Raw genomic sequence first — 226,178 nt, forward strand, 5'->3', positions numbered from 1 at the left:
TTGCGCGGCAGGATGATCTGCCGCTTGCTGGAGATGTTGGCCTCCAGCGGCGCTTCGCAGAGGGCCAGGCGGTGACCGTCGGTCGCCACGCAGCGCAGCCGGTCTTCACCAAGATCGAACAGCAGCCCGTTGAGATAGTAGCGCACGTCCTGCTGGGCCATGGCGAACGAGGTCCGTTCGATCAGCTCCTTCAGCGCCGCTTCGGGCACCCGGATCCGCTCGGTGGTCTCGACTTCGTCAATCGCCGGGAAATCATTGGCCGACAGGCTGGCAAGGCTGAACCGGCTGCGGCCCGCCTGCACGGTGATCTTGTCGCCGGCCTGGCTGACCGTGACCTTGCTGCCGTCGGGCAGGGCTCGAACGATTTCGAACAGCTTGCGCGCCGGAATCGTGACTTCCCCGTCCTCGGCATCGTCGACCTGGGTACGGGCAACCATTTCCACTTCCAAGTCGGTCCCGGTCAAGGACAGCTGCCCGTCCTGGACCTGGGCCAGGAGGTTGGCCAGCACCGGCAGGGTCTGCCGACGCTCGACGACGTTGACCACCTGGGTCAGTGGCTTGAGAAAGACTTCGCGCTGGAGGCTGAAACGCATGCCGGTGGGTTCCCCTAGGCTCTACCAGTTTTTGTATAAGAATCAAAAGCTGGTGGTGGTGGTGTCGCCGAAAACGCTTGATAACTACTTCAAGTTGTTGATTTGTAACGTTAATCTTGCAGTAACAACCAGGTGTACAACTTGCCCTGGATGGTGAGTGCAACCTGTGGACAACTTTGGCGCCGGTAAATTATCCCAGACTTGTCCACAGCTTGCCCCCGACTTTGTCATCCACGTGTTCCGGGGCGCTAAAAAGGCACTTATTCACTTAGTTTCCGGATCAATTTATCCCAGTCCTCGCGCAGCTTGCCGTCGGTTTCCATCAGCTTGCGGATCTGGCGGCAGGCGTGCAGCACGGTGGTGTGGTCGCGACCGGCAAAGGCATCGCCGATCTCGGGCAGGCTGTGCTCGGTCAGCTCCTTGGACAGGGCCATCGCCACCTGGCGGGGGCGGGCCAGCATCCGGGTGCGCCGCTTGGACAGCAGATCCTTCATCTGCAGGCCGTAGTAGTCCGCCACGGTCTTCTGGATGTTGCCGATGCTGACGCTCTGCATCTGCGAGCGCAGCAGGTCGCGTAGGGTTTCCTGGGCGAACTCGGCGGTGATGGCGCGGCCGGTGAAGTTTGCCCTTGCCGCCAGGGTGTTGAGTGCCCCTTCCAGGTCGCGCACGTTGGAGCGCATGCGCTTGGCAATAAGGAAGGCCACGTCCTCGGGGATCTGGGCTCCACGCTCCTGCGCCTTGGACAGCACGATCTGGGCCCGGGTCTCGAAGTCCGGCGGATCGATCGCCACCGACAGCCCGGAGGCCAGGCGCGACTTCAGCCGTGGCTCAAGGCCCTCCACCTCCCGCGGGAACCGGTCGCAGGTCATGATGATCTGCTGGCGGCCCTCGAACAGCGCATTGAAGGTGTGGAAGAACTCTTCCTGGGTGCGTTCCTTGCCGGCGAAAAACTGGATGTCGTCGATCAGCAGCGCGTCCACCTCATGGAACTGCCGCTTGAATGCATCCATCGCCCTTTCTTGCAGGGCCCGCATCATGGCGTTGAAAAACTGGTCCGAGCGCAGGTACAGCACCCGGACGGAAGGATTGATCTCGCGCATCCGGTTGCCCGCGGCGAACATCAGGTGGGTCTTGCCCAGTCCGGTGCTTCCATAGAGCAGCAGCGGGTTGTGGGCGCGGTCGCCCGGGTTTTCAGCCGCGTGCCAGGCCGCGGCACGGCCCAGCTGGTTGCTGCGGCCCTCGACGAAGTTGTCGAACGAGTAGTGGCTGTCCAGGTTGCCGTGAAACACCGGGCCCGTCGGCGCAGAAACAGCCAGCGTCTGCTGCACCGGGACGCTGGGCCGCGGCATCGACCCGATTTCCAGCGACACATCGTCGTTGCCGCCGAAATGGCCGAGCAATTCGCGGATGCGTTCCAGGTAGCGCGAGCGGACCTCGTCGCGCACGAATGCGTTGGGCGCGTACAACACCATGGTGTTGTCACGGCGCGTCGCCTGCAGGGGTCTGAGCCAGGTGTGGATGTCTTCGGCCGGCAGTTCGGCTTCCAGACGTTCAAGGCAGCGGGGCCAAGCTTCCATGTGTGAATGTATGATGCGTCTTGCTGGGCAGGCGCCGTCCACGGCACTGCCCCGGGTCGGTGACCAGGGGCAACCGGATGGGCGCGGAAGCCGCAGCCTACCACCGCCCCCGGGGTCGCGCATCCAGTCCCCGCCCCCGAGTTGACTGCCTGCCTGGGCCGGCGCTATCATCGCTGGTTCGTTTAGCGCAGCGTAACGCCGCGCCCCCGCACGAGAAACCTTAGAAATGGCTACCAAGCGCACTTTCCAGCCCAGCAACATCAAGCGCAAGCGCGACCACGGCTTCCGTGCCCGCATGAAGACTGCGGACGGCCGCAAGATCCTGGCCCGTCGCCGCGCCAAGGGCCGTCGGCGCCTGTCGGCCTGAGGCCGCGCGTTGCGGGCGGCCGCCATCCAGCGGTCCCCGCGCCGATCCAGACCGTGTCTGCAATGAGCGCTGCCTTTCCGAGGCAGGCGCGCGTCCGTGCGCGAGCGCATTTTGACCGCGTGTTCGCCGACAGCCGACGCACCGCGTCGCCCCTGATGGCCCTGCACTGGCACAGTGACGGCGAAGCGCCGCGGCTGGGCCTGGCCGTGTCGCGCAAGGTTGATCCGAACGCGGTGGGTCGCAACCGTATCAAGCGCCAGCTGCGTGAACAGTTCCGCCTGCTGCGCCCCCTGTTGCGCGCCGGCAGCTACGTTGTCGTAGCCCGTCGGGCCGCCGCCACCGCCACTGGTGCCGAGCTGCGCGAGGGCCTGCGGGCCGTGCTGCAGCGTGCCGGCGCGTTGCCCGCCCCGTCCATGGGCGTCACAATGCCCGGCGATTCTGCTGCATCCGTATCCCCCCGATCACCCGCGCCGGCTCGTTCCGGCGAATAAGCTTGGCTGTCCGATGAACCAGACCCGCACCCTCCTGATCTTCGCCTGGCTGATGGTGGCCATCCTGCTGTGGATGGAATGGCGCAAGGAAGACAACGTCCAGGCCGCTCCGCAACTGCCGGTCGCGGCCGAGGTGGCCGGCGGCAACGCGGTGCCTTCATCGGTGCCCTCCCCCGGCGCAGCGGTGCCGGATGCGTCGAACGTGCCCATTGCCCCGCCCGCTGCCGACGGCGCGGTGCCCACGGCCGAAGCGAGTGCTTCCCCGGCGCCGGCGGCCAGCAACACGGTGACCGTGGTCACCGACGTGCTGCGCCTGACCCTGGACCAGGGCAACGTGGTCGACGCGGCGCTGCTGGCCTACCCGCAGACCCGCGACGAGGACAGTCTCCCGGTCAAGCTGTTTGATACCGATCCTTCGCGCTGGTACGCCGCGCAGAGCGGCTGGGTCAGCCAGGCCCAGGCCGCGCCGACCCACGAGGCCGGCTTCGTGGCCGAAAGCGGCCAGCGCGAGTACCGGCTGGACGAGGCCGGGGACGAGGTCGTGGTCCCGTTCGTCTGGCAGGGTCCGGACGGTGTGACCATCCGGCGCACCATCACCGTGCGCCGCGGCTCCTATGCGATCGACGTGCGTGACACCGTCATCAATGCCGGCGATGCGCCGTGGCAGGGCTACGTCTACCGCCAGCTGTCGCGGGTGCCGCCGAATATCAGCCGCGGCATGACCAACCCGGAGTCCTTCAGCTTCAACGGCGCCACCTGGTACAGCGACGAGGAAGGCTACACCCGGCGTCCGTTTGCCAAGTTCCTCAATGACGGCGCGATCAACCTGCAGGCGACCGAGAGCTGGACCGCGATCCTGCAGCACCATTTCTTCACTGCCTGGATCCCGCGCGCCGAGGACCGCACGGTCATCTCGGTGCACCAGGACGGTCCGCGGCACCTGGTGCGCCAGCTGGGTCCGGGCCTGTCGGTGGCGGCGGGGCAGGAAGCCAGCGTTGACGCGCGCCTGTGGGTTGGCCCCAAGCTGGTCGAGCAGATCAAGGCCCAGGGCGTGCGCGGCTTTGACCGTGCGGTCGACTATTCGCGCTTTTCCGCATTCGCCTTCCTCGGCGAGTGGCTCTTCTGGCTGCTCGACAAGGTCCACGGCCTGGTCAAGAACTGGGGCTGGGCGATCGTGGGCCTGGTGGTCCTGATCCGGATCGCGCTGTATCCGCTGTCGGCGGCGCAGTACAAATCGATGGCCAAGATGCGCCGCTTCCAGCCGCGCATGGCCCAGCTCAAGGAACGCTACGGGGACGACAAGCAGAAGTTCCAGATGGCGATGATGGAGCTGTACAAGAAGGAGAAGATCAATCCGGTCGGTGGCTGCCTGCCGATCCTGCTGCAGATGCCGATCTTCTTTGCCCTGTACTGGGTGCTGCTGGAATCGGTGGAGCTGCGCCACGCGCCGTGGATGGGCTGGATCCAGGACCTGACCGCGCCCGATCCCTGGTTCATCCTGCCGGTGATCAACATCTCGGTGATGTGGGCCACGCAGAAGCTCAGCCCGATGACCGGCATGGATCCGACCCAGCAGAAGATCATGCAGCTGATGCCGGTGATCTTCGGCGCGATCATGATCTTCTTCCCGGCCGGCCTGGTGCTGTACTGGGTCACCAACGGTGCGCTGGGCCTGGCCCAGCAGTGGTGGTTCCTGCGCCGCTTCAGCGGTGATCCCGGCAAGCCGGACCAGCCTTCCAAGCCGCAGCCGCCCAAGCCGGCCAAGGCCTGACCCCGGCGGTGCCGGCCCACGCGGCCGGCACCCGCTTGCGCCGCAGCGCCATGCACAGCCACGCCGTGACCGCCACGCAGGACACCATCGTCGCCATTGCCACTGCTGCCGGTGCCGGCGGGATCGGGGTGGTGCGGCTGTCCGGTCCCGGCGCCCGTGCCATTGGCGAAGCACTCTGCGCCCGGCCGCTGCGCCCGCGCTACGCCCACCACGTGCGCCTGCACGAAGATGACGGCGCCGTGCTGGATGACGGTATCGCCGTGTTGTTCGCCGCGCCCGCCAGCTACACCGGCGAGGATGTGGTCGAGCTGCAGGCCCATGGCAGCCCGGCCGTGCTGCACAGGCTGGTGGAGCTGTGCCTGTCCCGTGGCGCCCGCCGCGCCCGACCGGGAGAATTCAGCGAGCGCGCCTTCCTCAACGGCCGCCTGGACCTGGCCCAGGCCGAAGCGGTTGCCGACCTGATCGCCGCCGCCGACCTGCGCGCCGCCCGCGCCGCCCGCCGCGCCCTGGATGGGGAGTTCTCCACGCGGGTGGAATCGATCGCCGAGCGCATGCTGGCCCTGCGGGTGCACGTGGAGGCGATGATCGATTTTTCCGACGAGCCGCTGGAGACCCTGGGTGGCGACGAAGTGGCCGCCCATCTGGACGAACTCGCCGTCCTGCTGGACCAGCTCCTGGCCGCCGCCGAACGCGGGCGGCGGCTGCTCGATGGCCTGCACGCGGTGATCGTGGGCCCGCCCAACGCCGGCAAGAGCTCTCTGCTCAATGCCCTGGCCGGCAGTGAGCGGGCCATCGTGACCGACATCGCCGGCACCACCCGTGACCTGCTGGCCGAGACGGTGCGCGTGGCCGGCGTGGAGCTGACCCTGGTCGATACTGCCGGGCTGCGCGAGGGCGGGGATGCGATCGAGCGCGAAGGCATGCGCCGGGCGCGGACCGAGCTGGGCCGTGCCGATCTGGCGATCGTGGTCGTGGACGGGCGGGACCCCGATACCGGCCGTGCCGCGGTCGCCGATGCCATTGCAGGCGTACCGGCCGTGCTGTGGCTTTGCAACAAGTCCGACCTGCTGCCCGAATATGACCAGGACGATGCCGACACGCTGTGGATTTCGGTGCGCAGCGGCGCAGGTCTTGATCAGGTTCAAGCACGCCTGCAGGCCCTGGCCGGAGTGGGCGGCGAACAGGGCGGCGGCGAATTCACTGCGCGCGCGCGCCACGTGCAGTCACTGACCGCGGCTGCCGCGGCGCTGCAGAACGCTCGTGGGCACCTGCAGGCGGAGGTTTTGGAGCTGGCCGCCGAGGCGCTGCGCGAAGCGCACGATGAGCTGGGGGAAATCACCGGAAAGATGGCGCCGGATGATCTACTGGGTCACATTTTCGCCACTTTCTGTATTGGCAAGTAGTCTGGGGGGTGGCGCGGAGTTGACAAACCGGCGCCGCTGTCGCGTCCTACACGCGCGTATGAACGCATCTGCAGGGGGAGTCACTGATGTTGGGGAATGAATCCGGGCCATTGCGCCCGCGTTGGTTGAAATTTGCACTGGCCGCCGCATTGGCGGCGACGATGGCCGCATGCGGCGGTGATCCGGCCGCACCGGAACAGGCGGCGTCGACCGGGGACGATGCTGCATCGGAAAGCCCTGCACCGGCAGCGGCTCCGCCGCAGGACAGCGGGGATGCCCATCAGGAGATGAGTGTGGACGAGCTGCGGGCGGCGGCAGGCAAGGCCTATGCCGAGAGCCGCTTGTACGCGCCCCCGGGCGACAACGCGCTGGAGTATTACCTGGCCCTGCGCGAACGGCTGCCCGGGGACGCCGCCGTGTCCAGTGCCCTGACCGACCTGCTGCCGATGACCGTGATCGCCACCGAGCAGAGTCGTGACCGTGAAGATTACGAAGAGGCGCGCCGCTTGCGTGCGCTGATCGAGCGGGCCAGCCCGGGGCATCCCGCGCTTGCCCGGCTGGGCGTCTCCATTGACGAGGCCGAGGAGCGCAGCCAGCAGCAGATTGCCCAGCGCCAGCTGACGTCCGAACAGGAGGCCGAGCGCCAGAGCCAGCTGCAGGCCGAACGGCAGCGCCAGCAGCAGGAGCAGCAGGAAGAAGCGGCTCGCCTGGCACAGGAGCAGGCCGAGCGCGAAGAAGCGGAAGAGCTGGAAGCCGCGCAGCGGGAAGAACGTGAGCGCGAGGCCGCCCGGGTGGCCGAGCAGCAGGCCGCGCAGCAGCGCGAGGCGCAAGCGCAGGCCGCCGCCCGGCCGGCGACGCCCGCGGTGTCCGATGTGCGTCCGATCAGCACGCCGGCACCGCGCTATCCGCCCGAGGCGCTGCGTGCCGGACAGTCCGGCGAGGTGATGGTGGAATTCACCGTCAACCAGGACGGCACCGTGGCGAACGCGCGCGTGGTGCGCGCCGACCCGGCCCGGGTGTTCGACCGCGAAGCGGTGGCGGCGGTGCGCCGCTGGCGCTTCGAGCCGGTGGCCGAGCCCGTCACCACCCGGCGTACGATCGGATTCAATCCGGGCAACTGACTGCGGTTGCTCAATGACCTGATGGAAGACGCCCGGCAATCGCCGGGCGTCATGCTTTCCCGCAGGATCAGGCCGAGACCGCCAGCTTCTCCTGCCGGTAGCGCGCCACCGCACCCAGCCACAGTACGGTGGCCAGGCCGAAGCCCGCCGCCAGATAGACCGTCCAGGTGAGCGGATCGATCGCTTCGGCGCGGATGATCTTCAGCAGCAGCTGGTTCTGGGCCAAAAATGGCACCGCGTACTGCCACATCTCGCTTTTCACCGGATTGACCATCAGCACGAAGGCCGGAACCATCGGCAGCAGCATCAGCCAGGTCATGTGGCTTTGCGCTTCCTTCATGCTCTTGGCCGAGGCCGCCAGCAGGCTCAGCAGCGCGGTACCGATGAACAGCATGGGTACCAGCACCAGCAGCATGCGCAGCATGGCGCCAAAGCTGACATCGAGCATGCTCGCCGATTCGCCCAGCTGGGCACTGGCCTTCAGCGCGAGCAGGGTCAGCAGCAGTGACAGCAGCCCCAGCGAGCACGCGGCCACCATCTTGCCGCTGACGATGGCCCCGCGCGCGGCAGGGGTGGCCAGCAGCGGCTCGAGCGATTGCCGTTCGCGCTCGCCCGCGGTGGCGTCGAGGATCAGGTACGCACCTCCCAGGAAACTGCTGAGGATCAACAGGTAGGGCAGCAGCAGCGACAACACCATTCCGCGGCTGGCCTCCTCGCTGGCCAGGTCACGATGACCGATGCCCAGCGGCCGGGTGATCGAGGGGTCGATGCCGCGTGCCACCAGCCGCAGCGCACCGACCTGCTCCCCGTAGGCGCTCAGCGCGCTACGCACCCTGGCCACGGGGATCTCGGCGTTGCGCCGGGTGGCGTCGTGGATGATGTCGACCGGGGCCGGCCGTCCCGCGCGCCAGTCGGCGTCGAATGATTCGCCGATCTCCAGCGCCACGTCGACCTGCTGGCTGGCAATCGCCGCAACGATGTCCTCCGGCGGCTCGACCGCCCGGATCCGCTGCGAGGCCAGGAAATCGACCAGATTGGGGGCCCGTTCGGCGCCGATCACCGGCAGCTCCAGCTCCGCCTCGAGCTGGGTCTTCATCCGCATCTCGCCCAGCGAGCTGACCCCCAGCATCATTAGCGGGAACATCAGCGGGGTGAACAGCACGGCCATGGCCAGGGTGCGGCGGTCGCGGGTGATATCCAGCAGCTCCTTGCGCATCACCGCCAGCATTGATTTGAAGAATCCAGCGCTCATGCCAGCAGACCCTCCTCGGAGCCGATCGCCTTGACGAAGGCGTCTTCCAGGTTGTTTTCACTGAACCGTGCGCGCAGCTCGTCGGCACTGCCGGCGGCCACCACCCGGCCCTTTGCGATGATCACGATCTCGTCGCACAGGGCGGCGACCTCCTGCATGATGTGGCTGGAAAAGATCACGCAGCGCCCCTGCGACCTGAGCTCCAGCAGGAATTCGCGCATCGCCCGGGTGCTCATCACGTCCAGGCCGTTGGTGGGCTCGTCCAGGATCACGTTGCGCGGGTCGTGCACCAGGGCGCGGGCAATCGCGGTCTTGGTGCGCTGGCCCTGGCTGAAGCCTTCGGTGCGCCGGTCGAGGAAGTCGTCCATGTCCAGCTGTGCCGACAGGGCACGGGTGCGCTCGGCGATCACGTCCCGCGGCAGGCCGTGCAGCTGGCCGAAGTAGGCGATGTTCTCGCGCGCGGTCAGGCGCTTGTAGATGCCGCGGGCATCGGGCAGCACGCCCAGCACCCGCCGTACCGCGGCCGGATCGGCGGAGGCGTCGATGCCGTCCACCCGCACCTGTCCGCTGTCGGGCTTCATCAGGGTGTAGAGCATGCGCAGGGTGGTGGTCTTGCCGGCGCCGTTGGGTCCAAGTAGACCGGTGATGCGCCCGTCGCGGGCGCGGAAATCAACCCCGTCCACCGCCTTCACCGTGCCGGTCCGGGTCTTGAATGCCTTGTGCAGCTGCTGTGCTTCGATCATGGGATCAGGGCTCCCAGCCGTTGAATGAGGTGAAGGGTGGCACCGGGCGCACGGCGTCCAGACAGCTGGTGTCCAGATCGTGGGCGTTGGCCGATTCGATGAACTGGCCCAGCAGCCTGGGCATGCAGCCGACCGCCAGGGTGCCGTGGCTCTGGCCTTCCAGCACCAGGTGGCGGCCATTGGGCAGGCCGGGCAGCACCTGTTCGGCGTACTCGGGCGGGGTCACCGGATCGAGCTCGCCGGACAGCAGCAGGGCCGGTACTTCCGACTCCAGCGGATCGGTGTATCCCGCGCGCGGCGTGCCGGCCGGCCAGACCTGGCAGGCGTTGAACAGCATGTCGGCCGCTTCCGGACCGAGGATGGTGTCCGCGTCCGGATGGGCCACGTGGCGCGGGGAATCTTCGGCGCACACCACCGACCACTGCATGCCGCGGTTGAGCATGTCCTGCATCTGGTCGGTGGCCAGCGCGCTGAGCGCCATCAGCGGGCCGTAGCGTCCGTTGGCGGCCTCGTCCAGCAGCAACGGCAGCATGGAAACGGTCTGCGGGGCATAGGAGAAGAAGAACGCCAGCCCGGTCACCGTATCGGCGGTGACGGTGTCGCGCTGCGGCTCATGGGTGCGCGGATGGTGGAAGTCGACCTCCACCGGCGCGCTGCGCAGCGTATCCAGCAGCGTGCGCAGGCTGCTGCGCAGATCGCCGCCAAAGCGTTCGCGGCACTGCGGGTCCGCTTCGCAGTACCCGGACTGGATCTGCAGGGCGCGATCAAAGGTGCGGTCGAATTCGCCGCCGATCACCAGGTCGTTGGGGGCCACGCCGTCGATCACCATGGTGCGCACGTGCTGCGGATAGGCTGCCGCGTACTGCTGCGCCACCCGGGTGCCGTAGGAACCGCCCACCAGGTTGATCCGTTCCACCCCCAGCGCCTGCCGCACCGCGTCGAAGTCGGCAATGGCATGGCCGGTTGTATACATGCGCGGATCGGCGCGGCCTTCCATGGATGCCAGGCAGGCCTGGACATAGGGCAGCATCGCCTCTTGCGACGCCATGGATTCCGGATCCAGCGGCATCGGGTCTCCATCCGCGTCCAGGCAGCTGAGCGGATTGGAGCCGCCGGTGCCGCGCTGGTCGATGAGCACCAGGTCGCGCTGGCGGCGCACCTGGCGCAGCGACTGGTTGATCTGCCAGGCCAGGGCGGTGGCGGCCTGGCCGGGACCGCCGGCAAAGAAGAACACCGGATCCTCGGTGCTGCCGGAGGCGCCGGTGGCGGGCAGCCAGGCAATGTTGAGGCTGATGGTGCGCCCGTCCGCCGCGGCCGGATCCTCGGCGACTTCAAGCGTGCCGCAGCGGGCTTCGATGGTGGTCTGGGCCGTGCCGCTGTCGAGCGTGCAGGGCTGGAAATGGATGTCGCCAAACCGGTGGCCGGTGTCTTCCGCGGCATCGGTCTGGCTGGTGGTCATGGGTGCGCAGCCGGCCAGGGCCAGCGCCAGCAGGGCGGTGACGGCCGGGGGCAGGCGGTGTCGAAGCCTTGGGTTCATGGAGTGTCCTCGAACAGGAAGATGGATTCGATCGATGCGCCGAACTCGCGGGCGATCCGGAAGGCCAGCGGCAGGCTGGGGTCGTACTTGCCGGTTTCGATGGCATTGATGGTCTGGCGTGACACATCCAGCTGCTCGCCCAGACGCGCCTGCGACCAGCCGCGGGCATCGCGCAGTTCGCGCACCCGGTTGTTCACGCGTAGCGGCGCCGGGCCAGGCAGGCGAACAGGCCGTAGAGACCGCAAAAGGTGGGCAGGATCCAGATCAGCGCCAGATCCGCGCGCATGGGCACCACCCCGGCCATCACCAGCAGGCCCAGGCTGAAGCTGCCCAGGGTCAGCACCAGGGCAGCAAGCGAGAACGCTTCCAGCAGGATCCTCTGATCCAGCTCATCGCTGTCGCGGACGAAGCGCAGGACCGCGCGGGCGGCGGCCACGACCGGCAGCGCCGGCGCCAGTGCCAGCAGCGCCCGCGCCAATGTGGATTCCACGTGGTGCAGGGCCCACATCGACAGCATCAGTACCACCACGTAGGCGGTCATGGCGGGGATGAATTCACGCATGTAACGGCGGTGGACAGAGCGCATCGGGGTAACCTGTCAAGGAGGCTTGACATGGATGTTGCGCTTGCGGTTTTTCGATGTCAAGCAGGCTTGACACTGGGCGTGGACAGGCCGGATCCGGGTTACTTGCTGCTGACGTATTTCTCGCGCCGGATCTGCGGCACCGCCAGGCCGTGGTCCTTGAGGGCCGCGAAGCAGGCGTCCACCATGTCCGGGTTGCCGCACAGGTAGGCCAGGTCGGTGTCGCCGCTGGGGGCGAATTCGTCCAGGAACTGCTGCACGTAGCCGTGGCGCACGTCGGGATGGTCCTGGACGGACCCCGGTTCCGGCAGTTCACGCGAGAAGCAGGGCACGAAACGGAAGCGCGGATGCTGTGCGGCGAATGCGCGGAATTCGTCGCCGTACAGCAGCTCGGCCGGACTGCGCGCGCCGAACAGCAGCACCACTTCGATGCCGCGCTCGGCCATCTGCTGTTCCAGCAGCGGCAGCATCGCCCGGTAGGGCGTGACCCCGGTGCCGGTGCCGATCAGCAGGTAACGCCGGTTGGCATCGTTGGGCATCAGGCAGAAGCGGCCGAACGGCCCGCTGGCATTGATCACTCCGCCTACGTCCAGGCTTTCGAACAGCGCCGTTGCCGCGCCGCCGGTCACGTAACTGACTGCGATCTGCACCGCTGCATCGGCCGCGGCGACCGGGTCGCGAACCGAGGCCAGCGAATAGCTGCGTTTGGTGGCGGTGCCGTCGGCGTATTCAAAGTGCACCTGGACGAACTGGCCGGGGATGAAATCCAGCGGTTCGCCGTCGTCGCGTACCAGATCCAGGTGCGCGACGGCCGGAGCAATCATGCGGCGCGAGACGAGTCGGAGGGGAAAGTTCTTTTTGGCCAATGTGATGCAACGCAATGTCGCACGGGCACCCGTGCGCAGCCGCCTATACTAACGGGATTGCCTGAAAAACCGGGCGGAAAGGTATCCAGATGACCCAGATTCCACATGGCGACGCGCCCGCCCTGTCCGTGCGCGACCTGCGCAAGACCTATCCGGGCGGGGTCGAGGCGCTCAAGGGCATTTCGCTTGATGTCACCCCGGGCGACTTCTATGCGCTGCTTGGCCCCAACGGGGCGGGCAAGAGCACCCTGATCGGCATCATCTCCTCGCTGGTGAACAAGACGTCCGGAGACGTGTCGGTGTTCGGCGTGGACCTGGCGCGTGATCGCGACGCCGCCATGCGCCTGATCGGCCTGGTGCCGCAGGAAATCAACTTCAACATGTTCGAGAAGCCGCTCGACATCCTGGTCAACTATGCCGGCTTCTACGGCATCCCCCGTGCCGAAGCGGTCGTGCGCGCCGAGGCTGAACTGCGCGCGGCGCAGCTGTGGGACAAGGCCGAGGTGATGAGCCGCACCCTGTCGGGCGGCATGAAGCGCCGGCTGATGATCGCCCGGGCGATGATGACCCGGCCGCAGCTGCTGATCCTTGATGAGCCCACCGCGGGCGTGGACATCGAGATCCGCCGCGGCATGTGGCGCACCCTGCGCGAGATCAACGCCGCCGGAACCACCATCATCCTGACCACGCATTACCTGGAAGAAGCCGAGAACCTGTGCCGCAACCTGGCCATCATCGACCACGGCCGGATCGTGGAGCAGGGGCCGATGCGCAGCCTGCTCTCCAAGCTCGACGTGGAAGGATTCCTGCTCGACGTGGAGGGCGAGCTGCCGGCAGCGCTGCCGCAGGTCGAGGGTGTCCAGGTCTCGGCCCATGACGGGCATACCCTGGACGTGGAGATGCCGCGCTCCATGGACCTCAACCGGATCTTTGCCGCGCTGGATGAAGCCGGCCTGCGGGTCCGGTCCATGCGGCCCAAGGCCAACCGGCTCGAAGAACTGTTCGTGCGCATGACCGGCGAGGGCGCGCCGGGTCCCGGCGCAAGCGCTCCGCAGACCCCGGAGCGAGCGGCATGAGCGCACGCGAGAGCAACAACCTGCGCAACAACATGGTCGCCCTGGGCACGGTCAGCCGGCGCGAGATCATGCGCATCCTCAGGATCTGGAGCCAGACCCTGGTGCCACCGGCCATCACCATGACCCTGTACTTCCTGATTTTCGGCGGCCTGATCGGCAGCCGCATCGGGACCATGGACGGGATCAGCTACATGGATTTCATCGTCCCCGGCCTGGTGATGATGAGCGTGATCCAGAACAGCTACGGCAACATCTCCTCAAGCTTCTTCGGCGCCAAGTTCGGCCGTCATGTGGAAGAACTGCTGGTCAGCCCGATGCCGCCGTGGGTGATCCTGGGCGGCTACGTGGCCGGCGCGGTGGCCCGCGGGCTGATGGTGGGCGTGATCGTGCTGTGCATCGCGATGCTGTTCACCACGGTGCGCATCCCGCATCCATGGGTGACCCTGACTACGGTGCTGCTGGGCGCGACCATTTTTTCGCTGGCCGGCTTCGTCAACGCGGTGTTCGCCAAGAAATTCGACGACGTGGCGATCGTGCCGATCTTCATCCTCACCCCGCTGACCTACCTGGGCGGCGTGTTCTATTCGGTCTCGCTGCTGCCAGGCTGGGCCGAGAAGCTCACCTACGCCAACCCCATCTTCTACATGGTCAACGCCTTCCGCTACGGCCTGCTGGGCCGCGGCGACGTGCCGCTGTGGGTGGCCTACGCGTTGATGCTGGGCTTCGTGGTGGCACTGGGGTCGCTGGGCCTGTGGCTGCTGAAGCGGGGCGTCGGCCTGCGCAGCTGACCGGATCGGCGTCGCATTTCGCGCATCGCGGCGACCGGATACGGCGGCGGCCGGGGTATGCTCGGCGGCGTTCGTACAGGGAGGGGAGTCCCGATGTCACGTTCGCGTATGTCGCCGCTGCGGTTGCTGCCCGGTGTGACGGTCCTGGTTCTGGCGCTGGCCGCCTGCAGCGGGGAGGGACCGGAAGAGGGGGGGGCGTCGTTGTCCGATCCGGCGCCGCTCCAGTCAGCACCCGCGCAGCCGGAACCGGCCCCGGAGCTGTCGGAGAAGATGCCGGTCGAAGGGCTGGAGCCCGATGGCCGGACCGCGTCGTGGGCGGTGGCGGTGCAGATCGGCGCCACCATGCAGGCGCTGTCTGCGTCCTGCGATCACCACGACGAGGCGACGCTGCGGCAGGCCCGGGACGATCAGCGCGAACAGATGGTAGTCGCGGGCGTGGAAGCTGCGCGCGTTGACGCCGTGTGGGACTGGGCCGCGCGCCACGCCGAGCTGAAGATCGCCGAGCAGCCCGCCGCCGAACTGGAAAGCGGGTGCGCCAGGCTGATCGAGATGGAAGAGGAAGCCAGGCGCCTGGGCGAGGCAATGAACAATATGTCGCTGCCTTCTTCCTGACCCGCCTGCGGTGCGGTCAGCCCGCGGGCAGGCGGAAGAAGGCCTGCGCGGTGGCGGTGGTTGCCGCGGCGGTCACTTCGATGGTTTCCCCGCGGTCACGGGCCAGCTCGGCCAGGATGTGTGGCAGGTGCATGGGCTCGTTGCGCCGGTCCTTCGGTCTGGGCGTGAGCGTGCGCGGCAGCAGGTAGGGCGAATCGGTTTCCACCATCAGCCGGTTGCCCGGGATGTTGCCCACGATCTCGCGCAGGTGCTGGCCGCGACGTTCGTCGCACAGCCAGCCGGTAATGCCGATGTGCCAGTCCTGGTCGAGGTAGTCGAACAGCTCCTCGCGGGTGCCGGTGAAACAGTGCACCACCACCGGGCCCAGCCGTCCCTGGAACTCCTTCATCACCGCGATGAAGTCATCGTGCGCATCGCGCTGGTGCAGGAACAGCGGCTTGCCGGTATCGACGGCGATCTCCAGCTGGCGCTCGAACGCCCGCCGCTGCGCCGTGCGCGGTGAGAAATCGCGGAAGTAATCCAGCCCGGTCTCGCCCACCGCCACCACTTCCGGGTGGGCGTGCAGGGCGCGCATCTCGGCGTCGCATTCGGCGGTGTACTCGCTGGCATGGTGCGGATGCACGCCAGCGGTGGCGAACAGTTCGCCCGGCCAGGCCTGGACCAGCTCCAGCGCCCGCGGCGACTCCGCGCGGCTGGCGCCGGTGATGATCATCCGGGCAACGCCCGCATCACGCGCGCGCTGCATGACCGCCTCGCGGTCGTGGTCGAAACTTTCGTGGGTCAGGTTGACGCCGATATCGATGAGCTGCATGGACTCGCTGCAATGGAACCGGCGGTACAGGATACGCAACGTGTCCGTACCGGCCCCCAGGCTGGACCGGCCGTATCCTAGTCCGATGACCGCACGCCTGCCCATCGACGAGCTGCTGGATGAGATCCGCGCTTCCCTCGCCCGCCACCCGCGGCTGGTGCTGGAAGCGCCCCCGGGGGCGGGCAAAACCACCCGCGTGCCGCTGGCGCTGCTGGATGCACCGTGGTTGGAGTGCCGCCGGATCGTGATGCTGGAACCGCGCCGGGTGGCCGCGCGGGCTGCCGCAACCTATATGGCCGCCCAGCTGGGCGAAGATGTCGGTGGAACGGTCGGCTACCGCATCCGGTTTGAAAACCGCACCTCCAGCCGCACCCGGATCGAGGTGGTCACCGAAGGCATCCTCACCCGCATGATCCAGGACGATCCGCTGCTGGAAGGCATCGGCGCGCTGCTGTTCGACGAATTCCACGAGCGCCATCTGGCCGCCGACCTGGGCCTGGCGCTTGCGCTGGACGTGCAGTCCGGACTGCGCGAGGAACTGCGGATCGTGGTGATGTCGGCCACCCTGGACGGCGAGGGGCTGGCTGGCGTGCTGGACGCGCCGCGGCTGACCAGTGCCGGGCGCGCGTTCCCGGTGGCGGTTTCCCACTTTCCCGCCCGCCGCGATGAATCCCCGGAACGGCAGATGGTGCGGGCTATCGGGAACGCCCTCGCTCAGCATCCCGGCGACGTGCTGGCATTCCTGTCCGGGCGGCGGGAAATCGCCCGGGTGCAGGCGGCACTGGAGGCCACCGGCGCCAACGCCATGGTCCTGGCCCTGCACGGGGACCTGCCGGTGGAGCGCCAGGCGCAGGTGCTCCGACGCGGTGATGACGGCCTGCGCCGCGTGGTGTTGGCTACCAACGTGGCCGAATCCAGCGTCACCCTGCCCGGCGTGCGTACGGTCATCGACAGCGGCCTGGCGCGGGAGCCGCGGTTTGATCCGGGCAGCGGGTTTTCGCGACTGGAGGTGGTGTCCATTTCCCAGGCATCGGCCGACCAGCGTGCGGGCCGTGCGGGACGGGTGGCCGAAGGCTGGGCCTACCGGCTATGGCCGCAATCGCAGCGGCTGGAACCGCAGCGGCGACCTGAAATCACCCAGACCGGGTTGGCCGGACTGGCACTAGAGCTGGCCGGGTGGGGTAGTGATGCGCTGCGCTTCGTCGATCCGCCGCCCGCGGGTGCGCTGGCCTCGGCGCGTGACCTGCTGCGCCGGCTGGGCGCGCTCGACTCCGGCAATGCGATGACCCCGCTGGGCCGGCGCATGCTGGGGCTGGGCACCGACCCGCGGATGGCGGCGATGCTGCTGGCGGCCAATGAGGATGCCGGGCGGGCGCTGGCCTGCGACCTGGTGGCCCTGATTGAAGCGCGCGACCCGTTGCCCAGCCAGGGCGACGGGCTGGCACTGCGCTGGCGGGCCCTGGCGGCGTTCCGCTCCGGACGTGGCCAGGGCGGGGCGGCGCGCGGTGCCCTGGCCGCCATTGATGCCGCGGCCAGGCAGTGGCGTCGGCGCCTGCGGGTGTCTTCGCCTCCGCCAGCGCAGCTGCCGGCCCATGCCCTTGGCGACCTGCTGGCCCATGCCTTCCCCGACCGCATCGCCCACCAGCATCCATCCGACCCGCTGCGCTACCAGCTGGCCAACGGGCGCATGGCGCGTCTGGCCGATGACAGCAGCCTGTTCGGCGAGCCGTGGCTGGTGGCCAGCGAGCTGCGCTTCGATCCGCGCCTGGCGCTGGTGCTGCGCGCCGCGCCGGTGGATGAGGAGCGGCTGCGACAGTCCTTTGCCGGGCTGTTTGACGAGCGCGATCAGGTCCGCTGGGACGAGGCCCGTGGCGCGCTGGTGGCCGAGAGGGTGCAAACATTCGACGCGATCGTGCTGGATAGCCGTCCCGGCGGGCGCGTTGACCCGGAACTGGCCGCGGCTGCGCTGACCGAGGCGGTGCGCGCGCGGGGCCTGGAGGCGCTGCCATGGACCCCGGCGCTGCAGCAGTGGCGCGAGCGGGTGTGCTGCCTGCGCGAGTGGATGCCCGAGCTGCAGCTGCCGGATTTTTCCGACGAGGCCCTGCTGGCCGGCCTTGATGACTGGCTGCGCCCGGCTTTTGCGGGCAAGAGCCGGCTGGATGCATTGGCCGTCGGCGATCTGGCAGATGTGCTGAAGTTGCAGCTGGACTGGTCGCAGGGCCAGCGCCTGGACGCGCTGGCGCCGGTGCGTATCCAGGTGCCTTCGGGCCAGCAGCGCCAGATCCAGTATGCAGTGGGCCAGGAACCGGTACTCGCGGTCAGGCTGCAGGAGCTGTTCGGCCTGGCCCGGACCCCGAGCATCGCCGATGGCAGGGTGCCGCTGACCCTGCACCTGCTGTCGCCCGCCGGCCGGCCATTGCAGGTGACGCGCGATCTGGCCGGTTTCTGGGAGCGGACCTGGCCCGAGGTGCGCAAGGAAATGAAGGGCCGTTACCCCAGGCATCCGTGGCCGGAGGATCCGCTGCGCGCCGCGCCCACCCACCGCGCGAAGCCGCGGGGCTGAGGCGGCTGCCCGGCCAGCTGGAAACATGAAATGATTCCTGAGTGGAAGGTCCAGCGCTCACGTCCCTGCGACGGAAGTGCGTTGATACTTCCCACCTCGCGATATACCGCATCAACCAGATCCAGGACACTTCGATGACCAAGCTAGATTTCATCCAGGACAAGGCCATGCAGCTGGCAGGACAGCTGGGCGATGGCATCCGCAACGTGCCCGACCACGCACAGAAGTGGTTCAAGGCCGGCGTTGCCGTTGGCGCGGCCCGCACCGGTGGCAAGGTGCTGAGCCGCACCACGCGCCGCCACCCGGTCATGACGGCCACCGCGGCCGCCACGGCGATGGCCGCCGCAGCGGGCCTGCTGGTATATGCGTACCGGCGCCGCAAAGCCCAGGAAGGCCGTTCGATCGATGGGCAGTCAAAACGTGTTGAAGCGCGCCGGACCGCCCATGGGTCGGCTGATGGGCACAGCACCAGCGAGCAGGTCGGGCAGGAGCCCGGCGCCGACCGGTAGGCGCGGGCCGGACTCAGTCCTTGGCGGCGGGCAGCTCGATGATGAAGCGCGCCCCGCCGCCTTCGCGATCCTCATACCAGAGCTGGCCACCCGCATCGGTGATGATCTGCCGTGCGAGGCTCAAGCCCAGGCCGCTGGAGACGTCCTCTGGCGCAGCGGGTTCGTCATGCAGCCGGGTAAACGGTTGGAACAGTTGGCGCTGGCGCGCCGCGGGAATACCCGGGCCCCGGTCTTCGGCCAGCAGCTGCAGGTAGCCGGGCGCTCCGGCGCGGCAACCGATCTCCAGATCGCTGTCCGGGGCATATTTGATCGCGTTGCTGACCAGGTTCTCCACCACCTGGCGAAGCACCATCGGCGTGATCGCCGCCCGCATGCCGGGCGGGGCCGACGTGCGCAGCTGGCGGCCGCGGGCCTCGAACTGGAGCGAGTAGCGGCTGGACAATACTTTCAGTACTTCGGCCACCACCGCCGGCTCTTCCACCGCCTGGGTCTCGCGCTGCGCGCGCTGGGTTTCCAGGTACAGGCGGATATAGCCAATGGCATCGTTGGCGCTGTCGTGGATGGTTTCCAGGTAGCGCGGGATACGGTGCGCAGGAACCCCATCCGCGCGCAGGATGTCGATGGCAAACAGCACGCTGCTCAGCGGGTTCTTCAGATCGTGGGCCACCAGGTTCACCAGCTCCTGACGCTCCCGCGCCACCCGCTCCAGGCGGTCGCGGGCAAGCTTCAGGCCGAGATGGGCATTCACCCGGGCCAGGAGCTCTTCCGGAAGGAACGGTTTGGTCACGTAGTCCACGGCGCCGGCATCGAATGCGCGCAGCAGCTGCTCGCGATCGCGGGCAGCTGTCAGGCACACCACAGGCAGGCGGCGCAGGGCTTCGTCGCGTTTGAGTTCGGCCAGCACCTGGAAGCCGTCCATGTCCGGCATCAATACGTCGAGCAGGATCAGGTCAGGCAGCTGATCGGCGGCAAGCCGCAGCGCCTCATGTCCATTGTCGGCGGACAGTACCTCGAATCCATTGCGTGACAGCAGGGCACCGACAACGCGGACGTTGCCAGGCTGGTCGTCAACGACGAGGATCCGGCCGGGGGAAGAACCGTGTTTGAACATCCCGTCACGTGTGTGAATACGAGATGGCGCAAAGGTAGCAGATGTCGGCGGCGTTGTTGTTCAAAAAACCGAGGTGGTTTCAGTTTGGGGCGATGAACGCTTCAGTGCGCGGCCGCGTGCCGCTTCCCGCGTCGGGCCCATCGCTCAGCCGCAAAGTGACCGCGACATCCGGGGTGTATCGGCGGCGGCGAGGACAGGGCGCCGGGGCGCCGCTACAATCGGCTCGGGATTGGGGGAGCCATCAAGTCATGCGTGTTTCTGTAGTGTCCGGCCTCGTTCTGCTGTTCGCGGCATTTTCTGTCCACGCCCAGCAGCTGCCCAGGCCGGCTGAGTTCTATTTCGATGAAGACGAACGCACCGCGCGTGCGGTGACCGCGGTTGAAGGCAGCGATGAGCCTGCGCAGCAGCGGCTGCTGCGGATGATCGAGCGCAGCGAGCGCAACGCCAATGCCGCCCAGGCCCAGCTGGCGCACATTGCCATGGCAAGCGGGCGTGCGGACACCGGCCGGGCGCTGTACGACCAGCTGCTGGAGAGCCTCGGCCGCGGATGGCTGCGCAACTCGGTGCAGTGGAACTACGGCTGGGACCTGTACCGCAGGGGTGAAGTGGAAGCCGCGTTGGAACAGTGGCTTGGCGCCGCTGCCGGCCGGGCGCAATCGCCGGCGTGGGTGCCGCCCACGTTCGCCCTGGCGCTGTGGCGGCTGGACCGCCGGGACGAGGCCCGTGACTGGTACGCGGCCGCTGTGCGTACCTGGCCGGACCGCTGGAGCAATCCGGACCTGGCCGCGCTGCTGCCCGACTGGGGCGATGCGGAACGGGCGGTCCTGGCCGAAGTGCACGCCGCCTGGGCCGAGGATCCGCCCGGCTGGCCGTAAGCCGTGAAGCGGCCGCCCGTCAGCGGGTTTCCAGCGGGATATCGCGCTCGCGCAGCCAGGCGCTGACCGTCTCACGGTCGGCGCGGGCCTGGTCGGTCAGCTGGTCAGCCGGTGTCTTGAAGAAATAGCGCTGGAAGGTGGCGTCCTGGGTATTCGTGGCCTGCGGGTTGGCCCCGGCTTCCAGCAGCGCCAGCACGTGGCTGCCGGCGTTGATCATCGCCGCCTTGTGCAGCGGGGTATTGCCGGTGCGGTCGGCCGCGTCGGGGTCGGCGCCGGCCTCCAGCAGCATATGGAACTGGGTATCGGTGCGCGGGCCGGACGCTCCGGCCAGGGGCGTCGCGCCGGTTTCACCGTGGCGGGCGTCGGGATCACCGCCACCGGCGAGGATGATCCGCAGGTAGTCGGGATCATCGGCAATCGCCGCGCCGTGGACCGCCGTGCTGCCCCCCAGCCCGGGCGCGTTGGGGTCTGCGCCGGCCTCCAGCAGCGCTTCCAGGCCGGTCTTGCTTTGCGCCAGCATGGCCAGCTGCAGCAGGTTCACGCCTTTTTCCCCGTGGGCCCTCGGGTCCGCGCCCTCACGGACCAGCAGACGGACCTGTTCGGCATCACCGGTGGCAGCAGCGGCCGCAAGTTCGGCGCTGCGGGGGTCATCGGGGAAGGCTTGTCTGGCGTCCATGGAATCTCCGCTGCAGGCGCCGCCGGACAGCATCAGCAGGATCGTCAATGTTGCGGCGCGCATGGGCCGATTCTCACACAGGCCGCGCGCGGTTGGTGCCGGCCGTCATGCCGGTCTCAGCTTTCCCAGGGGCGCTGCTGTTCCAGCGCATCCAGCACGCCCTGCTGGCCGTGCAGCTCACCGGCCCGATCCAGCTTGGCCTGCCCGTGATCGGCCACGCGTTTGGCGTACTCGACCGGGTTCCAGGTCCATTCCGGGCCGTCCAATGGAGGGTAGGGGCTGTCCAGGGTGATCTCGTGCCCCGGTGCGTCCGGCAGGCCGTGGTTCACCACCCAGGTGTCCTGCTGCGCGGTGGTGAGCGGATCGCCATCCACGTTGTAGCGTCGGATCTGTCCGTCCGCAGCGCCAGCCTTGGCGGCGTCCACATCCAGGCCCAGGTTGCGAATGGTGTTGTCGTGCACGCCCGATGCGTTGAACGTGACCGCGGCATTGCCGGTGGCGAACGAGGCGGTGGCGGCAAGACCGCCGCCCAGCGAGTGGCCGGTAATCACCAGATCGTCGCCGTACGCGCCGGCGGCGAGCTGGGCCAGCTGTACCGCTTCGTCGTACTGTTCGGCCTGCCAGCCCAACCCCTGGCGCAGGTTGGCGCCGGTCCAGTCCTGGGACTCGTTGGAGCCGGCGAAGGCGAGCACGTGGTTGCCGTCGCCGTCGGCGTAGATGCCGGCGCGGAACCCGGTTTCGGGATTGTCCAGCAGGGCCGGATCAATGCCTGCAGCGGTCAGGTCCGCGTCGCTGACCCGGGTCCAGTTGCCCACCGACTGCACGGATGGATCGTAGACCGCGCTGGAGATCTGCATCAGCTCCAGGTCGATGGCCTGGGCATCCTGCCCGCGCACCTGGGCGTCGAAGGACACCCCGTTGGCACCCTGGCCCTGTCCCTGCTGGGCGATCAGCCCGGCCACCTGCGGGTTCCATGACGGCTCCGGGCGGTAGGGCATCTGGTTGATCGATGGCGGCAGAACCGATGCGGGCAGGTTCTGAACCGTGGGCGTGGCTGCCAGCAGGCGCAACGCCTGCGCGGCGATCATCGGGGACTGCAGGTGGATGCTCATGGCACCGCTCTCTTCCAGTATTTGGACCGAACTTAGCCCGGGAGGCGGTGCGCTGACAGCTGGGGCGTACCCGAGGTCTGTCCGGCCAGACTCAGTAGTCGGCGTCCACGTTGGCTTCCAGCGGGATGCCGTTTTCCTTGAGCCAGGCCACGATCTGGCGGCGCTCGCCCAGTGCCCGTTCGTTCAGCAGCTCGCGCCGGTAGTTGAAGTAGTGGCGCTGGAAACTGGCGCCGCGGCCGTTGCTGGCCAGCGGTGAGGCGCCGCGCTCGAGCAGCAGCAGGATCGCTTCGCCCTTGTTGGTGCGCGCGGCCACGTGCAGCGGGGTGTCCTGGTTGCGGTCGGCCAGATCGGGATCCGCGCCGGCCTCAAGCAGGATCCGCATCGGCTCGGCGTTGCGGTTGAGGATGGACGCGGCCAGTGGGCTGGCGCCGGTGACCGGATTGCGGACGTCGGGATTCCCGCCATGGGCCAGCACTGCGCGCAGCAGGGCCGCATCGTCGGCGAAGGCGGCCGCGTGGACCGGGGTAGTGCCGTCGGCGTCCGGATGGTTGGGGTCCGCGCCGCCTTCCAGCAGTGCCATGGCGCCGTCGACCAGTCCGCGGTCGATTGCCCACACCAGCAGGCTGGCGCCGTCGCTGCCCGGGGTTTCGGGGTTGGTGCCGCTTTCAAGTTGGCGACGGACTTCGGCCGCGTTGCCGGAGGCAACGGCGTCGGCCAGCGGCGAAATGGAGGTGTTGGCAAACGGTTCGCTGGTCATGGGCGGGCGTGCGCACCCCGGGGCGCAGCTGAGGACGAAAAGGACAACGATGGCCGCAAGCTGGCGCATATCAGTCGATTACAGCCTGCCCGTCACGGTACCGCAAGACGCCACAGGTGGACCGGCGCAACGACGAGCCGGCTCGGCAGCAGTGGGGCCGGTAGTCACCAGTTCCACGGCATCCTGTCGTTCAGCCACGAAGCGCCACTGGATACGGTGTCGACGGTGTTGTTCCAGCCGGTCGAGACCGCTTCAACGGTGTTGTTCCAGCCGGTGGAGACTGCTTCGACCGTGCCATCCCAGGTGTCCACTGCGATTTCCTTGACCGTATTCCAGCCGTCGGATGCCGTGTGGATGGCGTAGTCCACCCCCGTGCCTACCGCATCGACCACGTAGCCCACGCCTTCAACCGTGGCATTGACCGTGGCGACGAAGCCGTCCACCGCCAGCTGCGCGCCGTGCCCGCCCAGGTCAGCGACTGTCTCGAACAGGCTGCCCACGCCGTCGGCAGCCCATTCCAGAGCGCCGCTGCCGTTCTCCAGTACCCAGGCACCGGCGCTGCCGATGCCTTCGATCGTCACCGCGATGCCATCGCCCAGACCCCAGGGGCCTTCGCCGCGGAAGCCATCTGCCCACTGCGTGGTCTGGTCGCGCACGCCATCGGCGAACTGGTCGCCGAAACCGCTCACCACGTCACCGACGGAGTTGAAAAAGCCCTCGCCCAGGTCACCAAGGATGCGCATGCCGCCCAGCGCGTAATCGCCGTTGGCGAAGTCGGTCTGCGCGACTTCGATCACATCGGTGATGAGGTCATTGGTGTTGAGCGCGAAATCATCCTTGACCGCATCGGGGATCGCGTTCTGCAGGTCGCGGCCGAAATCTGACGGGTTCTGGTAACCCTCCTGCCAGGGCTCGACATCCATCATGGCCGCGGTGAGCACGTTGGGGTTGTGGCTCAGTGCGGCATAGGCAAGGTCAGCGGCGGGGTCGAACAGCGGCACCCCGCTGTGCCGCAGGGCTTCCACCAGCAGGTTGGCGGCCGCGCGTTGGCCGGGCGAGAGGTTGTCGAGTTCCAGTTCGCTGGCGCGCTCGACCACCGTGTGCTTGGAGACCGGGCCGGGCTCGACGATGATCCGGGTGCCCAGGGCATCGGGCGCCACCAGGCCGGTGACCCAGCTTTCCTGGGCCTGGCTGAGGGCGTCGCTGTCCAGCGAGTAGGCGCGGATGCCGCCGTTGTTAGCGATCTCGCGCGCCGCTTCCGGGCTCATGCCCATGCGCTCGAGCGTGTTGGGGTGGATGCCCGAAGCATCGAAGGTGACCGCCGGCACGCCGGAAGCCAGCGATCCCACCGATGCCAGGCCCCCGCCCTGCGAGTGGCCGGTGATGGCCAGGTTGTCGGCCGGGCTGTCGGCCTCGCCGTTGCCGAACACGTCGACGAATTCCACCGCCGTATTGACCGCGGTGTCAGTGAACTTGTCGCTGAAGTCGTGGGTTTCAAAGCCGGTGCCCTGGCGGAAATTGTTCTCCCAGTCGGGCATGCCCTCGGCGGTGCCGCGGTAGGACAGCACGAAGTTGCCGTCGCCATCGGTGTAGATCTCGGCCTTGAACTGCTGCGCGCTGGTCACCGTGCCGTCGCCGAGGAACTCCTGGCGCCAGGCCTGCACTGCCTCTTCGGAAGCCGGCGCCTGCCCTTCTGGGGTCAGGCGGTCGGCGATCATGTCGTTGCTGACAGCGCTCCAGCCCGCCGGCGGCTCGCCACGGGTGCCGTAGACGGCAGTGGCCAGCTGCGAGAGGGTGACGTCGAACGGCTGCGCCTGGGTGCCGCTGCTGACCTGGCCAAGGCTCTGGCCTTCGGGCAGTGCATAGGGGCCGTTCACGCCGCTGGGACCGTTGCTGCCACCCTGCGGGGCCGGCTGGAAAGCCGCCTGGATCGGGTGATACACCGTGTCCAGTGCGTACGGCACCGCCTGGCGCAGCAGATGCTGGGCGGCCTGCATTGCCGGATTGGCAAGATTCGGCAGCAGCGGCACGATCGGCGGCAGGGGGATGTTGACGCGGTTGATGCTGTTGCCGCTCATGGCCGGCTCCATGTCATGGGTACACGCTTCCAGTGCATGACCCTAGGCGGGCGCACATGCCCACCACAACTGGGGCGTACCCGAGGTGCAGCTGGGGATCCGGGGCCAACGCCGGGTATCTTTGTCCGATATCCGACACCGCCGGGAGTCTTGCCCCATGTTCCGATCCTGTCTGGCAGGGCTGCTGTTTGTCGCCGCCTCCGCCCCGGCGCTGTCCGCCGACCGCATCACCGGCGAGCCGTTTGCCACCCGCAGCGAGGTCTATGCGCCCCGGGCGATGGCGGCGACCTCGCACCCGCTGGCCACCCAGATCGCCCTGGACGTGATGAAGGCCGGCGGCTCGGCGGTGGACGCGGCGATTGCCGCCAATGCCGCGCTGGGGCTGATGGAGCCGACCGGCAACGGTATCGGCGGTGATCTGTTCGCGATCGTCTGGGATCCGCGCACGCAGCGGTTGCATGGATACGACGGTTCCGGGCGCTCGCCAATGGCGCTGACCAGCGGAGAGTTCCAGCGCCGCGGATTGACCGCGATCCCGCCGCGCGGGCCGCTGCCGGTGAGCGTGCCGGGCGCGGTGGATGGCTGGTTCGCCCTGCACGGGCGTTTTGGCGCCCTGCCGATGGCCGAGGTGCTGGCGCCTACCATCCGCTATGCGCGCGAAGGCCATCCGGTACACGAGGTAATCGCCCACTACTGGGAGCGATCGGTACCGGTGCTGTCGAAGTGGCCGGGCTTCAGCGCGCAGTTCACCATCGACGGCCGCGCGCCGCGCCGGGGCGAAACCTGGCGCAATCCCAACCTGGCCGACACGCTGGAGAAGATTGCCGCCGGCGGACGGGATGCGTTCTACAAGGGCGAGATCGCCCGCACTATCGACGCGTATTTCCGCGAGCACGACGGTTTCCTGCGCTACGAGGACCTGGCCGCGCACACCGGCGACTGGGTCGATCCGGTATCCATCAGTTACCGCGGCTACGACGTGTGGGAGCTGCCGCCCAGCGGGCAGGGCATCGCCGCGCTGCAGATCCTCAATCTGTTGGAGCCGTACGATCTCGGCTCATACGGGTTCGGCAGCCCGGAGCATGTGCACCTGTTTGTCGAAGCCAAGAAGATTGCTTTCGCCGACCGCGCGCGCTGGTACGCTGATCCGGCCTTCCATCCGGCGCCGGTGGCAAGGCTGATCTCGAAGGGATACGCCGCCGAGCGCGGTGCGCTGATCTCGATGGACCGCGCCGCGCGCCAGGTGCAGCCGGGCACGCCGCGTCAGCTCGACGAGGGCGACACCATCTACCTCACCACCGCCGACGCCAACGGCATGATGGTGTCGTTGATCCAGTCCAACTATCGCGGCATGGGCAGCGGCATGGCGCCGCCGCGGCTGGGTTTCATCCTGCAGAACCGTGGCGAGCAGTTCGTGCTGCGCGATGACCATCCCAACGGCTACGCGCCGGGCAAGCGTCCATTCCACACCATCATTCCGGCCTTCGTCACCAGGGACGGCAAGCCGTGGCTGTCGTACGGGTTGATGGGCGGGGCCATGCAGCCGCAGGGCCACGTGCAGATCCTGGTCAACATGATCGATTTCGGCATGAACCTGCAGGAGGCGGGCGACGCGCCGCGTATCCACCACGACGGCTCGGCCGAGCCGGTGGGGCAGAACGAACCCATGGCCGACGGCGGCCGCATCGAGCTGGAAAGCGGCTTCCCTTACGAGACCGTGCGCGCGCTGATGCGCATGGGGCACTCGGTGCGCTTTGCCGATGGACCCTACGGCGGCTACCAGGCCATCCAGGTCAATCCGTATGGCGGCTGGATTGGCGCGAGCGAGTCACGCAAGGATGGGCAGGCGGCGGGGTACTGATCGAGCAGGTCAACGCGACCGCTCACACGAACGTTGTCATCATGACGCCCATCCCCGTCCTGCCCGGAGCATCCGATCCATGTTGAGGCCGCTGCTTGTTCTCCTGTTCGCCGTTTCGCTGCCGCTTCAGGCCCAGCAGCCTTCCGTACCTGCCGGCCAGGTGGATGTGCAGGCGATTGCTGCCGAGCGGGTGTGGCGCAACTACCAGCAGCGCACCGCCGTGCTCCTGGCCGCAAGCGGCCAGCCGCGTGACCTTGCGCTGGCGGCGATCCTGCAGGACATGGCCAACATCGATGCCGAGGGCCGGATAGGCGGGGACGCCACCACCGCGGGCTGGCGCCAGGCGGCGGCGCAGAAGGCCGGCACCGATGTGATTGCCAACTCAATGCTGATGATGGGCGCTGAGGCAGGCGGTGTACTGCGTGAGCAAGCCGCACGGCGCTGGGCCCAGGCAGAGCCCGACAACATCGCGCCGTTGCTGCTGCTTGAGGGCGGCGCGGAGATGGCATTGGCCAGGGCCCGCGACCTGCGCCGCTTCGACCTGCACATGTATGACCAGGTGCGATGGATCCAGTCGGCCCTGTTGCGGCATCCGCCCAGTGCGGCGGAGCGCAGCGTGCTGATGGGGGAGGGCGGCACGGTGGAAGAGCTCGCCGCCGACAGCGCAATGGCGCTCTGGGCGGCGGTGGCAATCCCGTCCCTGCAGCCGCTCACCTACGCTTGCGGAGATGGCACTGCGCTGCGGTCCGTGCCCGCACGTGCTGCCGACTGCGCACATATCGCCCGGATACTGGTCGGGTTTTCCGATACCAGTCTGGGACGCATGCTGGGCATCGGCATGCTTGAGCGCATGGCCGGCAACGCGTCGGAGCGTGCCGAAGCGCAGGCGCTGCGGCGGCGGATGGACTGGCAGATGTCGGAGTGGGGGCGGATCGCCAGTTCGCAGGAGCGGGATGGCGTTCCCCAGTTCGTCCGCCTGCTGGCCGACCCGCAGGTACGCACCGAGCAGGACCTAATCGAACGCATCCTGGCCGAGGCCGGCGTGCCGCTTGAGCCGCCGGCTGGCTGGCAGCCAGGCCGGTAATCTTTCGCGGCAAAGCGTGCAGGGCCTGTCAGTGATCTATGGGATACAGGCGGCTGATCCGGCAGCCATGCAGCGACGCCAGGTTCCCCTGCATCAGCGGCCTGGGAAACCCGGACACGCCCGCGGCGGCGGGTGGCTGCGCGCGATCGAACACCACCCGGTCTCCCGGATTGCCGCAGACCATGCCCAACCCCATTCCTGACACCAGGCGCAGGGTTTCCGCATTGGTCATGTTGCCGCAGCCGCCGTCGGTTTCGATCCGGTAATGGCGGTTGCCGCCCGCGCGGCGGGGAGACACTTCCACCCGCAGTCCGGCAACGTCCTCCTGCCAGCCGCGCAGGGCGTCCACGCGCAGGCAGTAGTCGGTGGTGCCCACGAAGCCGCGTTGTCGCGGTGCGGAGACCACCACCGGGTCGAACGTGCTGATGTGCTCTTCCCGGGCCCTGCGCACAACTTCCGCGTATTCGCGGGTGTCGACCACGCGCACGATGGCGATGGGGCAGCTCCGCGATCCCGAGCGCACCGCTTCGCCGGGCGCACCACACAGCCAGCCGCCGTGCCCGAGCGTGGTCACGTTGGCCCCGGTGACGATGCCGGGACAGTCGATGCCGAGTTCCACCAGTGCGCGGGTGCCGTCCGTGGCACGCATCGCCAGCGTGTGGGCATCGGCCTGGTGCACGTCGACCAGCCCCCGGGCATCGATGCAGTCCGGGCCCGGCGCGACGCGGTGCTCCTGGGCGGCAACCGTGGTCCAGGCCATTGCAGCCAGGACGATGCCGGGTATGCAGCGGGATCTGATCATGGGCGCTTCCTGCGTTTGTCGTGGCCCAAGTATGCCAAGGCTGCATTGCCGGAAATCATGGCCGGGTCAGGGGTGCGGCATGATGGCCGCACACGGATCCCGTGAAGACCAGAGAAAGCGTGGAATGGAAGCCAGGTTCTGTTGTCCCGCATTACTTGTGCTGGCGTTATCAGCGTGCGCTACGCAGGTGGCGCCAACGCCGGCCGGCGAGGTGGAAGCGGGGCTGCTGATCCCGTTCGGTGCGCCCACGATCGAGGTGTCGGAGAACGAAACGCTGTTCGCAGCCGCGCCCGTTGGGACCCAGCCGATGCCGGCTTATCCGCCCGGCCTGCTGGAGCGCGCGCTGAATTCACGGCAAGTGTGCGTGGAGCTGGTGGTGGGAATCGAAGGACAGGTAACCAGCGCCCGCCACAACACGCAGGCCACCGAATGCCGGACCGGGCCGGTGGAGCCGGAGTTCATCACCAGCGCCGTGGAGACCGTCCGCAACTGGCAGTTCTTCAGCGGCCAGGTGTGCCGCTTCCCGGCCGGCGTTCAGCCCAATGACGCGTGCGAGGGCGAGGGGGTCGACATCGAGCCCGTGCCGTTGCGGCTTACGTATGTGTTCGTCTATTCCGTGGTTGATGGCCAGGCGCAGGTGCAGCAGGTGCCTTAGACAGGACTCGTGTCAGTCGGCCGGAACGGTGCGGCCGGAGGCCCATTTCCGCAGCGCGCTCACCTGCTCGCCCATCACCACCGACAGCGGCCGGGTGGCATTGATCTCTTCCAGCACCAGCCCAGCGTCAAGCGGCCGGTCGGCGGCGTGGGCCGCATACAGGCCCGAGACGATCGCCTGTTCGATCTCCGCCCCGGAAAAGCCCTCCGCGGCATCGGCCAAGGCAGGGAGATCGAACGTGGCCGGATCGAAGCCGCGCCGCGCCAGATGCAGCGAGAACGCCTCGGCACGCACATCGGCGGTGGGCAGGTCGACGAAGAAGATCTCGTCGAAGCGGCCCTTGCGCAGCAGCTCCGGGGGCAGGTCCTGCACCTGGTTGGCGGTGGCGACGATGAACACCGGCGCCTTGCGCTCGGCCATCCAGGTCAGCAGGTAGCCCAGCACCCGTCGGGACACGCCGCCGTCGCCTTCGCCGCCGGATGAGATGGCCTTTTCGATCTCGTCGATCCACAGCACGCACGGGGCAAGCTGCTCGGCGGAAGCCAGCGCGGCGCGCAGGTTGGATTCGCTCTCGCCGTGGTACTTGGCGTACAGGGTGCCGAAATCCAGCCGCACCAGCGGCACGCCGAAGCCGCCGGCCACGGCCTTGGCCAGCAGCGATTTGCCGCAGCCCTGCACGCCCAGCAGCAGCATGCCCTTGGGCGGGTCGAGTCCGGCAGGCGGATCCGCTTCGGTGAACACCCGCCGGCGCTGCTCGATCCAGCGTTTCAGGCGCCGGGCGCCGGCCACATCATTGAACTGGGCGGTGTCGTATTCGTAGTGCAGGTGGCCGCTGCGGTTGAGCAGCTCGAACTTCAGCTTCGCCAGCTGCGGCAGGTCGTTCTCGTCCAGGGCGCCGTCGTCGAAGATCAGCTGGCGGGCAATCCGGCGGGCGTCACCCAGGCCCAGCCCCTGCAGGTTGCGCACGATGCGCTCTACCGCGGCGGGGTCCTTCTCCACCCGGCGTCCGCCATGTTCGGCCGAATAGGCCTGGGACTGCTCCATGACCATGCGCCGCAGGGCGACGGCATCGGGCAGGCGCGGGCGGTAGCGGACCGCCTTGGCCTCGAGTTCCGCCGGCAGTTCAACCTTGTGGCCCACCAGCACCAGGGTGTGCGGCAGGCAGTCGCGGCGCTGCAGGATGTCGCGCATCTGCCGCTGGCTGCCGGCGTAATCCAGATAGGGGTGGAAATCCAGCAGCAGGTAGACCCCGCGCTGGTCGGCCGCGCGGATGGTGCGCAGGGTGGTGCCCACGTCGGCGGCGACCTCGGCTGGGTCCTCGCCGTCCAGATCAACCCGTCGCAGGCCCTCGGTGATGGTCCAGCGGTACATGGCCCGCCACACCCGGGTCAGGGTCTGGCGGAACATGTCCACGACCTGTGGCTCGTCCGCGGTTTCGATGATGATCAGCGGGGTGCCGGCGCGGATCAGCGCGGCAAGGTCCTGCAGTTGGCTCATTTGCGACAGGCCGGAGGTGGGCAGGCGCGTGAAGATAGCAGACCCCGGCCTCGCCGCCGCTGTCGCCCCGGTGTACTCTCGGTTGATCTGTCCGGCCGGGGTTTCGCGCGCATGAAAACGGTTCTGGTGGCCAGTTCCAAGGGCGGGGTGGGCAAGACCACCATCGCCACCCACCTTGCCGCCCACGCGGCGCTTTCCGGCCTGAACTCGGTGCTCATCGACGCCGATCCACAGGGGTCGTCGATGCGCTGGGCCCAGCGCCGCTCGTACATGGCCAGCGCGGTGTTGGCGCTCGATGGCAGTCGGCGGCAGAAGTCGGTGTGGAACTCGCTGCCCGGCGATGCCGACCAGGTCGTGGTGGATGGCGGGGCCGGCGCGATGGGCGCGGACCTCGCCGTGTGGCTCGACAACGCCGATGCGGTGGTGGTGCCGGTGCTCCCGTCCACGCTGGATATCGACGCCACGGTGCCGTTCCTCAACAGCCTGATCGAACACCCGCGGGTGCGCAGCGGCGAGCTGCCGGTGGGCCTGGTGGGCAACCGCCTGCGCCCGTGGACCAACGCCTCGCAGCGGGCGATGGAAGCGATTGCCGAATGGCCCTATCCCACCGTGACCGGACTGCGTGACAGCCAGGCCTACGTGGTGCTGACCGGCCTGGGCCGGAGCCTGTTTGATTACCAGTCGCGCAAGGCGCGTGACCACCAGCAAGACTGGCAGCCACTGCTTGACTGGTTGCCGGGATAACGGAGAGTTGCAAGCCATGCGCGAACTGATCCTGCTGCGTCATGCCCACGCTGAGCCGGGGCTTCCCGGCCAGTCCGACCTGGACCGGCCGCTGTCGCCGGATGGACATGCCGAGGCCGAGGCCGCCGCGAAGTGGCTGGCCGGGCGCCGGCTGGTGCCCGACTGCGTGCTGTATTCACCGGCCCGGCGGACCCGCGAGACCCTGGAAACGGTGCTCTCGTTGCTGGGCTACGTGGACCAGCGACTGGAGGACCGGATCTACGAGGCCACGCCCGGCACCCTGGTGGGGCTGCTGGAAGCCAGCAGCGATGTCGACCGCCTGCTGGTGGTAGGCCACAACCCCGGGCTGGAGCGGCTGGTGGCCCTGCTCAACAGCGGCCAATCGAGCCAGTTCCGCGGCATGCCCCCGGCCGGCATTGCGGTGCTGGAATTTGCCGATGGCGCCCCGGTGGAACCGGGCGCCGCCGCGCTGTCCGCCTTCTGGTGTCCGTGACCGGACGTGCCTGGCTGCTGATCGCCTGCTTTCCGATGCTCCTGCCGTTTCCGGCCGGGGCAGGAGGCGGTGCGGATCTGGTAATTGAGGAACAGTCCTCACAGGTGGGCTTTGTCCTGCGCACCCGCTGGGGCCAGCACCTGGAAGGCGTGTTTCCGTCCTATCGCGGCGTTGTGGTCGACATGCCCGGCGGCGAGCGCCAGGTACGCATGGTCCTGGATGCGACCAGCGTCGAGATCATCGACCAGCCGCGCCATACCCGGCTGACCCGCGGGGATGGTTTTTTCCACGTCCAGCGCTGGCCGGTGGTGGAGATGCAGTCTGATCCCTTCCCCGCGCAGCTGCTGCTTGAAGGGGGGGAGCTGGGCGGGATCGTGGGCATCCGCGGGCTGCGCCGGGAGGAAGTGTTCACCATCCTGCCCGCGGCCTGCGACCAGCCGCTTCTGGACTGCCCGGTGGTGGTCGAGGGCGACATTTCCCGCAGCGACTACGGCATGGACCGCTGGGGACTGGCGCTGGGCGACCGGGTCCGTTTCCACCTCAGCCTGTGGGCACGCGAGCCGGATACGCCATGAGCCGGATGTGGCGATGGTGATGTGGCGATGGCTGTTGCTGGCCCTGCTGGTGCCGGCATTGGGCGGATGCGCGGGGCTGTCGGAGCTGCAGCGCGCGCAGGCGGTGCAGATCGCCGGCGAAGCGCGCGAGGCCAGGGTCGACTGCGACCAGCCGGACACCGCCTGCGCGCGTCCTTCGCCGCTGCGCGCGCTGGGGGTCGAAGCCCATGCCGGCAGCGCGCCGGCCGATCCACTCCACTATGTGCTGTTGATGGATTACGGCCAGGACGCGCTGCTCTCGCGCCTGGACCTGATCCGCAGCGCACAGCGCAGCATCGAACTGCAGACCTACATCTTCGATGAGGACGATGCCGGCCGGCTGGTCCTGGACGAGCTGGTGGCCGCGGCGCGACGCGGCGTGCGGGTGCGGGTGCTGGTGGATCAACTGTCGGCGCTGCGCTACGTGGACACGCTGGCGGCGCTGGCCGCGCTGCACGTCAATTTCGAAATGCGCATCTACAACCCGGTCCTCGGCCGGGCGCAGCTGAGCTATCCGCAATACGTGCTTGCCGCCGCATGCTGCTGGCGCCAGCTCAACCGGCGCATGCACAACAAGATCCTGCTGGTGGATGGCCTGGTTGGCATCACCGGCGGGCGCAACTACCAGGACACCTATTTCGACTGGGACGACACCTACAATTTCCGCGACCGCGACATCCTGGTCGCCGGGCCGGCGACGCTGGCGATGGCGGAGAATTTCGAGGCGTTCTGGCACTCGCGCTGGGCCTCGCCGCTGGCTGAGCTCAAGGACGTGGCCCGCCACCTGCTGGACGCAGGGGCGCCCGCGCTGTCCGCCGCCGAATACCGCATGCCGGCGCGCGTGGCCGCGATCTCGCGCGATGCCGATGACGCCCAGCTGCTGGCCACGCGGCTGGTGTCAGCCGTGCTGCCGGTGGGCGAGGTGGAATTCATCGCCGACCTCCCAGACAAGCACCGGACCGCCTGGGAAGAAGAGGCTCCCGCTACGATGCGCATGCGCGAGGTCATCGAGGGCGCGCGCGACCAGGTGCTGTTGCAGACGCCGTACCTGGTGCTGTCGGAACCGGCGCGGGATCTGTTCCGCAGCCTGCATGCGCGCGAAGATGCCCCGAAGATCATCGTGTCCACCAACAGCCTGGCGGCCACCGACGCGTTCCTCACCTACGCCATGTCGTACAAGTACCGGCGCCGGCACCTGCGCGAATTCGGTTTCCGGATCTATGAATACAAGCCGTTCCCGCTCGATGCGCCGGTGGACGTGGATGCCACCGGTGCGGTGGACATCGCCTGGAACCCGGACGGTACGGTGCAGATCCAGACGCGCGATGCGGGGCCCGATGTCACGGTGCGGCCGCAGCCGGCGCAGCGGCAGGCGCAGTGGCAGGGCGAGGACGGGCCGGCTGCACCGCGGCTGCCGCTGGAGCGGGAGTATTCGGCGCTGCGCTGGGCGGGCATCGGCGTCAACCAGCCGGTGCCGCTGCGCAGGGCCGGGGTACGGGTGGGGCTGCATTCCAAGTCGCTGGTGGTGGATGGGCGGATCGGGGTGGTGGGCACGCATAACTTCGATCCGCGTGGCGACAACCTCAATACCGAGAGCGCGGTGATCATTGCGGATGCGGGTTTTGCCGAGGCGCTGGCTGACAGCATCCGCCGTGATATCTCCCCGGAAAACTCCTGGGCCATCGCCCCGCGTGACCGGACGCGGGTGCTGTCGGGGCTGGGCTATTCGCTCAACAAGGCGTTCGAGAGCAGTCCGGTGTTCGATTTCTGGCCCAGGCGCTATGCGACCAGTTACCAGTTCGTGCCAAGTGCGGAATGCCCGCTGCCACCGCCTTTGCCGGGGGATCCTGGGTTCCGGGAGTGCCACGAGCCTGTCGGGGATTTCCCCGAGGTCAACCTGGGGTGGCGCAGCATCATGACGCGGATCACTACTGCGTTTGGGGCGGGGCTGGTGCCGATTTTGTAGGTATCTGTCGGTATGGGTAGCTGGTCCTTCGATTTATAACGCAGTGGGCTGACGGGTCCCGACGCGGCCGGCAGGCCTTCGCTGCGAATGTCCCCCGGCATCCGCCAAGGCGGATGCCTCCTCCTTTATTTCGCCGCGAAGGCCTGCCGACCACGTCGGGACTCGGCGTGCGGCGTGCATGTGCCGGGGTTGTCCGGCCGGGACCGGGCTTTATCTCCGCGTGCTTTCCAGACGGGTGCCGGGGTGTCTGGATGCGAAATCAAGGAGGAGGCGGCGGGCAAAGCCCGTCGCCGGGGGACATTCGCATCCAGACATCCCGGTACCCGGCCCCCGCGACCTGTCAGACCCCCTCTGCGGCCTTGGGGAAAAGAACATTTTTTCGCCACCCATGACTTCTGGCACATGGCGCCTCGTCTAGGTGTAGTAGTCTACCAATACACCGCAGCACCAACCCACCAGAACAGATCCAAGGAGAGCCACCATGAACGTCAACGTCCATTCCAGCCGCCTCGTCGCCTCTACCCGCCCGGTCCTGCTTCCTCCGGCGCGCCCCGAACCCCGCACCCGGGATTTCGGTATCGGTTACGGCAACAGCAGCGGCTACTTCCACAAGCGCCGTTACGCCGGCGGTTCGGCCGCTCCGCGCTTTCGCCTGATCTGATTTTCATCCGGCTCCCGGTCGGACGCAGGGCGCGGAGTTTTTTGCGCGGCGTGCTGGCCGGTGGAGCCGAAGCTTGGGTATCGTGGCGTCCATGAACCAGCCCCATACCCCTACCTCCCCAGCCGCGCCTGCAGGCGCGCAGCGCAGGTCGCCGTTCCGGCGCCAAACCACGCTTGAAGCACTCAACGCAAGCTCCCGCAACACGGCGATGGAGCCGCTCGGAATCGTCTTTACCGAAATTGGTGAAGATTACGTGCGCGCGACGATGCCCGTCGACGCCCGGACCCATCAGCCCTATGGCCTGCTCCACGGCGGCGCGTCCGTGCTGCTGGCGGAAACGGTGGGCAGTACCGCTGGAATGCTGGCGGCGCCCGAGGGCAAGGGATGCGTGGGCATCGAGATCAATGCCAACCACCTGCGCGGCGTGCGCAGTGGCACGGTGACCGCCACGGCGCGGCCATTGCACGCGGGCCGCAGCACCCAGGTCTGGGAAATCCGGATCGAGGATGACGCCGGACGCCTGGTCTGCGTGTCGCGCCTGACCCTGGCGGTGGTGCCGCTGCCCGCATGAGCCAGTCACGACTTTCCGTTGCCGCCACCCCGGGGGCCGGCAGTCGCGCCCTGCGTGCGCTGCGCTATGGGTACCGCGTGCCGATGCTGGTGTGGCACCTGCTGGTGCACCTGCCAATCCTGCTGCTGCTGCTCAGTCCGCTGACCGCGCGCATCCGCCTTCCCGGCGGGGAACCGCTCGGCCATCGCGGGATCCGCGCCTGGCAGGGCGGATTGATGCGGGTGTTCGGGTTCCGGCTGCGCCGGGTCGGTACGCCGCTTGAGGGCGCGGTCATGTTCGTCGCCAACCATGTCAGTTGGGTCGATATCCTGGCCATGCACAGCCAGCGCATGATGGGTTTCGTGGCCAAGCAGGAGATCCGCGGCTGGCCGATGGTTGGCTGGCTGGCGGCGCGCGGGGAAACCATCTTCCATCGGCGGGGTAGCCAGGAATCGATGGGCGGCGTGCTGGAGGAAATGCTGGTACGGCTCAGGGCCGGCCGCCCGGTGGCGGTGTTTCCGGAAGGGCGCACCCGCGGCGGGCAGGAGATCGGGCCGTTCCACGCCCGCATTTTCACCGCCGCGGTGGAAGCCGGGGTGCCGGTGCAGCCGGTGGCCCTGCGCTACGGCGAGGGTGGCAGCGCGCAGCCCGTGGTGGCGTTCGCCCCGGGTGAAAGCTTTGCCGGTAACTTCTTCCGTCTGCTGGGCGAGCCGGGACGGGTGGGTGATGTGATGTTCCTGGAGCCGATTGCCGCGGGGGAAACGGGCGAGCGGCGGCGCCTGGCCGAAATGGCGCGCGAGCGCATCGTGGCCGCCATGGCCGGTCTGGATGACTGACATGGCCCCCGGTGAACGAGTGGACTTCGCACCTCCACGCTGGCTGCGCAGCGCGCATGTCCAGTCCTTCCTTGGCACCAGCGCGTGGCGCCGGCGCCGCGGCGCGCTGCAGCTGGCATCCACCGGCGCGCTGACCACCAGCCATATCCTCGATGGCGGCAACGGGGTGCGCCTGCAGGGTCTGCACAGCGCCATTCCCGGCGCTCGATCGCGCGGCCTGGTGTTGCTGCTGCACGGCTGGGAGGGCAGCGCCGAATCGAGCTACATGTCGCTGACCGGGGCCGACCTGCTGCAGCGCGGATTCGAAGTGTTCCGGCTCAATTTCCGCGATCACGGCGATTCCCACCATCTCAATCCCGACCTGTTCCACTCCAACCTGATCGATGAAGTGGTGCATGCCGCGCTGGACCTGGCCCGCCTCTTTCCGGCCCGGCCGATGCTGGCCGGCGGCTATTCGCTCGGCGGCAATTTCGCCCTGCGGCTGGCGTTGCGCGCGCCGGGCGCGGGGCTGCAACTGGCCGGGGTCGCCGCGGTATGCCCGGTGCTCGACCCGGCCCTGACCCTGGTGCAGATGGAACAGGGCATGCCGCTGTACCTGCGGCACTTCGAAGCCAAGTGGCGGCGCTCGCTGGTGCGCAAGCGCGAGCTGTTCCCCGACCTGCACGGTTACGACGATTCCACCCTGAAGCTGGGGATGCGCCAGCTGACCGAGCAGCTGGTGTTGCAGCACACCGCATTTGGCAGCCTGGACGCCTATTTCGACGGCTACTCGATTGCCGGCGAACGCCTGTCGGCGCTGCAGCTGCCGGCGTGGATGCTGACCAGCGAGGATGATCCGGTCATTCCGGTGGACGGCTTCCGGGCCCTGCGGCTGCCGGCGCTGGGCCAGCTCGATATCGTGCCCTGGGGCGGGCACTGCGGTTTTATCGAAAACGCCCGCCTGGATGGCTATGCCGAGCGCTGGATGGCAACGCGGCTTGAGCGGGCCGCCACCGGCTAGCCGCTTCATTACAATGACCGGCCGCGCCTTGTGGCGATGATCCGGCTCCGATTCCATGCACGAACAGATCCTAGATGCGCTGCGACGCGGCGCGCACGAAGAAGCAATTGCCGCTGCCAGCCAGGCGATTGACGCCGATTCCTCCGATCCCGGGGCCTACCGCCTGTTGGCCCAAGCGCTGCGGCTGGGTGGTGACGGGAAGGGCGCGCTGGCAGCGATCGACCGCGCGCTTGCGATCGCTCCTGAAGATGCGAACCTGCACTTCCACCGGGCCGGCCTGCTGCTCGGCAGCCGCGATGTCAGCCAGGCACGCGAAGCGTTGCAGCAGACCCTGGAGCTGGATCCGAACCAGCTGGGTGCATACCTGGTGCAGGCGCAGATCGCCCTGGGCAGCGGTGATCTGGATGAAGCCGAGCGCAGGACGGTGGTAGCCGCGCGGCTGGACCCGGAGCATCCGGTGCTGCGTTCGGTCGAGGCAATGATCACCCTGGGCCGCGGAGATGCGACCAAGGCGCTGTCGCAGATCAGCACGGCTTTGGCGGCGGCTCCCGACAATGTGGAGGTGCTCAATTCGGCCACCTTCATCTACCTGGCCAATGGGCATGTCGCATTCGCCGAGCAGGCCATGCGCCGCTTGCGCGAGCTGCGGCCCGGATATCATGCGTTGAGGCGACCGCTGGCCGAGCTGTTGTTCCGCCAGGACCGCCATGCCGAGGCCCTTGAAGAGGTCCAGCCGCTGCTGGACATTGGGCAGGCTTCGCCCGAGACCCGGCGTTTCGCCGGTGCCCTGGCCCTGCGCCTTGGCGACCCGCAGCGGGCGCTGGACGCGCTGCGCGGGGCGCTGGCGGCGATGCCGGGTGACGAGCTCAGCCTGGACCTGGCCATGCAGGCCTGGAGCCGGCTGGGCGATGCGGAAGGCGCGCGCAATACGCTGGAAGCACTGCTGTCCACCTCGCCGGAAGCAGCACTGCTGTGGCGCGCCCGACTCTCGGTGGAAACCGGCGCTGGCGCACAGCAGGCGGTCCTTGAACGCTGGCTCGCCGCGCATCCCGATTCTGCGGAAGCCCACCACATTCAGGCCGGCCTGCACGCGGCTGCCGGTGATCTGCAGGCGGCTGAAGCAAGCCTTCGCAGGCTGCTGGAAGTGGATCCCGGCCACGCCGCTGCGCAGGCCCGGCTGCTGGACCTTCTCGGGGCCCGCGACCCCCAGGCGGCGGTGGAGTTCGCCCGCGGCCTGCTGGAAAGCGCCGGGGAGGAGGACCAGCACCTGTGGACCCGGCACAGCTGGCTGGGGCGCGCCCACGACATGGCCGGGGACGCATCTGGCGCGGTGCGTGCCTGGAGTCAGGGGCACGCGGCGGCCGAGGCGCGGCATGGGCAGGTGATGCTGCCGCTGCCGACGCTGACCGACGCCGATGCGCCCCTGTCCCAGGCAATCACCGCCGAAGCCGTGGCCAAGGACTCGCAGGCAGTGATTTTTCTGGTGGGACTGCCGGGTTCCGGGGTCACGGGCGTGGTGCGTCTGCTCGATGACGTGGTGCCCGGATTCCGCGCCGACCGTTTCGGCACCCGCCCGCCGGCTGATCCGCTGCAGCGGCTGGATACGCCTCGCCGCATCGCCGATGGCAGCCTGGATCCGGCCGAGGTGGTGGCCGGCTGGCGGCAAGCGCTTGCCGGCCGCGGCCTTGCGGCCGATGCGCCCGTGATCGATTACCTGCCGCACTGGGACAACGCGCTGCTCGATGCCATCGGACCGTATCTGCCAAAGGCGCGGCTGCTGGTAGCGCTGCGCGACCCGCGCGACATGTTGCTGGACTGGCTGGCCAATGGGGCGCCGCTCCCGCTGCAATTGGGAACCCCCGAGGCAGCCGCGCGATGGTTGGCTTCCGCGCTTGAGCACATCGCCCGATTGCACGTGGATGGCTTGCATCCCCACCAGCTGCTGCGCCTGGATGAAACCGTCAACTCGCCGCGGGCGACGTCCGCTGAGCTGGCGCAAGCCCTCGGCACCACGCTGCCGCAGCCGCCGGAAGGCCTTTTCGGAGGGGGTCGCTTTGCAGCCGGCCACTGGCGCGCCTATGCCACGCCGCTGGCGGAGGCATTCGCTGAGCTGACGCCGGTAGCGGTACGCTTGGGTTATCCGCAGGACTGACCAGGCAAGGAGATTCGATGCGCATCCACAGCAACAGTTTCGAACACGGCGGGCCGCTGCCCGTGGAGTTCGCCATGGGCACGCCGGACGGCTTCGGCGGCAACCGCAATCCGCACCTGGCCTGGGACGGCGTGCCGGAAGGGACCCGTTCGTTCGTGCTGGTGTGCGTGGACCCGGATGTGCCCACCGTGGCCGAAATGGTGGGCAAGGAAGGGGTGGAGATCCCGGCCGACCAGCCGCGTACCGATTTCGTGCACTGGGTGATGGCCGATATCCCCGCCGATGTGCGCGAAATCGCCGCCGGCAGTGCCAGCGACGGGATCACCAAACCCGGCAAAAGCAACCCGCCTGGGCCGCAAGGTTCCCGCCAGGGGCTGAACGACTACACCAGCTGGTTCAAGGGTGATCCAGACATGGGCGGCCAGTGGCACGGCTACGACGGCCCCTACCCACCGGGCAACGACCTGCGCATGCACCGCTACTTCTTCCGCGTGTTTGCGCTGGATGCGGAGCGCCTGGACCTGCCGCAGGAGTTCACCGCGGCTGATGTGCATCGCGCCATGCACGGCCATGTGCTGGCCGAAGCGGCGATCTACGGCGCCTACAGCCTGCACCCGAAGCTGCACGGCACCAGCTGAGCCGGAACACCGCAACCCGCCGTCCTCTTCCTTCGCAGTGCGACAGGGAAGGACGGCGGGTTTTGCATTATTCCTGCGACGATTCCACGGTCATGTCGTGCACGTACACGATCGATGACGCGTCGGCAGGAACCGGGTCGCGGTTGTAGCGGTACACGCGCACGACGTTGCGGATCCCGGGCTGGTGTTGATACCCCTCGATCTCTTCGTACAGCGGCTGCCACTCGCCCGGCTCGCCGCTCCGGAGGCCGGCATCGTCGTAGGACAGCTCGCGCACCTGCAGACATTGCATGTCATTGATGAGCGGATGGCTGCACGGCTGGCGCTGGGCGGCGACCTCCAGGAACATGCGCTCGCCCGGACCGCCGTAGCGGGTGTCGGCGGTCGGTTCGCCCTGGAACGAGAGCCGTGAGCCGTCCGCCGCGGTCAGTTCCATGCGCGGCGGGTCGGAGTCTTCCGTGGCCAGGACGAGATCGTCCTGCAGCAGACTGCTGATTGCGGCGTCCTGGTCCATCAGCGGCTGCGCGCAGGCCATCTGGGTCTGGACCAGCTGCGAGACCTGCAGGCTGGCGCCTTCGTACTGGTACGAGCCGCCCATCTGGTTGCAGCCGCCGGAAATGCCCACGCGTCCTTCGTCGAAATCCAGCTGCAGCGGCTGCCCGGGATCAGCGAACAGGGCGTCGATGCGTTTGCCGGTCGCATCCACCGCGTCCGTCAGTCGCCAGTGCCAGGCGCCCAGATCAGCGGCGCCGGGAGCGGCGGAACTTTCAGCGGCCGGCTGCGGCGCCGGCGGTTGCCGGGGCTCGGCAGGAGGCTGCTGGGCGCTGCACGCAGCAAGGGCAAGCGGCAGTAGAAACAGGGACAGGCGTCGGGCCATTGCGGTTCTCCTGAAGGGGTCCAAGGGGCAAACGTAGCAGGGCGCCGCGTAGGGGTTACCCGCAACGCGCGCGGTTCAGCTGCCGGCCGGCATGAACATCAGCAGCAGCCCACCGAGGATGATCCGGTAGACGGCAAACCCGGTGTAGCGGTGCGATCTGATGTAGCCCAGCAGCCACTTCACCACCAGGAAGCCGGTGACAGTAGCGGCGGCGAATGCCAGCCCCACTTCGTCCCAGGCCTCATCGCCCAGCCCGCCGTCCAGCCACAGCTCCAGGAAGGTGTAGCCGCTGGCGGCGAACATGGTCGGGATGCCCACCAGGAACACGAACTCGGTTGCCGAAGAGCGCCGGCTCAGCCCGGCCAGCATGGCCATGAAGATCGCTGCCGCCGAACGCGACGTGCCGGGAAACACGCCCGCCACCACCTGCGCCAGGCCCACCAGCACCACCACCGTCCAGGTCACATCAATGCGGTCGCCGCGACGCTCGGCCACCCGCTCGGCCACGATCATCCAGATCCCGCCGATCACCAGCGCCCAGGCGATCGGAGTCACCGTTTCCGGCAGTTCCCACCCGGCCAGCCGTACCGGCAGGCCGACCACCGCGGTAACCGCGAAAGCCGCCAGCAGCTTGAGCACGTAGTCGCGGTTGGCGCGCTGGTCCAGGCCGCTGGCCAGCTCCCAGATCCGCTGCCGGAACACCAGGGTGATGGCCACGATCGCGCCGGCCTGGATCACGATGTTGAAGAAGTCCGAACGCGGGCCCAGCCAGTGCTGGGCGATCAGCAGATGCCCGGTACTGGAGACCGGCAGGAATTCGGTAAGGCCTTCGATGATGCCCAGCAGCAGGGCGGAAAACAGGTCGGACACGGCGGCGGGCAGATTTTTTTGTAGGCCGGCAAGGATACGCGACGGTCGGCGGCGGTATCCTTTGCATACCCGTCCCCACAGGAACGCCAATGCCCATCGACACCGTTGAGAAGCTGATCCAGGACCACCGCATCGAATTCGTCGACCTCAGGTTCACCGACATGCGCGGCGCCCAGCACCACATCACCTATCCCGCCTCGATCGTCGAGCCCGGGCTGTTCGAAGACGGGGTGATGTTCGACGGTTCTTCGGTCCCCGGCTGGAAGGGCATTGCCGAGTCGGACATGGTGCTGCTGCCCGATCCGGCGAGTGCCTTCGTCGATCCGTTCCCGGCCCATCCCACGCTGTCGCTGGTGTGCGACGTGCTGGATCCATCGACCATGCAGGCCTATCCGCGTGATCCGCGCGGCATTGCCCGGCGCGCCGAAGCGTTTCTGAAATCCTCGGGCATTGCCGACCAGGCGTTCTTCGGCCCGGAGCCGGAATTCTTCGTGTTCGACTCGGTGCGCTTCGCGGTGGAAATGGGCCAGGCGTTCTTCCACGTGGATTCGGAAGAGGCGCACTGGAACTCCGGGCGTGAGTATCCGGGCGGCAACAGCGGGCTGCGGCCGGGGGTGAAGGGCGGGTATATGCCGCTGCCGCCGGTGGATTCGCTGCACGATCTGCGCGCGGAAATGTGCAAGACGCTGGAGCAGATCGGCATCCCGGTGGAAGTGCACCACCATGAGGTGGCCACCGCCGGCCAGTGCGAGATCGGCACCCGTTTCAACTCGCTGGTCAAGAAGGCCGACGAGCTGCTGGCGATGAAGTACGTGATCCGCAACGTCGCCTTCCGCCACGGCAAGACCGCCACTTTCATGCCCAAGCCGCTGGTGGGCGACAACGGCAGCGGCATGCATGTGCACCAGTCGCTGACCAAGGACGGGGCCAACCTGTTTGCCGGTGACGGCTATGGCGGCCTGAGCCAGACCGCGCTGTGGTACATCGGCGGCGTGTTCAAGCATGCGCGCGCGATCAACGCCTTCGCCAACGCATCGACCAACAGCTACAAGCGCCTGGTGCCCGGCTTCGAAGCGCCGGTGATGCTGGCCTATTCGGCCCGCAACCGCTCGGCCAGCTGCCGCATCCCGTACGTGTCCAACCCGAAGGCGCGGCGCGTGGAACTGCGCTTCCCCGACCCGATCCAGTCCGGCTACCTGACCTTTACCGCGCTGATGATGGCGGGCCTGGACGGCATCCGTAACCAGATCGACCCGGGCGGTCCCAGTGACAAGGACCTGTACGACCTGCCGCCCGAAGAAGAGAAGCTGATTCCCACCGTGTGTCATTCGCTCGATCAGGCGCTGGAAGCGCTCGATGCCGACCGCGAGTTCCTCAAGGCCGGCGGGGTGATGAACGACGACTTCATCGACAGCTACATCGCGGTGAAGATGCAGGAGGTCACGAAGTTCCGCGCCGCCACCCATCCGCTGGAGTACCAGCTGTACTACGGCGCCTGAGCGGGCCGGCCTTCCGCCCGCACCGCACCGCCTGGGGATGACCGAACAGGTAGCCTTGTCCGAACCCGCATCCAAGAGCCACCAGCGCCGCGCGCTGCTCCTCGGACTCGATTCCCTCGGCAACCACATCCATCTGCAGCGCCCGGGCCAGCGCCAACACTGCGACGATCACCGCCGCGGCGTTGTCGTGCCTGTCCAGCGCTGCCAGGAATGTGCGGTCGATTTTCAGCATCCGCAGCGGGAAGGTGTGCAGGTAGCTCAGTGATGAATAGCCGGTGCCGAAGTCATCCAGCGCCACTCCGACGCCATGTTCCTGCAGCCGCTGCAGGATGCCGCGTGCCTGTTCCGGGTTGTTGAGCAGGGTGCCTTCGGTGACCTCGATCCGCAGGCGCGACGGGGCCAGTCCCGTGCGCTGGAGGAGCGCCAGCAGGCGGGTGGCGAAATCGGTGTGGAGCAGGTGTCGCGGCGAGACATTGATCGACACATATGTGTCGCCGCCACCGGATGCAGCCAGCGCGCAGGCGCGCTTGAAGATGCGCCAGTCAATGGCATCGATGATCCCGCTGTCTTCGGCGACTTCCAGGAAGTCGCCGGGCCGCAGGATGCCACGCTGGGGATGGTTCCAGCGCATCAGCGCCTCGTGGCCCACCACGGTGCCGTCGGCCAGGTTGACGATTGGCTGGAAGTACGGTTCCAGCTCATCGCGCTTGAGCGCCAGCCGCAGCTCGGTTTCCATGGTCAACTCATCCACCGCGGAGCGCTGCAGGGAATCGTCGAACACCTGCCAGCGCTTGCCGCCCTCCGCCTTGGCCCGATACAGGGCCGTGTCAGCGTCACGCACCAGGTCGTCCGTCTGCCGGTAGCGTTCGTCGGCAATCGCGATACCGATGCTTGCCGATGGCTCCAGCGTGCGGCCGGCCAGGACCAGCGGCTCGGTCAACAGATCCAGCACGCGCCTGGCGACCGCGATTGCCACGGACGGCTGGCCGGCCTCGTCCAGCACCACTTCCTCAAGCAGGATCACGAACTCGTCGCCTGCCAGTCGGGCAACCAGGTCGGGTTGGCGCACGCACGCCTGCAGGCGTCGTGCGATCTCGCGCAGGAATTCATCGCCGGCGAGATGGCCGAGGTTGTCGTTGATGATCTTGAACCGGTCCACGTCCAGGTACAGCAGCGCGCAGCGGTAACCCGGCCGCGAATGCACGCGCAGCAACGCATCATTGATGCGCCGGTGCAGGTGGCCGCGGTTGGGCAGGCCGGTCAGCGCATCGTGCATCACCTCATGGTGCAGCCGCTTCTGGATCCGCTCGCGTTCGCGGATCTGCAGGCTCAGTTCAGCGGTGCGTTCGGCCACCCGCTCCTCCAGCTGGGTGTAGGCCTGCTGCTGGAAGTCGGCCGCGCGCAGGCGCAGCAGGCTGGTGGCGATCTGGGAGGCCACGAACGACAGCAGCTCCTGGTCGGCGGAGGTGTAATGGACCTCAGGGGTATAACTCTGCACCGCCACGACGCCGATCACCTGGGCGCCCGAACTCAGCGGCACCCCGAGCCAGCACAGCGCGCGTGGCCCGCCGCCGCCTTGGTACCTGATCTCCGCCCGGCGCTCCAGTTCATCGAGGTCCGCCTGACCACCCAGGAACGGCTTGCCCCTGCGCAGCACAAGTTCGGTCAGCCCGCGGCCCAGCAGGCGGCCTTTGCGGGCCGGTTGCGTTCGCGTGTCGACGTAATAAGGGAAGTCCAGCCGCTGACCGTCTTCCGAGAGCAGGGCGATGAAGAAGTTGTCCGCGTTGAGCAGACGGCCGACGATTTCATGGATTCTGGTGAAGAACTGTCCGGAATCGATATCAGCATTCGCCAGCTGGGCGACCTGGTACAGCGCCGCCTGCAGGCGCTCAGCGCGCTCGCGCTCGCGCACCTGCTGATGCAGCGCCTGGTTGACCGCGGCCAGCTCCCGCGTGCGGGCCTCGACGTTTCGCTCCAGCAGCTGGGTGCTGCGCTTGAGTTCGAGCGCGGTGAGGATATGGCTGGCGACGAATTCCAGCAGCGCCTGGTCCTCGGCATCAAAGCCCGCTTCGGGGGTGTAGCTTTGCACCACGATCGCACCCAGCGCCACGTTGTCGCGCAGGATCGGCACACCCAGCCAGTCGACGCAGTCGGTACCTACCGCCCGCAACGGCCCGTCCACCAACTGCGCCAGCCGCTCGGCGTTGCCGCGCAATGCGCGCCGGCCATGCAGCACGTGCCAGGTGTAGGACTGGCGAAAGTTATCCAGCGGCATTTCGCCCCGGAACGGCACCGGATCCTGGACGTCGGCGAAATACAGGAATTCGATGGTGTCGGCCGCAGGGTCGCGCAGAACGATGAAGAAATTTTCCGCATACATCAGCGTGCCGACAATGTCATGAATGCCGCGAAGCACCTCGCTCATGTCGCGGTTGGATACAGTCAGTTCGGAAATGGCGAACAGCGCACGCTGCAGGTGTTCGGAGTGCTGCAACCGGACAACTTCATGGGAAAGCGCCGCCAATCTGAGTTCGCGGGCCAGGAGGCAATCAAACGTCCGCAACGGCGTTTCCCAGGCTGCGAGCAGGCCGTTGGGGTCACGCCCCGGTGACGGTTCAATTACCGCGACGGCGCAGCTGGCTGGCAATGGCACAACGATCAGGCCGGTGGCGGCGTCGGTGGTGGGAACCGCTGCCTGCACAGCCCGGCTCGCGGCGGCACGCGCATCGACGCTGGGCAATGTGAGCTGCCCTCCGGCTGGCAGCGCGGCCTGGTCCGGCTCCCGAACCAGCCATAGGCGGGACAGGCCAGTGGCCGGAGATGCGGCATTACCAAGGGCCGCTACCAGTTCTGCAGCGCTCCCGGCCTCCAGCAGCTGCTGGTGCCACGCCACCATCTGGCCTTCGGGCTGCATGGCAACACAGTTCGACATATTGATGATATCGGTCGAAACGCGGGCAGCTTGAGGGCTGTCCGGAACCGGGCTGAAGGTGCCGGGCGTGGACGGGTAGGCTTTAATGTCCTGCCGGACTGGAGAAAACGCCCAATGCTTCGAACCACCGTCCTGCTGCTGTGCGCGCTGGCGCTTGCAGCGTGTACCCATTCGCCACCGCGCAACCCGATGGCGCAGTGGGTGGCGTCGGAAAACCACGACGTCCGTCGGCCAACCCTGATCGTTGTCCACTTCACCCAGCAGGGTTCGGTGGAAGAGAGCCTGCACACCCTGCGTACGGCCAACAGCCATGGGCGGGTGAGTTCGCATTACCTGGTGGGCAAGGACGGCAGCCTGTATCAGCTGGTGGCCGATGAGCACCGCGCCTGGCACGCCGGTGCCGGCAGCTGGCGCGGCATGAGCGATGTGAACTCGTTCTCGCTCGGCATCGAGCTGGACAACAACGGCAGCGAGCCGTTCACCGAACCGCTGGTCGACAGCCTGCTGGTGCTGCTGGAAGACCTGACCGACCGCTGGGGCATCGCGCGCGAGAACGTGATCGGCCATTCCGACCTGGCACCTGTGCGCAAGGTCGATCCGGGTCCACTGTTTCCGTGGAAGCGGCTGCATGACGCAGGCTTCGGCGTCTGGCCCGATCCCGCCTTGATGGTGGATCCGCCGGAAGGCTTCGACCCGATGCAGGCGCTGCAGCTGATCGGCTATCCGGTCGATGCCCCGGAAGCCACCATCCGCGCGTTCCGCCACCGCTTCCGCGGCATGGAGGGCATGGAGCTGGACGCCGAGGACCTGCGCATCCTGCATGCGCTGACCCAATCGCCAGCAGTCACCCGCTGAGCAAGCCGCCGGTGCAGGGGGCGGGCGGCATCCCGTGACCGGTGCTTCCGCTTCACGCACCGGCTGGGCGGACCTGTTCGCAGAAGGTCGGGCGCCGCGGCTGGTGGTGGTCTTCCTGGGAGTGTGGCTCAACGCCGCCGACACCCTGGTGACCGCCACGATCATGCCCAGCGTCGGCCGGGATCTTGGCGGACAGGCCTGGTACGGCTGGGCGACCGCGGGCTTCCTGCTGGGCGCCATCGTGGCCGGCGCCAGCGCCGGTCGCCTGTCGGAACTGCTGGGGCTGCGCCGGGCCACCCTGCTGGCCGGCCTCACCTTTGCCGCCGGCTGCCTGCTGGGCGCACTGGCGCCGGACATGGCAACCTTCCTGATTGGCCGGCTGGTGCAAGGGGTCGGTGCCGGCTGGGTCTCGGGGATGGCCATGGTGGCGATCGCGCTGCTGTTTCCGGAGCGCCATCTGGCCCGGATATTTGCCGCGGTGGCGGCGGTGTGGGGCGTGGCCACGCTGCTGGGTCCGCTGCTGGGAGGGCTGTTCGCCGAGGCGGGTCACTGGCGCGGCGTGTTCTGGCTGTTCACCGCCCAGGCGCTGCTGTTCTGCCTGGTGGCGCCCTGGCTGCTGGCGGGCACTGCGCCGCCGCGCCGTGGTGGGCGGGTGCCGATGCGGCAACTGGTGGCGCTGGCTGCGGGAGTGAGCCTGGTGGCGCTGGCGGACCTCCTGCGTGCCCAGTGGCTGACGGCGCTGGCGGTGGGCCTGGGCCTGGCCGTGCTGGTCGGCGTGCTGCGGCTGGATGCGCGCGCGCCGGTGCGCCTGTTGCCGCGGCTGGCGGGTGATCCGCGCACCGCCGTGGGCGCCGGCTACGCGGCAATGTTTGCGCTCATGGCAGCGGCCATGGGCTTCACGGTCTACGGGCCGGCGCTGCTGCAGGCGCTGCGTGGTCTGTCACCGCTCTGGGCCGGCTACGTGATCGCCGCCCAGGCCATGACCTGGACCCTGGCCGCGTTCTTCGTGGCCGGGGTTTCCAGCGAAGCCGGCGAACGGCGCTGCATCCGCTCCGGTTCGCTGCTGATCGCGCTGGGCCTGATCCTGATGATGCTGACCCTGCGCAGCGCGCCGCTCACCGTGGTGGTGCTGTCGGCAGCGGTGATGGGCGTGGGCTTCGGGCTGTCATCAAGCCTGATGAACCGGCGCATGCTCGGATTGCTGGCCGATGAGGAGCGCGCCATCGGTGCGTCGGCCTTCACCGCCGTACGCCAGACCGGCGGTGCGGTCGGCGCGGCGATCGCCGGGGTGGCTGCCAACGCGGTCGGCTTCGGTGCCGCGCCGGGTGTGGTGAGCGCCCAGGAGGCGGTCACCTGGGTGTTCGCCAGCGGCCTGCCTTTTGCTGCCCTGGGAGTCTGGGCAGGCTGGCGACTGACGCGGCCCTCTCCTCCTGCCGCGCGCCAGGCACGGCGGCGGATCCGTTCATGAAGTGCGGACCGGGGAAGCGGTATCGTCTGCCTCCGTTCCACTGCGAGTTCCGGCCATGCGTTTTCTGCTGACTGTCTCTGCCGTGGCCGCACTGTTGTCGGCCTGTTCTTCCACTCCCGATCCGCGCCCACTGCCCGTCGCCGTGCCCGAGCCGGTCGAGTTTGCCCAGGCAGGAACATTCGCCGCGGCGACCGCCAACCTCGCTTCCGCTTCGGGAAGTCTGGTCAGCGGACAGGTCCAACTGCGGGCGGAAGCCGGTGCGGTGCGGGTGACCGGGGAGGTCGGCGGTCTGGTGGCCCACGGGGCGCACGGGCTGCAGGTGCACGAAAAGGGTGACTGCAGCGCCGCCGATGCGAGCACTGCCGGCCCTTTCTTCGATCCGCTGGAAGGCTATGCCCAGCGTGGTGCGGTCACCGGTACCCCGGGCCGGATTTTTGCCGACGCCCGCGGTGTGGCCCAGGTTGATCTGTTGATTCCGGGTGCGGTGCTGGGCGGCGGCTCGGCCAACGACATCAATGGCCGGGCGCTGCTGGTGCTCGGCGCTACGCCTGGTGCATTCAGCGCGCGGGTGGCCTGTGGCGAGATCGTCGCCGGGCAGTGACGCGGCTGGCACGTCGCCAACGGGCCGCGAACACGCTGCATGAATTCCTGCGTATGTATGCTGGCGGCACCTTGGCATCCCACTGGAGACAGCCCATGCGATCGATCCATCTGCTCTTTCTCGCCCCCGCGGTCCTCGCCCTTGCGGCCTGCGGACCTTCTTCCGATCCAGCCGGTGAAGCGACCCCGCCTGCGACGGCGCCCACCGGCCTGGAGACCGGCATGGAGACCGGAGTGGCCGAGCCGGTCGATACCGCCGAACGCATGGCGATCGCCGTGCTCTCGCCGACCGAAAGCAACGACACCGGCGGCCAGCTGCAGTTCGCCGTGGTCGACGGCAACATCCACGTGACCGGCGAAGTAACTGGTCTGTCGGCAGGTGGCGAGCACGGCTTCCACGTGCACGAAACCGGCGATTGCAGCGCGCCTGACGCAACCAGCGCCGGAGGCCACTTCAACCCCGAAGACGCTGAGCATGGTCGTGCCGGCCAGGGCGAGCACCACGTGGGCGACAGCGACAACCTCATGGCCAATGACGAAGGCGTGGCCCAGGTCGATCGCTGGCTGCACGGCGCCACGCTGGGCGATGGCGGTGCCGCCGACATCGTCGGTAAGGGCGTGATCGTGCACGCCGATGCCGATGACTACGTCACCCAGCCCACCGGCGGCGCCGGCGACCGGCTGGCCTGTGGCGTGATCGAAGCGCAGTAACGGCGCGAGCCACCAGGCGCGCGCGGGGAGCGACCGTCAGGCCAGCTCCTCGCGCGGGTCGCCGTCGCTGCGGCAGTGGGTGAAGGTGACCGGGATGGCATGGGCCTGGAGCAGGGCGGTGATCTGCCGCTGCCGGGCTTCGAAGTGCAGATAGCCGCGGGCCAGCCGCGCCTCGTCCTGCTCGTCGCCGCCATAGTGGCGGCGCCAGTGGTCGGGTGAGAACATCGCGATGCGTACTTCCCCGTCCACGTAGCGCAGCAGCGGCTCGGGCGGAATATCCAGCCAGGCATCCTTTTGCGGCGCCAGCAGCGCGGTTTCAAGGATCGGCCAGACCCGGGACAGGCCCGCATGGTCGTACTGCAGCGCGGTCATCGCGCACAGGTCGTGCAGGGTCAGGTAGCGGGCGTGCTCCACCTGCAGCCCGAACGCTTCCTGCGCCAGCAACGCGCTGCCGGCGTCGGCCATGCCGCGTTCCAGCAGCTGGTTTTCGAACGTTTCGCCGACCGTGTCGACAGCCTCTGCCGGACCGGTCAGGACGAAGGGCACCAGCCGCAGCGGGCCTTCGGCCATGGCCGGATTCGGAGTCAGGGTGCCGGGCAGCTTGCCCTCGTGGCTGCCAAAAGCGATCACCCGGCCCCCGGCGTCGCCGGGCGCGCGCGCCGACAGCTGGGCGAGCTCTTCGTGCAGCGGCCAGCCCGGGCGCAGCAATTCGGCCGGATCGTAATGGGCGGCCACCATGCACAGGTCCAGGTCGCCCACATCGGTGGTGAAGGCGGCCAGGTCACGGGCGATCAGCGCGGCCAGCGCGCCGGCCTGGTCCTGGGCAAGCGACAGTGCGCCCGGTGCTTCGGCCGCCACGCGTTCCAGTGCCAGTGCGCCGCGTACGCAGCGGGTGGGGTTCAGCCCTGATTGGGTCATAGCGTTTGCCGTCAACCGGCCCGGCGTTAAGATGGCCAACATTATGCCCGTCAAGGCCGATGGGCTCTGCCGTGAGGTGCTCCCCGATGCAGCAAACCCGTCCCGTCGCCGTGCTGGGCGGCGTCCGTATCCCTTTCTGCCGCCGCAATACCGCCTACGCGGACGTAGGCAACCTTGGCATGTCGGTACGCACGCTCGGCGCGCTGGTCGAACGCTTCGGCCTGCACGGCCAGCAGCTGGGCGAGGTGGCGATGGGCGCGGTGATCAAGCACTCCAGCGACTGGAACCTGGGCCGTGAGGCGGCGCTGTCGTCGGGCCTGTCGCCGCTGACACCGGGCATCACCCTGCAGCGCGCCTGCGGCACCTCGCTGGACAGCATCATCACCGTGGCCAACAAGATCGCGATGGGGCAGATCGAAGCCGGTATCGGCGGGGGCTCGGACACCACTTCCGACGTGCCGATCGTGTACGGGCAGAAGCTGCGCCGGCGCCTGCTGGCCGCGGCTGCGGCCAAGGGCACCAAAGACAAACTGGCTGCCTTCAAGGGCTTCCGCCTGCGCGAGCTGAAGCCGGACTTCCCCGGCGTGGCCGAGCCACGTACCGGCAAGTCGATGGGCGAGCACTGCGAGGACATGGCCAAGCAGTGGAATATCTCGCGCGATTCGCAGGACGAGCTGGCGGTGGCCTCGCACCGCAAGCTGGCGGCCGGATATGAGCGCGGTTTCTTTGATGACCTGGTGGTGAGCTTCCGCGGCGTGGCGCGTGACAACAACCTGCGTGCGGACACCTCGATCGACAAGCTGGCCACGCTCAAGCCGGCGTTTGACCGCGCCTCCGGGCGCGGCACGCTGACCGCCGCCAACTCCACCCCGCTCACCGACGGTGCCGCCGCCTGCCTGCTGGCCAGCGACGAATGGGCGCGCACGCATGGCCACGAGCCGCTGTGCTGGGTGCGCGACGCGCATGTGTCGGCGGTCGATTTCGTCCATGGCGAAGGCCTGCTGATGGCGCCCACCGTGGCCGTGGCCGAGATGCTGGCGCGCAACGGCCTGACCCTGCAGGACTTTGACATCTACGAAATCCACGAGGCTTTCGCCGCCCAGGTGCTGTGCACCCTGCGTGCGTGGGAAAGCGAGGATTACTGCCGCAGCCGGCTGGGCCTGGATGCGCCGCTGGGCCGGATCGATCCGGAAAAGATCAATCCGGTGGGCTCATCGCTCGCCGCAGGACATCCATTCGCCGCCACCGGTGCGCGGGTGGTGGCCACCGCGGCCAAGCAGCTGGCCGAGCGCGGCGGTGGCCGGGCGCTGATCTCCATCTGCACCGCGGGCGGCATGGGCGTGGTGGCCATCCTGGAGCGTTGACCTGGAGCGCTGAGCCACCGTGCGCCGCGGCCTCAGGGATGCAGCGGCGGAGGTAGCAGGGGATCGTCGATCGGGTCCAGTTCGGGAGCCGGATGGGCAGCGGGTATTAGCACGGTGTCACCGCGGCTGGCGCGCAGCGCGTTGGCATAGGCCTGGCAGGCGCCGGTCTCGTCCCCACGGGCGGCGCGGACGTGGCCCAGCTGCTCCCAGCCGCCGCCGCGCGGATCGCGCTCGATGGCGTGCAGCGCATGGTTTTCGGCCCGCTCCCAGTCCCCTTGTTTGGCCCACAGCCTTGACAGTGCCAACGGCAGCCCGGCGCTCTCCGGGTGCCTGCTCAGCCAACGCTCGCAGGCGGCGGTGCGGTGCTCCAGGTCTCCCCCGGGCAGGGTGCTGTAGCGCTCGATGAGCGGCTCATTCCAGCCGGCTTCCAGGGCCCGTTCCAGGCTCCGGGTCGCGGCTTCGTCCCAGCCCAGCGCCGCCGCGCGGTCGGCGTAGGCGAGGGCCACTTCGGGCGTGGTGCGCAGCGGCTTGGGCAGGGTTTCCCAGCGGTCGGCGAGGGCGTTGCTGTCGCCGGCTTCGCGCAGTGACGCCGCGGCCCAGCGGGCCTCGGATTCGGCCAGTGCCGCCTCGGGCAACGCCTGCTGCTGGCGCAGTGCGCCGAGCAGTTCATAGGCCTGCGCGGCCTGGCCGGACACGGCCAGCGCTTCGGCCCGCAGTGCCAGTCCGCGCGGCGGCAGCGGCTGGGCTGCCGGTGCATCCAGGGCTACCAGCGCATCGGTGGGACGGTGATCGGCGAGGGCCAGCTCGGCCGCGGCAATGGCGCGCGACGCCGGATGGCGTTCGCCAAAGCCGTCCAGCTCGCTGCGGGCCCGGGCCGCGTCGCCGCGTGCATGGGCGGCATGGGCCACGGCCACACGGGCCGCCGCTTCGGCATGGGGCTCGTCGCGCGCACGGGCGAGGAGTTTGTCCGCCTGCACATAGCGGCCCTGGTGCAGCGCTTCCAGGCCATCGCCCAGGCTGGCCCGTGCGCGCTGGTCGCGGCGCTCATGCCAGGTGCGGAAAGGCAGGCTCAACAGCCACCAGGCCAGCCACAGCACCAGCACCACGGCCAGGCCAATGGCGATCGCGTTGACCAGGGTGGTGCGGTAGTCGTAGCCGCCGTAGCGCACCAGCACCTGGCCGTGGTCGCCGCCGAGCATCATCCAGGCCAGGGCCGCGCCAATCACCGCCAGTACGAGCCACAGCATCAGGTTGCGAAACAGGGTCATCGGGCAGTCTCCGGTGTGATTGCCGCCACGTTAGCGCCACGCTTGTTGCCTTGGTGTGCAGCGGATGCAGCCGCAGCGAGCAGCGACGCAGGCCGCGCGTCGGCGCCCTGCACCACCTTCTCGAACCCGAGGCCCAGCGCCAGCTCCACCAGTCGCGCGCTGGCTGCTGTCACCAGCGCCCCGCGCAGCCGCTCGATAATGTCCGCAGGCAACGAGTCGACCAGCATCTCCAGCGCCAGTCCGCTGCTGAGGGCCAGTACCAACGGGGTGCCCGTGGAAAGCGCGCGCAGCCGGGTGAGTGCCTGCGGCGCCGGAGCCACCGGGACCCGATCGTAAACATCCGCGCGCAGCACCCGCGCGCCCCGCGCCTGCAGTGATTCGGTCAGGAAGCTTCGCCCTTCCGGCGCAGTGACCAGGCCGATGTCCAGGCCGGCCACGTCCGTCAGGGCGGCCAGTCCAAGCAGTCCCTCGCTGTCCATGCGCTGCGGGTACAGCGGTTCCGCCACGCCTGCCCGGCGCAGCGCGGCGGCGGTGGTGGCGCCCACGGCCACGCGCAGCTGGCCGGATCGCGGCACCAGGGGGGCCATGCCGGCAGCGGCATGTACGGCCGCCGGACTGGTGAAGATGGCGATCGTCGCGCCCAGGGCCTGGCGCAGCGCCGGCAGCGCCTCCTCGCCGCGCGGAACCAGCCGCCATGGCGACAGGGCAAGCGTGCTGGCGCCGTGGACGGCCGCAGCCCTGCGCATGCCGGCGTGTTCACCCACGGGCCGCAGCGAGATGACGTAGCATCCGCGCAGTGCGGAGGCCGGGCGGTCTGAAGGAGTCATGCATGCCAGCTTGGCCGCCGTCCGCGGCGCCCGCAAGTCCTGTTGTTGATCACCATGGAGACCGTTTTGCTGATGACGTCCGCGGCCGGATTGGAAGGCCTGCTTGCCCATTACCGCGCCATGGCGCCGGTGACCGCCATGGGTATTGAGATAAACCACTATGACGGGGCCAGCCTGCGCCTGTCCGCGCCGCTGGCGCGTCATGTGAATGACAAGGGCTGCGCGTTTGGCGGCAGCCTGACCTCGCTGATGACCCTGGCCGGGTGGGGCCTGGTGACCCTGCAGGCGGAAGCGGCGGGCAGGGAGTCGGACGTGTTCGTGGCCAGCACCCAGGTGGATTACGTGGCACCCCTGTACGCGGACCTGCGGGCGGAAGCCCGGCTGGAGCCGGGGACGGACTGGGTGCGATTTGCCGACAGGCTGCGCGAGCGCGGGCGGACCAGCATCCACCTGCAGGTAGAGATTGCGCTGCCCGAAGGCGGCGTCGCCACCCGTGGGCGGGCACGTTACGTGGCCATTGCCAGGGACTAGGATGTGCGCTGTGCCGAGGAATGACGAACCGATGTCAAAGCTGATCAAATCGGGCCTGGTCCTGCTGCTGGCCGCGCTGGCGCTGTCGGCCTGCGCTGGTGGCAAGAAGATGAGCGAGCTGGAGCAGATGCAGTACGTCTATTCGGCCGCCATCCGCTGGGGCGACTTCGAAGGCGCATGGAACCTGGTGGATCCCGACTACCGGGAGGCCAATCCCATGAGCGAACTTGAGTTCAAGCGCTTCGAACAGATCCGCATCTCCACCTACCGTGAGCTGGCCTCGCGCAGCTTTCCCGACGGCACTGCCGCGCGGGAGATCGAGATCGGAGTGACCAACCGTCACAACATGGCCGAGCGCACCCTGCGCTACACAGAGCAGTGGCGCTACGACGACACTGCCGGGCAGTGGTGGATCAGCGGCGGCCTGCCGGACCTGTGGCCTGGTGAATGAGCTGGCGGCTTTGCGCCCCGCGCCGCGCTGGGCGACAATCCCCAACCGCAGAACCTCCCCGGAACACCCGTGAATCCTGAAGAATTGCTGGCATTCGCCGGCCGCAACCAGCTGCTGGTCCTGGCCCTCGTGGGCCTGACCGTGGCGCTCATCTACACCGAGATTGCGCGGCTGTTCCGCGGCTTCAAAGTCCTGCGTCCAGGCGAGCTGGCGCCGCTGGTGAACCAGGAGAATGCCCTGGTGGTCGACCTGCGCCCGATCGCGGATTTCGACAAGGGCCACATCGCCGGCTCAAAAAACGTGGTGATGAGCCAGTTCGATCCCGGGAACAAACAGCTGGCCGCGGCCAAAAAGCTCCCCGTGGTGCTGGTGTGCAAGACCGGCCAGACCGCCGGCGGTGCCGCCTCCAGGCTGAAAAAGGCCGGCTTCGAGCGCATCTACGTTCTCGATGGCGGCATCACCGGCTGGCAGCAGGCGGACCTGCCGCTGGCGCGCGGACGTCGCTGAACGGCGCTGCCTGTGCCCGAAGTGCGATAATCGATCTCTTTACCCCATTCTGGAACCCGGAGTCAGAACACCATGGCCGACCAGCAGCCTGAAACCACCAACGGCGCAGCCGCCCCCACCCAGCCGGCCGGCGCGCAGTTCAGCGTCGACAAGATCTACGTCAAGGACGTGTCGTTCGAGTCGCCCAAGGCGCCGCAGGTGTTCAACGAGCAGGCCCAGCCGCAGCTCAACATGAACCTCAACCAGCGGGTGACCAAGGTTGGCGAGAACGGCTACGAGGTGGTGCTGGGCATCACCCTGACCTGCAGCCTGGACGAGAACAACACCGTGTACGTGGCCGAAGTGCAGCAGGCCGGCGTGTTCACCCTGTCCGGCTTCGAGCCGCAGGTGCTGGACGCCATGCTCGGCACCCACTGCCCGAACGCCCTGTACCCGTACGCCCGCCAGCTGATCGGCGAGCTGATCCAGGCCGGCGGCTTCCCGCCGTTCCTGCTGCAGCCGATCAACTTCGAGTCGCTGTACGCCGAAGGCCTGCGCAAGCGGGCTGAGCAGCAGGGCCAGGCGGCCGAAGGCGCAGGCGGCAGCGAGACCGCTGGCAACGCCTGATCGCATGTCCAAGCGGCCAAGGGTCGCGGTGCTTGGCGCGGGCTCATGGGGCACCGCGCTCGCCGCGCTGATTGCACGCCACCAGTTCCCCACCGTGCTGTGGGGCTGGGAGAAGGACGCGGAGAACATTGCCGGCATTGACGGGCGCAATGAAAACGCCCGCTACCTGCCCGGCATCGAGCTGCCGCGCGAACTGAGCGCCACCACCGACATGGCGGCGGCGCTGGCCGATGCCGAGCTGGTGCTGGTGGCGGTGCCCTCGCACGCGTTTGCCGCAACCCTGCGCGCGCTGGCTCCGCTGCGTCGTGACGATGCCGGCGTGTGCTGGGCCACCAAGGGCTTCGAGCCGGGCTCCGGCCGTTTCCTGCACGAGGTAGCGGCCGAGGTGCTCGGTCCGGACGTGCCGCTGGCGGTAGTGACCGGGCCGTCGTTCGCCAAGGAGGTCGCCGCCGGACTGCCCACTGCGCTCACCGTGCATGGTGACCATCCGGCGTTCGCCGAACAGGTGGCCGAAGTGCTGCACGGCCCGGCGTTCCGCGCCTACACCGGCGATGACATGCGCGGGGCCGAGCTTGGCGGCGCGATGAAGAACGTGCTGGCCGTGGCCACCGGCGTGGCCGACGGCATGGAGTTGGGCCTCAATGCCCGGGCGGGCCTGATCACCCGCGGCCTGAACGAGATGCTGCGGCTCAACGTGGCCTTGGGTGGACGTCCGGAAACGCTGATCGGACTGGCCGGCCTGGGTGACCTGGTGCTGACCAGCACCGGCGACCTGTCGCGCAACCGCCGCCTGGGCCTGGCCCTGGGCCGTGGACAGTCGATCGACGATGCGGTGCGGGAAATCGGCCAGGTGGTTGAGTCATTGCAGACCGCCAACGAGGTCATGCGCCTTGCCCGGCGCCACGACATCGAACTGCCGATCGCCAGCGCCGTCCACGACGTGCTGCACGGCGACATCACCCCGGCCGAGGGCCTGGCCCGGCTGATGGCGCGCGACCGCAAGGCGGAGTATCCGGCCAAGCTGTTCTGACAAAAAAAGACCCGGCCGTTGCCGGCCGGGTCGATCGCATTCCGAGGGGAGAGAGAGACGGTTTGCGGTGTTGCTCTGAAGGTATTGCTCTGGAGCCGGGCTGCTTACCAGGTGAAGCGCGGCCCGACGAACCACTGGGTGTCGCCGCTGACGAACTTGACGTCGCCGGACAGGCCCCAGTTCTGGTTGAACTTGACCACGGCGCCGAGGCGGCCATAGAAGTCGCTGCCATAGTCGTACAGGTCGTCGGAGGAGAAGTCCTCGTAGCCGACCAGGGCGTGGCCTTCGAAGTTTGGCAGCAGCGCGCCGCGTAGACCCACCTCGACGCTGTAGCCGTCGGGATCAAACCGGTTGCCCAAGAAGTCCCGCCCGGCATCGAACTTCTCGTACGCGATCCGGGTCACCAGGTCCGCGTTGCGGGAGATCTCGTGGTTGTAGCCCACGCCCACGCGCCACTGGTCGAAATCATCGCTGCTGTGGTCGATCTCCTGGTTGGCGTAGGCGCCGAAGATGTGGAAGTTCGGGTGCACGGCAACCGACGCGTTGACGCCGAAGCCGTCGGCATCCAGGTCGCTGTTGGTGGCCACGTAGCCGCCTTCCACGTAGTTGTACGACACGCCTTCGGCAGCGTTTGCGGCGGCGAACGGGAGGGTTGCAGCCAGGCCAAGGGCGAGCAGGGACTGTTTCATCGGGGGAGATCCTTTCTCTGCGTATTTATGATTATTTGAAAGGTCGGCCCGGGCGGCAGGGGGAGGGGAGGAGTGCGTTCATGTGCTGAAGGCACCACGGCCGCCCGGGCCGATAGGAGGGATTGTGCAGGGAAGTAGGCTAACGGCGGCTGAATACTGAACCGCGAAGTACAGGAACTTTCCGCCCGTGTTCAGCTGCGTCCCTGTTGCAGCTGGGGCCGGTGGCTATTGCCCTCCGGGGTGTCCCAGCTGACGCCAGGCCTCGAAGGCCACCACGGCCACGGCGTTGGACAGGTTCAGGCTGCGGTTGCCGGGGCGCATGGGCAACCGCAGGCGCTGGCCGGCGGGTATGGCCTCCAGCACGGCTTCCGCCAGGCCGCTGGTCTCGCAGCCAAACAGGAAGGCGTCGCCTTCGTCGTAGCCGGGCCGGTCGTAAGGCACGCTGCCACGGGTGCTGAGCGCAAACAGGCGCGTCGGCACGATGGCCGCCAGGGCGGCATCCAGCGAGGCGTGCACTTTCACCGGCGCGTATTCGTGATAGTCCAGCCCGGCCCGCCGCAGCTGGCGGTCGTCGAGGCTGAATCCCAGCGGTTCCACCAGGTGCAGGCGCGCACCGATGTTGGCGCACAGGCGGATCACGTTGCCGGTATTGGGCGGGATCTGCGGCTGGTGGAGGATGATGTCGAACATCGGGTGATTATCAGGCTTCGTCCCGCTCGGCACAGCGGTGTGACGCGGAACTGAAATATTTCCGTCGGCTGGCCGTCATCGCCCGGTAGCAACATGGCAGGTTGACCTGATCAGGAATTTTCCAATGCCGACTCGACCCAGCCTGCGGACACTCGTTCCGGGCGCTCTCGCCCTGGCCCTGCTGGCAGCGTGCTCCGGCGCGCCGGATACCGCACCGCTCGGCGCTGGCGCCAGCGCGATCGCGGAGGCTCCAGCGGCCGATGACCTGGCCATCGCGGTGGATGCGATCCGGGCCCGGATCATCGAACAGGTTCCGGTTGATGCGCTGGAGGCGCTGACTGCCGAACAGGCGCTGGCGCTGGCCACCGATGAAGAGCGGGAGGTGCTGTCGACCGGGTTCCTGCGCTTCAGCGTCGATGCCCCGGCCACCATCCACGTGCTGCTCTCGCCGGACTCCGACCTGGTGCCTTTCTGGCTGGAGGAGCGGGGCTTCGCCCCCAGCGGCCAGGATGCACTGGTGGACGGGGACGACGACTTCCGCGGCTGGAGCATGCAGGTGCCGGCCGGCGAGGTGGCCCTTGGCGTGCCTTCGATTGAGGCAGCGGTAAAGCCCTATTTCGTCGTGGTGGCGCCGGCCGCGGAGGGTGACGCCCAGCCGCAGATTTCCGCCCTGTGGCCGGACACCATGGGCGTGGCCGCGGCCACTGCCGGCACCCGCGTGTTTACCGATGACACCGATGAGCTGAACGCCATCGATCCGGCGCTCGCCGGCCTGCCGCTGCTGCAGACCCTGGAAAAGCGCGAGAACGAATCCGCGTTGCTGGGCTACTTCCGCGCTACCCCGTACCCGGCCGGCGCCGACGCCGACCACGTGGTGCTGACCTGGGCCGGAGACACCGCGACCACCCAGTCGATCCAGTGGCGCACCGCCACCGGCAGCGGCCAGTCGCAGCTGCGCTACGTCGCCGACGAAGCCGGCGCGGAAGCGGTGGTGGTCGAGGCGCAGAGCGTGGAACTGCACACCCCGGACGTAGCCAATGATCCCCGGGTCATGCGCCACACCGTGGCCCTGGAGGGCCTGCAGCCGGGCACCCGTTACCGCTACGCGATCGGCGATGGCGAGCAGTGGGTCGAGGAGCGCAGCTTCAACACCGGTCCGGCGCAGGGCCAGCCGTTCTCCTTTGTCTACATGGGCGACGCGCAGACCGGCCTGGACGGCTGGGGCGAACTGGTACGCAAGGCGCACGCCGAGACCCCGCAGGCCGCGTTCTACGTGATGGCCGGCGACCTGGTGAACTGGGGCGAGCGCCGCGACGACTGGGACTGGCTGTTCCACAACGCCCGCGGGGTCTACGACAACCGGCCGCTGGTGCCGGCGATCGGCAACCACGAGGTCGACCAGGGCCGGGCGGAGCTGTACGTCGATCAGTTCGACCTGCCGCGCAACGGCCCTGAAGGGATCGAGCCCGAGCGCGTGTATTCGCTGGAATACGCCGACACGTTGTTCGTGGTGCTCGACTCGAACCTGGAGTCGGAATCACAGGTGGAATGGCTGGATGCGACCCTGGACGCCTCGGACGCGACCTGGAAATTCGCGGTCTTCCACCACCCGCTGTACTCGCCGCGGCCCGGTGACCGCGGCCAGCCGGAGCAGAAGGCGGCATGGGCGCCGGTGTTTGAAAAGCACGGCGTGGACCTGGTGCTGCAGGGCGATGACCACGCCTACCTGCGCACCTTCCCGATGCGGGGCGATGAAGTGGTCGACTCGCCGGCCGAAGGCCCGGTCTACATCATGTCGGTGGCCGGCTCGAAGATGTACAAGCAGACCGATGCGCCGTACGTGGCCAGGCGGTTCACCGATATCGCCACCTACCAGGTCATCGACATCGACGGCGGGACGCTGGAATACAGGTCCTATGACGTCGCGGGCGCGTTGATGGACGAGTTCACCATCCAGAAGTGACCCTGCGGCGGCCCGGTGCAATCCGGGCCGCTGCTACCAAGGGATGGTGTCCCCATCTGTGCCGAGGAAACGGCCGTTGTCGGCGCTGGCCAGAGCGTCCACTTGGCGCAGGACTCCGGCGACCGCATCTTCCGGTGCCACCTCGGCCTCGCTGCCGCCCATTTCGGTGCGCACCCAGCCGGGGCTGAAGGCCGCCACCACGATGCCGCGATCGGCCAGGGCGAGGGCCAGCAGCGCGGTGGCCATGTTCAGCCCCGCCTTGCTGATGTTGTAGCTGGGCGTGCCGAAGCGTTCCGTCGAGGCGATCGAGCCCAGCCGCGATGACAGGTTGACCACCCGCGCGCCGTCCGCCAGCAGCGGCACCAGCGCCTGGGTCAGCAGGAACGGGCCGGCGGCGTTGGTGCGGAAGCTGTGGTCCAGGTGGTCCGCCCCGACGCTGCCGAAGCGCTCGCCCGAATGCAGTACACCGGCATTGTTGAGCAGCAGGTCCAGCCGGCCCGGCCTGTCATCGTCATGCCCACCCAGCACCATGGGCAGCTCGCGGACCAGTTCCGCGTGGGATTTCGGCTCGGCCATCTCCAGCGGCAGCACGTGCAGGCGGCCCGGGTATTCGCCGGCCAGCCGGTTCAGTGCCGTTGCTTTGCCGGGCTGGCGGCAGGTGGCCACCACCCGGTCGCCCCGGGCCAGCAGCTGGCGGGTGAACTCCAGTCCCAGGCCGCGGTTGGCGCCGGTCACGAGGGCTTGGCGGTTCGGCATGGCGTCGGCTCATCTGCAAAGATGCGGCTACGATAGCGCGCTATCACCCCTGTGCAATGCGAAGGATCTGCGATGACACCTGTACGCCCGACCACCCTGCGCCGCGGCCGCGCCGCGCTGTTTGCCCTGCCGCTGGCCGCTGCCCTGGCTGCTGCACTGCCCGCCCAGCCTGTTTACGCGCAGGATGCTTCGCAGGCCCCAGCGGTGGATATCGCCCATGACGGCTTCACCCTGCCCAACGGGCTGCGGGTGATCGTGCACACCGATCGCAAGGCGCCGATCGTGGCGGTCAACATCTGGTACCACGTGGGCAGCAAGGACGAGCCCAAGGGCCGCACCGGCTTCGCCCACCTGTTCGAGCACCTGATGTTCCAGAGCTCGGAGAACAACCCGGGTGAATACTTCACCCCGTTCGAGCAGGTCGGCGCCACCGACATGAACGGCACCACCAATACCGATCGCACCAACTATTTCCAGAACGTGCCGACCACCGCGCTGGACATGGCCTTGTGGATGGAGTCGGACCGCATGGGCCACCTGCTGGGCGCGGTCGACCAGGCGGCGCTGGATGAGCAGCGCGGCGTGGTGCAGAACGAGAAGCGCCAGCGCCAGAACCAGCCCTACGGGCAGGCCTGGGAAGTGATCGACCGGCAGATGTACCCGGACGGACATCCGTACCAGCACAGCGTGATCGGCTCGATGAACGATCTGGACGCGGCCACGCTGGAGGATGTGCACCAGTGGTTCCATGCCTGGTACGGCCCCAACAACGCGGTGCTGGTGCTGGCCGGCGATATCGACGTGGACACCGCGAAGGAAAAGGTGACGCGCTACTTCGGCCACATCCCGGCCGGGCCGGACATGGCCCAGCCCGAGGTCAACGTGGCCCAGCGCAACGAATCGACCCGCAGCATCTTCGAAGACAACGTGCCCCAGGCGCGCGTGTACCGGGTATGGAACGTGGCCCGGGGCGGCACCGCCGATATCGAGCACCTGCGGCTCATGGGCCAGGTGCTCGGTGGCAGCCGCTCCTCGCGCCTGGACCGCCGCCTGCTGCACCAGGACCGGCTGGTGGACAGCGTGTCGGTGTACGCCAGCGGCAGCCAGCTCGGCGGGCAGTTCATCATCCAGGCCAACGTGCGCAACGACGTGGAGCCGGAGCAGGTGGAAACGGCCATCGACGAAGAACTGCGCAGGCTGATCGATGAGGGCCCGACCGACACCGAGCTGGCCCAGGCCAGGACGGTGCTGCGCAGCGGCTTCGTGCGCGGCGTCGAGCGCATCGGCGGATTTGGCGGCAAGGCCGACGTGCTGGCGCGCTGCGCGGTGCTGGAAAGCGATCCGGAATGCTTCCGCACCTCGCAGCAGCGCATTGCCACCGCCACGGCCGATGACCTCAAGGCAGCAGGGGCCAAATGGCTGTCCGCCGGCGACCACGTGCTGGTGGTGGTGCCGGGCGACCGCACCATCCTTCCCGAAGACCCGGCGGTGACTCCCGCGCCGTTCGTCCTGCCCAAGCCGGATCCGCGCTACACCACGGTTGAGAGCACGGTGGACCGCAGCGTGGGTGTGCCGCAGACCGAAGATTTCCCGGACCTGCAGTTCCCCGAACTGCAGCGGGCGCAGCTGTCCAACGGCACCACGGTGATCCTGGCCGAGCGCCATGACGTGCCGGTGGTGCAGTTCAGCTATGAATTCGGTGGCGGCTACAGCGCCGACCAGGGCCGTCCAGCCGGCACCTCCAGCTTCACCATGGGCATGCTCGACGAGGGTGCCGGTGAACTGGATGCGCTGGCCTTCGCCGACCGCGCCGAGTCCCTGGGCGCCCGGCTGGTGGCCGGTGCGGGCCTGGATGGCAGCAACGCGTGGCTGTCCGCGCTGGGTGAAAACCTGAATGCCTCCCTGGCCCTGTATGCCGACATGATCCGCGCGCCGCGCTTTGACCGGGCCGAGATCGACCGGGTCCGCGCCAGCTGGATCGCCGGCATCCGCCAGGAGCAGGCCAGCCCGAACGGCGCCGCGCTGCGCGTGCTGCCGCCGCTGCTGTACGGCGAGGGCCATCCCTATGCCATCCCGCTCAGCGGCACCGGCACCGAGGCGTCCGTGACCTCGCTGACCCGCGATGACCTGGTGGGCTTCCACCGCGAATGGGTGCGTCCGGAACAGGCCACCCTGATCGTGGTGGGCGCGACGACCCTCGGTGAAGTGGTACCCCTGCTGGAGAAGCACTTCGGCGACTGGCGTGGTGAAGGTCCCGCCCCGGCGACACCGGCGGTCGGCAACGTGGAGCGTCCGCAGGCCGCGCGGGTGTACCTGATCGACCAGCCCGGCGCAGTGCAGGCCAACATCTTCGCCGGCCAGGTGGTGCCGCCCAGCACCGACGCCGGGGCAATCCGCCTGGAGATCGCCAATGCGGTCCTCGGCGGCGCTTTCTCCTCGCGGTTGAACATGAACCTGCGTGAGGACAAGGGCTGGTCCTATGGGGCCTACTCCATGACCGCCGGCGCGGTGGGGCCGCGGCCGTGGATGGCCTATTCGGCCGTGCAGATCGACCGGACCGTGGATTCACTGCGGGAGCTGCAGCGCGAAATCAGCGAGTACGCGGGCGGCGCCGCCCCGGCCACGGCGGATGAAGTCGAACTGGTGCAGGCGCAGAACATCCGTCGCCTGCCCGGCTCGTACGAGACCGCGCGCGCCGTGCTCAACGAGATCGGCGGGATGGTGCGCTTCGACCGCCCGGACGACTACGTGCTCCAGCGCCGCGCCGAGATCGAGGCCATGACCGCCGATCAGGTCACGGCTGCCGCGGCTGGCCTGGATCCAGCCGCCCTGACCTGGGTGGTGGTGGGCGACCTGTCGCAGATCGAACAGCCGATCCGCGAACTGGGTCTTGGCGAAGTCTCGGTGGTCGACGCCGACGGCAATCCCGTCACCGGCGACTGACCGCGGCCTGCTGCAGCGCCATCCCTTCCTGCTGAACGGGGGAGGGATGGCGGCTCCGCGGGCGGCGCGGAACGGTTGCCACCCGCGGTGCCAGCCAGCACTATCACCGGGTCCACAGACCGGTTGTTCCTGCAATGCGACAGTTCCTGCTGCTTCTCGTCCTCACCCCCGTCCTTGGCGCCTGCACCTGGGTGCACATGGCGCCCGGTGCCAGCGCGGTGCGGATTGCGCCCTCGGCGCCCACCGGCTGCCAGAAGCTGGGCGAGGTGGAGGTGTCGGTGAAGCACAGCATCGCCTTCATCGAGCGCAACCAGCTGCGCGTGCGCGACGAGCTGGAAACCCTGGCCCGCAACGAGGGCCCCGGCCTGGGCGCCAACACCATGCACGCGCTGACCGAGCCGCTCAACGGCACCCAGCGTTTCGCCGCCTGGCGCTGCGGCGGCTGACCTCCCGCCGCCCTCGTCAAATCCTGAACGCCGGGTCTGGCCAAAAATGCGCCGCCGGGTGGAAGCCGGTAACATGGACCCTCTTTTGTCTCCGTATCCGGTATCGCCATGCTGTTCCAACACGTCGCCATCGCCGGCCTCGCCCATATCGACGCGCCGCGCCGGCTCACGAGCGATGAAATCAACGCACGGCTGAAGCCAACGCTTGACCGCCTGGGCATCCGGATCGACGTGTTCGGCGACATCGCCGGCATCCACGCCCGGCGCCTGTGGGACGGCGACGTGCAGGCCTCCGACGCCGCCACGCTGGCGGGTATCAAGGCGCTGGCCGATGCCGGCATCGATCCCGACAAGGTCGGCCTGCTGATCAACACCTCGGTCAGCCGTGATTACCTCGAGCCGTCCACGGCCTCGATCGTCAGCGGCAACCTGGGCCTGCCCGATACCTGCCAGAACTTCGACGTCGCCAACGCCTGCCTGGCATTCATCAACGGCATGGACATCGCCGGCCGCATGATCGAGCGCGGCGAGATCGAATACGCCCTGGTGGTGGACGGAGAAACTGCGGATCTCGCCTACGAGAAGACGCTCGAGCGCATGTCCCGCGACGACGTCACCCAGCAGGATTTCCGCAACGAGATGGCCACCTTGACCCTGGGGTCCGGCGCCGCTGCCATGGTCCTGGCCCGTGCCGAACTGGTCCCGGGCGCGCCCCGCTACCGGGGCGGCGTGACCCGCGCGGCCACCGAGTGGAACAAGCTGTGCCGCGGCAACCTCGACGGCATGATCACCGACACCCGCCTGCTGCTGATCGAAGGCGTGAAGCTGGCGCAGAAGACCTTCCAGGTGGCCAGCCAGAAGCTGGGCTGGGTGGCGAGCGAGCTGGATGAGTTCGTCATCCACCAGGTCAGCAAGGCGCACACCAAGGCCTTCACCAAGGCCATGGGCATCGACCCGAAGAAGGTCATGACCATCTTCGGCGAGCACGGCAACATCGGTCCCGCCTCGGTGCCGATCGTGCTCAGCAAGCTGCGCGAGGAGGGCCGCCTGAAGAAGGGCAACCGCATCGCCCTGCTGGGCATCGGCTCGGGCCTGAACTGCTCGATGGCCGAGGTCGTCTGGTAAACCGATGGCTGCATGCAGTTTGAATCGTGGGGGCCGGCTTGTCCGGCCCTTGCTGCGTCTGGGAACACATGAAATGACATGCGTCGCCATGCTGGCGGGCCGCCGCTGAGCCATGGAATTCGGAGCGGACGTACTGGCATGGCTGGCGCTGGCGGCCTTCTTCGCCGGCACCATTGATGCCATGGCCGGAGGCGGCGGGCTGATCTCCATCCCGGCCCTGCTGGCCGCCGGGGTGCCGCCGGTGCAGGCGATCGCCACCAACAAGGTGCAGTCCAGCTTTGGCACTGGCAGCGCGGTGCTGACCTTCGCGCGCCAGGGGCGGATCGACTTCCGCCGCTTCCTGTGGCCCGCGGTGGCGGCGTTCGCCGGGTCGGTGGGCGGGGCGCTCACGCTGCAGGTGGTGGATCCCTCGTTCCTGATGGGTCTGGTGCCGGTGCTGCTGGTGGCCACGGCCGCCTACTTCCTGCTTGGTCCCAAGGCCAGCGAAACCGATACCCGCGCGCGCCTGGGCAACACCGCCCTGGTCACCATCGCCTTCGCGATTGGCTTTTACGACGGATTCTTCGGCCCCGGCACCGGTTCGTTCATGGCCACCGCGCTGGTGGCGCTGTTCGGCATGGGCCTGATCTCGGCCACCGCCCACACCAAGCTGCTCAACCTGGCCAGCAACCTTGCCGCCCTGATCACCCTGATGGTGGGCGGCTACGTGCTGTGGAAGGTGGGGCTGGTGATGGCCGTGGCCAGCGTCGCCGGCGGCCAGCTGGGTGCACGCCTTGCGCTGCGCGTGGGCGGCCGCGCGATCCGGCCGCTGCTGGTGGTGATGTCGCTGGCGCTGACCGCCAAGCTGCTGTCGGATCCGGCCAATCCGCTGGGAATGCTGCTTCGGGGTTGGCTGCCGGGTGGGTGAGGCGGTACGTGTATGGAAAACCAACCCGCGCATAGAGCCGCGCGACTTACCGGTTTTGCTCAGCACTCCGCCTGTAGTGGTTTCGAAGGCCGCAATGTCCCCTGTCGCGCCATGTAGCACAGAAGTGGTACATTTCCCGGGAGCTTACTCCCCGGAGGTAGTCATGAGCACCACCACCATCCGCCTGCCCGCAGAGCTGAAGGCCCGCGTGGCGGAGGCGGCGAAACAGGCGGGTACGACCTCGCACAATTTCATCCTGGAGGCGATCGCGGAGAAGACGGATCTCGCCGCCCGCCAGGCGGAATTCCATGCGGTGGCCGATCAGCGCTACGCCGAATTCATCGAGTCTGGAAAGAGCATTCCCTGGGGGGAAGCGCGCGCTTGGCTCAAGGGTCGTGTGGCAGGTCAGGCGGTGAAGCGGCCCCGAGCCGGAAAGCTGGATCCCTGAGGTGACGCGCGTCAGGTTGGCGTCGGGGGTGATCGATGATTTCAGCCGGATCCTGGAGCATCTGGAGCTTTACGAGGCGGAGGGCGCGGAAGATCGAACCGGCCAGATCATCAGCGCCTTCGACGTACTGGCCGACAACCCGCTCATCGGCCGGCCGGTCGGCGACGACATGCGCGAACTTCTGATCGGCCGGGGCGCGCACGGATACGTGGCGCTGTATCGCTACATATCGTTGATTGATACAGCGCTGATTTTGGCCATCCGGGCGCAGCGCGAAGCAGGCTACGCTCAGCGATGAGCCGGGGTACGGTGATCGCGACACTCTCCGACGACAACAAAGGTCGGCGACTTCCTGCGGATCCGCTATGGCGGTATCAGCGATGCGAAGCGAATGTTGGGCCGGTGGAAGAGATCCGCGAGGCGTTTGTGGGGAGCCAGGGCCACCTGTTCCGTTGAATCGGGCCCTGCGGCCTACAATTGGCCACCCTGTCCGTTCCAGCTGCCGCATGAACTTCCCCGACTACCCCGCTGTCCGCCACCGTTTCCAGGTCCGTCCCGGCATCGAGATGAGCTATCTCGACGAAGGCCCGCGCGACGGCGAGGTGGTGGTGATGGTCCACGGCAATCCGTCGTGGAGCTACTACTGGCGGCACCTGGTCAACGGGCTGAGCGACCCGGGTGCTGGTAAAGGCTACCGCTGCATCGTGCCCGACCACGTGGGTATGGGGCTGTCGGACAAGCCGGACGATGCGCCCAAGGCGCTGCCGCGCTACGACTACACCCTGCAGTCGCGCGTGGATGACCTGGGCGCGCTGCTGGAGCACCTGGGCATCGACGGGCCGGTGACCCTGGCGGTGCACGACTGGGGTGGGATGATCGGCTTCGGCTGGGCGCTGTCGCACCAGGTCCAGGTGCAGCGGCTGGTGATCCTCAATACGGCCGCGTTCCCGATGCCGGAGGCCAAGACCGTACCTTGGCAGCTGGCGCTCGGGCGGGATTACAACGTGGGCGAGATGGTGATCCGTGGCTTCAACGCGTTTTCCAGCGGCGCCTCCCGCCTGGGCGTGGAGCGGAAGATGCCGCCCGAAGTGCGTCGTGCCTACGTGGCGCCCTACGACAGCTGGAAGAACCGCATCTCCACCGTGCGCTTCATGCAGGACATCCCGCTGTCGCCCAAGGACAAGGCGTGGCCGCTGCTGGAGGAGTCCGGCAGGCGCCTGCACGAGTACGCGGGCCTGCCGGCCTTCATCGGCTGGGGGCTGAAGGACTTCGTGTTCGACCAGCCGTTCCTGGATCGCTTCAAGGCGGACCTGCCGGGGGCCGAAGTGATGGCCTTCGACGATGCCGGGCACTACGTGCTGGAGGACAAGCACGAGGTGCTGGTGCCGGCGATCCGCCGCTTCCTCGACGCGAACCCGCTGGCGGGCTGATCCCGAGGGTTGGGTAAGCTGTCGGGCACACCCGAGGAGCAGCCATGGCCAACGTAACCCGCGTGCGGGCGGAATCAACCGCAACCGACTACATCGTTGAACTGACCGATCCAGCCGGCCACCGCTGGCAAGCCGACGAGCCGGTATCGCTGGGCGGCGGGGATACCGCGCCGGATCCGATGCAGCTGGTGCTCTCTGCGCTGGGCGCCTGCACCGCGATCACCCTGAAGATGTACGCGGCGCGCAAACAGTGGCCGCTGGAGGACGTGGTGGTCGACTTGGAGCTCAACCCGGACGGCAAGCCGGAGGCCGGCAACGACATCCGCCGCCGGCTGACCGTAAAGGGCGATCTGGACGCGGCGCAGCGTGAGCGCCTGCTGCAGATTGCCAACGCCTGCCCGGTGCACAAGCTGCTGGTCGGCGAAATCCGTATCGACACCGCCCTGGACTCCACTCCGTCGTAGGAGCGCGCCACGCGCGCGAAGCCGCGTGAACCCGATCGGCCTCACGGGACTTCGGTCACCAGGCTGTCACCGACGCCTCGCGCGTGATGCAGTTTGACGGCGCGCCGGTTATCCGTCGACGCCGACCCTGCGCAGCAGCCCAGTCGTCACGCGGCTTCGCGCGCATGGCGCGCTCCTACAGGGCGCGGCCATTTGGCAGGGCCCCGGGCCGCGCGGCTCAGGCGGCGTCCAGGCCCTGCTGCCAGAAGGCGGATTCCAGGCGGGAGGCCTTGCGGAAGATCTGCACCAGTTCCGGATAGCGGTTGTCGCTGGCGTAGCGGCGGCCGAGGTCGTCCAGCCACTCGTGCGCGGCCGCGCCGGCCTGTTGGAATGCATCGCCGGAATACTCGGCGATCCAGTCGCGGTACGGATGGTTGGCGGGGATGGCGTTGATGCCGTCCGGCGTGAGCCGGCGGCCGATCTCGGCATATCCCAGGGTGCACGGGATCAGCGCTACCTGCAGGTCCAGCAGGTCGCCTGACATGCCCACATCCAGCACGAAGCGGGTGTAGGCCACGGTGGCCTGCTGCTCTTCGGTGGCCTCCACGTCGGCGGCCGACAGGCCCCAGCGCTCGCACACGCGCAGGTGCAGGCCCATCTCGTCCAGGATCGCCCCCAGGCCGCCGCGCGCGGCCTGCATGTCGGCAAGCGTGCGGCTCTTGTAGGCAGCCAGGGCGTGGGCGCGGGCGAACTGGATCAGGAACAGGTAGTCCTGCACCAGGTAATTGCGGAACGCCGCTTCCGGCAGGCTGCCATCGCCAAGGCCGCGGACGAAAGCGTGGTCAACGTAGTCGCTCCAGTCGGCGGCGGCGGTGGTCTTGAGGCGTTCAAACAGGGACATGGGGGGTGATGCTCCCGTGGCAAAAGGACGAGTAACGCAAACCGCATATGGTAAGCAATCCACCTCCGTCCCGTAGAAGCGCGCCACGCGCGCGAAGCCGCGTGACACATGGCCTGAAACGCACCTTGGGCAACCGCGTCGTGGCCGAAGTCTTGCGGTAACGATGGAATTCACGCGGCTTCGCGCGCATGGCGCGCTCCTACGCAGGGGATGGGCGAGAGCAGCGGTGATGGGCGGGAGCGGCGATAATCGGGGCATGAGTGATACATGCAACATTGCCGCCGCCCTGCCGCGGCTGGCCGCCGAAGCGCCCGAACGCATCGCCATGCGCTATCCCGGCCGCGATGGCGGATACGCCGACGCCCTGACCTACGGCGAACTCGACCGCCGCAGCGATGCCATTGCCGCCGGCCTGGCCAAGCGCGGCATTGTCCGCGGCAGCCGCACGGTGGTGATGGTGCGGCCCACGCCCGAGTTCTTCCTGCTGATGTTCGCCCTGTTCAAGGCCGGCGCGGTGCCGGTGCTGGTGGATCCGGGCATCGACAAGCGCGCGCTGAAGCAGTGCCTGGACGAAGCCGAGCCGCATGCCTTCATCGGCATTCCCCTGGCGATGTTCGCGCGCACCCTGCTGGGCTGGGCGAAGAAAACCACGCGCGTGCGTATCACCACAGGCCGGCGCGCCTGGCTGGCCGATGCCACGCTGGCCCAGGTGGAGCAGGAAGGCGCCGATGCCGGTCCGCAGCTCACCGATACGGCGCCCGACGACATGGCCGGCATCCTGTTCACCAGCGGTTCGACCGGCGTGCCCAAGGGCGTGGTGTACCGCCACCGGCATTTCATGGCCCAGATCGACATGCTGGGCGGCGCCTTCGACATCGAGGCCGGTGGCGTGGACATGCCCACATTCCCGCCGTTCGCCCTGTTCGACCCCGCGCTCGGCCTGACCTCGATCATCCCCGACATGGATCCAACGCGCCCGGCCCAGGCCAGCCCGGTGAAGCTGCATGCCACCATCGAGCGCTTCGGCGTCGACCAGCTGTTCGGCTCGCCCGCGCTGATGCGGGTGCTGGCCGAATACGGCAAGCCGCTGCCCTCGCTCAGGCGGGTGACCTCGGCCGGTGCGCCGGTACCGGCCGAGGTGGTTGCGCGCATGCACGAACTGCTGCCCGAAGACGCCGGCTTCTGGACGCCCTACGGCGCCACCGAATGCTTGCCGGTCTCGGTCATTGAAGGAAGAGAATTGATCGCGCTGCGCGGGCGCACCCGGCATGGCGCCGGCACCTGCGTGGGTCGCCCGGTGCCGCCGAACGAGGTGCGCATCATCCGTGTACGCGATGACGCGATCCCGGAATGGTCCGAGGATCTGGTGGTCCAAGGTGACCTGATCGGCGAAATCACCGTGGCCGGTCCGACCGCCACCGACACCTACTGGAACCGCGACGAACAGACCCGTTTGGCCAAGGTCCGTGAGGTGCTGCCGGATGGCACCGAGCGCATCGTCCACCGCATGGGCGACCTGGGCTATTTCGACGCCGAGGGCCGGCTGTGGTTTTGCGGGCGCAAATCGCACCGGGTGATCACTCCCGGGGGGGGCACGCTGTGCACCGAGCAGGTGGAGCCTGTATTTGACGCCCATCCCGACGTGCGTCGCACTGCCCTGGTTGGCGTGGGCGACCGGCAGGCGCAACGGCCGGTGCTGTGCGTGGAGCTGCATCCCGGCGTGGGCATGGGCGAGCAGGCGCGGGTCGTTTCCGAACTTCGCCACCTCGGCAAAGGGTTCGTGCACACCGCAAGCGTGCAGACTTTCCTGTTCCACCCGGGCTTTCCGGTCGATATCCGCCACAACGCCAAGATCGGCCGCGAAAAGCTCGCCGCCTGGGCCGGAATGCGCCTGCGCCGGGCGCCCGAAGGCGATGGCGTGCGCAAAAAGGGGGCACGATGAAAATTCTGGTCACCGGCGGCGGCGGCTTCCTCGGCCAGGCGCTGTGTCGCGGGCTGGTCGAACAGGGGCATGAGGTCACCAGCTTCAACCGTGGCCACTACCCGGAGCTGGATGCGCTGGGCGTGGGCCAGGTGCGCGGCGACCTCGCCGACCGCGAGGCGGTGCTGGGCGCGGCCCGGGGCATGGAAGCGATCTTCCACAACGCGGCCAAGGCCGGGGCGTGGGGTAGCTACGACAGCTACCACCAGGCCAACGTGGTCGGCACGCAGAACGTGCTGGATGCCTGCCGTGCGCACGGCATCGGGCGCCTGGTCTACACCTCCACCCCCAGCGTCACCCACCGCAAGACCCATCCGGTGGAGGGCGGAACCGCGGACACGGTGCCCTACGGCAGCGGCTTCAAGGCGCCCTATGCCACCACCAAGACCATAGCCGAGAAGGCCGTGCTGGCAGCCAACGGGCCGGAACTGGCCACCGTGGCGCTGCGCCCGCGATTGATCTGGGGGCCGGGTGACAACCAGCTGCTCCCGCGGCTGGTGGAGCGGGCGAACGCGGGGCGGCTGCGCTTCGTCGGCGACGGCGAAAACCGCATCGATACCACCTACATCGACAACGCCGCAGACGCGCATTTCAAGGCGTTCGAGCACCTGGCGCCCGGCGCTGCCTGCGCCGGCAAGGCGTACTTCATCAGCAACGGCGAGCCCAGGCCGGTACGCGAGATCCTCAATGGCCTGCTGGCCGCGGCCGGCGCGCCGCCGGTCGAAAAGACCGTGCCGTTCCGGGTCGCCTATGCAATCGGTGCGGTCAGCGAAGGTCTGTGGCCGCTGCTGCGCCTGCCGGGTGAGCCGCCGCTGACCCGTTTCCTGGCCGAACAGCTCAGCACCACCCACTGGTATGACATGGCGCCGGCCACGCGTGACTTCGGCTATGTGCCGAGCGTCTCCATCGCCGAAGGGCTTGAGCGCCTGGCCCGGGCGTGGCGGCAAGGCTGATCTTCACGGCAGCCCGACAACGCTGAACCTATCCCCAGCAGGGCGGATTTCATCACCAGCTGAATACTTCACCCCCGGCAAGATCGAAACCGTATCCCACACGCCCGAAGGGGAAGGTCGACACCATGCTTAACTATGCCGTGCTGTTTTTTGTTCTCGCCATCATCGCTGCGGTGCTCGGACTGACAGGCATTGCAGGCGCGCTGGGCAATGTTGCCTGGATCCTGTTCGTTGTGTTCCTGATCATCGCGGTGATCTCGCTCATCCGGGGCCGCGGTCCCAGAGTCTGATCACCTGCTGGGCGGACCCGGGTCCGTCCAGCAGAGCCGAGGTTGAAAGCCCGCTCAAGGCCCGCCGGAGACGGCGGGCTTTTTCATGCCTGCAGCAAGGCAACGCACGCCCGCGCCACGGCTACAATGCCGCCATGGTCGACCAATCCCGTTCCCCCCTGTCTTCGCTCAAGCCGCTGGCCGGGCGCGCCCTGGAGCGAGCGCTTGAGCGCGCCCTGGCGCTGGATCCCGACACCCGGGACGCCCTGGGTCCGCTGCAGGGACGCCGTCTGGTGCTGCGGCTGGCTTCGCCGCCGCTGGCACTGCAGCTGACCGTCCAGGACCGTTCGCTGAAAGTGGGCCCGGTGGAAGAGGACCAGGAGCCGGACCTTGCCGTGCGCAGCACCCTTGCCGGGCTGCTGTCGCAGCTGCCCGGCCTGCGTCCGGGCGATGGCGCGCCGGTGGGGCGGATGCGGATCGAGGGTGACGCCGAGCTGGCGCGACGGGTGCAGGCGCTGGCCCGCGGCTTCGACCCGGACTGGGAGGCGCCGTTCGCCGAGGTGTTTGGCGATGTCATCGGCGTGCAGATCGCCCAGGGCCTGGCCGGTGCGTTGCGCCAGGCGAAGGTGACCGGCCAGGCACTCGCCCGCAGCGCCGCCGAGTACGTGACCGAGGAATCCCGTGACGTAGTGGCCCGCGCCGAGCTGGAAGCATTCCATGAAGACGTCGACGTGCTGCGCGACGACGTGGAACGGCTGGACGCGCGCATCCGCCGACTGCGCAGCGCAGCAGGCGCCAAGGCATGAGTGCATTGCTGCGGGCCTCGCGCATCGGCCGCGTGCTGCTGCGTTACCGGCTGGATTCGCTGCTGGAAGGCAGCCCGGCCGAGCGCTGGCTGAAACTGATGCGCCCGTTCGTGCCGCGGGCCTCGGCCGAAGTGCAGGCCATGCCGCGCGGCGCCCGCCTGCGCCTGGCCCTGCAGGAGTTGGGCCCGCTGTTCGTGAAGTTCGGCCAGATCCTCTCCACCCGCCGCGACGTGGTGCCGCCCGATATCGCCGAAGAGCTGGCCCTGCTGCAGGACCAGGTGGCGCCGTTCGATGGCGACACCGCGCGCGCGCTGGTGGAACAGGCGCTGGAGCGGAAGATCGACGAGGCCTTCGCCAGCTTCGACATCGAACCGCTGGCGTCGGCCTCCATTGCCCAGGTGCATGCGGCCACGCTGCCGGGTGAAGACGGTGCTGCCCCGCGCGAGGTGGTGGTGAAAGTGCTGCGGCCGGGCATCGAACAGCAGGTGGCTGCCGACATCGCCCTGCTCAACAGCATCGCCGCGTTGGTCGAGCGCACCCATCCGCGCGCCCACCGCCTGCGCCCGCGCGAGATCGTGGCCGAGATCGAGAACACCCTGGCCGCCGAGCTGGACCTGCAGCGCGAGGGCGCCAACGCCTCGGTGCTGCGGCGCAACTGGCTGGGCTCCGATGACCTCTACGTGCCCGAGCCACTGTGGTCGCACACCGCCGAGCGGGTGCTGACGCTGGAGCGGGTGCGCGGCATTCCCAGTGACGATGTGGCCGCGCTGGATGCGGCCGGCATCGACCGCCGTGCGCTGGCGGCCAAGGGCGTGCGGGTGTTCTACACCCAGGTGTTCCGCGACAATTTCTTTCACGCCGATGCGCACGCCGGCAACATCTGGGTGGACGAGACGCGCAAGGACAATCCGCGTTTCATCGCCCTTGATTTCGGGATCATGGGCCAGCTCTCCAGCGAGGATCAGTACTACCTGGCCGAGAACTTCATGGCCATCTTCAACCGCGACTACCGGCGCATCGCCGAACTGCATCTGCAGGCAGGCTGGATGCCGGCCAACGTGCGCCTGGACGAGCTGGAAGCCGCGGTCCGCGGCGTGTGCGAGCCGTATTTCACCCGGCCGCTGGCGGAGATCTCGCTGGCCGAGGTACTGGGCAAGCTGTTCCGCACCGCGCAGAAATACGAGCTGACCCTGCAGCCGCAGCTGATCCTGCTGCAGAAGACGCTGCTGAGCATCGAGGGCCTGGGCCGGCTGCTGGATCCGAAGATCGATATCTGGGCCGTCGCCCGCCCCGTGCTGGAACGGATCCTGGCCGAGCGATACAGCCCGCGCCGGCTGGCCCGCGAGTTTCGCCGGCGCCTGCCCGAGCTGGTGACGAAGACCCCGGAGATGCCGCGCCTGGTGCACGCCTGGCTGGAGCAGCAGGTGACGGGCCGGCACGAGCTGCAGATGCGCTCGAACGACCTGGTGGCACTGACCGGCGAGATCCGCGCGCTGCAGCGGCGCGCGGTGTCGGCAATCGCCGGGGCAGGGTTGCTGGTGACGGCCGCGGTCCTTTATGGCTTTGAAGCCGGAGGACCGGCGGTAGCCGGCGTGTCCGTGGCTGCCTGGGCGGCCGGGCTGGGCGGGGTGGCCGCGCTGATGGCCGCTTGGCGGCGCGGTTGAACTCCTGCGGAGCCGTCTGGCAACGAGGCCGGGTCAGGCGCCGCTGAAAGCGCGCCTGCGCAGTGAGCGGTAAACCGGTCCGGCGAAGCGCTTGGCCGGCTTTTTGAGGTTCCACATCAGCCACTGCCGGGCACGCGCGCCGCTGCGGCCGGTGGCGAGGTCGGCGACCTGTGCCGGACCGACTCCGCGCTGCAGCGCATAGCGGCCCAGGACCAGACTGTCGGCGACCCGTCCGACCGTGATGGTTGGCTCCGAGGTGAACAGGTACCGGATGCCGGCCTCCGCCGCCGCGCGCGCCACGCGCGTGGAGTGGAAGCCGCCGGGCACCGACGCTACCTCCACCGGCTGGCCGGTCAGGTCCGACAGCAGTGCCACGCTGTCGCGCCACTCGGCGGCGAGCGCGTCGGCGGCAAGCCGGGAAATGTCCGCCGGATGGGTGTGCGAATGGCTGCCGACCACATGCCCGCCGCCGATCAGCGCGCGCAGATCGGCGGTGGTGACAAAGCCGGGCGTGCCTACGCGGGCGCCGGTGATCAGGAAGTGCCCGGCCATGCCATGGCGGTCGAGCCGCCGCGCGGCATCCACCGCGCTCGCGCCGCCGTCGTCGAAGGTGATCAGGCAGGCGTCGCGCGCATCGCTGCCCAGGTCGCTGACACGTGGGAAGCGCAGGCCGGTCCGTGCCAGCGCCTGCAGCTGGTGCTCGAACGCGTCGTGGCTGAACTTGTACGAAGCGGCCGAGGGACCCGCGAAGCCGCTGGCGTCCCAGTCGCCGTTGGCAACGATGTCGTGGTACATCAGGCTCGCGATCGCCATCTCATTTCCCGTTGTGCAGTGCGCGTCGTGCGCGCAGGTAGCGACTCAGCCGCGGCTGACCCCATTCACCGCTGCGGCGTCCGCGGGTGTCGATCGGTTCGGCGGTGCCGGCGTGGATCTGGGCGAACCGGCAGGCCAGCGCGTCGAGATTGTCGGATACAGCCTTGCGCTGGATCACGGCGTAGCTTTCGCGGCGCTCGTCAAACGGGCAGCGGTAATAGCCAAGGACCGGTCCGGTATCGATGCCGGCGTCGATGCGCAGCAAGGTCATTCCGACGCGTTCGAGGTCGCGCTCGGCCAGCGCCCAGAAGCAGCCGTGGGCGTTGCGGTACTCAGGACAGATCCCCGGGTGCATCACCAGGGTGCCGGCCCGGGCGATCGAGAACACCCGCTTTGACAGCAGCTGCTTGCAACGCGCCAGGACGATGTCCGGGCGCAGGTCACGCAGCAAGGCGACGACCGCAGGGTCGTTGCCACTGGCGACGCGCAGTTGCGGTACTTCCGGCGCCGGGCCGTAGCGGCGTTCCATTTCCGCCAGGGTCGCGCGCATCCAGGCAGCATTGGCAGCGTGGTGGAACAGGCGCTGGTACAGCCGCATCGCCCCCACGTCGACCATGCCCAGCGCCCCGACCCTGCGATATTCGCGAAGGTAGCGGCGGCGCTTCTGCACCGCCCTCTCATCCAGCACCACGATGCCCGCCAGTGTCGAGAACGAGGCCAGCCAGGGCGCCAGTCCGCGCTGGTCGAACTCGGCGCCCGCATGGCAGATCAGGACCGTGCGCACCTCAGCCGCCCCACCACGGCCGTAAACGCCGGCCCGGCGGTTGGTAGTTGGCGCGGCGATTGTCCGGATTCAGCGGCATACACCAAGGTGTACGCAAAACGGGGCCGATTCATGCCATGCCCCTGGTCGCCAACACGCGGGCCGGTGCCGGCCCGCGCGTTGGTGTGTGGTCGACCCGGTCTCCCGTCAGCCGCTTCAGTCAGCCTCTGGAGCCCTGACAGGGGCCTTGCCTTGGGCAGCTTCGAAGTCGCCGGCGACGAAATATGAGATCTCGGCCGGGCGCAGGTGGCGGCGCAGCGCGGCGTGCACGCTGTCAGGCGTCTGCGCGCGCAGGTCGTCCTCGAACCTGGCCCAATCGGCCATGGTCCGGTCCAGGTACAGGTTGCCAGCGAGCATGCCCGCCAGCTCGCCGTCATCCGCGCGCGACGTGCGGCGGCCTTCAAGCATGCCTTCCACGGTCTCGGCCAGCTCTTCCCCGCCGATGCCCTTGTCCAGCAGCAGTGCCAGCTCCTCGGCCATCGCCGCCTCCACGCCCGGAATGTTCTCCGGCGCAGCGATGGCGTACAGCGTGAAGTTGCCCGCTTCGTCCAGCGCGCTGGCGCTGAGGTTCGAGCCAACGGCATAGCTGAGCCCGTCGCGCTCGCGGATGCGGTCGGCGAGTCGCGACTTGAGCATGCCGCCGCCGAGGATGTGATTGCCCAGTACCAGCGCAGGATAATCCTCGTGCTCCTCGCCCACCGGCACCGTTTGCACCGCGACCAGCATGGCGTTGGGTTTGTCCGGTGTTTCCAGCTGCTTACGCACGGCCGGCATGCTGTGGTAGGGCCCCGGGATGCGGGTGAAGGCGATCGGCGCCTCCCAGTCGCCCAGCAGTTCGGTCACCTGTGCCTGCACCGCCGCGGTGTCCACGTCGCCAACGATGCTGATGCTGGCGTCGGCGGCACCGTAGAAATCGCGGTGGAAGGCCCGCAGATCATCCAGCGTGGCTGTCTGGATGGCCTGGATCCGCTCTTCGAAACCGAGCTGGTGGTAGGGGTGGCCTTCAGGCCAGCGGTCGAAGTACCTGCCCGCAGCGTCGGAGGCAATTGCCTGAGGCTCGGTCATGCTGCTGCGGATGCCGGTCACCATCTGGGTACGCAGCTGCTCGAATTCACTGTCCGGCCAGGTCGGCTCGCGTAGCAGCGTGGTGGCCAGCTCCAGCAGCGCCGGCAGGTTGTCGCGGTCGGTGGTGCCGGTGACCGAGACAGTGGTAGCGCCACCGCTGATCATGAGCGTGGACTTGAGTTCGGTGAGCCTGCGCGAGATCGCCGCGCGGTCCAGCTCGCGGGTGCCGCGCATCAGCATCGGCGCAACCAGATTGCTTGCGAACGCGCGGTTGGTGAGTGACTGCTCATCGCCCAGACGCAGATTGATGCGCAGCTGCACGGACTGTCCGCGCGTCGACTTGGCCAGCACCGCCAGCTTCGCCCCGTTGTCCAGGGTGGTGGTCACGGTGCGAGAGTCGATATTGGCCGGCGACGGATCAAACGCCTCGCCGGCGGCCATCGCTTCGCGGCCCTGGTAGTCTTCCAGAAGGGTCGCCGCCTCCGGCGCCTCTGGAATCTCGACCTGTTCGGTGGCATCGCTGGGAATGAAGCGTCCGAGCGTGCGATTGCTGCGCCGCAGATAGGCGTCGGCGACCCTGGCCACGTCCTCTTCGGTGACCTGTTCGAGGTGGTCGCGGCCGAGCAGGAGAAGGCGCCAGTCACCCTGTGAGATCGCTTCGGAAAGCTCGATGCCGACCGCATTGGGATCGCGCATGGCCACCTCGATCGCGGTCAGCATCCGCTGTCGGGCCTGGGTCACCTCATCGGCGGTGAACGGCTCGCCGGCGGCTTCCTCGACCAGCTGGATGAACTGCGTTTCCAACGCATCCAGGTCGCTGCCTTCGGGCACCTCCACCCCCAACATCAGCAGACCGGGCTCATCGAGCGAGAAGTCGATCTGGAATACCCCGCTCGCCTTGCCCGACTCCACCAATGCACGGTGCAGCCGCCCGGTGGGCGTGTGGACAAGCACCTGCGCAAGCGTTGCCAGCGCGGCGCTGTCGGGATGGCGGGTGGCAGGAATGTGATAGGCCAGGACCATGTACGGCGTTTTGCCCACGCGGCGCGCGGTGACGCTGCGTTCGCCGTCCTGGGCCGGCTCCACGGTGTAGAACTGCGGCAACTCCCGCGAGGGCCGGGGGATGGCGCCGAAAGTGTCGGCGACCAGCTGCAGGGTCGCGTTCGGATCGAAGTCTCCGGCCACCACCAGCACAGCATTGTCGGGCTGGTACCAGGTGCGATAGAACGCCTGCAGCCGATCGATCGGCACGTTTTCCACGTCCGAGCGCGCGCCGATCGGCAGGTTGGAGTAGTTGTGCCACGCATAGGCGGAGGAGAGGATCCGCTGCGCGAGCAACATGATCGGGTTGTTCTGGCCCATCTCCATCTCGTTGCGGACCACGGTCATCTCGCTGTCCAGGTCCTCGCGCGAGATGTGCGAGTTGACCATGCGGTCGGCTTCCATCTGCAGCAGCCACGCCAGGGTGTCGGGACTGGTGGCAAAGCTGGCGAAATAGTTGGTGCGGTCCAGCGAGGTAGTGCCGTTGAAGCCGATGCCGCGCTTGCGCATCTCGCCGGCAATGTCGTCGTGCGTCGGCGTGCCCTTGAACACCAGGTGTTCAAGCAAATGCGCCATGCCGGTTTCGCCATAGTTCTCGTGGCGCGAGCCGACCAGGTAGGTCACGTTGACGGTGGTGACCGGCTTGCTGGAATCGGGAAACAGCACCACCCGCATGCCGTTGTCCAAGGCGTATTCGCTGATGCCTTCGGCGCTGAGCACCGGCTCGGCCGGAACCTGCTGGCGGGCGATCACTGGCGAAGTGAGCATCAGCGCCAGGACAGGCGCCATGAGCATCGCAGCCAGGCGCCGCGACCCCTGCAACCGTTTCAACATGGATTTCCCCTTCCTTTGGTGAGCGGCGAAAATAGCAAAAATCCCGCTGCCGATCCGGAACGGGCTCACAGCAGGTATGTTCAGTTGATGGATCTGCAAGCGCTGGGAATGGACAGGCCAGAAGACCGGGGGATTCCGATCCTGCATGCCGACGAGCATCTGGCGGTGGTCAACAAACCGCCGGGACTGACCGTGCATGACAGCCGCCTGGCCCGCGGTGAGACCGACTTCCTGGTCAACCGCCTGCGGGCGCAGCTTGGCCGGCCGGTGTATCCGGCCCATCGCCTGGACCGGGCCACCAGCGGCTGCCTGCTGCTGGCGTTCGACCGCGCCACCGCGGCGGCGCTGGGCGAGCAGCTGATGTCGCGCACCGTGGGCAAGGAGTATCTGGCAATCTGCCGCGGCTGGCCGGAGGCGGAGTTCACCGTTGACCATCCGCTGGATGGCGGGCCGGGGAAACCGCTGAAGAAGCCAGCCATCACCCGCTTCGAGCGGCTGGCCACGGCAGAGCTGGACGTGCCCTCGGCTGGCTTTCCCACCTCGCGCTATGCGCTGCTGCGGGCCATGCCGGAGACCGGGCGTTTCCGCCAGATCCGGCGTCACCTCAAGCATGCGTCACACCAGCTGATTGGCGATACCAGCCACGGCGACGGCCGCCACAACCGGCAGTACCGCATGATGGGCATCCACCGCATGCTGCTGCACGCCAGCGCGCTGGCGTTTGATCACCCGCAGGGCAGTCGCCGGCTGCGGGTCGAAGCGCCGCTGGAGGCGGAATTCGGCCGCGCCCTGGCGCTGTTCAAGCTGGAAGCGGGCGACCTCCAGGCCGCCCGTGACGAGGTGCTTATTCCCCGTTGAACTCGGCGGCCAGGTCCTGCTCAAGCTCGGCCAGGATCGGCATCAACATCTGCTGCACCGCCTGCATGGTGTTCTGCATCAGCTGGGGCATCTTGTCGAGCAGGTGCTGGCCGGCCTGGCTTTCATAGAACGTGATCATCGCGTCCATGTCTTCACCGGTGAAGGTGGCCATGTAGATATCGCGGTACACCGGCTCCAGCTTCTCCCAGGACAGCGCCTGGGCCATGGCGGTGTTGCCGCGGGCAACGATGCGATCGATCCGCTCGCGCTCGGCGGCGTCAAGCTGCTGGCCGGCGGTTGCCTGGGCCACCATCTGCTGCTGGGAAGCCTGCACCTGCGGCAGGATCGCTTCCAGCGTCTGCTGGGCGCGCATGACTTCCAGCAGGCGGCCGACCTGCTCCTGGGTGGGCTGCTGGGCAAAAGCCGGCGGCACCAGGACCAGCAGCACGGCGAGCGAGAACGTACGCAAATACAGTTTCATCGACATCTTCATGGACCTCTCCCCGAAAAGAGCGGCCATCCTCCCGTGGGCCGGCTGCCGGTGCAACAAGGGCGTGAGCAGCGGCGGGGATAGGCGGCGGGGATAGAATCAGCGCCAGGAGGGTGTCGATGGCGGTTCCGGAAATCCCAGAAGACGAGATCACCGAACGGTTCATCCGCGCGTCCGGGCCTGGGGGCCAGAACGTCAACAAGGTGGCGACCGCGGTGGAGCTGCGCTTCGACATCGCCGCCTCGCCGTCGCTGCCTGAACCCATTCGCGAGCGGCTCCTCTCGCGCCGCGACCGCCGCGTGACGTCAGAAGGAGTGCTGGTGATCAACGCCCAGCGCTACCGTACCCAGGAGCGCAATCGCGAAGATGCCAGGGCGCGCTTGCAGGACTTCATCGCCAAGGGGGCGCAGCCGCCCAAGCCGCGGATTGCCACCCGGCCGACCCGCGGTTCCAAGGAACGCCGCTTGCAGGACAAGCGCGTGCGTGGCCAGATCAAGCGTGGCCGTTCGGCCAGGGAGTGGGAGTAGCCAGTGGACAAGGGGGTTGAAGTGCCGCTGCTGCCCGAGGTGCCGCCCAGCGTGCCCCGGGTGCCCTACAGCGTTTTTTGGCGCTGGTTCGGGCGCACCGTGCTGCGGCTCGGCGGCTGGCGTGTGGTGGGGCCACTGCCTGATCTGCCCAAGGCCGTGGTGATCGCCGCGCCGCACTCATCCAACTGGGACGGGCTGTGGGGGTTCGCGGCCAAGCTGGCGCTGGGCATCCGCATTACCGTGCTCGGCAAGCACCAGCTGTTCTGGTGGCCGCTGTCGGTGCTGCTGGGCAAGCTCGGAGTGATCCCGGTGGACCGGAACGCGCCCCAGGGCACGGTGGGCCAGGCCGCGCAGATGCTGGTGCGTTCAGAGCAGCTGTGGTTTGCACTGGCTCCGGAAGGCACCCGCAAGCGGGTGGAGCACTGGAAGACAGGCTTCTGGAAGATTGCCGATGCCACCCGGACGCCGATCGTTCCCGCCTATTTCCACTATCCGGACAAGGTCATCGGTTTCGGCGAACCGTTCTACACCACCGGCGATGCCGAAGCCGATATTGCCCGCATCCGCACGTGGTACCGCCCCTGGCAGGGGCGCAACCGCGGGACGGAATGACATGATCACGGCAGGGAGGCCATGACATGAGCGGAAGGCGTTGGGCAGTGGTGGCCATGGTGGTGGCAGCGATCCTGGTGATCGTGGTGCCCATCTGGCGCTCTGGTGAACCGGTGCGGGAGAGCGCTGGGGTGACCGAAGCGGTGGAAGCCGCTCCCGACCGTCCTGTCGCCACACGGGGGACGGACAGGGGTGTTCCACGGTCAGTGGGCGTCGCAGATCTCCCCCTGCCCCCGCTGGATGCGCCGCTGCGGCTGGTGATGGATGACCTGGTGCGGCGCGCGGATACGGGCGACGTGGCAGCGGCATGCCGGGTCGCCGCGGAGCTGGAGCGCTGCGGGGAGCTGCGTCTTACGGTGGGCGCGTTCAGCGCCACGCGCAGGGAAATGCAGCGGCTGGTTGACGAAGCGCCGGATGAGCACAGGCAGGCCTTTGCCAGCCGCCTGGAAGAAATCGAAGCGATGGCGGAGACCGCGGCCAGTGACTCTGCGCACTGTGCCGACATCCAGGAACCCGATGCCGGTGAGCGTGCGCGCTATTGGCGCACCGCCGCGCTGGGTGGCCATCCGGCGGCGATCCGGCACTACGTCATCGGCAACGCGTTCCGGTTCGACGACATGATGGGTGCGGTGCCGGAGCTGGCCACCTATCACCGCGAAGCGGAAGCGATGGCCCGCCGGGCGGCCATCGGCGGCGACCTGGCCATGCTCCACGCATTGGCCATGGCGTACCTGCCACCGGATGACACGGTGCCCGAAACCGCCCGGCCGGGACGCCGGACCTTCCTCGCCCAGGTGGTCCAGCCCGACGCCGGGCAGGCATTGGCGGTGTTGTTTGCCATGCAGCGACACCCGACCGTGCGTGGGTTGCCGGAGGCCCACCGGTTGAGGATGGCGGTGGACTTCGGGCTCGAGCGCCTGGTCATGCAGGAGGGCGCCGCCGCGGTGAGCAAGGCCAGCGCCACCGCGGATGCCTGGGAGCGGTCATGGACGCCCACCAGGGAGGACCCGGCCGAGCTGGGGATATTCACCAACGGCGGGCTCAGCGACGTGCAACGCGAAGCCTGCGGGCCAGGCTGACCGGAGAGGGGAAGTGGGCGCCGCGGCTTAGCGCTCGGAGTGGCCGCTGTCCCAGTAGTCGCGCCGGGTGAACAGGTCGGGTTGCACCAGATCGACGAAGGCGCGCGCGGGAGGGGGCAATATCTTGCCCTTGCGCATGATCACCCCGTAGCTGCGCGCCGGGAACAGGCCGTCCAGTGGGCGGATCGCCAGCGTCTGGGCATCCGCCTCGTTGAGGCAGACCGAGGACACGATGCTGATCCCCATGCCCATCGCCACGTACTGCTTGATCACTTCCCAGCCGTCCACTTCCAGGGCCACGTGGTAGGGCACGCGGCTGCGCTGGAACACCTGGTCCACCAGGCGCAGGGTGACCTGGCGGCGCGGCGGCAGGATCAGGTCGTGGGCGGCGATGTCCTCCAGACCGGGCGTGGAGCCCTGCGCCAGCGGATGGTCGCGCGGGGTGATCAGCATGTGCTCGAAGCGGTAGGCCGGCGCGTAGTCGATGTCGGCCGGCACATCGACCATGGAGCCGAAGGTCAGGTCGACCACGTTGTCGCGCACCAGGTCGGCGCCGTCGGCGGTGATGGCGCTGTGCAGCACCACGCGCACATCGGGATGGGCGGCGCGAAAGGCGGCGATCAGCCTGGGCAGCAGGTACAGGGTGGTGGTGCTGTTGGCGGCGATGTTGAGTTCGCCCGCGTCCATGCCCCGGATCCGCTGCCGGAAGGTGTCGGGCAAGGCGTCGATGCTTTCCACCAGCGGCGCGGCCAGTTCGTACAGCACTTCGCCTTCGCGGGTGGGCAGCATCCGCCGTCCCGCCCGCTCCAGCAGCGGTACGCCCAGGTCGCGTTCAAGCGCCTGCAGCTGCTGGGTGACCGCCGGCTGGCTCACGAACAGCGCCTCTGCCGCCCGTGACACCGATCCCAGCCTGGCGGTCTGGCAAAACGCCCGCAGCGGCTTGATGCGGTCGCCCTTGTAGGCGAATCGCGGCGGTGTGACGGGATTTTCGCTCACGGCGCATATCCATATAAGTTTTACTAATGATAGGCATTGAAAAAAATGCTTTGTCAAATAGTTGGTGGCGGGAGACGGTGTTTCGCACCCGCAGCAATCCAGGAATGCCCCATGTCCGCCGTGCTCAAGGAACTTCCCCAGACGCTCTCCTCCCCAATGTGGACGCTGGACCTGTCCCTCTCCGCAGGCCCGGCCGCTGACCTGCTTCCGCCGGCGGCGCGCGCCTTCCTGGTCGACCTGCATCATCAGTTCGACGCCCGCCGCCTTGACCTGCTTGCTGCGCGCCGGGCCCGCCAGGTCCGCTTCGACGCTGGCCAGGTGCCGGACTTCCGCGAAGACACCCGGGCGATCCGTGAACGCGAGTGGCGGGTGGCGCCGCTGCCTGAAGCCTTGCGCGACCGGCGGGTGGAGATCACCGGCCCCGTGGACCCGAAGATGGTCATCAACGCGCTCAACTCTGGCGCGAACTGTTACATGGCGGATTTCGAGGATTCCACCGCGCCCACCTGGGACAACCTTACTGCCGGCCAGCGCGCGCTGCGCGGGGCGGCGCGAGGCACCCTGGAGTTCGAAGGCGGCGGCAAACAGTACCGCCTGCGCCCGTTTGATGAGCAGGCCGTGCTGCTGGTGCGCCCGCGCGGCTGGCACCTGGATGAGAAGCACGCGCTGGTCGACGGCGCGCGCTTGTCGGCCTCGCTGTTCGATGCCGGACTGCATGTTTTCCACAATGCGGACGTGCTTGCCGCGAAGGGCCGCGGACCCTATCTGTACCTGCCCAAGCTGGAGTCGATGGAAGAAGCGCAGCTTTGGGACGACGCCCTGGGGCATATGGAGCAGGCGCTCGGCCTGCCGGCCGGCCAGATCAAGGTCACCGTGCTGATCGAGACCCTGCCGGCGGCGTTCGAGATGGACGAGATCCTGCATGCGCTGCGCGGCCGCGTCGCCGGGCTGAACTGCGGGCGCTGGGACTACATTTTTTCGTACATCAAGACCTTCCGCCGGCATCCGGGGCGGGTATTGCCCGAGCGCGGCCAGGTGACCATGGCCCAGCCGTTCCTGAAGGCCTATGCGGAGCTGCTGATCCAGACCTGCCACCGCCGCGGCGCCCATGCCATGGGCGGCATGGCCGCGCAGATCCCGGTCAGTGGAGATCCGCAGGCCAATGCCCTCGCGCTGGCCAAGGTGCGCGCCGACAAACTGCGCGAGGTCACCGCGGGCCACGACGGCACCTGGGTGGCGCATCCGGCGCTGATTCCGCTTGCCCGGCAGGTGTTCGACGAGCGCATGCCCACCGCCCACCAGCAGCACCTGCTTCGCGACGACGTGCTGGTGGGGCGCGGCGAGCTGATCACTCCGCCGCTGGGCACCATTACCCGCACCGGCTTCGAGAACAACATCGAAGTGTGCGTGCGCTACCTCGCCGCATGGCTCGACGGCAGCGGCTGCGTGCCGATCCACTGGCTGATGGAAGATGCGGCCACCGCCGAGATCGCTCGCGCCCAGCTGTGGCAGTGGCTGCACCATTCCGGATCGTTCGGCCAGGAGGCTCGCGGCGGCGAGGGCAACGCCGCGCGCGAGCCGCTGTATCTGGATGACGGGACTGCCATCGACGCCGTGCTGTTCGAAGCGGCCCTGCTCAACGTGGCCTCGCGCCTGGCCGACCCGGCGCTCCCCGGCGCCGGCCGCATGCGCGAGGCGCTGGCCATGCTCGAAGACCTCACCCGCCGCGACACGCTCGAAGACTTCCTCACCGTCCCCGCCTACGAGCGCTTGTGAGCGCGGCAGACGGTTGCCATTCCCGCTGGTCCCGCCATTCCCGCAATTTGCAATTCGCGAACCACGACTTCCGGAGTCCGACATGACCACCCGCCAGCAGCAGATCGAATCCCTCACCCATGACTGGTCCAGCAATCCGCGCTGGAACGGCACCGAGCGCCCGTACTCCGCCGCCGATGTCGTTCGCCTGCGCGGCAGCGTGCAGCCCGAACACACCCTGGCAAAGCGCGGCGCGGAGAAACTGTGGCAGCTGGTCAATGGCGAGGCGAAGAAAGGCTACGTCAACGCCTTCGGCGCGATCAGCGGCGGTCAGGCCATGCAGCAGGCCAAGGCCGGGCTGGAGGCGGTGTACCTGTCCGGCTGGCAGGTGGCGGCCGATGGCAACACGTCGGAAACCATGTACCCCGACCAGTCGCTGTACGCCTACGACTCGGTGCCGGCCATGGTCCGGCGCATCAACAACACCTTCCAGCGCGCCGACCAGATCCAATGGAAGGCGGTCTGCGACGGCAAGCTGGAGGAGAAAGACGCGATCGACTTCTTCCTGCCGATCGTGGCCGACGCCGAAGCCGGCTTCGGCGGCGTTCTCAACGGCTTCGAGCTGATGAAGAACATGATCGCCGCCGGCGCAGCGGGCGTGCACTTCGAAGACCAGCTGGCGGCGGTGAAGAAGTGCGGCCACATGGGCGGCAAGGTGCTGGTGCCCACCGCCGAAGCGGTGCAGAAGCTGGTCGCCGCGCGCCTGGCCGCCGACGTGGCCGGCGTGCCGACCATCGTGCTGGCCCGCACCGACGCCGAGGCCGCCACCCTCATCACTTCCGACCACGACGCCAACGACGTTCCCTTCCTCGCCGGTGAACGCACCGCCGAAGGCTTCTACAAGGTACGCAACGGGCTGGAGCAGTCGATCAGCCGCGGTGTCGCCTACGCACCCTACGCCGATCTGGTGTGGTGCGAGACCGGCACTCCGGATATCGGCTTCGCCCGCGAATTCGCCCAGGCCGTGCACGCGAAATCTCCCGGCAAGCTGCTGGCCTACAACTGCTCGCCCAGCTTCAACTGGAAGAAGAACCTAGACGACCGCCAGATCGCCAGCTTCCAGGACGACCTGGCCGCGCTCGGCTACCGCTTCCAGTTCATCACCCTGGCCGGCATCCACATCAACTGGTTCAACAGCTTCAAGTTCGCCCACGACTACGCCCGCGGCGAAGGCATGCGTCATTACGTGGAACAAGTGCAGGAGCCGGAGTTTGCAGCGCGGGCGCTCGGCTACACCTTTGTGTCCCACCAGCAGGAGGTCGGCGCCGGCTACTTCGACGACGTCACCACCGTGATCCAGGGTGGCGCCTCCAGCGTCACCGCCATGGACGGATCAACCGAGGAGGCGCAGTTCCAGGAGCGGCGCAGAGCGGCGGCCTAGGGCCGCATCACCCGCGGTCCACCAGCGGGCCTGACCCCGCGTAGGAGAGCGTCTTACGCGCGAAGCCGCGTGAATCCGGGCGCCCGGGTCGCCTCGGCAGCGACGCCGGAACCGAAGCCCCAAGGCGTTGCCAAACGTCACGCGGTATCGCGCGCATGGCGCGCTCCTACAAAAGCGGGGCACGCTGCCGGGTGGCCCTGGGGGGGGCGGGATCATGCCGCCAGCCCCGCCTCCATCCGCCGGAAGTACGGCCACAGCGCCCCAGCGCGGGCGATGACGTAGACCACGAACGCCGCCCACAGGCCGTGGTTGCCCCAGGCGGCGGTGAACGGCCAGGCCGCGAGCAGGAACACGACCAGCGAGATCACCCCGGCATTGCGCATCTCGCGGGTGCGGGTGGCGCCGATGAAGACGCCGTCGAGCTGGAATGCCGCGACTGAAACCAGTACGTACACCGCCGCCCACGGCAGGTTGGCGAAGGCGGCCTCGCGCACGTTGGGCAGGGTGGTGATGGCGCTGACGGCGGGTTGGCCAAGCAGCAGGATCAGCGCGGCCAGAACTGCGGCGGTGCCGACGGCCAGCTCGCTGGTCAGACGTACCGCGCGGCGAAAGCGGTCGCGGCTGCGCGCCCCCCAGGCCGCACCCACCCGGGCTTCGGCCACGAAGGCGAAGCCGTCCAGGAAGAACGCGCTGAAGGACACCAGCTGCAGCAGGATGTGGTTGGCGGCAAGGGTCACATCGCCGAAGCGGGCGCCGGCGTTGGCAAACCAGGCGAAGGCGAACAGCAGGCACAGGGTGCGGATCAGGATGTCGCCATTGGCCGCCATCGACTGGCGGATGCGCTGGGCATCGGCAATGCGCTCCCAGGACAGGAACGCACCGCTGTCTGCATGGTGGGCGCGCAGGACCCGCCAGACGATCGCGAGTGCGACCCCGCAGGTGCTCCACTCGGCGATCGCCGTGCCCAGGCCGATGCCGCGCACCCCCATGCCCAGGTAACCAGCAAACCAGATGTCCAGGCCCGCGTTGAGTCCATTGAGCAACAGCTGCACGATCAGCAGTTCGCGGCTGCGGCCCAGGCCGATCAGCAGGCCGCTGCAAGCGAACAGGGTGAGCGCCGCTGGTGCGCCCCAGATGCGGGTCTGGAAGTACCCGGCGGTGGCGGCCTCGACCGCTTCGCTGCCGTCCATCAGTCCCAGGTACAGCCTGACCACCGGCCACTGCACCGCGATCAGGATCGCGCCCAGGCCCAATGCCATCAGCACCGCGCGGCTCACCGCGGCGCGTACTTCGGCCTCGTCTCCCGCGCCTGCGGCCTGGGCCACGAAGCCCGTGGTGCCCATGCGCAGGAAGCCGAAACTCCAGTAGACGAAGTTGAACAGCAGCGCGCCCAGCGCCAGGCCGCCAAGTTCAGTGGCGGTGCCGTAGTGGCCGATGACCGCGGTGTCGACCAGTCCCAGCGCGGGGACGGCGGCGTTGGCGAGGATGATCGGCCATGCCTGGCGGGCGACAGAGCCGCGGGTCAGGGGGGCGGGGGAGGAAACGGTCATGGCCGATATGATGCCGCCCCGACCGGAATCCGGAGAGCGTCGAGAAGTTGCAGGACTCTTGCATGCTCGGTGTTGCTTGGGACGATGTCGAATTTGGCCGGGGCCCGTCAGGAGGTTGCGCCTTGCGAACCGTTCAGCTAGGGTTTGGCGTCGCTCAATGAAGAGCGACTGAACGTCACATCCGTGTCGTTCATTTCCATAGCACAAGGAAAGCAGCTATGAAGACGGAACTGTTTGTAATTGAGGAGCTGGAAGCCCGCTTCGAAATGGAAGTGGTTAACATTGGCGGAGCGGCGTGGGACACGTCCTTGAGCCAGGGGAGTGAGGCAGCTAATGAAGCGTGCTGTCACAACTACACGTGTATCGGCGGTGACGTAAGGCCGCTGTAATGCGTGCGGCACTCACGTCATGCGTGGGTGCCGTTTGAACCCTCCGCCTGTCCCAACTGAATGAACTCATCAAGTGCCTGCCCGGTAACGCGGGGAGACGTGATTGTCGAGCCTTCCGAAAGTGTAGGGGGGCGCGAACGGTATATCGTGGCCGTTGACTGGCATCACTTTCTTGTGGATCGTGCTACCGCGTGCCTGATCGACGCGCTTCGCGCCCAGACGACCTACAAGCTGTTGGCCGAGCATATGCGGCGCGAGGTAGGGGACAGTCTGGATCCCGATTTTCTCCGGGAGGTCGTGGAAAACCAGCTTCCGCCTGCAATCTTTCAGCGATCGGAAGAAGGTCAGAAAACACCGTTCAGTTGGAGGATACACCTGTTCTCCAGAGCGGCACTGGAGCCTTTGGTGCGAGTTACCTCGCGACTGGTGAACAAACCGCTGGCCATGACGTTCCTTGTCCTCTTGATAGCAGTTGACGTTGCGGTGCTCTCCAAATGGATCCAAGATCCGCTGCCACTGCGAGGAGGCGGGATGACGAACTGGCTTCCGGTGATGGGACTGGTGCTCGTCGGCGTTCTCATTCATGAGCTTGGACACGTTAGTGCACTCCGGCGCTTCGGTCGAAAGAGTGGGGGCATCGGCTTCGGAATCTACTGGATCTTTCCCACGTTCTATGCCGACGTGTCCGAGGCATGGCGTCTTCGCGCGCGGCATCGTGCAGTGGTCGATGCTGGCGGTCTGTACTTCCAGGGCATCTACATGGTGGGCATTGGGGCGTGGGCGCTGGTCTCCAAGGATCCGGTCATACCCCTACTGGTGATGTGGATAAGTCATTTAATGATGCTTTACACGTTGAATCCCACGCTCAAGTTCGACGGATACTGGCTGCTGACGGATCTGACCGGTTACACGAATCTGCACTCCCGGATCACGGACTGTGCGCGTCAGGTGGCCGCGCGACTGCTCGGGCGGCCCGGCCAATCGCCACTTGGCAACCCTCAGAAGTGGGCGCTGGCGGGTTTCTCGACGGCCACGGTTCTGTACTTCGGTTACCTGTTCGCGTCCCTGGGTACGGCCCTTGTGCGGACGGTGCAGAATATTTTCTCGGGCGTTGATCACAGCCGGGGCGACATCGTAACGGCTGTTATTGTCGCCAGCCTTCTTTCACTCATCGTCTTGGTTCTTCTGCGCAGGTGCGTCCGGGCGCTCTGGGGGATTTTCAAACCGGAAGCTCATGCAGCATCGGACAAGGAAGCACAATGAGAATATCTTTGGGTTGCCTGCTGTGGCAGCAATTGCTGGTGCGGCAAATTCGGTCCTATGGACCAAATTTACTTCTTGTTCTTCCGGCGACGGATCGCTCGGTCGAACTGGCGCGAGCTGTATGTCAGGCTGGAGCGTGTTGGGTTACCAAAGGCGCCATTTTTGACAATCTGGCGCCTAAGGACCCGCTGGTCGGGCGTCTGAGGACGCCTGCAGAGATCATCCAAGCTGCATCAAGATCTGGGCCGCTGGAACAACCCGTCATCAGCTTCCCTGAGCTGATCGTTGGCGATGGTCCCTCGTTCGTTAAGGTGAAGTTCCTGGGGCAGGCTAGGTTCTTCTCCGTCATGGAGCCTTTGCTGGCACTGCGACATGCGCCAAAGCTCCTGAGTGTTTCCTCGTGGCTCGGAGCGCGGACATACCAACTGCGCCCGATCACCCTTGGCCCGCACCAAGAGTCTGACATTCTGCACTCCACCCTTCGAGACCTGCTGCGGCCCATTGAAAGAGAGGCTTGGCTGAATCCTCGCGACTGGCGCGCGGGGAACAGCCTGGCCGCAAAGACCGAGGACGGCTTTCATGCCAGTTTGAGGGAGGACTGCCGCGACCTCGAGTCGATCCTGCGGACGATGCTCCTGCACAAGGTCGGGTGCGAACGGGACATTCAGAGATTGATAGAAGCGCTCAACGAGTATGGCAAGGGGAGCCTGCTCGTCACGTCGGTGAACACACAGCAATCAGGATGATTGAATATGGACAAAGACAGGAAATGGCGGCGGTTATCCTTGGCGGTCAGGTGGGTGGTGCTGGTTGCGCTATGTGCTTCGATGATCGGGTGTAAAACGATTCGTGTGTCGGAATCTGACTTCATGCGACCAGATCATCGACCGGACGCCGAGCTGCGCGAGGGCCAGGTCATTGATCGATCGGTGATCGAAACCCACAATGGCCAGATCGCAGTTACGCGAATCTCCAAGCCTGGAAACAAGGTTGCAGTCCTTTACTGCGGTGGTAACCAGTTCCGGACCAACGTTGAGGGAGGGCGAGTAAGTGCGGCGTTGCCTTCCTCGGTTGATGTCGTCATGTTTGATTATCCGGGCTATGGGGGTAGCTCCGGGACGCCCACGGTCGAAGGGCTGATGCAGGCCGCAATCCTCGTCTACGACGCGCACATGGTGGGTGATGGTGCGTCATACGACCAGCGTGCTGTTTACGGCGCGTCCATGGGCGGGTTCATGGCAACCCATGTAGCGGCAGAGCGATCGCCCGAGATGCTTGTTCTGGAGGGAACTGCGCCGAGCGTATCCGAGCTGATGCGAAGCCTCGTGCCATGGTTCGCGAAGCCCTTTGTTTCCTTCGAGGTCGACTCTCGCCTATCGCAGATAGATAACGTTTCCCGTCTGGCGGACTTTCAGGGCAAGGTGCTGTTGCTTGTTGGGGAGGCCGATACACAAACTCGACCATCGCTCATGCGCAGGCTGAGGGATGACCTGGAAAGCAATGGGGTCGACGCGGACCTTCATGTGATTCCAGGTCGCGGCCACGGCAATACCATAGAACACGCCGGGGCGCGTGAAGTTGTCCAAGGGTTTCTGGGAGAGTGGCCGTGATGCTGCGGCGACTGGCCTATGCTGCCGTGCCCGCCGGAGTTGCCCTAGCACGGCTTTTGCCGGAAGTTAGGCATCCCGGGAAGAAGGCAAGCCGGACACTGCGGGAACTCGAGATCGATTTCGGGATTGGTCGCCGGAAATTCGAATCTGATGTATTGCTTTCACTCTGGCGGTCGATGCTGCTGCTGCGCTGCGGATTCCAGGCTCCGGTTAAGGAGGTGGAGAAAATCCTTCGCACGCGCGTCCGGGTGGATTCAGCATCACGCTTGCATGATATGTTATCGCAGTCAGGCGGACTTATCCTCGCAACACCTCATTACGGGGCCTTCATACCGCTCCTGATGAAGCTAAGCCAACTTTGCAACGGCAGGAAAAAGCTCAACGTAATATTCAACGACCCGAAGGTCACGCCGAGCAACGCCCAATACGGGGAATTGTTCACGCGGCTGGGTTGTGATGGTTCGGTTCTGTACCCTGACCGCAGGGGCACGGTGGCCGCGCTCAAGGCACTCAAACGAGGGGAATGCCTTGCGATCCTGCCCGACGTCTATTTCGAGTCGTCCACGACCACGGCGGTGCCGTTCTTGGGACGCCTGCTGCGGGTGATGCCAGGCACTGCGTTTTTCGCTACTCGGACGAATTCGACTGTGGTGCCTCTTTACGCGACTCCCGGTGCGTCCTTCGGGTTTGACGTCGTAATGGGGAACCCAATTGATCCGTCCCGCTACGCAGACGAGGATGAAGCGCAATCCCAGTTCCAGTTTATGACCGCCTTGGTTTCCGAGATGGAACGACAATTCCGAGAGGACCCCGTCCATTGGAATTATTGGGTTTCGTTGCGAGAGCGTTCAAGCAGATTGCTGGACCGGGAACTGGTGACGTCGGAAGATTTTGTCGCTGCGCTACGGGACAAGCTGCTTTCCTCGCCTACGCTGCTCAGACGTATCCCTCTCCTGGGTGACGGCTTCGCCGCGATTTCACAATAAACCTAATGTTCGCCGCTGGTGTCCTCCCATGCCGCAGAGATGCCCCGGCGATCGCAACCAGGCGCACCGGGGTTCTCCGCCCACCGTGTGGTTGAAGGTGTCGGCCGCGTGGGGGCGGCCTAGTTGCGGACCTCGGGAGTGTGCGATTCGAGCGCTTCGGCCAACCCCGGAACGATGTCGGCGCCGGTCGGCACCTGGATGCTGGAGCCGGTGAGGTCGCCGATCGGTTCGGCGCGCCCGCCCAGGCACTGGCTGAGGAAACCCTCGGCCACCGCGTTGAACGCCATGTTGTTCTCCGGCCGGGCGAAGCCGTGGCCCTCGTCGGGGAACAGCACGTAGGTCACCGGGATTTCCTTCTCCGTCATCGCGTCGACGATCTGGTCGCTCTCGGCCTGCTTGACCCGTGGATCGTTGGCGCCTTGGCCGATCAGCAGCGGCTTGCTGATGTTGTCCACGTGGGACAGCGGCGAGCGCTCGGTCAGCCAGGTGCGGCCTTCATCGGTGCGCGGGTCGCCCATGCGGCGGGCAAGCTGCTCAAAGAAGCTCGCCCAGTACGGGGGTACGGTTTCAAGCAGGGTGTTGAGGTTGGACGGCCCCACGATGTCCACGCCGCAGGCGAAGGTGTCGGGGGTGAAGGTCAGGCCGGCGAGCGTCGCATAGCCGCCGTAGCTGCCGCCCATGATGGCCACCTTGTCCTCGGTGGTGATGCCTTCGTTGACCGCCCATTGCACCGCATCGATGAGGTCGTCATGCATCTTCGCGCCCCACTGGCCGTCGCCGGCGTTGGTGAACTCCTTGCCGAAGCCGGTGGAGCCGCGGAAGTTCACGCTCAGCACCGCGTAGCCGCGGTTGGCCAGCCACTGGTCGTAGCTGCTGTAGCCGTAATAGTCGCGCGCCCACGGGCCGCCGTGCACCAGCAGGACCATCGGCACAGCGGTGTCGGGCTTGCCGTCGCCGTCAGGGTCGGCGTGGGCGGGCAGGGTGAGGTAGCTGACCAGGTTAAGGCCGTCCCGTGAGCTCAGCTCGACTGGCCACATCGGCACCAGCGGCATGCCATCCAGCGCAGGACGGGCCGAGAACAGCTCGGCCAGCTCGCCGCTGTCGCGGTCGTAGCGGTAGTACCTGGCCGGGGCCTCGGCGGCGGAATAGGTGACGATCCAGGTGCGGTCGTCGAGGGTGCGCGAGCCCACGCCCACTTCGCCCGGGCCGATCTGTTCCAGCTTCTCCAGGTCCGCGGCGATGCTGTCGTCCAGCACCGTCCACTCGTCGCGCAGGTAGTTGACCGACACCGCCTGGATTTCGCCGGTGGCCGGGTCGGACAGGCTGCCGCTGACGTCGGCGCGCCCGTCTTCATGGATCAGGGTCCGCTCTCCGCTGGCGGTATCGATCGCGTACAGGGCGGAGGTGTTGCGATCGCGCGAATCGAGCATGTACAGGGTCTGCCCATCCAGGGTCAGGCCGCTGGGGGAGGTGCTCATCGCGTCTTCGAACGGGATCGCATCGTGTTCCTGCCAGCCATCGCCCTCGCGGCGCAGGATGTCCATGCCGCCGTCCTGGCGCGAACGCATGGCGTAGCGCAGGTTGTAGTCGGCGTCGGCCAGGTAGCCGGCGATCTTGCCGCTGTTTTCTTCCACCAGCGTGCGCTCGCCGCTGGCCAGGTCCACCCGGTACAGGTCGTGCCACTGCGGGTCGCGGTCGTTCATGCCCACCAGGATGCTGTCCGGGTGGTTGCGGCTGACTCCGACCACGGTGGCCGTGGTTTTCTCGAACGGCGTCAGGTCGCGGCTTTCGCTGCTCTCCAAGTCCAGCGCATAGAGGTGGAAGTCTTCGTCGCCACCGCTGTCACGCAGGTACAGCAGGGTGCCGGGACGATAGCTCCAGAAATAGGCGCGGATGCCCCGACCCTCGTCACGGGTGACCGGACGCGCGTTGTTGAGGTCATCGGCGGGGGCAACCCAGAGGTTGAGCACCCCGCCGACCGGTGCGATCCAGCTCAGGTACTGGCCGTCCGGGCTGATGCGCACACTGGCGCGCTCGGGGTTGCCAAACAGGGCTTCGCGCGGGATCAGCTCCACTTCGTCGATGGAGGACGGCCCGGTGCGGACGGCGGTGTCCGTGTCGCCGTTGTCACCGCGCGGACCGCAGGCGGCGAGGGACAGTGCGATGCAGCTGGCAAGCAGCAGTGAACGATGTTGCATTGGTATTCCCCGTTGAGTGGTGCAGCACCGGCGGAATTTAGCCGGAACCGGGGCTTCGCGTGTTGCGTGGGTGTTAAATCCGCCCGATGACCATCGACAGGGTCAGGCGGCCAGCGGGGCCTGCTGGCTGTTGAAGCCGCGATAGCCCAGCGCTTCGGTCAGATGCACGGTGGCAATGGAATCGCTGTCGGCCAGGTCGGCAATGGTGCGGGCCACGCGCAGGATGCGATGCATGGCCCGAGCGGACAGCTGGAGCGATTCGATGGCGCGCTCGAGCAGCAGCTGGTCGGGGGATGCCAGGCGGCAGGTATCCAGCGTGCGGGCATGGTCCAGGCGTGCGTTGGGCACGCCTGCACGTGTCAGTTGCCGTTCGCGCGCGGCTTCCACCCGGGCACGGATAGGCGCACTGGCTTCTCCGTCGGGGGCATCGGGGCGCAGCAGCTGCGCCGGCAGCCGGCGCACGTCCACGTGCAGGTCGATCCGGTCCAGCAGCGGGCCCGATACCCGCGCCCGATAGCGGTGGATGGCGTCCTCTCCACAGCGGCATCGGCCTGAGACATCGCCGGCCCAGCCGCAGGGGCAGGGATTCATGGCTGCCACCAGCTGGAAGCGGGCGGGAAAGGTGCACTGCCGGGCGGCGCGGGACACGGTAACCGAGCCTGACTCGAGCGGCTCGCGCAGCACTTCCAGTGCGCGCCGCTGCCACTCGGGCAGTTCGTCCAGGAACAGGACACCGTGATGGGCCAGGGAGATTTCTCCCGGACGTGGTTCGCCGCCACCGCCGGCCAGCGCAATAGGGCTGGCAGTGTGGTGCGGGGCGCGGAACGGGCGCTCCCGCCAGCGGCTGACGTCAAGCTGGCGCCCTGCTGCTGACGCCACCGCAGCGGCCTCCAGCGCCTGTGATTCGTCCATTGGCGGCAGCAGGCCGGGCAGGCGCGAGGCCAGCAGGGTTTTTCCACAGCCGGGAGGCCCGGAAAACAGCAGGTGATGCTCTCCAGCCGCTGCGATCTCCAGCGCGCGCCGGGCCTGCAGCTGGCCACGGACATCACGCATGTCCGGCCCCGTGCGTGGACGGAGCGGGGCCGGGCTGGCTGCGGGGAGCGACTTCCGGCCGCTGAGCAGGGCGCAGACTTCCAGCAGGGTGCGGGCGCCAAAGACCTGCGCACCTGCAGCCAGGGCGGCTTCGCCGGCATTGGCCGCGGGAACGATCAGCCGTCTGCCTGCGGCCGCGCAGGCCAGCGCGGCAGGCAGCACGGCGTCCACCGCGCGCAGTTCGCCGGTCAGGCCAAGCTCACCAATGAATTCGGCGTCGCGCAGCGCTTCGGCGGGAATCTGCCCGCTGGCGGCCAGGATGCCAAGTGCGATGGGCAGGTCGAATCGCCCGCCATGCTTGGGCAGGTCGGCCGGGGCGAGGTTGACGGTGATCCGCCGCTGGGGGAATTCGAGCTGCGCGCACTGGATGGCGGCGCGGACACGGTCCTTGGCTTCGCGGACACGGTCCTTGGCTTCGCGGACCGCGGCTTCCGGCAGGCCGACGATGGACATGCCGGGCAGCCCCCCTGCCAGATGGACCTCAACCGCCACCGCGGGGGCCGATACCCCCGCACGCGCGCGTCCATGCACGAGTGCGAGTGTCATGGGGAGGACTCAGTGTGAGGGAGGGGTCGGAGAGGGCGGGGCCGAGGACGCGGAAGGTTTGCCTTCCAGCTCTGCTTCCAGCCACTGCACGGCCTGTTCCAGCGCCTCGAGTTTTTCGCGGGTACGCAGCAGGACGGCGCGCTGGACCTCGAATTCTTCCCGGCTGACCAGATCGAGCTTGGTCAGGCCGCTCTGCAGGACGGCCTTGAAGTTTTCCTGCAATTCTTCGCGGCTTTCGCGCATGGAAGGCGGGACCAGGCCGCTGAGGCGGCGGGCGAGGTCGTCAATGTGGCCGAGATCGATCATGGGTTGTCCATCCTCCGGGGAGTGTTGGGGGCAGCATGTCGCAGGGCGCGGAGGAATGCTGTCGGCGGCGGCCGTGTCAGGGAGTAGGAAAAGCCTGACCAGACCGTACGGTGGCGCATTGTACCCGGCGTGTAGGGCATGCCTTGGCCGGTTATGCTGCGCCCAGTCCAGATGGAGTCCGCGTGATGAAGATGGTCGTGGCCATCATCAAGCCGTTCAAACTCGACGACGTGCGAGAAGCACTGGCCGAGGCCGGTGTGACCGGCATCACCGTGACTGAGGTGAAGGGGTTCGGTCGCCAGAAGGGCCACACCGAGCTCTACCGCGGCGCCGAATACGTGGTCGACTTCCTGCCCAAGCTCAAGCTGGAGGTAGCGGTCACCCAGGACCAGCTGGATCCGGTAGTGGAGGCGATCCTTGCTTCGGCCAATACCGGCAAGATCGGTGACGGCAAGATATTCGTGCAGCCGCTGGAGCGCGTGGTGCGGATCCGTACCGGTGAACTTGACGGTGATGCCCTGTAGTTGGCGTTGACGCAGCGCACATCCTTGCTCATCCTGCGGACACGGTCATAAAAAGGGGTGAGGATATGCGCAGGTGTGGAAAGATTTCATTGGGGGTGGCAGCTTTCCTGCTGGCCGCGGCGGTACAGGCTGGTGATTCCCGGGTTGATGCCGTCCAGGCAGGCGCTCCCCAGGCCGGCGCCTCCCAGATCATGATCAATACGGACGCCCAGGCCATTGTTGCCCAGCAGCGGGAAATCCAGGCCGAGGCGGCGGCCGGCCGCGGCCGCTACAAAGAAATGAACCCGACGGTCATGGGCGAATTGCGTGGACACCAGACGCTGGTACTGCAGTTGCTCGAGGACAAGGAAAGTTCAACCGAGCTGCCGCGGGAGCAGCAGATGGAGCTGTTCAATTCCCTTGAAGCCATCTCGGCCATCATCAACAAGGCTGAAGACGACCGCATGATCTGCCGCCGCGAGCGGACCGTGGGCAGCCGCATGGCCACCAATGTGTGCCGTACCGTAGGAGAGCGCCGGGCCGAGCAGCAGGAAGCCCGGGACGCCATGACCGACCGCGGCACCTTGTGCACCACCTGCGGCCCGCAATCGGGTTGGCGCGGCGGAAGCAACTGAATCCCCCTGCGTACTCGGCCGGCTGCTTCGGCAGTCCGGCCGTCCTCGCGGCTTTCGTTACGGCGCCAGAGCGTCCTTCATGAAGGGCGGAAGCACCTGCGCCGCCTTGTGGATGTCGGCGCTGTAGTAGCTGGTGTCAAACAGCTTTGCAGCGGCGTCGGCTTCGCGGAAATCGAAGCCGCGCCCGCCCTTGCGGGCCAGGGTGCAGCTCCACCAGCCGCTGGGGTAGCAGGGCTGGGGGAAGGACAGGGTCTGGAAGCTGTCGAAGCCGGCCTTGCCCATCTCGGCGCGGATGCCGCGGATCAGGTCCAGTAGCACCAGCGGCGACTCGGACTGCTGCACCAGGATCCCGTCCTCACCCAAGGCGCGGAAACAGCTTTCGAAGAACGCCTGGTTGAACAGGCCCACGGCCGGGCCGACCGGATCGGTGGCATCCACGATGATCACGTCGAGGCTGCCCGGGGCACACTTTTCCATCCACGCGATACCGTCGTCGAACAGGATCTGCGCGCGCGGGTCGCGATTGGATTCGCACAGCTCGGGGAAGTACTTCTCCGCCATGCGCGTGACCTGCTCGTCGATATCGCACTGCACGGCCTTCGCCACGCCCGGGTGCTTCAGCACCTCGCGCAGGGTGCCGCAGTCGCCGCCGCCGATGATCGCCACCTGCTTCGGGTCCGGGTGGGTGAACAGCGCCGGGTGCGACATCATCTCGTGATAGAGGAAGTTGTCGCGGCTGGTGACCATCATCGCGCCGTCGATCAGCATGACATTGCCCCAGTCGGTCGATTCATACACCTCGATCTTCTGGAACGGTGACTGCACTTCGTCCAGCTTGCGGGTGACGCGGAAGCCGATCGCCGAGCCGGTGGGCTCGAAGTTTTCGTACAGCCAGGTGGGGGCATTCATGCGGCGGTGTCCAGGGCGTTGCGGAAGCCGCGCATTGTAGGGTGGCCGCGGTGTTGCTGCCATCAAGCCAGCGGCGCTCCGTGAGTATGGCCCGTGGAAAAATCGGTCGGGGCGTGGCGGACCAAGACCGGCCTACAATTACCGCTCCCCCGTTCCGGATCATGCCCATGACCGCCTGGTCCCCTGACCGCGCCCGCAAGACCTACTCGATTCCGCACTGGTCCTCGGGCTATTTTGACGTGGATGACGGCGGCCGGATGCTGGTGCGTCCGCGGGGTCCGGATGGCCCGTCGGTGGTGCTGCCCGACGTGGTTGACCGCGCGCTGGAGCAGGGCGTGAACCTGCCGGTGCTGGTGCGCTTCCCGGACATCCTCAGCGATCGCCTGCGCGCGCTGCAGGAGGCCTTTGCGCAGGCCCAGGCCGACGCGGACTATGACGGCGGCTATACCGCTGTCTATCCGATCAAGGTCAACCAGCATCGCGGCGTGGCCGGCACCCTGGCCTCACATGCCGGGGAAGGGTTTGGCCTTGAAGCAGGCAGCAAGCCCGAGCTGATGGCGGTGCTGGCGCTCTCGCGGCCCGGCGGGCTGGTGATCTGCAACGGCTACAAGGACCGCGAGTACATCCGCCTGGCGCTGATCGGGCGCAAGCTCGGCATGAACGTGTTCATCGTCATCGAGAAGCCTTCCGAACTGCGCCTGGTGATGGAGGAATCCAAAGTGCTGGACGTTGAGCCGGCGCTGGGCGTGCGCATGCGCCTGGCGACGCTGGGCGCGGGCAAATGGCAGAACTCGGGCGGCGACAAAGCCAAGTTCGGGCTCTCGCCGCGCCAGCTGCTGGATCTGTGGAAGTCGCTGCGCGATACCGGCATGGACGATGCGCTGCGGCTGCTGCATTTCCACATGGGCTCGCAGATCTCCAACGTGCGCGACATCGCCCGGGGCATGCGCGAGGCCACGCGCTACCTGGTGGAGCTGTCGAAGCTGGGCGCGAACATTGAATACTTCGACGTCGGCGGCGGTCTGGGCATCGACTACGAGGGCACTCGCTCGCGCAGCTACAACTCGGTCAACTACGGCATTGCCCAGTACGCCTCCAATATCGTCCAGCCGCTGGCTGAAGCCTGCGCCGAAGCCGGCTTGGCGCAGCCGCGGATCGTGACCGAGTGTGGCCGCGCCATGACCGCCCATCATGCGATGCTGGTGGCCAACGTCTCCGAGGTTGAAGCGGCCCCGGAAGGCCGGCTCCCCGACGAACATGACGATGAGCCGCCGGTGATGCGGCACCTGCGCGCGATCCACGCCGAAATGGAGCAGCGCCCGGCAGTGGAGCTGTTCCACGAAGCCCAGCACCACCACGCCGAGGGCCTGGCCCTGTATGCGCTGGGCCAGCTGGACCTGGTGCATCGCGCGCGCATCGACGACCTGTTCTACGCCATCGCCCACGCGGTGAAGGCGCGGCTGACCTATCACGAAAAGAGCCACCGCCCGCTGCTCGATGAGCTCAGCGAGCGGCTGGTGGACAAGTACTTCGTCAACTTCAGCGTGTTCGAATCCATGCCCGATGTGTGGGCGATCGACCAGGTGTTCCCGATCGTGCCGATCGATCGCCTGGACGAGGAACCCACCCGCCGCGGCACCATCGCCGATCTGACCTGCGACTCCGACGGCAAGATCGACACCTACGTGGAGAACGAGGACCTGGACAGCTCGCTGCCGTTGCACCCGCTGCGCCCCGGCGAGAGCTATCGGCTGGGATTTTTCCTGGTGGGCGCCTATCAGGAGATCCTCGGCGACATCCACAACCTGTTCGGTGACACTGATGCGATCGAGGTCAAGCTCGACGAAGCCGGCGGCTATGCGATCACCCAGCAGCGCCGCGGCGACACCACCGATGTGATGCTCGACTACGTGGGCTACCGTATAGACGACCTGCGCCGCATCTACCGCGCCAAGGTCGGCGCCGCGGACCTGTCCAAGTCCGAAGCATCCCGCCTGAACGAGGCGCTGGAGGCGGGCCTGACCGGATACACCTACCTGGACGATTCGCCGCTGGGTTGATGCGGCGCCCCCCTCACCAGTTCCGTTGCACGGAGGTTCCATGAAAAAAGGCTATACCGACAATATCGAGGAGCGCACCCTCGAGAACACCGATTTCCGCCGTGTGCTCTACACCGGCGCGCACATGCAGCTGGTGGTGATGTGCCTGCAGCCGGGCGAAGAAATCGGCAGTGAAGTGCATCCGGACATCGACCAGTTCTTCCGGGTCGAACAGGGCAAGGCCACCCTGCTGATCGACGGCGTCAGCCACACCCTGGAGCACGATGAGATCGCCGTTGTCCCGGCGGGCGCGGAGCACAACGTCATCAACCGGGGCGATGAGCCGCTCAAGCTTTACACCCTGTACGGCCCGCCCGAACACCGCGATGGCACCGTGCACGCCACCGCGGCGATCGCCGGGGCCCAGCACGAGGCGGATCACTACGACGGCAAGCCGACGGAGTGACCTGCGCGTCGGGGGCGTAGCCCCGACCTACATGCGACGTTGCCTCACCGGGAAAGTCCCGTAGATCGGGGCTACGCCCCCGACGCCCGGTGCACCTGGAAACCGGCGAAGGACTGGCTCACCGGCATGATCTCGAGCCGGTTGATGTTCAGGTGCGGCGGCAGGGTGGCGACGTAGAAGATGGTGTCGGCGATGTCTGCCGCGGTCATCGGGCTTGCACCGCCGTAAAGCGTGTCGGATGCCGCCTGGTCGCCGCCGGTGCGGACCAGGGTGAACTCGGTTTCTGCCATTCCCGGTTCGATGCTGGTCACCCGCACCCCGGTGCCGTGCAGGTCCGAACGCAGGCCCAGCGAGAACTGGGTGACGAAGGCCTTGGTGCCGCCGTACACGTTGCCCCCGGGATAGGGCCAGCTGCCGGCAATCGAACTGATGTTGATGATCGCGCCGCGACGTTCGATCAATGTCGGCAGCAGCGCATGGGTAAGGCTGGCCAGGGCGGTCACGTTGGTGTCGATCATCTGCCGCCACTGCGACAGGTCAGCCTGCTGCGCCGGCGCGGTGCCGAGCGCCAGACCGGCGTTGTTGACCAGCACGTTGATCGCCCGGAACGGCTCGGGAATGTCATCCAGCGCGGCCTGCATTTCATCGGCGTCACGGATGTCGAAGGCGGCGGTGTGCAGCCGTGCCGCGCCATGGCGGTCCACCAGTTCCTGCAGGCGTGAAGCGCGCCGGCCGGTGGCGATCACCTGCCAGCCGGAGTTGATGAAGCGGTCCACCGCGGCGGCACCGAATCCGGCGGTGGCGCCGGTGATGAGGATGGTTTTTTCCATCTCGCCAGTTTAACCGCCCGGCGGCGTCACCCCGTGACCCGCCGCTTACTGGTCTGAAGACGTACGCAGATAGCTGCCTTCAAGCGCGCTGCCGCACAGCTCGCCGGCAGCGCCTGACAGCACGATCACGTCCGGCGCGAAGGCCAGGACGAAGGCGCAGCCAGGGGCGGTGAAGCGCGCGCTGCCGACGCGCTCGGTGAACTCCCCTTCCACTGGGCGGATGTCATCGCTGGCCGACAGCACCCGCAGCCGGTAGCGGTCCTGTTCCATCACCTCGATCCACAGCGCCGGAGCGGATCCATCCTCCGCCGGGTGGCGGTGATAGGTGCCCGGGGTGAGCAGCGGCGGACGGCCACCGGCCACCTGCAGGCGCAGCTCGTCCATGCGGCTGGAGTAGCTGGTCTGCAAGCAGCGGATCGTGTTGCATGCATTGCGCCGTTGGTCGACCCATTCGGCCTGGGCGGCATCGAAGGCGGCGGGGTCCTGGTTCCGCTCCCGCGCCTCGCGCGCCAGGGTCTGCAGCTGCTGGTCGGTGCCACGCAGCGCGGGACTGGAGCACACCGTGCGCTCGGCCCAGGAATCGGGGGCCTCGCAATTCACGCCGGCCGCGGCGGCGGAGCCGGCCCATGCAAGGACCAGGCACAGCATCAGATGGGGACTGGTTCGGATCATGTCAGCGCTCCTTCGCCGTAGTGCTTCGGATGGTTACTGCACCCGGGGCTACTGCACCCGGATGGCCATCGCGTCCAGGCCGCCGTTCTCCAGCCGGCCCTTGGCTTCGGCCAGCTCCGAGGCGGTGCCGTAAGGTCCCATGCGCACGCGATAGACGGTGCGGCCCTCCACCTGGGCCGATTCCACGCGTGCACCCAGCCCAAGCAGGGCGATGCGCGCCTTGAGTGCCTCGGCATCGCCGGACGCGCTGAACGAGCCGGCCTGCAGCAGGTAGCGGGCGGTGGTGTCAGCAGCAGGTGCGGTCGTCGCCGTGGGGGTGGCTGCCGGCGTCGTGGGCGCAGCAGCAGTGTCCGGGGTGGTAACCGGCGTTGCCGCCGCGGTGGCAGCGGCGGTGTCGGCCGGCTGCGCGGCGTCCGCATCGCGCTGCGCCGCCTGGCGCTCGCGCGCCTGCTCGGCCTTGGCGCTGGCGGCCAGCTCGGCGTCGGTCATCGGTACTTCCTGGCCCGGCAGCAGGGTGTAGAAGTCGTACTCGGGATCGTTGGTGGGTGCGGGCAGCGGGTCGGGCTGCCGTGCGGGCGCGTCGTCCTCGCCCGGGCTGCTGGCCTGGGCCGGAGTGGCGTCGGGATTCGCGCGTGGGCGGTAGAAACCGTCCTCGCCTTCGGACTTGAAGAACCGGGGTGCGACCAGGATCGCGATCACCGCGACAAGGATGCCGATCAGCATCCACGCCCAGCCGGGAAGCCCGTTGCCGTTGCCACTGTTGCGTCGCGCCTGCGACTTGCCTTTCCTTACCGCCATTTGAACTACATCCTCTCCGGGGCTGCCACGCCTACAAGTTCCATTCCGTTGGCCAGCACCTGGCGGGTCGCCAGGGCCAGCGCCAGGCGCGCGTTGCGCACGCTGGCGTCATCCACCAGGAACTGGTTGTCGTTGTAATACGTCTGGAACGACTGTGCCAGTTCCAGCAGGTAAGTGGTGATCAGGTGTGGTTCCAGCTGTTCCCCGGCGGCGGCCACCGTTTCCGGCCAGCGCGAGATCGCATCCAGCAGCTCGCGCGCTGCCGGATTGTCCACGTCCGGCAACTGTGACAGGCCGTCCTCGAGGTCGAATCCAAGCCCGCGCTCGTCCAACTGCCGCAGCAGGCCGCAGATGCGCGCGTGCGAGAGCTGCACGTAGTAGACCGGGTTGTCCAGCGACTGGCTGCGCGCCAGGTCGATGTCGAACACCAGCTGTGAATTCGGGTTGCGTGCCACAAGGAACCAGCGCGTCGCGTCACGACCAGCCTCGTCGATCAGGTCGCGCAGGGTCAGGTAGCTGCCGGCGCGCTTGGACAGCTTCACTTCCTCGCCGCCGCGCATCACCGTGACCATCTGGTGCAGCACGTATTCCGGGTAGCCCTGCGGAATGCCTTCATCCAGCGCCTGCAGGCCGGCCTTCACCCGCGCCAGCGAGCCGTGGTGGTCGGCGCCCAGCTCGGTGATCGCGCGCTCGTAGCCGCGCTGCCACTTGCTGAGGTGGTAGGCCACGTCCGGCACGAAGTAGGTAAAGGTGCCGTCGGACTTGCGCATCACGCGGTCCTTGTCGTCACCGAAGTCGGTGGTGCGAAGCCACAATGCACCGTCCTGCTCGTAGGCATGGCCGCGTTCAACCAACCGCTTCACGGTGTCCTCCACCTTGCCGTCGGCGTACAGCGACGATTCCAGGTAGTACACGTCGAAGGACACGCCGAAGGCGGCCAGGTCGTCGTTCTGCTCGTTGCGCAGCCAGGCCACGGCGAAGCGGCGGATGGCGTCGAAATCCTCGATGTCGCCGCTGGCCGACACGGTCTGGCCTTCCACTTCAACGCGTGCTCCGTCCAGATAGGCGCGGGCCACGTCGGCAATATAGTCGCCGCGGTAGCCGTCCTCCGGCCAGCCGGCGTCGTCGGGGGTCAGCCCGCGGGCGCGCGCCTGCACCGAATGGGCCAGGTTCTCGATCTGCACGCCGGCATCGTTGTAGTAGAACTCGTGCTTCACGCTCCAGCCGTTGACGGCCAGCGCCCGCGCAATGCAGTCGCCGATCACCGCCGCGCGACCGTGGCCCACGTGCAGCGGGCCGGTGGGGTTGGCCGATACATATTCCACGCCGGCCACGCGACCGCCGCCGCTGTCGTTGCGACCGTAGGCGCCGCCCTGGGCATGCACCAGGCGCAGCTGCGCGTGCCAGGCCGTAGGACTGAGGCGGAAGTTGATGAAGCCGGGCCCGGCGATCTCCAGCCCCGCTACCAGATCGCTTTCCGGCAGCGCGTCGATCAGCGCCTGCGCCAGCGCGCGCGGGTTGGTGCGCTGGCCGGCCTGGTTGGCCAGTTTGACCAGCAACATGGCGGCGTTGGTGGAAAAGTCGCCGTGGCTGCGGTCCTTGGGGCGTTCGATGACGTAAGCGGGCGCGGCGGCATCGGCAGGCAGCCGGCCGTCGGCACGGAGAACATCGATAGCTTGGGAAACTAGCGCGCGAAGCTGGGATTTCACTGGTGTGCGTGGGGATTGCGCAGGGCCCGATAGTGTAGCCGAGCCCGGCGCCGGGGCTTGGAATCGCGTCCGAATCTGACTCTTTCCGGGGACGAGCCGGGTTGATCGATCCACTTTGACAATGATTCCTATTATCATTGTCATTCAATCCCCCCCCACAGTCAGCTGCCTCCCGTCGGCTGCTGAAGAAAGGCCGTATGAGGAAAATCATTGTTCTGGCGGCGCTGGTTGCCGCCCTGGCCGGTTGCAGCGGCCCCACCCCCACTGCCAATGCTGAAACCGGCGAAGGCATCCGGATCGAACACCAGCAGGGTGAAATCACCTTGGCGGGCCAGCCGCAGCGGGTGGTCGTGCAGGATATGGCCGTGCTCGACATCCTGGACGCGCTCGGCGTGGAGGCGGTGATCGGCGTCCCCGGCGCCGGGCTGCCGGATTACCTGCAGCATTACGGATCCGATCCCTACCTGAAGACCGGCACGCTGCAGGAGCCCGATTACGAAACCATCAGTGCCGCCCGCCCGGACCTGGTGATCGTGGCCGGCCGCTCGCGTACTGCGCTTCCCGAGCTGTCCGGCATTGCACCCACCATCGACCTGACGGTGGACAACGCCAGCCTGGTAAAAGGGGTGAAGCAGAACATCGCCACCCTGGGCCGCATCTTCGACCGCGAGAAGCGCGCCGCCGAGCTCAGCGCGGACATCGACGCGAAGTTCTCCGAGCTGCGTGAGCGCAGCGCCGGTGCCGGTACCGCCATGGTGCTGGTGACCAACGCCGGCCGCCTGGGCGTGTATGGCGCCAACTCGCGCCTGAGCTGGATCTTCACCGAAGCCGGCTTCTCGCCGGTGATGGAGGACGTGGACGACCGCTTCCACGGTGGTGACTCGGTGTCGTTCGAATTCATCCTCGAGGCCGATCCGGACTGGCTCTTCGTGGTGGATCGCGATGCCGGCGTGGCCGGGGGTGACAGTGGTGCGGCGCGCGCGCTGCTCGACAACGCGCTGGTGCGCCAGACCACCGCGTGGCAGGAGGGCCAGGTTGTGTACCTGGATCCGGTGCCCGCCTACGTGGTGATGCACGGCTACACCTCGGTCACCCGCCTGGCTGCCCAGGTGCTGGACGCCGTCGCACCGGAGGCCTGAGGTGATCCGCGGTGCGCCGGCGGCCCGGGCGGGGGTCGATGTCAGCACGTCCCTGCGCCAGGGGCTGTCACTGCAGCCGCTGGCCGTGGCGGTGGTGGTGCTGGCCGTGCTGGCGGCGGGAAGCCTGATGGTCGGGGTGAGCCCGGTGCGGCTGTCGTCGCTGCTGTCGGGAGCCGCCGACCGCGATCTGCAGGTGCTGCTGGTCAGCCGCATTCCGCGCACCCTGGCGGCAATGCTGGCGGGCGCATCGATGGCCATCGCCGGGCTGGTGATGCAGATGGTCGTGCGCAACCGCTTCGTGGAGCCGACCACGGTGGGCACCGCGGACTCGGCGGCGCTGGGCTTCCTGACCGCGACGATCCTGGTGCCTGGCTGGTCGATGATGGCCAAGATGGGTGTATCGGCCTGTTTCGCCCTGGCCGGGACGGCGCTGTTCGTGCGCATCCTGCGGTTCGTGCCGCTGCGCGATGTATTCCTGCCGCCGCTGGTGGGGGTGATGCTGGGCGGGGTGATCGGCGCCGTCACCACATTCTTTGCCTACCGCCACGAGCTGATGGGCACGATGCTGGCCTGGCGGGTGGGTGACTTTTCCGGCGTGCTCAGCGGGCGCTACGAGCTGCTCTGGATCGGGTTTGCCGGCCTGGTGGTGGCCTGGCTGGCCGCGGACCGGTTCACGGTGGCCGGTCTGGGCCGGGACCTCACCACCAGCCTGGGGCTCAACTACCGGCGGGTGATGATGGGCGGGCTGGTGATCGTGGCGGTGATCAGCGCCGTGGTGCTGGTGTCGGTGGGGATCATCCCGTTCCTCGGCCTGGTGGTGCCCAACGTGGTCAGCCTGCTGGTGGGCGACAACATGCGCCGGGCAGTGCCCTGGGTGGCCATTGGCGGGGCCGGATTCGTGCTCGCCTGCGACATCTTCGGGCGCCTGGTGCGTGCACCGTATGAGATCCCGATCAGCGTGGTGGTCGGCGTGGCCGGCAGCGGTATCTTCCTGTACCTGCTGCTGCGGAGGCGCCGTGGCGCAGCTGGCTAGCCTGATGGCTGCAAGCGTGCGCTTGGACCGTCCCCGGCTGGTGATCGCCGGGCTGGTGGTGCTGGCGCTGGCGGCGATCGCCTGCTTCATGCTGCTGGGCGCGCGCGGCAACTGGCAGTTCGTGCTGCCCTTCCGCGGCACCAAGCTGCTGGGCCTGGTGCTGGTGGCCTATTCGATCGCGGTGTCGACGGTGCTGTTCCAGACGGTGACCAACAACCGCATCCTGACCCCGGCGATCATGGGGTTCGACACGCTGTTCATCCTGATCCAGACCTTCGTCATCTTCTTCTTCACCTCCAGGGCGCTGGCCACGGTGGATCCACGCTTGCAGTTCCTGCTGCAGGTGGTGGCGATGGTCGGCTTCAGCGTGGCGCTGTTCCGCTGGCTGTTCATCAGTGGCGGCCGCAGCCTGCACCTGTTAGTGCTGGTGGGCATCGTGTTCGGGGTGTTCTTCCGCAGCCTGGCCAACCTGATGCAGCGGATGATGGACCCCAACGAATTCCTGGTGCTGCAGGACAGTTTCTTCGCCAGCTTCAATTCGGTCGACCGCACGTTGCTGGGGGTGTCGGTGGTGATCGTGGCCTTGGCGTCGGCGGCGCTGTGGCGGATCCACCGCAGCCTGGACGTGGTCTCGCTCGGGCGGGCAACGGCGATCAGCCTGGGCGTGGACTACCGGGCCACGGTCATGCAGCTGCTGGTGATCATGGCCGTGCTGGTGTCGGTCTCCACGGCGCTGGTGGGCCCGGTGACCTTCTTCGGACTGCTGGTGGTGAGCCTGGCCCACGCCCTGGCCGGGGACGGCCGCCATCGGCACGTTCTGCCTGCGTCGGTGCTGCTCGCGATCATCTGCCTGGTGGGCGGGCAGACGCTGATGGAACGGGTGTTCTCGTTCGGCACCGCGCTGTCGATCATCATCGAGTTCCTCGGCGGACTGGTCTTCATCTTCCTGATCCTGAGGGGGGCGGCGAGATGATCGTCACCCGTGCGGTCAGCAAGTCCTACGGCGACAACATCGTCGTCAATGACGTCTCCGTCACCCTCCAGGCCGGGGGCGTGACGTCGATCATCGGGCCCAACGGCGCGGGTAAATCCACCCTGCTGTCAATGATCAGCCGGTTGCTGGACATGGACTCGGGCAGCGTGGAAGTCGACGGGCTGGACGTGGCCACCACGCCCACCCGGCAGCTGGCGACGCGACTGGCGATCCTGCGCCAGGAAAACCATGTGGCCGTGCGCCTGACAGTGCAGGACCTGGTGGCATTCGGTCGCTACCCGCACAATCGCGGCCGCCCTTCCCGCGAAGACCAGGGGTACGTGGACCGAGCCATCACCTACCTGGGCTTGGAGGACCTGCGCACGCGCTATCTGGACGAGCTTTCGGGCGGGCAGCGGCAGCGGGCATTCGTGGCGATGGCCCTGGCCCAGGACACCGATTACCTGCTGCTGGACGAACCGCTCAACAATCTGGACATCAGGCACGCCAGCCGGATGATGGCCCTGCTGCGCCGCGCCGCCGATGAGCTGGGACGCACGGTGGTGGTGGTGCTGCACGACATCAACTTCGCCTCCTGGTATTCGGACAAGATCGTGGCGATGAAGCAGGGCCTGGTGCACAGCGAAGGCCCGCCGGAACAGATCATCCGCGGCGACCTGCTGACCGATCTCTACGACACTCCCATCAGCGTGGCCGAAGTGGACGGGCGAAGGGTGTGCCTGTTCTACGATCCGGATGCCGAAGCCGGGCCGCAGGCCTGAACAGTCCGGCTACACCCATCCGCGCATGGCCAGCGACACCGGTGCGCCATCGCCCACCACGAAGTGATCCAGCAGGCGCACGTCCACCAGGGCCAGCGCCTGCTTGAGCTGCGCGGTCACCGCACGATCGGCCGCTGAAGGCTCGGGGCAGCCGCTTGGATGGTTATGGCCAACGATCAGCGCCGCCGCGTTGTGTGCCAATGCCCTGCGCACCACCTCGCGCGGATGCACCTCGGCGCCGTCGATGGTGCCGCGGAACAGTTCCTCGAAGGCCAGCGCGCGGTGGCGGGTATCCAGGAACAGCACGGCAAATACCTCATGCGGATGGCTGCGCAGGCGCTGGGCGAAATACATGCCTGCGGCCTTGGGGTCGGTCAAGGCGTCGCCACGTTCGAGCCCGGCAGCAAGGAAGCGGTTGCACAGCTCCAGCGCCGATGCCAACCGCGAAGCTCGGGCCGGCCCGATCCCGGGCAGCTTGGACAGCTCCGTAGCACTGCGCTCCAGCAGGGCGCGCAGCGGCCCGTGTTCGGCCAGCAGCTTGCGTGCGGTGGACACCGCGTCCTGGCCACGCACGCCGGAGCCGAGGAATATCGCCAGCAGCTCCGCGTCGGACAGGATCGCCGGGCCGCGGGCAAACAGTTTCTCCCGCGGACGCTCGCCGCTGGGCCAGTCTCGGATGCGCAAGGAGCACTCCTTCAGAGCAGATGAGAGGGCGGGACGGCGGCCGGACGCTTTTGGGCATGCCGCCGGTCAGGGGGAGGCCGGCCGGGGCGGCACGTGGCCGCCGTCCCGTGGTTCCAATTAGCGGCCACGCGGCGCATCGCCGCAGCCGGGCCACGCCGTGCGTTCGGGTAAGCTGTGGACTTGGACCGCGGTAGGACTTTCCCGACGCCATGGATCAGCCCGGAAACAACCTGCATGACCAGCGCATCCTGGTCTGCGTGGGCGGCGGCATCGCTGCCTACAAGGCCTGCGAACTGGTGCGTCGCCTGCGCGACGCGGGCGCCAGCGTGCGCGTGGCAATGACCGACAGCGCGCAGCGATTCGTGAGCCCCACCAGCTTCCAGGCGCTGTCCGCCGAGTCGGTGCGTACCTCGCTCTGGGATGCCCAGGCCGAAGCATCCATGGGTCACCTGGAGCTGGCCGGCTGGGCCGACCGGATCGTGGTGGCGCCGGCTACGGCCAACCTCATCGCGCGCCTCGCCCACGGTTTTGCCAACGATCTGGTCACCACCCTGTGCCTGGCCAGCGAGGCGCCGCTGACCATCGCCCCGGCCATGAACCATCGCATGTGGAGGCACCCGGCCACCCAGGCCAACGTGGACACGCTGCGCGGCCGCGGCGCCCAGGTGGTCGGCCCCGATGACGGCCCGCTTGCCGAAGGCGAGTCAGGCCCGGGCCGGCTGGCAGAGCCGATGGCCATCGTGGCAGCGCTCGTGGCGGCGCTGGGCCGATGAGCGGAGTGCTGGCAGGCAAGCGGGTGTTGATCAGTGCTGGTCCCACCTATGAAGACATCGATCCGGTGCGCTTCATCGGCAACCGCAGCAGCGGCAAGATGGGCTTTGCCTTGGCGGCCGCCGCGGTCGGTCGCGGAGCCAGCGTGGTGCTGGTGGCCGGGCCGACATCTCTGGTCACGCCCGGAAACGTGCGCCGCATCGACGTGCGTTCCGCTGCACAGATGCGCGAGGCGGTGCTGTCCGCGCTGCCGGCGGACGTGTACCTCAGTGCTGCAGCGGTGGCCGATTACACCCCGCGCACCGCGGTGGGGGAGAAGATCAAGAAGTCCGGCGACACCATGGTGCTGGAGCTGGTGCCCACCGCCGACATCCTGGCCGAGGTCGCCCGACACCCGCAGCGTCCGGAGATGGTGGTCGGCTTTGCCGCCGAAACCGGCAACCTCGAGCAGCATGCACGCGGCAAACTTGAAGCCAAACGCTTGGACATGATCGCCGCCAACCTGGTGGGCGTGGCCGGCAGCGGGTTCGAGAGCGATCACAACGCGCTGTCGGTGTACTGGCCTGGCGGGCAGCGTCAGCTCGGCCCGGGCCCCAAGACCCGACTGGCCGGTGAGCTGCTGGACCTGGTGGCCGGACGCCTTCCCTGACAACTACGGAAACCCCGCATGCACCACACCCTGCAGGTCAAACTGCTCGATGCCAGATATGGCGATGCCTGGCCACTGCCCGCCTATGCCACCGAAGCCAGTGCCGGGCTCGACCTGCGTGCGGCCCTGGACGCGCCGATGGTGCTGGCGCCCGGCGCGGCGGAACTGGTGCCTTCGGGCCTGGCGATCCATATCGCCGATCCGGGCCTGTGCGCGATGGTGCTGCCGCGCTCCGGCCTGGGGCACAGGCACGGTATCGTGCTGGGCAACGGCACCGGGCTGATCGATGCCGACTACCAGGGGCCGCTCATGATCAGCGTATGGAACCGCGGCGACCAGGCGTACACCATCGAACCGGGTGATCGAATTGCCCAGCTGGTGGTAATGCCGATCGTGCGGGCGACTCTTGAAGTAGTGGATACTTTCATTGACAGCGCACGGGGTGCCGGGGGATTCGGGCACACCGGGCGGCGCTGACCAGGGGGAAAGGACATGAACGCAGAGCAGTCCCGGAAGACGCGTCAGATGCTGGCGCACGCACGGCCGCTGCTGCCGCTGCTGGCCGTGGCGCTGGCGGTGCTGGCCCTGTGGCTGGCCTGGAGCGGCTGGCAGCAGATGCAGGACGAGAGCCGCCGTGGCGCGCTGGGCCAGGCGCGCGATGGCGTGGCCCACGCCACCGCGCGCAGCGTCGGTGGCGAGCTGGAGCGGCTGTCGTCGCGGCTGGAGTCCGCGCCGGTGCAGGCGGCCCTGGCTGCCGGAGACCTGGAAGCGGCTTCGGCGGCGATGGCTGCCGACTGGCCCAACCTTGAAGAGCTGGCGGTCTACGGGCCCGACCTTGAGAGCGTTTATACCGGCCTGGGCGAAAACGGGTTTGGCCGCGCCGCGGTGCTGGAAGGCGCCTTGGTGGCGGAGCAGCCGGTGGCCTGGGTGATCAGCGAAGACGGCTCGCCACGCCTGGCCCTGGCGGCGCCAGCGCGCGCTGGTGGGGCGCTGGTGGGCGCGGCGTTTGTCCGCTTGCCATTGACGCGCGCCACCCTGGCCACCGAGCAGGCTGCGATCCAGGAGTCGGAGATGTACCTGGCCCTGCGCCAGGGTGGTGTGACCCTGCTTGAGCGCGGCAATTCCGATTACATCGAGGCCGCCGAACGGATGTCGATGCCGGTGTCCGGCACCGGCATGCGCGTGGTCGCGGCGGCGCCGGCGGCGCCGGCGGCCCCTTTCGGGCTGCGCGGCTTTACGCCTTTCGTCACGGCACTTGTGTTGCTGTTCATGGCTTATCTGAGCTGGCGCGTCGCGCCGAAGCTGTTGCAAATGGAGGAAACAGTGGAAGAAGAATCCCCCACCCTGAGCCAGTCGCTGCAGGCCGATCCAGCCCCGGAGGCGAAGCCGGCCCAGGCCGGCGCAGGCGAGGCCAAGGCCAGGACGCCGGCGGTGAAAATCGACCGCGGCATCTTCCGCGCCTATGACATCCGCGGCGTGGTCGGGCAATCGCTGGACGTGGGCGTTGCGGAGCTGATCGGCCATGCCATCGGTTCGCTGATGCGGGAGCAGGACCTGACCGACATCGTTGTCGGCCGCGACGGCCGGCTGTCCGGTCCGGACATGGTGTCCGGCCTGGTCGCGGGCCTGCGCAAGGCGGGCCGCAACGTGATTGATATCGGCCTGGCGCCGACCCCGGTGGTGTATTTCGGCGCCTTCCACCTGCGCACCGGCTGCTGCGTGTCGGTGACCGGCAGCCACAACCCGCCGGACTACAACGGCTTCAAGATCGTGGTCGGCGGCGAGACGCTGTCCGGCGATGCGGTCGTCGACCTGTACTCGCGCATTGCCGATGACCGGCTGTACACGGCGGATGCGCCGGGCGGCCTGAGCGAGCGCGATATCAGTGACGAATACGTGGACCGGATTGCCGGCGACGTGCAGACCGAGCGCCGGCTCAAGGTGGTGGTGGACGCCGGCAACGGTGTGGCCGGCGAGATCGGCCCGCGGGTGCTGGAGGCGATCGGCTGCGAGGTGGTGCCGCTGTACTGCGAGATCGACGGCACCTTCCCCAACCATCATCCCGACCCCAGCGAGCCGGAGAACCTGCAGGACCTGATCAACATGGTCCAGCGGCTGGATGCCGACCTGGGCATCGCTTTTGATGGAGATGGCGACCGCCTGGGCGTGGTGACGAGGGAGGGCGAGAACATCTTCCCTGACAGATTGCTGATGCTGTTCGCGGCCGACGTGCTGGAGCGCAACCCCGGCGCGGTGATCGTCTATGACGTCAAATGCACCGGCCGCCTGCCGGGACACATCCTGCGCCACGGTGGCAGCCCGCTGATGTGGAAGACCGGGCACTCGCTGATCAAGGCGAAGATGCGCGAGGTCGAGGCCGAGCTGGCCGGCGAAATGAGCGGCCACTTCTTCTTCGCCGAGCGCTGGTACGGCTTTGATGACGGCATCTATTCCGCCGCGCGGCTGCTGGAAATCCTGGCCGCGCGCGAAGAGACCCCGTCGGAGATCCTCTCCGCCCTGCCCGCCGGCGTGTCCACGCCGGAGATCAAGGTGCCGGCACCGGGCGATGACCCGCATGAGTTCGTCGAACGCTTCCAGGCCGCGGCCGAGCTGGAGGGTGCGCGCCTGTCGACCATCGACGGGGTGCGTGCGGACTGGAACGACGGCTGGGGTCTGGTGCGCGCCTCCAACACCACCCCGGTGCTGGTGTTGCGCTTCGACGCCGATGACCAGACCACCCTGGAGCGGATCCAGAACGTGTTCCGCGGGCAGCTGCTGAAGATCGATCCGGAGCTGGAACTTCCGTTCTGACTTCTGGTGCGGGGTTTTCCTACCCCGCGGATGCGCAGCTCCTGATGGCGCGGATTCGCGGCCCGGGTAATGGTGTCTCCAACGCCATTGCCAGGGATGGGCCATGCGTATCGCACTTGTCCTGCTGTTGTCGCTGCTGCTGGGATTGCCGGCAGCTGCCGCTCCGCCGCGGCTCATGCTGGCGACCGACTACCGCGACGGAGTCGATGTCGCCGAATACTTCGTCAGCGAGAAGCTCGACGGCGTGCGCGGGCACTGGGATGGCCGCGCGCTGTGGACGCGTGGCGGCCACCGTGTCCCGGCGCCCGACTGGTTCATCGCCGGCTGGCCGGCGGTGCCCATGGACGGCGAGCTGTGGGCCGGACGCGGCCGCTTCCAGGACGTCAGCGGCATCGTGCGGACGCAGGGAGGAGAGCACCCCGGCTGGCACGAAGTGCAGTTCATGGTCTTCGACCTGCCCGCGCACGAAGGCCCCTTTGCCGCACGCGTGGAAGCCATGCGAACCCTGTTGTCCGCGACTGGCGTAGCCTGGCTGCGACCGGTGGAGCAGCGCCGCCTCACAACGCCGGCCCGGTTGCAGGCCTTGATGCAGGAGGTGGTGGATGCCGGCGGCGAGGGTCTGATGCTGCAGCACCATGAGGCGCGCTACCGCACCGGACGCAGTGATGCCCTGCTGAAGCTCAAACCCTTCCAGGACGCCGAAGCCCGGGTAGTGGGCTACACCCCCGGCCGCGGTAAATACACCGGCCAGGCCGGTGCCCTGGTGGTGGAGCGCCCGGACGGACTGCGCTTTCGCATCGGCAGCGGCCTGAGCGATGCCCTGCGCGCCGACCCGCCCGCCATCGGCCTGCACGTGACCTACCGCTACAACGGTTTCACCGCCAATGGCGTGCCGCGCTTTGCCCGCTACCTGCGGGTCCGCCATGAGATGCCGCCGCCCGATCCGGACTGATCACTGATGGTGGGGCTGCATGGCCCGGGGCCAGGTTTCAACACAAATGAGACAATGGTGCCTGTTCATGTCAGTGCGAGCTCCATCATGAGTACCCTTCCCGACTGCCCCAAGTGCAACTCCAGCTATGCCTACGAAGACCGCAACCTTCTGGTCTGCCCCGAGTGCGGGCATGAGTGGTCTCCACAGGAGCAGGCCGCCCAGGCGGTTGCGGCGGAACAGGCGGCTGAGGTGCGTGATGCCAACGGCAATCCGCTCGCCGACGGCGATACGGTGATTGTGATCAAGGACCTGAAGTTGAAGGGGTCCTCACAGGTGATCAAGGGCGGGACCAAGGTCCGCAGCATCCGTCTGGTGGATGGTGATCACGACATCGATTGCCGGATCGAAGGCATTGGTCCGATGCAGCTCAAGTCGGAGTTCGTGCGCAAGGCCTGAAGCTGAAAGCAGGGGCTGATGGGTCGTCGGCGCCCGCGTGCCGGATTCGCGGTGGTTCAAAAGCAAAAGCCGGGGCCTTCGTCGCCTGCGCCGACGTCATATCTCTCCGTAAGCCGAGCCCCGTCGTGGTCGGCGGGCCTCCCGGCGAAATCAAGGAGGAGGCAGCCGCCTTCACGCGGCTGCCGGGGGACATTCGCAGGGAGGCCTGCCGGCCGCGGCGGGGCCAATCAGGTCACGGCGCGCTGAAGCGAAGGCATGAGCTCTTTCCGGGACTCCTGCCCAGAGAGCATCACTTGGATACAGGCAGAAAGAAGAACGGCCCGCATGAGTGGGCCGTTCTTCTCCTGATCGCTGCAACTGTCGACCAGTTCCGGCCGATCAGAGGTCCGGTCTGTCGTTGTTCCTGCGCCGATCCAGATACTCCTGTGCCCAGCGCTCGGTGATCCGCCCAGCCGCCTCGCGGCCACCCAGCCCGAACGCCAGCGCAGTCGCCACCGCCACCGAACCCAACACCAGCCCGAACGCCAGATTGACGATGTCATCGGCGATGCCCATCGCCCGCAGGCCCATGGCCAGCACCAGCCCGAGGATCGCGACGCGGGCGATCCGCGCCAGCCCGGCACGTCCATCCGGGTTGGCCCGCTGGATCGCACGCGCGGCCACATCAGCCAGCCAGTAGCCGATCACCAGGATCGCCGCGCCCAGCAGCACGTCGGCGCCGAAGGCGATGAAGGTGGCCAGCAGGTCACGCACCCCGGTAAAGCCCAGCCGGTGCGCGGCTTCCACCGTGGCGAACAGCATGATGAAGAACAGCGCCACCTGGCCGGCGAAGGCCGACAGGCTGGTGCGTGCCGGCACGACGGCCGCAGCGGGCTCAGCGCGCGCCCCAGGAATGGCCCCTTCACCCGGCTCCAGGGCACCCGGCTCCGGTACACCCGGCGCGGCCGGGATGGCGGAGCCTGGCGCAGGATCCCCGCTCTCAAACGCATGGCCCATGCCCAGCCGCGCCGGCAGCCGGTCAAAGCCGAGGTTGGCCAGCAGCTTGGTCACCAGGCCTGCCACAAAGCGGCCGAGGAACCAGGCCAGCAGCAGGATCAGCGTCGCGGCCAGAATGTTGGGGATCGCCACCAGGAACATGTTCAGCATGTTCCGCGCCGGATCGGAGATCGCCGAGATTGCCAGCGCGTCCAGCGCCGCAATCAGGGTCGGCACGATCACCAGGATGAAGGCCAGGGTGCCGCCCAGCTTGGACAGCTTCACCCCTTCGGTCAGGTGCTCGCGGTTGCTGAAGCGGTCGACCCCCGCGGCTTCAAGCAGGTTGGTGACCAGCCCGCGCAGTACCTTGGCAATGAGCCAGCCAACCAGGCCGATCACCACCGCGCCGAAGATGTTGGGCAGGGCCGCGGTGAACTGCGTGGTCATGGTGGTCAACGGACCCATCAGTCCGTCGATGCGCAATGCGCCTACGATCGCAGGCAGGAACAGCAGGATCACCAGCCAGTACACCACGTTGCCCAGTACCGAGGAGAGCGGCTTGATCCCTGCGGATTCGGACAGCTTCTCGTCCCACTGTCCGGCGGCCATCAGGCGGTTGATTCCGGCGCGCAGCACCGTGGCCAACAGCCACGCCACCAGCGCCAGGATCCCGGCCAGCACGATCCGCGGCAGGTACAGCATGACCTCGGCCACCAGCGCCGAGAATGGCGCGTACAGCCCGTCAAAGCGCAGCACGCTGAACACGCCGATGAGGGTAATGATGATGATGAACCAGAAGCCGATCGATGCCGCGATGCCGACCACATCCAGCCTGCTTGCAGCCGGGTCCTGGGCCTGGCTGTGGATGCGTTCGTTGACGCGCAGGCGGCCGAGGCCGTTGCGGATCAGGCTACGGACCAGCAGGGCCACCAGCAGGCCGACGACAAGGATGGCCACGGCGCCCAGCACCGAGGGCAGGTACTGGCCCAGGCTGGCTTCGAACTGGCGGGAAAAAGTGCTTGGATCCATGGGGTCCCCTCTTCCTTGCGGATAGTGACAGGCGTATTCGTGCCGCCGCCCTGGCTGCAGGTGGCGTCGAAGGGGGTCGCCAGGTGCACATTCTTCCCGCAGACGGCTTTGCAAAAGACACCGCGTGCCGGATCGGGACCTCCCCCGATAGGAGCGCAATCACCCTAGCATGTGACAGGGTGCGCTGTTTCCATGGATCCGCGGTGCGGGTGCGCAGCCCGGCCCGGGCACAAGGAGGCCTGGATCAGTCCTGGCCGCGACGCCCGGCGGTGAGGCTGCGATAGCGCTCGCGGGCTTCCTGCAGGTCGGCATCCAGTTCTTCGCGTTCCCGCAGCTGCTGCTCCAGGATCGCCTGCTGGCGCATCAGGTCGCCGTGCTGGCTGACGATGTTGTCCGCCATCGGTTTGGCTACCGGCTGGCCCTGCAGCTCGGCCTCCGCCGCCTTGCGCAGCTGGGTCAGCAGGCTCATGCGCAGGTTGGCCACGCCCATCTGCGAGGTCTTGACCGACTCGTCGATGAGGATGATGCGGTTGTCGTAGGCGCGTTCCAGCTCGGCCTCGGTGCTGTAGGACTCGACCATGGCCATGTCGCGCCGGCGTTCGGCGGCGTCCGCTTCGACCTGTTGTGCCGCCAGCCGCGCCTCGGCCTCGACGGCGGCGCGCTCCTCATCGCTCAGTGCCCGGCCCACCTGGCCGCGGACCCGGCCGGTGCTGGCGCTGATCTCGGTACGGGCGGCGTCGACGGCGGAGGCGGGCAGGGCGTCACCGCAGATCTTGCGACCGGCCTGTTCCCAGCAATACAGGCGCCGCTCGGTGCTGCCGCGCTGCGCCAGCGCAGCGGAGGACACGAGGACAAGCAGGATGAAAAATCCTGGCAGGATGATGAAGCCGATGCGGGCCATGGCGTTGGTCATTGTTCCGTCCCCCCGGTCGGTCGAATGCGTCTTCAGGCGGCGCCGTAGCGCGTACGGTAATCGCGCAAGCGCGCCTGCTCAGTCGACAGTGTCGCGCTTTCACCGGTGAACGCAAGCAGATCTTCAAGTCCGGCCACCGCCACCACCGGGATCGCGTGCTCGGCGGCAACTGCCTGGGCAGCCGAGCGGCGCGGGCTGGCGGCGGTGTCGATCACCTCCTGCCGGTCCAGCGCGATTACGATCCCGGCCGGAATGCCGCCCGCCGCGGTGATCAGCCCCAGCGCGTGGCGGACCGCGGTGCCGGCGGTGATCACGTCATCCACCACCAGCACGCGGCGTCCGGCCATGGGCGCGCCGATCAGCGAGCCGCCCTCGCCGTGGGCCTTGGCTTCCTTGCGGTCAAAGGCCACCGGCAGGTCGCGGCCACGGCCGGCGAATTCACACGCCAGTGCGGTGGCCAGCGGGATGCCCTTGTAGGCCGGCCCGAACAGCAGGTCGAAATCCGTACCCGCCGCCTCCAGCGCGTCGGCGTAGCAGCTGGCCAGTGCCGCCAGCCGCGCACCCGAATCAAAGTGGCCGGCATTGAAGAAATAAGGACTGGTGCGCCCGCTCTTGAGCACGAACTCCCCGAAGCGCAGGGCATCGGCCTCGATGGCCAGACGGAGGAAGCGGGAGCGGTGGTCGGTCATTGCATGCGGCGGTGGTCCGGGGACTGCATGTTAAGGCACCTGGCGGCGCCCACGCCTGCGCCTGGCCTACGCACGGCCTTGACCCCGGCGGGTTATGGTGGCGAGGCGGCAGGGGAGGGCATTGATTACGCGCAATGCAGCGCGCCGCCCCGGCAGCCAGAATGGGTCATGACAAGAGGCAGGAGCGAAGCAATGGGCAAACGATGGAGGATCGCGCTGATGGCGGGCGCGGTGGCCGCGATTGTGGCCGGCGGCGTGGCGTGCACGCAGGGCGATAGCGCGGACGACAACGCAAGGGCGCAGGGCGGGATCGCGGACGGCGCGCAGGATGACATTGCAAGCGAGCAGGGCGATATCGCGGCCGACAACGCGAGCACGCAGGACGACAGCGCGGCCCGCAACGTGAGCACGCAGGACGGTGGCGCGGTTGACACCCTGCGCCAGACCGCCTCGTCGCTGTTCGGTGTCATTCCTGATCCGCCGACCGAAGTCAGCGGCCGCCCGGTGACCACGGAGCGGGTGGAGCTTGGCCGGATGCTGTTCTTCGAGCCGCGCCTCTCGCGCAGCCACGTGATCACCTGCAACACCTGCCACAGCATCGGCACCGGCGGCGCCGACAACGTGCCGGCCTCGGTCGGCCACGGCTGGCAGCGCGGCCCGCGCAACTCGCCCACGGTGTTCAACGCGGTGTTCAACGCCGCCCAGTTCTGGGACGGCCGCGCCGCGGACCTGGCCGAGCAGGCCGGCGGACCGGTGCAGGCGAGCGTGGAGATGAACAGCACGCCGGAGCTGGTGGTGGAAACCCTGTCGAGCATCCCGCAGTACGTGGAGCTGTTCCGCGAAGCGTTCCCGGATTCGGGCGGCATCACCTTTGAGGACATGACGGTGGCCCTGGAGGCGTTCGAGACCACCCTGGTCACACCCGGCGCACCGTTTGATCGCTGGCTCGAAGGCGACGACAGCGCCATGACCGCCACCCAGGTCGAGGGCCTGCAACTGTTCTTCGAGACCGGCTGCGCCTCGTGCCACAACGGCGTCAACTTCGGCGGCCAGAGCTACTTCCCGTTCGGCGTGCTCGAGCGCCCGGGCGCCGACATCCTGCCTGAAGAGGACAAGGGCCGGTTCGAAGTCACCGCCACCGCCACCGACGAGTACGTATTCCGCGCCTCGCCGCTGCGCAACGTGGAGCTGACCGCGCCGTACTTCCACTCCGGCCAGGTGTGGAACCTGGAGCAGGCGGTGGCGATCATGGGCACCTCGCAGCTGGGCCGGGAGATCAGCGAGGAGGAAGCGGAGAAGATCGCGGCCTTCCTGCGCACGCTCACCGGGCGCCAGCCGGAGGTGGTCTACCCGATCCTGCCGCCGAGCACGACGGACACCCCATCACCGGAGCGATAGTCCGACACGAAGCCCGGGGTTGGGAGCCCGACGGCGCGGTAGGGTAACCTTGCCGCGCCGTCTTTTTTCCGGAGCTCCATGCGCATCGTCAGCTTCAACGCCAACGGTATCCGTTCGGCTGCAAACAAGGGTTTTTTCGACTGGTTCGCCACCCAGGACATCGACATCCTGTGTGTGCAGGAGACCAAGGCCCAGGAGCACCAGCTCTCCGCCGAGGTGTTCCGCCCGCCTGGCTATCACGTGGCTTTTCGCGATGCGAGCACCAAGAAGGGCTACAGCGGCGTGGCGATCTACAGTCGCCGCGAGCCGGATGAACTGCGCACCGGGCTCGGCTGGGCGCCGTTCGACGAAGAGGGCCGTTACATCGAGGCGCGCTTCGGCAACCTCAGCGTAGTGTCGTTCTACATCCCGTCGGGTTCGTCCGGCGAACTGCGCCAGGGCTACAAGTTCGAAGTGATGGATTGGCTCAGGCCGATCCTGGACGAGTGGCTGGCCAGCGGCCGCGACTACGTGCTGTGCGGGGACTGGAACATCGTGCGCGCGCGCAACGACATCAAGAACTGGTCCAGCAACCAGAAGAATTCCGGCTGCCTGCCGCCGGAACGGGCCTGGCTCAACGGCCAGATCGCCGATGCCTGTGGCGACGGCTCGCCGCAGCCCGACCATGGCTGGGTCGATACCTTCCGCGCGCTCAAGCCCGACGAGGTCGAATACACCTGGTGGTCCAACCGTGGCCAGGCGCGGGCCAACAACGTCGGCTGGCGGCTCGACTACCAGCTGGTGACGCCGTCGCTGCGTGACCGGCTGGTGGCCTGCTCGGTCCTGCGCGAGCCGCGTTACTCCGACCACGCGCCGTACATCGTGGACTACCGCGAGTGAGCCAAGGGCCGGCGCAGGCGGCGGCGCCTGCCGGCTCGCGCTGGTCGCGGGCGTTTGCCACCTACGGCAAACCGCGGATGGCCTCCATGTTCGCGCTCGGCTTTTCCGCCGGGCTGCCGTTCCTGCTGGTCTTCAGCACGCTCACCGCGTGGCTGACCGAGGCCGGGGTCACCCGCGGCGCGATCGGGTTCTTTACCTGGATCGGCATTACCTATTCGATCAAGGTGTTCTGGGCGCCGGTGGTGGACCGGGTGCCGCTGCCGCTGCTGGGCCGGTTGCTGGGCCAGCGCCGCAGCTGGATCCTGCTGGCCCAGCTGGTGATCGTGGCCGGGCTGGCCGGGATGGCGCTGACCGATCCGATGGCCGACCTGGTGCGCCTGGCCCTGTTCGCCCTGCTGGTGGCGTTCGGTTCGGCCACCCAGGACATCGCCATCGATGCCTGGCGGATCGAGGCCGCGCCGCCGGCGGAACAGGCGGCGATGTCGGCCACCTACGTGTTCGGCTATCGCATGGCCCTGCTGGCTGCCGGCGCGGGGGCCCTGCACATGGCCGCGCGGATGGACTGGAGCCAGGTGTACCTGGCCATGGCCGCGCTGATGGGGCTGGGCGTGCTGGCCACCCTGCTCAGCCGCGAGCCGCAGGTGCAGCGGCGCACCGACGTGGCGTTCATGGAGCCTGCGGCGCAAACGTTCTACCGCCGCAACGCCCACCTGCCGGCTCCGCTGCGCACCGCGATCGCCTGGGTGATCGGCGCAGTGGTGTATCCGTTCGTGGATTTCTTCAAGCGCTACGGGCCGCATTCGCTGGTGGTACTGCTGCTGGTGGGGACCTTCCGCATCAGCGACATCTCCATGGGCGCCATGGCCAACCCGTTCTATCTGGACCTGGGGTTCACCAAGCAGCAGATCGCCAACATCTCCGGTATCTACGGCATTGTCATGACCATCCTCGGCGGGCTGGTTGGCGGCGTGCTTACCGTGCGCTACGGCCTGCTGCGGGTGCTGCTGGCGGGCGCGGTGCTGTCGGCGGCCACCAACCTGCTGTTCGCGCTGATGGCGCTGGTGGGCGCTGAGCCGTGGATGCTGGTGGTCACCATCAGCGGCGACAACTTCTTTGCCGGGCTGGCAATGGCGGTGTTCATCGCCTGGCTGTCCAGCCTCACCTCGGCCAGCTACACGGCTACCCAGTACGCGCTGTTCAGTTCGCTGATGACCCTGCCGGGCAAGTTCATCGGCGGCTTCAGCGGGCAGGTGGTGGATGCAGTTGGCTGGTTCAACTACTTCATCTATGTGGCGGCGATCGGGATTCCCGCGGTGGTGCTGTGCCTGTACCTGATTGTGCGCGAGCGGCGACAGCTGCGGACGCAGGCGCGGGACAGCCCGCCGGACGCCCGGTCGGACGCCCAGCCGGGTTGAGACTACGGGTTATCCCCAGATTGCCCGCACGCGGTGGAGTGTGGCAATTTCGCAGCCGGTCCATGGGGGAGGCTGCAAAGTGACGGAAGTCGTATTCAGGAATGCTGACGAGGCGCTGTTGGACCGCATTGAGCGGATTGCCAGGCGCCGCGGCTGGGATATGTCGCGCGCGCTCACGCACGTGCTGGAGCGTGGCCTGCATGCCTGTGAGGGGAGCGACGGCGCTTTTGAAGGGGGCGAAGCCGAGGCGCTGCAGGCTGCGCTGGAGGCTCTGGGCAATATCCCCGACGATCCGGGCTTTGCCATGATCGGCAGGGTCGCGCGGAGCCACTGATCCGGTAGGGCGAAAGCTCCCCGGGGCGGCCGGATCATACCGGCTGGATCAGGCCGGATAAATGGCGCCGAGGATCCTGGGCCCGGCGGCACCGGTCACCGACGGCAGGTTGCCGGCCAGCCCAAGCGCAGTCTGGCGGGCCAGCCAGGCGAACCCCATGGCTTCCACGTAATCCGGGTCCAGGCCGTGGACGGCGCTGGATTCCACCTTGCAGTCCGGCAGCCGGGCGGCCAGCGCCGCCATCAGGGCCGGGTTGTGCACGCCGCCGCCACAGGCGATGAGGCGCCTGGTCTGCGGCTGCGTTGCGCGCAGCGCGTCAACCACGGTGTGGGCGGTCAAGGCGAGCAGGCTGGCCTGCACGTCGGCGGGTGATTCGTTTCCCCGCAGCTGCGCCTGTACCCAGTCCAGGTGGAACTGGTCGCGGCCGGTCGATTTGGGCGCCGGCCGGGAAAACCACGGCTCAGCCAGCAGCCGCGCCAGCAGCGCATCATCCACCTGGCCGCTGGCGGCAAACGCGCCGTCGCGGTCGAAGGCCTGGCCGGTATGGCGCTGGCACCAGGCATCCATCAGGCCGTTGGCCGGGCCGGTATCAAAGCCCCGCACTGCCCGGTCATCGGAGCCCGCGCCGCTTGGCAGCAGGGTCAGGTTGGCGATCCCGCCCAGGTTCAACACGGCGCGGTCTTCGCCATTGCTGTGCAGCAGGGCCGCGTGCAGGGCCGGCAGCAGTGGGGCGCCCTGGCCGCCGGCCGCCACGTCGCGGCTGCGGAAGTCGGCGACCACGGCGATGCCGGTGCGCTCGACCAGGATGGCGGGATCGCCCAGCTGCAGGGTGAAGGGAAAGGCGTTGTCGCCGTTGCGCCCGTGCGGGCGGTGGCGCAGGGTCTGGCCGTGGCATCCGATGGCCGCCACCCGGTCCGCCGCAATGCCGCGATCCGACAGCGCCGCCTCGACGGCATCGGCAAACGTGGCTCCGATACGCACGTGCAGCTCGCCGAATTCATCCAGGCTCAGCGGTGCGCTGGACTGGCCGAGATCCACCAGCTGCCGGCGCAGGTCGGCAGGCCAGGGCCAGGCGTGGCCGGACAGCATCCGCAGCGGTGCATCGGCGGCGAAATCCACCAGCGCCACGTCGATGCCGTCGGCGCTGGTGCCGGACATCAGGCCCAGGTAGAGGCTGCGCTCAATCGGGATCGGGAAGGACATGGCCATGCCGGTGCATCAGCGGCGCGCATCAGGAGTGCGCATCAGTAAGGGGCGTCGGCAATGTAGCCGTTGCCGGCGCCCGCTGCATGCAGCGGGCTGTCGCGGATCAGCCGCGGTCGCCGGAAGCCTTGTCGCCGGCCGAAGCCAGCGCTGGCGCAGTTTCGGCCTGGCGGCGCGCGTAGTGCAGGGTTTCGTACTGCTCCATGCGGGCCAGGGTGGGGGCGGTCTCGGCCTTGAACCGGGCCAGCGTGGCGCCCTTGAGCGGCTCGGGCGGTGGCATGGTGACCTTGAGCGGGTCGCGGTGCGCGCCGTTGACGCGGAATTCGTAGTGCAGGTGCGGGCCGGTGGCCAGGCCCGTGGCGCCCACGTAGCCGATCACCTGGCCCTGCGACACGCGCTCGCCCTGGCGCGCGTTGCCGAACCGGGACATGTGCGCATACAGGGTGGTGTGGCCACGGCCGTGATCCAGGATCACCGTGTTGCCGTAGCCGCGCTGGCGGCCGCGGAACTGCACCCGGGCATCGCCGGCGGCCATGATCGGGGTGCCGGTACGGGCGGCGTAATCGACGCCGTTGTGCATGCGCATGGTGCCCAGGATCGGGTGCCTGCGGCTGCCGAAGCGCGAGCTCAGGCGTGCGAACTCGATCGGCGAGCGGATGAAGCTGCGCTTGAGCGGGCGGCCGTTGGCGTCGTAGTACTCCACCTTGCCATCGTTCTCGAAGCGGAAGCCGGTAAAGGTCTTGCCACCGGTGGTGAAGGTGGCAGCCACCACCTCGCCGCTACCCACGCGCTCGCCCTCGCGCCACAGCTCCTCGACCACCGCCGAATAGCGGTCGCCGGGCTGCACCTGACGGGCGAAATCGATGTCGTACTGGAAGATGCGGTCGGTCAGGGTGGCGATGGCATTCGGTGACAGGCCCGCCTGGCGCGCCGAGCCGAACAGCGAATTGCGGATCTCACCGCTGATCACCGCGGTGTGTACTTCGACCGGGCGCTCGATCACGTGCTCGGTGATCGCGGTGCCGGCCACGGCCAGCTCCACGCGTTCGGTGTTGCTGAGCTCGAAGCGGAAACCGCTCAGGCTGCCGGTGTCCGGGTCGAACTCGAACCCCAGCTCGGTGCCGGGGCGGATCCGCCCCAGGGCCTTTTCGGCCGACGCCGTCTCCAGGATGCTGTGCAGCAGGGTGACCGGCACGCCCTTGTTGGAAAAGATCTCGCCCAGTGTCTGGCCCGGCTGCACCGTGACCGTTTCCCAGTAGCTGGATGGCGCCGCGTCTTTTGCCGGGGCGGGAGCCAGCGGCAGGGCCAGGGCCATCGTCGACATGCGCATGTTGCCGCTGTCCGCCTGCATGGCACTGGAGAAGCCGGCGGGGAGCAGCGCGAAAATCAGCGCGCCGGCGGTGGCCAGCAAACTGGCCTGTCCCCACTGGCGCCGGGACCATCGACCGGTGAATCCGCGCGGCTGTCCTTGCGCCGAATCTACCGACCGCGCTTCGCCGGCAGCCACGTGATCAAGGTTGGCGATACGGACGAGACGGTTGCGTTCGGAGTCCGACGCAGGATCTGAAGACGTCATAGCGTTCCGTGTCTGAGTGAAGAGGGCGTCAGCGCGGTACGATAAAGACGTGAGAAGGTCGCGTCAAACGATTGATGGTATTGAGTTTCCTTTTTGCGTTAAAGCGTTAGAAATCCATTAACCCAGCGGACGGCGGTCACATTCAGCCTGTCCGCAGAGTCGAGAACCGCTGTGTCCCACGCCTCCCCTTCCGCCCCGGCCATTGAACAGATCGCCCGCGGCGCCGACGAGATCCTCAAATCCGACGAACTGGAAGCCCGCCTGGCCGCCGGCCGGCCGCTGCGGATCAAGGCCGGCTTCGACCCCACCGCGCCCGACCTGCACCTGGGACACACGGTGCTGTTGAACAAACTGCGCCAGTTCCAGGACCTGGGTCATACGGTGATTTTCCTGATCGGCGACTTCACCGGGATGATCGGCGACCCCTCAGGCAAGAGCGCGACCCGCCCGCCGCTCAGCCGCGAAGAGGTGCTGGCCAACGCCGAGACCTACAAGGCGCAGGTGTTCAAGGTGCTGGACCCGGAACGCACCGAGGTGCGCTTCAACTCGGAGTGGTTCGGCAAGATGGGCGCGGCGGACATGATCCGCCTCGCCTCGACCCATACCGTGGCGCGCATGCTCGAGCGCGATGACTTCGCCAAGCGCTACGGCGCGCAGCAGCCGATCGCCATCCACGAATTCCTCTACCCGCTGGTGCAGGGCTACGATTCGGTGGCGCTGCAGGCCGACGTGGAGCTGGGCGGCACCGACCAGAAGTTCAACCTGCTGATGGGCCGCGCGCTGCAGGAGCACCATGGCCAGAAGCCGCAGGTGGTGCTGACCATGCCGCTGCTGGTGGGCCTGGACGGGGTCAACAAGATGTCCAAGTCGCTGGGCAATTACATCGGCGTGACCGACCCGGCGATCGACTTCGTCAACAAGACGATGAAGATCGGCGACGGGCTCATGTGGGACTGGATCGAGCTGCTGAGCTTTGACATCGGTATCGAAGAAGTCGCCCGCCTGAGAGCCGAAGTGGACGCCGGCACGCTCAACCCGCGCGAGGTCAAGCTGCGCCTGGCGCGCGAGCTGGCCACCCGCTTCCACGATGCCGCCGCGGCCGAGCAGGCAATTGCAGGCTGGCATGCCGCGGTGACCGGACAGGGCGACACCTCGCTGCTGCCGCTGCAGGAAGTGGCGGTGCCGGCCGAGGGCCTGCGCGTCGCCGCGCTGCTCACCGCCGCCGGCATCACCCCGAGCAACTCCGAAGCCAACCGCAAGCTCAAGGAGCGTGCGGTGCGCGTGGACGGGGTGGTGGTCGAAGACGCCTCGCGCGTGTTCAACCCGGGTTTCGAGGGCGTGTTGCAGGTAGGCAAGCGCAACTTCGCCCGGGTCCTGCTCGTCGCCGCCTGAGCGGAGCATCAATCCGCAGGTAGGAGCGTCCGCGGGTAGGAGCGCGCCATGCGCGCGAAGCCGCGTGACGCGTGGCGTGGATTCGCGGCTTCGGTTGCGTCACCGGGGCCGGAGCCGCGTGTTTGATGCGCGGGTGCCAGCGGCGCGCCCATGTCTGGATTCACGCGGCTTCGCGCGCCTGGCGCGCTCCTACAGTGCGCGCACAGAAGCGACCCGCAAATCCGGATGCATAGATGCAGCGGTGCGCAGACGTAGTAGCCCATCAATGCAGGCGGGCACAAAAAAAGACGGCGCCCTTGGGCGCCGTCTTGATGCTCGTGATCGTCACCCGGATCACGCAGGTCGGCCGTGCGTGGCCGACGTTACGCGTCGGGGGCGTAGCCCCGAGCTACCGCGCCTGCAGCATCTCGTCGCGGGCGGCCTTGAAGGGGTTGCCTTCGTACCAGTTCGGCCACTGGTCCACGTCGTCGGCCATCACCCGGCCCACGTCGTACAGGGCTTCAAGGTCATGGATCAGGCCCTCCAGGTTCCACTCGTCGCGATAGACGTCGCCGGGCTGGTGGTAGCGGGTGGCGTAGTCCTCACCGGCCAGGCGGCCGGCTTCGGTGCCGCCGTCGACCAGGTCGTTGCCGCCCTTGGCGTAGAGCGCCGGCACGCCGGCCTTGGCGAAGTTGAAGTGGTCGGAGCGGAAGTAGAAGCCGCCTGCCGGGTTGCCTTCTTCCACCAGCGTGCGGCCCTGGGCGGCAGCGATCGGCTCGAGGATGTCCTCAAGTTCCGAGTTGCCCATGCCGGTGACCACGAAGTCACGCGACGGCCCAGCCACGCTCATCGCGTCCAGGTTGATCGCGGCCACGGTGTCTTCCAGCGGGAACGCCGGGTGGGCCACGTAGTACTGCGAACCCAGCAGGCCGGATTCCTCCAGGGTCACCGCCAGGAAGGCCACCGAGCGCTTCGGTGCCGGCTCGCTGTGGGCAAAGCGCTCGGCAATCTCGATGATGCCGGCGATGCCGGTGGCGTTGTCGATGGCGCCGCTGTAAATCTCGCCGTCGGCATGCACGCCCAGGTGGTCCCAGTGGCCCATGTACACCACGACTTCCTCGGGCTTTTCGGTGCCCGGCAGCACGCCGATCACGTTGCGCGAGGAGGCTTCCACCACTTCGCTTTCAAGCTCGAACGACACCGACGCCTGCAGCGGCACCGGCTTGAAGTCGGCTGAGCTGGCGGCGCGGATCTGTTCGTCCATGTCCAGGCCGGCATTGGCGAACAGCTCGCGTGCCACGTCGTTGGTCACCCAGCCCTGGGCCGGCAGGCGCGGCGCCGGATCGTCTTCGGCACGCAGGTCGAACTGGGCGCCCGACCAGGAAGTGCGCACCACGTCCCAACCATAGGAAGCGCCGGCGGTGTCGTGGATGATGATCGCCGCGTCCGCGCCCTTGCGCGCCGCTTCCTCGAACTTGTAGGTCCAGCGGCCGTAGTAGGTCATGCGGTTGCCGTCAAACAGCTCGGCGTCATCCACATGGAAGCCGGGATCGTTGACCAGCATGACCACGGTCTTGCCCTTCACGTCGAGGCCTTCGTAGTCGTTCCAGTCGCGCTCCGGCGCGTCCACGCCGTAGCCGACGAACACCAGTTCGCTGTCGCTGACGCTGACGTTCTGCTGGCCGGTGCGGGTGCCGAGCATCATGTCCGTGCCGAACTTCAGCTCGCGCTCGCCGTCGGCTCCGGCCAGGCGCAGCACGGTGGCGTCGCTGGCGGTGGTCTGCACCATCGGCACGGTCTGGTACCAGGAGTCGTTCTCGCCGGCCGGCTGCAGGCCGATGCGCTCGAACTGGGCGCTGATGTATTCAACCGATTTTTCGCCGCCCGGCGAACCCGGGGCACGGCCTTCGAACTCGTCCGAGGAGAGGGTGCGGACCATTTCGCGGAAATCGGCTTCGTTGATCTCCGGCGAGAACTCATGGGCCGCGGCGTTGCCGTTCGCGGAAGCGTCGGTGGCGGGGCGGTCGCCACCGCAGGCGGCCAGCGCCAGCGCGGCGGCCAGCAGGCTGATCGGCACAAATCGTTGCATGCGGAAGATCTCCAGGGAGGAAACCCCCGATTCTAGCCCCTTCCCGGAAGCCGGTAGGAGCGCGCCATGCGCGCGAAGCCGCGTGAATCATGGCGCGCAGGGGGCGCTTCGGTCAGAACGTCGTGGCCGAAGCCACGTGGCGTGGATCGGCGTCACGCGGCTTCGCGCGCATGGCGCGCTCCTACACCAGGGGCAATCGGTCGCGTGCCCGTGCGGGCAATCAGTCGCGCGGGGCTCGCGGGGTTGAGAAGGGCGTGGGGGTGGCACCGGTGATGCGGCCGGTGCGGGCGGTCTCGTGCACGTACAGCGACACCTCGCGCTCGAACACCAGTTCACCGTCCACCACCGCATCCGGCCCGATCACGATCCGCGGCGAGCGGTCCTTGCCGATGCGCAGCCAGCTGGTGCTTGGCTTGCGTACGCGCAGGTCTCCGTGGACCCGCGAGCCGATGCCGACAGTGATGTCGCCGGACACGGTTTCCACGTTGCCCATCACTTCGGTGGCCACCAGGCCGATCCCGGAACTGACCGTGCTCACGTCGCCCTCCACCTGGCCGTCGCGGTCAATGAAGATGCTGCCGCTCACCGTTTCCACGTCGTCGCTGGCGCGCAGGCCCGGGCCCGCGTGGATCTTGCCGTTGACCGTGGTCAGGCTTTCCACCACCGCCTGCTCACCGAGCTCGATGGCGCCGTTGACCGTGGTCAGGTCGCTGCCCTGGATCCGGTTGCCGGCGCGGATGCCGCCGTTGACGGTGTCGGCATCGTTGAAGCGGGCGTCGTCACCGATCTGGATTCCGCCGTTGACCGTGCTCAGGTTGCGGGCCTGCTGGCCGGCTGCCAGCTCCACGGCGCCATTGACGCGGCTGATGTCCTCGGCGGCATGGGTAGCGGACATTGCGAAGGTGAGGGCCATGGCGAGCGTCAGCGCGATGGCGGTACGGAACATGGTGATCATGGCGTGGTCCTCGGCGTTTTCGGGGCGCGGGCTGCGCCTGGCCGGGTTGCTGGCACCCGCCATGCACTCCTCCCACGGCAACAGCTTGCCTGCACGGGGATACAATCGCACCTGCCATAACTCACAGGTAGCAACGACGTGTCCGCAGCCCCGCACAGCCCCAAACCGGTGGTTCTTCTGATCCTCGACGGTTGGGGGCATCGGGAAGATCCGCGCGACAACGCCATTGCCCAGGCCGATATCCCCAACTGGCGCCGCCTGTGGGACAGCGCGCCCACCACCCTGATCCATACCGAAGGCAGTTTTGTCGGCCTGCCGGACGGGCAGATGGGTAATTCCGAGGTCGGCCACATGAACATCGGCGCCGGCCGGGTGGTGTACCAGGAGCTGACCCGGATCGGCGCGGCCATTGCCGATGGGAGCTTCTTCGACAATCCCGAACTGGTGGGCGCCTGTGAGGAAGCGATCGACAACGGCCGCACCCTGCACGTGATGGGCCTGCTGTCGCCGGGCGGCGTGCACAGCCACGAAGACCACCTGTTGGCCATGCTCGAGCTGGCCAAGCGCCGTGGCGTGCCGCGGGTGTCGGTGCATGCGTTCCTGGACGGACGCGATACGCCGCCGCGCTCTGCCCGCGCGAGCCTGGAGAAGCTGCAGCACAAATGCGATGAGCTGGGCAATGTGCGCATCGCCAGCGTCAGCGGGCGCTACTACGCCATGGACCGCGACCGGCGCTGGGGGCGGGTCACCCTGGCCTGGGATGCCATCGTCAACGCCCAGGGCGAGCGCGCCGGCAACCCGCTGGCCGCGCTGGAAGCCGGCTACGCCCGCGGCGAGAACGACGAGTTCGTGCTGCCGACGGTGATCGACGGGGCGCAGCCGATGAGCGACGGCGACGCGGTCGTGTTCATGAACTTTCGCGCCGACCGCGCCCGCCAGCTCAGCGCCGCCTTCGTGCAGGAAGACTTTGACGGCTTCGCCCAGCGTCCCCTGCGTCTGGGCCGGTTCGTGTGCCTGACCCAATACGACGCCACCCTGCAGGCGCCGGTGGCTTTCGCCCCGGACAATCTGCGCAACACCCTGGGCGAGGTGGTGGCCGACCGCGGCCTGCGCCAGCTGCGCATCGCCGAGACCGAGAAGTACGCCCATGTCACCTTCTTCCTCAACGGCGGGCGCGAGGAGCCGTTTGAAGGCGAGGAGCGGATCCTGGTGCCCAGCCCCAAGGTGGCCACCTACGACCTGCAGCCGGAAATGAGCTGCCCGGAAGTCACCGACCGGCTGGTGGAAGCGATCGAATCGGGCCGTTTCGACGTAATCGTGTGCAACTACGCCAACCCCGACATGGTCGGCCACAGCGGTGACCTGCAGGCCGCCATCAAGGCGGTCGAAGTCGTGGACGCGGCGGTTGGCAGGGTGGTGGAAGCCACCCGCGCCCGCGGCGGCGAGCTGCTGGTCACCGCCGACCATGGCAACGTGGAAATGATGCGCGATCCCGACACCGGCCAGCCGCACACCGCCCACACCGTGGGCCCGGTGGGCCTGATCTACGTTGGCGATCGCACGGCCGCGCTGCGCGACGGAGGTTCCCTGCGTGACCTGGCCCCGACCCTGCTGGACATGGCCGGGGTGCCGGCGCCACGGGAAATGACCGGCCGCAGCCTGCTGCAGCCGGCCTGATGCCGATGGCCGGCCCGCGTCGCGCGCTGCTGGTCCTGGCCGCCGCGCTGGCGCTTGCCGCTGTGCCGGTACAGGCCCAGCAGGACCAGCGCGACGCCGAGCGCCGGCTGGCCCGGGTCAAGCAGGAACTGGACAGCGTGGCCGCCGAGCGGCGCCGGCTGGAAGGCCAGCGTGGCCAGGCCGCCCGCTCGCTGCGTGAAGCGGATGAACAGGTGGCCGCCTCCACCCGGGCCCTGCGCCAGACCCGGGCCAGGATCGAACAGGAAGAGAATGCTTTGGCCGAGCTCGGCGTCCGCCGCGTCGAGCTCAACGAGCGCCTGGGCGGCCAGCGTGAAGAGCTCGCTACGCTGCTCCGCGCCGCCTACGCCATCGGCGATCACGCCGCGCTCAAGCTGCTGCTGGCCCAGGACCGGGTCGGCGATGCCAACCGCATGCTGGCCTATCACCGTTACCTGCAGGGCCAGCGCGCCGACCGCATCCACAGCCTCAGCACCGAGCTGCAGGAGCTGGATGCGGTGGAGCGGGAAATCAGCGAACGGACCTCCGCGCTGGAAGCCGAGCGCGCGCGCCAGGACGCGCAGCTGGCCGAGCTGGAGCGCGACCGTGGCGAGCGCGCCGGGAAGCTTGCCGAACTGGAAACCAAATACACCGACCGGCGTGAGCGCGAACAGAGCCTGGGTCGTGATGCCGGGGCACTGGAAAAAGTGGTGACCCAGCTACGCGCCGCCGCAGCCCGCGCCGCCGAGCGTGAAGCCGCGGAGCGCGCCCGGACCGCCCGCAGCAGCACCGCCACCGATCGCGCCCCCAGGCGTTCGCCGGCGCAGGTGGCGCGGGGCGCGCCGGTGCGGGTTGGCGGCCTGAGCTGGCCGCTGGCCGGCAACCTGCTGGCGGGCTTCGGCGCCACCATGCCCGATGGCCGCCGCAGTTCCGGGGTGCTGATCGGCGCCGCCACCGGCGCCACGGTGCAGGCGGTGGCCGATGGCACCGTGGTGTTCGCCGAATGGATGACCGGCTACGGCCTGATCGTGATCGTCGACCACGGCAACGACCACATGAGCCTGTACGCGCATAACGACGCCCTGCTGCGCGACGTGGGCGACCGCGTATCCCGCGGCGATCCGGTGGCCAGCGTGGGCAACTCCGGCGGCCAGGGCCAGCCCGCGTTGTACTTCGAACTGCGCCGTGGCGGCCAGCCGATCGATCCCACCAGCTGGCTGCAGAAACGCTGAGCGCCGCGCCGCCGCCGGCCAGCGGAGGTTCGGGCAGGGCGTGCATAATCGGACCCGTTCGCGCCATTCATGGGCGCGGCCGCCGTCCTTCCGGAGTTGTCTGCATGCACCGCTGCCTGTTGCCGTTCGCCATCGCCTGTCTGCTGCTGGCCCCCGCCCACGCCGCGGAACCGCCCGAGGACCAGCCGCCCGCCGGCCAGGAACTGGAGCAGGAACCGCAGGGTCCGGAGCTGCAGGATCCGCAGGAGCAGGAGCTTCCCGAACAGGAGCCGGCCCAGCAGGACGAATCAACCGGAGCCGGCCAGGGTGAGGGCGAGCAGGAAGCCGCAGCCGCGGCCGCCGAAGGCGAGGCCGAGGTTGAAGTGATCGAAAGCCGCGTGCCCCTGCGCGAAATCCACCGCTACGTGGCGGTCTTCACCGCAGTCAAGGAGGCCTACGTTGATCCGGTGGACGACGCCGAACTGATGCAGTCGGCGATCCGCGGCCTGCTGCTCGACCTGGATCCGCACAGTGTCTACATGTCCGCCGAAGACGCCCGCGCCTTCGACGAGAACACCACCGGTGCCTATGCCGGGGTCGGGGTGGAGGTGGAGCGACTGGCCGATGGCAGCATGCGGGTGGTGTCGCCGATCGATGACACGCCGGCCGCCCGCGCCGGCATCCAGTCCGGAGACGTGATCGTGGCCGTGGACGGCGTGCCTTTGACCCCGACCAGCCACGAGGGGCTCGGCCCGCTGCGCGGTGAGCCGGGCACCCGGGTTGCGATGACGGTGGTGCGCGAGGGGGAGCTGCAGCCGCTCGAGATCGAAATGGAGCGTGAGCGCATCCATATCACCAGCGTTCGCTCGCGCATCCTGGAGCCGGGCTACGCCTACGTGCGCGTCAGTGCCTTCCAGGTCGACACCGCGGCCGACTTCCAGCGCAACCTCGCCGAGCTGCAGCAGCAGGGACCGCTGCGCGGACTGGTGCTGGACCTGCGCAGCAACCCCGGCGGGCTGCTGACCTCGGCGGTGCAGATCGCCGACGACCTGCTGGAAGAGGGCCGGATCGTCAGCACCCGCGGCCGCCATCCGATCAGCGAAACCGAATTCAGCGCCACCCCGGGCGACCTGCTGCAAGGCGCGCCGGTGGTGGTAATCGTGGACGCGGGTTCGGCCAGCGCTTCGGAGGTGCTGGCCGCTGCGCTGGGCGATCACGGCCGCGCCAGGATCATCGGCAGCCGCACCTTCGGCAAGGGTTCGGTGCAGACCGTGCTGCCATTGGACAACGGCGATTCGGTCAAGCTGACCACCGCCCGGTATTACAGCCCGAACGGGCGCTCGATCCAGGCCCGCGGCATTGATCCCGACCTGGTGCTGGAGCCGGATACCACTCCGCCCAGCCGCGTATTCGACCGCTCCGAAGCCGCCCTTCCGGGGCACCTGCAAGGTGACGAGGAAGACCCGGGCGCCGGCACCGGCGACGTGCTGCCCGGCGACGGCCCCATCAACGCCGCCCTGGCCGAACTGAAATCAATGCAGCCCGGCGCCACTCCTCCGACTCCGACTCCGCAGCCGCAGCCGGAAGCCACGGACACCCCTGAGTCCGCTGACGAAGTCGAAGCCGAAGCCGGCGAAGACGAAGATGAAGCGGAAACCGACGAAACCGACGAGCCGGCAGACACCCCGTAACCGGCGGTGCTTTTGTAGGAGCGGGTCATACCCGCGAAGCCGCGTGACCGCTGAAGAAGACACGTAACGCCTGCCGGCCTACGTGGCTCCGTCAGCCGCATCGCGTCCGAAGGCACCCCGCGCATCACCAGTCACGCGGTTTCGCGCGCATGGCGCGCTCCTACCAGGTCGGCCCAGGCCGGTGATGAGTCAGAAGGTGGAGCGTGGCGCTTTTGTAGGAGCGGGTCATACCCGCGAAGCCGCGTGACCGCTGAGGAAGACACGTAATGCCTGACGGCTTACGTGGCTCCGTCAGCCGCATCGCGTCCGAAGCCACCCCGCGCATCACCAGTCACGCGGTTTCGCGCGCATGGCGCGCTCCTACCAGGTCGGCTCAGGCCGATGATGAGTCAGAAGGTGGAGCGTGGCGCTTTTGTAGGAGCGGGTCATGCCCGCGAAGCCGCGTGACCGCTGAGGAAGACACGTAACGCCTGACGGCCTACGTGGCTCCGTCAGCCGCATCGCGTCCGAAGCCACCCCGCGCATCACCAGTCACGCGGTTTCGCGCGCATGGCGCGCTTGTGTCTGCCTTACCCGGTAGCGTTGAGGCGGAGAGCGATGTGCGGCACGCCGAAGGCGCGCAGTGTCTCGAGCACGTGTAGGAGCCCAGGCGGCCGCACATCGACCTCGTTCCATAGCCCGAACAGTTGAACGAGCGCAAACTCGTACTTCACAAGCGTGGGCAGGAGCGAGGCGGCTCTCTCCTGGCCCACAGTCTACGAAGCCGAGGTCGCATGTCCATCTGGATCGGTATTGATGTCGCCAAGGCCACCTTGGCCGTTCACGTTCATCCTGAAGGCTGCTTCCTGAGCCTTCCCAACAGCCCCGAGGGGCATGACCAACTTCTGGCCCAGATCGCCGGACGGCCAGTGGGCAACGTCCTGCTGGAAGCCACCGGTGGCTACGAACGCCCCGTCATGCGGGCTCTGGCCGACGCCGGTCTGCCCGTTACCCGGATCAACCCCCGTCGCGCCCGGGCGTTCGCACAGGCGCTGGGCAAGACCGCCAAGACCGACCCGATCGATGCGGCCATGCTGGCCCGCATGGGCGAGTTGGTCGTGGCCGAACGCATGCATCCCAGCGCCCAGCAGGAGGAACTGCGCGCCCTGGTCCAGCGACGCGAGCAACTGGTCCAGCAGCGTGATGACGACCGGCGGCGGCTCAAGCAAGCCCCCCACGAGCGCGTCCGCGCCAGCCTCACCGCGCACATCAGCTGGCTGCGCGGGCAGATCCGCGCCATCGGCAAGGACATCACCCTGCTCCAACGACAGATCGATGATGACTTGGCACGGCGCCTGATGGCGGTACCAGGTATCGGTGAGGTCACCGCCGCATCCCTGCAGGCCTACCTGCCCGAGCTCGGACACCTGGACCGGCGCAAGATCGCAGCGCTGGCCGGCTTGGCCCCCTACAACGCCGACAGCGGCCAGAAGGAAGGCAAGCGGCGCATCCGGGGCGGCCGGGGTGCCATCCGCAGGGTGCTCTACATGGCCTGCTGGTCCGTCATCCGCACGCAACCCGACTTCAAAGCTCGCTACGATCGTCTGCGAGCACAGGGCAAGTGCGCCAAGCTCGCCGTCACCGCATGCATGCGCATCCTGCTCATCCGCCTCAACGCCATGGCGCGCGATAAAACTGAATGGATCTCAGCCCCCGGCTGAGAAGACAGTTGCTCCTACCCGGTCGGCCCGGGTCGACGTAGATGTGGCGCCCCTACTCGGCGATCAGCTTGCAGTCGATATCCACGCCGCTGCGAACGGCGGCGGCCAGGGTGTCCTGGAAGGTGCCGCAATCGAGCAGCTCGCCTTCCCCGGCTTCATCGGCACCGGCGCCGGAGGAAGTGGCATCCACCCGCAGGTGCGGGCGTCCTTCTTCCACCAGCTGCAGCTGGTCCGGGTCCAGGCGGACTTCGGGAAAGTCGGCGTTGCCGGCGCCGCTCAACTCCACCCTGTGCCGGGCCAGGCCCAGCCAGGGCTCCTCGGCACCCGCCAGCTGGCGCTGCTGGGCGGCGACGCTGGCGTAGCCGAAGTAATCGGCGGTGACGATGATCGATTCGCCATTGGCTTCCAGTGCCCCTGCCGCCGCTTCCGACAGCGTGACCCGCACCTGGAAAGCATTGCCCCCGCTGGCTACCGCAGCCACCGGCTGGCGGTGCGGGTCGGTATCAGCGGTGGGCGCCGGCTCGCAGGCCGACAGCGCGAGGGTGACGAGTGCAGCGGACAGCAGGGTGCGGATCGGCATGGCGGTGGCCCGTGTGTTGGGTGGCTGGTCAGCGCGGTTTGGCGGGCATGGGAAAGGGGGTAACCACCTTTTCCCCGGTGCCGGCGTCGCGGATCGCCGACTGGCCCTTCTTTTCGACTTCCTCGATCCGCAGCACGCTCTGGATCGGCAGGTGCAGAACTTTCGTGTTGCCGAACTCGTCGCGCAGGCGCTCTTCGGTCGGATCGACCACGATCCCGTCGTGCACATCGAACACCAGATCGGTAATTTCAGTGAATCCCCACAGGCTGCCGCTGCCCACGCTGCGCGCGTACAGCTCGTAAATCTTGCCGTGGTTGAGGAAGGTGACCTTGTAGAGCGGTTTGGACATCCGCGAAGTATAAACGCAGCGGTCCCTAATACCCCTGCAGCTTCCGCAACCGCCGGGCAATCGCCTGGCGCGAGGCCAGCGCGAACAGCGCACCAAACACGAATCCGCCCACGTGCGCCGCCCAGGCCACGGCGCCGAACGCCGGACCGATATAGGCGAACACCACCTGCAGCAGCGCCCAGATGCCGATCAGCAGCGAGGCCGGCGCGCGCACGAACTCCAGAAACAGCCCCAGCGGCAGCACCACTCCCAGCCGCGCGCGCGGAAACAGCGCCAGGTACGCGCCGATGATGGCCGACACCGCGCCGCTGGCGCCGATGATCAGCCGGTCGGGGGTCCCGATTGCCAGTGCGGCGATCAGGTTTGCGAACGCCCCGCCGATCAGGAACAGGGCCAGGAATCGCCACGGTCCCATCACCCGCTCGGCCGGCAGCCCGAAGATCAGCAAAAACACCAGGTTGCCCAGCAGGTGCGCCCAGTCGGCATGCAGGAACAGCGCGCTCAGCAGCCGCAGCCAGTTCTCCAGCTGCGACCATTGCAACAGGCTCCCCGGGGCCAGGCCACCGCTGAGCGTGCCCCACTCGGCCAGCAGGTCGTGGCGCACGCTGTCCGGATACACGCTGGCCCACAGATAGGCCAGCCACAGCACCGCGAACAGGCCGGGCGTAGCCCAGCGCAGGCCGCGGCGGGCGTGGGTGGGGATGGACACAAACATGCGGGGATGGGCAGGCCAGCGGAGCGGGTTTCAACGATACCTGTTCAGTCCGGACAGCGGTCACCGTGCCTTTTTTCCCGCTGACCACACGCTTGGGTACGGTATAGTGCCGCGCCGCCGTTGCACCCCAAGGGTGACTGCAGGCGGGACCGGGGGGCGGTCTGCATTGCGGCGCATAAAAAACGGATTCAACTGGAGAGAGCAGAGTAATGAACACCAATCCCCACAAACTGGTTGTTTCAGCCCTGGCGCTGGCTGTTGCCGGTATCGCCGCCTCGGGCGCAGCACACGGCTCGGCGTTTGAACTGCGCGAGAACAGCGTCAAGGCCCAGGGCCGTGCGATGGCGGGTTCCGCATCCGCAACCGGTGATGCCTCCGCGGTGGCCAACAACCCGGCGCTGATGTCGACCTTCGACGCCAAGACCTTCCAGATCGACGTGACCGCCGTTGACCTGACCTTCGAGTTCGAGGGCAGCGGCAACGCGGCCGCGGGCAGCCCGCTGCAGCAGCCGCTGCAGGGCGGTGACGGCGGCAATGCGGGCGGCGTGACCCCGATCCCGGCGATGTCCTTCATCATGCCGTTCACCGGCGACCTGGAGTACCTGACCCTCGGTGCCATGGTCAGCGTGCCGTTCGGCCTGTCCACTGAATACGATTCCGACTGGATGGGTCGCTACCATGCGATCGAATCCGACGTGCGCGTGATCGACCTGACCCTGGCGGCTTCGGTCGACCTGCACGAGCGGGTTTCGGCCGGTTTCGGCCTGATTGTCCAGCGTTCCGACGTGACCCTGTCCAACGCGATCGACTTCGGCAGCTCGCTGTGCGCCAATCCGGCTACCCAGCAGCTGTGCTTCATGCCCGATCCGGTCACCGGCCCCTACGGTCCGCAGAAGAACGACGGCTTCGCCGAAGTCAGCGGTTCGGACACCAGCATCGGCTGGACCGTCGGCCTGAACGTGCATCCGATCGACGCCCTGTCGCTCGGCTACGCCTACCGCTCCGAGGTCAAGCACGAAGTTGACGGCGACGCCGTCTTCGACGTGCCGTCCAACGTGGCCCCGATCCTGGCCGGCACCGGCCAGTTCCAGAACGTCGACGGTGGTGCCCGCCTGGTCCTGCCGGCTACCCACACCTTCAGTGCGACCTGGCAGGCCACCGACCGCCTGGCCCTGATGGGCGAGGCCCGGCAGACCAAGTGGAGCTCGATGGACGAAGTGCGCATCCAGTTCGACAACCCGGTGCAGCCCGATTCGGTCGAGAACTACAACTGGCACGACAGCTGGTTCTATTCGATCGGCGCCGAGTACACCCTCAACGATCGTTGGACCCTGCGGGGCGGCATCGCCCGTGACGAGTCGCCGATCTCCTTCCAGCACCGCACTCCGCGCATGCCCGACGAGGACCGCACCTGGTTCGCCGTCGGTGCCACCTGGGCGGTGACCGACAGCTGGGATATCACCGGCGCCTACACCCGGATCCACATCGGTGACGATCCGGAACTGGACATCGTCGGCGGCGGCGCGCGCCTGACCGGTCCCTACGACGGCGGTGCCAACCTGTTCGGCATCTCGGCGCAATACAAGTTCTGATCGCAACAACCGCTGCATAAAAAGGGCCCCGCAATACGGGGCCTTTTTTTGTGGTCCTGTTTTCGTAGGAGCGCGCCATGCGCGCGAAGCCGCGTGAACATTGGCGGCACGCGACCCACCGTTGCCCGCTCCTTGACCGAAGCCACCCACGAGACCCGGAGTTCCCTCCAGGCCCGGAGTCACGCGGTTTCGCGCGTATGACGCGCTCCTGCAAGTGCGAGGCGTTCTCGCAGGTCGGGGGCGGACTACGCCCCCGACACCGGTCAGTCTTCCAGCGTCAGCAGGCTCGCATTGCCGCCGGCGGCGGTGGTGTCGATGGTGACGGTTTTCTCGGTGGCAAAGCGCGGCAGGTAGTGCGGGCCGCCGGCCTTGGGGCCGGTGCCGGACAGGCCGCGGCCGCCGAACGGCTGCACGCCCACCACCGCACCGATCTGGTTGCGGTTAACGTACACGTTGCCGACCCGGGCCCGGGCCACGATGTGGTCCACGGTCTCGTCAATGCGCGAGTGGATGCCGAGCGTCAGGCCGTAGCCGGTCGCGGTGATCGCATCGATCACCTTGTCCAGCTCGCCCGACTTCCAGCGGATCACGTGCAGCGCCGGGCCGAACTTCTCGTGGCCGAGCTGATCCAGCGATTCCAGCTCCCACGCCTGCGGCAGGAAGTACGTGCCGTGGGCAAGGCTGTCATTGCCCCTGGCCTTGGCGATCGGCTTGGCTTCGGCGTCCATGCGCTTTGCGTGTTCGTTGAGCATCTCCAACGCGGCATCGTCGATCACCGGGCCCACGTCGGTCGACAGCAGGGCCGGGTCACCAACCTGCAGCTCGGCCGTGGCGCCGGCGATCATTTCGATCACCTTGTCGGCGATATCTTCCTGCACGAACAGGATCCGCGCCGCCGAGCAGCGCTGGCCGGCGGAGGTGAAGGCCGAACCCAGCACGTCGCGCACCAGCTGCTCGGGCAGGGTGGAGGAGTCGGCGATCAGTGCGTTCTGGCCGCCGGTCTCGGCCACCAGGATGCCGATCGCGGAGTCACGCGCCGCCAGGGCGCGGTTGATGGCGCGGGCGGTGAAGGTGGAGCCGGTGAAGGACACGCCGTCCACGCGCGGATCGGAAGTGAGCGCCGCGCCCACCACGGCGCCGGTGCCGGGCACGAACTGCAGCACGTCGGCGGGAATGCCCGCCTCATGCATCAGCTTGACGGCCTCGTAGCCAATCAGCGTGGTCGACTCGGCCGGCTTGGCAATCACTGCGTTGCCGGCGGCCAGCGCCGCGGACACCTGGCCCAGGAAGATGGCCAGCGGGAAGTTCCACGGACTGATGCAGACAAACACGCCGCGGCCACCCAGGTGCAGCGAGTTGGATTCGCCGGTCGGGCCGGGCAGGGCGGCCGGCGAGAACAGGGTGCGTGCCTGGCCGGCGTAGTAGCGCAGGAAATCCACCGCCTCGCGCACTTCGGCCACGCCGTCGGGAATGGTCTTGCCGGCTTCGCGGGTGCACATGGCAATGAAGTAGCCCATGCGTGCTTCCAGCAGGTCGGCGGCGTGCTCAAGGATCGCGGCGCGCGACATGGCCGGGGTGCCATCCCAGCCCGGATGGGCGGCCACGGCGTTGGCCAGGGCGCGTTCCACCGTGGCCTCGTCGGCACCGGTCCAGCTGCCCAGCTGCACACGCCGATCGGCAGGACTGGTCACGGTAGAGGACTCGCCAGCGGTGTCGGCGCCCGGTACCAGCGGCTTGGCCGTCCAGTTGGTTGGGGTGGCGGCGATTTCTTCGGCAAGCTTGCGAAGCTGGTCGTCGTTGTTGAGGTTGACGCCCATGGAATTGCTCCTGTTGACGCCCTGGCTGCGGTACAGCTCGACCGGCAGGGGAATGTGGGGGTGGGGGGTGGCTTGGAAGCCTTCGACGACCTCGATCGGGTCGCGCACCAGGTCCTCGATGGCCACGTTGTCATCGCTGATGCGATTGACAAAGCTCGAGTTGGCGCCGTTTTCAAGCAGGCGGCGCACCAGGTAGGGCAGCAGATCCTCGTGGTTGCCCACCGGCGCGTAGACGCGGCAGGGCACATCCAGTCGGTCGGCCGGCATGACTTCCGCGTACAGGTCGTCGCCCATGCCGTGCAGCTTCTGGAACTCCCAGGCATGGCCTGCGGCCTTCGGCGCATCGGCCGGCAGCCAGCGCCTGGCCATGCGGTGCACGGCGGCGATGGTGTGCGCGTTGTGGGTGGCGAACATCGGATACACCGCGTCCGGGCTCTCCAGCATGCGCCGCGCGCAGGCCAGGTAGCTCACGTCGGTGTTGGGCTTGCGGGTGAACACCGGGTAGCCTTCGTGGCCATCCACCTGCGAGCGCTTCACGTCGCTGTCCCAGTACGCGCCCTTGACCAGGCGCACAGGGATCCGGCGGCCGTGCCGGCGGGCCAGATCAACGGTCCAGTCGATCACGTACGGCGCGCGCTTCTGGTAAGCCTGGATCACCAGGCCGAAACCCTCCCAGCCTTGAAGCGAGGAATCGCTCCAGGCGGCCTCGAATACCGCCAGCGACAGCTCCAGGCGATCGCTTTCCTCCGCGTCCACGGTCAGGCCGATGCCCAGCCGCTTGGCCCGCTGCGCCAGCGCCAGCAGGCGTGGTGCAAGCTCGGCAAGCATCCGTTCGCGCTTGGCGTGCTCGTAGCGCGGGTGCAGTGCCGACAGCTTGACTGAAATGGATGGCGCTGAAATCTCGTCGCTGAACGGGCCGGTGGCGCCGATCGCATCGATCGCGTCGTGGTAGGCCTTCAGATAGCGCTCGGCGTCTGCAGCGGTCATGGCCGCCTCGCCCAGCATGTCGAATGAATAGCGGAAGTTGGCGTTGGGGCCCTTGCGGCCGCGGGCCAGCGCTTCGCTGATCGTGCGGCCCATTACAAACTGGTGGCCCATGATGCGCATGGCCTGGCGCACCGCCAGCCGGATCACGGGCTCGCCCACGCGGCCGATCACGCGCTTGAAGGCGCCGTGCACGTCGCGCTTGGTCTCATCGGCCAGGTCCACCAGGCGCCCGGTCAGCATCAGCCCCCAGGTGGAGGCGTTCACCAGCACCGATTCGGACCGGCCCATGTGCTTTTTCCAGTCGGCATCGCTCAGCTTGTCGCGGATGAGCCGGTCGGCGGTGTCCTGGTCGGGAATGCGCAGCAGCGCCTCGGCCACCGACATCAGCACCACGCCTTCCTCGCTGGCCAGGTCGTATTGCTGCATGAAGGCTTCGACCATGCCCTGGTCCTGGCTGCGGACGCGGACCCGGCGCACCAGGTCGGTGGCGGTGACCTGGATCGCCTGGCGATCCTCTTCGGGCAGGCGCGCCTGTTCCAGCAGTTCGTGCAGGTGGGTGGTCTCATCGCGCGTCCATGCGGCGGTGATCTTCGCCATCGCGGATGACGATGACGGCAAACGGGTCGATGCGGGGGCTACGGACACGGCAGGCACACATGGGGATGGAACCCAATTCTAAGCTGTCCGGGCCCGCCGTGGCGGGCTTTCAGGGCCATGACTGAAGGCCCCCGGAAAGACCCTCGATTTGCAGCGCTTGCCCGCGCTTGTCGGAGGTCGCTACTATCGAGGCCGCTTTTGAAAACAGACTGCTGTGCGTTTGTCCACACGTTTTGGCGAGAGATTGCCGGGACAGGCGTATGGTTTCGTTTCCGACCGCAGTACCGCAGTACGCAACGCCCTTCCGGCATCGGGGTTCGAACGTGAAGCAAGTCGCTCGTTTCAAGCAATGGGGCGTTGGCCTCGCACTTTGGGCGTTATCCGCCTGTGTGTTTGCCCAGTCAGCCGATCCGCACAGATGGCAGCTGAACATGGGCCGGGGCGTCACTCCGACCTCCCAGAACGCCTATGACGCGCACATGTTCGTGCTGTGGGTCTGCGTGGTGATCGGGGTGCTGGTGTTTGGCGCCATGGGTTATGCAGTCTTCAAGTTCCGCAAGTCCAAGGGGGCGGTGGCGTCGCAGTTCAGCCACAACACCACTGCGGAAGTCATCTGGACCGTGATCCCGGTGATCATCCTGGTGGTGATGGCCTTCCCGGCCACCAGCAAGCTCATCCAGATGTACGACGTGCGCGACTCGGAAATGACGGTCAAGGTGACCGGCTTCCAGTGGATGTGGGAGTACGAGTACATCGGCGAGGACCTGAGCTTCCTCAGCCGCATGGACCGCGAGAGCGACCGCCTGCGCCAGAACCGCAACACCACCCGCGCCGAACTGGACGCGCACGGCGCCTACCTGCTCGAGGTGGACAACGAGCTGGTGCTGCCCACCGATACCAAGGTGCGCTTCGTGATCACCGCCGACGACGTGATCCACTCCTGGTGGGTGCCGGCGCTGGGCTTCAAGCAGGATGCGATCCCCGGGATCATCAACGAGGCCTGGACCGAAATCCGCGAACCCGGCGTGTACCGCGGCCAGTGCGCGGAGCTGTGCGGCAAGGACCACGCGTTCATGCCGATCGTGGTGCGCGCCGTTCCGCGGGCCGAGTTCGACCAGTGGCTGGCCGCGCGCAAGGCGGACAACGCCCCGGCACCGGCGGCCCCGGCTCCTGCGGCTCCGACACCGTTGCCCGAAGCGCCGGTTGAAGAAGCCCCGGCCGAGGAAGCTACCGCCCAGGTCACCGCCACCGCGCCGATCGCGGGCTGAGCGGCAACACCCACGCACGATTTTCCAGGCAGACGCAATGTCCAGCACACCCACCACCGCCGACCTCCACCACGCTGACGACCACGGCCACAAGCAGGGCTTCGTGGACCGCTGGCTGTTCTCCACCAACCACAAGGACATCGGCTCGCTCTACCTGCTGTTCGCCTTCACGATGGTGATCATCGGCGCGGCGATGAGTGTGATCATCCGCCTTGAGCTGGCGGTGCCGGGCCTGCAGCACGTCAGCCCCGACTTCTTCAACCAGATGACCACCATGCATGCGCTGGTGATGATCTTCGGCGCGGTCATGCCGGCCTTCGTGGGCCTGGCCAACTGGATGATCCCGCTGCAGATCGGCGCGCCGGACATGGCGCTGCCGCGGATGAACAACTGGTCGTTCTGGATCCTGCCGTTCGCGTTCCTGATGCTGCTGTCCACGCTGTTCATGCCGGGCGGCGCGCCGGGCACCGGCTGGACCCTGTATCCGCCGCTGAGCCTGCAGGGCAGCAACTCGATCGCCTTCACCATCCTGGCCATCCACATGATGGGCATCAGCTCGATCATGGGCGCCATCAACGTGATCGCCACCGTGCTCAACATGCGCGCGCCGGGCATCGACCTGCTGAAGATGCCGATCTTCTGCTGGACCTGGCTGATCACCGCCTTCCTGCTGATCGCCGTCATGCCGGTGCTGGCCGGTGCGGTAACCATGCTGCTGACCGACAAGTTCTTCGCCACGAGCTTCTTCAACGCGGCCGGTGGCGGCGACCCGGTGATGTACCAGCACATCTTCTGGTTCTTCGGCCATCCCGAGGTCTACATCATGATCCTGCCCGCCTTCGGCGTGGTCAGCGAAGTGATCCCGACCTTCAGCCGCAAGCCGCTGTTCGGCTACCAGGCGATGGTTTACGCCACCGCGGCCATCGCGTTCCTGAGCTTCATCGTCTGGGCCCACCACATGTTCACGGTGGGCATGCCGCTGGGCGGCGAGATCTACTTCATGTTCGCGACCATGCTGATCGCCATCCCCACCGGGGTGAAGATCTTCAACTGGGTCTCGACCATGTGGAAGGGCTCGCTGACCTTCGAGGCGCCGATGTTGTGGTCGTGCGCCTTCGTGGTGCTGTTCTCCATCGGCGGGTTCTCCGGCCTGATGCTGGCCATCGTGCCGGCTACGTTCCAGTACCACGACACCTATTTCGTGGTCGCCCACTTCCACTACGTACTGGTGACCGGGGCCATCTTCGGCATCATCTCGGCCATCTATTACTGGTGGCCGAAGTGGACCGGGCGCATGTACAGCCAGCGCTGGGCCGCGGTGCACTTCTGGTGGACCATCGTGTTCTCCAACCTGCTGTTCTTCCCGCAGCACTTCCTCGGCCTGGCCGGCATGCCGCGCCGCATCCCGGACTACAACGTGGTGTTTGCCGACTGGAACCTGGTCAGCTCGATCGGCGCGTTCGGCATGTTCCTCACCCCGTTCATGATGTTCGCCATCCTGTTCCACTCCAAGAAGTACGGTGCCATCGCATCCGCCCGTCCGTGGGAAGCGGCCAAGGGCCTGGAGTGGACCGTGCCTTCGCCGGCGCCGCACCACACCTTCGCTGTGCCGCCGGTGATCCGTCCGGGCGACCTGGCCCACGGCGACTTCGAACTTCTGGACTACGACCAGTCCAGCTCGGAACTGGAAGGATCGGCCGACACCAATGCCCGCAAGTCATGACCAGCAACCGCGTCGGGATGATGGGCAGCTGGCTGCCGCGCGCCGGCGTGCGCGGCGCACCGCGCTTATCGTCGCCGTCATCGCCGTTGCGGTATACGCGGGCTTCATCATCTCGGGAGTGCTGAACCAGTGAGCGCATCCAGCAACGCAGGCATCCTCAAACTGCTCGGCATTGCCCTGGCAGCATTTGTGGTGACCTTTTCGCTGGTGCCGATCTACCGCATCGCCTGCCAGAAGGTGTTCGGCATCCGCCTGGACAACACCGCCGTGGCCGAGCCTGTCCAGGCGGCGCAAGTGGACATGGAGCGGATGGTGACGGTGGAGTTCGACGGCGTGGCCAACTCCAAGCTGCCGTGGTCGTTCCATCCCAACGAGGTGCGCATGCAGGTGCAGGTGGGCAAGGTGTACGAAACCACCTACTTCGCCCAGAACAACAGCAACGCGGCGATCGTGGGCAGCGCCACGCCTTCGGTGGCGCCTGCGCGCGCGTCCAAGTTCTTCCAGAAGACCGAATGCTTCTGCTTCACCGCGCAGACACTGCAGCCGGGTGAGGTGCGCGATATGCCGGTGCGCTTCATCATCGATCCGTCCCTGCCGGAAATGGTCGATACGGTGACCCTCTCCTACACCTTCTTCAAAAACGACTACGCAACCGAACGACTGGCGCAAGACGCGCCCGGGCGCGTCGAGCACGTGCTGCCCCTGGCAGCACGCTGACCGATCCACACACATCACGCAGTCCGAACCGGAAGCTCAGAGCCATGGCCCAAGTCCAAGCACAGCACACGCACGAAGAGCAGCCCTATTTCGTGCCGACCCACAGCAAGTGGCCGCTGTTCGCGTCGGTGGCGTTCTTCGTCGCCATGTTCGGTCTGGCCAGCTGGTTCAACGATGTCAGCTGGGGGCCGACCATGTTCTTCGTCGGCGTGGCCGGGCTGGCGCTGATCCTGTTCAAGTGGTTCGCCGATGTCATCGTGGAATCGGTCTCCGGCTACTACAACAAGCAGGTGGATGGCTCATTCCGGATGGGGATGATCTGGTTCATCTTTTCCGAGGTGATGCTGTTCGGCGCGTTCTTCGGCGCGCTGTTCTACACCCGCATGCTGTCGGTGCCGTGGCTGGGCGGCGAAGGCGTGAAGGGCGTGGCCACCAACACTTTCCTGTGGGACAGCTTCAACTCGGCCTGGCCGACCGCCGGCCCGGCCAATGTGGGCGGTGGCTTCGACCTCGTGTCCGCCTGGGGCCTGCCGCTGCTCAACACCCTGATCCTGCTGACCTCGGGCATCACCCTCACCATTGCCCACCACGCGCTGAAAGCCAACAACCGCCGCCAGCTGCTGATCTGGCTGGGTACCACCGTGGTACTGGGCGCGATCTTCCTGGTCTCCCAGGCCATGGAGTACGTGCACGCCTACCGCGATCTGAACCTGACCATGGGTTCGGGCATCTACGGCTCCACCTTCTTCATGCTCACCGGCATCCACGGCGTCCACGTGACCCTGGGCGCGCTGATCCTGCTGGTGGTGTGGCTGCGCAGCCTGAAGGGGCACTTCGATGCGGAGAACCACTTCGTGTTTGAAGCCGCCGCGTGGTACTGGCACTTCGTCGACGTGGTGTGGCTGGCACTGTTCCTGTTCGTGTACGTGGTCTAGCGCCAGCCCGAAGCGCAAGCAGCGGCGATTGATCGCCTGGACAGTTGGTCGCTGCCATCCATGGCGTCACAATGACGACTTCGGATTGACCGGCCCGGACATCCCTGTCCGGGCGTTCGCGCCCGCAGCAGATGCCGACAGGGCATCTGCCAAGCGCGGTTGCTCACCCGCCGAGCCCGTGCGGCTCGATCCAGCCCATCCAGATGGCCAGCATCACCAGCAGGATCAGGGCCACCGACACCGCCACCCGACGGGTCAGCGCATTGACGGTGCGTTTGGTCTGGCCCTTGTCGGACATCATGTAGTACAGACCCGCGCCGAGGTTCCACAGGATGACGATGAAAAAAGCGACGATCAGCAGGACTTTGAGCGTGTCGTTCATCGAAGACTCCAAAGCCGCGGGGCGCGGCGGTTCATTATTACAGGCCGGGGGCCGGGCATGGTGAGGCGCGGCGCAACCCTGGTCTTCGGATGGGCGCTGGCGGTGATGGCGATCACGCTGTTTGCCTGGCTCGGCAGCTGGCAGTACGGGCGCCAGCACCAGAAGCAGGCCATGCTGGATGCCGCCGCCCAGGTGCTGGAGCGCCGCGATGCGCAGCCGCTTGCCGCGGCAGGCGATCCTGATCATGCCGATGGTTACGCCTGGGCCGCGGGTGAGGGGCGCTGGGCGCAGGCGCCTGCGGTGATGCTGGACAACCAGCAGCGCGGTGGCCGGGTGGGGGTGCGGGTGTATCGCCTGTTCGAGCCCGCAGCCGGCGAACCGCTGCTGGTGGAATTGGGCTGGCTGCCCGTGCCGGCCGACCGCACCATTCCCGCCATCACCGATCCGCCGCCAGCGCCCCCCTTGGAGGGCCTGCTGCTGCCGCCGCCCTCTCAGGGGCTGGCTGCGGCCGCGATCCAGCCGCAGGCCGATGGCAGCCTGCTGCTGATGGCGTTGGACATGCAGGCCGTGGCCGACGCGCTGGAGCAGCCGCGGATCGCCCCGCGCGTGCTGCGCCTGGATCCTGACGCTGCCGGGGGCTACGCCCGTGACCTGGAGATCCTGCCCAACACCCTGCCGCCGGAGAAGCACCTGGGCTACGCCGTGCAGTGGTACGGCCTGGCGCTGACCGTGCTGGTCACCGCATTGATCCTTACCTTCCGCCGCCGGCGTGCTCATTCCGGCAATGACAGGCATCCTCACTCCCCATGACTGCTTCCGACTCCGCTTCCATTGCCCGACGCAACCGCAACCGCGGCATGCTCATCCTGATCGTGGTGATCTTCCTGGGCAGCGCGCTGATTGCCGGCGTCCTGCGCTTCTCCGGCTGGCGCCCGGAAGGCACCCGCAACCACGGCGAGCTGCTGCAGCCACCGGGCGACCTGCGCGAAATGCAGCTGCGGATACAGGATGGGGGCGACTATCCGTGGGATCCGGACGAGCGCATCTGGCGCATCACCCTGGCGCCGCCGGTTGGATGCGACGAACCCTGTGTTGAGCTTGCGGCCAAGCTGGACCTGGTGTGGCAGCTGTTTGGCCGCCACGCCGACCGCGTGCACACCCTGTGGGCTGGCGAGCTGCCGGAAGGGATGGTGAGCAACCGTTCCCTGCGCGTGATCCAGGCCGACCCGGCCCTGCGCGCAGCGCTGCCGGGCGTGGATGACCCCGCCGGGGTTCCGGTTTACGTCATCGATCCCAACGGCTTCGTCATTCTGCGTTACGCTCCCGGGTTCGATCCGGGAGACCTGCGCAGCGACATGGTACGGCTGCTGAGACTTGACTGATGGCAGGACCGTTGCCGCATAAAGGCCACACCCCTTCCAGGGCGGCCCTTTACCGACACTTCCACCGGATCGCCTGGTTCGCCGTGGTGCTGACCCTGTGCGTAGTGGTGTTTGGCGCTTTCGTGCGTCTGTCCGATGCCGGCCTGAGCTGCCCCGACTGGCCCACCTGCTATGGCCGCGCCGCATGGCCGCAGGCCCCGGCCGACGTAGCCGACCACGCCGCAAGCCAGATCCGTCCGTTCGAGACCCACAAGGCCTGGCGCGAGCAGGTGCACCGCCACATCGCCGCCATCCTCGGCGTGCTGGTGCTGTCGCTGGCGCTGCTGGCCGCGCGGCGGCGCAAATTCGGTCCCGCGCAGATCCTCGGTGCATCAGCCTTGGTAGCCGCGGCCATCCCCGCCTATATGTATGGCCACATCGGCGCCGCGTTCGCGCTGGCCGGGGCGGGACAGGCGATCCTGCTGCTGGCGGCGCTGCGATGGTCCAACGTTGATCTCGCGCGCGCTGCGGCACTGACCCTGGCAGTGATCATCTTCCAGGCCCTGCTGGGCAAGTGGACGGTGACCCTGCTGCTCAAGCCGGTGATCGTGATGGCCCACCTGATGGGCGGGCTGCTGACCTTCTCCATGCTTACCTGGATGGCCTGGCGCGCCACCAACGTGCCCATCCGCCTGGCCAGCGCGCCCACGGTGCGGCGCTGGCTGTATGCCGCGCTGGCGATGCTGGGCCTGCAGATTGCGCTGGGCGGTTGGGTCAGCGCCAACTACGCCGCGCTCTCCTGCGGCGGCGGCGGCTGGGCCGGCGATGCCCACCACTACCTGGATTTCCCCCGCTGCGTGGGCCAGTGGTGGCCGCAGGCCGACTTCCGCGAGGGCTTCGTGCTGTGGCGGGGGATCAACGTGGATTACGAAGGCGGGATCCTTGACGGGCAATCGCGCATCGCCATCCAGATGGCCCACCGGATGGGCGCCGTGGCCGCGTTCGCCGTGCTGGTTGCCCTGGCCGTGCGCCTGCTGCGCACGCCCGGCCTGCGCGGTTGGGGCAGCACGCTGACAGCGCTCACCGTCACCCAGGTGGCGCTGGGCATCCTCAACGTGAAGCTGGCGCTGCCATTGTGGCTGGCCGTGATGCACAACGCCGGCGCCGCGCTGCTGCTGTTCGTGCTGGTCTCGCTGCTGGCGCGGGTGAGGGAGCCGGACTGATGGGCAGCATCGCTGGACAGTATTGGGAGCTGACCAAGCCGCGGGTGGTCTCGCTGATCGTGTTCACCGCGCTGGTAGGCATGTTCCTGGCGGTGCCGGGCCTGCCGCCGCTGAAACTGGTGGTGGCCGGCATGCTCGGCATCTGGTTGGCGGCGGCATCGGCCGCGGCCATCAACCACCTCATCGACCAGCGTATCGACAAGGTGATGGTGCGCACCTCGCAGCGCCCGCTGGCCACCGGCACCCTGCGCCCGATGCAGGTGCTGATCTTTGCCGTGGCGCTGGGCCTGGCCTCCATGGCCATCCTGGTGCTGCTGGTCAACACCCTCACCGCACTGCTCACCTTCGCCTCGCTGATCGGCTACGCCATCGTCTACACCGGCTACCTGAAGCGGGCCACGCCGCAGAACATCGTGATCGGTGGCGTCGCCGGTGCCGCGCCGCCCGCGCTGGGCTGGGCCGCCATCACCGGCACCCTGGATCCCCATGCCCTGCTGCTGGTGCTGATCATCTTCGTCTGGACCCCGCCGCACTTCTGGGCCCTGGCCATCTTCCGCCGCGATGACTACGCCCGCGCCCTGGTGCCCATGCTGCCCGTCACCCACGGTGTCACCTACACCCGCTGGCAGATCCTGTTCTACACCGTGCTGCTGCTGGTGGTGACCGTACTGCCCTGGGCCACCGGCATGAGCGGCCTGTTCTACCTGGGCGGCGCGCTGGTGCTGGGCGGCGTATTCCTCTGGTACGCGTGGAAACTGCTGGACCCGCCGGATGAATTCTTCGCCATGCGGGTCTTCAACTACTCGGTCATCTACCTGATGGCGCTGTTCGCTTTCCTGCTGCTGGACCACTGGCTGCAGCCGTGGCTGATGGCGGCGCCGCTGATGGAGTTTGAGCGGATCGGGTGAGGGGGTAGCCGGGGTGTATGGCCCGGTGTGTGCAAGCAAAGCCCGCCTCTGGATTGAGTTGTGTGGCGGGGGCTGCTAGGTTCGGGTTGGGGAGACGCATAACTGGGGAGTTATGCGTCAGAACGGAAGCAAATGCGGACAGGGGAGGGTCTTATGCGTCGATTCTGCACGGAGTTCCGCGTTACGCCGCGGGATTACAGCCCTCTTTTGCCCTCTAATTGTTGTTAGGCCCCAAAACGAGGACTCTCAGTGCGCTTAATTATTGCTTTCTCCATTGCAGCTTTGCTAGGGGCTTGCGCAACGACGCCCACCTCGCTCCAGGGCGCGATCATCGTTCCTTCAGATCGTATATATGCGCCGGAAGCGACTGGAGACATTTATCAAATTCGGATCACCCGTGACTCTGGGCGTCGGGGATCAGCCTGCACATCACGCATCTATCTCAACGGAAACGATGCAGCCGATCTCGAGCCATCGGAGACCGTAACTCTGTCTGTTCCCCTTGGTCGACATATTATCGGGGTATCACAGAGTCCTACTGGCGGTAGATTGTGCACAGGTTTCGACGAGGTGGCTCGTTCGCGCCACGAAATTGAAGTAACGGCCGAGGCGGGTGAGGTTCGGAACTACCGTCTAGCGACTTCCTATGGAGGATTTAGGCTTGAGCCAACTGCCTTCTGAGTGGCCTAACAATGCGTTCAAGCCGAAATCGCATCGCTACGCCAGCCACATGGCAGAAAGAGCTTGCCATGTGCCCGGCTACGCGCTGCAATTCGGCTTAACTTAGGTGTTAGGCCCCACAGGAGAGGACCCAATGATTGAAACGATCATATTTCTTGCAGCCACATTGGCTGGTCCGACAAACGTCGCCGAGCCGGTTACTTGCATCAAGACTTCAATTGACAAATCCGGCCGCACCTCGCGAAGTGAGGTAATTGTCAGCTCCGGTGACAAGTCACACGATCGGGGCTCGCTTCAGTTCTTGCGAGCGCTTGACTTCTCACGTGCCCCAATTGGCTTGAGCCTAGACCAAACCGGTCACATCCTAGTTCGGGCTACAGGACCTGACACATACACCGTAGATGTAACTGAAGCCCGGTTACTCGACTCTTGCCCAACTGCGGACCCGGGTGGGGCCTAACAATGCGTTCAAGCCGAAATTGCATCGCTACGCCAGCAACATGGCAGAAGGAGCTTGCCATGTTGTCGGCTACGCGCTGCAATTCGGCTTAACTTAGGTGTTAGAGATCACTGATGACACGTTATTACTTTCATGGCGATAAAAGCGAAGAAGACTCAAGCCTCTATTACTGCGCCATATGTGATGTATTTGCGGAAAGAGAGCATTTTGAGACTCACGGCGATAAGAATCGAGATCGCCATGATCGATCCGTTGCCCACTTTAAAAATGTGACAAGCTCCTACACTCGCCCCAAAAACCCTCCTGCCCTGGCAGACGAGTGGCCTATGCCGAGTAAGCCATCTCGCAGTTCCTTCTATAGCTGGCTCTTAAAACAGAGGGACAGGGACGATCCAGTTGGAGACCTGTCATCTGACGTGGCCTGCGACCGGAATTTCCCTAGCAGTAGTCAGTCACTTGACAATCTTGAGCGGCACATAGCCGTTAAAGGCGCATGCGAAGAGGCTCTAACTGCGCTACGCGAAGCTTTTTCGGAATTCCTCGCCAAAGGCAAGGCTCGTTCTGGCATATCACCAAAGTTGCGATTTGAGATCTTTAAAAAATTCAGCTACTGCTGCCAGATCTGCGGACGCAGGGCAAGCCTTGACCTCACCTTGGAGATCGATCACAAGATTCCCGTGGCCAAAGGCGGCTCAAACGACCCTGAAAACCTCTGGGTCCTCTGCTTTGACTGCAATCGCGGCAAAGGCACACGTGATCTCTAACAATTCATTCAAGCCGAAGCCGCTTCGCGGCTCGGCTTAATTCAGGTGTTAGGGTCCACATGAAGCCAATCGCAGCTCATCAGGTATGGCGACAGCAGGTCAGAGACATACTCCTGATCGCAATCTTGCTGGGCGCAGGAGTCGGCCTCCTAACCGCGTCATTATCCGAGGCTTTGAAGGGCGAATTGGCAGTCCAGGCCAGCATGGGCTCCGCACTAGTCATCGCAGGCCTTCTGCTCTCGCTCGGACGCCAACGAAAAGGAGGAAGCGACGTACTCCGACTTCGGGGCGCGCTGGCATTCGAAGTGCGCGACGAGAAAGTGCACCCGTCCACATATATGATTATTATTTCAATAAATTATTCTGCAATATCTTAGCCGGATTTCTCGCCGAGAACGCGGCTTATAGAAAGAAGTTTCTCGCCCGCTTCACAGGGGGCAGAGATTTATTAGAGCAGGTAAATTTGCCTGCCTATGAGTTCTTTCAAGAAACTATAATTTCTGCAGTTGAGTTCATTCTTCTTGATGAGCTTGATCTCCACTTGAACGCATATTTCGTTAACAATGAGATCGACACTTCAACCATCAAAAAGATCGGCAGGGAAGATCTCCCATTGTCCGTCCTAAGCAATAAGGTTATTGACACCCTGACCAAGCACTACTCAGAGCGGGAAGCTTTCATGGAGTCCGATTTCGATAATGGACCTGGAGAACTCTACTACGCGACTGGAAAAGATGGGGCTGTATATAACCGACTTTCAGTAGAGCTTCCGCCAGAATCAACGATCGACCGGGCGGAGAGCGGCGCGCTTGTCATAAAGAATAGGCACTTCGAACTATCGCTCCTCGTTAAATTTGATGGGAGCAACACCTACGTCAACCCTGGCTTATTAGAGGGCCAGACTGATGAGCACTTCTGCCCCTACTCCTTCCAAGTTGCTGTAACTGCGACGGCGTCCCCTCCACTTTTCCGCCGGCGTAAATCCAATGAGATCTATGAGTGGCTCGACTCATACTTGGAGCGCGTAGAAACACTAGTCTCGATCGATATGCTAGAAACACGGCTCAATCCGGAGTTTCGCAAGTTCATGTGGGCCAAAGCGCGCAGGCCTGGGGTCTAACAATTCATTCAAGCCGATGCCGCTTCGCGGCACGGCCTAATTCTGGCGATAGGCCGCACAACGGACACGCTATGCACCGGATCCGTGTAGCCGAATGCAAGATCCACGAACTGCAACGTTTCGCCAACACAATAATCAGCTAAAGGATCAACTGCATGTTCACAAGACGCGACTTCTTGATTACATCCGTGGCGACGACCGCACTGATGGCGAGCCCGGCCGGCGCAGCAGCTGCCACGGGCCGCTTTGACGCCGCCGAGCGGCTTCAGGCGCTAGAAGTGGGTTACGCGCGTCTTGGTGTTTGCTTCCTTGACACGGCTACCGGAGAAGTCAGCGGCAACCGCATGGATGAACACTTCGCGATGTGCTCGACGTTCAAGCTAGCGCTCGTCGCCGCCTGCTTGCGCGAAGTGGACCGAGGCCGGATGGATCTTGATGAAATCCTGACCTATTCCGAAGCCGATCTTCTGCCCTGGGCGCCTGTGACGCGCGAGAATCTCGCCAAGGGCGGCATGAGCATTTCCGCACTGGCACAGGCGGCCCAGGAACTGAGTGATGGCGTTGCCGCCAACCTTCTTGTCAAACGCTTGGGCGGTCCGGCCGCCGTCACAGCGAAGTTTCGCGAGATGGGCGACACGGTGACCCGGCTCGACCGCTATGAGCCAGATCTGGGTTTGGTGCTTTCGGCTGACCTTCGCGATACCACCTCGCCCCTGGCGATGGCGCAGCTCGTCCGTCGGATTACGACCGGTGATACTTTGCAGCGTGGTTCGCGGGAGCGCCTGCTGGGCTGGATGGAGAACACGAAGACCGGCGCCATGCGGATTCGCGCCGGACTCCCCGCCGAGTGGCGTAGCGGTAACAAGACTGGAACCGGGCGTACTGAGGGCACGACCAACAAGTGCAATGACATCGCAATCACGTTTCCGCCCGGCAAAAGCCCCATCATCATTGCTGCTTATTTTGATAGCGGCGAATATACCGAACAGACTGAGGCTCGGCATCAGGCGGTTCTCGCTGAAGTGGGAAGGATCGCGGCCGAGTGGGCTGTTGGCTAGTCGCGCACACGACTTGATCGGTCCGCAGCTGCGTCGAGTGCGGCTTAACAATTCATTCAAGCCGACGCCGCTTCGCGGCGCGGCTTAATTCAGGCGTTAGGGCGCGCCACGATTGCCTTCACATCGTCTTACAAAGAGCCGGCCAAGACAGTATGACCAAAGTTCGATGGGGAATGATTGGTGTTGGTTCAGTTGCTAAGCACAAGAGTGGCCCGGCCTTTCAGGTAGCTGAAGGCGGGGAGCTCGTCGGTGTAGCGTCTAGGCGCGCCGCAGAGGCTGAGTTGTTCGCAAGAGCCTATGACGTTCCTATGGCTTACTCGAACCCCCTTGAGCTCATAAACTCAAGCGAAATCGATGCCATCTATGTCGCCACTCCGCCCTCGTCACACGTCAATTTTGCCCTGGAGGTTGCAAGGGCTGGTAAACCTTGCTGTATTGAAAAACCGATGGCCGTTCGCTACGGGGATGCTCAGGCCGCGCTTGAGGCGTTTGATGCCGCATCACTGCCTTTATTCGTCTCCTATTACCGGCGCAGTCTACCCAGGTTCAAGAAAGTCACCGAGTGGCTGAGATCCAATAAGATCGGCCCGGTGCGGGAGGTTCATTGGCGCTTATCTAGAGTCTCCAACGCTCCAATCAATAAGACCCAATGGCGTATGACCATGACTGAAGCTCCAGGTGGGATATTTGAAGACTTGGCCTGCCATGGCCTGGACCTGTTCGACTACATGCTCGGCCCCATTTCTGCCATTGAGTCCGCGCACCTCGAATCAAGTCATGGAACTCTCATCCCTGATCGAGTGAGAGCGACCTGGCATCATGGCAAAGACGTGATTGGTACGGGGGATTGGAACTTTGCGGCAACTCAGAGAATCGACTCTGTGACTGTTGTTGGGACCCGCGGTCGCATCGAGTTTTCTATGTTTGATGAGATGCCTGTTGTCCTTCATGGGCGAGAAGGCTCGGCTTCACTGATGATCGAGAATCCAAATCCTATTCAACTCCCGCACGTTGAAGCAATGAATACGCATTTGGCAGGCGGATCACATCATCCGTCTACAGCTCATTCGGCAATTCGAACGGCGTTGGCGACTGAAGTAATCGTGCATCGAAGTTCGGCCGAGTTGTCTGGCATCAGGTTAGCCCAAGAGAGCGCGGCGACACATGCGCCCTAACAATTCATTCAAGCCAACGCCGCTTCGCGGCGCGGCTTAAATCAGGCGTTAGGCGCGCGAAGCTCCTCGCAGCTTGGCGTCTTGCATGCGATGTGACATTGCAACTTCATCTTCCCTTCTGCGATCAGGCCTCTCAACGCAATGATTTCCAAGTTTAGAGAACTCCTTACAGTCGTCATGACGGTGTGTTTCGGCCTGTTCGGCAGCGTCGCTCTAGCTTCAGTGCCCATCTCGGTCGACACCCGTGTTGAACTGGCAGCGGCCATAGCCCGGTTGGCGGACTTTGAAGAGTTCAAGGCTGCCGGGATTCCTTCCTACGATGCGGAGGTTGAGCAGCACTTTGGCCGATTCAAAGACCATCCTGCCGTTGATCTGTTGCGGCAGTTTCGCAGTGATCTCGGAGTGGGCTACGGAGATACCGTCGCCTTGGCACTGCTGGCGCAACCAGAAAGCCGGGAGCCGCGATTAGATCTGGAGGAATGGTTACCCAATTCGTCGACTAATTGGGACGTGCGATCGGCCGGACAAATGCTTGCAGCAATATCCAGGTTCTCACGAGACACCGAAGCTGCTGCCTTTTTCACGGCACATTCTGCGCTGTATTCGCTGGTGGCCAAGCAAATTGCGGATGACGTCCACGACTCACTGGACGCGCCTTGGTTCGATGGCATTAGTGAGGACAACAGGCCTGTTCGCATGATGATAGTGCCTGGCCTGCTGCATGGTCGGGGCAACTATGGCCCCAGGGTCATCATGTCTGACGGTACTGTCGACGCTTACGCGGTGATCGGCACACCGAAGTTCGCCGCGGGGGATTCGTTGAAGTGGCCCGGTGCGGAGACTTCACGGTTGCTGGTGCACGAGTTTGCACACTCATTCGTCAATCCCTGGGTGGACGCACATGCTGATGAGTTGAAATCCGGTGCTGAAGTACTGTACGAAAATAACAAAGCACGCATGCGGCAGAACGCATATGGCGACTGGAATATACTTCTCTACGAGAGTCTAACGCGAGCAATAACGCTGAGGTATTTCCTTGATCACGGGTTGCATGATCAAGTACTGGCGGCCAAGAGAGATGATGAGCAGCGAGGCTTCGGCTGGACATTGGAGCTGGCCAATCTGCTGCCAGCCACAGCGCCGTTGCTCGCGACCGAGGTCATTCCTGGCATTTCCTCCCTTCTGGCGTCATGGGCGGACACGACTATAGAAACACAAGCTGCTGCGCCGAACGCATCTCTTTTTCCCAGTTCCGGAGAGCTGAACGTCGATCCAGGTCTGAACCAGATTACTGTCATCTTCGACCGGCCGATGAGTGCAGACATTGGCGTCTTTGGAGACCAGACACCTGAGTTTTCTGGTCCGCCATCATGGAACGACGATGGCACTGAACTGCACTTGCCCGTGGAGCTGAAGCCTGGAACGGAGTACGAGTTGTATCTGAACCACGCCGAGATGCCCGGGGGATTCAAGTCGCGGGACGGAATTCAGCTGGCACCAATCCCATGGACGTTTCAGACGCAGGAATAGAGACTGCCAGACGGGTTACCTACAGAGCCCCGTCTGTTCACATTTCTGCAGATCACGACCATTCATGGGGCTTTTTCTGGTGGCGCTGTTTACGGCTTTGCATGGCGCATCGATCGCCTTTGGGCTCTGGGTGTACTCTTTTATTGGCCCCTTGGAGATTGACTTCAAGCTGCCCCCAGTGAAGCCGGAGCAGGTGGGTGAGCCCTGACAGCGGCGCCGTTGCTTGAGGAGGAGTCCGATGAAGAAGATGGCGGCGCTTTCCGCTGCAGTGCTTGTGCTCCTTTCTATTGGTAGCGCAGTTGCCGCTGGCTATGCTCGCGTCGAGGTGCCGGCGTCGGGCTCGGAGCCCGCGATCGCGGCAATGGTATGGACCCCGTGCGCGGATGCTTCGGTAACCGCCGAGTTGGGGCCGCACGACGTCTCGGGTTCGCCGGGCTGCCCCGCAGCGGGCGTATCGCTGCCGCTGGTGGTGATTTCCCACGGCCACGGCGGCACCCTGCTGGGGCACCACGATACGGCTACCGCGCTGGCCGACGCCGGCTTCGTGGTTGTCTCCTTGAATCATCCTGGCGATACCTTTGGGGACGACTCCGGGGCCAATCGAGTGGCGATATTCGAGTCCCGGCCGCGTGATGTGAGTCGGGTGCTGTCCTTCATGCTGGAGGAGTGGCCTGCGCGCCGGCAGCTGGATCCTGATGCCATTGGTGTATTCGGGTTCTCCCGCGGCGGTTACACGGCGCTGGCTCTCGCCGGTGCCAGACCCAACGTGATCGCAGCCGGGCAACGGCTGTGCAGCCGATGGTGGTCGCTGATCATGCCGATGTGCCGCGAGATCAGGTTCAGTGCGCCGGAGCTGGAGCCGCAGGCCGATCCTCGCATCCGTGCCGCGGTGGTGGTTGATCCGCTGAACCTGTTTGATGATGCCGGCCTGCAATCAGTGCGCGTGCCTGTGCAGCTGTGGGCATCAGAGCTGGGCGGCGACGGGGTGAAGTTCGACCACATCGAGGCCATCCGTACCGCGCTTCCGCAGGCCCCGGAGTACCACGTGGCGAAAGGCGCCGGGCACTTTGCCTATCTGGCTCCGTGCGCGCCGCGCCTTGAGGAGACGGCCAGGGAGATCTGTAAGGATCCGGAAGGGTTTGACCGTGTTGCGTGGCATCGGGCTATGAATGAGGCGGTCGTTTCATTCCTGAAGAGGAATTTGAGCCGATAGAAGGTTGATGGGTCAATTCCGATCACCAGAAGTGATCCTGTCGCCGTTTATCTACTTCATTTTCGATCCATCAATTTCATGGCAGATTGAGCTGGCCATGCGGTTGGCTCCGCCAAGCGTCTCGGCTCAACTCGGGGTTTAGGCCGCCATCGAACCGTCAGCGAAAATTGAGTTCTCTGTTCGCTATCAACTTCGGGAGTACCTGGAGTTCGTAACGGAGCATGCCTTTGACACGGAAGAGTCGTTGCGCACGCTGCGCGGCATCAAGCGACGTGTCGCTCGCATTACACTTGTTTCCATTGCTGCGGCTGGGTTCTTCTACAAGGTCTACCGCGTGGGTCGATGCGACTTCAAAGTGGACAGCGACGGTGTGAGCAGGCGCACCAAGCTCGGGCCAGGCTCGGTCCCTTGGTCAAGGGTGAAGTCAGTCCACTCGTATAGTCCTGGCTTCCTGGTCGAGCTTGAGAGCGGGGCCATGCCGGTGCCATTTCGTGTTCTTTCATTTGAGCAGCAGAGTCAGTTCCTGCTGCTGGCGGCGGACAAGCTCAGTGGGGGCCCGCCGGCGTGCAGCTGATGCCGCTTCGCGGCGAGGTTTAATTCTGGTGTAGGGCGCCAATCGGAGATACGTCGCACATGGAAGCAGTCATTTTCGCGCTGAGCTTTGCTGCAATTTCCTTATTGGTATTTCTTGCGTTCAAGCACTTCGACAAGCGCTTGACCCTTGTCTTTGGGGTGTTGTTCGCAGCCTACCTGGGCCTCGACGATCTGGTCACTGGCCTGCCGTCCAGCTCGTCTGCTTTCAGCTTTATCGGCGGGGATTGGAATTGGTCTGGGAAGATCTACAGCCTGGTGCTGTCTGTCTTGGTGGTACTGGGGCTGGGGATCAAGCGCGAGGCGCTTGGCCTCACCCTGTCGCAAAGAAACCTCGGGACATCTCTGATCGCCCTGTTTCTTTTCATCCTCTGGGGCCTCTCGCTCGGGCTGCTCTTCAAACCCTCAGTCCCGTCGCTGGAAACGCTGGCGTTCCAGGCATCGATGCCCGGAATTGTGGAAGAACTGGCCTATCGCGGTATCGCTCCTGCCCTCTTGCTTGGTCTCATCCGCGGCAAGGAGCCTTCGCAGGGCATACCTTGGGCCGTGGTGTTAATCACCGCCATTGTCTTCGGCATCTGGCACGGGCTGGGCTATTCGGACGGCGCGTTCTCGTTTGACCCGATGTCTGCCTTGTTTCCGTTTATCGGAAGCGTGGTCGGAGGTTGGTTGCGGTTCAATAGTGGCAGTCTGCTGTTCCCGATCCTGGCGCACAGCTTTGCAAATGTCGCATTCCATCTCACTGCATTGATTGGCGCCTGACAGTCGTTCAAACCGAAGCTGCTTCGCAGTGCAGCCCGATCCCGGCGCGGAGTCCAGGGAGGCGTTGATGTACGGACCAAGCCCCAATACCAGGCACCCGATGGAAGGCTTTCCGCAGGTGTGCTTCATAAAGAACACGGTCACCAGCCCCAACATCATCGTGGGTGACTACACCTATTACGACGATCCAGAGGGCCCGGAAAACTTCGAGCGCAACGTGCTCTACCACTACCCGTTTGTCGGCGACCGGCTGATCATCGGCAAGTTCTGCGCGATCGCCCGCGGTGCGAAGTTCATCATGAACGGCGCCAACCACAAGATGTCGGGCATCTCGACCTATCCGTTCCAGATCTTCGGCCACGGCTGGGAGAAGGTGATGCCGGAGCAGGATGAACTGCCGTACAAGGGAGATACGGTGATCGGGAACGATGTGTGGATCGGCTATGAGGCGCTGATCATGCCGGGAGTGAAGATCGGCAACGGGGCGATCGTGGCATCACGCGCGGTCGTGGCCAGTGATGTGCCTGCCTACACCATCGTTGCCGGCAATCCTGCCAAGTCGGTTCGACAGCGTTTTCCGCCCGAGACGGTCGAGGCGCTCGAGGAGATTGCTTGGTGGGATTGGCCGGTGGAGATGATCACCCGCCACTTGCCGGTCATCGTTTCGGGAGACGTTGAAACCCTGCGTGCCTGCAGTGGACAAAGCATGGACGCGGGGTCATGAGCCGAGGTTAAGCACGATATGGGCGATGGAGCCATTGATGAAGGCGAATCCATGAACATCTCCAAAGCGGTGGTCGGCGTATTGGCTTGGTGCTGCATCAATGCATTGCCTGCATCGGCCTCGTCGTTTGAGGCCTGCGCTGACTCGACATCGGATGCATCGCTTTCATCCTCGACCTGCGTGGTCACTGAAGTGCCATTGGATCCCGTCGGGGACAGGCAAGGCGCCGTAGATATTTTCGTAAGGCAGTTTCAGGCGCCGGATGAAAGTCGGCGTCGCGGTCAGGTCTGGCTCATCGCTGGTGGCCCAGGCGAGGCGGGTGCCTCGCTCTATCCATTCGTGCCGGTGTTTCGGCAGGCCTTCCCTGACTATGACTTGATCGTTCCGGACCATCGGGGCACCGGCGATTCCACGCGGCTTTGTCCGGCGCAGGAAAAGGCCGATAGCCCAGCAGGCTATGGTTTGGCAGATGAGGAATGGGGCCCCTGCATCGGTGCGCTTTACGCTGACACGGCACGTACCCGCGCCTTCAACGTCACCAACGCGGCACACGATCTATCGGCACTCATCGAGCGTTTTCGCGAACCAGGGGAGGTGTACGTCTATGGCGTCTCCTACGGTACGCAAATGGTTCTACGCATGATGCAGGTCGCGGCTCCTGAGCTCGATGGTCTTGTGCTTGACGGTCTGGTACCCCCTGAGTCCGAGTCGCGATGGGATCTCAGTCATCGCACCAGTGTCGTGGACGCCGTCGGTCGGAACACGCTCACAGGCGCCCAGATCGAGCGCTACACCCGCGTGTTGGCGATGGATCCTGCTATCTGGCAAGCCACACTGCCCGGTGGTGACTTGCGCCAGTTGATGGGCACCTTGCTCAACTTCCCTGCCCTTCGCGACCGGGTACCCGCACTCATAGATTCCTTGTTGGAGGGCCGGACGGACTTGCTCGCCATAACCATCGCCGATCTTGAGAAAGAGCACGCGCGCATCACCCCGTATCCCCAGTCAGCACCATCACTTCCGCTTGTCATGCTGATCAGTGCTTCCGAGAACAATGACCGCCGGGACTTGACCGTTGAGACGGTGGTCCAGGAAGAGAAGGACGCCTTGTTCACCAGTCCCACTCCCCGCTTCCTGGCCAGCAGTCCGCTGCCACTCTATGACCGGGATCAGTACTTCGGCCGGAGTCCTGGCCGCCTACCGCGCACCCTTGTGATCCACGGTACGCTTGACCCGAACACTCCGTACAGCGGAGCGCGCACCCACGCGGATGCACTTTCCTCGGCGGGAGAGATTCACTTCTCCACCATTGCTCGGGGGGCGCACGTGCTTCCGCTGGTGGCGCCCGAGTGTTTTGGCAATGTCGTTGCTGCTTTCATCTCAGGGGAGCACATACCTGAGCACTGTGCGTCCCAGTAGACGGGTGCATTACAGCTCCCGGGCGATGAAGCCGGAGCCCACTGGTCCGCTTTGTTACGCTCGATCCTGGTGTGGGCGTACGTATTCACCATTCGCAAGCCTGCAGCGGTGCGAGATGCAGGGAAGCAGTGAGCGGGCTCAGTGAGGTCAGCCGTTGTCCCGCGCAGCTTGCTCCAGGGCCCGCTCCACTTCTTCCCATGCGGCATCCAGATCTACTGCGTCACCGTTGAACCACACCGCGCGCACCTGGCGGGTATGCAGGATGTTCGTGAGCGGATCGCCGTCCACCACCAGGATGTCGGCAGTGGTGTCGGCCTCAAGGCGGCCCAAGTCATCGCTGCCGAGGATGGATGCGGCTACGTGAGTGGCCGATTGCAGGGCCTGGGCGGGGGTGAGGCCGGCCTGGACCAGTGCTTCCAGTTCCTGATGCAGGGCGGCGCTGGGCAGCATGCGCGGGGCGGCGGGAAGATCCGATCCGGCGCCGATCGGCACGCCTGCGGCATGCAGCCTCGGTAGCAGGGCCGATGCCAGGCGCAGGTCGGCGGCGCTGCGCGATTGCGGGCCTTCGCCAGCCAGCACGCCTTCCAGGTACTCCCAGTAGCTTTTGAAGTGCGGACGCACCCGCGCTGCACCCGGCAGGTCGTCAAGGCCCAGGGCTTCGGGATCGTGGAGCTGGCGCGCTGCACCGGCGGTTGGCACCACGGCCATGCCACTTCCGGCGATGGCCTGCACCAGCTGCTCCAGAAGGGCTTCATCTAACGATTCGGCCATCGGGTCTCCGCCAAGTCGCTGGTAGGCCAGGGCGGCACCGGAGATATGTTCCAGCGTGGAGACGCCGGCGGCGCCGGCCTGCACAGCATCCACCTCGGCGCCGTCCAAGCCGCGGGTCAGCATGATGCCAAGGTCGGCCATGACGGGCACTCCGGCCTCGCGCGCGGTCTGTACGGCGGAATGGAATGCGTCAGGCGGGATCTGATCGTAGAGCTTGATCCAGTCCACGCCGGCATCCCGGAGTGCAAGCACGGCGATTGAGGCGTCATCGGCATTGGTGACGGTAACCGGCATCAAGGATTCCAGCGGCTGGCTGTCAAGCGGCGACGGTTCACCAGCCAGCACGCTCTTTGGGCCATCCAGCGCCGGGCCGCTGGCCAGTATGCGCGGTGCGCCGGGCGTGCTGCGCAGCGTGCCGATCATGGCCAGGGTGTTGTTGGCATCACGCACCGTGGTGACGCCCGAGGGCACGAAGGCACGGACGTAGTGCGGGCGTGCGTGTACGTGCAAGTCGATCAGGCCGGGCAGCAGGGTGGCTTGGCCGTAGTCGTGAACCGGGGTATCCGCTGGCCAGCGGCAGTCGCCCGACTTGCCTGCGCAACGGATGCGGCCTTCAGCCAATACCACCACGCCTTTCTCCAACACTTGTCCGTGGCGGGCATCGAAGACGCGGCCCAGCAGTACTGCGTCGGCGGAGGGTGGTTCAGGGGCGCAGGCCGACAGGAGGCAGAGCGCAGAAAGGGCAACGGCAAGAAATCGGGGCATGGCAGACTTTTCGGTTGATATAGGTGGGGTCGTCGATGCGTGCCCGGGGAACCCGGGCGCGTGAAGACGGGGGAGGCTACATGACTTCTGCGGGGCAGGGTCCTTTGCTGCACCCAGGTCTCGTTCCCCGTCGATATCGAAGACAATGCGGTCAAGCTGCCGGAGGGCGGAGCCGGGTGATGGCGCAGGCGGCGGAATCAAATGACAGGGGGCACTTTGGTGGAAATAAAGCACTCGGGGTTGGGGGTTTCGTCTTGTGGCAGCAGGCGTCCACTCTGCATCGATGAAACTGACCCTCAGCCCCGCGACTGATAGCGACTTCGCTTTCTGCGAATCGCTCAGCTGCAGCAACATGGCCGGCTATCGCGGAGCGCGGGGCATTGACTGGGACCCGCAGCGGTTTCATGCGAGCTGGCTGGAATTCGAGAACCTGATGGTGCTGGCAGATGGCGAAGTGGTGGGTCTGCTGCGCGTGCTGCCGGAGGGTGAGGCGCTGGCTATCCGGGATCTGCAGCTGCTGCCGGCATGGCAGGGCCGCGGCATTGGTCGTTGGGCGGTGGAGCAGGCAAAGGCATTGGCCGCAGAGCGCGGATTCCACCGCTTGGTGCTGCGGGTATATACGGACAATCCGGCGCGGAATCTCTACCTGAGGGAGGGGTTCGTGGTGGAGGCCACGGTGGATGGCACATTGCATATGTCCTGCCTGCTCGCCCCAGATGAGGCGGGTTGATCCGGCGTTGGTTGAGGACGCCGGGCAGCTAACATGTGCTGCGGCGGACGCCATATCAGACAGGCGTCCGCGGGTATCGATGACAGGGCTTCCATGACAGTTTCCATTCGTGAGTTCCAGCCGGCGGACTGGCCGGCGCTGTGGCCGATCCTGCGTGCGGTGTTCCGCCGCGGCGACACCTACACCTATCCGCCCGAAGCAACGGAAGAGGAGATCCATGCGCTGTGGGTCGGGCGCCCGGAAGCCACGTTCGTGGCCTGCAACAGCGCAGGGCAGGTGATCGGCACGTACTACCTCCGGCCAAACCAGCAGGGCAATGCATCGCACGTGTGCAACTGCGGCTACGTGGTGGCGGAGGCCGCACGCGGGGCCGGGGTGGCGGCGCAGATGTGCGCGCATTCGCAGGTGCAGGCGCTTGAACGCGGGTACCTGGCCATGCAGTTCAACTTCGTGGTGTCCACCAATGCCGGGGCCGTGCGGCTGTGGGAGCGGCTGGGGTATTCGATCGTCGGCACGCTGCCGCGCGCGTTCCGGCATCCGCAGGAGGGACTGGTGGATGCGCATGTGATGTACAAGTGGCTGGCGCCGGAACCTGCCCAATGATGCGGCTGCTGGCCGCCGCCCTGACGGCGGCGATCGTGCTGGGTTACTTCGCGCTGATGCGCATGGCGCCGGACGTGTTCGGCTGGATGTATCCGCGCGGCGGCCTTCCGATCCTCACGTTTTCGTTGCTGGCGGCGAACGCGGCGCTGTGGGCGGCGGCGCGCTTTGATTTCACCCTGGAGCGGAAGTTCCAGCTGGTGGTAGCGGCCTGGATCTGGCTGCTGGTGCAGGGCGGAGCGATGGCCTGGATGTGCATCTGGGCGAGCGGACCCTGATCGCGTCCGCCGAATGAGCTATCCGCTTGGCCCCGGTGCTTTGCTCAGCCGGGGCGGGCGCGTTCGGCCACTTCGGTGAGGGTGGCTGGCGTGATGTCCCACTGCTCGGCGGCTTCGTAGGCGAAGTCCACGCCGATCTTGCCGGTGGCGCTGACGATGCGGATCACGCAGGCGCGCCACGGATCCTTGCCTTCCACCTGGGTGGCCTCGCGCAGGGCTTCGATGTGCCCGCCCAGTTCCCGCGATTGCGGAGTGGCGGCCTGCGGCGGCTGACCGTCGCGGTAGCGGAACCCGCTGATCTTCAGGCCCGGGCCGGTGTAGGAGGCAATCAGGGCGTAGCCATCCCAGGGCTCGGCGTCGACGGTGGGATCGGTGACGATTGCCTGGCCGATCTTGTTGATCAGGGCATTGCTGTCGGCGTTGCTGTTCATCGGGGCGAGGATATCAGGCTGCGCCGCTGATCATGCCGTCCATCTGGGCCGGCCGGATGTTGCTGAAGTGCTGCCCGGCTTCGTTGTCGAACAGGAGGGTCTGCGGGTCGTACACCACGGCGCCGGTTTCCGGGTCGGTCACGCTGTAATCCACGATCACCTGCTCCGGCCGCTCGGCCCCGGCGGGAGCCAGTTCAACGCGGATGTCCACATCCATGCCGTGGTCCAGCCAGTCGGCCCACTCCTGCTCCATGCGCGCGTAGGGGCCGGTGTTGAAGTTGGCCTGCTGCGGGAACATGTTGACCGGCCCATGCCCGTGGACGAAGCGGTAGGCGAAGATGTGGCCGGTGTGGTGGGTGCTGTCGAGGTTGTTGTCGGTGCGGAAATCGCTCTGGGCCTTGCTCTCGGTGCGGTCGGTATCGCGGTGACGACTGCTGCCCGGTGTCCAGGTGAGGGTGCCCTCGGCGTGCACCGGACGGCCTTCGCCATCGAAGGTCCAGGTGATGTCGTTGACCTCGCCGCTGGCCACATCGGTGATCAGGCCGTTGATGCTGTCGGCGGTGACGGTTTCGCTCACGCCCACGGTGCCGTCGGGCTGGGTGCCGGTGACCAGCAGGTGGTTGAGCGCGGCGCGCTGATCGGGCGCGGTGGGATCGCGCTGGATCAGGGTGTGGATGCCGAAGTCTTCGCGGCTGGTGGCCGGCGAACCGGGGCCGGTTTCAAACGGCGCGTCGAACACGTGGGCCGCGCCCGACATGATCCGCAGCTCGGGCACCGGGGTGGCTTTGGTGATGGTGCTCTTGCTGATCACCAGGCGCACATCGCTGATGTCGGCGATGCCGTTGATGTCGGCCAGGGTCTGGAAGGTGGCCTGGAACGGGGTGCCGACGAAATCGCCGCCGCGCAGCTCCACGCTGGTGCCGGGTGGCCAGGAATCCGGATCCATCGGGTTCAGCGCCTGCATGGCGTCTGGCGTCGCCTGGGCGCGGATGGCGTTGGCGTGGTAGCTGACCTGGATAGGCCCGCTGTCCTGGCCCGGGGCGCTCACCGTGACCTCGGTGCTGCCGGTCCAGGTGGTGCGCTGGCCGGCGCTGGATTCGTCGCTGATCCGGGTGCTGGCGGGGTCGTGCTCGAAGGCCAGTTCACGCCCGTTGGCGCCGGTGATGGCCGGCCCGAAATCCTGCGCCGGGCTTGCCGTGTCGCGGAATCGCTGCAGGGCGCTGTTGACCCAATCAGACAGGGAGAAGTCGGAGCGGGGCGCGTTGATGGTCATCGAAGGCACGCGGAAACGGTGGCCGTAGCCGGTGTCCGGAAGCTTATCGATGCCGCATAACGCCGGGTATTGGGGTTTACCCGAGGGCCGCCCGACCTGTTGGCCGGGCGGCCGCTGATTACCTGCCGGAGAGGCTGCCGGCCATGCGCGCGGCGATACCGTCGCGCAGGAATACCTGGTGCACGGCCACCATGAGGATATGGCCCACGATCAGGGTCAGCAGGGTCCAGCCCATCAGCCCGTGGGAAGCGCTGGCCGGGGCCATCAGCCAATCCACCTGCTGGCCGGTTTCCGGAAACAGCGGGATGCCGAACGGCGAGAAGCCGCGGCCGCGGCCGTAGTCGCGCATCAGGGCGACGAAGGGGATGTAGAGCATCAGCAGGTACATCACCCCGTGGGCGGTGGTGGCCACGCGGCCACGCAGGGTGCCCGGCTGGCGCGGGCGGCGACGCAGTTGCGACAGGCCCCACGCGGCGCGCAGCAGCACCAGCAGCATCAGCAGGGCGCCCACCGGCTTATGCGTGCCCATGATGAAGGCGGCGATGTTGTTTTCGCGGCCGACGGTGATCTTCAGCAGCATGCCGGTGAACTGCCAGGACAGCACGGCAACCATGAGCCAATGGAGGGTGCGGGACACCAGGCCGTAGCGCTGGGGTGAATCAAACAAGCGGGAGGACATGCTGCGGAGTTTCAACATCAAGAAGGGCGTTGAATGATGCCAGCCGGCGCCAATGCTTGCTATTCACCAAAGTGAGGGTCGACCGGGCCTCAGGTAGGCCGGGGGGCGGCCTGCAGCTGGCGCAGCTCGTCCTTTTCCCCGGCCGACAGGGCGCTGAAGCCGCCTTCGGCAACCCGCTGCTGCAGTTCCTCCACCCGCTGGTCGAGGGTCTGGCGGTCGAGACGGGCGATGATGTCGAGGAATTCGGATCGCCAGGCTTTTTCTTCCCCGGGCAGGCTGATGGTGGCGAGCTTCTGCAGCGCGTCGGCTTCATCGCGGCCACTGAAGTGGTCGATCAGGGCGCCGGTGCTGATCTCCGGGCGCGTGTGCACCACGGCCAGCAGCTCGGTCAGCAGCGCGATGCCCGGCTGGCGCAAGGCGGTGAAGCGGTAGGACTCGGGCAGGTCCAATGCCAGCGCCGGGCGGTGCAGCAGCAGGATGATGGCGGTGCGCACCAGGCTGCGCCGCGGTGCCTTGGTTGACGCGCTGCGTCGTTGCGGCCGGGCCGGGGCGGCCTGGGGGCGGCTGCCGACGCCGGTGAGTTCGGTCAGGCGCTGGCGCATCAGGTCGGCGAAGGCGCCATCCGGGATCTGCGCCAGCTGCGGGCGGGCGCGCTCCGCCAGGCGCGCCTTGCCGTCCAGCGTGCCCAGGTTGATCTCCTCGCCCACGCTGTCGAAGAAGAATTCCGACAGCGGCGTGGCCTGGGCCAGGCGCGCGTCGAAGCCTTCCGCACCTTCGGCGCGGACCAGCGAATCAGGATCCTCGCCATCGGGCACGAACAGGAAGAACGCCTGGCGGCCATCGCGCATGCGAGGCAGCACCGTTTCCATTGCCTTCACCGCGGCGCGACGGCCGGCGGCGTCGCCATCGAAGCAGAAGTAAACATCCGGCGCGCTGCGGAACAGCAGCTCGGCGTGGTCGGGAGTGGTGGCCGTGCCCAGCGTCGCTACGGCCTGGGTGATGCCGTGCTGGAACAGGGCGATCACATCCATGTAGCCCTCGACCACGATCAGGCGGCCGAGCTCGCGGTTGGCCTGGCGCGCCTGCCACAGGCCGTACAGCTCGCGGCCCTTGTGGAACAGCGGGGTCTCGGGCGAGTTGAGGTATTTCGGGCCGTCATCCTTGCCCATCACCCGGCCGCCGAAGGCGATGGTGCGCCCGCGCCGGTCGGCGATCGGAAACATTACCCGGTCGCGGAACTTGTCGTATACGTGGCCGCGGTCGTTGCGCGACAGCATGCCGGTCTTTTCCAGCAGCCGCAGGCGGCGCTCATCGGTGCCGAGCCTGTCCTTGAGCGCGGAAAAGCCTTCCGGCGCGTAGCCGATGCCGAACTGCTCGCGGATGGTTTCGTCCACGCCGCGGTTGTCCAGATAGGCGCGCGCGGTGGCGCTGTTTGCCAGTTCGCGCCGGTAGAAATTGCGCGCCGAATCCATGGCATTGAACATCGCGTCGATATCGCCGTCGCGGTTGTTCTGGCGGGTTTCGCGCGGTACTTCCATGCCGGCGATACGGGCCAGCTCCTCGATCGCGTCGAGGAATTCCAGCCGGTCGTACTCCATCAGAAAGCCGATCGCGCTGCCGTGCGCGCCGCAGCCGAAGCAGTGGTAGAACTGCTTGGTCGGCGAGACCGTGAACGAGGGTGAGCGCTCGTCGTGGAAAGGGCAGCAGGCGGCGTATTCCCGGCCCTGGCGCTTGAGCGGCACGCGGGCGTTGACCACCTCGACGATGTCGGTGCGGGCAATGAGGTCGTCGATGAAGGCGTCGGGAATGCGTGACATGGCCCCGCTAGGATGCCACGCCGGGTGCGTTCATGGCCGCGGCTGCGCAGGCTCGCCGGCGGTGGGTGGATCGTTGTCCGCGGGCTGGACCACCGGCAGCAGGCGCGGGTCTTCCACCGTCTCCGTTTCGCGCCTGGCGACGCGCGCGCCCCAGCGCTCGTCGATCACCGCGGTGATCAAGGCGCCACCGAAGAAGATCATCGCCGCGTAGTACATCCACACCAGCAGCAGCACCAGCGCGCCGGCCGAGCCGTACGCGCTGCCGGGCGCAGCCTGGGCCAGATACACGGCGATCGCCCAGCGTCCGACCAGGAACAGCACCGCGGTGATCAGTCCGCCGAGGAGCGCCTGCTTCCAGTACACCCGGCGGTCGGGCAGGTAGTGGTACATCAGGGCGAAGGCGCAGGTGTAGACCAGCAGCATCACCGCATTGCCGGCCAGGGGCACCAGGACCGGGATATCGCGGAAGGCCAGCTCCACCACGGTCCCGGCCAGGGTGGAGATGATGATCAAAAAGCCGAGCGAGAACACCACCCCCACCGAGAACACCCGCTTGCGCAGCCAGGCCATGAGGCCGCCGAGCGCCTTGTCGCTGGTGTGGAAGATCAGGTTCAGCGTGGTCTGCAAGCGCGCGAACACCACCGTGGCGCCGACGAACAGCAGCAGCGTGCTCCACAGGCCGGCGAGGCTGCCGATATCGGGCTGGTCGCTGGCATTGCGGATGACGGTGTTGGCCACGGCCTCGGCTTGCGGGCCGGCGAGCCCGCCGATCTGGCTGATCAGCGCGTCCTGGGCTTCCGGGTACAGCGAGGCGGTCAGCCACAGCAGCAGTACCAGCAGCGGCGCCAGCGAGATCAGGGCGAAGAACGAGAGCGAGGCGGCCTGGGTGAGCAGGTCGCATTCAATGAAGCGCTGGGCCAGGGCGTAGGGCAGGCTCTCCTGCACCTTGGCGATCCATCGCTTGATTCGCGGGTGGTCGAGCAGGGACATGGCTAAAGGATGGCATGGCCGTGTCAGCGGACCGTGATTCCGGCGCACCCACGATCACGTGTAGGAGCGCGCCATGCGCGCGAAGCCGCGTGAAACATGTCGTTGCCGCGCGGCGTCGGCCCGCGCGCAGGTACCGACGCCACCCCGCGTGGCCAGGTGTCACGCGGTTTCGCGCGCGTGGCGCGCTCCTACAGCAGGGCCGGGCCAGTTACAGCAGGACAGGGTCAGCTGGCGAGCTTCTGCTTGACCAGCTTGGACACCAGGCCCATGTCGGCCTTGCCGGCGAGCTTGGGCTTCAGCGCGCCCATCAGCTTGCCCATGTCGGCCGGGCCGGAGGCACCGGTGGCGGCAACGGCGGCGTCGATCTCGGCGTTGATCGCGCCCTCGTCCATCTGCGCGGGCAGATAGCCTTCGATCACTTCGATCTCGGACCGCTCCACCGAAGCCAGGTCTTCGCGGTCGGCGGCTTCGTACTGCGACACCGAGTCGCGGCGCTGCTTGAGCATGCGCACCAGCACCCCGGTCACGGCTTCATCGTCGAGTTCGATGCGCTCGTCCACTTCCTTCTGCTGGATCGCCGCGTTGACCAGCCGGATCACGCCCAGGCGCTGCTTGTCGCCGCCTTTCATTGCGGCCTTCATGTCTTCGATCAGGGTCTGCTTGAGGGTCATGGCGTGGCTCCTGGTGATGTGGAGGAACGAAGAAAAGCCGGCGACGCTTGAGCGTGCCGGCTTCCCGTAGAAGCGAGCTGTGGCCTCCGCGCCGGGGCGCGGAGTGGCCGATCAGTACAGGCGCTGGCGCTTGGTGACGTCACGCGCGGCGCGGCGCGCCTGACGCTTGACGGCAGCCGCAGCCTTGCGCTTGCGCTCCTGGGTCGGCTTCTCGTAGTACTCGCGCTTGCGGGTCTCGGCGAGGACGCCGGCCTTTTCGCAGGTGCGCTTGAAGCGACGCAGGGCAAACTCAAACGGCTCGTTTTCGCGGACTTTGACGCTGGGCATGGAATCTCCGGGAGTGGAATCGCCGGCTGTTTGCGTCGGCGAGCCCGCTATCATAGCCCCGCTCTCGGCGGCGCTGCAAGTGGGGCGGGATTTTCCCGCTCATCGAGGGGCTGGCGGGGGGGCCGGATAAGCCAATGCGTGACTTGCGGCGCCGGCGTCCCCATCCTATCGGGTATGCGAGTCCTCGGTATTGAAACCTCCTGCGATGAAACCGGCGTTGCGGTGTACGACACCGCCATCGGCGGCCCGGCGGGGCTGCGCGCCCAGGCCCTGTACAGCCAGATCGCCCTGCACGCCGAATACGGCGGCGTGGTGCCGGAGCTGGCCAGTCGCGACCACGTGCGCAAGCTGCTGCCCCTGATCCGCCAGACCCTGGCCGACGCCGGGATGGGTGTGAACGACCTGGACGGGGTGGCCTACACCGCCGGGCCGGGCCTGGTGGGCGCGCTGATGGTGGGGGCGGGCGTGGCGCGGGCGCTTGCCTGGGCGCTGGAGATTCCGGCGCTGGGCGTGCACCACATGGAAGGCCACCTGCTGGCACCGCTGATGGAAGACGATCCGCCGGAGCCGCCGTTCGTGGCCTTGCTGGTGTCGGGCGGGCACACCCAGCTGGTGGCGGTGGATGCGATCGGCCGCTATCGGCTGCTGGGCGAAACGCTGGATGACGCCGCGGGCGAGGCCTTCGACAAGACCGCCAAGATGATGGGCCTGCCGTACCCGGGCGGGCCGCAGCTGGCCCGGCTGGCCAAGCAGGGCACGCCGGGGGCGTTCCGCTTCCCGCGGCCGATGACCAAGCGGCCGGGGCTGGATTTCAGCTTCAGCGGGCTCAAGACCCAGGTGCTGCTGGCCTGGCAGGACAGTGACCAGTCCGACCAGACCCGGGCCGACATTGCCCGCGGATTCGAGGATGCGGCGGTCGATACGCTGGCGATCAAGTGCAGGCGCGCGCTGGAAGAGACCGGCAGCAAGGTGCTGGTGGTGGCCGGCGGGGTAGGCGCGAACACGCGCCTGCGCGCCCAGCTGCAGGAGATGGCCGCCGAGCGTGGGGGTCGGGCGTGTTTCCCGCGGCCGGAGCTGTGCACGGACAACGGCGCGATGATCGCCTTCGCCGGGGCGCTGCGGCTTGCGGCCGGGCAGCGCGATGGCGCCGAACCCCAGGTGCGCCCGCGCTGGGACATGGCCACCCTGCCGGCGCTCGATACGGCGGCCTGAGCGGCTGCGCGGGGCTGCGCAGGGATGCCGGCAATGCGCCGGTGAGCGCTGCGTTCAAGCGGATTCGTTAGGATTGGACCCCGCAAACCCGGGCCAGGCGCGCCGCGCGCGTGATGGGCGCAGTCATAGAGCGCGCTGCCGGGTCTGATCCTCCCCCTTCGACAATTCCGGAGCCGACATGCAACCACGGCTGCAGCTGCTGCAGGAAACACTTTCCCCCTGGCCCTGGGCCTACACCACGCTGATGCTGGCAGCCCTGCTGCTGCTGGCGTGGCTGGCCAATTTCATCACCAAGCGGGTGCTGCTGCGCGGACTGCGGCGCTTGCTCGGCATGCTGCCGGGACTGCGCGGCGGCCACGACGCGCCGGCGGTGCAGATGCGCGCGATCCCCCGGCTGGCGAACGTGGTGCCCGCACTGGTGATCTCGACCGGGATCCTGCAGGTGCCGGGCCTGCCTGCCGCGGTGGCGCTGGTGGTGCACAACCTGGCCAACGTGTTCATCGTGTTCACCGTGGTGCTGGCGATCAGCCACGTGTTCGACCACATCAACGAGATCTACGAGCGCCGGCCGGACGCCCGCAACAAGCCGATCAAGGGCTATCTGCAGGTGGCCAAGATCGTGCTGTTCGCACTGGCGGCGCTGTCGGCGGTGGCGATCCTGGCGGGGGTCAAGCCGCTGCACGTGCTGACCGGCCTGGGTGCGGCCAGTGCGGTGCTGATGCTGGTGTTCCAGGACACGATCCTGTCATTCGCCGCCAGCCTGCAGATCAGCGGCGACGGGCGCGTGCGCATCGGCGACTGGATCGAGATGCCCAGCCAGAACGCCGACGGCGACGTGATCGATATCGCCCTGCACACGGTGACGGTGCAGAACTGGGACAAGACCATCACCACCGTGCCCACCAAGAACCTGATCAGCCACTCGTTCAAGAACTGGCGCGGCATGCAGGAGTCCGGCGGGCGCCGGATCAAGCGCTCGCTGTACATCGACCAGGGCAGCGTGCGGTTCCTGGGGCCGGAGGAAGTGGAGAACCTGCACCGCTTCATGCTTCTCGACGATTACCTGCGCGAGAAGGGGCAGGAGCTCACGGAATGGAACGCGCAGCTGGCCAGTCGCGGCGGCGGCGCAGAGGTCAACCACCGCAGGGTCACCAACCTGGGCACCTTCCGTGTGTATATCGACCAGTACCTGGCGCAGCATCCGGGCATCAACCAAGGGATGACCAGCATGGTGCGCCAGCTGCAGCCGACCGAAGCCGGGATCCCGCTGGAGCTGTACTGCTTCACTGCCGACGTGCGCTGGGTCTACTACGAGGCGGTGCAGTCGGACATCTTCGACCATCTGCTGGCGATCCTGCCGGAGTTCGGGCTGCGGGTGTTCCAGCGCACTTCCGATGCGCCGATCGATGTGCGCCTGCATGACCAGCGCGTCGGGACGGAAGGACCGCGGCCGGCGGCGGACTGAACGCGTTACGCTTGCGCACCCCCATCCGTGCACTGACCGCCATGGACAGGATCCACATTGAAGGACTGCGCATAGACGCCCTGGTGGGCGTGTATCCGCATGAGCGCGAGGGCACCCAGCCCCTGCTGTTCGACCTCGAACTGGCGTTCGACAACCGCGCGCCTGCCGCCAGCGACGACGTGGCCGATGCGCTGGACTATGCCGCGGTATGCGAGGCGGTGCGCCAGCACGTGGCGGCGCGTACTGATCAGCTGCTGGAGACGCTGCTGGAAAGCCTGGCGGCAGCGCTGCTGGAGCAGTTCCCGGTTGCCCTGCACCTGCGCATCCGGGTGCACAAGCCCGATGCGGCGCGCGCGCTGGGCTGCGCCGGGGTGGGCGTATCGATCGTGCGTGGTCGGGCCGCGTGAGTCGTGCCTGGCTGCTGGTACTGGGCAGCGATGACGCCGGCGGGGCGCCGATCGCCGCAGCGCTGGAAGCCCTGGCAAAGCTGGGACAGGTTGAACCGCTGACTGGGCCCCGTCGCAGCCCCGATGCCGAGGGCGCGGACCGCTGGTTCACCAATCGTTTGGTGCGCCTGGACAGCGCACTGGCGCGCGAAGAGCTGGTGGAGCAAGTGCAGCGGATCGAGCGCGATATCGGCCGCTCGGAGCACAGCGATGAGGTGCCGATCGACATCGACCTGCTGGCCCACGAGGCCAATGGCGACGCCTGGCGGCTGGACTCCTATGCCGCCGACAAGGGCGAGCAGCGCCGCGCCCACGTGATGGCCCTGCTGGAAGAAGCCGGCATCACCCTGTAGGTCGGGGCTACGCCCCCGACGTTGCACCGCAACGGAATCAAATACTCAACGTGCGCCCGCCATCCACGGCAAGGATCTGCCCGGTCACGTAGCTGTTGCCGCGCAGCAGCCAGTGCACCGCTTCGGCGATGTCGCCGGGCTCGCCCTGGCGGCCGAGGGCGGTGCGTTCGTGCACCATCTCGAGGGTCTCGGCCTTGATCGGGTTTTCCGACCACAGCACGTTGCCGGGGGCGACGCCGTTGACCCGCACTTCAGGGCCCAGTTCGAGCGCCAGCGATTTCGTGGCCATGACCAGCGCGGCCTTGGCCATGCAGTACACCGGGTGGCCGCGTAGCGGGCGCTCGGCGTAGATGTCGACGATGTTGACGATGGCGCCGCCGCTGCGGGCCAGGTGCGGCGCGGCGGCTTGGGCGAGGAAGAACGGCGCGCGCGCGTTGCTGGCAAACAGTTCGTCCCACTGCGCGGGCGTGGCTTCGCCGATGGGCGTTGCGTAGTAGGTGGAGGCGTTGTTGACCAGCGCATCCAGGCGACCGAAGCGGCCAATGGTCTGCGCCACCAGTTCGGGCAGGCGGTCGAATTCGGCCAGGTCGGCCTGCAGGGTGATCACGCTGTCGGCGCGCTGGGCCTGGAGGCTGGTCGCAAGCGCGTCCATCTCCGCCCGCGAGCTGCGGTAGTGCAGGGCCAGGTCGTAGCCGTCGGCGTGCAGGCGGCGGGCGATCTCGGCACCGATGCGCTTGGCGGCGCCGGTCACCAGCGCCACGGGTCGGGCAGCATCCATGGTCGGGCTCTGCGACGGGCATTCCATCTTAGCCGATGGCCCGGGCCGTTCCCGGGCCGCGGCCCGGGCGTGGCCTGGACACTGGCGACCTTCAATTGGAACAAGCAATCACAAAGGATTGACCCCGGTAGGAGCGCGCCATGCGCGCGAAGCCGCGTGAATTGGATTTTGCAGAAGCGCTTCGGTTCCAGCGATGCAGCCGGCGCCACGCGGCGTGGATCGATGTCACGCGGTTTCGCGCGCATGGCGCGCTCCTACCCCGTGGGGGTTGCGTAAACTTGGGGCATGACTGAGTCCGACGAAAACGACACCGCTGCGCTCGCCCACAGCGGGCGCCTTGAGGCGCTGATCCGCGAGCAGATCCAGGCCGCCGACGGCGCAATTCCATTTTGGCGCTTCATGGAGCTGGCGCTGTACGCGCCGGGGCTGGGCTATTACAGCGCCGGGGCGACCAAGTTCGGCCGTGCGGGGGATTTCATCACCGCGCCGGAGATCGGGCCGCTGTTTGCCGAATGCGTGGCCGAGACGGTGGCGCCGGTGCTGGCGCAGCTGGGCGCGGAGGCGCAGATGGTGGAGATCGGCGGTGGCAGCGGGCGGTTTGCCGCCGATGCCATCAGCCATCTGGTGGCCCTGGATGCGCTGCCTGCGCGTTACGTGATCCTCGAGCCCAGCGCGGACCTGCGCGAGCGCCAGCGCGAATACCTGCGCGCGCGGCTGGCACCGGAGGTGTTCGAGCGCGTGCACTGGCTGGACGGGCCGCCGGATGACACCTGGGACGGCGTGCTGTTTGCCAACGAGGTGATCGATGCCCTGCCGACGCCGCGATTCTGCGTGCGCGGCGGCGACGTGCTTGAAGAGCACGTGGCGATCGGCGAAGACGGCGCCTTCGTGCGTACCGAGCGCCCGGCGGATGCATTGCTGACGGCCGCGGTGCGACATGTGGAGAGCCAGCTGGAGCGGCCGTTCGCCGATGGCTACCGCTCCGAGCTGCTGCCGCAGCTGCCGTACTGGATCCAGGCGGTGGCCGGCGGACTGCGCAACGGAGTAATGCTGTTCGTCGATTACGGTTTCGCCCGGCGCGAGTACTACCTGCCCGAGCGCAATGACGGCACCCTGCGCGCGTTCCACCGCCATCAGGTGAGCGGCGATGTCTTCGCCAACCCCGGCCTGCAGGACCTCACCGCCTCGGTGGACTTCACCGCGCTGGTGGAAGCGGGCACCGGGGCCGGGTTCGAGTTTTCCGGCTACTGCAACCAGGCCGCGTTCCTGATCGGCAACCGGCTGCCGGAGCGGCTGGTCGCGCACGAGGCCGGGGCCGCGGACGAAGCCGCGCTCTATTCGCTGCGCCAGCAGGTGAAGCAGCTGACCCTGCCCGACGGCATGGGCGAGAGCTTCCAGGCGATGGGGTTCGAGCGCGGGGTGGACTTCAGCCATGCCTTCCTGGCGGGTGATCTGAGCCATCGCCTGTGACCCGATTGCGTGTGGGCAGGTCGCTGAAGCCGTTCCGCCGGCCGTGGCTGTGGAGCGGGCTGTGGTGCGTTGCGATCGCTGCGGTGGTGGTGGTGTCACTGGCGCCGCCGCCGCCGATGCCGCCGGTGGAAGGCGGCGACAAGATCGGCCACTTCCTGGCGTATGGCGTGCTGGCCGCGGCCGCGGTGCAGCTGTATGCACGCTGGCCGGCGCTGCTCGGCGCCGCACTGGGACTGGTGCTGATGGGCATCGGGTTGGAATGGGCCCAGGATGCGCTGACCGAGACCCGGCAGATGGAGCGGGCCGATGCGCTGGCCAATACGCTGGGCGTGATTGCCGGGCTGGCGACGCGGCTGACGCCCCTGCGCGACCTCCTGCTGCGGCTTGATGGAGGCAGGTCACCCGCGTAGGAGCGCGCCACGCGCGCGAAGCCGCGTGAATTACGGCCCTGCCGCGTGGCGTTGGTCCCGGCGCAGTGACCGACGCTCCACCGCGCCGCCAATGTCACGCGGTTTCGCGCGCATGGCGCGCTCCTACGGTTGGGGGCCTTTTCGCGGATGAAATTGCTAATCTGCCGTGATGATCCAGACCCGGTATCCAACATGACCGTGATCTCGCTTGCCGCACGCGCGCCGGAGGCGGCGCGCGCGGCCGTGCGGCTGGCGTGGGCGCGCAGTGCCAGTGGCGTTCCCGATCTCGCGCTGGAGCGGGCTTCCGCCGATGCGGGCTTTCGCACCTACTGGCGGGGGCGCACTGCGGACGGCTCCCTGATCGTGATGGATTCGCCGCCGGCGCTGGAAGACGTACGCCCGTGGCTGCGCATGCACGCGGTGCTGGAGGCTGGCGGGGTGCGGGTGCCGCGGGTGCTGGCGCGCGACGACGAGGCCGGGTTCCTGCTGATGGAGGACCTCGGCGGCGACACCTGGCTGCAGGCGGTGGACCGGCTGGATCCGGAGGCGACTTTCGACCTGGCCATTGACCAGCTGCTGCAGCTGCAGCAGCTCGAGTGCCCGCCGGACCTGCCCGCATATGATGCCGCGCTGTTGCAGCGCGAGCTGGACCTGTTCGAAGAGTGGTATCTCGGCCGCCACCTCGGGGTGGAGCTGGACGCCGGCGAGCGCGAAGGCCTGCGACGGGTGCAGCAACTGTTGATCGAATCCGCACTGGCACAGCCGCAGGTGTTCGTGCATCGCGACTACATGCCGCGCAACCTGATGCCGGTTGATGGCGGGCTGGCGGTATTGGACTTCCAGGACGCGGTGCGCGGACCGGTAGCCTACGACCCGGTGAGCCTGGTGCGCGATGCGTTCCACAGCTGGGAGCCGGAGCGCGTGCGCGGGTGGCTGGGCCGCTATCACGCCCGCGCCAAGGTGGCGGGCATCCCGGTGCCGGAGCTGGCGCAGTTCCTCCGCGACGCCGACCTGATCGGCGTGCAGCGGCATTTGAAGGTGCTGGGTATCTTTGCGCGGCTGAATTACCGCGACGGCAAGCCCAGGTACCTGGCTGATGCGGAGCGGTTCCTCACTTATCTGGCAGAAGTGATCCCGCAGTATCCGGAGCTGGCGCCGCTGGCGGCGATCCTGGACACCTGCACAGGCCCCAGCCCCACCGCCGCCTGACTCTCCCGGTAGGAGCGCGCCATGCGCGCGAAGCCGCGTGAATCCTGGCGTTGGTACGTGGCTTCGGCCCAGTTCGCCGGGACCGAAGCCCTATCGCAAAGATCAACGTCACGCGGTTTCGCGCGCGTGGCGCGCTCCTACAGTGGGGCGGATTGCCGGGTGGCGGCGATGGCGTCGATGCGGGCTTTGCGCAGGGCGCGACCGATGGCGGGGCCGGTCATGCCTTCATGGACCACGTCGCGGGCGCTGACCGCCATGGCGGCGGCGTGCAGGCGTTTGAGCTCGGGACCCTGCGGATAGTCGGCATCCTCGAAGCCCAGGCGGCCGCGGCGGTCGGCTTCGCACACCAGTACGAGGGCTGCGATGCGCTCCGGCTTGCGGAAGGCATCGCAGCGCGCCAGCAGGTCGTGCACGGTGGCGTCGCGCAGTTCCAGCGTGCGGTGCACGTTGAGGTGCTCGCGACAGGCGACGCGAGCCAGCTCGCGGTGCGCGTTGGGCACCTTCAGCCGGTCGCACAGCCCTTCCAGCGGCTTCAGGCCGGCCTGCTCGTGGCCGATGTGGCGCGGCCATTTCGATTCGGGCGTCAGCGCCTTGCCCAGATCGTGGGTGAGCGCGGCAAAACCGATCACGCCGTCGCCCGGAGCCAGCCGTGCGGCCATGTCGCTGACCAGCTCCTGGTGGATGCCGGTGTCGATTTCCGGGTGGTATTCCGCGCGCTGCGGAACGCCGTACAGGGCGTCCACTTCCGGCAGCACCGCGGCCAGGGCGTTGGCCTGGCGCAGGGTCTGCAGGAACGCCGATGGACGCGCGGCAGCCAGCGCCTTGGCCAGCTCCTGCCAGGTGCGCTCGGGCACCAGCGCCTCGAGTTCGCCGCTGGCGGAAATCTCCCGCATCAGCGCCATCGTCTCCGGCGCCACGCTGAAGCCCAGCGACGCAAAGCGGGCCATGAAGCGGGCCGCGCGCAGCACCCGCAGCGGGTCTTCGACAAAGGCCGGGCCCACATGGCGCAACACGCGCTGTTCGATGTCGCGCTGGCCGTTGAAAGGGTCCGTCAGGCTGCCGTCGGGCGCCTCGGCGATCGCGTTGATGGTGAAGTCGCGCCGCTCCAGGTCCTGTTCCAGGGTCACCGACGGATCGGCGTGGACCACGAAGCCGCGATAGCCGGGTCCGCTCTTGCGCTCGGTCCGGGCCAGCGCATGTTCCTCGCCGGTATCGGGATGCAGGAACACCGGGAAGTCGCGGCCCACGGCGCGGAAGCCGGCGGCGATCATCGCCTCTGGCGTTTCGCCGACCACCACGAAGTCGCGGTCGCCGGCGGGCAGGCCGAGCAGGCGGTCGCGGACGGCGCCGCCGACGAGATGGATGTCCATGCGGGCATGATGCCCGGGGTCACGCGGCTTCGCGCACATGGCGCGCTCCTACACGCCGGAGGCGGGGCAGGCGAACGCGCGGGTGGGCGCGCCGGTGCGCCCGAGCATGCGCTCGCTGATCGGCACCGCGGCGCCGTTGAGGCGCCAATCGTAGATCACGCTGAAGGCCATCACCCGGGCCACGTACTCGCGGGTTTCGCGGTAGCTGATGGTCTCGATCCACAGGTCGGGATCCATGCTGCCGCGCTGCGCCTGCCAGCGGGCGGTGGGCGTGGGCCCGGCGTTGTAGGCCGCCGAAGCGATGTAGGGAAATCCGTACTGGTCGCGACGCTGGGCCATGTAGGCGGTGCCGATGCGGATGTTGGTGACCGGGTCGTAGAGGCTGTTGCCGCCGCTCCAGCTGAGCCCCAGGCGGCGGGCCACCGCCGCGCCGGTGCTGGGCAGCACCTGCATCAGGCCGCGGGCGTCGGCCGGCGAGCGGGCGTTCGGATTGAAGGTGCTCTCGGCGCGGATCTTGGCCGCCACCCAGGCCGGGTCCAGGCCGTTGCGGGCTGCCTCGGCGCGGATCACCTCGTCGTAGTGCAGCGGGAAACGCAGCTCGTACAGGCGCGTCTCCTCGGGCTGGCGACCGAGCCCGAACACCGCCCGGTCGAACCAGCCGTTGTCCTGGGCCACCTTCACCGCGATCCGGCGCTGCTCATCGGTGAACTGCTCCAGCGCATGGCTCCATTCGCGGGTGGCCCAGCCGGGCCGGTCGGCACGGAACAGGGCCATCGAACGGATCATGGCCGGGTGGTTGGCGACCTGCGCGCGTGCCGAGGCATCGCCCGGTGTGGGCATCGGGCACAGCGCGTAGGGCTGCTGCAGGCGGTCGGCGGCAAGGAAGCCGTGGAAGGTGGCGTCGGTTGCCGCCTGCGCGTACTGCTCCCGGGCCTGCGGCTGATGGCCCAGCAGCTCGTGCATGCGTCCGGCGAAATAGGTCCAGCGCGAGCTGGTGCGCTGCTCGTCGTCCATTTTGGCGATCGCGTCCAGCGCGGCGCGCCAGTCGGAGCGGGTGATCGCCTCGCGCACGCGCCACTCGTGCAGGCGGCTGTCGTAGGCGGATTCGGGCACCAGATTCAGCCGGCGCGCAGAATCGGGCAGGTAGGAAGCCACCGTCCACAGCGCGATCTGGTGTTGCACGCGGCCGTTGGCTTCTTCATCGAACGCCAGTGCACGCGCATAGCGCGGCAGCGCGGCTTCGGCGGCGTCGGGATCATTGCGGCCAAGCTGGGCCAGCCCGTGGGAAGCCACCAGCCGGCTGCGTGCGCTCTTCGGCCAGCCCAGCGCGCGCTCGTGGGGGGCCTGTACGAAGGCGGCGTAATCCTCGGCCAGCGCGCGCTCGTCGGCGGGCAGGCCGCGCGCGGCCACCCGCATCACACCCGGGTTCCAGTCCGCCGCGGCCAGCTCCAGCCGCTCCCAGCGCAGTTCCGGGGTCAGCGCCCCACGCGCGTCGAGCGCCGCGAAGGGCGCATCGCATTCGTCCGGCAGCGAGCCGCCGCTGGAGCGCCAGATGCCCTGCACGGCCTGGTCCCACGCCGCATCGGCCGCGCCCAGGCGCTGGCGCGCGTTGAGCTCGATGCAGCGCAGCCGGGTGTTGGTGATCGAAGGCGACCAGGCGGCGCGGATGCCGGCCCAGTCCTGGCGCCGGTGCAGGGCGCGCAGGTATTCCTCGCGGAACTGTTCCGCCACCGCCTGGCCGGCGTAGCGCTCCATGAAGCCCTGCGCCTGGGCCTGGGGCAGCGACTCCAGGTTGCGGCGCAGCGAGGCGAATTCCACCCAGCCATAGGCCGGGTGGGACGCCATGTGCGGGGCCACCCGCTGGCCGCGCGCAGCGGATTCAAACGCGGTGCGCAGCTGGACGGTATCGGTCTGTGCGGGCGCTGCCCCGGGCAGGGCAAACAGGACCAGGGTGGCGGTAAGCAGGAGTATTTTCATTGGGGGTCGCAGGCTGGTTCGGTGCGCAGACGACTATAGCGAAGGGTGGATGAAGCCCCGCAGTGGTCGGCGGTGGTGCGGGCCGCGTGGACGCTGCGTTATCCTTGTTGCCGGCCCGTAGCACCCGCTGCGGGCCGGTTTGTTTTCGGAGCCGGGATGCTGACGCTGCTGCTGATTTTCCTTGCGCTGGGCGCGCTGGTGGGCGTGCTCGCCGGCCTGCTGGGCATTGGCGGCGGGCTGGTGCTGGTGGCGTCACTGGCCTGGCTGCTGCCGCAGTACGGAGTGCCCAAGGACGCCGCCATGCACGCGGCGCTGGCCAGTTCGCTGGGCAGCATCGTGTTGACCGGGATTTCCTCCACCCGCGCCCACCACCGGCGCGGCAGCGTGATCTGGCCCAGCGTGGCCTGGCTGGTACCGGGCATGCTGCTGGGGGCGTGGCTGGGCAGCCGCTTCGCGATCGGCCTGGATGGCGCGGTGCTGAAATGGTGCGTGGCGGGCTACTGCCTGCTGATCGCGGCGCAGATGGCGTTTTCAGGCGCGCCCGCTGCAGGTGCAAGTGCGGTGGGTCCGCGCGGTGCGGGTCTGACCGCGGCCGGCGGGGGCATCGGGGCGCTGTCGGCGCTGGTAGGCATTGGCGGCGGCAGCATGACGGTGCCGCTGCTGACCTGGCTGGGCGTGGCGCCGGTGCGGGCGGTGGGCACGGCGGCGGCCTGTGGCATCTTCATCGGCCTGGCCAGCGCCGTGGGCTATGCCGTACAGGCGCCTGCGGGGGCGCTGCCCGAGTACGCGTTGGGGTACGTCTACCTGCCCGCGGCGGTCGGGGTTGCGGCGGCTTCAATCCTGACCGCGCCGCTGGGCACCCGGCTGGCACACGCAATCAGCGGCGCGGCGCTCAAACGCACATTCGCCGTGTTCATGGCGTTGGTGGGTATCGCGATGGCGCTGTGGTGAGATGGCCCGGTGGCAGGCTCAGCCGGCGGTGCGCAGGGCCTCTTCGGGCACGTCCAGGTCCACCGACAGGGCCAGGTGGTCGGACAGCGCGGCGGGCAGGGCGCGCATGTTGCTGGTGGCCAGGCTGTTGGTGATCAGCACATGGTCGATCGCCCGCTGCGGGCGCCAGCTGGGGAAAGTGTGGACGCTGCAGTCCGGCGGCTGCAGCGAGGTGTGCCGGTACAGCACCGACATCTCGGGCCGGTCCGGGGTGCAGTTGAAGTCACCCATCAGCACCGCGTTGGGATAGTCGCTGAGCAGCTCGGCGATGTAGCCAAGCTGCGCCGCGCGCGATTGCGCGCCCAGCGACAGATGGGCCACGGCGATGGTCAGGCCTGCCTCGCCTTCGCCGAAGCGCGCCAGCAGCAGGCCGCGTCCGCGTACCCGCCCGGGCAGCGGATGGTCCATCACCTCCATCGGCTCGAGGCGGCTGAGCAGCGCGTTGGCGCTGGAGGCCACGTTGGCCACCTTGCGATTGGGCTGGTGGGTCCAGTAATCGAACCCGCCGCGCTCGGCCAGGTAGTGGGTCTGGTTGGTGAAGCCGGAACGCCAGCTGCCGGGATCGCTCTCCTGCAGGCCGACGATGTCGTGACCGCCGGCCAGCTGGGCGATCTGGTCCAGCGACTGGCGCTTGCCGCCGGTCGGCAGCACGTGCGACCAGCTGCGTGTGGCGTAATCGCTGTAGCGCCGGGTGCTGGACCCGGCCTGGATGTTGGCGCTCAGCAGTTTGATGGTCTGGCGCCCGAGGGATTGCGCGCGCAGCAGTGACTCGGCACTCGGCCGGGTCACCAGACGCTGGTCCCGGGCGGTGTTCATTGCGCGGCGTCGTTCCCGCCGGCAGCGCGCTCGCGCGCCACCAGGTGGTCGACGATGCGCAGCACTTCCTGGTAATCCTGGCCGCTGGTCACCCGGTACTTGCCGTTGACGATCATGGTCGGAGTGGCGTCCACGCCGGCGGCTGCGATGAACTGCTGGGCGCGGCGCATCTGGCCGCTGACCGCGAAGCTGTCCATGGTCTGGGCGAACCTGCGCGCATCCGCACCCTGCTGGGCATAGAACGCGGCGATGGCATCGTTGCTGACGCCCTGCACCGGCAGCGAGCGCTCCAGGTGGATGGCGCGGAACATCTGCTGGTGGGTGGCGTCCACCAGATCCATCGCTTCGGCGGCGTAATAGGCCTTCGCGAACGGCGTCCAGAAGCCGCCAAACGGCGCGGCCAGCATGGTCACCCGGACGTCCTCGGGCTGGCGCTGTTTCCATGCCGAGATCACCGGCTCGAAGCTGGCGCAGGCGCCACAGGTGTAGCCGAACACCTCGACGACTTCGACCTGGCCGTTGAGCGGCTGGAACGGCTGGCCGTTTTCGATCACCACGTAGTTGGTGCCTTCCACCGGGGCGGGGCCCTGCGGTGTTGCGGCCTGGACCGGGGCGTCCGTGGTGGCGGTATCGGCAGTGGCTTCTGCGCTGGCCGGGGCGTCCGACTCGGGCGCGGCGGTCTGTTCAACAGCCGGGGTTTCGCCCGGTGCAGTGGCGGCAGGCGCGGCGTCATCCTGCTGGGCGCAGGCAACCAGCAGCAGCGGCAGGAGCAGGGAAATCAGGGCGTGGCGGAAAGAGTTCATGAGCAGATCTCAGGCTTTGTCTGGTGAAATTGGGGTCAAGGGGCGTTGGCTCAAGGCTCGCGCTCCATGGCAATCAGCTGATCGGCGATACGCAGCACATCCTGCAGGGTACGCCCCTGGACGCGGTATTTGCCGTTGATGACCAGTGTCGGCGTGCCCTGGGCGCCGCTGCGGACCAGAAATTCATGCGCTGCGTCGAGCTTCTGCTGGACCTCCACGCTCTGCGCGGCTTCGGCAAGGCGCGCGCGGTTCAGGCCCAGATCCAGGCCGGCATAGAAAGTGCTGATTTCGGCCACAGTGGCGTTGCGGGCCAGCAGACCGCGCCGATGCACGGCATCGAAGGTGGCCGCGTGCACCGCATCGGATTGGCCCAGCGCCCGGGTAGCGAAGAACATGGTGGCGAAGGGATCCTGTCGGCGGTAGGCCGCGGGCACGTGGCTGACACGCACGTCGTCGGCCTGGCGCCGTGCCCAGGCGTCGAGAATCGGGCGGAATTCATCGCATACGTGACAGGCGTAGGAGAAGATTTCGGCGACTTCGATCTGTCCTTCCAGCGGCTGCCAGGGCGGGCCCTCGGCAATGCGGACGTAATCTTGGCCTTCAATCGGGGTCTGGGCGGCGGCGGGAGCGGCCAGTGCCGGAGCCAGTACCAGCAGCAGCGGGAGGAGCCAGCGGGCGGTGATGTTCATCGGGTCGGGGCTTCCGGGCAAAAAAAAGCCGGCCGATAACGCGGCCGGCAAATGATTTCAAGGAGACTGTACGGACTCAGACCCGCAGCAGGCGTGAAAGTTCACGACTGCGCGGCAGGCTCCTGGGATTCTTCGCCTGCGTCGACCTGATCCTGGTCGGCATCAGCGTCGACGTTGGTGTCGGTATCGGCGTCACCGTCGGCGGGCTGGTCGCCTTCGCCGGCTTCGTCGCCGTCCGCGGTGTCGGGCGCGGGCTCGGCGGGTGCGGGCGCTTCGGCCGGCACTTCCACCTGGGCCATGGCGGCGCGGGTGGCGGCGTCCGGGCGCGCATGCAGGCCTTCCATGTAGCTGCCCAGGGCCTGGATTTCCTCGTCGGTCAGGTCGGAAGCGATCTGCGCCATGATGTTGAACAGGCGCGGATCCTGCGGCTGGGTGCTGCCGTCACGGTAGGCCTGCAGGCGCTGGACCGCGTACCAGGACGGCTGGCCGGCAACCTGCGGATAAGCGGGGCCGGGGTTGCCGGCGCCGGCGGGGCCGTGGCAGGCCATGCAGGCCGGGATGCCGCGATCCATGTCACCGCCGACGAACAGCTTTTCGCCGATTTCGTAGAACTTCGCGCCCTCGAAGGGACCGGCTTCGACCACGGTGTCGTCGGCCAGGCCGCTGTCCGATTCCTGCAGTGCGTAGTAGGCGCCGACATCGCGCATTTCCTGGCCGCTGAGCATTTCGGCAAACGGCTGCATGATCGGGCTCATGCGCTCGCCGGTCTTGAACAGGGCCAGCTGGTGGGCCATGTAGCGTTCGCTCTGGCCGCCCATGGACGGATAGATGTCACGAACGGTGGCCTTGCCATCCATGCCGTGGCAGGCGGCGCAGGTGGAAGCCAGCGCGGCGCCGTTGTCGGGATCTCCCCAAGTGGTGCCTTCGAGGATTTCCGCGACGCTCAGGACTTCCAGCGGCGCGGATTCAACCGGCACCTCTTCTTCCAGCGGCAGGACGGTGGACTGGGCAAAGGCAACCGCGGCGGCTGCCAGGGTAACCAGACCGACAAGGGCGTAGGCGCGAGCGTGGCGCATGCTTGGCTCCGGGATACAGATGACCGGGCATGATGCACCCGGCAGGACGCCGAATTATCGTCGCCGGGCATGAGCGCGGTCAAACCCGACGCCGGCAGCCCCAGCGTGCGATGCTATCGCGATGTCGAATCCCCTCGCCCGCGCCAGCTACAGGCTGGCTGCCCACACCCCGTCCCAGCTGCCGCTCGACAGCGGCCATGAAGTGGCCTTTGCCGGGCGCTCGAACGCCGGAAAATCCAGCGCGCTCAACGTCATTTGCAACCAGAATGCGCTGGCGCGGGTGTCGAAAACGCCCGGTCGCACGCAGCAGCTGGTGTTTTTCCAGATCGAGCCGCACGAAGACCGCCACCTGGTGGATCTGCCCGGCTACGGCTACGCCAAGGTGCCCAAGGACCTGCAGGCGCACTGGAAACAGTTCATCGCCGGCTATTTCGCCCAGCGCCAAGCGCTGCGCGGGCTGGTGGTGGTGATGGATATCCGCCATCCGCTGAGGGAATACGACCGCCAGATGCTCGGTTACGCGGTCAATCGCGGCCTGCCCGCGCACGCGTTGCTGACCAAGGCCGACAAGCTTGGCCGCGGCGCCTCGGGCAACGTGCTGCAGGAGGTGCGCAAGGAGCTGCAGTCCGAGTACGGCAACGGGGTGAGCGTGCAGACCTTCTCCGCGCTGCACAAGACCGGTCTGGATGAGGCGCGGGCGGTGATCCGGGGCTGGATGGAACTGTAAGAGCGCGCCACGCGCGCGAAGCCGCGTGACGTCTGGTCACGCGCAAGGGTTCCGGTTCAGGACGGCGGCGCCGACGCCACGCGGCATCGCCATGATTCACGCGGCTTCGCGCGCATGGCGAGCTCCTACGAAGGTAAGGCGGGAGCTGCATGGCGTGTTCCAGCGCCGGAACGCCGCGGGGCGGCGGCCACCGGTAAACTGAGCAGGCTGCGGCGTGCGCTGATGTCGCCGCGTTCTTCACTTCCACCAGGGCGGTTGCCAATGTCGAGTTCCACCCAGGCCGGCGAGCAAGCGCCGATCACCCATCGCGACCAGCTGGTGGAGGTTCCCGCTTCGGGCGTGAAGCCGCGCACCGATTGGCGCATCGGCACCGAGCACGAGAAGTTCGGCTTCCGCCTGGACGACCTGCGTCCGCCCACCTTTGACGGCGAGCGCGGCATCGAAGCCGTGCTCAAGGGCCTGGCCAGCTACGACTGGACCGAGGTGCAGGAAGGCGGGCACACCATCGCCCTGACCCGCAACGGCGCTTCGGTCTCGCTGGAGCCGGCCGGGCAGCTGGAGCTGTCGGGCGCACCGCTGGAAGACATCCACCAGACCTGCGCCGAGGTGGGCAACCACCTGTACGAGCTCAAGACCGTGGCCGACGGGCTGCGGTTGGGGTTCCTGGGCATGGGCTTCCAGCCCAAGTGGCGCCGCGAGGACATGCCGTGGATGCCCAAGGGGCGCTACGGGATCATGCGCGCCTACATGCCCAAGGTCGGCAACCTGGGCCTGGACATGATGACCCGCACCTGCACGGTGCAGGTGAACCTGGACTACGCCAGCGAAGCGGACATGGTGAAGAAGTTCCGCGTGGCCCTGGCGCTGCAGCCGGTGGCGACGGCATTGTTTGCCGATTCGCCGTTCACCGAAGGCAAGCCCAACGGCTTTCTCAGCTACCGCTCGCACATCTGGACCGATACCGATGCGGACCGCACCGGCATGCTCGACTTCGTGTTCGAGGACGGGTTTGGCTACGAGCGCTACGTCGATTACATCCTCGATATGCCGATGTATTTCGTGCAGCGCGGTGAGCGCTACATCGATGCCAGCGGGCAGAGCTTCCGCGATTTCCTCGCCGGCCGGCTGCCGGCGCTGCCGGGCGAGCTGCCGACGCTGACCGACTGGACCGACCACATGACCACGGCGTTCCCGGAGGTGCGGCTGAAGAGCTTCCTCGAGATGCGTGGCGCCGACGGCGGGCCGTGGAACCGGCTGTGCGCGCTTTCGGCGTTCTGGGTTGGCCTGCTGTATGACGATGCGGCGCTCGACGCCGCCTGGGACCTGGTGAAGGACTTCACCCGTGAAGAGCGCCACGCGCTGCGCGACGGAGTGCCGAAGCACGCGCTGGGCCTGCCGTTCCGCGGTGGGAAGGTGCAGGATCTCGCCATCCGCGCCCTGCAGATTTCAGCCGCCGGCCTCGCCCGCCGGGCGATCGTCAACGAGCAGGGCAGCGACGAGGTCCGCTTCCTCGAGCCGCTGATCGAGTTCGCCGAATCCGGCCAGACCCCGGCCGAGCGCAAGCTGGCCCTGTTCCACGGCGAGTGGGGCGGGGATATCGACCAGGTGTTCCGCGAGTTCGCGTACTAGGCCACCGCTGCTCCTACGGGGGGGCGTCATGCTGGGCGGTGTAGCCTTCCACGCATGGACAATACGCCCGCTTCCCCCGACGACACCCCCTCGCTTCGCAGCGTGCACTTTGCCGAAACCGATGTCCTGCTGCGCGACGATGTGCGCCGCCTGGGCACGATGGTGGGCGAGATGCTGGCCGAACAGGTCTCGCCGGCATTGCTTGACCAGGTCGAGGCGGTGCGCCGCGCCGCCATAGCCCGGCGCGAGAACGACGAGCCGGTGGATGCGCTGGCTTCGGAGCTGGCGCAGGTGTCGCCCGCCAACGCCGATGCGCTGGTACGCGCGTTTTCCGCCTGGTTCGGCGCCATCAACCTGGCCGAACGGGTCCATCGCATCCGCCGCCGCCGCGAGCATCAGCGCAGTGACGATGGCCCCCAACCCGGCGGATTGGAGGCGGTACTGGCCGCGCTGCATGCCGATGGCGTGAGCCTGGATGAGCTGCAGACGCTGCTGCCGCGGATGTGGGTCGAGCCGGTGTTCACCGCCCACCCCACCGAGGCGGTACGCCGCGCGCTGCTGGCCAAGGAAGAGGTGATCGTTGAGCGCCTGGTGGCCGACATCGACCGCACCCGCACGCCCGAAGAGCGGCTGAGCGACGACTCGCGCATCCGCCAGGCGCTGGCCACCACCTGGCAGACCTCCGAGGCGCCGCCGCGCCGGCCCACGGTGACCGACGAGGTGGACCATATCGGCCACTACCTGGGCGTGCTGTTCAGAGTGCTGCCGGCGTTCTACCAGGTGTTTGCCGATGCGGTGGAGGCGGCCTGGGGCGAGCGCATCGACCTGCCCAACGTGCTCCGCTTCGGCACCTGGGTCGGTGGCGACATGGATGGCAACCCGAACGTGGGCGCGGACACCATCGAGGCCGCGCTCACCGCGCAGCGGGCGCAGGTGCTGGCGCAGTACCGCCAGGAACTGGCCGCGCTGGCCCTGGTGCTGACCCAGACCCGCGGCCGCGCCGGGATCAGTGCCGAAGTCGAGGCGCGGCTGGACGATTATCGTGACGCCATGCCGGGCGTCGCGGCAGGCCTGCGGGCGCGGCAGGAGGACATGCCGTACCGGCAGCTGCTGGAACTGATGTCGGCCCGGTTGAGGCCCGACAGCGATCAATCCTGTGAGGGTCTGCCCCACGAAGGTCTGCCCTACGAAGGTGTAGCCGGGTTCCTCGCCGACCTTGAGCTGATCGACGCCAGCCTGGCCGGCAATCGGGGCGGGCAGGCCGGCGGGCGGGCGCTGCGGCGGCTGCTGCGCCGGGTCCGCAGCTTCGGCTTCCACATGGCGGCGCTGGACCTGCGCCAGGATTCGGCGGTCCACGATGCCGCGCTCGGGGCACTGGAGGGCGACGATGGATGGGGCGAGCGCCCGCTTCCGGAGCGGCTCGAGCGGTTGCACGCGCTGATTGAAAACCCGACGCCGCGCGTGCCCGATGCGGAGGAGGCGGCATCATCGCTGGCCGTATTTCGCACGCTGAAGTCGGCGCGGGTACGTTACGGCGCCGATGCGTTCGGCCCCTATATCGTCAGCATGAGCCGCAGCGCCGCCGATGCGCTGGCGGTGCTGGCGCTGGCGCGCATCGCCGGCTGCGTGGAAGGCGACGGCGAGGGCGAGGTGCCGCTGGATGTCGCTCCGCTGTTCGAGACCGTGGATGACCTGGATGCCGCCGCGGGGGTGATGCGCTCGTTGTTCGACGACCCGGTGTATCGCCGCCACCTGCAGGCCCGCGGCGACCGCCAGATCGTGATGCTGGGGTATTCAGACAGCGCAAAGGACAGTGGCCTGCTGGCCTCGCGCTGGGCGCTGCAGCGCGCGCAGGTGGACCTGATGCGGCTGGCGAAGGAGGCCGGCGTGCGGCTGGTGTTCTTCCACGGCCGCGGCGGCTCGGTCAGTCGCGGTGGCGGCAAGACCGGGCGCGCGATCATCGCCGCGCCGCGCGGCACGGTGGACGGGCGCCTGCGGGTGACCGAGCAGGGCGAGGTGATCCACCGCAAGTACGGCATCCGCGCGCTGGCGCTGCGCAACCTGGAGCAGATGACCGGTGCGGTGCTGCAGGCCAGCCTGCGCCCGCGCCAGGCCGATCAGCGCGCACGCGTCTGGCGCGGGATCGCGGATGCACTCTCCGCCGATTCGCGCACCTGCTACCGCGCGCTGGTGCATGAGGACCCCGGTTTCAACGCCTACTTCCGCGCCGCCACGCCGGTGGATGTGATCGAGCGGCTGCAGATCGGCTCGCGCCCGTCGCGGCGCCGCGATGGCGGGGTGGAGAACCTGCGGGCCATTCCCTGGGTGTTCGCCTGGTCGCAGAACCGTTCGGGCCTGACCGGCTGGTACGGCGTGGGTCATGCGCTGCAGGCCGGCATCGACCGGCATGGGCTGGAGGCCATGGCGGAGATGGCGCGTGATTGGCCGTTCTTCGCCGCCATGCTGGATGACGTGGAGATGCTGCTGGCCAAATCCGACATGGACATCTTCGAACGCTATTCGCGCTTGGCCGGCGAGGCGCACGAGGTGTTCTTCCCAAGGATCGCGGCGGAGTTCGAGCGCACCCGCGATGCGATCCTGGCGATCAAGGGCGCCGACGAGCTGCTGTCCAACGACTATCGGCTGCGGCTGTCGATCCGCTTGCGCAATCCTTATGTCGACCCGATCAGCCTGCTGCAGGTGGAGCTGCTGCGGCGCTGGCGTGAGGGCGGGAGTCAGGAGGATGAGCTGCAGCGCGCGCTGTTCGCCACCGTCAACGGCATTGCCGCAGGCGTCCAGAACACCGGTTGAACCAACCCCCGCTGCGGTTTCGCGTAGGAGCGCGCCATGCGCGCTCCTACAGGTTGGGAGGCGGGCGTAGACTCTGCGGTTTGCGACCCTGTGAGGCTTGGCCATGAGCGACAGCGGAATCATCTTCCACACCAACCCCATGTCGCGCGGCCGCATCGTGCGCTGGCTGCTCGAAGAGCTCGGCGTGGAGTACCGCACCCAGGTGCAGGAATATGGCACCAGCATGAAGTCGCCCGAGTACCTGGCCATCAACCCGATGGGCAAGGTGCCGGCCATCCAGCACCGCGGCATGGTGGTGACCGAGGCCGCGGCGATCTGCACTTATCTGGCCGATGAATTTCCGCAGGCCGGACTGGCGCCGGCCGTCGATGATCCACTGCGCGGAACGTACCTGCGCTGGATGTTCTTTGCCGCCGGGCCGGTGGAGGCCGCAGTCTCGGCCAAGTCGCTGGGACAACTACCGCCGCCGGAGAAGGCCGCCTTTGTCGGCTATGGCAGTTTCGAGCAGACCATCGACACCCTGGAGCAGGCGGCGGCATCCGCTTCGCCGTGGCTGCTGGGCGAACAGTTCACCGCCGCCGACGTGTACGTGGGCAGCCAGGTCGATTTCGGGCTGGCCTTCAAGACGATTCCCGAACGCCCGGCGTTCACCGCCTGGGTCGAACGCCTGCGCGGGCGCGAAGCCTACAAGCGGGCAAGGGCGCTGGACGATGCGTTGATGCCGGCGAAGGATTAGGGCTGCACCGACTATCCGACGCTGGCAGCGGAGGCCACGTGGCGATACTTACGATCGCGATTGCAATACACGAGCATGTGCAGGCGCTGGACGTCGCCGGGCCGGTCGACGTGTTTGCCGAGGCAAACGGTCATGTTCCGGCCGGAGATCATTACAGGACGGTCCTGGTGGCAGCGGATCGCAAGCCGCTGCGGACATCCGGCGGCATGCTGGTGGTGGCCGACATGACGTTCGAGGAGGCGCGACGCGACTTCGACATCATCCTGGTGGCAGGCGGGCCGGAGCTGCCGGACACGGCGCCCAATGCCGGACTGCTGGAGTGGGTGGAGGAAGCGCCGCGCAGGTCGATGACCTACGGTTCGATCTGCACGGGCGCGTTCGTGCTCGGCCATGCCGGCCTGCTCGATGGCCGGAGGGTCACGACCCACTGGCAGAGTGCCGCCCGGCTGGCACGCATGTTCCCCGAAGCGAAAGTCGAAGCCGATTCGATTTATGTCCGCGACGGCCGACTCATCACGTCTGCCGGTGTCACGGCCGGGATCGACCTTGCCTTGGCGCTGGTCGGTCAGCGTCATGGGCCGGAGGTGGCCGTGGCCGTCGCCAAGCGGCTCGTCGTGGTGGCGCAGCGCCAGGGCGGCCAATCCCAGTTCAGCCCCTATCTCACGCCTCCCGTCGATCCCACGTCATCGGTGGCGCTCGTCCAGCAACACATCGCGGCGCATCCAGCCCAGCGGCACGCGCTCAAGTCGCTTGCCGGCGTGGCAGACATGAGTCCGCGCAACCTGATCCGCCATTTCGTCCAGGAAACCGGAATCACCCCGCACGAGTTCGTCCTGCGGGCACGGATCGACGCGGCCCGCAAGGTCCTGGAAAGCAGCGACCTGCCATTGAAGACCGTGGCATACGACTGCGGTTTCGGGACCGCGGACCGCATGCGGATCGTCTTCAGGGAGCGCCTCGGCGTGACTCCCGCGCAATACCGCGCCCGGTTCCGGCACCAGGAAACATCCCCGGCGTCATGAAATCGCGCTGTTTTGTCACGATCCGGCGCAAGCGTTCGATTGTGGCCAGGCGGATAACTGCCGACACTTGAGGCCAGTATTTTCCTGGAGTGGATTTCCATGACCGAGACCATCGCCGGCATCCGGGTGCCCGACAGCCCGCTGGTGCGCGCCGCCACGCAGCTTGTGCGCGACACCGAAGACGACCTGCTCTACAACCACAGTCGGCGCGTGTTCTTCTGGGGGGCGCTTTCCGGCAACCGGCGCGGCCTCGAATACGATCCGGAGCTGCTTTACCTGGGTGCCATGTTCCACGACATGGGCCTGACGGAACGGTACTCGAGCGCCGACTTGCGCTTCGAGGTCGACGGCGCCAACGCGGCGCGCGACTTCATGAACGGCTATGACGTGCCCGAGCGCGACGTCGAGGACGTCTGGACGGCCATCGCACTGCATACGACGCCCGGCATCCCCGCGCACATGCGGCCGACCGTGGCCTTGGTGACCGCTGGCGTCGAGATGGACGTGCTCGGCATCGCCTACGACGAGTTCAGCCACGAGCAACGCCACGAGGTCTGTGCCTGCCATCCCCGCGAGGCGAACTTCAAGGAAGGCATCATCGACCACTTCGCCGATGGCATCAGGAAGAAGCCGGAAACCGCATTCGGCAACGTGAAGGCGGACGTGCTGGCGCTGAAGGTGCCGGGATACCGGCGGACCGACTTCTGTTCCATCATCCTCGGCTCCGCCTGGCCGAACTGATCAGCCGAATTGAGCAGCGATCCCGCGCCACGAGGGAACACGTGAGGCCGATCGTGTTCCTGGGCCTGAGCCTCACCGGACCGGAAGCGCGCGCTGTCCTGGATGCGGAGTACCGCGCGCCCATCGTCCGCGGCGACCTGGATGCCATCGCTGCACCGGCGCAGGTCGTGATCGTCGACGGCATGCTTGATCCTGACCTGCGGCTGGACCCCGAAGAAGCCGCCCGGGCGCTCGCTCGCGGCCTCGATCTCCACGGGACCGCGAGCATGGGCGCGGTGTTGACGGCGCGGCTGGAACCCCTGGGCATGAAAGGTGCAGGGCAGGTGTTCCAGATACTGCGGACGCTGGGTGGCGACCGGGAGGATCTGGTCCAGGCACTGTTTGTGCGCGACGGGTTGGAGTTCAGGCCGCTCACGGTGCCGCTGATCAACGTGGTGGCCGGCTTTTGGTCGAGCGGATTGGGGACCGGAGAACTTGCTGAGCTCGTCCATGTGCTCCGCGCCATTGCGCTGGATGCGCGGACCTGGGAGAACATCGAGGCCGCCGTTGCCAGCGCGGGTTTCCGCCTGCCACCTGCGATCCGCCTGATGGACGTCAAGCGTGAGGATGCGCTCTGCCTGCTTCGGCAACTCAGGTAGCCGAGGAAAGCCTGCGACTCAGGCCCGTGCCAGGCGCGCCACGGACTCTGCAAGCGGTGCCTCGCCTTCGGTCAGCTCGATGATGATGCGGCCCACCGTTGGTTGTTCGATGATCTGCAGCGGGAAAAGGGGGCCGGGAAAAGGGAGGTAGGTCAATTTTTTGGAGAGTACGGAAAAATGAACCTGACCTCTTTTACCCCTTGGGGTTCTACCCCGAAATCACGGACGGTTGTGAAAGGGTGGAAAACTTCTGATCCTGTCTGGCGAGTCTTCGCCGCATCCTCGGGTTGTGGAATCGCTCGATGTATTCGAACACATCGGCTCTTGCGGCATCGAGTGTCGCGTACTTCATTCGATAGACCCGCTCGCGCTTGAGCAAGCCGAAGAACCCTTCGCATGCCGCGTTGTCGCCGCAATGGTCGACCGCGCTCATCGAGCACACCAGCCCGTTGGCTGCCAGGTAACGTTGGTAGTCGCCGCTTCGGAACTGGCTGCCGCGATCCGAGTGCAGGATCACCTGGTCACTGCTTTGGCGCTGCCACACCGCCATCTGCACGGCTCGGAGCACCCTCTGCCGATCCTGACGGTCGTGCATCGACCAGCCAAGGACCAGTTGGCTGAACAAGTCCAGCACGATGCATAGATACAGCTTGCCCTCGCTGGTCTTGATCTCCGTGATATCGGTGACCCACTTGGTCTCCGGCTCCAGCGCGGCAAAGTCCCGTTCCAGCCAGTGACGCACGCCCGGTGGCGTCAGCGCAGGCCGACCGCGCTGGCCACGCCGCTTCGGCCGCGGCCAGCCCTGCAAGCCGTCCGCCGACATCAGCCGGGCGACCCGGTTCAGACTCGCCGTCTCGCCTTCGTCGACAAGATCCTCTTGCATCCGGCCTGCACCCAGCGTGCCCCGGCTGTCTTCGTGCAGCTCACGGATGCGGCCGAGCAAGCGCTCGCTATCGACTTGGCGGGCGCTTGGCAGGCGCTTGCTCCAGTCGTAATAGCCGCTGGCGGACACCCGCAGACAGCGGCACATCAGCCGAACCGGGAACTCATCGCGGCAACGTTCGATCACCTGATACCTCAGGACGATCCCTTGGCAAAGAACGTCGTCGCTTCATCTTAAAAAATCCCGTTCCTTCTTCACCCGGGCCAGCTCGCGCTTGAGGCGGGCCAGTTCCTCATCCCGGGGCGTGCCGGTGCCGCCGAAGGCCACCTTGCCCTGGCTCTGGGCCTCTCGCTTCCAGCGGGTCAGCAGGGTGCCCCGGATCCCCAGCTCCCGTGCCACCTGGGCGCAGCTGACGCCCGGCTGGCTCGCCTGCTCAACCGCACCGCGCTTGAACTCCGCACTGAACTTCCTTCGCTTCGACATGAACACTCCTGTCGGCCCCTATCGGCCTTCTTGTAAGTGTCCGTGAAAACGGGGGTGAACCCGTCGCTCGCGGTTCTTGCTGAAGACTGTCGGCACCCACAACCGCATCGTCCATCGCCAGGCCCACGAACCAGCGAAACAGCAGGTTGTACTGGATCTGTTCCATCAACTGCCGTTCGGAACGAACGCTGTAGAACACCTGCAGCAGCATCGCCCGCAACAGCTTCTCCGGCGCGATGCTGGGCCGACCGCCCTTGGCATCGTCGGCATACATCCGTGCAAACAGGCCATCAAGCCGGACCCGCGCCTGGTTCACCCGTTCCCGGATCGGCCGCAAGGGGTGTGAGGCCGGCACAAAGTCGTCCAGTTGCCGGACGGTGAACAGACTCTCTCGCAGAACGTCGGCACCACGCATCGGAGGTCTCGGGGCGAGTGGATCGGAGTAGGGAGAGTCTATGATGCCGGGAGGTATTTCAGCAGCCTGCTAGGGGTGAACGATCAGGCGTTCGCAAAAAAGGGCTCGGTCATTGCCCCAGCCTTGTGCAGACCGACTTCGTCGCCGCCGGCAGGTTCGATCGCACTAGCAACTCATTGACGACGACTACTCCAAAATCGCCACCTTTCTCCTGCAACGCACGGACGTGCGAATCCGCGGCGTGGCCTTCCTTCAAGGCGCTGCTCAGGCCAACCACGATCATGCCGCCCTTCGACCTCAAACGGATGAGGATTGGAGCGATGTACTCGTTGCCTGCAACCATGATCTTGGCATTGCGTTCACATTCGACTTCCGCATCGGCACCAAAAAGTCTGGAGACATCCTTGAACAACAAGTCGGCCGACGCCTCCAAACGCTTGGTCTCGGTTTCCGGAACCTGGCCGGTCAGCAGGTAATCAATCAGTTCGATGCCGACATGACGATCGAGCGAGCGGTGTTCTATACGGTTGCCGAACGCACGCAGACAGCGATAGCACGACGAGTCGCACTGCTCCGGGCAGTTGGCAAGGAGGCCGCGAGCACGCGTCAACAGCTCATCCGCTCGGGCCGGAATGGCGCTGGAGAAGCCCGCGCCGCCCGGTAGCGTGTCGTACAGGAAGATTTCCGAGCACAGCGCCGAGCTTGCGTCTGCTGACATCGCCGGTCGGTGCTCGGCGAGAATCTCGCCCGGCTCAATTCCCAGCATGTCCGTCGCTGACCGCGCCAGCGCTTCGCTCACCGTACGCAGGGCGACATTGCTGGCATAGGTGCCTGGCCGCAGATTCATCGGTGCATCGACACGCAAAGAGAACAGGGCAATGTCGGTGACGAACCGCGTACCCAGTACAATATTCTGTTGCGTGTTACGCGTCATGCAGGACTCTTTCCCTGGCTCAGTCGGGTATGGGCGTCGGTGTCCGCCAGTGGCTGTGAGTACGGAATTCGGCTCCGTCATCGCTTCGATGCGACCACAGCCGGCGCAATACCGATAGCCCTCGGCCTTTGGTCCAACATTTGAGACCAAGAGGTGGGTTCGCTGTGGCAGTCCGGTAAACCTAGGACTCGCAACCACCCATTGCTGGTCACTGCCTGGCGTCTTCGTCGTCAGCTTGGCACGGGTCGCGTAGCTAACCTCTGGTACGCGATCGGGCGAGGTCTCCTCGGGAACATCCACCGGATGCGCAAACCCTACTGGCCGGATCCAAGGGCCCTTGAACTCGAATTTATCGTCGCTGCCGCACGCCGGGCACTTGCTGGGGCCACCCGGATTCTCGTCGGTCTTCCTGGTCTCGGCGAAACGGCATACAGAGCACTCGTAGTAGAGCTCCCGGTTGTCCCAAGCAGTGAGCCGCTCCGGCAGGGAGCGGGAATAGATGGCGCCGGATACATAGCATTTGCCACCCACCCACACCTGCTTGCCCGGGGCATATTGAGACAACGCCACCGGCAGCCCCTGCGACGGCGAGTATTGGTCCTTGTGCCGGAACTTGTTCGATTTCTCCCGATCGAAGATGTGGAACGTCGCGACATCGGTTGGGAAGGCGTATCGCGGCAGGACGCCTTCGTAAAGTAGGCGATCGAGCAGCTTGTCGCCGTCGGCGCGGGCGGGCTTTTCTTCTTCGACGTCCGGATCGCCTTCGAGGTCTTTCACTGAGGGATAGGGGCCTGTCTTCGACGCGGGCTTCATCGCCCCGGGCTTTGTGTCACTCTCGATGGCCTCGTCAATTGCCTTAAGGCAGTCGACGACCATCGCATCCGTCAACTCCGTAATTCTCGTGGTGGTCAGTTGCTCCGGCAGCCATTTTTCGGCGCGAACCTTGAGATCGGCTTCGTTCTCGAATAGCCACTTCCCGAAGTCCTCCAGATTGAGAACACCCGAACCGTCCCGGAAGCTTCCGACCTTGCCCAGGACCGAAAAAAGATCGGACGACTGGAGCGGGTTGAACTTCGGCAAACGGTCTTGGTGGTAGCACTGCAGCAGGAAGGCACGCAGATGTCGACGGGCAATGTCTTGGTTGTTCAACGTCAGGACGGGGTCGACGACCTCCCCCGAGATCATCTCTTCAGGATGCGAGAAATAGTGTTCATCATGACTGTCGACGCTGCCGAAGGCGACGACGGTTGCCACAGCATTGCCACGACGCCCGGCACGCCCAGCGCGCTGCTGGTAGTTCGCGCGGCCAGGCGGCATATTCCGAAGAGCAACGCCAGAGAGTGCGCCAATGTCGATGCCGACTTCCATGGTCGTGGTGCTCGACAGGATGTCGATGGCGACAGGCGCGTCTTCCTGATCGTGCCAAGCGATGTTGATGTCCTGGAAAAGCAGTTCATTCCTCTCGGCCTTGGAGAACGCATCTTCCGGGTCGGAGGAATTCAGCTGCGCGGTGTGTTCGGCGGCAATGAGGGCCATCGGCGCTACCGGTTCGTCCTTCAAGATGTCTCGGGTCGAGCGACGGTAGTAACCCTTGCGGGCGACGAACACGTCATCTTGCTCCGGGTCAATCTCGGCAGTCGTGTCCTTGCCGCAATCCACGCACTTTGCATAGTTCTCAATTGGGCGATGGACGGAAGCGCAGTTGGAACAGCGGACCCACTTGCCACCCAGCTCCAGGTATAGCGTTTGCGCGTGCAAGCGGTAGGTCGAGTTCATCGACTCCGTGAACGTGCCCAAGAGCGCTGGCACCCACTGCTGGGCAAAGGTGGCACGGGCATTTTTGTCCGGCAGGATCTTGTTGACCAGTTTGAACTTTCCGGAGTGGCCATGGACCTGGCGCTGCCAAAGGTCGTTATCCATGCCTGCAAACCAGATGTGTTTCTTCCGCCAGCATCGCAGCCAGAAACCCACCAGCGAGAGCTTGGCACTTTCAGTTGTTGCGAATCCGGGGAGATCTGGCAACTTGTTTAGTAGATCTGCCTTCTTCCGAGGCATGACCGTCAGCGAGCCTAAGGCCAACGCTTCTAGCCCGATGTAGCGATCCCCAATGACGCTCATCAGTTCGTTGAGCATCGATGCCGGCGCCTCGCGGTCGTGGTAGTCCTCGTACATGTCGCCCAAGACGTCCTCGTCGACCGAACCGCCGCCATGGATTTTGCCTCCCATTTTTGCGTATGCGTCGAAGGATTCGCTGGACTTCAGTTCCGGGCGAAGCCTGACGGACAGGCACCGGGCCGCCAGCAGGGTCGCAAAATACGAGTCTTGAAGGCTCACTCGCCTTGCAAGAGAAGGGGATTGCTGGAGGCGACGCGTGCCCCAGATCAACAGCGGCCTCAACGCATCGAGCATTGAGTATGTCTGCAGGTTGGGGGCTAGCCTTGCCGCGACTTGCCGCGAGTCGGAGAACGCGAGGACTTTGCGCCCGCGCAGCGGCGCGAAACTGTCGTCTGTCTTCGGACCCTGAGGTTGGATCTGAATCTGCCGGGCAACGAGTGCCTGGAACGGTTGGTCGCCCTTCGTCATGTGGTCCTGGACCGAGGACTTCCCGCCAACCGCCTTGTTCCGGCAAATGCCGCAAGGGATGAACTGGCCCTTGGACCCAATCTCGCCCTCGTCGTCGTCGGCTAGGTCCGCAGCACTCAGCGGCCTGAGGTAAACACGGCGCGATCGAATGCCGCCGTCATAACCGTTGAGGCGCCCAGTCTCGACGTCGTAGTCGGCCGGTAAAGCGGCACCTTCGTCGATTGGCTCCTGGAGTAGGAGGTCCAGCGCCTCCAATTGACCGGCGTCACCCTCCTCCAATGCAATGTTGGCGCCTGGTTCGGGCCAGAGCGACGTGGGCTCTTCGACATGATCGGTATAGGCGCGAGCATAGGGTGCGCCGCAGTGCCGGCACGTGTAAAACTCCAAACAAGTCGCGCCGCACTTGCACTGCTTGATCGGCTGACTGTAGACCTTGCCGCAGTAGGGGTTCTTCTCGTCGGCGCTGACCTCGTTGCATTCCGGGTCCATGCAAGCCCAGAGACCTGGAAAGCCGCGGAAGAAGCTGTGCACGCGGCATGGCAGCAGACCGGTACCGTCCGCGGCGCGGGCGCGGCTGCCCAATGTGAGCAGGTTCGACAAAGCTTTGCTCGCCAAGTCGGGATCCACGCACGGGAAGATCATCCCGGCCAGTGAAGCCAACGGTTTCGCTGTGCCCATCGTTTCGTTAACAAGAAGTTGCAGCGGCCCGAATTCTTCCAAGGCCGCGAACACATCCTGGTCGACGATCGCGGAGGCCGTTACGTTGCGGTAGCCAAGGAACCCGGCGATGAGTCCGGCCTGCTCCTCGGGTGTATCCGCGTGCTGGAGCGCTGTGACGTCAACGCTCACCAGTGCCGCTGCGTCGGCCTGCGTACCCGCGTGGGCCATTGATCCCTTCTTGAGCGTGCCGGTCACAGGTTCAAACGAATCTGCCGGGCAACCGCTCAATTGCGCACCGAACTCTCGGGCGTAGGTGCTACTACTGAAGCTTGCCGTCGCACAGATCGCCTGGATGCGGTCAGAAGACACTCCGAGACGGTCGGTCAAGCGTCGGATCAGTAATCCGACCTCAGCCCCACCTGCACCGCGGTAAAGATGCGCTTCGTCGAGAATGATCAGGAACTTTTCTTCGGGGTTCTCTTCCAACCATGCCTTCGTGTGGTCGAAGATCGAGCGTTCGATCGGTCGCATCAGCATGTACTCGAGCATCGAGTAGTTGGTGATCAACAGGTCCGGCGGAGTGTGTTGCACTTCGTGGCGCGTGATCAATTCGCTGTCATCGGGGAGCGTGACGGCGCGGATAAATTCATCCGTGCCCCGTTTCTGCCACGGTGACCCGGCGTTACCCAGCCACTGCGCCAGACTCGGCTTGGCCGGCCACTTCCCTTTCGCGTGTAACTGCTGCCACAAGCGCTGGGCACGATCGGCATCCGGTCCATTGCCCTCTGCTTCGCGCTCGATCGTCACGTAAAACTCTTCCAGCGACTTTAGTCGTGAGTCGTCCTTCCTCTTGTCTCGCACGCCTGCATAAGGAGTCCTGCTCGTGTACCTCGCGAACTGCGGAATGCGGCCAGCCCATTCGCTGAATGCAGCGGTCACGCGTGGATCACTGAAAATTGAGCGGAGCCGACCCAACTGGTCATTGACCAAGGCATTCATCGGATAGAGCAGGAGTGCTCGTACTGCGCGACTTCCGAAGGCCCCGGGCTTCGCGCTGGCCTCGATCGCCAGCTTGGATAGCACCGGCATCAAGAACGACTCGGTCTTGCCCGATCCGGTGCCCGTCATGATCAGGAGGTTCTTACCGTCGACAATGGATTTCTCGATCGCGTCGGCTTGGTGCTTGTACGGCGGATCGTGGAGCAGCGGCTTGTGACCGGTGTCCTTGTCAGCGAGGGATTGCAACAATGAGATCGCCGCCGACGACAGTCCTTCGATCTGGTTGAACCTGCGATCGGAGACGTACCGGGGCGTCGACTCTAGGAAGGGAACTTGATGGACGTTGCCCGGCTCGTTTAGGAGGCGCTGCCGCGCCTTGACCAACACTGGATTTCCGATGTGGTACGTCGCTTCGATGTACTCCGAAAGCGCCGTGTGCAATTCCGATACCGACTCCTGGATCGTGGAAGCCATTATTCCCCCTGATTGACTTGCTTAAACCACATGTAGGACTGCAACAGGTCGTCGATGTCGTGGCTGAACTGTCGCGCTAGCTCGTACGCAAAGAGGGCGCCATTAGCTGCGACCCGTTCACCACGGGTCCGAAGATGTCGTTCGGCCCAGAGCGGCAAAGGCGAGAAGAACTCGTAGCGAACGGTATCGCCGTCTCGTGGGGTGAGACGGTAGGTCTGAGGTTTTCCGGACAACGCGTCAAGCGCACTTTGGATTCTCCATCCATGGTCGCAGCCCCGAAACTTCCCGCCACGCCAAGGCAAGTCGAGGAAGCGCTTAGGGAAGCCGAGCTCCAGCTCAACGAACACCCAAAGAGGAGATCCGAAGGCTTGGGGCCGACGGCCGACGAAATGCCCGGATTGTCCTTCCGGCGCAGTCCAGCGGCTGGCATAGTTCTGCCAACCGTTGGCCAACCCGACCACTTTCAGCCCTTCCAGTTGCCCTTTCCCATCGAACTCCTCTAGCCGTCGGATGACCTGATCCAGGAATTTCTCAGCCGGTCGATCTTGCGGAAGCCGCGTCCAGGCGCCTTTCGAAATCTCAAGATAACCGGCATCGAGCAGTTGCTCTCGGACGGCCTCGTTATTCTCGCCTTGCAGTACGCGCAGCTCACGCCTGCATTGGAGGTGATGTCTTAGGGGCACGGGTAGGGTGGCCTGATCTTCGGCTTCGACTCCGAGAACCAAGATCAGTTCTTCCAAGACGACGAAAGTTGGTGGAGCGCAGTACAGCCAATCATCGGCCGCTACAGAAGGTAGCGTCGATGTCCCACCCAGTTCCAACAGGTCACCAACTACGACCAGGCGATCCAGCACGTCGCAGACACAGGCCTTGGTGGCCTCCATATCGCCCAGACCGATGAAGGCTTCTGTCGCGGTACTAATTATCGTCTCTCGCGGGCAAGGACACATAGAAGCCGCGATACGGCGCAGGACGGCCGCAACCAAGGCGATCGATAAGTCCTCTTCGTGCGATCCGGCTTCCTCGACACCAAATTGCCTGGCCATTGTGCCGAGCAGGCCAGCCCGGGATACCAACTTCAGCTCCAGTCCCACGGCTTACCCTCCAGCATTATCTGCAGGTAGCGGATACCGCGAACCAGCTCTCCTTGGGTGGCCAGCTCACGCACATCCTTCGCGACGTCGGTGGATCTTGTCGTAAATCCTGCGGGATCGGTGAAGAAACGCAGTCCTCTTTCAACCACATTGCTGTCGTTGCAGACGTCAAAGGCACTCGATATCGGCAGCAACCAAGACACAACCTCGATCGGAGATTTCTCGAGGACCTCTTTGTGCGACATGCGTAGCTTGGCAGCGAAACTTCGGTGTGCAGGAATAGCGGTGATGTTCTCGCCCAAGTCCGCAATCGCGTCTGCGTCCTGATTGGATCTTTCATACGTTGCTTCTGCTTGCAGCCATGCAGCGCCACAGACGAGTTTCGTTAGCGCACCGCGCATGGCGCGGAGCACCTGCTTCTGGCGGGCGGTTCCGAACGGTCCAACGGCCCTTGCCTTTGCCCACAGCTTTAGCAGTTGAATGTCGTCTTTCAGCGTGGCGGCAGACACAGCGAATCCGTCCAGCTTGGGTGTAAACCCGCTGAGGCTGGCCAAATCGCTCCAACGCTGCTGCGAAGGCAGGCTCACGATGACCGCATCCATGCGTCCTTTTCCGGTGACGACATATAGGCCACCAGGCGCCCCGACCTCGATGCCATCGACGCAGGCGTCGTAAACGAGCGATTTTGACCTGTTGGGCGCGTCCAGTGGTGCCATTTGACAGACGGCACGGTTGCCCAGGCCCGCTTCGTCGATCAGCCGCAACGATATCGTCTGCTTCAATTGCTTCGGCAACCAACGGACGGGCCGGCTGACCCGATCGAGCGGAAGCACAAACGATCCGAGCTCTTCCGCATCCGCGACCAACTTGCAGGTAGAGCTTACCCCGAGTAATTCTTGGCTCTCGCTCCCCAACTTCGCCCAAAGGTCGGTCAATGTCACCGGGAGCTCGAACTTGCCGATGGGTGCATCGAAGTCCTCGAACCCCACGATCTCCAGTCGGACTTTGACCTTCCGGGCACGCGGGCCGAACAGGTCGAGCGTCAACCGGCCTTGTTCCAGATCGTCCAGCGTCGCATCCACGGGCGATGGAATTGCCATCAGCCCACCACGCTGACTGATGGTTTCCTCCATCCCCAACGGGTCGCGCACTTCCAGCAGCACCTCGCCGCGCGTGACGTCTCTGGTTGCGTGAAGGTTTGCGCCGATCTTCACTTCCACAGTCAGCGTGTATGAGCCTGATGGCAGACGCGGCAACTGCAGCCACGACGGACCCTTGACGCCCTGCCGCGGAATGGACAGTCGGCTGGCGCCGTCCAGCGCCACGTCGACAACGGCTACGTCGTGGTCCACGTCGATTCCGAAGCACGGCGCGTCGGTGGTCAGCCATTCACTGCGACCCTCGCCATCCCAAGACAACGCCGGGATGCCCGCCGGCCAGACCGTCACAGTCGTCGCAAGCCGCAAGTTCAGGGAATGCAGTACTTGGCGCGTGTCAGCAGGTACGCGCTGGGGCAATGCGAGCCTCATGCCCACGACCCCCTGACATTCGACGTCGACAGGATTGAGCACCGAGCTGCGCGGAAAGGAATGTCCCGTATTGGCGAGGACGATGTATTCATGCCCCGGTCGAACGAGGCGTTGGCGCACTTGTCTGGCCAAGCCATCCGCGCCAACCTTGCACACCCACAAGGGGCCTTCGCTCAAGGTTCCGTCCTGGCTCAACAAGTGTTCGAGGATTGGGTGGGCATCCTTGAATTTCACCACGACCCCATCCTTGGGCCATTGCTGCAGCATGTGTAACTTCGTGGGTCGGGTCAGGATCTGGGCAGGTTGCCAAGCTCCCGTGCCGCCCTGAAGCTGGACCTTCGTTGTGTTGAGGAACTGCCGGATTTCTGCGGCTTCTGACGCCAAGGGGGAGAACGAAGGAATTAGCACGCCCATTCGCCAGGCGTCGTTCTCCTTGCTCAAGAGCAAGTTCGGCGCGAGGTTGAATCGGGCTGCCGGAGATTGTTGCGGGGACGGCGGCGTTCGCCCTGCCTGGGGATTCCTGCTTGCGCCTCGAATCCGGCGAACGTCGCGAGCTTCTCGCAGCAAATTCTTCGCGGACTGCGTGCGCTCTAAGTCTGCCACGATCCGCTTCGTCGTCTCGGGCGAGAGGGGCGGTTCTTCCGTTTCGACGCCCAGCAAGGCCAGGGCGATCCGACCGACCAGTTCTTCCTGCTCGCTGAACTCTCGGAAGCGGGACGACGCCAGCGCCGAGTTCGCACGAATCAATCGGCCGACGCTGAGTGGATCGTTGTTGGTCGCCAGCCGGTATCGATTCGTATGCAGCGACTTGGCGAAGTGGTACTGCAAGTCCTGCGGGAGGATGGCGTGGGTGATAGGCCAAGCAATGATCGAAAACTGCTGCGCCCAAGTGCCGGACGGGCGGACACCACGATACTTACGACTGAACTGCCGGAACCACACTCGTATCTGGCTTCGATTCCGGCTGCTGTCCGCGCACTGCCTCCACGCCGGCAGACGATCGCCGAACGTTTGCCAGTATTCCGCGCCCGCGTAGCTGTAACCGACTTCGGAGGCGAATACGACCCACACCAACCAATATCTAGCATCGAGCTTTCCGTACCGGGCCTGCTTCGACAACTCGGTGGCTAGTTCCGCTATGTCGATAGTCTGATCATGCTCCAGCGCGAAAATGCGCCGGTCCTCCGCGCGTTCTCCGGACAGTTGCCCGTATCTGGTTTCGAGCGTTCGTTGGAGCGCGTCCAGGTGCATGCCTAGCGCCGGACCCGCCTCTTCTGCGGCTCGATGAGCGAAACGCGAACGCCCGACGATCTCGTTACCAAGTCGATCAGATCAGTCTCACTCCAGTGGCGGTACTCGGGGTAGCGATCCGCACGTGGGATCAACCAGCGGCGACATGCCATGGCCGCCACTTCATCAACTGATTTCAGCTCGCCGATGTCGAGCTCGGTAGCCTCGCCCCGCAAGAATGCGGTCGTATTACTAGCCATTTCGCAGATGAAGACTTCGCGCTTGACGCCATGCATCATCAGGTTGGAGCGCATGCCGATGAGCTCGAGCGCCGTGCGGGTCACGCGCATCTTCCAGTTCGGTCCCTTGCCGAAAGCGTGTTCATCCGCGTAGGGGTGTTTCGTCGCCCGAAGGTAATCGCGCAGATCTTGGAACAGTTTATCGGGAATGTGGAAATGGCCGTAGCCGCTGGAATACCCGATTGGCTTGAGGTAAAAGGCCCCGTCGAGCTTCACGCGGTTGTAGACCGACGAGCGACCCATCGACGAAGTCGTGGTGATCGCCGCCAAGCGGGCATGGTTGACCTTTCCGGAGATGACTCCTTCTCGGGCACCATAGGTGGCCATGAAGTCGTCGTAGATCTCCTTTGTGCGCAACAGCGCAGCCACGACCTTGCCACCCAGCAACTGGTTATAGGGGGGCACTGCACCGAGCACATAGGCATCCATGATGTGCACTAGTTGCGAGCGCCGCTGTTCTCCCGTCCAGCCGATGTAGCCGTCTCGGGATCGCAGGTTGAAGACCGGATCGCCGATGGCGAGGATCCCCATCAGACGCTGGTTGTCGTCGTCCCAGATCAGATATCGAATGCGGCGGCCGAAGCCAGGCGAGACCGGTACCGACCAGGTCAAGGAAGCCAGCTTGAAAAGATCCGCCTGCCAGGTGCCGCTGCGCACACGCTCCAAGCGCGGCTTAACCCTCTCCGGATGTACCTCATTCCCTGTGGCGAAGTGCTCTGAAAGGCGAGAGAACTTGGCCTTCAGGAAATCAGCCTGCTTGGAAGATCGCTCCGACCTCTGCAACTGGTGAGCGGCCCGGATTGCTTCCTTGCTGTCCACTGGGAGGTATAGCACGCCATTGTCATCGTGCTTGAAGCCGACGCGCTTGAGATGCCGCCTGACCTTGCGTTTGAGAAGCGCCTCTCTGGGTAGCAGGGTGATGACTTTCCCTTTTGCCTTCTTCTTCGTCACGACCTCCCCCGATCGCCTAGCATTCAGCCACTTCGTACTACCCCTTCTACATCGTCATACCCTAGCCACATCGCCTCACGATGGCCAGTCCGCGTACGACGACGGCTCGCGCTTGAGTATCGCTTATTACGACGGCAAGCCGGCAGCAACAATGCAACACGGCACCGCCCAGTAAGCGTAAGCAACTGACTTCTAATACTTATTATCTTCGACTGACGGTCCAGTCCATCATCGGCGCGACGGACAGGCGCACTGACGCCCCATAGCGCTCGTGACTGCGCGTTCCATGCGCCGCCGGGTTCATTGCGGATGATTCGGGAGAGGTCATTTCCGGGAGTTCGAGGCGTTCAGCGGCGGCCCGCCAGCGAGCCAAGTCGTGGGCGTCGGGCAGGTCGGCACGGGGCCCGCCAGCTTACATCTCTCGATCTCGCGATGATCCGCTATCTCCAGTCCGAAGCTGTCTATCGTCGGCCAAGCGTGCCACCGACTCTGCAACTGGTGTCTCGCCTCCGGTCAGCTCGGTGATGATGCGGTTCACCGCCGGGCGTTCGATGATCTCCCGCAGCGTCGCGGCCACGTCGTCGCGCGGCACGTCGCCGTAGGGAATGGCCAGACCAGTGCGCACCTTGCCGGTGCCGGCCGCGTCCAGCAGCGTGCCGGGGCGCAGGATCACCCAGTCCAGGTTGGACTCGGCCAGGTGCACGTCGGCGAATTTCTTCACCGCCATGTAGTGCTCGAACGTCTCCGACACCTGCTTGCCGCGGGAGGCCTCGGGGAAGGCCGAGACCAGCAGGAAGCGCTGGATGCCTGCCTGCCGCGCCGCCGCGACCGCCAGCTCCAGCCCGTGGCCGTCGATGGCGTCGATCATCTCCGCTCCGCCCTTGCCGCCGGCGCCGGCCGAGAACACGATCACGTCGCTGCCGGCCATGCGCTGCGCCAGCCCGTCGGCGTCGAGTTCCAGCAGGTTGCCCTGGACCGGAGCGGCGCCCAGGGCCTCGAGTTAGTCGGCCTGCTCCGGCTTGCGGTACAGCGAACGCGGTTCGTGGCCGCGCGCCGCGAGCTGTTGCGCGAGGCGGCGGGCAACCTTGCCCGAGCCGCCGATGATGAAGACCTTGCGCATGATGGATTCCTCTCAAGCCAGATAGGCGTCCGTGGTCGTGATCGCGGCATAGCCGAACGCCAACGAGGCCATCGCGGCGGCATGCACGTGGGCCGCGGGTACCACCGTTCCGCTGAATTCGAGATCCATCGTGGCGCAGGCATCGTGCACCACGGTGACGGGGTAGCCGAAGTCGGCGGCGGCGCGGGAGGTCGCTTCCACGCACATGTGGCTCATCGCACCGATCACCACCAGCTCTTCGACACCCTGTTCGTCCAGAATCGGCTTCAGGCCGGTGTCGCGGAACGAGTTGGGGTAATTCTTGACGACGACAGGCTCACCTTCGACGGGCGCCACAGCGGGGATGATCTGCACGCCATCGGTTCCCGGCACGAAGGCCGGCGCATCGGGCGCAGCGAATTCATGTCGGACATGGATGACCAGTTCGCCCTTGGCGCGAGCCGCGGCGATGAGGCGGGCGGCGTTGCCCAAGGCGGATTCCATGCCGACCAGAGGCAGCTTGCCGGTGGAAAGGTATTCGTTCTGAAGATCTACGACGATGATTGCGCGCTTGCTCATGGGATTTCCTCTTTCTTAGAAGGTATAGGACTCACCGTCCGCCGGAACCAGCACGCGCTCGGGATCCATGCCCGTTGCCTTGATGTGGTCGTGCAGGTCCTGGCGCGTCTGCATGGCGTGATTGACGGCTTCCATATGGCTGCCGATCACCTTGGCCTGCGGTGCTGCCTGGTAGGCCCGGTAGAGATCGTCCTTGCCCATGATGATGGAGCCGTCCAGGCCCTGGATTCGCGCATAGCCGGTGTTGAGGACGATCACATCCGGCTGGTACTGCTGGATCGAATCTTCGACCTGGGCGTTCCAGATGGTGTCTCCGGCCAGGTACACCGTCTCGTGGCCCGGACGTTGGAACACGACGCCCATCACTTGCCCGAGAGCTTCTCCGGCAACCGCCATGGTCTGGTCATCGCCATGCTGTCCACCGGTGATGCTCAGCTGCGTCCCGTTGAAGACGGTGTCGCGGGTCAACACGCGCACATCGGTGAAGCCATCCTGGCGGATGCTTTCGGCATCGGCCTCGTTCTGGACAAACAGTGGAAGATTCCTGGGCAGACTGCGCCTGGCCTCGTCATCCCAGTGATCGGCGTGGGTATGGGTGACGATGATGGCATCGGCGTCCATCACCTCGGACATCGGCATCGGCAGCCCGACCAGCGGGTAGCGCACCTCGCTGTTGTAGGTGCCCTCGAAGCCGGGGTAGGCGTCCTTCGCCGCGAGCATCGGGTCGATCAGGAACGTGGTGCCGGCGTAGTCCAGCTTGATCGTCGCGTTGCGGATCTGCTGGAAGCTGACCGCGCCGGCGTCTTCGGTGCTCGCGTCTGGGGTGGCTGTCGGGCTGGTGGTGCCGCAGGCGGCAAGCGCGAGGGGCAGGGTCGCGACGGCAGCGCCGCGCAGCAGGGTTCGATGGATCATGGGAGTCTCCTGGATTGAGTCGGCACTGTGCCGGAAGGGGTATGTGACAGCCGTGACGTCAGGCCCGGCCGGAGTGCGTGTGGAATGACGCCATTGTCCGGAGACTGCGCGCCCGGCACCATTGGCCCAAATGACAGTTACCGATACAATCGGGCCATTCTTTTCGCACCCTCCGGAGGCCTCCATGCAGCCCGTTCGCGTTGCCGTGCTGGCGTTCGATGGCATCAACCTGTTCCACCTGTCCGTTCCTGACCAGGTGTTCGGCGTCCAGCCCGCGCCACCGGGCCTGCCGCCCTATGAGGTGCGCTATTGCGCGCCCACGCCCGGTCCGGTGCGCACGATGCAGGGGCTGCAGATCGACGTGCCGGACGGGCTGGACGCGATGCGGCGGGCCGATATCGTCATCGTGCCGGCGTGGGATCACCCGGAGACGCCCGCGCCCGCCGAACTCACGCACGCGTTGCAGGCGGCGCATGCGCGCGGCGCACAGGTGGTCGGGTTGTGCCTGGGCGCGTTCGTGCTGGGCGACGCAGGCCTGCTCGACGGCCGCCGCGCCACCACCCACTGGGCCGCGCGCGACGTGTTCGCCCGCCGCTTTCCCACCGCCGACTTTCGCCCGGACGTGCTGTACATCGACGACGACGGCATCGTCACGTCCGCCGGAACCGTCGCCGCGATCGACTGCTGCCTCAACCTCGTACGCGTGCGTCACGGCGCCGAAGTGGCCAACCGCATCGCACGGCTGCTGGTGACGCCGCCGCACCGTCAGGGCGGGCAGGCGCAATACATCGAGCAACCGGTGCCCGAGCTGCCCAGCGAGAACCGCTTGCCGGGCGTGCTGGACTGGGCGCGCGAGCGTCTGGCCGAACCACTGTCGGTGGACGCGCTGGCCGACGCCGCCCACATGAGCCGCCGCACCTTCACCCGCCGCTTCCGCGAGGCGACCGGCACCACGGTCGTGAAATGGCTGGCGTCGGAGCGGCTGGCGCGCGCGCAGCAGCTGCTTGAAACCACTGATCTGCCGATCGAGCAGATCGCCACCGAGGCCGGCTTCGGCACGGCGCTGTCGCTGCGCCAGCACTTCGCTGCGCAATTGGGGACACCGCCTTCCGCCTATCGCCGAAACTTCTGCGGCGACGGCGGCCGGTCCCTGGAGTCCCCGGTTGCCGGTCGGTCCCCCACAGATACCCGTAGCACGCATCATCGGGATGACGGTTGATCGCCACGCATGACTCGCTGTCAGGCCATCGCCTGGAATCCGACACCCGCATTGCGCGAAGGGAATAATTCTGGCCAAATTGTTCCCTCGACACATCGCACGAAGGCCGCCATGAAATACGCCACCCAGATCAAGCCGATCAGCTACCTGAAGAACCACGCGGCCGAAATCGTCACCACGCTGGAGCAGACCCGCGAACCGTTGTTGATCACCCAGAACGGCGAAGCCCGGCTGGTGGTGATGGATGTGGACTCCTGGGAACAGCAGGAACAGACCATGGCGCTGCTCAAACTGCTGGCGCTGGGCAACCGCCAGATCGAGGATGGGCACTACAAGCCCGCCGACGCGGTGCTGGCCAGCCTCGACAACGACGACGCATGACCGTGCAAGTGGCCATCCTGCATGGCGCGGAAGCGGACCTGCACGAATTGCGCCGTTACCTGCTCCGCCGCTTTGGCGCATCCCGCTGGCGCGACAGCAAGCAGGAAATCACACGCGCGCTTGCGCGCATCGCTTCGCAGCCGCAGGCAGGCAAACTGCCGGACGAACTGCTGGCCCTGAATCTGGTCCAGTACCGGCAGGTGCTGTCGGGCATGAACCGCATCATCTATGAACTGCGCGGCGACGTGGCCTATGTGCACGTGATCTGCGACGTGCGCCGCGACCTGCGCGCGGTGCTGCTGCGGCGCATTCTGGAGACGACAGCCGGTTGATGCCACGAATCGCGGGGCTGTGACAACCAGCCAATTCGCGAAGCACTCCTGGGCACGGGCGCGTGGCTGCATGCCTACACCCGGCCCGCGCATTGCCCCCGCGAAGCCGCCTCAGCCGATAAGTGAACCTGACCCCGTTCCTGCGGGTCCGCTCTACAGGTTTACGCTGGTTCGGCCAGCAGCGTCGCGATTTCCGCGCCCAGGCGTAGGTCATCGAGTAACCCAAACAGTTGCCGGCGCAGGTTGCCACGACGATCGATCAGGCACAGCGTGGGCGTACCTTGCATGGCGTAAGCCTGCATGGTGAGCGGTTGTGGATATCGTTCGGGATCGCCATCGCGGTAGGCGTCCACGGCGACCGGGTAAGTGATCCGGTTCTCGTGCAGGTACACGGCAAGCGCTTCCGGCCCCATCGCATGGTGGTGCTCGAACACCGTGTGCAAGCCGATGATCGCAAGGTCGGTGTTGGTGAATGCCGCCGCGACCTTCAGACTCTGCGGCACCGCATGTTGTACGCAGCCGGGACACAACATCTGGAACGCATGCAGGAACACCACGCGCCCGCGCAGCGACGCCAGGGTCAAACTGTCGTCGGCATTCAACCATCGCGAGATTGACCAACCAGGAGCTGACTGCAGGGCCATCGCGTCATCCATGCCTGGGAAGAGAGGTGGAAGCAAGCGTAGGGCTGTGCATGGTTAGGCGCAATGTTGGCGGCGGACAGACATGCGGCGGGTATTCAACAGCGAAGCTGGTCATCCACTTCGTGGGTTCCGCCCTACGCGGGCATGTATCAGCGGACGTCGCGGCGGCGGCGCCGAGGTGGCCAACCGCATCGCGCGGCTGCTGGTGACGCCGCCGCACCGTCAGGGCGGGCAGGCCCAATACATCGAGCAGCCGGTGCCCGAGCTGCCCAGCGAGAGCCGCCTGCCGGGCGTGCTGGACTGGGCGCGCGAGCGCCTGGCCGAACCGCTGTCGGTGGACGCATTGGCCGACGCCGCCCACATGAGCCGCCGCACCTTCACCCGCCGCTTCCGCGAGGCGACCGGCACCACGGTCGTGAAATGGCTGGCGTCGGAGCGGCTGGCGCGCGCTCAGCAGCTGCTTGAAACCACCGACCTCACGATCGAGCAGATCGCCACCGAGGCCGGCTTCGGCACGGCGCTGTCGCTGCGCCAACATTTCGCTGCGCAGCTGGGGACACCGCCTTCCGTCTATCGACGGAACTTCTGCGGCGAGGGCGGCCGGCGCTTGGAGTCCCGGGTTGCCGGGCGCACATAGTCCACTGCATCAGTTCGCTAGCGGCCAGGAGCGGTCATGGCCATGAACGCCGTGTCATTCCATGACAACAGACAGATTACTGCGCGGAAGTTGAACCGGAGATGCTCTCCTCTTATGATGTGGAGACTGCCTCCACATACTGGTCCGATACGTGGAGGCGGCTCTACCTGAGCATTGAAGAGGTTTTGCATTGAGCAAGAATTCATCCGGAAACGCGGTCGCGCTCCGTGCAGACGCACGGCGAAACCGGGAAGCCATTCTGAGGATTGCGGGGCAGCGCTTTGCCGCTCATGGCGTCAACACTTCCCTCGACGAGATTGCCAGGGAGGCGGGGGTCGGACCCGGCACCCTCTATCGTCACTTCCCCACGCGCGACCACCTGCTGTGCGGAGTGCTGCAGACGCGGAAGGAGATCCTCCTGGCCCGCCGTGACGAAGTCTCGACAATGCCTTGCGCAGGGGATGCGCTGCGTACCTGGATGATGGGGCTCGTGGATTATTTCAGTGTCTTCAACGGTTTACCCCAGCCATTCATTGACGCCGTTGAAGCCCAGGAGTCGCCATTGGCGAACACCTGTGGGGAACTTATCTCGATAACTGGTGAATTTCTCTCCCGCGCCCAAGCCGAAGGCGTAGCCAGGCAGTCGGTTTCCGCGCCCGCGCTGTTCCTGAGCGCACTGGGCTCGGCCTTCGTCCAGAACAATGCCGGCGAATATGGCGCGACCCCGGAGCGGATCGAGGACATCCTCGCCTTCGGTTATCTCAGTAGCGGCACGGCCCGGGATGCGGCCGTGCCGCTCAACTCAATCAGCAAGACTGGAGCACCTCATGACTGACAAGCCAATCCGCGTCGGATTCATCGGCCTTAATCCAGGCATCCATTGGGCCGCCACGGCCCATATTCCGGCGCTGAAGGCACTACCAGACCAGTTCGTGGTGGCCGGCGTTGCGAACACCAGCCTTGCCAGCGCCAAGAATGCCGCCGAAGCATTCGGCTTGCCGCACGCGTTTGAGAATGCGCAAGGGCCGGTCGATTCGCCCGAAATCGACCTTGTCGTCGTCACCGTCAAGGTGCCGCACCACCGGGAGCTGGTGACCGCGGCGTTGAACGCGGGCAAGCACGTTTACTGCGAATGGCCGCTCGGCAACGGTCTCGCCGAGGCGCGGGAATTGGCCGATCTCGCCGACGCGAAGGGCGTTGTCGCGGCAATCGGTACACAGATGCGCGTTGCTCCGGAGGTCGAGTACCTCCGCCAACTCATCGCTGACGGCTATGTTGGCGAGGTGCTCTCGACGACGCTTGTCGGCAGCGGCGGCGCATGGGGTGGCGGCGAGACAGATGCGGCCCATGCCTATCTCTACGACATCAGCAATGGCGCAACCCTGCTCAGCGTTCCTCTGGGACACACGCTTGAGGGTATGCGCGAAGTGCTGGGTGATTTCGGCGGCCTTTCGGCACGCATGATCAACCGCCGCACTACCATGTATGTCGCCGATACCGGGGAGACGATACCCTCGACCTCTCATGACCAGATCCTGGTACATGGGGCGCTTGAGAGCGGTGCGGCACTCTCGATTCATTATCGTGGAGGCCTGTCTCGGGGCACCAACCTTCTGTGGGAGATCAACGGCACAGAAGGCGACATCCAGGTAACAGGCGCCAACGGGCACGGCCAGATCGTTCAATTGTCGATCCATGGCGCCAACGGAGACTCGAGTGAACTTGAGCCGCTGACGCCGCCCGCATCATTCTACGAAGGCTGGCCGGACAATTCGGTCGCCCGCAATGTGGCTCGCCTCTATGCCTTGGTAGCGAAGGATATCCGGTCCGGCACACGCTCGGCACCCAGCTTTCGCGACGCCGTGGCGCTGCATGAGACGGTCGACCGGATCGAGCGTTCCGCAGCGAGGAATGAGCAGCAATGACCGCGCTCACCTCTCGCTTCTTTCCGAAGCAGCTGGAGGAACCCCTGATCATGGCTAATTTCGTTCAGCGCGGATAGCGGCTATTGATTATTCCCGGCTTGAGAATGCCAACGCCTGACGAGTTTTCTCAGGATGAACACGGCCAGTTTTTCACTTACAAACATAGATGAGGCAACAGATGACGACCTTGATGAGGTTCCCGAACGACGCTGGTTCGGACGAAACTTCAACGTTTCAGCACGCGGTACGGACCCGGCGCTCCTATCGTGGTTTCCTGCCAAAGCCCGTTCCTGAAGATATTCTGCGCGAAGTGCTGACCGACGCCCAATGTGCACCGTCCAACTGCAACACCCAGCCTTGGGAAGTGCACATTGTTTCAGGAACAAAACTGGCTGATCTCTCTCGAGTGATCCATGCAAAGAACGATGCAGGCGAATTCACGCCCGATTTCTCGTTCGACATGGATGAGTATTATGGAGCCTATCGGGAGCGTCAAAAGGCTCAGGGCAAAGCATATTATGAGGCCTTGGCGGTCGCGAGAGCAGATCAGGAAGGCCGGAAGCAAGCTGCCGCATTGAACTATTCCTTCTTCAATGCCCCGCACATCGCCCTTCTATTCATGCCATCGTTCGGGGACGATGTCCGTGTGGGTGGCGACATCGGGATGTACGGCCAGACATTCCTTCTGTCCCTCGCGGCAAGGGGTCTTGGGGGCATACCCCAGACGGCCCTTGGGTTCTTTGCCGGCACGATCCGGGAAGCGCTGGGCATCACCGACCAGCACAAAATGCTGTTTGGTATCTCCTTTGGTTACCCTGACGATGAAGCCCCGGGAAATCGCATGTGGATGGATCGCGTGCCGATCACCGATAGCGTGACCTTCCACTCCTAGGGAACCCCTGATCATGGCTAATTTCGTTCTCGTGCACGGTGGATGGCAGGGCGGCTGGAGTTATCGAAGAGTCGCCAGATTGCTGCGACAGGCCGGGCACGAGGTTTACACGCCTACGCTTACTGGCCTGGGGGAGCGATCGCACCTTGCTGGAATGCCGATCAATCTCGACACGCACATCACCGATATCGTCAACACCATCCTTTGGGAAGACCTGTCGGATGTCGTACTTGTCGGTCATTCCTATGGCGGCATGGTGATCACGGGGGTAGCAGATCAAATCTCTGAGCGTATCTCCGCGTTGGTTTATCTCGACGCGCTCGTGCCTGAAGACGGGGATACGCTGTTCACCCTTCGGCCCGAATTCATGGAGCCTTTCGTTACCAGGGCGGCGACAAACGAAGGGCTAATGGTCCCACCCTTCCCCGCGTCGGCCTACGATACGTCGCTGCCGGAGGATTGGGCGTGGATCGATGAAAAAACTACGCCTCACCCCTTTGCGTGCTTCGTGCAGGCGATTAAGTTGAGTGGGCGTTTTGAGGCTGTTGCTAAGCGTGTCTACATATATGCCGTAGGCGGGATATGTGACGGTATGTACGACCGCTTTCAGACAGACGCAGGAGCGCGGGTCGTTTCCGTAGAATCGAGTTGTCACTCGATCATGATCGACAACCCGGGACGGGTTGCAGAAATTCTCATCGAAACCATACAGACCTGACTACCGGCAACCGGCGTACTACGTACTCCGCAGCTCGCCGACGACAAGTTACTGCTAGACATGCTGCTGGTGGCGATCGGTGCGCATTGCCAGGGGCGGGCGAAGGCCTTACAGCCAGGTGCCCGCCCGTGGCAGGCTTTTAAGCAGCCAGTCGTAGCCCTTCAGCCTCGAGAGCGGCTTGCACGGCCTTGCGCGCCAGCACGCGCTTGCTGAACGCGGCGAGGTTTGGCCAGCATTCGAGGTCGATCTGAATCCTGGGCGACCAGCTCAGCATTGTGAACAGGTAGGCGTCCGCCACTGTAAAGTCCGGGCCGGTCAGATAAGGTCGTCCATCGGTGAAGATCTGTTCCATTACCTCGAGCTTGCGTTCGAGATTTTCTGTGACCGTTTTTCGCGCTTCGGGCGCCATCGCAGGGTTGAAGAGCGGAACGCAGCCTTTGTGCAGTTCGGTTGCGATGAAGTTCAGGTGACCATTGACGCGGGCGCGCTCGACCGTGCCGGAAAGTGGCGCCAACGTGCCGGGGGCATACTTGTCGACCAAGTACTGAACAATAGCCGCACCCTCGGTCAGCACCTCGCCATCGTCCAGTTGAAGCGCCGGCACGTAACCCTTGGGATTAATGCTCCTGAAGTCCGCGCCGGACGCGGTCATCTTCGTACCGGGATCGACGGCCTCAAGCGAAAATGGCAGCGCGAGTTCACGTAGAACAATATGGGGAGACAGCGAGCAGGAGCCTGCCGTGTAAAAGAGCTTCATGAAATATCTCCAGAGTTGATAGGTGACAGGAACCGCCGCCGCACCGCCAGGGACGGTGGCCACTTTAGCCTTACGCTGACGTCGGGTGCGCTCCCATGATCTCCGCGGTCATCTGGAACGAGCGCAGCCTCAGTTCGAAGTCGAATATGTCCGAGACCACCATCAGTTCGTCGGCGCCGGTGCGCGCGACCAGAGCCTGCATGCCTGCGCGCACCGTGTCGGGGCTGCCGATGATGCTATGCGCCAGCATGTGCGAGGCCTGGACCTTTTCCTGCGGGGTCCAGTAGGCCTCGATGTCGTCGATGGGCGGCTGGGTCAGGCCGCGCGTGCCGCGGAAGATGTCGGTGAACGCCATCTGCTGGCTGGTGGCGAGGCGCCGGGCCTCGGCATCGGTGGGCGCGGCCACGATGTTGACGCCCACCAGCGCATAGGGCCGGTCGAGCTGCGCTGAGGGCTTGAACCGCTCACGGTAGATGGCCAGCGCCTGGTCCAGCGCCTGCGGCGCGAAGTGCGAGGCGAAGCCGAAGGGCAGGCCGAGCTCGGCCGCGAGCTGGGCGCCGAACAGGCTGGAACCCAGGATCCACAATGGAACTTCGGTGCCCGAGCCGGGCACCGCTTCGATCCGCTGGCCCGGCTGCACCGGCGCCAGCCAGGCCTGGAGTTCCTGCACGTCCTGCGGGAAGTTGTCGGAGTTGCCCGGCGGGCGGCGCAGCGCGCGCAGGGTCATCTGGTCGGTGCCCGGCGCGCGGCCGAGGCCCAGGTCGATGCGGCCGGGGAACAGCGTGGCCAGCGTGCCGAACTGCTCGGCGATGATGTAGGGCGAGTGGTTGGGCAGCATCACGCCGCCAGCGCCGACCCGGATCTTCCGGGTTCCGGCGGCCACGTGGGCGATCACCAGCGAGGTCGCCGCGGTGGTGATCGCCGGCATGTTGTGATGCTCGGCGATCCAGAAACGCTGGTAGCCCCAGTCCTCGGCCTGGCGGGCGAGCTCACGCGCCTCGTCGAGCGCGGTGCGGCGGTCGTCTCCCTCGCGTACGCGGCCGAGCTCGAGGATCGACAGGCGCGGCATGATATGGCCAGTCATCGGGCTACCGCCGGGGCGGCTGCGCCTGGCGCGGATGAGTGGGGGTAATGAAGGCGCATGAAGGACATCGGCTAACTCCAGGAAAGGGGGCTGAGGCGCGGGCCAAGACTACTACCTGCTGTGCCGCCACCTACGCAGCTTTCTGTTGCTCCGCAGGCGCAGGCGGGGTATCCAGCCAGACGGCGCCGTACCGGGTGTATTGCACCGGCGTGTGAATACGCTGGCCCAGCTGGTCGGCGGCAGTACGAACCCAGAACGGATCGCGCAGCAGCTGGCGCCCCACGAACACCAGATCCGCGCGACCATTGCGGAGGATCTCTTCCCCCTGCCGTCCGCTGGTAATCAAGCCGACGGCCCCTGTGGCAATGCCGGTCTCGCGACGGAGCAGCTCAGCCGCGGGCACCTGGTAGTTGGGATAGCTCTGGACCTTGACCGGCGCGATCCCCCCCGAGCTGCAGTCGATGAGATCAACCCCCTGGTCCTTCATCAACCTGGCGTATTGCACAAAAGATTCGGGCGTGTTGCCACCTTCGGTGTAATCAGTGCTGGAGATGCGGACGAAAAGTGGGCCGCTCCAGTACTGCTTCACTTTGTCGATGACCTCCCCGAGGAGCCGGTAGCGGCGTTCGGCGTCGCCGCCGTACTCGTCGGTCCGCGTGTTGGACAGCGGGGACAGGAACTCGTTGAGCAAATAGCCGTGCGCAGCATGGATCTCCAGCACATCGAAACCCGCCGCCCCGGCGCGCTGTGCCGCCTGCCCGAACGCATCCACCACCTGCCCGATTTCATCCTTTGAAAGCGCCTTGGGCACCGGGCGATCTTCGCTGAAAGGGATTGCGGAAGGTGCGATCAGATTGACGCCCGACAGGAGAACGTTGCGCCCGCCATGGCCGATCTGCGCTCCGACCTTGGCTCCGAAGCCATGCAACAGGTCGACGAGGCTTTTCAGGCCGTCCACATGGGCGTCACTCCAGATGCCCAGGTCTCCGTCGGCGGTCCGCCCGTCACGAGTGATCGCCAGGGTTTCCGGGAAGATCAATCCCACCTGCCCTTGGGCACGTGCGCCGTAATGGACCCGGTGCCAGTCGGTCACAAAACCATCCTCCGCGGCGACGTGCATGCACATGGGCGACATGACCACACGATTGCGCAGCTCAAGGCCCGCGATCTCGAAGGGGGACAGCAATAAAGAACTCATATCAACTCCGTAGGGATGCTTGAAGGTGTCGGCGTTGAGACATGCTAGAGTCACTTCATATGTGGCATCTACTGCACAAAACTGTAGGTAGTACAAAAAAGCGTAGTGTATGAATACAAAACCGGAAAGAAGACTGAGGGACTATCAGGAAGCGCCTGGCTGTGCGATCGAAGCGGCACTGCACATCATGGGCGGCAAGTGGAAGGGGGTGATCCTCTACCACCTGCTGAAGGACGGCACCCATCGGTTCAACGAGCTGCAGCGAGCCCTGAAGGGCATCACCGCACGACTGCTCGTAAAACAGTTGCGAGAGCTGGAAGCAGACGGGCTGGTGATCCGAACCGTTTTTCCGGTGGTACCTCCACGAGTGGAGTACGCGGTCAGCGCCGAGGGACGCAGTCTCGAGCCTTTCCTCGTGGGGCTCAGCGGATGGGGGGAGAAGTGGCTTGACGCGCGGGGCGTTGAGCTGTCCGAGCCGGTCTCCAAGGCTGGCGGACGGCAAGCGGCAAAGTCGCCGCGATAGCGGGCCTCGATTGCAGGGCGGATCCGCGCTCCCTGAAACAGACCTTTACATTGCGCGCAATGTATTTATGTACAATCGATCGTAAGCGCCTCGCTTACAAGTGGAGAGCGCACTACCTGAAGATTTTTTGGAGGCACCATGAAGGCTTATCGGATTTCGCACGGCGGAAAGATCGACGGACTGCAGTTGCAAGACATTGTCGAACGTCCTGTCGGACCCTACGAGGTACGGGTGAAAGTAAGAGCCGTGTCGTTGAATTATCGCGACCTGATGGTTGCCAACGGCGCATACCCGGTAAAGGTAGACATTCCGATCATCCCCTGTTCCGACGGTGCGGGAGACGTGATCGCGGTCGGCTCGATGGTCACCCGGGTCCAGCCTGGCGATCGGGTGGCGGCATCCTTCTTCCCCGGCTGGCACGAGGGCAGGCCCGATCCAGCCAAGGTCCGGAACGCCCTGGGTGGTGACATCGACGGCATGCTTGCCGAGGAAGTCACATTGCACGAGGACACTCTCGTGAAGATCCCGGACCAGCTGGGCTATGTCGAAGCGTCCACGCTCCCATGCGCGGGTGTCACCGCGTGGAATGCCATCTTCGAGTCCTCCGACGTGCGGCCGGGCGATACCGTTCTCCTGCTTGGTACTGGCGGCGTTTCGATCCTGGGCCTGCAGATGGCCAAGGCCGCAGGCCTGCAGGCGATCATCACCTCGTCCAGCGACGAAAAGCTGGTGCAAGCCCGTGCCCTGGGTGCGGATGAGACGATCAATTACCGTACGACCCCCGAGTGGCAGGACGAGGTGCTGCGTCTGACCGGCGGCAAGGGCGTTGACGTGGTGCTGGAAGTAGGCGGGCAGGGAACCGTCAACCGCTCTGTCGCGTCCACGGCCGTGGGCGGGACCATTGCCGTCATTGGCGGTGTCAGCGGCTTCGGTGGAGAGGTCAATCCGACCACCCTGTCGATCACTGCCAAGCGCATGGTTGGCATCTACGTTGGCAGCCGGGGCATGCTTGAGCAGGCCGCCGGACTCGTTGCTGGAGCCGGCATAAAGCCCGTGGTCGACCGCGTGTTCCCGTTTTCCGAGGCGAAGGAGGCTTACCGCTATCTTGAGTCGGGAGCGCATTTCGGCAAGGTCGTGATCGACTTGACGCACTAGGCGATGCCAACTTCCGCACCGGGACTCGAGATGCCGGAGAAAAAAGCGCCCCCTGCCCATGACGACTTGCTGTCGCTCGACCGGCAGGTGTGTTTCAGCCTCTATGCTGCATCGAACCTCGTCACCCGCCAGTACCGGCCACTGCTGGCCGAACTCGGACTCACATTCCCGCAGTACCTGGTGATGCTGGTGCTGTGGGAATCCGAGCCACAGACTGTCAACGCCATCGGTGAACGCCTCCACCTGGACAGCGGCACCCTGACGCCGCTTCTCAAACGGCTGGAAACCAACGGGTTTGTGCTGCGGCGACGTGATGCAGCCGATGAGCGACGGGTGTTGATCTCCCTTACGGACGCCGGGCGCGCGCTCCGCGCCCCCGCGCGACGGATTCCTGAAGTTTTCCGGCGGGATGTGTCCTTCTCGGCGGCCGAAACCGAGTCCCTTGCCACCAGCCTGGATCAGCTCATCTCGGCACTCGGGCGCTAAGCTGTCATCGGTAAAGGGGTCGGAGTAGGGCACTCATGTCTCAACACCCGGAACGCCACGAAAGCCTGTTTCGCGAAAATCAGATGTCGATCGGCATTGTGCTTCCGATCCGCGCAACCGGGATCGAGGATGTAGACGTTCGCCAGCAGCTGGGATTGGCCGCGCTTGCCGACCAGCTCGGCTTCGCCGCTGTCTGGGTGCGCGACGTTCCGTTGAATGGGCCGTGGTATCCCGAGGCGTTCGGTCATCCGGAACCCTTCGCGATGCTGGGGGCCATCGCCGCGGCGACCTCGCGCATCGCGATCGGCACCGCAGCGACCGTGCTGACGCTCCGGCATCCGCTCCATATCGCCAAGGCCGCGATCTCGCTTGACCGCCTGGCGCCGGGCCGCTTCGTACTGGGTCTCGGATCCGGTGATCGGCCCGAGGAGTTTGCCGCGTTCGGGGCGGATTCCAACGATCGCAGGGAACTCTATCGCGCACACTGGGCCGAACTTGCTGCGGCGCTGGAGCAGCCGTCACGCGTCCTGCGCGCGACGTCCAATCCGGACATCGCCTTCGAGCTCCGGCCTTCTGCGCAAAGCATCATCCCCATGCTCGCTGTCGGTTCCGGAGGTCAGAGCCTCAACTGGATCGCGCGTAATGCCTGCGGATGGGCGACCTATCATCGCCCGCCCCAGGTGCAGCGCGACCGACATGCGCTTTGGCGGACGGCTGTCGACCGCTCCGCTGACGGCCAGTTCCGCAGTTTCAGCGTGGCGCTGGCCATTGAACTCGTCGAAGACCGCGCCGCTCCGGCCGAAGAGATCGAACTCGGCTATCGCACCGGCTCGCTCGCCCTGGCCGACGTGCTGAAAGCCATGCGGGATGCCGGCACCCACCACGCGCTTCTAAATATTGTGCCGAACGGCATGCAGGCGCATGAAAACCTGGAGATCATCGCCCGCGACGTGCTGCCTGCTCTTGGCTAAGGGGACGGCGCGGCAATGCATCCAGCACGAGTGCGAAGGCCGGTTAGTTAACGCCCTTAATCGATCGGCCTGTTTCAAGT

General features: G+C 66.6%; 208 protein-coding genes and 4 pseudogenes (1 of these 212 running past the window's edge). 130 read left to right on the forward strand and 82 right to left on the reverse strand.

Going from position 1 to position 226,178, the window contains the following annotated elements; genetic code table 11:
* Both dnaN and dnaA read right to left on the reverse strand, forming a co-directional pair.
* Positions 1–593 carry the 5' portion of a DNA polymerase III subunit beta gene (gene dnaN / locus ACW7G3_RS04920; RefSeq protein ID WP_456981444.1) on the reverse strand. Its footprint begins 508 nt before the window's first position, so only the first 593 of its 1,101 coding nucleotides appear in the window; the start codon lies at positions 591–593; its stop codon lies beyond the left edge, outside the window.
* Positions 594–853: 260 nt separating this feature from the next.
* Positions 854–2,170 carry a chromosomal replication initiator protein DnaA gene (gene dnaA, locus ACW7G3_RS04925; RefSeq protein ID WP_456974295.1) on the reverse strand — a complete coding sequence of 439 codons (1,317 nt, stop codon included), beginning with the start codon at positions 2,168–2,170 and terminating at the stop codon, positions 854–856.
* A gap of 226 nt (positions 2,171–2,396) precedes the next feature.
* Here dnaA and rpmH point away from each other — a divergent pair, with 226 nt between their 5' ends.
* The 5 genes from rpmH to ACW7G3_RS04950 all read left to right on the forward strand — a co-directional run bounded on the left by rpmH (position 2,397) and on the right by ACW7G3_RS04950 (position 7,323).
* The gene (rpmH, locus tag ACW7G3_RS04930; protein WP_456974297.1) at positions 2,397–2,537 is read left to right on the forward strand and encodes a 50S ribosomal protein L34; all 141 of its coding nucleotides are present in this window, start codon (positions 2,397–2,399) and stop codon (positions 2,535–2,537) included.
* A gap of 62 nt (positions 2,538–2,599) precedes the next feature.
* Complete coding sequence (gene rnpA, locus ACW7G3_RS04935; protein ID WP_456974299.1) at positions 2,600–3,028, forward strand: ribonuclease P protein component; 429 nt, start codon at positions 2,600–2,602, stop codon at positions 3,026–3,028.
* 13 nt (positions 3,029–3,041) lie between these two features.
* Positions 3,042–4,799 carry a membrane protein insertase YidC gene (yidC, locus tag ACW7G3_RS04940; RefSeq protein WP_456981445.1) on the forward strand — a complete coding sequence of 586 codons (1,758 nt, stop codon included), beginning with the start codon at positions 3,042–3,044 and terminating at the stop codon, positions 4,797–4,799.
* Positions 4,800–4,864: 65 nt separating this feature from the next.
* A complete protein-coding gene (gene mnmE, locus ACW7G3_RS04945; protein ID WP_456981830.1) occupies positions 4,865–6,202 on the forward strand; it encodes a tRNA uridine-5-carboxymethylaminomethyl(34) synthesis GTPase MnmE in 1,338 nt (445 codons plus the stop codon).
* 125 nt (positions 6,203–6,327) lie between these two features.
* Positions 6,328–7,323 (forward strand): energy transducer TonB, encoded by a 996-nt coding sequence (locus ACW7G3_RS04950; RefSeq protein WP_456981447.1) that lies wholly within the window; start codon positions 6,328–6,330, stop codon positions 7,321–7,323.
* A 67-nt stretch (positions 7,324–7,390) separates the two neighbouring features.
* Here the strand turns inward: ACW7G3_RS04950 and ACW7G3_RS04955 are convergent, their stop codons facing one another.
* The 6 genes from ACW7G3_RS04955 to ACW7G3_RS04980 form a co-directional block, all read right to left on the reverse strand.
* The gene (locus ACW7G3_RS04955) at positions 7,391–8,575 is read right to left on the reverse strand and encodes an ABC transporter permease (RefSeq protein WP_456974305.1); all 1,185 of its coding nucleotides are present in this window, start codon (positions 8,573–8,575) and stop codon (positions 7,391–7,393) included.
* Positions 8,572–9,318 carry an ABC transporter ATP-binding protein gene (locus ACW7G3_RS04960; protein ID WP_456974307.1) on the reverse strand — a complete coding sequence of 249 codons (747 nt, stop codon included), beginning with the start codon at positions 9,316–9,318 and terminating at the stop codon, positions 8,572–8,574. Before ACW7G3_RS04960 ends, ACW7G3_RS04955 begins: the two co-directional genes overlap by 4 nt.
* A 4-nt stretch (positions 9,319–9,322) precedes the next feature.
* A complete protein-coding gene (locus ACW7G3_RS04965) occupies positions 9,323–10,855 on the reverse strand; it encodes an alpha/beta fold hydrolase (RefSeq protein ID WP_456981449.1) in 1,533 nt (510 codons plus the stop codon).
* Entirely contained in the window at positions 10,852–11,052 is a 201-nt protein-coding gene (locus ACW7G3_RS04970) for a helix-turn-helix transcriptional regulator (protein ID WP_456974311.1), read from the reverse strand. Before ACW7G3_RS04970 ends, ACW7G3_RS04965 begins: the two co-directional genes overlap by 4 nt.
* Positions 11,049–11,417: a hypothetical protein gene (locus ACW7G3_RS04975; protein ID WP_456981451.1), complete on the reverse strand. Its 369-nt coding sequence runs from the start codon at positions 11,415–11,417 to the stop codon at positions 11,049–11,051. The genes ACW7G3_RS04970 and ACW7G3_RS04975 overlap by 4 nt, the downstream gene beginning before the upstream one ends.
* Before the next feature lie 122 nt (positions 11,418–11,539).
* A complete protein-coding gene (locus ACW7G3_RS04980; protein ID WP_456981452.1) occupies positions 11,540–12,262 on the reverse strand; it encodes an FAD-binding oxidoreductase in 723 nt (240 codons plus the stop codon).
* A 131-nt stretch (positions 12,263–12,393) separates the two neighbouring features.
* Between ACW7G3_RS04980 and ACW7G3_RS04985 the strand changes: the two genes are divergently transcribed.
* The 3 genes from ACW7G3_RS04985 to ACW7G3_RS04995 all read left to right on the forward strand — a co-directional run bounded on the left by ACW7G3_RS04985 (position 12,394) and on the right by ACW7G3_RS04995 (position 14,780).
* Complete coding sequence (locus ACW7G3_RS04985) at positions 12,394–13,380, forward strand: ATP-binding cassette domain-containing protein (RefSeq protein WP_456981454.1); 987 nt, start codon at positions 12,394–12,396, stop codon at positions 13,378–13,380.
* Positions 13,377–14,168: an ABC transporter permease gene (locus ACW7G3_RS04990; protein ID WP_456981455.1), complete on the forward strand. Its 792-nt coding sequence runs from the start codon at positions 13,377–13,379 to the stop codon at positions 14,166–14,168. Before ACW7G3_RS04985 ends, ACW7G3_RS04990 begins: the two co-directional genes overlap by 4 nt.
* A gap of 93 nt (positions 14,169–14,261) precedes the next feature.
* Entirely contained in the window at positions 14,262–14,780 is a 519-nt protein-coding gene (locus tag ACW7G3_RS04995; protein ID WP_456981457.1) for a hypothetical protein, read from the forward strand.
* 16 nt (positions 14,781–14,796) lie between these two features.
* On the opposite strand, the gene ACW7G3_RS05000 is transcribed toward ACW7G3_RS04995, so the two are convergent.
* Positions 14,797–15,591, reverse strand: a complete 795-nt coding sequence (locus ACW7G3_RS05000; protein WP_456981459.1) for a TatD family hydrolase — start codon at positions 15,589–15,591, stop codon at positions 14,797–14,799.
* Positions 15,592–15,676: 85 nt separating this feature from the next.
* Between ACW7G3_RS05000 and hrpB the strand changes: the two genes are divergently transcribed.
* Positions 15,677–18,154, forward strand: a complete 2,478-nt coding sequence (hrpB, locus tag ACW7G3_RS05005) for an ATP-dependent helicase HrpB (protein ID WP_456981460.1) — start codon at positions 15,677–15,679, stop codon at positions 18,152–18,154.
* Positions 18,155–18,288: 134 nt separating this feature from the next.
* Positions 18,289–18,663, forward strand: coding sequence for a hypothetical protein (locus tag ACW7G3_RS05010; RefSeq protein ID WP_456981461.1), 375 nt, complete (start codon positions 18,289–18,291; stop codon positions 18,661–18,663).
* Positions 18,664–18,676: 13 nt separating this feature from the next.
* On the opposite strand, the gene ACW7G3_RS05015 is transcribed toward ACW7G3_RS05010, so the two are convergent.
* On the reverse strand, positions 18,677–19,774 hold the full coding sequence (locus tag ACW7G3_RS05015; RefSeq protein WP_456981462.1) for a hybrid sensor histidine kinase/response regulator: 1,098 nt from the start codon (positions 19,772–19,774) through the stop codon (positions 18,677–18,679).
* Positions 19,775–20,022: 248 nt separating this feature from the next.
* Between ACW7G3_RS05015 and ACW7G3_RS05020 the strand changes: the two genes are divergently transcribed.
* Complete coding sequence (locus ACW7G3_RS05020; protein ID WP_456981463.1) at positions 20,023–20,649, forward strand: tetratricopeptide repeat protein; 627 nt, start codon at positions 20,023–20,025, stop codon at positions 20,647–20,649.
* 19 nt (positions 20,650–20,668) lie between these two features.
* Here the strand turns inward: ACW7G3_RS05020 and ACW7G3_RS05025 are convergent, their stop codons facing one another.
* The 4 genes from ACW7G3_RS05025 to ACW7G3_RS05040 form a co-directional block, all read right to left on the reverse strand.
* Entirely contained in the window at positions 20,669–21,388 is a 720-nt protein-coding gene (locus tag ACW7G3_RS05025) for an ankyrin repeat domain-containing protein (RefSeq protein ID WP_456981464.1), read from the reverse strand.
* A 53-nt stretch (positions 21,389–21,441) separates the two neighbouring features.
* Positions 21,442–22,437, reverse strand: a complete 996-nt coding sequence (locus tag ACW7G3_RS05030) for a hypothetical protein (protein ID WP_456981465.1) — start codon at positions 22,435–22,437, stop codon at positions 21,442–21,444.
* A 91-nt stretch (positions 22,438–22,528) separates the two neighbouring features.
* Positions 22,529–23,194, reverse strand: a complete 666-nt coding sequence (locus ACW7G3_RS05035; RefSeq protein ID WP_456981466.1) for an ankyrin repeat domain-containing protein — start codon at positions 23,192–23,194, stop codon at positions 22,529–22,531.
* 164 nt (positions 23,195–23,358) lie between these two features.
* Entirely contained in the window at positions 23,359–25,272 is a 1,914-nt protein-coding gene (locus ACW7G3_RS05040; protein ID WP_456981467.1) for a hypothetical protein, read from the reverse strand.
* A 157-nt stretch (positions 25,273–25,429) separates the two neighbouring features.
* Here ACW7G3_RS05040 and ggt point away from each other — a divergent pair, with 157 nt between their 5' ends.
* Both ggt and ACW7G3_RS05050 read left to right on the forward strand, forming a co-directional pair.
* Positions 25,430–27,133 (forward strand): gamma-glutamyltransferase, encoded by a 1,704-nt coding sequence (ggt, locus tag ACW7G3_RS05045; RefSeq protein ID WP_456981469.1) that lies wholly within the window; start codon positions 25,430–25,432, stop codon positions 27,131–27,133.
* 79 nt (positions 27,134–27,212) lie between these two features.
* Complete coding sequence (locus ACW7G3_RS05050) at positions 27,213–28,217, forward strand: hypothetical protein (RefSeq protein ID WP_456981470.1); 1,005 nt, start codon at positions 27,213–27,215, stop codon at positions 28,215–28,217.
* Positions 28,218–28,245: 28 nt separating this feature from the next.
* Here the strand turns inward: ACW7G3_RS05050 and ACW7G3_RS05055 are convergent, their stop codons facing one another.
* Positions 28,246–29,019: a hypothetical protein gene (locus ACW7G3_RS05055; RefSeq protein WP_456981471.1), complete on the reverse strand. Its 774-nt coding sequence runs from the start codon at positions 29,017–29,019 to the stop codon at positions 28,246–28,248.
* Between the two features lie 187 nt (positions 29,020–29,206).
* On the opposite strand from ACW7G3_RS05055, the gene ACW7G3_RS05060 reads away from it, so the two are divergent.
* Positions 29,207–29,674 carry a hypothetical protein gene (locus ACW7G3_RS05060; RefSeq protein WP_456981472.1) on the forward strand — a complete coding sequence of 156 codons (468 nt, stop codon included), beginning with the start codon at positions 29,207–29,209 and terminating at the stop codon, positions 29,672–29,674.
* Between the two features lie 12 nt (positions 29,675–29,686).
* On the opposite strand, the gene ACW7G3_RS05065 is transcribed toward ACW7G3_RS05060, so the two are convergent.
* Entirely contained in the window at positions 29,687–31,171 is a 1,485-nt protein-coding gene (locus tag ACW7G3_RS05065; protein ID WP_456981473.1) for an AAA family ATPase, read from the reverse strand.
* A gap of 111 nt (positions 31,172–31,282) precedes the next feature.
* On the opposite strand from ACW7G3_RS05065, the gene ACW7G3_RS05070 reads away from it, so the two are divergent.
* From ACW7G3_RS05070 to ACW7G3_RS05115, 10 genes are all read left to right on the forward strand, one after another.
* Positions 31,283–31,915, forward strand: coding sequence for a nucleotide-binding protein (locus ACW7G3_RS05070; RefSeq protein WP_456974345.1), 633 nt, complete (start codon positions 31,283–31,285; stop codon positions 31,913–31,915).
* 16 nt (positions 31,916–31,931) lie between these two features.
* Entirely contained in the window at positions 31,932–32,408 is a 477-nt protein-coding gene (locus ACW7G3_RS05075; protein WP_456974347.1) for a SixA phosphatase family protein, read from the forward strand.
* Positions 32,405–32,983 (forward strand): YceI family protein, encoded by a 579-nt coding sequence (locus ACW7G3_RS05080; RefSeq protein WP_456981475.1) that lies wholly within the window; start codon positions 32,405–32,407, stop codon positions 32,981–32,983. The genes ACW7G3_RS05075 and ACW7G3_RS05080 overlap by 4 nt, the downstream gene beginning before the upstream one ends.
* Before the next feature lie 13 nt (positions 32,984–32,996).
* Entirely contained in the window at positions 32,997–34,967 is a 1,971-nt protein-coding gene (locus ACW7G3_RS05085; RefSeq protein ID WP_456981476.1) for a phospholipase D family protein, read from the forward strand.
* Positions 34,968–35,448: 481 nt separating this feature from the next.
* The gene (locus tag ACW7G3_RS05090) at positions 35,449–35,628 is read left to right on the forward strand and encodes a hypothetical protein (protein ID WP_456974353.1); all 180 of its coding nucleotides are present in this window, start codon (positions 35,449–35,451) and stop codon (positions 35,626–35,628) included.
* A 208-nt stretch (positions 35,629–35,836) separates the two neighbouring features.
* A complete protein-coding gene (locus tag ACW7G3_RS05095) occupies positions 35,837–36,199 on the forward strand; it encodes a hotdog fold thioesterase (protein WP_456974515.1) in 363 nt (120 codons plus the stop codon).
* Positions 36,196–37,014, forward strand: coding sequence for a lysophospholipid acyltransferase family protein (locus ACW7G3_RS05100; protein ID WP_456981477.1), 819 nt, complete (start codon positions 36,196–36,198; stop codon positions 37,012–37,014). The genes ACW7G3_RS05095 and ACW7G3_RS05100 overlap by 4 nt, the downstream gene beginning before the upstream one ends.
* Position 37,015: 1 nt before the next feature.
* Positions 37,016–38,014 (forward strand): YheT family hydrolase, encoded by a 999-nt coding sequence (locus ACW7G3_RS05105; RefSeq protein ID WP_456981832.1) that lies wholly within the window; start codon positions 37,016–37,018, stop codon positions 38,012–38,014.
* 55 nt (positions 38,015–38,069) lie between these two features.
* Complete coding sequence (locus tag ACW7G3_RS05110; RefSeq protein ID WP_456981479.1) at positions 38,070–40,166, forward strand: tetratricopeptide repeat protein; 2,097 nt, start codon at positions 38,070–38,072, stop codon at positions 40,164–40,166.
* A gap of 17 nt (positions 40,167–40,183) precedes the next feature.
* Complete coding sequence (locus ACW7G3_RS05115; protein WP_456981480.1) at positions 40,184–40,804, forward strand: YbhB/YbcL family Raf kinase inhibitor-like protein; 621 nt, start codon at positions 40,184–40,186, stop codon at positions 40,802–40,804.
* Positions 40,805–40,871: 67 nt separating this feature from the next.
* Here ACW7G3_RS05115 and ACW7G3_RS05120 read toward each other — a convergent pair whose 3' ends face one another.
* Both ACW7G3_RS05120 and ACW7G3_RS05125 read right to left on the reverse strand, forming a co-directional pair.
* Positions 40,872–41,681: a DUF4377 domain-containing protein gene (locus ACW7G3_RS05120; protein WP_456981482.1), complete on the reverse strand. Its 810-nt coding sequence runs from the start codon at positions 41,679–41,681 to the stop codon at positions 40,872–40,874.
* Between the two features lie 75 nt (positions 41,682–41,756).
* Entirely contained in the window at positions 41,757–42,551 is a 795-nt protein-coding gene (locus ACW7G3_RS05125) for an undecaprenyl-diphosphate phosphatase (protein WP_456981483.1), read from the reverse strand.
* 89 nt (positions 42,552–42,640) lie between these two features.
* Here ACW7G3_RS05125 and glnA point away from each other — a divergent pair, with 89 nt between their 5' ends.
* Positions 42,641–44,050: a type I glutamate--ammonia ligase gene (glnA, locus tag ACW7G3_RS05130; protein WP_456974365.1), complete on the forward strand. Its 1,410-nt coding sequence runs from the start codon at positions 42,641–42,643 to the stop codon at positions 44,048–44,050.
* Here glnA and ACW7G3_RS05135 read toward each other — a convergent pair.
* The gene (locus ACW7G3_RS05135; protein WP_456981484.1) at positions 43,992–46,982 is read right to left on the reverse strand and encodes an EAL domain-containing protein; all 2,991 of its coding nucleotides are present in this window, start codon (positions 46,980–46,982) and stop codon (positions 43,992–43,994) included. The two genes, glnA and ACW7G3_RS05135, sit on opposite strands and share 59 nt — an antisense overlap.
* A 114-nt stretch (positions 46,983–47,096) precedes the next feature.
* Here ACW7G3_RS05135 and ACW7G3_RS05140 point away from each other — a divergent pair, with 114 nt between their 5' ends.
* The 4 genes from ACW7G3_RS05140 to ACW7G3_RS05155 all read left to right on the forward strand — a co-directional run bounded on the left by ACW7G3_RS05140 (position 47,097) and on the right by ACW7G3_RS05155 (position 50,616).
* Complete coding sequence (locus ACW7G3_RS05140; RefSeq protein ID WP_456981486.1) at positions 47,097–47,837, forward strand: N-acetylmuramoyl-L-alanine amidase; 741 nt, start codon at positions 47,097–47,099, stop codon at positions 47,835–47,837.
* A 34-nt stretch (positions 47,838–47,871) separates the two neighbouring features.
* Positions 47,872–49,305 (forward strand): MFS transporter, encoded by a 1,434-nt coding sequence (locus ACW7G3_RS05145; protein WP_456981487.1) that lies wholly within the window; start codon positions 47,872–47,874, stop codon positions 49,303–49,305.
* A 55-nt stretch (positions 49,306–49,360) separates the two neighbouring features.
* Positions 49,361–49,906 (forward strand): superoxide dismutase family protein, encoded by a 546-nt coding sequence (locus ACW7G3_RS05150; RefSeq protein ID WP_456981489.1) that lies wholly within the window; start codon positions 49,361–49,363, stop codon positions 49,904–49,906.
* 95 nt (positions 49,907–50,001) lie between these two features.
* Positions 50,002–50,616, forward strand: coding sequence for a superoxide dismutase family protein (locus tag ACW7G3_RS05155; RefSeq protein WP_456981490.1), 615 nt, complete (start codon positions 50,002–50,004; stop codon positions 50,614–50,616).
* A 36-nt stretch (positions 50,617–50,652) separates the two neighbouring features.
* Here the strand turns inward: ACW7G3_RS05155 and ACW7G3_RS05160 are convergent, their stop codons facing one another.
* Positions 50,653–51,534: a hypothetical protein gene (locus tag ACW7G3_RS05160; protein ID WP_456981492.1), complete on the reverse strand. Its 882-nt coding sequence runs from the start codon at positions 51,532–51,534 to the stop codon at positions 50,653–50,655.
* A gap of 86 nt (positions 51,535–51,620) precedes the next feature.
* Between ACW7G3_RS05160 and ACW7G3_RS05165 the strand changes: the two genes are divergently transcribed.
* Positions 51,621–52,898, forward strand: coding sequence for an acetyl-CoA C-acetyltransferase (locus ACW7G3_RS05165; RefSeq protein ID WP_456981494.1), 1,278 nt, complete (start codon positions 51,621–51,623; stop codon positions 52,896–52,898).
* Positions 52,899–52,930: 32 nt separating this feature from the next.
* Here ACW7G3_RS05165 and ACW7G3_RS05170 read toward each other — a convergent pair whose 3' ends face one another.
* Together ACW7G3_RS05170 and ACW7G3_RS05175 are read right to left on the reverse strand one after the other, a co-directional pair.
* Complete coding sequence (locus tag ACW7G3_RS05170; RefSeq protein ID WP_456981495.1) at positions 52,931–54,166, reverse strand: heme biosynthesis HemY N-terminal domain-containing protein; 1,236 nt, start codon at positions 54,164–54,166, stop codon at positions 52,931–52,933.
* On the reverse strand, positions 54,163–54,993 hold the full coding sequence (locus tag ACW7G3_RS05175) for a uroporphyrinogen-III synthase (RefSeq protein WP_456981496.1): 831 nt from the start codon (positions 54,991–54,993) through the stop codon (positions 54,163–54,165). Before ACW7G3_RS05175 ends, ACW7G3_RS05170 begins: the two co-directional genes overlap by 4 nt.
* Positions 54,994–55,065: 72 nt before the next feature.
* Here ACW7G3_RS05175 and ACW7G3_RS05180 point away from each other — a divergent pair, with 72 nt between their 5' ends.
* The 5 genes from ACW7G3_RS05180 to ACW7G3_RS05200 all read left to right on the forward strand — a co-directional run bounded on the left by ACW7G3_RS05180 (position 55,066) and on the right by ACW7G3_RS05200 (position 58,118).
* Positions 55,066–55,524: a YiiD C-terminal domain-containing protein gene (locus ACW7G3_RS05180; protein ID WP_456981497.1), complete on the forward strand. Its 459-nt coding sequence runs from the start codon at positions 55,066–55,068 to the stop codon at positions 55,522–55,524.
* 31 nt (positions 55,525–55,555) lie between these two features.
* Positions 55,556–55,975 carry a hypothetical protein gene (locus ACW7G3_RS05185; protein ID WP_456981499.1) on the forward strand — a complete coding sequence of 140 codons (420 nt, stop codon included), beginning with the start codon at positions 55,556–55,558 and terminating at the stop codon, positions 55,973–55,975.
* 69 nt (positions 55,976–56,044) lie between these two features.
* The gene (locus tag ACW7G3_RS05190; protein ID WP_456974387.1) at positions 56,045–56,482 is read left to right on the forward strand and encodes a rhodanese-like domain-containing protein; all 438 of its coding nucleotides are present in this window, start codon (positions 56,045–56,047) and stop codon (positions 56,480–56,482) included.
* 72 nt (positions 56,483–56,554) lie between these two features.
* Complete coding sequence (secB, locus tag ACW7G3_RS05195; RefSeq protein WP_456981501.1) at positions 56,555–57,088, forward strand: protein-export chaperone SecB; 534 nt, start codon at positions 56,555–56,557, stop codon at positions 57,086–57,088.
* A gap of 4 nt (positions 57,089–57,092) precedes the next feature.
* Entirely contained in the window at positions 57,093–58,118 is a 1,026-nt protein-coding gene (locus tag ACW7G3_RS05200; RefSeq protein ID WP_456981502.1) for an NAD(P)H-dependent glycerol-3-phosphate dehydrogenase, read from the forward strand.
* Positions 58,119–58,222: 104 nt separating this feature from the next.
* Here the strand turns inward: ACW7G3_RS05200 and ACW7G3_RS05205 are convergent, their stop codons facing one another.
* Both ACW7G3_RS05205 and ACW7G3_RS05210 read right to left on the reverse strand, forming a co-directional pair.
* Entirely contained in the window at positions 58,223–58,807 is a 585-nt protein-coding gene (locus ACW7G3_RS05205) for an OmpO family porin (RefSeq protein WP_456981503.1), read from the reverse strand.
* A 225-nt stretch (positions 58,808–59,032) separates the two neighbouring features.
* Entirely contained in the window at positions 59,033–59,497 is a 465-nt protein-coding gene (locus ACW7G3_RS05210) for a tRNA (cytidine(34)-2'-O)-methyltransferase (protein WP_456981504.1), read from the reverse strand.
* A gap of 124 nt (positions 59,498–59,621) precedes the next feature.
* Here ACW7G3_RS05210 and ACW7G3_RS05215 point away from each other — a divergent pair, with 124 nt between their 5' ends.
* Complete coding sequence (locus tag ACW7G3_RS05215; RefSeq protein ID WP_456981506.1) at positions 59,622–61,460, forward strand: fibronectin type III domain-containing protein; 1,839 nt, start codon at positions 59,622–59,624, stop codon at positions 61,458–61,460.
* Between the two features lie 33 nt (positions 61,461–61,493).
* On the opposite strand, the gene ACW7G3_RS05220 is transcribed toward ACW7G3_RS05215, so the two are convergent.
* Entirely contained in the window at positions 61,494–62,216 is a 723-nt protein-coding gene (locus ACW7G3_RS05220) for an SDR family oxidoreductase (RefSeq protein WP_456981507.1), read from the reverse strand.
* Positions 62,217–62,288: 72 nt separating this feature from the next.
* Here ACW7G3_RS05220 and ACW7G3_RS05225 point away from each other — a divergent pair, with 72 nt between their 5' ends.
* The 8 genes from ACW7G3_RS05225 to ACW7G3_RS05260 all read left to right on the forward strand — a co-directional run bounded on the left by ACW7G3_RS05225 (position 62,289) and on the right by ACW7G3_RS05260 (position 69,979).
* Positions 62,289–65,159, forward strand: coding sequence for a M16 family metallopeptidase (locus ACW7G3_RS05225; RefSeq protein ID WP_456981509.1), 2,871 nt, complete (start codon positions 62,289–62,291; stop codon positions 65,157–65,159).
* 134 nt (positions 65,160–65,293) lie between these two features.
* Positions 65,294–65,605, forward strand: coding sequence for a DUF4156 domain-containing protein (locus ACW7G3_RS05230; RefSeq protein ID WP_456974403.1), 312 nt, complete (start codon positions 65,294–65,296; stop codon positions 65,603–65,605).
* A gap of 108 nt (positions 65,606–65,713) precedes the next feature.
* Positions 65,714–66,730 (forward strand): 3-oxoacyl-ACP synthase III, encoded by a 1,017-nt coding sequence (locus ACW7G3_RS05235; protein ID WP_456974405.1) that lies wholly within the window; start codon positions 65,714–65,716, stop codon positions 66,728–66,730.
* A gap of 112 nt (positions 66,731–66,842) precedes the next feature.
* On the forward strand, positions 66,843–67,637 hold the full coding sequence (locus ACW7G3_RS05240; protein ID WP_456974407.1) for a TSUP family transporter: 795 nt from the start codon (positions 66,843–66,845) through the stop codon (positions 67,635–67,637).
* Positions 67,638–67,800: 163 nt separating this feature from the next.
* Entirely contained in the window at positions 67,801–68,085 is a 285-nt protein-coding gene (locus tag ACW7G3_RS05245) for a ribbon-helix-helix protein, CopG family (RefSeq protein WP_456974409.1), read from the forward strand.
* Position 68,086: 1 nt separating this feature from the next.
* Positions 68,087–68,383: a type II toxin-antitoxin system RelE/ParE family toxin gene (locus ACW7G3_RS05250; RefSeq protein WP_456981511.1), complete on the forward strand. Its 297-nt coding sequence runs from the start codon at positions 68,087–68,089 to the stop codon at positions 68,381–68,383.
* A gap of 208 nt (positions 68,384–68,591) precedes the next feature.
* Entirely contained in the window at positions 68,592–69,515 is a 924-nt protein-coding gene (locus tag ACW7G3_RS05255) for an alpha/beta fold hydrolase (protein ID WP_456981513.1), read from the forward strand.
* 44 nt (positions 69,516–69,559) lie between these two features.
* The gene (locus ACW7G3_RS05260; protein WP_456981514.1) at positions 69,560–69,979 is read left to right on the forward strand and encodes an OsmC family protein; all 420 of its coding nucleotides are present in this window, start codon (positions 69,560–69,562) and stop codon (positions 69,977–69,979) included.
* Positions 69,980–70,196: 217 nt separating this feature from the next.
* Here the strand turns inward: ACW7G3_RS05260 and ACW7G3_RS05265 are convergent, their stop codons facing one another.
* Positions 70,197–70,859 (reverse strand): TenA family protein, encoded by a 663-nt coding sequence (locus ACW7G3_RS05265; RefSeq protein ID WP_456981516.1) that lies wholly within the window; start codon positions 70,857–70,859, stop codon positions 70,197–70,199.
* Positions 70,860–71,115: 256 nt separating this feature from the next.
* Between ACW7G3_RS05265 and oleC the strand changes: the two genes are divergently transcribed.
* From oleC to ubiB, 5 genes are all read left to right on the forward strand, one after another.
* Positions 71,116–72,801 carry an olefin beta-lactone synthetase gene (gene oleC / locus ACW7G3_RS05270; protein ID WP_456981518.1) on the forward strand — a complete coding sequence of 562 codons (1,686 nt, stop codon included), beginning with the start codon at positions 71,116–71,118 and terminating at the stop codon, positions 72,799–72,801.
* Entirely contained in the window at positions 72,798–73,793 is a 996-nt protein-coding gene (oleD, locus tag ACW7G3_RS05275) for a 2-alkyl-3-oxoalkanoate reductase (protein ID WP_456981520.1), read from the forward strand. Before oleC ends, oleD begins: the two co-directional genes overlap by 4 nt.
* 125 nt (positions 73,794–73,918) lie before the next feature.
* Positions 73,919–74,083: a DUF1328 domain-containing protein gene (locus tag ACW7G3_RS05280; protein WP_456974423.1), complete on the forward strand. Its 165-nt coding sequence runs from the start codon at positions 73,919–73,921 to the stop codon at positions 74,081–74,083.
* A 134-nt stretch (positions 74,084–74,217) separates the two neighbouring features.
* Complete coding sequence (locus ACW7G3_RS05285) at positions 74,218–74,868, forward strand: ubiquinone biosynthesis accessory factor UbiJ (protein ID WP_456981522.1); 651 nt, start codon at positions 74,218–74,220, stop codon at positions 74,866–74,868.
* Positions 74,865–76,532, forward strand: coding sequence for a ubiquinone biosynthesis regulatory protein kinase UbiB (ubiB, locus tag ACW7G3_RS05290; RefSeq protein WP_456981524.1), 1,668 nt, complete (start codon positions 74,865–74,867; stop codon positions 76,530–76,532). The genes ACW7G3_RS05285 and ubiB overlap by 4 nt, the downstream gene beginning before the upstream one ends.
* A 33-nt stretch (positions 76,533–76,565) precedes the next feature.
* Here ubiB and ACW7G3_RS05295 read toward each other — a convergent pair whose 3' ends face one another.
* From ACW7G3_RS05295 to ACW7G3_RS05305, 3 genes are all read right to left on the reverse strand, one after another.
* Complete coding sequence (locus tag ACW7G3_RS05295; RefSeq protein WP_456981526.1) at positions 76,566–77,345, reverse strand: polysaccharide deacetylase family protein; 780 nt, start codon at positions 77,343–77,345, stop codon at positions 76,566–76,568.
* Position 77,346: 1 nt separating this feature from the next.
* On the reverse strand, positions 77,347–78,129 hold the full coding sequence (locus tag ACW7G3_RS05300; RefSeq protein ID WP_456981528.1) for a formyltransferase family protein: 783 nt from the start codon (positions 78,127–78,129) through the stop codon (positions 77,347–77,349).
* 195 nt (positions 78,130–78,324) lie between these two features.
* The gene (locus ACW7G3_RS05305; RefSeq protein ID WP_456981530.1) at positions 78,325–81,108 is read right to left on the reverse strand and encodes a M16 family metallopeptidase; all 2,784 of its coding nucleotides are present in this window, start codon (positions 81,106–81,108) and stop codon (positions 78,325–78,327) included.
* 108 nt (positions 81,109–81,216) lie between these two features.
* On the opposite strand from ACW7G3_RS05305, the gene ACW7G3_RS05310 reads away from it, so the two are divergent.
* A complete protein-coding gene (locus ACW7G3_RS05310; protein ID WP_456981532.1) occupies positions 81,217–81,966 on the forward strand; it encodes a pseudouridine synthase in 750 nt (249 codons plus the stop codon).
* On the opposite strand, the gene ACW7G3_RS05315 is transcribed toward ACW7G3_RS05310, so the two are convergent.
* Positions 81,953–82,447: a DUF2059 domain-containing protein gene (locus tag ACW7G3_RS05315; protein ID WP_456981534.1), complete on the reverse strand. Its 495-nt coding sequence runs from the start codon at positions 82,445–82,447 to the stop codon at positions 81,953–81,955. The two genes, ACW7G3_RS05310 and ACW7G3_RS05315, sit on opposite strands and share 14 nt — an antisense overlap.
* 128 nt (positions 82,448–82,575) lie before the next feature.
* Between ACW7G3_RS05315 and arfB the strand changes: the two genes are divergently transcribed.
* From arfB to ACW7G3_RS05330, 3 genes are read left to right on the forward strand one after another with little or no spacing between them, the layout of a single operon-like run.
* Positions 82,576–82,983 carry an alternative ribosome rescue aminoacyl-tRNA hydrolase ArfB gene (gene arfB, locus ACW7G3_RS05320; protein WP_456981536.1) on the forward strand — a complete coding sequence of 136 codons (408 nt, stop codon included), beginning with the start codon at positions 82,576–82,578 and terminating at the stop codon, positions 82,981–82,983.
* Positions 82,984–83,004: 21 nt separating this feature from the next.
* Complete coding sequence (locus ACW7G3_RS05325) at positions 83,005–83,595, forward strand: lysophospholipid acyltransferase family protein (RefSeq protein ID WP_456981833.1); 591 nt, start codon at positions 83,005–83,007, stop codon at positions 83,593–83,595.
* A gap of 26 nt (positions 83,596–83,621) precedes the next feature.
* Complete coding sequence (locus tag ACW7G3_RS05330) at positions 83,622–84,674, forward strand: hypothetical protein (protein ID WP_456981537.1); 1,053 nt, start codon at positions 83,622–83,624, stop codon at positions 84,672–84,674.
* 27 nt (positions 84,675–84,701) lie between these two features.
* On the opposite strand, the gene ACW7G3_RS05335 is transcribed toward ACW7G3_RS05330, so the two are convergent.
* Positions 84,702–85,670 (reverse strand): LysR family transcriptional regulator, encoded by a 969-nt coding sequence (locus ACW7G3_RS05335; protein WP_456981539.1) that lies wholly within the window; start codon positions 85,668–85,670, stop codon positions 84,702–84,704.
* A gap of 111 nt (positions 85,671–85,781) precedes the next feature.
* Here ACW7G3_RS05335 and aceB point away from each other — a divergent pair, with 111 nt between their 5' ends.
* A complete protein-coding gene (gene aceB / locus ACW7G3_RS05340) occupies positions 85,782–87,446 on the forward strand; it encodes a malate synthase A (RefSeq protein WP_456981541.1) in 1,665 nt (554 codons plus the stop codon).
* A gap of 82 nt (positions 87,447–87,528) precedes the next feature.
* Positions 87,529–88,866 (forward strand): isocitrate lyase, encoded by a 1,338-nt coding sequence (aceA, locus tag ACW7G3_RS05345; RefSeq protein WP_456974443.1) that lies wholly within the window; start codon positions 87,529–87,531, stop codon positions 88,864–88,866.
* Positions 88,867–89,078: 212 nt separating this feature from the next.
* Here the strand turns inward: aceA and ACW7G3_RS05350 are convergent, their stop codons facing one another.
* Positions 89,079–90,416, reverse strand: coding sequence for an MATE family efflux transporter (locus ACW7G3_RS05350; protein WP_456981543.1), 1,338 nt, complete (start codon positions 90,414–90,416; stop codon positions 89,079–89,081).
* A gap of 449 nt (positions 90,417–90,865) precedes the next feature.
* Here ACW7G3_RS05350 and ACW7G3_RS05355 point away from each other — a divergent pair, with 449 nt between their 5' ends.
* The 4 genes from ACW7G3_RS05355 to ACW7G3_RS05370 are packed head-to-tail and all read left to right on the forward strand — an operon-like array spanning position 90,866 to position 94,664.
* A complete protein-coding gene (locus ACW7G3_RS05355; protein ID WP_456981545.1) occupies positions 90,866–92,068 on the forward strand; it encodes a hypothetical protein in 1,203 nt (400 codons plus the stop codon).
* Positions 92,065–92,814 carry a hypothetical protein gene (locus ACW7G3_RS05360; RefSeq protein ID WP_456981546.1) on the forward strand — a complete coding sequence of 250 codons (750 nt, stop codon included), beginning with the start codon at positions 92,065–92,067 and terminating at the stop codon, positions 92,812–92,814. Before ACW7G3_RS05355 ends, ACW7G3_RS05360 begins: the two co-directional genes overlap by 4 nt.
* A gap of 6 nt (positions 92,815–92,820) precedes the next feature.
* Positions 92,821–93,678, forward strand: coding sequence for an alpha/beta hydrolase family protein (locus ACW7G3_RS05365; protein WP_456981548.1), 858 nt, complete (start codon positions 92,821–92,823; stop codon positions 93,676–93,678).
* Positions 93,678–94,664, forward strand: a complete 987-nt coding sequence (locus ACW7G3_RS05370) for a lysophospholipid acyltransferase family protein (protein ID WP_456981549.1) — start codon at positions 93,678–93,680, stop codon at positions 94,662–94,664. Before ACW7G3_RS05365 ends, ACW7G3_RS05370 begins: the two co-directional genes overlap by 1 nt.
* A 119-nt stretch (positions 94,665–94,783) precedes the next feature.
* On the opposite strand, the gene ACW7G3_RS05375 is transcribed toward ACW7G3_RS05370, so the two are convergent.
* The 3 genes from ACW7G3_RS05375 to ubiK all read right to left on the reverse strand — a co-directional run bounded on the left by ACW7G3_RS05375 (position 94,784) and on the right by ubiK (position 98,806).
* A complete protein-coding gene (locus tag ACW7G3_RS05375; RefSeq protein WP_456981551.1) occupies positions 94,784–96,862 on the reverse strand; it encodes an alpha/beta fold hydrolase in 2,079 nt (692 codons plus the stop codon).
* 102 nt (positions 96,863–96,964) lie between these two features.
* Positions 96,965–98,500, reverse strand: a complete 1,536-nt coding sequence (locus ACW7G3_RS05380) for a YifB family Mg chelatase-like AAA ATPase (RefSeq protein WP_456981553.1) — start codon at positions 98,498–98,500, stop codon at positions 96,965–96,967.
* Positions 98,501–98,509: 9 nt separating this feature from the next.
* Positions 98,510–98,806, reverse strand: coding sequence for a ubiquinone biosynthesis accessory factor UbiK (ubiK, locus tag ACW7G3_RS05385; protein WP_456974451.1), 297 nt, complete (start codon positions 98,804–98,806; stop codon positions 98,510–98,512).
* Positions 98,807–98,991: 185 nt separating this feature from the next.
* On the opposite strand from ubiK, the gene ACW7G3_RS05390 reads away from it, so the two are divergent.
* Positions 98,992–99,330, forward strand: coding sequence for a P-II family nitrogen regulator (locus tag ACW7G3_RS05390; RefSeq protein ID WP_456981554.1), 339 nt, complete (start codon positions 98,992–98,994; stop codon positions 99,328–99,330).
* A gap of 89 nt (positions 99,331–99,419) precedes the next feature.
* Positions 99,420–99,944, forward strand: coding sequence for a hypothetical protein (locus ACW7G3_RS05395; protein WP_456981555.1), 525 nt, complete (start codon positions 99,420–99,422; stop codon positions 99,942–99,944).
* A 57-nt stretch (positions 99,945–100,001) separates the two neighbouring features.
* Here the strand turns inward: ACW7G3_RS05395 and speE are convergent, their stop codons facing one another.
* The gene (gene speE / locus ACW7G3_RS05400) at positions 100,002–100,853 is read right to left on the reverse strand and encodes a polyamine aminopropyltransferase (RefSeq protein ID WP_456981556.1); all 852 of its coding nucleotides are present in this window, start codon (positions 100,851–100,853) and stop codon (positions 100,002–100,004) included.
* 167 nt (positions 100,854–101,020) lie between these two features.
* Here speE and speA point away from each other — a divergent pair, with 167 nt between their 5' ends.
* Both speA and ACW7G3_RS05410 read left to right on the forward strand, forming a co-directional pair.
* Positions 101,021–102,913, forward strand: coding sequence for an arginine decarboxylase (speA, locus tag ACW7G3_RS05405; protein ID WP_456981557.1), 1,893 nt, complete (start codon positions 101,021–101,023; stop codon positions 102,911–102,913).
* 40 nt (positions 102,914–102,953) lie between these two features.
* Entirely contained in the window at positions 102,954–103,358 is a 405-nt protein-coding gene (locus ACW7G3_RS05410) for a cupin domain-containing protein (protein WP_456981558.1), read from the forward strand.
* A 71-nt stretch (positions 103,359–103,429) separates the two neighbouring features.
* Here the strand turns inward: ACW7G3_RS05410 and ACW7G3_RS05415 are convergent, their stop codons facing one another.
* The 4 genes from ACW7G3_RS05415 to argS are packed head-to-tail and all read right to left on the reverse strand — an operon-like array spanning position 103,430 to position 107,367.
* Complete coding sequence (locus ACW7G3_RS05415; RefSeq protein ID WP_456981560.1) at positions 103,430–104,188, reverse strand: SDR family NAD(P)-dependent oxidoreductase; 759 nt, start codon at positions 104,186–104,188, stop codon at positions 103,430–103,432.
* A gap of 45 nt (positions 104,189–104,233) precedes the next feature.
* Positions 104,234–104,860: a hypothetical protein gene (locus tag ACW7G3_RS05420; protein WP_456981562.1), complete on the reverse strand. Its 627-nt coding sequence runs from the start codon at positions 104,858–104,860 to the stop codon at positions 104,234–104,236.
* A 48-nt stretch (positions 104,861–104,908) separates the two neighbouring features.
* Entirely contained in the window at positions 104,909–105,658 is a 750-nt protein-coding gene (locus ACW7G3_RS05425; protein ID WP_456981564.1) for an SPOR domain-containing protein, read from the reverse strand.
* A 5-nt stretch (positions 105,659–105,663) separates the two neighbouring features.
* Positions 105,664–107,367 carry an arginine--tRNA ligase gene (argS, locus tag ACW7G3_RS05430; protein WP_456981565.1) on the reverse strand — a complete coding sequence of 568 codons (1,704 nt, stop codon included), beginning with the start codon at positions 107,365–107,367 and terminating at the stop codon, positions 105,664–105,666.
* Between the two features lie 197 nt (positions 107,368–107,564).
* On the opposite strand from argS, the gene ACW7G3_RS05435 reads away from it, so the two are divergent.
* From ACW7G3_RS05435 to ACW7G3_RS05450, 4 genes are read left to right on the forward strand one after another with little or no spacing between them, the layout of a single operon-like run.
* Entirely contained in the window at positions 107,565–108,506 is a 942-nt protein-coding gene (locus tag ACW7G3_RS05435; RefSeq protein ID WP_456981567.1) for a siderophore ABC transporter substrate-binding protein, read from the forward strand.
* Between the two features lies 1 nt (position 108,507).
* Entirely contained in the window at positions 108,508–109,539 is a 1,032-nt protein-coding gene (locus tag ACW7G3_RS05440; protein WP_456981569.1) for an ABC transporter permease, read from the forward strand.
* Positions 109,523–110,512, forward strand: a complete 990-nt coding sequence (locus tag ACW7G3_RS05445) for an iron chelate uptake ABC transporter family permease subunit (RefSeq protein WP_456981571.1) — start codon at positions 109,523–109,525, stop codon at positions 110,510–110,512. Before ACW7G3_RS05440 ends, ACW7G3_RS05445 begins: the two co-directional genes overlap by 17 nt.
* Complete coding sequence (locus ACW7G3_RS05450; protein ID WP_456974475.1) at positions 110,509–111,294, forward strand: iron ABC transporter ATP-binding protein; 786 nt, start codon at positions 110,509–110,511, stop codon at positions 111,292–111,294. The genes ACW7G3_RS05445 and ACW7G3_RS05450 overlap by 4 nt, the downstream gene beginning before the upstream one ends.
* Before the next feature lie 9 nt (positions 111,295–111,303).
* Here the strand turns inward: ACW7G3_RS05450 and radC are convergent, their stop codons facing one another.
* Positions 111,304–111,978: a RadC family protein gene (gene radC / locus ACW7G3_RS05455; RefSeq protein WP_456974477.1), complete on the reverse strand. Its 675-nt coding sequence runs from the start codon at positions 111,976–111,978 to the stop codon at positions 111,304–111,306.
* A gap of 209 nt (positions 111,979–112,187) precedes the next feature.
* On the opposite strand from radC, the pseudogene coaBC reads away from it, so the two are divergent.
* The 5 genes and pseudogenes from coaBC (at position 112,188) to ACW7G3_RS05480 (ending at position 117,599) form a co-directional block, all read left to right on the forward strand.
* A pseudogene (gene coaBC, locus ACW7G3_RS05460) lies at positions 112,188–113,398 on the forward strand (bifunctional phosphopantothenoylcysteine decarboxylase/phosphopantothenate--cysteine ligase CoaBC).
* An 18-nt stretch (positions 113,399–113,416) separates the two neighbouring features.
* The gene (gene dut, locus ACW7G3_RS05465) at positions 113,417–113,875 is read left to right on the forward strand and encodes a dUTP diphosphatase (protein WP_456974479.1); all 459 of its coding nucleotides are present in this window, start codon (positions 113,417–113,419) and stop codon (positions 113,873–113,875) included.
* 15 nt (positions 113,876–113,890) lie between these two features.
* The gene (locus tag ACW7G3_RS05470) at positions 113,891–116,209 is read left to right on the forward strand and encodes a phosphomannomutase/phosphoglucomutase (protein ID WP_456981572.1); all 2,319 of its coding nucleotides are present in this window, start codon (positions 113,891–113,893) and stop codon (positions 116,207–116,209) included.
* 103 nt (positions 116,210–116,312) lie between these two features.
* On the forward strand, positions 116,313–117,161 hold the full coding sequence (locus ACW7G3_RS05475; RefSeq protein WP_456981574.1) for a DNA ligase: 849 nt from the start codon (positions 116,313–116,315) through the stop codon (positions 117,159–117,161).
* Between the two features lie 87 nt (positions 117,162–117,248).
* Entirely contained in the window at positions 117,249–117,599 is a 351-nt protein-coding gene (locus ACW7G3_RS05480; protein ID WP_456981575.1) for a zinc ribbon domain-containing protein YjdM, read from the forward strand.
* A 378-nt stretch (positions 117,600–117,977) separates the two neighbouring features.
* Here ACW7G3_RS05480 and ACW7G3_RS05485 read toward each other — a convergent pair whose 3' ends face one another.
* From ACW7G3_RS05485 to pyrE, 3 genes are all read right to left on the reverse strand, one after another.
* Positions 117,978–119,603: a mechanosensitive ion channel gene (locus ACW7G3_RS05485; RefSeq protein ID WP_456981577.1), complete on the reverse strand. Its 1,626-nt coding sequence runs from the start codon at positions 119,601–119,603 to the stop codon at positions 117,978–117,980.
* Positions 119,604–119,847: 244 nt separating this feature from the next.
* On the reverse strand, positions 119,848–120,516 hold the full coding sequence (locus tag ACW7G3_RS05490) for a hypothetical protein (protein WP_456981579.1): 669 nt from the start codon (positions 120,514–120,516) through the stop codon (positions 119,848–119,850).
* A gap of 32 nt (positions 120,517–120,548) precedes the next feature.
* Positions 120,549–121,205 (reverse strand): orotate phosphoribosyltransferase, encoded by a 657-nt coding sequence (gene pyrE / locus ACW7G3_RS05495; RefSeq protein WP_456981581.1) that lies wholly within the window; start codon positions 121,203–121,205, stop codon positions 120,549–120,551.
* Between the two features lie 192 nt (positions 121,206–121,397).
* Between pyrE and ACW7G3_RS05500 the strand changes: the two genes are divergently transcribed.
* From ACW7G3_RS05500 to ACW7G3_RS05515, 4 genes are all read left to right on the forward strand, one after another.
* Complete coding sequence (locus ACW7G3_RS05500) at positions 121,398–122,603, forward strand: cytochrome-c peroxidase (RefSeq protein ID WP_456981583.1); 1,206 nt, start codon at positions 121,398–121,400, stop codon at positions 122,601–122,603.
* Between the two features lie 78 nt (positions 122,604–122,681).
* Positions 122,682–123,482: an exodeoxyribonuclease III gene (locus tag ACW7G3_RS05505; RefSeq protein WP_456981585.1), complete on the forward strand. Its 801-nt coding sequence runs from the start codon at positions 122,682–122,684 to the stop codon at positions 123,480–123,482.
* A complete protein-coding gene (locus ACW7G3_RS05510) occupies positions 123,479–124,897 on the forward strand; it encodes an AmpG family muropeptide MFS transporter (RefSeq protein WP_456981587.1) in 1,419 nt (472 codons plus the stop codon). The genes ACW7G3_RS05505 and ACW7G3_RS05510 overlap by 4 nt, the downstream gene beginning before the upstream one ends.
* 79 nt (positions 124,898–124,976) lie before the next feature.
* On the forward strand, positions 124,977–125,231 hold the full coding sequence (locus ACW7G3_RS05515) for a hypothetical protein (RefSeq protein ID WP_456981589.1): 255 nt from the start codon (positions 124,977–124,979) through the stop codon (positions 125,229–125,231).
* A gap of 48 nt (positions 125,232–125,279) precedes the next feature.
* Here ACW7G3_RS05515 and ACW7G3_RS05520 read toward each other — a convergent pair whose 3' ends face one another.
* The gene (locus ACW7G3_RS05520) at positions 125,280–126,434 is read right to left on the reverse strand and encodes an anhydro-N-acetylmuramic acid kinase (RefSeq protein ID WP_456981590.1); all 1,155 of its coding nucleotides are present in this window, start codon (positions 126,432–126,434) and stop codon (positions 125,280–125,282) included.
* A 106-nt stretch (positions 126,435–126,540) separates the two neighbouring features.
* Positions 126,541–128,010 carry a peptidoglycan DD-metalloendopeptidase family protein gene (locus ACW7G3_RS05525; RefSeq protein ID WP_456981591.1) on the reverse strand — a complete coding sequence of 490 codons (1,470 nt, stop codon included), beginning with the start codon at positions 128,008–128,010 and terminating at the stop codon, positions 126,541–126,543.
* Between the two features lie 171 nt (positions 128,011–128,181).
* On the opposite strand from ACW7G3_RS05525, the gene tyrS reads away from it, so the two are divergent.
* Complete coding sequence (gene tyrS, locus ACW7G3_RS05530) at positions 128,182–129,402, forward strand: tyrosine--tRNA ligase (RefSeq protein ID WP_456981592.1); 1,221 nt, start codon at positions 128,182–128,184, stop codon at positions 129,400–129,402.
* A 388-nt stretch (positions 129,403–129,790) separates the two neighbouring features.
* On the opposite strand, the gene ACW7G3_RS05535 is transcribed toward tyrS, so the two are convergent.
* Together ACW7G3_RS05535 and ACW7G3_RS05540 are read right to left on the reverse strand one after the other, a co-directional pair.
* Entirely contained in the window at positions 129,791–131,470 is a 1,680-nt protein-coding gene (locus tag ACW7G3_RS05535; protein WP_456981593.1) for a M28 family metallopeptidase, read from the reverse strand.
* Between the two features lie 220 nt (positions 131,471–131,690).
* Positions 131,691–132,530 carry a hypothetical protein gene (locus ACW7G3_RS05540; RefSeq protein ID WP_456981594.1) on the reverse strand — a complete coding sequence of 280 codons (840 nt, stop codon included), beginning with the start codon at positions 132,528–132,530 and terminating at the stop codon, positions 131,691–131,693.
* Positions 132,531–132,593: 63 nt separating this feature from the next.
* On the opposite strand from ACW7G3_RS05540, the gene gpmI reads away from it, so the two are divergent.
* The 4 genes from gpmI to ACW7G3_RS05560 all read left to right on the forward strand — a co-directional run bounded on the left by gpmI (position 132,594) and on the right by ACW7G3_RS05560 (position 138,701).
* Positions 132,594–134,102, forward strand: a complete 1,509-nt coding sequence (gene gpmI / locus ACW7G3_RS05545; protein ID WP_456981595.1) for a 2,3-bisphosphoglycerate-independent phosphoglycerate mutase — start codon at positions 132,594–132,596, stop codon at positions 134,100–134,102.
* A 5-nt stretch (positions 134,103–134,107) separates the two neighbouring features.
* Positions 134,108–135,331: a murein hydrolase activator EnvC family protein gene (locus ACW7G3_RS05550; protein ID WP_456981596.1), complete on the forward strand. Its 1,224-nt coding sequence runs from the start codon at positions 134,108–134,110 to the stop codon at positions 135,329–135,331.
* Between the two features lie 104 nt (positions 135,332–135,435).
* Positions 135,436–137,001 (forward strand): S41 family peptidase, encoded by a 1,566-nt coding sequence (locus ACW7G3_RS05555; RefSeq protein ID WP_456981597.1) that lies wholly within the window; start codon positions 135,436–135,438, stop codon positions 136,999–137,001.
* Positions 137,002–137,687: 686 nt separating this feature from the next.
* Positions 137,688–138,701 (forward strand): IS110 family RNA-guided transposase, encoded by a 1,014-nt coding sequence (locus tag ACW7G3_RS05560; protein WP_456981598.1) that lies wholly within the window; start codon positions 137,688–137,690, stop codon positions 138,699–138,701.
* Between the two features lie 52 nt (positions 138,702–138,753).
* Here the strand turns inward: ACW7G3_RS05560 and ACW7G3_RS05565 are convergent, their stop codons facing one another.
* Genes ACW7G3_RS05565 through ACW7G3_RS05575 form a run of 3 tightly spaced genes read right to left on the reverse strand, consistent with a single transcriptional unit; the run spans position 138,754 to position 140,345 of the window.
* Positions 138,754–139,281: a hypothetical protein gene (locus tag ACW7G3_RS05565; RefSeq protein WP_456981599.1), complete on the reverse strand. Its 528-nt coding sequence runs from the start codon at positions 139,279–139,281 to the stop codon at positions 138,754–138,756.
* 28 nt (positions 139,282–139,309) lie between these two features.
* Positions 139,310–139,630: a DUF1820 family protein gene (locus ACW7G3_RS05570; RefSeq protein WP_456981601.1), complete on the reverse strand. Its 321-nt coding sequence runs from the start codon at positions 139,628–139,630 to the stop codon at positions 139,310–139,312.
* A 25-nt stretch (positions 139,631–139,655) separates the two neighbouring features.
* Positions 139,656–140,345 carry a rhomboid family intramembrane serine protease gene (locus ACW7G3_RS05575; protein ID WP_456981602.1) on the reverse strand — a complete coding sequence of 230 codons (690 nt, stop codon included), beginning with the start codon at positions 140,343–140,345 and terminating at the stop codon, positions 139,656–139,658.
* A gap of 209 nt (positions 140,346–140,554) precedes the next feature.
* On the opposite strand from ACW7G3_RS05575, the gene ACW7G3_RS05580 reads away from it, so the two are divergent.
* Positions 140,555–141,937, forward strand: a complete 1,383-nt coding sequence (locus tag ACW7G3_RS05580) for an OmpP1/FadL family transporter (protein WP_456981603.1) — start codon at positions 140,555–140,557, stop codon at positions 141,935–141,937.
* A gap of 263 nt (positions 141,938–142,200) precedes the next feature.
* Here the strand turns inward: ACW7G3_RS05580 and putA are convergent, their stop codons facing one another.
* Entirely contained in the window at positions 142,201–145,395 is a 3,195-nt protein-coding gene (putA, locus tag ACW7G3_RS05585; protein WP_456981604.1) for a bifunctional proline dehydrogenase/L-glutamate gamma-semialdehyde dehydrogenase PutA, read from the reverse strand.
* Between the two features lie 203 nt (positions 145,396–145,598).
* On the opposite strand from putA, the gene coxB reads away from it, so the two are divergent.
* The 4 genes and pseudogenes from coxB to ACW7G3_RS05605 all read left to right on the forward strand — a co-directional run bounded on the left by coxB (position 145,599) and on the right by ACW7G3_RS05605 (position 149,981).
* Positions 145,599–146,606, forward strand: a complete 1,008-nt coding sequence (coxB, locus tag ACW7G3_RS05590) for a cytochrome c oxidase subunit II (RefSeq protein WP_456981606.1) — start codon at positions 145,599–145,601, stop codon at positions 146,604–146,606.
* 37 nt (positions 146,607–146,643) lie between these two features.
* Positions 146,644–148,254: pseudogene (gene ctaD / locus ACW7G3_RS05595) on the forward strand (cytochrome c oxidase subunit I); the annotation flags it as partial.
* A gap of 204 nt (positions 148,255–148,458) precedes the next feature.
* Positions 148,459–149,046, forward strand: a complete 588-nt coding sequence (locus tag ACW7G3_RS05600; protein WP_456976631.1) for a cytochrome c oxidase assembly protein — start codon at positions 148,459–148,461, stop codon at positions 149,044–149,046.
* A 44-nt stretch (positions 149,047–149,090) separates the two neighbouring features.
* Entirely contained in the window at positions 149,091–149,981 is an 891-nt protein-coding gene (locus tag ACW7G3_RS05605; RefSeq protein ID WP_456976633.1) for a cytochrome c oxidase subunit 3, read from the forward strand.
* Between the two features lie 163 nt (positions 149,982–150,144).
* Here ACW7G3_RS05605 and ACW7G3_RS05610 read toward each other — a convergent pair whose 3' ends face one another.
* On the reverse strand, positions 150,145–150,363 hold the full coding sequence (locus tag ACW7G3_RS05610) for a twin transmembrane helix small protein (protein WP_456976635.1): 219 nt from the start codon (positions 150,361–150,363) through the stop codon (positions 150,145–150,147).
* Between the two features lie 57 nt (positions 150,364–150,420).
* Here ACW7G3_RS05610 and ACW7G3_RS05615 point away from each other — a divergent pair, with 57 nt between their 5' ends.
* The 14 genes from ACW7G3_RS05615 (at position 150,421) to ACW7G3_RS05680 (ending at position 165,352) form a co-directional block, all read left to right on the forward strand.
* The gene (locus tag ACW7G3_RS05615; protein ID WP_456981608.1) at positions 150,421–151,173 is read left to right on the forward strand and encodes an SURF1 family protein; all 753 of its coding nucleotides are present in this window, start codon (positions 150,421–150,423) and stop codon (positions 151,171–151,173) included.
* Positions 151,170–151,745 carry a hypothetical protein gene (locus tag ACW7G3_RS05620; protein WP_456981610.1) on the forward strand — a complete coding sequence of 192 codons (576 nt, stop codon included), beginning with the start codon at positions 151,170–151,172 and terminating at the stop codon, positions 151,743–151,745. Before ACW7G3_RS05615 ends, ACW7G3_RS05620 begins: the two co-directional genes overlap by 4 nt.
* A complete protein-coding gene (locus ACW7G3_RS05625) occupies positions 151,745–152,947 on the forward strand; it encodes a COX15/CtaA family protein (RefSeq protein ID WP_456981612.1) in 1,203 nt (400 codons plus the stop codon). Before ACW7G3_RS05620 ends, ACW7G3_RS05625 begins: the two co-directional genes overlap by 1 nt.
* A complete protein-coding gene (gene cyoE / locus ACW7G3_RS05630; RefSeq protein WP_456976643.1) occupies positions 152,947–153,855 on the forward strand; it encodes a heme o synthase in 909 nt (302 codons plus the stop codon). The genes ACW7G3_RS05625 and cyoE overlap by 1 nt, the downstream gene beginning before the upstream one ends.
* Positions 153,856–155,109: 1,254 nt before the next feature.
* The gene (locus tag ACW7G3_RS05635; protein ID WP_456981613.1) at positions 155,110–155,760 is read left to right on the forward strand and encodes a YozE family protein; all 651 of its coding nucleotides are present in this window, start codon (positions 155,110–155,112) and stop codon (positions 155,758–155,760) included.
* Positions 155,761–156,223: 463 nt separating this feature from the next.
* The gene (locus ACW7G3_RS05640; protein ID WP_456981614.1) at positions 156,224–156,880 is read left to right on the forward strand and encodes a hypothetical protein; all 657 of its coding nucleotides are present in this window, start codon (positions 156,224–156,226) and stop codon (positions 156,878–156,880) included.
* A gap of 155 nt (positions 156,881–157,035) precedes the next feature.
* Positions 157,036–157,938, forward strand: a complete 903-nt coding sequence (gene bla, locus ACW7G3_RS05645) for a class A beta-lactamase (protein WP_456981616.1) — start codon at positions 157,036–157,038, stop codon at positions 157,936–157,938.
* Positions 157,939–158,090: 152 nt separating this feature from the next.
* Positions 158,091–159,113, forward strand: a complete 1,023-nt coding sequence (locus ACW7G3_RS05650; RefSeq protein ID WP_456981618.1) for a Gfo/Idh/MocA family protein — start codon at positions 158,091–158,093, stop codon at positions 159,111–159,113.
* Between the two features lie 141 nt (positions 159,114–159,254).
* The gene (locus ACW7G3_RS05655) at positions 159,255–160,643 is read left to right on the forward strand and encodes a DUF4932 domain-containing protein (protein WP_456981619.1); all 1,389 of its coding nucleotides are present in this window, start codon (positions 159,255–159,257) and stop codon (positions 160,641–160,643) included.
* 64 nt (positions 160,644–160,707) lie between these two features.
* Positions 160,708–160,851, forward strand: coding sequence for a hypothetical protein (locus ACW7G3_RS05660; protein WP_456981620.1), 144 nt, complete (start codon positions 160,708–160,710; stop codon positions 160,849–160,851).
* Positions 160,852–160,881: 30 nt separating this feature from the next.
* On the forward strand, positions 160,882–161,856 hold the full coding sequence (locus tag ACW7G3_RS05665) for an alpha/beta hydrolase family protein (RefSeq protein ID WP_456981621.1): 975 nt from the start codon (positions 160,882–160,884) through the stop codon (positions 161,854–161,856).
* A gap of 633 nt (positions 161,857–162,489) precedes the next feature.
* Complete coding sequence (locus tag ACW7G3_RS05670; protein ID WP_456981623.1) at positions 162,490–163,209, forward strand: CPBP family glutamic-type intramembrane protease; 720 nt, start codon at positions 162,490–162,492, stop codon at positions 163,207–163,209.
* A gap of 67 nt (positions 163,210–163,276) precedes the next feature.
* Positions 163,277–163,933 (forward strand): Vat family streptogramin A O-acetyltransferase, encoded by a 657-nt coding sequence (locus ACW7G3_RS05675; RefSeq protein ID WP_456981624.1) that lies wholly within the window; start codon positions 163,277–163,279, stop codon positions 163,931–163,933.
* Positions 163,934–163,984: 51 nt separating this feature from the next.
* Entirely contained in the window at positions 163,985–165,352 is a 1,368-nt protein-coding gene (locus ACW7G3_RS05680) for an alpha/beta fold hydrolase (RefSeq protein WP_456981625.1), read from the forward strand.
* A gap of 147 nt (positions 165,353–165,499) precedes the next feature.
* Here the strand turns inward: ACW7G3_RS05680 and ACW7G3_RS05685 are convergent, their stop codons facing one another.
* A complete protein-coding gene (locus tag ACW7G3_RS05685; RefSeq protein WP_456981626.1) occupies positions 165,500–166,888 on the reverse strand; it encodes an amidohydrolase family protein in 1,389 nt (462 codons plus the stop codon).
* A 283-nt stretch (positions 166,889–167,171) separates the two neighbouring features.
* Here ACW7G3_RS05685 and ACW7G3_RS05690 point away from each other — a divergent pair, with 283 nt between their 5' ends.
* The 3 genes from ACW7G3_RS05690 (at position 167,172) to ACW7G3_RS05700 (ending at position 168,496) form a co-directional block, all read left to right on the forward strand.
* The gene (locus tag ACW7G3_RS05690) at positions 167,172–167,618 is read left to right on the forward strand and encodes a GNAT family N-acetyltransferase (RefSeq protein WP_456981627.1); all 447 of its coding nucleotides are present in this window, start codon (positions 167,172–167,174) and stop codon (positions 167,616–167,618) included.
* 93 nt (positions 167,619–167,711) lie between these two features.
* A complete protein-coding gene (locus tag ACW7G3_RS05695) occupies positions 167,712–168,221 on the forward strand; it encodes an N-acetyltransferase family protein (protein ID WP_456981628.1) in 510 nt (169 codons plus the stop codon).
* Complete coding sequence (locus ACW7G3_RS05700) at positions 168,218–168,496, forward strand: hypothetical protein (RefSeq protein WP_456981629.1); 279 nt, start codon at positions 168,218–168,220, stop codon at positions 168,494–168,496. Before ACW7G3_RS05695 ends, ACW7G3_RS05700 begins: the two co-directional genes overlap by 4 nt.
* Positions 168,497–168,540: 44 nt before the next feature.
* On the opposite strand, the gene ACW7G3_RS05705 is transcribed toward ACW7G3_RS05700, so the two are convergent.
* From ACW7G3_RS05705 to rpsU, 7 genes are all read right to left on the reverse strand, one after another.
* Positions 168,541–168,927: a hypothetical protein gene (locus ACW7G3_RS05705; protein ID WP_456981630.1), complete on the reverse strand. Its 387-nt coding sequence runs from the start codon at positions 168,925–168,927 to the stop codon at positions 168,541–168,543.
* A 13-nt stretch (positions 168,928–168,940) separates the two neighbouring features.
* Complete coding sequence (locus tag ACW7G3_RS05710) at positions 168,941–170,200, reverse strand: DNA/RNA non-specific endonuclease (protein WP_456981834.1); 1,260 nt, start codon at positions 170,198–170,200, stop codon at positions 168,941–168,943.
* A gap of 118 nt (positions 170,201–170,318) precedes the next feature.
* Positions 170,319–170,879 (reverse strand): cytochrome b, encoded by a 561-nt coding sequence (locus ACW7G3_RS05715; protein WP_456981631.1) that lies wholly within the window; start codon positions 170,877–170,879, stop codon positions 170,319–170,321.
* Positions 170,880–170,968: 89 nt separating this feature from the next.
* Positions 170,969–172,696 carry a DNA primase gene (dnaG, locus tag ACW7G3_RS05720; RefSeq protein ID WP_456981632.1) on the reverse strand — a complete coding sequence of 576 codons (1,728 nt, stop codon included), beginning with the start codon at positions 172,694–172,696 and terminating at the stop codon, positions 170,969–170,971.
* A gap of 30 nt (positions 172,697–172,726) precedes the next feature.
* Entirely contained in the window at positions 172,727–173,686 is a 960-nt protein-coding gene (locus ACW7G3_RS05725; protein ID WP_456981634.1) for a YihY/virulence factor BrkB family protein, read from the reverse strand.
* Positions 173,687–173,910: 224 nt separating this feature from the next.
* A complete protein-coding gene (locus tag ACW7G3_RS05730; protein ID WP_456981636.1) occupies positions 173,911–174,357 on the reverse strand; it encodes a GatB/YqeY domain-containing protein in 447 nt (148 codons plus the stop codon).
* Positions 174,358–174,468: 111 nt separating this feature from the next.
* A complete protein-coding gene (gene rpsU / locus ACW7G3_RS05735) occupies positions 174,469–174,684 on the reverse strand; it encodes a 30S ribosomal protein S21 (RefSeq protein WP_343257411.1) in 216 nt (71 codons plus the stop codon).
* Positions 174,685–174,858: 174 nt separating this feature from the next.
* On the opposite strand from rpsU, the gene tsaD reads away from it, so the two are divergent.
* From tsaD to ACW7G3_RS05755, 4 genes are all read left to right on the forward strand, one after another.
* Entirely contained in the window at positions 174,859–175,896 is a 1,038-nt protein-coding gene (gene tsaD / locus ACW7G3_RS05740; RefSeq protein ID WP_456981638.1) for a tRNA (adenosine(37)-N6)-threonylcarbamoyltransferase complex transferase subunit TsaD, read from the forward strand.
* A gap of 178 nt (positions 175,897–176,074) precedes the next feature.
* On the forward strand, positions 176,075–177,361 hold the full coding sequence (locus tag ACW7G3_RS05745; protein ID WP_456981639.1) for a mechanosensitive ion channel family protein: 1,287 nt from the start codon (positions 176,075–176,077) through the stop codon (positions 177,359–177,361).
* 41 nt (positions 177,362–177,402) lie between these two features.
* A complete protein-coding gene (folB, locus tag ACW7G3_RS05750) occupies positions 177,403–177,768 on the forward strand; it encodes a dihydroneopterin aldolase (RefSeq protein ID WP_456981640.1) in 366 nt (121 codons plus the stop codon).
* Positions 177,765–178,160, forward strand: coding sequence for a 2-amino-4-hydroxy-6-hydroxymethyldihydropteridine diphosphokinase (locus ACW7G3_RS05755; RefSeq protein ID WP_456981642.1), 396 nt, complete (start codon positions 177,765–177,767; stop codon positions 178,158–178,160). The genes folB and ACW7G3_RS05755 overlap by 4 nt, the downstream gene beginning before the upstream one ends.
* 37 nt (positions 178,161–178,197) lie before the next feature.
* Here ACW7G3_RS05755 and ACW7G3_RS05760 read toward each other — a convergent pair whose 3' ends face one another.
* Positions 178,198–178,938, reverse strand: a complete 741-nt coding sequence (locus ACW7G3_RS05760) for a pteridine reductase (protein ID WP_456981644.1) — start codon at positions 178,936–178,938, stop codon at positions 178,198–178,200.
* A 285-nt stretch (positions 178,939–179,223) separates the two neighbouring features.
* Between ACW7G3_RS05760 and ACW7G3_RS05765 the strand changes: the two genes are divergently transcribed.
* The 3 genes from ACW7G3_RS05765 (at position 179,224) to ACW7G3_RS05775 (ending at position 182,027) form a co-directional block, all read left to right on the forward strand.
* Positions 179,224–180,408 carry a class I SAM-dependent methyltransferase gene (locus ACW7G3_RS05765; RefSeq protein WP_456981645.1) on the forward strand — a complete coding sequence of 395 codons (1,185 nt, stop codon included), beginning with the start codon at positions 179,224–179,226 and terminating at the stop codon, positions 180,406–180,408.
* On the forward strand, positions 180,405–180,818 hold the full coding sequence (locus tag ACW7G3_RS05770) for a VanZ family protein (RefSeq protein ID WP_456975535.1): 414 nt from the start codon (positions 180,405–180,407) through the stop codon (positions 180,816–180,818). The genes ACW7G3_RS05765 and ACW7G3_RS05770 overlap by 4 nt, the downstream gene beginning before the upstream one ends.
* A gap of 192 nt (positions 180,819–181,010) precedes the next feature.
* Positions 181,011–182,027, forward strand: a complete 1,017-nt coding sequence (locus ACW7G3_RS05775) for an aminoglycoside phosphotransferase family protein (protein WP_456981646.1) — start codon at positions 181,011–181,013, stop codon at positions 182,025–182,027.
* 137 nt (positions 182,028–182,164) lie between these two features.
* On the opposite strand, the gene ACW7G3_RS05780 is transcribed toward ACW7G3_RS05775, so the two are convergent.
* Both ACW7G3_RS05780 and ACW7G3_RS05785 read right to left on the reverse strand, forming a co-directional pair.
* Entirely contained in the window at positions 182,165–183,397 is a 1,233-nt protein-coding gene (locus tag ACW7G3_RS05780; protein WP_456981647.1) for a multifunctional CCA addition/repair protein, read from the reverse strand.
* Positions 183,398–183,445: 48 nt separating this feature from the next.
* Positions 183,446–185,374: a transglycosylase SLT domain-containing protein gene (locus tag ACW7G3_RS05785; RefSeq protein ID WP_456981649.1), complete on the reverse strand. Its 1,929-nt coding sequence runs from the start codon at positions 185,372–185,374 to the stop codon at positions 183,446–183,448.
* Between the two features lie 156 nt (positions 185,375–185,530).
* On the opposite strand from ACW7G3_RS05785, the gene ACW7G3_RS05790 reads away from it, so the two are divergent.
* Positions 185,531–186,325, forward strand: coding sequence for a sulfite exporter TauE/SafE family protein (locus tag ACW7G3_RS05790; RefSeq protein WP_456981650.1), 795 nt, complete (start codon positions 185,531–185,533; stop codon positions 186,323–186,325).
* A gap of 18 nt (positions 186,326–186,343) precedes the next feature.
* On the opposite strand, the gene ACW7G3_RS05795 is transcribed toward ACW7G3_RS05790, so the two are convergent.
* From ACW7G3_RS05795 to ACW7G3_RS05810, 4 genes are all read right to left on the reverse strand, one after another.
* Positions 186,344–187,090 carry an endonuclease/exonuclease/phosphatase family protein gene (locus ACW7G3_RS05795; protein WP_456975607.1) on the reverse strand — a complete coding sequence of 249 codons (747 nt, stop codon included), beginning with the start codon at positions 187,088–187,090 and terminating at the stop codon, positions 186,344–186,346.
* 86 nt (positions 187,091–187,176) lie between these two features.
* Positions 187,177–187,983: a thiol:disulfide interchange protein DsbA/DsbL gene (locus tag ACW7G3_RS05800; protein WP_456981652.1), complete on the reverse strand. Its 807-nt coding sequence runs from the start codon at positions 187,981–187,983 to the stop codon at positions 187,177–187,179.
* Between the two features lie 50 nt (positions 187,984–188,033).
* Positions 188,034–188,672 carry a thiol:disulfide interchange protein DsbA/DsbL gene (locus ACW7G3_RS05805; RefSeq protein WP_456981653.1) on the reverse strand — a complete coding sequence of 213 codons (639 nt, stop codon included), beginning with the start codon at positions 188,670–188,672 and terminating at the stop codon, positions 188,034–188,036.
* A 101-nt stretch (positions 188,673–188,773) separates the two neighbouring features.
* Positions 188,774–189,748, reverse strand: a complete 975-nt coding sequence (locus tag ACW7G3_RS05810) for a c-type cytochrome (RefSeq protein ID WP_456981654.1) — start codon at positions 189,746–189,748, stop codon at positions 188,774–188,776.
* A gap of 121 nt (positions 189,749–189,869) precedes the next feature.
* Between ACW7G3_RS05810 and yihA the strand changes: the two genes are divergently transcribed.
* The 7 genes from yihA (at position 189,870) to ACW7G3_RS05845 (ending at position 198,052) form a co-directional block, all read left to right on the forward strand.
* Entirely contained in the window at positions 189,870–190,475 is a 606-nt protein-coding gene (gene yihA / locus ACW7G3_RS05815; RefSeq protein ID WP_456981655.1) for a ribosome biogenesis GTP-binding protein YihA/YsxC, read from the forward strand.
* A 261-nt stretch (positions 190,476–190,736) separates the two neighbouring features.
* Complete coding sequence (locus tag ACW7G3_RS05820) at positions 190,737–192,104, forward strand: glutamate--cysteine ligase (protein WP_456981656.1); 1,368 nt, start codon at positions 190,737–190,739, stop codon at positions 192,102–192,104.
* A gap of 54 nt (positions 192,105–192,158) precedes the next feature.
* A complete protein-coding gene (gene ppc / locus ACW7G3_RS05825; protein WP_456981658.1) occupies positions 192,159–194,915 on the forward strand; it encodes a phosphoenolpyruvate carboxylase in 2,757 nt (918 codons plus the stop codon).
* A gap of 103 nt (positions 194,916–195,018) precedes the next feature.
* Positions 195,019–195,651 carry a glutathione S-transferase family protein gene (locus ACW7G3_RS05830; RefSeq protein WP_456981659.1) on the forward strand — a complete coding sequence of 211 codons (633 nt, stop codon included), beginning with the start codon at positions 195,019–195,021 and terminating at the stop codon, positions 195,649–195,651.
* A 38-nt stretch (positions 195,652–195,689) separates the two neighbouring features.
* Complete coding sequence (locus tag ACW7G3_RS05835) at positions 195,690–196,673, forward strand: GlxA family transcriptional regulator (RefSeq protein WP_456981660.1); 984 nt, start codon at positions 195,690–195,692, stop codon at positions 196,671–196,673.
* A gap of 99 nt (positions 196,674–196,772) precedes the next feature.
* Entirely contained in the window at positions 196,773–197,414 is a 642-nt protein-coding gene (locus ACW7G3_RS05840) for an HD domain-containing protein (protein WP_456981662.1), read from the forward strand.
* A 53-nt stretch (positions 197,415–197,467) separates the two neighbouring features.
* Positions 197,468–198,052 (forward strand): TfuA-like protein, encoded by a 585-nt coding sequence (locus ACW7G3_RS05845; RefSeq protein ID WP_456981663.1) that lies wholly within the window; start codon positions 197,468–197,470, stop codon positions 198,050–198,052.
* Positions 198,053–198,070: 18 nt separating this feature from the next.
* On the opposite strand, the gene ACW7G3_RS05850 is transcribed toward ACW7G3_RS05845, so the two are convergent.
* The 10 genes and pseudogenes from ACW7G3_RS05850 to ACW7G3_RS05895 all read right to left on the reverse strand — a co-directional run bounded on the left by ACW7G3_RS05850 (position 198,071) and on the right by ACW7G3_RS05895 (position 213,176).
* Positions 198,071–198,208 carry a hypothetical protein gene (locus tag ACW7G3_RS05850; RefSeq protein ID WP_456981664.1) on the reverse strand — a complete coding sequence of 46 codons (138 nt, stop codon included), beginning with the start codon at positions 198,206–198,208 and terminating at the stop codon, positions 198,071–198,073.
* Between the two features lie 52 nt (positions 198,209–198,260).
* Positions 198,261–199,418: pseudogene (locus ACW7G3_RS05855) on the reverse strand (IS3 family transposase).
* Positions 199,419–199,475: 57 nt separating this feature from the next.
* Positions 199,476–199,833, reverse strand: a pseudogene (locus tag ACW7G3_RS05860) (transposase); the annotation flags it as partial.
* A gap of 109 nt (positions 199,834–199,942) precedes the next feature.
* A complete protein-coding gene (locus tag ACW7G3_RS05865; RefSeq protein WP_456981666.1) occupies positions 199,943–205,483 on the reverse strand; it encodes a DEAD/DEAH box helicase in 5,541 nt (1,846 codons plus the stop codon).
* A complete protein-coding gene (locus ACW7G3_RS05870) occupies positions 205,483–206,577 on the reverse strand; it encodes a hypothetical protein (RefSeq protein WP_456981667.1) in 1,095 nt (364 codons plus the stop codon). Before ACW7G3_RS05870 ends, ACW7G3_RS05865 begins: the two co-directional genes overlap by 1 nt.
* The gene (locus ACW7G3_RS05875) at positions 206,562–209,357 is read right to left on the reverse strand and encodes a hypothetical protein (protein ID WP_456981668.1); all 2,796 of its coding nucleotides are present in this window, start codon (positions 209,355–209,357) and stop codon (positions 206,562–206,564) included. Before ACW7G3_RS05875 ends, ACW7G3_RS05870 begins: the two co-directional genes overlap by 16 nt.
* A 2-nt stretch (positions 209,358–209,359) precedes the next feature.
* A complete protein-coding gene (locus tag ACW7G3_RS05880; RefSeq protein ID WP_456981670.1) occupies positions 209,360–210,586 on the reverse strand; it encodes a Druantia anti-phage system protein DruA in 1,227 nt (408 codons plus the stop codon).
* 412 nt (positions 210,587–210,998) lie between these two features.
* Positions 210,999–211,577: an NAD(P)-binding oxidoreductase gene (locus ACW7G3_RS05885; protein ID WP_456981835.1), complete on the reverse strand. Its 579-nt coding sequence runs from the start codon at positions 211,575–211,577 to the stop codon at positions 210,999–211,001.
* Positions 211,578–211,718: 141 nt separating this feature from the next.
* A complete protein-coding gene (locus ACW7G3_RS05890) occupies positions 211,719–212,264 on the reverse strand; it encodes a cysteine hydrolase family protein (RefSeq protein WP_456981672.1) in 546 nt (181 codons plus the stop codon).
* 15 nt (positions 212,265–212,279) lie between these two features.
* Positions 212,280–213,176, reverse strand: coding sequence for an MBL fold metallo-hydrolase (locus ACW7G3_RS05895; protein ID WP_456981674.1), 897 nt, complete (start codon positions 213,174–213,176; stop codon positions 212,280–212,282).
* Between the two features lie 184 nt (positions 213,177–213,360).
* Here ACW7G3_RS05895 and ACW7G3_RS05900 point away from each other — a divergent pair, with 184 nt between their 5' ends.
* The 3 genes from ACW7G3_RS05900 (at position 213,361) to ACW7G3_RS05910 (ending at position 215,108) form a co-directional block, all read left to right on the forward strand.
* Positions 213,361–214,395: a GlxA family transcriptional regulator gene (locus ACW7G3_RS05900; protein WP_456981676.1), complete on the forward strand. Its 1,035-nt coding sequence runs from the start codon at positions 213,361–213,363 to the stop codon at positions 214,393–214,395.
* Between the two features lie 111 nt (positions 214,396–214,506).
* Complete coding sequence (locus ACW7G3_RS05905) at positions 214,507–214,776, forward strand: type II toxin-antitoxin system Phd/YefM family antitoxin (RefSeq protein ID WP_456981678.1); 270 nt, start codon at positions 214,507–214,509, stop codon at positions 214,774–214,776.
* A complete protein-coding gene (locus ACW7G3_RS05910) occupies positions 214,773–215,108 on the forward strand; it encodes a type II toxin-antitoxin system RelE/ParE family toxin (protein WP_456981679.1) in 336 nt (111 codons plus the stop codon). Before ACW7G3_RS05905 ends, ACW7G3_RS05910 begins: the two co-directional genes overlap by 4 nt.
* Before the next feature lie 161 nt (positions 215,109–215,269).
* Here the strand turns inward: ACW7G3_RS05910 and ACW7G3_RS05915 are convergent, their stop codons facing one another.
* Positions 215,270–215,764 (reverse strand): TlpA family protein disulfide reductase, encoded by a 495-nt coding sequence (locus ACW7G3_RS05915; protein WP_456981681.1) that lies wholly within the window; start codon positions 215,762–215,764, stop codon positions 215,270–215,272.
* Positions 215,765–215,930: 166 nt separating this feature from the next.
* Here ACW7G3_RS05915 and ACW7G3_RS05920 point away from each other — a divergent pair, with 166 nt between their 5' ends.
* From ACW7G3_RS05920 to ACW7G3_RS05940, 5 genes are all read left to right on the forward strand, one after another.
* Positions 215,931–216,389, forward strand: coding sequence for a helix-turn-helix domain-containing protein (locus ACW7G3_RS05920; protein WP_456981682.1), 459 nt, complete (start codon positions 215,931–215,933; stop codon positions 216,387–216,389).
* 190 nt (positions 216,390–216,579) lie between these two features.
* Positions 216,580–217,224 carry a TetR/AcrR family transcriptional regulator gene (locus tag ACW7G3_RS05925; RefSeq protein ID WP_456981684.1) on the forward strand — a complete coding sequence of 215 codons (645 nt, stop codon included), beginning with the start codon at positions 216,580–216,582 and terminating at the stop codon, positions 217,222–217,224.
* Complete coding sequence (locus tag ACW7G3_RS05930; protein WP_456981685.1) at positions 217,217–218,314, forward strand: Gfo/Idh/MocA family protein; 1,098 nt, start codon at positions 217,217–217,219, stop codon at positions 218,312–218,314. The genes ACW7G3_RS05925 and ACW7G3_RS05930 overlap by 8 nt, the downstream gene beginning before the upstream one ends.
* A gap of 178 nt (positions 218,315–218,492) precedes the next feature.
* Complete coding sequence (locus tag ACW7G3_RS05935) at positions 218,493–219,206, forward strand: nitroreductase family protein (protein WP_456981687.1); 714 nt, start codon at positions 218,493–218,495, stop codon at positions 219,204–219,206.
* A 13-nt stretch (positions 219,207–219,219) separates the two neighbouring features.
* Positions 219,220–219,924: an alpha/beta fold hydrolase gene (locus ACW7G3_RS05940; protein WP_456981688.1), complete on the forward strand. Its 705-nt coding sequence runs from the start codon at positions 219,220–219,222 to the stop codon at positions 219,922–219,924.
* A gap of 139 nt (positions 219,925–220,063) precedes the next feature.
* On the opposite strand, the gene gstA is transcribed toward ACW7G3_RS05940, so the two are convergent.
* The 3 genes from gstA to namA all read right to left on the reverse strand — a co-directional run bounded on the left by gstA (position 220,064) and on the right by namA (position 222,963).
* Positions 220,064–220,681 carry a glutathione transferase GstA gene (gene gstA / locus ACW7G3_RS05945; protein WP_456981689.1) on the reverse strand — a complete coding sequence of 206 codons (618 nt, stop codon included), beginning with the start codon at positions 220,679–220,681 and terminating at the stop codon, positions 220,064–220,066.
* Between the two features lie 70 nt (positions 220,682–220,751).
* On the reverse strand, positions 220,752–221,750 hold the full coding sequence (locus ACW7G3_RS05950) for an LLM class flavin-dependent oxidoreductase (RefSeq protein ID WP_456981836.1): 999 nt from the start codon (positions 221,748–221,750) through the stop codon (positions 220,752–220,754).
* 145 nt (positions 221,751–221,895) lie between these two features.
* Positions 221,896–222,963: an NADPH dehydrogenase NamA gene (gene namA / locus ACW7G3_RS05955; RefSeq protein WP_456981691.1), complete on the reverse strand. Its 1,068-nt coding sequence runs from the start codon at positions 222,961–222,963 to the stop codon at positions 221,896–221,898.
* A gap of 109 nt (positions 222,964–223,072) precedes the next feature.
* On the opposite strand from namA, the gene ACW7G3_RS05960 reads away from it, so the two are divergent.
* From ACW7G3_RS05960 to ACW7G3_RS05975, 4 genes are all read left to right on the forward strand, one after another.
* Positions 223,073–223,486, forward strand: coding sequence for a winged helix-turn-helix transcriptional regulator (locus ACW7G3_RS05960; RefSeq protein ID WP_456981693.1), 414 nt, complete (start codon positions 223,073–223,075; stop codon positions 223,484–223,486).
* 138 nt (positions 223,487–223,624) lie between these two features.
* The gene (locus ACW7G3_RS05965) at positions 223,625–224,641 is read left to right on the forward strand and encodes a zinc-dependent alcohol dehydrogenase family protein (RefSeq protein WP_456981694.1); all 1,017 of its coding nucleotides are present in this window, start codon (positions 223,625–223,627) and stop codon (positions 224,639–224,641) included.
* Positions 224,642–224,671: 30 nt separating this feature from the next.
* Positions 224,672–225,127 carry a MarR family winged helix-turn-helix transcriptional regulator gene (locus tag ACW7G3_RS05970; protein WP_456981696.1) on the forward strand — a complete coding sequence of 152 codons (456 nt, stop codon included), beginning with the start codon at positions 224,672–224,674 and terminating at the stop codon, positions 225,125–225,127.
* A 35-nt stretch (positions 225,128–225,162) separates the two neighbouring features.
* A complete protein-coding gene (locus ACW7G3_RS05975; RefSeq protein WP_456981697.1) occupies positions 225,163–226,098 on the forward strand; it encodes a TIGR03571 family LLM class oxidoreductase in 936 nt (311 codons plus the stop codon).
* Positions 226,099–226,178 lie beyond the last annotated feature (80 nt).

It is taken from the genome of Luteimonas sp. A478, from assembly GCF_054052025.1.

Coding starts and splice junctions, on each gene's coding strand:
- ACW7G3_RS05635 (WP_456981613.1), top strand. CDS start 155,110: ATGACACGTTATTACTTTCATGGCGATAAAAGCGAAGAAGACTCAAGC.
- ACW7G3_RS05690 (WP_456981627.1), top strand. CDS start 167,172: ATGAAACTGACCCTCAGCCCCGCGACTGATAGCGACTTCGCTTTCTGC.
- ACW7G3_RS05050 (WP_456981470.1), top strand. CDS start 27,213: ATGTTGAGGCCGCTGCTTGTTCTCCTGTTCGCCGTTTCGCTGCCGCTT.
- cyoE (WP_456976643.1), top strand. CDS start 152,947: ATGGGCAGCATCGCTGGACAGTATTGGGAGCTGACCAAGCCGCGGGTG.
- ACW7G3_RS05555 (WP_456981597.1), top strand. CDS start 135,436: ATGCACCGCTGCCTGTTGCCGTTCGCCATCGCCTGTCTGCTGCTGGCC.
- ACW7G3_RS05695 (WP_456981628.1), top strand. CDS start 167,712: ATGACAGTTTCCATTCGTGAGTTCCAGCCGGCGGACTGGCCGGCGCTG.
- folB (WP_456981640.1), top strand. CDS start 177,403: ATGGACAGGATCCACATTGAAGGACTGCGCATAGACGCCCTGGTGGGC.
- ACW7G3_RS05280 (WP_456974423.1), top strand. CDS start 73,919: ATGCTTAACTATGCCGTGCTGTTTTTTGTTCTCGCCATCATCGCTGCG.
- ACW7G3_RS04975 (WP_456981451.1), bottom strand. CDS start 11,417: ATGCGTGAATTCATCCCCGCCATGACCGCCTACGTGGTGGTACTGATG.
- arfB (WP_456981536.1), top strand. CDS start 82,576: ATGGCGGTTCCGGAAATCCCAGAAGACGAGATCACCGAACGGTTCATC.
- ACW7G3_RS05610 (WP_456976635.1), bottom strand. CDS start 150,363: ATGAACGACACGCTCAAAGTCCTGCTGATCGTCGCTTTTTTCATCGTC.
- ACW7G3_RS05255 (WP_456981513.1), top strand. CDS start 68,592: ATGAACTTCCCCGACTACCCCGCTGTCCGCCACCGTTTCCAGGTCCGT.
- ACW7G3_RS05670 (WP_456981623.1), top strand. CDS start 162,490: ATGGAAGCAGTCATTTTCGCGCTGAGCTTTGCTGCAATTTCCTTATTG.
- ACW7G3_RS05785 (WP_456981649.1), bottom strand. CDS start 185,374: ATGAAAATACTCCTGCTTACCGCCACCCTGGTCCTGTTTGCCCTGCCC.
- ACW7G3_RS05160 (WP_456981492.1), bottom strand. CDS start 51,534: ATGACCCAATCAGGGCTGAACCCCACCCGCTGCGTACGCGGCGCACTG.
- ACW7G3_RS05715 (WP_456981631.1), bottom strand. CDS start 170,879: ATGTCCTCCCGCTTGTTTGATTCACCCCAGCGCTACGGCCTGGTGTCC.
- ACW7G3_RS05490 (WP_456981579.1), bottom strand. CDS start 120,516: ATGACCAACGCCATGGCCCGCATCGGCTTCATCATCCTGCCAGGATTT.
- ACW7G3_RS05155 (WP_456981490.1), top strand. CDS start 50,002: ATGCGATCGATCCATCTGCTCTTTCTCGCCCCCGCGGTCCTCGCCCTT.
- ACW7G3_RS05310 (WP_456981532.1), top strand. CDS start 81,217: ATGGACAGGCCAGAAGACCGGGGGATTCCGATCCTGCATGCCGACGAG.
- ACW7G3_RS05745 (WP_456981639.1), top strand. CDS start 176,075: ATGCAACCACGGCTGCAGCTGCTGCAGGAAACACTTTCCCCCTGGCCC.
- ggt (WP_456981469.1), top strand. CDS start 25,430: ATGTTCCGATCCTGTCTGGCAGGGCTGCTGTTTGTCGCCGCCTCCGCC.
- rpsU (WP_343257411.1), bottom strand. CDS start 174,684: ATGCCCAGCGTCAAAGTCCGCGAAAACGAGCCGTTTGAGTTTGCCCTG.
- ACW7G3_RS05710 (WP_456981834.1), bottom strand. CDS start 170,200: ATGACCATCAACGCGCCCCGCTCCGACTTCTCCCTGTCTGATTGGGTC.
- ACW7G3_RS05165 (WP_456981494.1), top strand. CDS start 51,621: ATGCAGCAAACCCGTCCCGTCGCCGTGCTGGGCGGCGTCCGTATCCCT.
- ACW7G3_RS05895 (WP_456981674.1), bottom strand. CDS start 213,176: ATGATCCATCGAACCCTGCTGCGCGGCGCTGCCGTCGCGACCCTGCCC.
- ACW7G3_RS05010 (WP_456981461.1), top strand. CDS start 18,289: ATGACCAAGCTAGATTTCATCCAGGACAAGGCCATGCAGCTGGCAGGA.
- ACW7G3_RS05420 (WP_456981562.1), bottom strand. CDS start 104,860: ATGATCCGAACCAGTCCCCATCTGATGCTGTGCCTGGTCCTTGCATGG.
- pyrE (WP_456981581.1), bottom strand. CDS start 121,205: ATGACCGACCACCGCTCCCGCTTCCTCCGTCTGGCCATCGAGGCCGAT.
- ACW7G3_RS05315 (WP_456981534.1), bottom strand. CDS start 82,447: ATGAAACTGTATTTGCGTACGTTCTCGCTCGCCGTGCTGCTGGTCCTG.
- ACW7G3_RS05915 (WP_456981681.1), bottom strand. CDS start 215,764: ATGGATGACGCGATGGCCCTGCAGTCAGCTCCTGGTTGGTCAATCTCG.
- ACW7G3_RS05055 (WP_456981471.1), bottom strand. CDS start 29,019: ATGATCAGATCCCGCTGCATACCCGGCATCGTCCTGGCTGCAATGGCC.
- ACW7G3_RS05200 (WP_456981502.1), top strand. CDS start 57,093: ATGTCCAAGCGGCCAAGGGTCGCGGTGCTTGGCGCGGGCTCATGGGGC.
- rnpA (WP_456974299.1), top strand. CDS start 2,600: ATGAGCGCTGCCTTTCCGAGGCAGGCGCGCGTCCGTGCGCGAGCGCAT.
- ACW7G3_RS05775 (WP_456981646.1), top strand. CDS start 181,011: ATGACCGTGATCTCGCTTGCCGCACGCGCGCCGGAGGCGGCGCGCGCG.
- ACW7G3_RS05245 (WP_456974409.1), top strand. CDS start 67,801: ATGAGCACCACCACCATCCGCCTGCCCGCAGAGCTGAAGGCCCGCGTG.
- ACW7G3_RS04990 (WP_456981455.1), top strand. CDS start 13,377: ATGAGCGCACGCGAGAGCAACAACCTGCGCAACAACATGGTCGCCCTG.
- ACW7G3_RS05625 (WP_456981612.1), top strand. CDS start 151,745: ATGGCAGGACCGTTGCCGCATAAAGGCCACACCCCTTCCAGGGCGGCC.
- ACW7G3_RS05865 (WP_456981666.1), bottom strand. CDS start 205,483: ATGGCTTCCACGATCCAGGAGTCGGTATCGGAATTGCACACGGCGCTT.
- ACW7G3_RS05575 (WP_456981602.1), bottom strand. CDS start 140,345: ATGTTTGTGTCCATCCCCACCCACGCCCGCCGCGGCCTGCGCTGGGCT.
- yidC (WP_456981445.1), top strand. CDS start 3,042: ATGAACCAGACCCGCACCCTCCTGATCTTCGCCTGGCTGATGGTGGCC.
- ppc (WP_456981658.1), top strand. CDS start 192,159: ATGGACAATACGCCCGCTTCCCCCGACGACACCCCCTCGCTTCGCAGC.
- ACW7G3_RS05840 (WP_456981662.1), top strand. CDS start 196,773: ATGACCGAGACCATCGCCGGCATCCGGGTGCCCGACAGCCCGCTGGTG.
- ACW7G3_RS05365 (WP_456981548.1), top strand. CDS start 92,821: ATGGACAAAGACAGGAAATGGCGGCGGTTATCCTTGGCGGTCAGGTGG.
- aceA (WP_456974443.1), top strand. CDS start 87,529: ATGACCACCCGCCAGCAGCAGATCGAATCCCTCACCCATGACTGGTCC.
- ACW7G3_RS05675 (WP_456981624.1), top strand. CDS start 163,277: ATGTACGGACCAAGCCCCAATACCAGGCACCCGATGGAAGGCTTTCCG.
- ACW7G3_RS05965 (WP_456981694.1), top strand. CDS start 223,625: ATGAAGGCTTATCGGATTTCGCACGGCGGAAAGATCGACGGACTGCAG.
- ACW7G3_RS05970 (WP_456981696.1), top strand. CDS start 224,672: ATGCCGGAGAAAAAAGCGCCCCCTGCCCATGACGACTTGCTGTCGCTC.
- speE (WP_456981556.1), bottom strand. CDS start 100,853: ATGAATGCCCCCACCTGGCTGTACGAAAACTTCGAGCCCACCGGCTCG.
- ACW7G3_RS05150 (WP_456981489.1), top strand. CDS start 49,361: ATGCGTTTTCTGCTGACTGTCTCTGCCGTGGCCGCACTGTTGTCGGCC.
- ACW7G3_RS05435 (WP_456981567.1), top strand. CDS start 107,565: ATGAGGAAAATCATTGTTCTGGCGGCGCTGGTTGCCGCCCTGGCCGGT.
- ACW7G3_RS05415 (WP_456981560.1), bottom strand. CDS start 104,188: ATGGAAAAAACCATCCTCATCACCGGCGCCACCGCCGGATTCGGTGCC.
- ACW7G3_RS05605 (WP_456976633.1), top strand. CDS start 149,091: ATGGCCCAAGTCCAAGCACAGCACACGCACGAAGAGCAGCCCTATTTC.
- ACW7G3_RS05180 (WP_456981497.1), top strand. CDS start 55,066: ATGACGTCCGCGGCCGGATTGGAAGGCCTGCTTGCCCATTACCGCGCC.
- ACW7G3_RS05185 (WP_456981499.1), top strand. CDS start 55,556: ATGTCAAAGCTGATCAAATCGGGCCTGGTCCTGCTGCTGGCCGCGCTG.
- ACW7G3_RS05620 (WP_456981610.1), top strand. CDS start 151,170: ATGACTGCTTCCGACTCCGCTTCCATTGCCCGACGCAACCGCAACCGC.
- ACW7G3_RS05810 (WP_456981654.1), bottom strand. CDS start 189,748: ATGCGCCACGCTCGCGCCTACGCCCTTGTCGGTCTGGTTACCCTGGCA.
- ACW7G3_RS05550 (WP_456981596.1), top strand. CDS start 134,108: ATGGCCGGCCCGCGTCGCGCGCTGCTGGTCCTGGCCGCCGCGCTGGCG.
- ACW7G3_RS05115 (WP_456981480.1), top strand. CDS start 40,184: ATGCGCATCCACAGCAACAGTTTCGAACACGGCGGGCCGCTGCCCGTG.
- ACW7G3_RS05215 (WP_456981506.1), top strand. CDS start 59,622: ATGCCGACTCGACCCAGCCTGCGGACACTCGTTCCGGGCGCTCTCGCC.
- ACW7G3_RS05410 (WP_456981558.1), top strand. CDS start 102,954: ATGAAAAAAGGCTATACCGACAATATCGAGGAGCGCACCCTCGAGAAC.
- ACW7G3_RS05295 (WP_456981526.1), bottom strand. CDS start 77,345: ATGGCGATCGCGAGCCTGATGTACCACGACATCGTTGCCAACGGCGAC.
- ACW7G3_RS05240 (WP_456974407.1), top strand. CDS start 66,843: ATGGAATTCGGAGCGGACGTACTGGCATGGCTGGCGCTGGCGGCCTTC.
- gstA (WP_456981689.1), bottom strand. CDS start 220,681: ATGAAGCTCTTTTACACGGCAGGCTCCTGCTCGCTGTCTCCCCATATT.
- dnaG (WP_456981632.1), bottom strand. CDS start 172,696: ATGTCACGCATTCCCGACGCCTTCATCGACGACCTCATTGCCCGCACC.
- bla (WP_456981616.1), top strand. CDS start 157,036: ATGTTCACAAGACGCGACTTCTTGATTACATCCGTGGCGACGACCGCA.
- ACW7G3_RS05765 (WP_456981645.1), top strand. CDS start 179,224: ATGACTGAGTCCGACGAAAACGACACCGCTGCGCTCGCCCACAGCGGG.
- ACW7G3_RS04960 (WP_456974307.1), bottom strand. CDS start 9,318: ATGATCGAAGCACAGCAGCTGCACAAGGCATTCAAGACCCGGACCGGC.
- ACW7G3_RS05830 (WP_456981659.1), top strand. CDS start 195,019: ATGAGCGACAGCGGAATCATCTTCCACACCAACCCCATGTCGCGCGGC.
- ACW7G3_RS05660 (WP_456981620.1), top strand. CDS start 160,708: ATGGGGCTTTTTCTGGTGGCGCTGTTTACGGCTTTGCATGGCGCATCG.
- ACW7G3_RS05170 (WP_456981495.1), bottom strand. CDS start 54,166: ATGACCCTGTTTCGCAACCTGATGCTGTGGCTCGTACTGGCGGTGATT.
- ACW7G3_RS05760 (WP_456981644.1), bottom strand. CDS start 178,938: ATGGATGCTGCCCGACCCGTGGCGCTGGTGACCGGCGCCGCCAAGCGC.
- secB (WP_456981501.1), top strand. CDS start 56,555: ATGGCCGACCAGCAGCCTGAAACCACCAACGGCGCAGCCGCCCCCACC.
- coxB (WP_456981606.1), top strand. CDS start 145,599: ATGGTTTCGTTTCCGACCGCAGTACCGCAGTACGCAACGCCCTTCCGG.
- yihA (WP_456981655.1), top strand. CDS start 189,870: ATGTCGAATCCCCTCGCCCGCGCCAGCTACAGGCTGGCTGCCCACACC.
- ACW7G3_RS05110 (WP_456981479.1), top strand. CDS start 38,070: ATGCACGAACAGATCCTAGATGCGCTGCGACGCGGCGCGCACGAAGAA.
- ACW7G3_RS05790 (WP_456981650.1), top strand. CDS start 185,531: ATGCTGACGCTGCTGCTGATTTTCCTTGCGCTGGGCGCGCTGGTGGGC.
- ACW7G3_RS05120 (WP_456981482.1), bottom strand. CDS start 41,681: ATGGCCCGACGCCTGTCCCTGTTTCTACTGCCGCTTGCCCTTGCTGCG.
- glnA (WP_456974365.1), top strand. CDS start 42,641: ATGCCCATCGACACCGTTGAGAAGCTGATCCAGGACCACCGCATCGAA.
- ACW7G3_RS05020 (WP_456981463.1), top strand. CDS start 20,023: ATGCGTGTTTCTGTAGTGTCCGGCCTCGTTCTGCTGTTCGCGGCATTT.
- ACW7G3_RS05095 (WP_456974515.1), top strand. CDS start 35,837: ATGGAGCCGCTCGGAATCGTCTTTACCGAAATTGGTGAAGATTACGTG.
- ACW7G3_RS05470 (WP_456981572.1), top strand. CDS start 113,891: ATGAACGCAGAGCAGTCCCGGAAGACGCGTCAGATGCTGGCGCACGCA.
- ubiB (WP_456981524.1), top strand. CDS start 74,865: ATGAGTGCATTGCTGCGGGCCTCGCGCATCGGCCGCGTGCTGCTGCGT.
- ACW7G3_RS04965 (WP_456981449.1), bottom strand. CDS start 10,855: ATGAACCCAAGGCTTCGACACCGCCTGCCCCCGGCCGTCACCGCCCTG.
- namA (WP_456981691.1), bottom strand. CDS start 222,963: ATGAGTTCTTTATTGCTGTCCCCCTTCGAGATCGCGGGCCTTGAGCTG.
- ACW7G3_RS05565 (WP_456981599.1), bottom strand. CDS start 139,281: ATGCCGATCCGCACCCTGCTGTCCGCTGCACTCGTCACCCTCGCGCTG.
- ACW7G3_RS05040 (WP_456981467.1), bottom strand. CDS start 25,272: ATGAGCGGCAACAGCATCAACCGCGTCAACATCCCCCTGCCGCCGATC.
- ACW7G3_RS05205 (WP_456981503.1), bottom strand. CDS start 58,807: ATGAAACAGTCCCTGCTCGCCCTTGGCCTGGCTGCAACCCTCCCGTTC.
- ACW7G3_RS05015 (WP_456981462.1), bottom strand. CDS start 19,774: ATGTTCAAACACGGTTCTTCCCCCGGCCGGATCCTCGTCGTTGACGAC.
- ACW7G3_RS05730 (WP_456981636.1), bottom strand. CDS start 174,357: ATGACCCTCAAGCAGACCCTGATCGAAGACATGAAGGCCGCAATGAAA.
- ACW7G3_RS05330 (WP_456981537.1), top strand. CDS start 83,622: ATGAGCGGAAGGCGTTGGGCAGTGGTGGCCATGGTGGTGGCAGCGATC.
- ACW7G3_RS05140 (WP_456981486.1), top strand. CDS start 47,097: ATGCTTCGAACCACCGTCCTGCTGCTGTGCGCGCTGGCGCTTGCAGCG.
- ACW7G3_RS05355 (WP_456981545.1), top strand. CDS start 90,866: ATGAACTCATCAAGTGCCTGCCCGGTAACGCGGGGAGACGTGATTGTC.
- ACW7G3_RS05390 (WP_456981554.1), top strand. CDS start 98,992: ATGAAGATGGTCGTGGCCATCATCAAGCCGTTCAAACTCGACGACGTG.
- ACW7G3_RS05425 (WP_456981564.1), bottom strand. CDS start 105,658: ATGGCGGTAAGGAAAGGCAAGTCGCAGGCGCGACGCAACAGTGGCAAC.
- ACW7G3_RS05950 (WP_456981836.1), bottom strand. CDS start 221,750: ATGCCGCGCCTGTCGATCCTCGAGCTCGGCCGCGTACGCGAGGGAGAC.
- ACW7G3_RS05260 (WP_456981514.1), top strand. CDS start 69,560: ATGGCCAACGTAACCCGCGTGCGGGCGGAATCAACCGCAACCGACTAC.
- ACW7G3_RS05485 (WP_456981577.1), bottom strand. CDS start 119,603: ATGGATCCAAGCACTTTTTCCCGCCAGTTCGAAGCCAGCCTGGGCCAG.
- ACW7G3_RS05210 (WP_456981504.1), bottom strand. CDS start 59,497: ATGTTCGACATCATCCTCCACCAGCCGCAGATCCCGCCCAATACCGGC.
- hrpB (WP_456981460.1), top strand. CDS start 15,677: ATGACCGCACGCCTGCCCATCGACGAGCTGCTGGATGAGATCCGCGCT.
- ACW7G3_RS05285 (WP_456981522.1), top strand. CDS start 74,218: ATGGTCGACCAATCCCGTTCCCCCCTGTCTTCGCTCAAGCCGCTGGCC.
- ACW7G3_RS05520 (WP_456981590.1), bottom strand. CDS start 126,434: ATGTCCTTCCCGATCCCGATTGAGCGCAGCCTCTACCTGGGCCTGATG.
- ACW7G3_RS05350 (WP_456981543.1), bottom strand. CDS start 90,416: ATGACCGTTTCCTCCCCCGCCCCCCTGACCCGCGGCTCTGTCGCCCGC.
- ACW7G3_RS05910 (WP_456981679.1), top strand. CDS start 214,773: ATGACCGTGCAAGTGGCCATCCTGCATGGCGCGGAAGCGGACCTGCAC.
- ACW7G3_RS05175 (WP_456981496.1), bottom strand. CDS start 54,993: ATGACTCCTTCAGACCGCCCGGCCTCCGCACTGCGCGGATGCTACGTC.
- ACW7G3_RS05265 (WP_456981516.1), bottom strand. CDS start 70,859: ATGTCCCTGTTTGAACGCCTCAAGACCACCGCCGCCGCCGACTGGAGC.
- ACW7G3_RS05065 (WP_456981473.1), bottom strand. CDS start 31,171: ATGAGCCAACTGCAGGACCTTGCCGCGCTGATCCGCGCCGGCACCCCG.
- ACW7G3_RS05685 (WP_456981626.1), bottom strand. CDS start 166,888: ATGCCCCGATTTCTTGCCGTTGCCCTTTCTGCGCTCTGCCTCCTGTCG.
- ACW7G3_RS05305 (WP_456981530.1), bottom strand. CDS start 81,108: ATGTTGAAACGGTTGCAGGGGTCGCGGCGCCTGGCTGCGATGCTCATG.
- oleC (WP_456981518.1), top strand. CDS start 71,116: ATGAGTGATACATGCAACATTGCCGCCGCCCTGCCGCGGCTGGCCGCC.
- ACW7G3_RS05370 (WP_456981549.1), top strand. CDS start 93,678: ATGCTGCGGCGACTGGCCTATGCTGCCGTGCCCGCCGGAGTTGCCCTA.
- ACW7G3_RS04955 (WP_456974305.1), bottom strand. CDS start 8,575: ATGAGCGCTGGATTCTTCAAATCAATGCTGGCGGTGATGCGCAAGGAG.
- ACW7G3_RS05580 (WP_456981603.1), top strand. CDS start 140,555: ATGAACACCAATCCCCACAAACTGGTTGTTTCAGCCCTGGCGCTGGCT.
- ACW7G3_RS05480 (WP_456981575.1), top strand. CDS start 117,249: ATGAGTACCCTTCCCGACTGCCCCAAGTGCAACTCCAGCTATGCCTAC.
- ubiK (WP_456974451.1), bottom strand. CDS start 98,806: ATGATCGATCTCGGCCACATTGACGACCTCGCCCGCCGCCTCAGCGGC.
- ACW7G3_RS05700 (WP_456981629.1), top strand. CDS start 168,218: ATGATGCGGCTGCTGGCCGCCGCCCTGACGGCGGCGATCGTGCTGGGT.
- dnaA (WP_456974295.1), bottom strand. CDS start 2,170: ATGGAAGCTTGGCCCCGCTGCCTTGAACGTCTGGAAGCCGAACTGCCG.
- ACW7G3_RS05800 (WP_456981652.1), bottom strand. CDS start 187,983: ATGAACTCTTTCCGCCACGCCCTGATTTCCCTGCTCCTGCCGCTGCTG.
- ACW7G3_RS05975 (WP_456981697.1), top strand. CDS start 225,163: ATGTCTCAACACCCGGAACGCCACGAAAGCCTGTTTCGCGAAAATCAG.
- ACW7G3_RS05705 (WP_456981630.1), bottom strand. CDS start 168,927: ATGAACAGCAACGCCGACAGCAATGCCCTGATCAACAAGATCGGCCAG.
- ACW7G3_RS05230 (WP_456974403.1), top strand. CDS start 65,294: ATGCGACAGTTCCTGCTGCTTCTCGTCCTCACCCCCGTCCTTGGCGCC.
- ACW7G3_RS05665 (WP_456981621.1), top strand. CDS start 160,882: ATGAAGAAGATGGCGGCGCTTTCCGCTGCAGTGCTTGTGCTCCTTTCT.
- ACW7G3_RS05875 (WP_456981668.1), bottom strand. CDS start 209,357: ATGCACCTGGACGCGCTCCAACGAACGCTCGAAACCAGATACGGGCAA.
- ACW7G3_RS05780 (WP_456981647.1), bottom strand. CDS start 183,397: ATGGACATCCATCTCGTCGGCGGCGCCGTCCGCGACCGCCTGCTCGGC.
- ACW7G3_RS04980 (WP_456981452.1), bottom strand. CDS start 12,262: ATGATTGCTCCGGCCGTCGCGCACCTGGATCTGGTACGCGACGACGGC.
- ACW7G3_RS05935 (WP_456981687.1), top strand. CDS start 218,493: ATGACGACCTTGATGAGGTTCCCGAACGACGCTGGTTCGGACGAAACT.
- ACW7G3_RS05725 (WP_456981634.1), bottom strand. CDS start 173,686: ATGTCCCTGCTCGACCACCCGCGAATCAAGCGATGGATCGCCAAGGTG.
- speA (WP_456981557.1), top strand. CDS start 101,021: ATGACCGCCTGGTCCCCTGACCGCGCCCGCAAGACCTACTCGATTCCG.
- ACW7G3_RS04985 (WP_456981454.1), top strand. CDS start 12,394: ATGACCCAGATTCCACATGGCGACGCGCCCGCCCTGTCCGTGCGCGAC.
- ACW7G3_RS05085 (WP_456981476.1), top strand. CDS start 32,997: ATGGTGATGTGGCGATGGCTGTTGCTGGCCCTGCTGGTGCCGGCATTG.
- ACW7G3_RS05380 (WP_456981553.1), bottom strand. CDS start 98,500: ATGACACTCGCACTCGTGCATGGACGCGCGCGTGCGGGGGTATCGGCC.
- ACW7G3_RS05025 (WP_456981464.1), bottom strand. CDS start 21,388: ATGCGCGCCGCAACATTGACGATCCTGCTGATGCTGTCCGGCGGCGCC.
- ACW7G3_RS05235 (WP_456974405.1), top strand. CDS start 65,714: ATGCTGTTCCAACACGTCGCCATCGCCGGCCTCGCCCATATCGACGCG.
- ACW7G3_RS05650 (WP_456981618.1), top strand. CDS start 158,091: ATGACCAAAGTTCGATGGGGAATGATTGGTGTTGGTTCAGTTGCTAAG.
- ACW7G3_RS05000 (WP_456981459.1), bottom strand. CDS start 15,591: ATGCAGCTCATCGATATCGGCGTCAACCTGACCCACGAAAGTTTCGAC.
- ACW7G3_RS05500 (WP_456981583.1), top strand. CDS start 121,398: ATGGGCAAACGATGGAGGATCGCGCTGATGGCGGGCGCGGTGGCCGCG.
- ACW7G3_RS05375 (WP_456981551.1), bottom strand. CDS start 96,862: ATGCAACATCGTTCACTGCTGCTTGCCAGCTGCATCGCACTGTCCCTC.
- ACW7G3_RS05075 (WP_456974347.1), top strand. CDS start 31,932: ATGCGCGAACTGATCCTGCTGCGTCATGCCCACGCTGAGCCGGGGCTT.
- ACW7G3_RS05220 (WP_456981507.1), bottom strand. CDS start 62,216: ATGCCGAACCGCCAAGCCCTCGTGACCGGCGCCAACCGCGGCCTGGGA.
- ACW7G3_RS05960 (WP_456981693.1), top strand. CDS start 223,073: ATGAATACAAAACCGGAAAGAAGACTGAGGGACTATCAGGAAGCGCCT.
- ACW7G3_RS05360 (WP_456981546.1), top strand. CDS start 92,065: ATGAGAATATCTTTGGGTTGCCTGCTGTGGCAGCAATTGCTGGTGCGG.
- ACW7G3_RS05135 (WP_456981484.1), bottom strand. CDS start 46,982: ATGTCGAACTGTGTTGCCATGCAGCCCGAAGGCCAGATGGTGGCGTGG.
- ACW7G3_RS05900 (WP_456981676.1), top strand. CDS start 213,361: ATGCAGCCCGTTCGCGTTGCCGTGCTGGCGTTCGATGGCATCAACCTG.
- ACW7G3_RS05225 (WP_456981509.1), top strand. CDS start 62,289: ATGACACCTGTACGCCCGACCACCCTGCGCCGCGGCCGCGCCGCGCTG.
- ACW7G3_RS05475 (WP_456981574.1), top strand. CDS start 116,313: ATGCGTATCGCACTTGTCCTGCTGTTGTCGCTGCTGCTGGGATTGCCG.
- ACW7G3_RS05805 (WP_456981653.1), bottom strand. CDS start 188,672: ATGAACATCACCGCCCGCTGGCTCCTCCCGCTGCTGCTGGTACTGGCT.
- ACW7G3_RS05890 (WP_456981672.1), bottom strand. CDS start 212,264: ATGAGCAAGCGCGCAATCATCGTCGTAGATCTTCAGAACGAATACCTT.
- rpmH (WP_456974297.1), top strand. CDS start 2,397: ATGGCTACCAAGCGCACTTTCCAGCCCAGCAACATCAAGCGCAAGCGC.
- ACW7G3_RS05570 (WP_456981601.1), bottom strand. CDS start 139,630: ATGTCCAAACCGCTCTACAAGGTCACCTTCCTCAACCACGGCAAGATT.
- ACW7G3_RS05505 (WP_456981585.1), top strand. CDS start 122,682: ATGCGCATCGTCAGCTTCAACGCCAACGGTATCCGTTCGGCTGCAAAC.
- ACW7G3_RS05535 (WP_456981593.1), bottom strand. CDS start 131,470: ATGCAACGATTTGTGCCGATCAGCCTGCTGGCCGCCGCGCTGGCGCTG.
- ACW7G3_RS05030 (WP_456981465.1), bottom strand. CDS start 22,437: ATGAGCATCCACCTGCAGTCCCCGATGATCGCCGCGCAGGCGTTGCGC.
- ACW7G3_RS04995 (WP_456981457.1), top strand. CDS start 14,262: ATGTCACGTTCGCGTATGTCGCCGCTGCGGTTGCTGCCCGGTGTGACG.
- ACW7G3_RS05820 (WP_456981656.1), top strand. CDS start 190,737: ATGTCGAGTTCCACCCAGGCCGGCGAGCAAGCGCCGATCACCCATCGC.
- ACW7G3_RS05450 (WP_456974475.1), top strand. CDS start 110,509: ATGATCGTCACCCGTGCGGTCAGCAAGTCCTACGGCGACAACATCGTC.
- ACW7G3_RS05905 (WP_456981678.1), top strand. CDS start 214,507: ATGAAATACGCCACCCAGATCAAGCCGATCAGCTACCTGAAGAACCAC.
- dut (WP_456974479.1), top strand. CDS start 113,417: ATGCACCACACCCTGCAGGTCAAACTGCTCGATGCCAGATATGGCGAT.
- ACW7G3_RS05100 (WP_456981477.1), top strand. CDS start 36,196: ATGAGCCAGTCACGACTTTCCGTTGCCGCCACCCCGGGGGCCGGCAGT.
- oleD (WP_456981520.1), top strand. CDS start 72,798: ATGAAAATTCTGGTCACCGGCGGCGGCGGCTTCCTCGGCCAGGCGCTG.
- ACW7G3_RS05930 (WP_456981685.1), top strand. CDS start 217,217: ATGACTGACAAGCCAATCCGCGTCGGATTCATCGGCCTTAATCCAGGC.
- ACW7G3_RS05525 (WP_456981591.1), bottom strand. CDS start 128,010: ATGACGTCTTCAGATCCTGCGTCGGACTCCGAACGCAACCGTCTCGTC.
- aceB (WP_456981541.1), top strand. CDS start 85,782: ATGTCCGCCGTGCTCAAGGAACTTCCCCAGACGCTCTCCTCCCCAATG.
- tsaD (WP_456981638.1), top strand. CDS start 174,859: ATGCGAGTCCTCGGTATTGAAACCTCCTGCGATGAAACCGGCGTTGCG.
- ACW7G3_RS05655 (WP_456981619.1), top strand. CDS start 159,255: ATGATTTCCAAGTTTAGAGAACTCCTTACAGTCGTCATGACGGTGTGT.
- ACW7G3_RS05035 (WP_456981466.1), bottom strand. CDS start 23,194: ATGACCAGCGAACCGTTTGCCAACACCTCCATTTCGCCGCTGGCCGAC.
- ACW7G3_RS05105 (WP_456981832.1), top strand. CDS start 37,016: ATGGCCCCCGGTGAACGAGTGGACTTCGCACCTCCACGCTGGCTGCGC.
- ACW7G3_RS05680 (WP_456981625.1), top strand. CDS start 163,985: ATGAACATCTCCAAAGCGGTGGTCGGCGTATTGGCTTGGTGCTGCATC.
- ACW7G3_RS05940 (WP_456981688.1), top strand. CDS start 219,220: ATGGCTAATTTCGTTCTCGTGCACGGTGGATGGCAGGGCGGCTGGAGT.
- ACW7G3_RS05615 (WP_456981608.1), top strand. CDS start 150,421: ATGGTGAGGCGCGGCGCAACCCTGGTCTTCGGATGGGCGCTGGCGGTG.
- ACW7G3_RS05070 (WP_456974345.1), top strand. CDS start 31,283: ATGAAAACGGTTCTGGTGGCCAGTTCCAAGGGCGGGGTGGGCAAGACC.
- ACW7G3_RS05090 (WP_456974353.1), top strand. CDS start 35,449: ATGAACGTCAACGTCCATTCCAGCCGCCTCGTCGCCTCTACCCGCCCG.